This window comes from Tamlana crocina, from assembly GCF_012037625.1.
Genome location: NZ_JAAVJS010000007.1, coordinates 1 through 171,542, shown reverse-complemented (window position 1 = coordinate 171,542; position 171,542 = coordinate 1). Strand labels below are relative to the sequence as shown.

Sequence of the window (171,542 nt, the reverse complement as noted above, 5' to 3'; positions counted from 1 at the left end):
TATAAAACTAAAATGGTCTACCAAAAAATCAGGTAGCAATAAGGATAGTAATTCTTTAGAAATTTCCACAAATTTAATTTTCCCCAAAGATAAAACTATTTAACTCCCCAACTTTTAGGACTGATCCCCGATTTTACCACCTTTGTTACACGATTTAATGAATATTTTGGTATGTGCTAAAAAGAAAAAACCCTTTAAAACATACGTTTTAAAGGGTTTTGGTGAGATTTTAAAATCTCAAAGCGGAGAAAGAGGGATTCGAACCCCCGGAGGTGTGACCCTCAACAGTTTTCAAGACTGCCGCATTCGACCACTCTGCCATTTCTCCTTGAGTGCCTCATCAAGCTATTTGCTTGAATGCGGGTGCAAATATAAAACCCTTTTTTAATTCTTTCAAAGAAAAGTGCAGTTTTTTTAAAATAATTTTCTGTGAGGCCACGCCATCATATTTTGCAAGGTTATTTGTGAAAAACAAAACACAAACCTTATTTTTGCACAAATTATAATTTATAATGGATACCATAAAGCAGCTAAAATGGCGTTACGCTACCAAAAAATTCAATGCAGAAAAAACACTGCCCGAAGACAAATTAAACGTAGTAAAACAAGCCTTTAACCTTACTGCTACCTCGTTTGGTCTCCAAACCATTAAACTCATTATTGTTAAAGATAAGGCCATGCGTGCACCGCTGCAGCAGTACGCTTATAATCAAAAACAGGTGGTCGATGCCTCGCACTTACTTATTATTTGCATTCAGGACAATATCCTGCAAGACGATGTTACCGACTTTTACGATAATATAAAAGGCATCCGCAATACCCCTGAAGAAATTTTAAAACCCTATCGCGAGGACCTCATAAAAATGATAAAAAGCATGTCGGTTCAAGAACGCCAAAAATGGTCCACTAATCAAGCCTACATTGCACTGGGCAATTTAATGACGGTTTGCGCCATTGAGGGTATTGATTCGTGCCCCATGGAAGGTTTCGTACCGGAGAAGTACGACGAAATCCTTCAACTCGAAGAAAAAGGATTAAAATCGGTGTTGCTTCTGCCCATCGGCTACCGTGCCGACGACGATATGTTTTCAGGTTTCAAAAAAGTACGTAAACCCATCGAAGAAGCCATTATCGAAATTTAGTGTTTTTGGGCGTTACCCAAGGGTCGGGCTTTCGGCAGTCGCTGCCTCCTTCGTCGGCGAGCTCCTACAAAGCCTCAATCCCTAACGCAAAACAGCATTTTCAAAATTTAAAAGAGAGAACAAATATATTATGCCAGGATTCGAACTATTTGGAGAACAAGAAAGAAAAGAAGTTAATGATGTTTTAGACAGTGGCGTGTTGATGCGCTACGGTTTCGATGGTATGCGAAACGGCCATTGGAAAGCCAAAGAGCTGGAGGCCGAACTTCAAAACACCTTACAATCCAATCACGTTCAATTAGTATCCAGCGGAACTGCTGCTGTATCGATAGCCTTGGCATCGGCAGGGGTAGGTGCTGGCGACGAAGTCATTATGCCCACGTTTACCTTTGTGGCCAGTTTTGAAGCCATTATGATGTTGGGTGCCATTCCCGTTTTAGTGGATATCGACGACACTTTAGGGTTAGCCCCTGAAGCTGTACAGGCAGCCATTACACCAAAAACCAAAGCCGTTATGGTGGTGCAAATGTGTGGCAGCATGGCCAAAATGGACGCTTTACAAAACATCTGTAAAGCCAATAATTTACTGTTAATTGAAGATGCTTGCCAAGCCATTGGCGGCACTTATAAAAATAAACCTTTGGGCAGCATTGGCGATTTAGGCTGTTTTTCGTTCGATTTTGTAAAAACCATTACCTGTGGCGAAGGAGGAGCAGTGGTAACCAACAATAAGGCATATTACACCAACGCCGATCATTACAGCGACCACGGCCACGACCACGTGGGGAACGATCGCGGTGCGGAAGGCCATCCGTTTTTGGGGTATAATTTCAGGATTTCAGAATTGCACGCTGCAGTAGGCTTGGCGCAAGTAAAACGTTTGCCTGAATTTATAGAGATTCAAATGAAGCATTTCAATATTATTAAATCGGAATTGAGCAAAATTCCCGAAGTGACTTTCCGAACCGTACCTCAAGGTGGCGAGGAAAGCTACGGGTTTTTAAGTTTCTTCCTTCCAGATTTAGAATCAGCGACCAAAGTTTCAGAAGCGTTTAAGCAAAATGGAGTCGATGCCTGTTTTCATTACTACAACAACAATTGGCACTACATCCGTAAATGGGAGCATTTAAAGAATCTAAAATCATTATACCCTATTTCAAAAGAAGTGAAGGATGGGCTGAAATATCTTCAAACTAAAGATTTTTCACAATCCGATAACTACATTGCTCGAAACATTTCCTGTTTAATAAAGTTATCGTGGACTGAAGAGGAAGTGAAAATCCGCGCCCAAAAAATGGCTAAAATCATCTCGGAAGTTCTCAGTTAATCTAAAAGAACTCCAGATCGCTTTGCGTCGTGGTTTTCGTTGATATTGCGGTGCGATGAGCGCAGTCGAATTTGTCATTCCCGTGAAGAAGGGAATCCAAATAAAGGAATTTCAATTTTCAGACCCAATTTTAAAGGACTTTATAACAGTTAAGATGTCGTGGTTTTGTTTATGTGAACCTCGGCTTCAAGAAATTCTTTATTGTTCGCTGTATTTTTGTAGATTTATAGGGAAATCCTATAAATGAGTACATTAAGAACGGTTCTGGTATTATTGATCACGTTTGCTGTTTTTGCCCAAAACCATAAAGAACAGATGGCTTTTAGGGGACTGACGGTAGAGCACGGTTTGTCGCAAAACAGCGTTATCAGTATGGTTCAAGATTCCATTGGCTACATGTGGTTTGCCACGCAAGACGGTCTTAACCGTTACAACGGCCGATCTTTTAAACATTACAGTAAACAGTTTGAAGATATTACCCGAGGCACATTTAGCAACTTGGGAAAGGTGTATATTGATGCGCAAAACCGCTTGTGGATCATTACCCATTCTGGGCAATTGGAACTTTACCGAACACAAACGGATGATTTTAAAATTGTTAACCTTCCGTTTAAGGCCAGTTCTATTTTTCAGGACGAAGCTTTAAATCTTTTTATTGGCACTTATGGCAACGGACTTTTAAAAGTCGATACAAAAACTAAAGACACCCTTAAGGTTTTTAAAAATGAAGATGCCAAAACTACTGTTTATCATATTGCGCAACAAGGCAAAGACGTTTTGGCTGCAGCTTCAAACGCGGTTTTTCGGGTTTATGGCAATGGACGCTATGTAAAAATTCCCGTAGAAATTTCTTCGGAAACCAATTTCAGCGTATTGGAAAACGATGGTAATGGTGGGGTTTGGCTAGGTTCGTTTGGCAATGGTCTCTTTTACATGCCCGTAAATAACAATCAATTTAGAAAATACAGTCACCCCAATCTTCCAGAAGATTTAAACATTGAAGATTTGTTAATAGATAGCAAAAACCGCCTATGGATTGCTACCTATGGCAATGGGGTTTATTTAATTGATTTCCCCGCCAAAAGTGTCAAAAATTTCAAGGCCAATAAAAACAATCCGTTTGCCATCCATTATAACGATATGCTTTGTTTGTACGAAGACATCACTGGGGTAATTTGGGTTGGCTCGGATGGAACTGGCGCCAGTTATTACGACGAACACCTAATAAAATTCAATATTTTAACCAACAACCAAGTGCCACGGTCGGTGAATGTAGATATGGTAAGAAGTTTTACAACTGATTGCAATGATAACTTTTGGATTGGGACTTCCGGAAAAGGACTAACCTTTGGCGATACCAAAAATGAAACTTATAAAACTTTAACCACTGATAATTCTGATCTTAACAGCAATCGCATAATAAGCTTAAATATTTTTGAAAACGATCTTTGGGTAGGGCACCAAGGCTACGGACTAAATATTATTGAAAATTTAAAGCATTATAGTTTTTATCCTGAATTGACAGGTTATACCATTTGGCGCATTTTGCCCGAATCGAAAAACCGAAGATGGTTAGCTACAGAGCGACAAGGTGTTATTTTGTTTGATAAAATCCAAGGCATTCTCAAGGAAATTAATATTGAAAATTCGGGGTTGACCGATAACAATATTCGGGCTTTAATTAAGGGCGAAAATGGTGATTTATGGATTGGTACCGATAATTCGGGCGTATTCAAATGGCATGCCAAAACCGATAAGGTTGAAAAAATTAAAGATCTGGAGGATAAAATAAAATCGTTGCTTTTGGTTGGCGAAACGCTTTGGGTGGGCACTTATGGCAATGGTTTAAAAAAATACAATCTAGTAAATCAATCCATAAGAACTTATACTAAAAGCGATGGTTTGCCCAACCAAGTGGTTTATGGCGTGTTGCCCGATAGCGATCAAAATTTATGGTTGAGTACCAATAATGGTTTGTGCCGTTTCGATCCCAAAAACGAAAAATTTGAAGGATTTAGCGTTGATGATGGTTTACAGGATACCGAGTTCAATACTGGGGCTTATTTTAAAGATGGGCACGGTACCATTTATTTTGGGGGGCTTGAAGGGCTCAACTGGTTCAATCCAGAGCAATTAACTTATAATTCGGCTAAACCCAAAACCATTATTTCGAAGTTTGAAGTTTTTTCAAAGGAATGGCCTTTAAATCAAAATTCCGAATTAAAATACAACCAAAATACCGTAACGTTTACGTTTTCCAGTTTGCATTTTTCGCAACCAGAGCGTAATTTGTACAAATACAGACTCCTAAACTATAACGACGAGTGGGTGGCACCGAAAAACGTTAATTTTGCACATTACACCAATTTACCGCCAAATACCTATACTTTTCAAGTTATTTCTTCAAATTATGATGGTGTTTGGAATAACGAGCCCGCTTTTTTTTCGTTTACCATTCTAAAGCCCTGGTACTTAACAGACGGTATGAAACTGGCTTATGTATTGCTATTTTTACTTATAATGTTCGGGGTTTATAGGTATTTAAAATTTCGATGGAATATAAAAACCCAGTTGCAGCTCGAGCATGCCGAAACTGAGCGATTAAAAAAGCTGGACGAGTTTAAAACGAAACTTTATACCAACATTTCACATGAATTTAGAACACCGCTTACACTTATTTCGGGACCTATAGACCATCAATTGTCCAAAGGCCATTTAAAACCAGAAGACCGAAAGGAATTGGGCTTGGTGAAACAAAATGCCAATAGGCTGCTTAATCTGGTAAATCAGATGGTGGATTTATCAATGATTGATTCCGGACAGGTACGTTTAAAAGTTTCAAAAGGCAATTTGAACATCCTTTTAACCCAAATTGTTTCGGCGTTTCGGTATAAAGCTTCCGAAAAACATATTGAAATAGACAGTAAAATTGATCGCTTAAATTCGGTTTGGTATGACCCTGATATTATTGAAAAAACGGTTTCAAACTTATTTTCAAATGCTATTAAATATGCTCCGGAGAACAGCCGTATTATTTTTGATGCCAACGAGAAGGAAGATAATTTGGTGCTTTCGGTAATCAATACCACCAAGGAAATTTCAAAAAAAGACCTCGGAAAACTTTTCGAACGGTTTTACCAAGACGATACTACGGCCGAAGGGGTTGGGGTAGGGCTGGCATTGGTAAAGGAATTGGTAACACTTTCAAAGGGAAGGATTATTGCGAACAGTATCGATACCAATAAAATCCAATTTACGGTGACGCTTCCGGTAAGTAAAAAGGCATTCCAACCTTCAGAACTATATAAAAAAGACATTGAAGAGGAGTTGCTTTGTGATGGACATGCTGAAGCAGATTTGAACGACGATAGCCCCAGTTTGCTTATTGTTGAAGATGATGCCGATATACGGGCGTTTATAGCTACTATTTTTAAAAGCAATTATAAAATAATTGAGGCCAAAAACGGAAAAATAGGCGTTAAAAAGGCACTGAAGCAAATCCCCGATTTGATTATCAGTGATGTGATGATGCCGATCCAGGATGGTATTTATTTGTGCAATACTTTAAAACACGATGCGTTAACTAGCCACATACCCATAATACTTTTAACGGCCAAAGTGGGCGAGCAAAACATAAAAGAAGGCTTAAAAACGGGAGCAGACGCTTATGTAACTAAACCTTTTGATACAGAAACCCTAAAGTTACGGGTTGAAAAATTGATTGAAAACCGCGAAAAACTTCAAAAGCATTTCAGTAAAGGGTTTACGGTGAACCCCGATATTCAAATTTCTTCCACCGAAGAAGACTTCTTGAAACGTTTAAAAACGGTGCTGGATGATAATTTAATCAACCCCGATTTTACAAGTGTGGCTTTCGCCGAAAACATGGGCATGAGCAGAACGCAATTGCACCGAAAATTAAAGGCCATTGCCGGTGTGAGCACTTCAGAATTTATTAGGTCGCAACGTTTAAAGCTGTCCATAGATCTTTTGATAAAATCAGATTCAACCATTTCAGAAATCGCTTATCAAGTCGGTTTCAATACGCCATCCTATTTCATTAAATGCTTCAAGGAAGTTTATAATTGCACGCCAAACGAATATCTTCAGCAAAGCTAAAAGCTTTAAACATAGGTTTTTAAAGGTTTTTTTGTGCTGTAACATATCTTGCATACTCTGTAACATATCTTCTATCGTTATAGAAATTCTGTGTGTACCTTAGTTGAACAAAACAATTATGCCAGGTTTGAAATGGTCGATTCTGTCGCAGATAAAAATGAGGAAAAAATATATATGAGTATTGACCATTTGGAAAAAGGTACTTACATCCTACATATTTTACTGAAAAACAAAGTAGTTAAAACGATAACTATCAATAAGGAATAAAAGAGGCTATTAATCAATCCTTTAATAAGGGGATAACAAAATAATGTAGAGTTGTCCCCTTATTATTCAAAAACAGTCCATTAAAATGCGTTGCTTTTACATAAATATAATCACCCTTTTTTTGTCCCTCGTACATTTGTGCGCGCAACCTACCTTTAAGTTAGATTCTATTCATCAATATTCGTGGGATGAAGGTCTAACCGATTGGAAACATAATACAAGAGACCTTTATAAATACGATAACGGCGGAATAAAAGAAACCAATCTTTTACGCCTTGTTTTAAACGGAGATGTTTGGGAAAATTTTTATCAATTCAACAAGTCGTACGATGGTAATAACAATTTAACGGAAAGCATATTACAAAATTGGGGAGACGATATGTGGAATAACGGATCGAGGGATAGTTACACCTACGATGCTTCGAACAACACCAAAACATTTAGTTATGCCATATATTCGGGGGGCAATTGGATGGTTTTCAACGAGAATGTTTATGAATATAATTTACGAAACGATATTGTTGAGGACCATAGCACCAAACTTGATTTCGCCACTTTGATGATGGTTAACGATCAACGTTTAAATTACTTGTACGACGCCGATAACCTTCTTGAATTTGAAATATTGGAAGAATGGCGTGATGTCATTACAGATTGGGAAAATGAAGAACGTAAAAAATATACCTACAATATCGATGAGCAGATTATTCTAATTGAAATTTATGGCTGGAGTGTCAGTTCAATGGAATGGGGTACGCCTTACCGCCAAACCATTATTGACTATAACGAAAGTAATTTGCCCACGGTAGTAACCGAGCAGACTATTGCATCGGGTTCATGGGTAAACACGGTAAGGGTGGAGAACACCTATGACGGCAATAACAATCTAGTTGAAATTTTGGGGCAGGAATGGAACAGTAGCACCGAAGAATGGGAAAACTCATATCGTCAGCTGAGAGGTTTTGACACCAATAACAACGAAATTGAATTGATTTTTGAATCGTGGAATGCTTCAACCGAGATGTGGGAAGGATTTTTAAGATTGGTTAAATTTTGGTCGGAAGAAGGCGGTTTAAATGTTGAAGGTTCAAATCTTCAAGCCGAAAATATAAGGGTTTATCCTAATCCGGTTATAGACGACGTAACCATTAAAGTGAACAACTTATTAAAATCACCATTAAATGTTGTGCTGTTTGATGCTTATGGAAATAAAGTGAAACAAGAGTCAATTAAAATCGGAACAAAGAAATTGAAAATGTCTTTACAAAATTTAAGCTCGGGCATCTACTTTTTACGGTTGAATGACCAAAAGGTTTATAAAATGGTAAAACAATAAAATATTTAAAATTAATTGAGCGCTATTAATCAATTAGGGAGACCAACGTAAAGTTGGAAAAAAGAGGGTGGGAGCCCTCTTTTTTTAGTACTTTAGATAATCTACAATCTCCAAACCGTAGCCGATAAGCCCCACACGTTTGGTTTCTCCGGAGTTAGAAATTAAGCGGAGTTTGTGGATGTTGAGGTCGTGCAGTATTTGTGCCCCAATACCAAAATCTCTATTATCCATAGCTATTTTAGGTGCTTTTGCAATAGTGTTTGGTTTTTGTTCGGCTTTTAAGTAGGATAGTCGCTTTAGGATATTGGTAGATTGCGATTCCTGATTTATAAAAATGATAGCGCCTTTTCCAGCGTCATTAACCACTTTAAACATATTGTCCAATTGTTTATCGGCATCGTTGGTTAATGTACCGAGTATATCGTTATTAACTAATGTAGAATTGATTCGTGTTGGAATCTCCTCGTTATCTTTCCATTGGCCTTTTGTAAGTGCGATATGCACTTGTTCGTTGGTGGTTTGTTGGTAAGCGCGCAACCTAAAATTACCAAAACGGGTTTCGATATCGAAATCTTCTTTTTTCTCAATCAACGAATCGTGCTGCATTCGGTAAGCCACTAGGTCTTCAATAGAAACGATTTTTAAATCGAGTTTCTTCGCGATGTCATAAAGCTGTGGCAATCGGGCCATCGAGCCGTCTTCGTTCATAATTTCAACAATAACCCCTGCTGGATTTAATCCGGCTAGCCTAGCAAAATCAATGGCCGCTTCGGTATGTCCTGTTCTTCTTAAAACGCCACCTTCTTTGGCTACCAATGGAAAAATATGTCCTGGTCGAGCCAGTTCAAACGGTTTGGTATCACGGTCAATTAATGCTTTTACGGTTTTCGATCTGTCGCTGGCTGAAATTCCTGTAGTAACCCCATTACCTCTTAAATCGACAGACACCGTAAAGGCCGTTTCCATATGGTCGGTATTGTTTCTAACCATCATATCGAGATCGAGTTCTTTGCATCGGGTCTCAGTAAGTGGCACACATATCAATCCGCGTCCTTGAGTAGCCATAAAGTTAATAACCTCTGGGGTTACTTTATCGGCAGCAGCTAAAAAATCACCTTCATTTTCACGGTTTTCGTCATCAACAACAATAATAACTTTTCCGTTTCTTATATCATCAATAGCTTCCTGAATGGTATTCAGTTGTATATCAGAAGCGTTTTTCTGTGTCGTGGTTTCTGTTGTCATTTTGCAAAGATATTGCTTATTTTAAAGAATCTAAACAGTTTCGTTTTAAGTCTTCCTTTATTTTTTGGTTGAGGAAAAGAAAGGTTATCATGTAAAGCGGAAGCCCAATTATTAAAAGTAAAAGCTTTGGCCTTTTACGAGGTTTGTTGATGTGCTTATAAAACTGAAAGGTGTTTTTTATGGATTTAATGCAATAAACCACAAATAGGATTAAGGACACTACACTAAGCTGAATGGCCGAATCGGCCAACGAAGGCAGTTTGTTGTTTCTAAATACAAAGAACAAAATCAGTAATATAACCCCAATAAAATAGAGTGTTTTTGCAAATTTTACGTGGTCGTGGTAATCTTTGACTATTTGTTCAGATTTTTGGAAATCATCTTGAATTATAACACCATTATCTTTTAATTGATGTGTGTTAATACCTCTTGCCTTTAAAACCTTTATGGCTTCAAAACGAACTGGTTCTTCATGGCCTAAACTTTCGTAATTATTGATAATATCGACAAGTTCTTCGTTTTTTTGGTTGGAAAGGAATTTATAATCAACTGAGTTTTTTTCCTTTATTTTAAAGATGCGTTTAAGAGGTTGAAATACGCTATCAAAATCAAATAGACCTTTATCTTCCGTGGCTCTTTTGGTTAAAAAGATGCCCAACGGCAACATCACCAATGTAGAAAACCAACTGGCTAAAATGGGGTTGAATCCACCATTTTTAGCGCTATTGGTTGCAAAAATACCAATGAAATGATAGGATAAAAACAACACAATGGCAATAACCATGGGCAGCCCAATACCACCTTTTCTAATTAAAGCGCCCAATGGAGCACCCACAAAAAACAAGATAATACAGGCAAAGGCTAAAGCAAACTTTTCGTGGAACGAGATAACGTGTTTGTTAAGCCATGACTTAGAGTTTTTTAAAGTGACTTCTTTGGATGAAATGAGTTGCTTAGAAGACGCAATGGTTCGCAACGCCGATTCCACCAATTCGATTTTCTTTTTAGTATCGAAAATATTTAGGATAACGCCGGTATATTCTTCTGTTATGCTATCGTTCTTTTTAGAATTGACGGGCGTTTTTTGAATTTGTGGCAGGCCCGATCTTACCTCTAAATTTTTCGCAAAAGTTTCATGCTCTTCATCACTTTTTTTAACGAGCGAATCGATGGTTTTGTTCAAATCCACCACATCGAGCATATTGTACTTATCGGTTTGCGATTGCTCATCAAAATCAACTTGATTCATATTCGACAAATCAATGTTGATAATCTTCTTTTCAAAAGCACTTTTGGCGAAGGGTTGCCGCTCTCTAGTTTTTAAGTTTTTGGTTTCTACATCTTGGTATAGGTTGCCATCGAGAAGGATAAGCTTTAAAACGTTTGAATTTTCCGCACTGGTTAACTCACCGGTTTTCGATTTTATTACTGTGGTGTTTTTTCGTCCGTTATTGCCTTTTATATGTATGGTAACATCTTCCAAAAATTGTCCGCGGTCACCACTTTTCTTTTCAACTTTAATATTGTAATCGGTGCCTTCAATAGCATTGAACTGCCCTTCGGCAATAGCCATGGCTGGTTTTAACTTAGCGATGTTCCGCCGTAAATTATAAGAGTTGAGTTCGGCCCACGGAATCACGTTATTGGAAAAGAAAAAGGTAATAATACCCAATATGACAATAAAAATACTGAGCCCAGACATGGCACGCTGCAATGAAATCCCAGTAGATTTCATGGCAGCAAACTCATAATTTTCGGCAAAGCTACCAAATACCATAATGGATGAAAGCAAGATGGTAAGCGGTAACACCAAAGGAATAAGCTTTGGCATAAAATACAACAAAAACTTAACAATCACGATAAGATCTAAATCTTTACCCGCCAATTCTTTTATGTAGAGCCAAATGGTCTGTAAAATAAAAATCAGCATGAGTATAATAAACACGCTGAAAAAGGTTTTTAAGTAGGTTGTTAGTATGTAGCGATCTAAAATTTTCACTCGTTAAGCGATAATCGGGATGCAACCGTTTTTCTTGTTTGCGGAAACATCTCGAAATTGTTGATGTTTTTTGAAATATGGTTAATAAATCAGACCGTTGTTTTAGTCTAATTTATTAATGTAATAGTCTTTGTATTTACTGGCATCAAAGGTAAACAAGCTTTTTGATATGGGCGTATTCGTTTTAAAAGAATTAACGGTTAGTGTGGTTTTTGTTCCGTTTTTGCCTACCTGAATTAAATTGTAAATATGTTTGGTATTGGCATCGATGCCTAAGAGGATATTTTTGATTTCTGAATTCGAATCGATGGGGGTTAATTTTACGTATTGAATTTTTCTTCCATTGATATTTTGCTGAATATCGGTTTTGTAGGTGTAGCCATCTTCGTAAAACGACAGCATTTTACTGGGCGTAATGGCATCGTTTTCTTCATCAATATTAGAAGTTATGGTCACTTCTTCATCTTCTGGACTAATGCTGTAAAGGGTTTTACCATCAAAAAGGCGGGTAACGCCCAAAATATTCAAACGGTATTTTTCACCCTCTAAAACCACATCGCCTTTGGTTTCCTGTTTGATGTTTTCAGAAAGGTTTTCTAAAGTATATTTAAAATCGAGTGAAATATTCTCATAGGTTTTTACCTTTTCTGAAACTTCGTTTAAAAGTGTTTTGGCTTTATTTTGTGCAAAAGCGTTAACGGAAAGGATAAGTATTGCAAAAGCAAATAATTTTTTCATTTTCAATGTTATATTTCGTTTTCTAAAAGTTTTTCTAAAGCTGTAATATCGGGCACCAAAACCTGTCTGGCTTTACTGCCTTCAAAAGGACCAACAATGCCTGCAGCCTCCAATTGGTCGATTAAACGTCCGGCACGGTTGTAGCCCAATTTTAATTTTCTTTGCAATAGCGAAGCCGAACCTTGTTGTGCCGTTACAATTACTATGGCTGCATCTTTAAATAGGGCGTCGCGATCGGCTATATCTACATCAATACCTGTGCCACTTTCTTCGCCAACGTACTCGGGAAGCATATAAGCATCGGGGTAGGCTTTTTGTGAACCGATAAAATCGGTAATGCGTTCCACTTCGGGAGTATCCACAAAGGCACATTGCACACGAATAAGGTCATTACCTTGCGTGTAAAGCATATCACCACGGCCAATAAGTTGATCGGCACCTGAACCATCCAAAATGGTTCGGGAATCGATTTTTGAAGTTACCCTAAATGCGATTCGAGCTGGGAAGTTAGCTTTGATGATACCCGTAATAACGTTAACAGACGGACGTTGCGTGGCGATAATTAAATGGATACCAATGGCACGAGCCAGCTGTGCTAAACGGGCTATAGGGGTTTCTACCTCTTTACCGGCTGTCATAATCAAATCTGCAAACTCATCCACAACCAAAACAATATATGGTAAAAATTGATGGCCATCGTTCGGGTTTAATTTTCTTGCCTTGAATTTAGCATTGTACTCCACAATGTTTCGGCACATGGCGTTTTTCAACAACTCGTAGCGGTTGTCCATTTCAATGCACAACGAATTTAGCGTATTGATAACCTTGGTATTATCGGTAATAATGGCATCTTCGCTATCGGGCAGTTTCGCCAAATAGTGGCGCTCAATTTTATTGAAGAGCGTCAATTCAACTTTTTTCGGATCTACCAAAATGAATTTCACCTCGGCAGGATGTTTTTTATAAAGCAGTGAGGTAAGAACGGCGTTGAGCCCCACCGATTTACCTTGCCCCGTGGCACCGGCCATAAGCAAGTGCGGCATTTTTGCCAAATCGACCACAAAGGTTTCGTTGCTAATGGTTTTTCCGAGGGCGATAGGGAGGTGCATTTCAGAATTTTGGAATTTCTTCGATGCAATGACCGAGCGCATGGAAACAATAGTCGAGTTTTTATTGGGCACTTCAATACCGATAGTTCCTTTTCCGGGAATTGGCGCAATAATTCGAATACCCAAAGCAGACAGCGATAAAGCAATATCGTCTTCCAGGTTTTTAATTTTTGAAATTCGGATACCGGCATCGGGCACAATTTCATAAAGTGTTACCGTTGGCCCAATGGTAGCTTTAATGCTGGAAATACCAATTTTATAGTTGCTGAGGGTTTCAACAATACGGTTTTTGTTTTCCTCAAGCTCTTCTTGGTTGATTTTAATGCCTTCGGTATCGTATTTTTTAAGAAGCTCTAGGGTAGGGAATTGGTATTTAGCCAATTCTAAAGTAGGGTCGAATTGTCCAAAATCCTCAACCAATTTATTGGCAAGGTTATCGGTTTCTGAGATTTCTTCCTTTACTTCTTCAACTTTTATTTCAAGGTCTGTTTCTTCGTCTTCACTTTCGTTTACACGAACTTCCAAAGGAGCAGGTGTTTCCTTTTTAGTGTCCTTAACAGGTTTTAATTCGGGTTCAATATCTTCTTCTTCATCATCATCCAAAGGAATTTCGAAAGCCGATTTTATGGCTTCGGCTTCTTCCGTTAAATTGTTGTCCAAAGGCGCTATAACATCTTCTTTCATGCTTGAAAGTTCTTCTTTAATGTCTTTCTTGGCCGATTTAAAAAGCTTTGAAAAACTTTCGAAAGTGAGCTTAAAACGAATTGCCAAATAGGTAATCAATCCGAATAAAAGAAGTAGGGCAACACCAATTTTTCCGATGTAATCTTGTAAAAAAGTGTTGAGTTCAAACCCAACCGTACCTCCTAAAATATCGTTTTTGCCGCCAAAGAATCCTAAAAGAATCGATGTCCATATTATAATAAGGATGCCCCAAAACCAATGTTTTCTCAGTTTGGCTTTGTTGATGTTCATGAGCACATAAACACCCGATAGAAAAACCAATCCTGAAAATATAAATGAAGCTACCCCAAAACCACGTTGGATAAAAAAATCGCTGAGCCAAGCCCCCGATTTACTAAGCCAGTTTTGTGTTTTTACTTCACGAGACGTGAATTCCGTAAGTACACTTTGGTCTGCTTTGCCCGTAAACAAAAACGATACAAAAGCAATAAAAAGGAGCAAACCTAATATAGCCAAGAAACTGCCCAAAACCAATTTTTGTTGGTTGTTTAGGTTAAATTTTGGCAGTGCCAACCTTTTTTTTGTTGTTGGTTTAGATTTGGTTTTCCTTTTGGCCATTAATGCGGGAATGTGGAATTGAAGTTATTGAATGGGTTTAATGCTAAATGGTTTAACAACTCAGCAAAAATACAAATTACTAACGTTTATCCTAGAGGGAATATTATTTTAAAAAATCTTCGGAAGGTAAATGATCAGCCCCACAATTACAGCAAAAACAGAGGCGATAAAAACCGCCCCTGCTGCTAAATCTTTTATTTTGCCTATTTTAATGTGGTATTCCGGGTGTATAAAGTTGGCTATTTCCTCAATGGCTGTATTGGCGCCTTCAATACTCATTACCAATGCGATGGCTAGAATTTGTATCATCCACTCGGTGGTTGAAATTTCAAAGTAAAAACCAGCTATGGAAACCAATACAGCTATACAAAACTGAATCTTTATACTGGGTTCGGTCTTTAATAACAACAACGCACCTTTAAAGGCGTAGCGCACACTTTTTGCCCGGTTAATTAAAAGTGGTTCTTTTTTATTATTCATAAAGAGCTTCTAGTGCTGCTTTGTAGTTGGGTTCATCTACGGTTTCGCTTACTTGTTCGGTGTATTTTACCGTGCCGTTTTCATCTAAAACCACCACGCAGCGGGAGTGCAGGCCTTCCAATGGGCCATCAACAAACTCCAATCCGTAGTCTTTTCCAAATTGCCCGGTTTTAAAGTCCGATAAACTCTCTACATTTTCAATGCCCTCTGCGGCACAAAAACGGGACTGCGCAAAAGGCAAATCGCGAGATATGCAAAGTACTTTAGTGTTTTCCAATTCGCTGGCTTCTTTGTTAAATTGTCTTACTGATGCGGCACAAGTGCCTGTATCTAAACTCGGAAAAATGTTCAATACCAGTTTGCTGCCTTTGTAGTTGGTTAAACTTTTGGTGGATAGGTCGGTTGCTGTCAATAAAAAATCGGGAGCTTTACTTCCGGTTTCAGGTAAGTTTCCAGCGGTGTTTATTTTGTTTCCTTTTAAAGTGATAGTTGCCATGTTATTTTGTTTTAAATTAAGTGATAAAAATAAGGAATAATTGTGCGTTAAATTGAAAATGATAAGTGAAATTTAAGCCCGTTTGTTAATATTGTGTTAAAGCATCTGTTTTTAAAAACCGTTAAGTTTCATAAATCGTTTGTAGTGTATAATCTAAAAAATCAAAATTATGAAAAAGTCAAATTTAATTGCCGCATTTGTTTTTACACTATCATTGTTTACAAGTCAATACATCACGGCTCAAAATAGCACGATGAAGGAAGATACCAAAATGGTTGGTGGTGCTGAAATGTACCCAAGTAAAGACATTATTGATAATGCTGTTAATTCAAAAGATCACACCACTTTAGTTGCAGCTGTAAAAGCAGCCGATTTAGTTGGAGTTTTAAAAAGCAAAGGCCCTTTTACTGTTTTTGCACCAACAAATGATGCCTTTAGTAAACTACCCGATGGAACAGTAGATAGTTTACTTATGAAAGAAAACATGGCTTCATTACAGAATATTCTAAAATATCATGTGGTTTCAGGAAAATGGAGCGCTAAAGACATTATGGGCATGATAAAAAAAGGTAGCGGAAAAGCTGAAATAGAAACCGTGAGCGGTGGAAAGCTAACAACTTGGATTAAAAACCACAATGTTTATGTTACTGATGAGAATGGAAACTCAGCACAAGTTACTATTGCAGATGTAAACCAATCTAATGGCGTTATCCATGTCATTGATACGGTATTATTGCCTAAGTCTTAAAAAAAGATAGTATAGTTATTAATTTAAAGCCATTCTTTTTAGATGGCTTTTTTTTATTGTTTTATATAATATTGATAGTTTTTTCCAATAAATGGATAGTTTAAAAAAATGAATTTCGTATAGATTCAGGTTTAAAATTATTAATTTTATGGAAATGAACAACTAATAAAATCAAATTAATAATGGAGAATAAAATGCACTCAAATGGTTCGTCAATGGGTAAGTGTCCTTTTGGCCACGGAAGTAACACTGCTTCTAGTAAAACGGTTACAGAATGGTGGCCCGAAACTTTAAACTTGGATATTTTACACCAGCACGACACCAAAACTAACCCGTTTGGAAAAGATTTTAATTACCAAGAAGAATTAAAAAAACTGGATGTTGAAGCATTGAAGAATGATGTCCGTAATTTGATGACTGACAGTCAAGATTGGTGGCCTGCCGATTGGGGGCATTACGGAGGTTTAATGATTAGAATGGCTTGGCATGCAGCGGGAACGTACAGAGTAGCCGATGGCCGTGGAGGCGGAGGTACCGGAAACCAACGATTTGCGCCACTTAACTCTTGGCCCGATAACGCAAGTTTGGATAAAGCACGACGTTTACTTTGGCCAATAAAGAAAAAATATGGCAATAAAGTTAGTTGGGCAGATTTAATCATTTTAGCCGGTACAATGGCCTATGAAAGTATGGGGCTGAAAAGTTACGGATTCGCTTTTGGACGAGAAGATATATGGCACCCTGAAAAGGACATTTATTGGGGAGCTGAAAAAGAATGGTTAGCGCCAAGTGATGAGCGTTACGATAGCGTAGATAAACCCAATACCATGCAAAATCCGTTGGCAGCGGTACAAATGGGACTTATTTATGTGAATCCGGAAGGCGTTAATGGAAATCCAGACCCTATAAAAACGGGAGCACAAGTGCGTGAAACCTTTAAGCGTATGGCGATGAACGATGAAGAAACGGTAGCACTAACTGCTGGTGGACATACCGTGGGTAAAATGCACGGTAATGGTGATGCCAGTATTTTAGGAGCTGATCCAGAAGCAGCCAATGTGGAAGAGCAAGGTTTTGGATGGGCAAACCCAACTAAAACTGGTGTAGGGCGTGATGCTGTTACTAGTGGTATTGAAGGGGCGTGGACTACCCATCCAACTAAATGGGATAACGGTTATTTCGAGATGCTATTCAACCATGAGTGGGAGTCGGTGAAAAGTCCTGCGGGAGCTTGGCAGTGGGAACCCGTAAGTATTGCAGAAGAAGATAAGCCGGTTGATGTTGAAGATTCTTCAATCCGTAATAATCCAGCAATGACCGATGCCGATATGGCCATGAAAATGGACCCAATTTATAGGGAGATTTCATTAAAATTTAAAGAAGATTTTGAAGGGTTTTCAGATGCTTTTGCCCGTGCTTGGTTTAAATTAACGCACCGCGACATGGGGCCTAAAGATCGTTGGTTTGGTCCCGATCTACCTCAAGAAGATTTAATCTGGCAAGATCCTATTCCGAAAGGAAAGAAAGATTACGACGTTGAGGCGGTTAAAGCTAAAATTTTGGATTCAGGATTAAGCATTTCTGACATGGTTTCAACAGCTTGGGACAGTGCCAGAACATTTAGAGGTTCAGATTTTAGAGGCGGAGCCAATGGTGCTCGAATCCGTTTAGCACCTCAAAAAGATTGGTCTGGAAACGAACCAAAACGATTACAAAAAGTATTGTCTGTACTCGAACCGATTGCCAAAGCATTTGGAATTAGCGTTGCCGATACTATTGTTTTAGCTGGAAATGTGGGCGTTGAAAAAGCCATTAAAAATGCAGGAATGAACGTTAGTGTGCCATTTGCTCCAGGGCGTGGCGATGCTACGGCAGAAATGACCGACGTGGAGTCTTTTGAATATTTGGAGCCAAAAGCCGATGGTTTTAGAAATTGGCAGAAAGAAGAATATGTGGTAAGTCCGGAGGAATTGCTTTTAGACCGTGCACAACTCATGGGACTGACCGCTCCCGAAATGACTGCTTTAATTGGCGGTATGCGTATTATAGGGACAAACCATGGCGGCACAAAGCATGGCGTGTTTACGGAAAACGAAGGTGCTTTGACCAATGATTTCTTTGTGAATTTAACCGATATGGCCTATAAATGGAAACCTGCAAAAGACGGTATTTATGAAATTCTAAATCGTAAAACAAGTGAAGTGAAATGGACGGCCACTCGTATTGATCTTGTTTTTGGTTCAAATTCTATCTTAAGATCTTATGTCGAAGTGTATGCTCAAGATGACAGTAAGGAAAAATTTGTAAACGATTTTGTTGATGCTTGGGTAAAAGTAATGAATGCCGATCGTTTTGATCTGTAAACTTTCAGATTGAATTACTGATGATTAGAAATTAAAAAGGTGCTGCTTTTAAAACAAAAGCAGTACCTTTTTTTTGTTAATCCATATCAAATCTTAGCCCTATGGAAATATTGTTTTGGTCTGCAAATTGGTCTTTAAATAGGGGAGACAAATCGTATTTGGCATATAGTGCAACATCGTCAAAAGCAATGTAACCACTTATTCCGTAAACTAAATTTGAAGTATTAAAACTGTGTTTCTGTTTGTCTTTTTTACGTTCGCCATCCATAGTATATTTGAGTTTTTGGCGAGTACCAACATTAAAACCGCCATAACCACCAAAACCTATTTTGAACTTATTACTTGTTGAATATCTAAAATAGTTGTCGCGCTCAATCTTTTTTGAAGGCCCTAATTCAAAATGAACGGGAAACACCAAATTAGTTATCGATAGTTTTGATTTTTTAAGATTAGAAGGAAATTCCTCTAGAAAAGTTTGGTCATTTTGTTGAACAAAATATTGGTTATCGTTTGGTTTTAGTCCGTTTATTTGAAAAGAAACCCCATATTTAAGTCTCAAAAAATTTGAGTTTTCAAAAACTCGGGTTTTCCAAGCCCAACCTGCTTCAAAGAAGCGTGAACCACCAAATTTATATGACGAATCGTCTAAACTTTCACCCTCAATAATGGCATTGTTTAGTCCAAAAGCCAAAACGAACTCGCTACTGGTGCGTCTGTCATATTTTTTGGGTTGGGTAATAGTATATGGCTCATCATTAATGACGATGCCAAAAACGTGTTTGTTTGCGGTTTTGTTCAAGCCGTAATCATTACGCTTTAAAAGTTCAATTTTATTGTTAGCTATGGCTATTCGGTTTTCAATATTCAAAGCCGCTATTTTGGCTGCTTCCATTTTTAATTCCTGTGCCTCTTTTAAAGTGATTTCGCCGTTTTCAACCTTCGCGTTGATAGCTTCAACTTCAGCTTTTAAATGTTCTTTTTCTTCTTTTTCAATGGTTAATTTGACTTTTTCCAACATCTCAATATTTTTTTCGTTCTTGATGGCCGGAATACTTTTTTGTGCAGGGATGAGTTGCACGCATAACGTGAATACCAGTGATATTAAGTACTTAATAATTGTTTGCATAACTGTTCGTTTTTAATGGGCTAAATTGGTTTTAGCTTTGATTGATTGATTGATTGATTGATTGATTGATTGATTGATTGATTGATTGATTTTCAGTATTTAAATTTGATGGAAATTACTAATCGTTGCGTTGGGCAACCGCAGTTTTTACAGTGTTGTAGCTTGCTTTTATGGCTTCAAAAACTTTGGTCCTAAAGGATTGGTCGAGTTCGGCCTCAACATCTTCAAGTAAAGCGTTGGCATCAACAACGCCAGTGTTTTTGTCGATTATTCGATTTAATTTTATTTCCCGTTCGGCCTTTTTTAAGAGCGCATCGATATCGGCATCTGTTACCTCTTGGGTTTGTTTGAGTTCGTGAATCTGCGCCACCACATCTTGTATTTTTTGTTCCTCGAATGTTAAAGGTGAATTATTGGGCGATTTGTTTAAAACCTCAGTGTTTGACTTTTCGGGTGCAGAAACAATCTCTGTTTGGGTATTGTTAAAATCTGGAGTAATTGTGCTGGTTTTATTTGCGGCCTTTTCAGTGGGCTGCATTTTCATGGGTTTTGGTTCTGGTTTTTGGGCATCAACCATTTTTACATCTTCAATGTTGTTGTTTGGTATGATCTCGTTCTGTTCAGTTTTTGGAGTTGTAACTATTTTTTGTTCTTTTTCAATCGTGTTATTGGTGCTGAAAAATTGAGTTACCACAAATGCTACACCAATAAAGCTTGCGGCCACGCCCAACCACCAATAAAGTTTGTTGTTATTGGGCTTTAGTTCATTATCCAAACGGTTTGAGAGTCTTTCCCAAGCTTGTTTTGAGGGCTGTAAATTGCGTTTTTCCAGCTTGTTTTTTAACTCCTCTTCGTATTTAAGTGGTGCCATAACTCGTTACTTTATTTATCTTTCTAATTTTTTCCTGAAGCATTTTTCGTGCTTTAAACAGTTGCGATTTTGATGTGCCTTCCGATATGTTGAGCATTTTGGCTATTTCAGGATGTTTGTAGCCTTCAATGGCATACATGATGAAAACCACTTTGTAGCCCTCGGGAAGTCCGTCGATTAATTCTTGAATCATGCTGACTTCAATATCAACATTGATGTGGTCTGCGTAAGCGTCTTGGACCGGAATGTCTTCCATTGAAAACTCAATCTTTTTTTGTTGCCTTAAAAAGGAAATAGACTGACGAACCATAATTTTTCGGATCCACCCTTCAAAACTGCCTTCATTTTTAAAACTGGATAGGTTTTTGAAAACTTTAAAAAAACCATCGAGCATCACGTTTTCGGCATGTTGCAGGTCTTTTATATAGTATCTGCAAACGCTCAACTTTTTTGGAGCATACATCTCAAACAGAACGTGTTGCGCTTCACGATTCTGTTTAACGGCCTTTTTTATAAGCTGCGTTTCGTTTTTATGGAGTTGTATGACTTTCAAAAAAGATTTCATTTTAGCTTTCTATTTATACAGACGCTATTTTTTTACTAAGGGTTGCCTAGGGGTATAATTTTTTTTCAAAATTCAGATTTAAGGTTAAGGATATTAGTGGTTAAAAATGGCTAAAAACAAAGCAACCACCTCGTTTTTGAAGTGGTTGCTTTTTCTATCGTAATAGGGTAATTTTTTTATTTTAAACTACCTACCATATCCTCGGGTTTTACCCATTCGTCGTATTCTTCGGCAGTAACATAGCCTAAATTAATGGCTTCCTCTTTTAAAGTGGTGCCGTTTTTATGGGCCGTGTTTGCTATTTCTGCAGCCTTGTAATAGCCTATTTTAGTGTTTAAAGCCGTAACAAGCATTAATGAATTATTCAATAATTTGGTAATCACATCGTGGTTTGGCTCGATGCCAACAGCACAGTTTTCATCAAAACTTACGCAGGCATTTCCAATAAGTTCAGCCGATTGCAACACATTGGCAGCCATTACTGGTTTGAATACGTTAAGCTCGTAATGACCTTGTAAACCGCCGACAGAAACCGTAACATCGTTACCCATAACTTGGGCACAAACCATAGTTAAAGCTTCACATTGTGTGGGGTTGACTTTTCCGGGCATAATGGAACTTCCTGGTTCGTTGGCAGGAATAATAATTTCTCCAATTCCCGAACGTGGGCCAGAGGCCATCAATCTAATATCGTTGGCTATTTTATTTAAAGACACCGCTAATTGCTTTAAAGCACCATGGGTTTCAACCAGAGCATCGTGCGCCGCTAATGCTTCAAATTTATTGGGAGCCGTTACAAACGGAAGTCCGGTAAACTCAGCAATGTATTCAGCTACACGCTTGCTGTAGCCTTTTGGTGTGTTCAGTCCAGTACCAACGGCAGTTCCGCCAAGTGCCAATTCACTTAAGTGTGCTAAGGTGTTTTCTAGGGCTTTTAACCCGTAATCCAATTGCGCCACGTAACCAGAAAGTTCCTGACCCAAAGTTAAAGGTGTAGCATCCATTAAGTGGGTTCTACCTATCTTAACCACATTTTTAAAGGCATCCGATTTTTTCTTCAGCGTATTGCGCAATTGCTTTACCCCAGGAATGGTAACTTCAACTATTTTCTTGTAAGCAGCAATGTGCATACCGGTAGGAAAGGTGTCGTTTGAAGATTGCGATTTGTTAACGTCATCATTAGGCTGGATGGTTTTCTCGCCTTCGCCAATTACTTTTCCGGCCAATTGGTGCGCGCGGTTGGCAACCACCTCATTAACGTTCATGTTACTCTGCGTACCCGAACCGGTTTGCCAGATTACCAACGGAAATTGGTCGTCGTGCTTGCCTTCTAAAATTTCATCACAAACTTTAGCAATTAAATCACGCTTTTCAACAGGCAACACACCCAACTCACAATTAGTATAAGCAGCGGCTTTTTTTAAGTATGCAAAACCGTAAACAATCTCTAAAGGCATAGAAGCCGCAGGGCCAATTTTAAAGTTGTTTCTGGAACGCTCGGTTTGTGCGCCCCATAGTTTATCGGCAGGTACTTTAACCTCGCCCATGGTGTCTTTTTCTATTCGGTAACTCATTTTGATTGTCATTAAATTTTAAAGCGCTAATTTAATGTTTTTAACAGCTTTAAGTAGTAAAAATTAGAGTTTTTATTAAGGGTTTTTAACATATAAATAACGGTTTATAATTTAAAAACAGCCAACAATTAAGTACATTAGCTTTACAAATATGAACATGTTTTGTGTTTGATTTTAATAACTTTAACTAAATAAAAACAATATTATGGCAACAATTAGATTAGGAGACGAAGCCCCAAATTTTACAGCACAATCTACCGAAGGTGTAATTAATTTTCATGAGTGGCTAGGCGATAGTTGGGGTATACTTTTTTCGCATCCGGCAGATTACACGCCCGTTTGTACTACCGAATTGGGTACTGTGGCAAAATATAAAGAAGAGTTCGAAAAGCGTAACGTAAAAGTGGTAGCACTTAGCGTTGACGGATTGGAATCTCACAAAGGCTGGGTAAACGATATTAACGAAACCCAAAACACTACGGTAAATTTTCCGATTATTGCAGATGAAGACAGAAAAGTTTCTGAACTTTATGACATGATTCACCCCAATGCCAGTGAAAAATTTACGGTGCGCTCGGTATTTGTTATTGGTGACGATAAAAAGGTAAAGTTGATTATTACCTACCCGGCTTCAACCGGAAGAAATTTTGAAGAACTACTTCGTGTCATTGATTCCTTGCAATTAACGGCTTACCATAAAGTGGCCACACCAGCTAACTGGAAGCATGGTGAGGATGTTGTGATTTCACCAGCGGTGACCAATGAGCAAATTCCAGATTTATTTCCAAAAGGACACAAAGAAGTTAAACCGTATTTAAGAATGACCCCACAGCCTAATTTAAATTAGTGGAAAACTCTGTTAATAAATATTACGTCGATATTGTATAACAAATGGCTTTGCACTATCTTTGCGTAAGATTTTTTAAAAGACACTTATTATTATGTTTGATTTTGACCAATATTTAGGCTTTTTAGCATTCTTAACTATCTTAACTATAGGGTTTTGGTTAATGATATTCTTGTTAACTTTTGTAATTCCTTATTGGATTGGAGGTTCGCTAATTGAAAGATTAAAAGAAATTAGAGAAGAAAAGAAAGCGAAACGCGAAGCGGCTCAATAATCACTCTAATATTTAAATAACAAAAAAGGAAGTTCAATTTGAACTTCCTTTTTTGTTTATGACAATGTGATGGGTTAAAACCCCATATCGTCATCATCATCTCCGTTATTCTCACCTCTGTTCCGTTGGTTGCGCTTCTTTTGTTGATTGAAACGGTACATAAACGACACGTTGATTTGGCGTTGCCTCCATTGTCTTTCACTATACCTTTCGTAAGAATCGGTAGTCGTGGTACCTTGGTACTTTCTGGAGTTAAGCAGATCTCGCACGTTTAATGATATGGTTGCATTGTCATTGAAAATCTCCTTACTAAAAGCGAGGTCTATAGATAAAATACCGTCTCGTTCACCTTGCGTACTTTCTCTAGCCCCCATATAAAAGGCGTTGGTCTGCCAGTCTATTTTTGCAGGCAATGTTACTTTACTGCTCAAGCGACCAAACCAACTTGTGTTTTTTACGCTATAGTCTTTACCATTGAAATCACCATCGGTTTCAAATTGAAAAATATTAAAACTAGAATTTAATCTTAGCCATTTTTTGGGATTGTAAAGTAAGCCAAATTCGCCACCTGCTCTTTTGTTGGTCGATAAGTTTACAGGAATAGTCCTAATGATATCGATACCATCAGTGGTTTGCAATCCCGTATTTTCCTCAACACGTTCAAACGAATCGGTTTCGTGTTGGTAATATATCGATGTGGTCAGTGTTAATTTGTCCCAACGTTTTAAATAGCCCAAATCGAAAGCACTGGCAAAAGCTGGGTTTAAGTTGGGGTTGCCCTGCCAAACATTGGTTCTACTGGAACGCGATGGGAAGGGATTGATAAACCAACCACGTGGCCTGTTAATTCTTCTGTTGTAGCCAAACGTAATGCTTTCTTCAGAATCGGTATCGTCATTACCTAAATTATAAATAAGGTTTACTGTAGGGAAGAGGCCCAGGTAGTTGTTGTTAAAATTAGTCTCAATTGGGAAATCGTAAAAATCTTCAAGTTCTTGGGCAGTTAATCTTGAATCTATTTTTCCTTTTAACTGTGTGTTTTCCAAACGCAGTCCTAAAAGAAATGAAAATTGACCAAATTTGGTGCCGTACTGCGAGTAAAAAGCGTTCACGTTTTCGGTATAATCAAAAACATTTGATAGCGCATCGTTTACTTCCAAATTGCCATTGTCTAGGTTTTCTTGTTCCAATAAGTAATCGGTAACCGAATTTTCGAAATTACCCCTGTAACCAGCTTCAAATCTAGAATTTTCACCTATGGGGAGCACATAATCTATTTGAAATAACGATTCGTTTTCGTCTTCATCTTGCGTGATGTTTTCAATTTGAAAAGGTTCGGCACTGGATTGGCTGATAATATAATCTTCGTTATAATATGTAAACTGCTCCTCGTTACCGGTTTCAATTTGAATGTCGGCAGTAAGTTCGTGACCGTTATCATCAAATTTTGTAATGTAATTTAAAGCGAATTGAAAATTTCCGCTATCTTCATTTTCCTTTTCCACACGTCTGGTTTGCTCTACTAAATTATCATCGATAAAACGATCGCTAATGTTTATGCCCGTATCTCTGTCTTGGCCATAACGATAAAAAACAGTACCCGTTAGTGAGGTTTTTTTTGATAGGAAATACTCCATACCAAAGCTGGCATTGTAGTTTCTGTTAAGGCGTTCAACATCTTCGTCTTCACGAACCCTATCAACTTCATCAGCATCAGTGTTAAAATAATCGGTATCACTAAAACTGTTTCTTGGCGAATCAAAATACCTAAAGCCTAAGTTTGAAAATAAGTTGAACTTTTCGGTACGGTAATTAAGGTTGGCTGAAAGCCCAGCGTTATCGGGATTTCCAATGGTTAAATTCACCGAACCGTTAAAGCCTAAAGTTTCTTTTTGTCTTAAAATGATATTTAAAATTCCGGCAGTACCCTCGGCATCGTATCTGGCTGATGGCGAAGTGATCACTTCAACCCGCTCGATAGCTTCGGCGGGCAGTTGGCTCAATACATTGGTGTCGCCAAAACCGGCCATGGCCGAGGGTTTTCCATTTATTAAAATCCTTACATTTTCGTTGCCTCTTAGGCTAATACCACCTTCAATATCGACGGATACGGAAGGCACGTTGTTGAGGGCATCGCTTACGGTGCCACCAGCAGTGGTGAGGTCTTTACCGATATTGTATATTTTTTTATCAAGCTTTATTTCTACGGTAGTTTTTTCGGCAATCACTTCAACGGCTTCGAGGGCTTCCATGTTGATTTCTAGTGGGATAGTTCCCAAATTGAGGTCTTTGGATAATTCTTTGTTTTCGAGTGTGATTTTTTTATACGAAATGTATTCAATGCTAATATCGTAGAGTCCGTTTTTTACTTGGATACTGAATTCTCCTTTTAAATCAGTAATACCGCCTTCAACTATTTTCCCTTCTTCTTTGCTGTAAAATGCCACGGTTGCATATTCCAGGGGCTGTTGGGTTTCTTTGTCGATAACTTTCCCTGAAACAATTATTTTTTTGTCGGGCGGATTTGTGATGCTTTTAGGTTGGGCAAAGGCATTTGAAAAAATAAAAAGAGAAAAGATAGTAACTATGGTTCGGATCATGATTCGGTTTGATTAATACATATAAACACTCAAACTATAGACCGAATTATTGACCTTTAGTTTAAAGCGAAACCTGTTAAATTAAAGTTAATTAAAAAGAAGAAATTTTAAAAATACAATTACAGTATGTCACTAATCTTTTCAGTGGGTCGGCCAATTACAGCTTTATCGCCATTTATCACAATAGGACGCTCAATAAGTTTTGGATTTTTTACCATAGCTGAAATGATTTCAGTGTCATTTAAATCTTTGCCTTTGTAGTTTTCTTTCCAAATGGCTTCATTTTTTCTAACCAACTCAATTGGTGGAATGCCCAATAAATTAATAATGTTTTTAAGTTCGCTTTCGGTGGGCGTATTTTCCAAATATTTCACAACTTCAAAATCTTTTCCTGATTCTTCGAGTAGCGCTAGGCCTTGTCTGGATTTTGTGCATCGGTTGTTATGGTATATGGTAATCATGATAAGTTTATTTGATAGTTTTTTAATGCTTCTTTAAGCTGCTCTGGGTTTTTAAAATGAATGCCGTTAATGCCCAACTGGCGGGCGGCTTCAATATTCCTTAAATTGTCGTCAATAAAAATGGATTTTTCGGGTGTTATATTGAAGCGATTTAAAGTGATGTTGTAAATTTCTTTAAACGGTTTTCTGGTCTTTTCATCGCCAGAAACGACAATGCCTTCAAACCACTTTAAAAACTGAAATCTGTTTTGGGCAATGGGAAAGGTTTCGGAACTCCAGTTTGTTAACGCGACAATTTTAAATGCTTTAGAATCGATTAATTGTTTAAAAGCGTCAACTGTGCCTTCAATGGCGCCACCGAGCATATCTTCCCATTCACCGTAAAACAGCCGAATATATTCTTCGTATTCCGGAAATTTTCTAACCAAATCGTCGGTGGCTTTTGCTAACGGATAGCCACCATCTTGGTTTTCGTTCCAATCGCTAGTACAGATGTTTTCCAAAAACCACTTTGTTTTTTCCTTATCACCATTAAAGGCTTTCAGGAAAACATACTCAGGATTCCAGTCGATTAAAACACCGCCCAAATCAAAAATAATGGTATTAATTTTTGCCATGATTATAGGGTAGAGGAGTCTTCTTCTTTTTGGCCCATCATCATTAAATATGATTTTAAGAAGGCATCAATGTTGCCATCCATAATGGCATCTACATTTCCAGTTTCGTGCCCGGTGCGAACGTCTTTCACTAATTTATATGGATGCATCACATAATTTCGAATCTGGCTGCCCCATTCAATTTTCATTTTTCCGGCTTCAATATCGTCGCGCTGCTCCATTTGCTTTTGCAGTTCGATTTCGTATAACTGTGATTTAAGCATTTGCATGGCCCGGGCGCGGTTGTCGTGCTGCGAACGGGTTTCTGAACAGGATATTTGAATGCCCGTGGGCTTGTGCGTTAACTGCACTTTGGTTTCCACTTTGTTTACGTTCTGTCCGCCAGCACCGCTGGAACGGGCTGTGGTGATTTCGATATCGGCAGGGTTGATTTCAATTTCAATGGTGTCATCAACCAATGGGTAAACATATACAGAGGCAAAACTGGTGTGGCGTTTGGCGTTACTGTCAAACGGGGAAATACGTACCAAACGGTGAACGCCGTTCTCGCCTTTTAGCCAACCAAAGGCAAAATCGCCCTCAATTTCTAAAGTAACGGTTTTGATACCAGCCACGTCACCTTCCTGAAAGTTGAGTTCTTTTACCTTAAATCCATTTTTTTCGGCATACATCAAGTACATGCGCATAAGCATGCTGGCCCAATCGCAGCTTTCGGTACCACCGGCACCAGCTGTAATTTGTAACACGGCGCTCAGACTATCTCCCTCGTCAGAAAGCATGTTTTTGAATTCCAGATTTTCAATAAGCTCTAAGGCTTCCTCAAACTTATTTTCTACGTCTTCAGCACTAGCTTCTTCCTCTTTGAAAAACTCGTAAAGAACTTCGAGGTCGTCCACTAAAGTTTTTGAATCGTTGTAGTCTTTAACCCAACTTTTTTTCTCCCTGAGTGATTTCATGACCAGTTCGGCCTGTTTGGAGTCGTTCCAAAAATTGGGGTCGAAGGTTTGTTCTTCTTCGTTTTGTATTTCTATCAGTTTGGCATCAATGTCAAAGATAGTGCCTAAGTTTGTCTAGGCGGGTGTTAAGATCTTTAATTTGATCGGATGTTATCATTATAATTTGTTTTTTGCAAAAATAGTGTTTAATGGGTAGAAAGTTGGATTATCTAGCTTTTGTTTTTACTGTTAAATATAATTACTATTTTTCGGTTGAATAAAAATAAATTGAAGCCAGATTTAAGTGCTTCGCTACCAGTTTACATGAAAAAAAGCTATACTAAATTTTCTGTGTTACTTCCCGAAGGCGATAGTAACTTGATGCCCTTTGTAGTAAATTGTTTATCCCGAAAAAGAGGGATAGATATCTATGTGATTTCAAATAACCCGAAGGCAGAGGTTAGAAAATCGAATAAAATCAAAAACTTTTCTTGTTACCCAAAGGCAAAATCAGAAGAGGAATGGATTGCTAACTTAAACACAGAAATGAAAAGGTTTAAGATAGATGTTATTTTACCTTTTGATGAGTTTGGGATACAGGCTGCAATTAAATTTAAAAATCAAATTCTACAAAATGAAAAGCTAGTGTTTTTGCCCAGTTTAGAGCATTTTTTGCTATCGAACAACAAAGGCGCTTTGGCTCAGCATATGAAAGAGCATGGTGTTCCCGCTCCAAGTACGTTTCTGTTTGAAAAATACGAGATTTGCAAAAAATCACCAATAGAGTTCCCCGTTATATTAAAACCCCTTGAGGGCTATGGAGGTGGCCGTGGTATCCATAAATTTGAAGATGAAGATTCCATGCGGTCGTTTTATTCTTCAAATAGCATGGAAGTGCCTTATTTGATTCAAAGTTACATTGAAGGTTACGATATTGATTGCAGCGTTTTGTGTAAAAAAGGAGAAATTTTGGCATATACCATTCAAAAAGGCTTTTTAGCTGGGACTGAAAAATTTGGGCCCAATGTAGGGGTTGAATTTTTATACAGGGATGACATGTTTAGCGTGGTGAAGCGTTTAATGAAATCATTAGATTGGAATGGTGTGGCCCATATAGATATGCGGTACGACAAAAGCGATGGGAGCTACAAAGTTGTTGAAATCAACCCTAGGTTTTGGGAAACCACCGAAGCTTCCGAAATTGCTGGTATAAATTTCCCTTTTTTGTACTGCTTGTCCTTTTTGGGAGTTGAGTTTAACCAGCCGAAGTTTCAACAAACTAAGTTTTTAAATTTAATAGGATTGAGTAAATCCATAAAAAAGAACAAGTGGTTTGTATTCAACCTAAAATTTATTCTTGGAAATACGCCATTAAAATATTATTTAACAGATCCAAAACCTATGTTGAATATTGTTTTTAATAAGTTGAAAAGTATTTGGGCTAACTAAAGGGCGCTAGTTTTACCTGGTGATTTCCTTTGTTACGGATTTGTATGAAGTTGCGATAAAAAAAAATAGTCTAGCTTATTATTCCTACAAACTTAAGACTGTCTTCTATAAAATATTCTAAACCTTTACTCTCAAAAATAGTGTCGATAACCATCGATAACCCTAAAAAAGCAAGTGCGGCGAGCAGAATATAATGATGGTTTGTCATTAAAATGGTTTTATAAAGTTTAATGATATACCAAAAGGCAAAAGACGCATATAATACGAATATGATTTTTTCTGAAAAGCTGTAAGGAAGGATGTAAAATATGCCATAATCGTGAATCATAAAAAAATCATCGAACAATAAAATTGTTGTGAAAACCCCAGAGTATAATAAGAATGAAGCATGTTTTCTTTGTGAATTATAAATGATTATTCCTGAAAAGAAGTAAATGCATGCAGCGCAACACCATAGTAAAACGCCTAAGTTAGAAAGAACACCTATAAAAGGATTCACTTGAAAATCTAAGAAACTGAACTTGAAATTAAGTCTATCAAAAAAATATTTTGGGTATTCTACTTAAACAAATCCATCCCCGGAATATTAGGCATGCCTTCCTTAGCTACCGCTGCCAGCTCGGCTTCATTCACTTTGGTAGCTTTTTCAATGGCTTTGTTTAGGGTAAGGATTAAGTAGTCTTCAAGCTGCTCTTTGTCTTCAAGCAATTCGTCGGCCATTTCAATAGATTTTATGGTTCGGTTGGCCGTTAAAGTAATTTTTAACTTTCCGTCGTTACTGCTTTCATCAACCAAAACAGTATCCAATCGCTTTTTGGTTTCCTCAACTTTCTTTTGGGTTTCTTTTAATTTGCCCATCATATTCATCATATCACCAAACATATCTTTTAATTTTAAGGTTATCATGCAAAACTATATAAATTTCCTATTTTTGAGCCCTTAAATTTGAAGAATAAAATTGTTTCCATTGAAAACTATCATACAAGCGCCTGTAGCAAAAAAAATACCTCAAACATTAAGTATTCATGGCGATACCAGAATAGATAATTATTATTGGTTGAACGATCGCGAAAACCCCGAGGTTATAGACTACCTAAATGCTGAAAACGCTTATACGAAGCAGCAAATGGAGCACACCGAGGCGTTTCAAAAGCAGTTGTTTGAAGAAATGAAAGGCAGGATAAAGGAAGATGATACTTCGGTGCCATATAAACTCAACAGATACTGGTATTTAACGCGTTACGAAAAAGGAAAGGATTACCCTATTTATGCTCGAAAAAAGGACTCTTTGGATGCACCGGAAGAAATTTTGTTCGATTGTAACCAAATGGCTGATGGACACGCTTATTTTAATTTAGGAAGTATAGCCATTAGTCCCGATAATACCATGGCGGCCTTTTCGGTGGATACCGTGAGCAGGCGCCAATACAACATTCAGGTTAAAAATTTAGTGACAGGCGAGGTGTTCTCCGATAAAATTTTGAATACCACCGGTAGTGTGGTTTGGGCCAACGATAACAAAACTTTGTTTTATGCGATGAAGGACGAAGTAACCCTTCGTTCGCATAAAATCTTTAAGCACGAATTGCATACTGATACCAAAACTGATGTAGAGGTGTACCACGAAACCGATGAAACTTTCCATACGTTTGTGTATAAGTGTAAATCGAAAAAGTACATTGTTATTGGCTCGTCTAGCACGTTGTCTTCTGAATACAGGGTGCTTAATGCCGATACGCCGAATGGCGATTTTAGGGTCATTCAAGAGCGTATGCCCGATATGGAATATTCGGTATCTCATTATAACGATAGTTTCTATATTATTTCGAATGCCGATGGTGCTACCAATTTCAAACTTTCAAAAACCGATGAAAATAATACAGGAATTGAACATTGGAAAGACGTTATTCCGCACAGAAAAGAAGTGCTTTTAGAGGATATCGAAATTTTTAAAAATTATTTGGTGCTGAATGAGCGGGAAAACGGACTCAATAAATTACGAATAATGAGTTGGGACGGTAGTGAAGACTATTACTTACCGTTCGATTCTGAAACTTATACGGCTTACGTGGGGAATAATCCCGATTTTGAAAGCCCGGTGCTTCGTTATGTGTACAACTCCTTAACCTCCCCAACTGCGGTTATCGATTATAATTTCGAAACGAAACAAAGTGAAATAAAAAAAGAACAACAAGTTTTAGGCGGTACGTTTAACAAAGAAAACTACGAATCAAAGCGTGTATGGGCTGCCGCAAGAGATGGGGTGAAAATCCCTATTTCGTTGGTGTACAGAAAAGGAGTGAAGCTGGATGGCTCCAATCCGTTGTTGCAATACGCTTATGGTTCTTACGGCTCTACCATAGATCCTTCATTTTCTAGCATCCGATTGAGTTTATTGGATCGCGGGTTCATTTACGCCATTGCACATATTCGTGGGGGTGAATATTTGGGGCGCGATTGGTACGAAAACGGAAAATTGTTGACCAAAAAGAACACCTTCACCGATTTTATTGATTGCTCAAAATACTTAATCGCAGAAAAATATACATCCAATAAGCATTTGTACGCTTATGGCGGTTCGGCAGGAGGGTTGCTTATGGGGGCTGTAATTAATATGAACCCTGAACTTTATAACGGGGTTTTGGCAGCAGTACCGTTTGTCGATGTAGTAACTACCATGTTAGATGACACTATCCCTTTAACAACTGGAGAATATGACGAATGGGGAAACCCCAATCAAAAGAAATTTTATGATTATATGAAGTCGTATTCACCTTATGATAATGTAGAAGCCAAAGAATATCCAAATATGTTGGTTACCACCGGTTTACACGATTCGCAGGTGCAATACTGGGAGCCAGCAAAGTGGGTGGCCAAATTAAGGGAACTTAAAACAGACGATAACAAATTGTTGTTGCACACCGATATGGATGCAGGGCATGGTGGTGCTTCAGGGCGTTTTGAGAGTTTAAAGGAAGTGGCCCTAGAGTACGCCTTTTTACTAGATTTAGAAGGAATTCATGGTCAGTAAAAAAAAAAGTTTTATTTTTGTTCGATTTTAGGCTGCATTTTCATTTGAAAAAATGGGCAGTTTTTAAAAAGCTTATATGGAACACAGAAATCAAGTATTTGATAATGTATTAGATTTAGTAGGCAACACACCGCTTGTTAAACTCAATAGAATAGCTTCCAAATTTGATGGCGATTTTTATGCAAAGGTTGAATCTTTCAATCCGGGGCATTCTTCAAAAGACAGAATAGCACTTTACATCATTGAACAAGCCGAAAAACAAGGCATTCTTTCTCCTGGTGATACCATTATAGAAACTACTTCCGGTAATACGGGGTTCAGTATAGCTATGGTGAGTATCATAAAGGGCTACGATTGTGTTTTGGCGGTAAGTTCAAAATCGTCGCCAGATAAGATTGATATGCTAAAAACCATGGGGGCAAAGGTTTATGTTTGTCCGGCGCATGTTAGTGCAGATGATCCACGTTCATATTATCAGGTGGCCAGAAGGCTCCATGAGGAAATGAAGGGATCTATTTATATTAATCAATACTTCAATCAGTTGAATATTGATGCTCATTACCATTCCACAGGACCAGAAATATGGAAGCAAACCGAAGGGAAAATCACGCATTTGGTAGCTTGTAGTGGTACAGGTGGGACTATTTCGGGGACAGCGAAGTACTTGAAGGAGCAAAACCCCAATATTAAAATTATTGGTGTAGATGCCTATGGCTCAGTATTGAAAAAATACCACGAAACCCGCGAGTTTGATGAAAAGGAGATTTACCCATACCGAATTGAAGGTTTAGGGAAGAATTTAATTCCAGCGGCCACGGATTTCGATGTTATTGATGAGTTTGTAAAAGTAACTGATGAAGATAGTGCGCATACAGCGAGATTAATTGCAAAGACCGAAGGTATGTTTGTTGGATACACTTCCGGTGCAGCAACGCAGGCTTTATTGCAGTTAGGAGAGGAAAATCGGTTTAAAAAAGATGATTATGTGGTGGTGGTTTATCCCGATCACGGCGCACGTTATATGAGCAAGGTTTATAGTGATAAGTGGATGGAAGACCAAGGTTTCTTTGACAGTGTTAATGAGGCTTCGGCGCAAAACATTCAGTACATAAAATAAGAGAAATATCAAGCAAATGAAAGAGGTGTTTTTGCAACAACAGCAAAATAGCATCTCTTTTTTTATTTTATCGATAATTGAACAATAAAAATTATGTTCAAAGCAGATAAATATTTAATTTTGCACGAACTAACTAAGAGCTAAAGCTTTCTTTGAATTTTCTAAACACCAGGTGTTGTATTCCCATAAAGCGTTTATTTGGTTGTGGTTACGTTTTAACTTTAATTAGCAATAAGAAGATTTTAGTAAATGAAGGATTTATTTGATAAGATTTACAAAGACAAAGGGCCATTAGGAAAATGGGCGTCCCAAGCCGAAGGTTACTTTGTGTTTCCTAAATTGGAAGGAGAAATTTCTAACCGAATGAAATTTCAAGGAAAAGAAGTGATTACTTGGAGTATAAATGACTATTTAGGCCTGGCCAATCACCCAGAGGTAAGAAAAGTAGATGCTGAAGCGGCCGCTCAATACGGGTCGGCTTACCCTATGGGAGCACGAATGATGTCTGGGCATACCGATTTGCACGAGAAACTTCAAGATGAATTGGCTTCCTTTGTAAAAAAAGATGCAGCTTATCTTTTAAACTTTGGTTACCAAGGTATGGTGTCTACAATTGATGCACTTGTGGCCAAAGACGATATTATTGTTTACGATGTAGATGCCCATGCCTGTATTATTGATGGGGTTCGCCTTCACATGGGGAAACGCTTTACATACAAACATAACGATGTAGAGAGTTTAGAGAAGAATTTGGAGCGTGCCACAAAAATGGCCGAGCAAACTGGAGGAGGAATTTTGGTGATTTCTGAAGGTGTGTTTGGTATGCGTGGAGAGCAAGGAAGGTTAAAAGAAATAGCCGCACTTAAAAAGAAATACAAATTTAGATTGTTTGTTGATGATGCCCATGGTTTCGGTACTTTAGGTGCCACAGGAGCAGGAGCAGGCGAAGAGCAAGGTGTTCAGGACGATATCGATGTGTACTTTGCTACTTTTGCAAAATCGTTGGCTAGTACAGGAGCTTTTATTGCCGGTGACCAAGAAATTATCGACTACTTAAAGTACAATTTACGCTCGCAAATGTTCGCCAAATCATTGCAAATGCAATTGGTAGTTGGTGCATTGAAACGTTTGGAAATGTTAAAAACTATGCCCGAGTTAAAAGCGAAGCTTTGGGAGAATGTCAATGCATTGCAATCAGGTTTAAAGGAGCGTGGTTTTGATATAGGAACCACCCAAAGTTGTGTAACGCCGGTATATTTAAAAGGAAGCATTCCTGAGGCCATGGCTTTGGTTAAGGACTTGCGTGAAAACTATGGAATATTCTGTTCTATAGTGGTTTATCCGGTGATACCTAAAGGAATGATTTTACTTCGTTTAATTCCTACAGCAACACATACTTTAGAGGATGTGCGTGAAACACTTGATGCTTTTGATGCTATTAGAGACCGATTGAACAACGGAACATACAAGCGTCTTTCTGCAGCAGTAATGGCTGCTATGGGCGAGTAAGAGAAGAGTTTATATAGAATAAAAAAATCCGATTCATTAATTGAATCGGATTTTTTTTTATGCTTAATAATCTTTCCTAAAGGTTTTTCTGCGTTTGTAAACTTCTGGATTAAAATGTTTCCATATTTTCTTTATGGCTTCATTGTCTTCCAACTCGGGCGTTCTGTAGCACATTTCAATGCCTTTCTGTTTAAAGGTGTGGTAGTATTCGTTAAAAATAACGGCGTGCACCCCTTTGTTTTGGTAATCGGGGTGTACCCCAATCAAGTAAAAACTAGCATCTTTACTGTGTTTTTTAGCATGAAGAATATGGCGGAAACCAAACGGAAACAGCTTTCCATTCATTTTTTGCAGAGCTTTTGAAAACGATGGCATCACAATGGCGAAAGCAATCATTTCGTCGTTTTCATCCATTACAAACTTGATGTATTCAGGGTTGATGAAACCGATGAATTTCTTTTTGAAATACGCTTTTTGGATGTCGTTAATAGCAACAAACGACGAAAGTTTGGCGTAGGTTTCGTTAAAAAGGTCGAACATTTTGTCGGCATAAGGCATCACATCTTTTGTCGACGTGAAGTCTATGGCTTTCACTTTATATCGTCTTTTTATAAGTTCGTTCGCCTTGAGGAAAAACTCTGGTTTTACATTTGAAAATGGAAATCGGCTCTCTCCATAAGATTTCTCAATCTTATAGTTTGCTGCTTCATAATGTTTTTGGTAGTACGGATGGTTGTACCAAGTAATCATGGAGCCTATGGTGTCGAACCCTTCTGTTAATACCCCAACTTTGTCTAAATTTGAAAATCCAACGGGGCCTTCAACAAAATCTAAGTTGTGTTCCTTTCCAATGGCTTCTACTTGCTCGAGCAGGGTTTTCGATACTTCTAAATCATCAATAAAATCGAACCATCCAAAACGCATTTTTCGTTGGTTTTGCCCGTTTATTTCCAGCCAGTTGGTAATGGCGGCAATTCGGCCAACAATTTCGTTGTTTTTGTAGGCAAGAAATAAGCGGGCTTCGGCATCATTAAAAACAGGGTTTTCATTCTTGTCGAAGGTTTTCATTTCCTGGCTGATAATAGGAGGAACCCAATATTTAGAGTCTTTATAGAGTTTAAATGGAAATTTCACAAAAGCTTTAAGCTCTTTTTTCGTTTTTACTTCTTTGAGTATTACCATTGTGTTTGGCAGTGTTGGTTTTATGTTAGTTGAAATCTATTTCTGTTTTTTTTCTTCTTTGGACCGGCTCACTGGCATCATCTTTTTTGTGTTTTTTTGAGGCTCTGTTTCGGTTGTTTCGTCGTTGTAGTTCATCTTCCATTGAGGTGCCATTATCCACTTCTTTATCTTTATGGAAGTCTAGACGGTAAGACATTCCAAAATTCACACTGAAAACAGAAGGTGTGTCTTTGGTGTTGAAAGTTAGTGCCGTATCCAATTGGAAATCCTTCCCAAGCAAGTAGGCGCCACCAAACCTAAACAGATTGTCGGCATAAAAATCGCTCTTAATGCCTTGTGTTTCGCCAAAAATAACCCATTTCGGACTGAAAGAATGCGTTAAGGTTAAAATATATTGAAAATCGGACTGGTCGGTACCGATGCGGTCTTTAATCAGATTCATCACAAAAACCCATCCGCCCGAAAAGTTGTTTTGGGTGGCAATCATCACTTTCGGGCTAAAACCTTCAATGCCGGGGGCGGTGTATGGGTTGTTTTCGGTATCATAGTTAGCACCCGCATAAATGGCAACGGCAGGAATTAAGGTTTTCCATTTAAATTGCCGGTTGGCTTTCCAGCTGTAAAGATTGGGTTTGTCTTCTTCTGCATTTTTATAAGGGTCGTAAAGTAGGTATTTTGCCCCAATGGCTGCAAACTTAAAATTGGCGCGTTCTTCTTCAGCATTAAAGTTCGATGCAAATGTTTTGGTGTCATTTTGGTAGGTGCCTTCAATGTTAATTTCCAGTTGTTCAAAAAACAGTCCGTAGCGAGCGGCAAAATCAATTCCGAAACCGGAAACATCGTATGCTGGGGCAGGAGTGCGCTCTTCTTTAATGATATAGGGACCAACTTCCAATTGGGCTACATTGGTGCCTACTGAAAAGGCGCTCCGTGAAACACCGGGGCGGTTGGAATTAATAACATCTGTATATTGCGAAAAGCCTTGGAGAGCTGTGAGGCTTAATAAAACGAGTAAAGCAGATTTCGATGGGGTCATAAATTGTAGGTTTGCTAAATCTTGTGAGATTTTGGTTAAAAGCATTTCCAAATATAGATATTTTATAGATTTTTTATCATTTTTCAACTGTAATTAAACCAGTAGAATTGTATTTTTGTTATAAATTTCAAACAAAAAGAAAATGGGTTTATTAAGAACCATACTCATTATAGCTCTGGTTTATTATGGCATAAAAATATTATCAAGGATTTTTGCGCCTTTTTTAGTGAAATATGCCGCAAAAAAAGCAGAGGAACGCTTTGGAGGTCAGTTCGGTAACTTTCAAAATACTAACAGAAGAGAAAATGTAAAAAAAGAAGGTGAGGTAACCATTGATAAAATCCCGAATAGGAAAACTTCAAATAAAGAGGTTGGGGATTATGTCGATTTCGAAGAAATTGATTAATTTTCGATTTCATTTTCTTAAAAAAAATCCATGCCATTTTCTTTTAAAAGATTTCTTCCGCACATACTTATTTTATTAGGGTTTGTTGTTGTGTCTCTAGCTTATTTCTATCCCGTTTTACAGGGTAAGGCGATATACCAAAACGATATTGTACAGTTTATTGGTATGAGTAAACAACAAAAGGATTTTAAAGCCGAAACCGGTGAAGAAACCTATTGGACCAACGCCGCTTTTGGAGGAATGCCCACTTACCAATTGGGCGCGCGCTACCCGCATAATTACATTAAAAAATTAGATTTGGCGCTTCGGTTTTTGCCTCGACCTGCCGATTATTTATTTCTTTATCTTTTAGGGTTTTATGTGCTGTTACTTGCATTAAAAGTTGATTTTAAGTTAGCCGCCTTGGGAGCGTTGGCTTTTGGTTTTTCGACGTATTTAATTATCATTTTGGGGGTGGGGCACAACAGTAAGGCGCATGCTATAGCATACATGCCTTTGGTGCTCAGTGGTATTATTTTGGTGTTTAGGAAAAAGTACGTTTTTGGTTTTTTGTTAACCACTGTGGCTATGGGGCTAGAGCTTGTGGCGAACCATTTCCAAATGACTTATTATTTAATGTTTTTGGTTATCATTTTAGGGATAGCTTACCTTGTTGATGCCTATAGGAAGAAGTTGTTGCCACATTACTTTAAATCCGTTGGTATTATGGTGGGGGCGGTAATGCTGTCCATAGCTTTGAACGCGACCAATATTTTGGCTACTAGCGAATATGTAAAGGAAAGCAAGCGTAGTAAAAGCGAATTGACCGTTAATGCCGATGGTTCTCCAAAAGAAGATGTTTCCTCAGGGCTAAGCAAAGATTATATAACCCAATTCAGTTATGGGTTTGCCGAAACCTTCAATTTATTCATCCCAAGATTTATGGGTGGCGGAAATGCCGAGGATGTCGGGAAAGATTCCGCAACCTACGATGCTTTTAGAAAGTTAGGCGCTACCACTACGCAGGCTGCACAAGAAGCCAAAAGGGCACCCATGTATTGGGGCGACCAACCCATTGTTGAGGCGCCCGCTTATGTAGGTGCTGTGGTTTTGTTTTTGTTTGTTTTCGCTTTGTTTTTGGTAAAAGGCCGATTGAAATGGTGGTTGGTTGGCGGCACCGTGTTTTCGTTGCTATTGTCTTACGGAAAGAACCTAGGTTTTTTAACTGATTTCTTTATCGATTATGTACCAATGTACAACAAGTTTAGGGCGGTAACTTCTATTCAAGTGCTTTTAGAGCTTTGTGTTCCGCTGCTCGCGGTTTTCGGCCTGGCGCGCTTGTTTAATGATTTTGAAAGCAAGGAGGAAAAGCTGAAGGCCTTAAAATATAGTACGGCCATTACCGGCGGATTGGCATTGGTGTTCCTGTTGTTTAAATCTTCATTATTTGATTTTGTTGGTGCAAACGATGGTTTTTACAGGCAGAATTACGGTCAGGCGTTTGTCGATGCACTGAAGGATGATAGAAAAACTTTATTTGTTGAAGATACGATACGAAGCTTGGTTTTGGTGCTGCTTTCAGCAGGGGTTATTTTTATGTTTTTGAAAGGCAAGTGGAGGCAACAGGTTGTGATTGGAGTATTTGCTATTTTGATTTTGTTTGATTTGGTGGGCGTTGATAGGCGCTATGTTAACAATGACGATTTTGTGCCCAGCATAGCCATGAGCAAACCTTTTGAAGCTACCGAGGTTGATAATTTCATTTTAAACGATAAATCGTACTATCGTGTGTTCGATTTGGTTTCGGGGCCTTCAAAACCATCGTATTTCCATAATTCGCTAAACGGTTATAATGCAGCCGAATTAAGGCGGTACAGTGAAGTGTTTAATTTTTATGTGTCAAAAAACAATCTCAACGTGCTCAATATGTTAAATGCAAAATATATTGTAGCGCAAGATGAAAAAGGCAATGCGTTTCCGTATAAAAACGATGAAGCTAACGGCGCTGCTTGGTTTGTAGAAAGCTTGGAAAAAGTGAACTCGGCCAACGAAGAAATTCTGGCTTTGGATAGTTTAGATAACAAAAACAAGGCTATTTATTCAAGTCAAAAAGCTTCTGCTGCATTAGAAAACGCTGAGTCGAAATATGTTGTTTCAGATTCGCTTTCGAATATTGAAATAAAAGAGGTTAATCCTAATTATTTAAAGTATCAATCGAACAATGAAAATGACGGTTTTGCAGTGTTTTCTGAAATTTATTATCCTCATGGTTGGAAAACATTTATTGACGGAGAAGAGGTTGATCATATGCGTGTTAATTACATTTTAAGGGGCATGCCGATTCCGAAAGGAGAGCACGTTATTGAGTTTAAATTCGAACCAGACGTGGTTAAAACCGGCAGTTCAATCTCATTAGCGGGTTCAGTATTGTTTATGCTGTTGTTGGTTGGCGGATTGTTTTACGAGTTTAAGAAAGGCAAAGGTGTCTAAAAAAGTACTCATTATAACCTATTATTGGCCTCCTGCAGGAGGACCGGGTGTGCAGCGTTGGCTGAAATTCGTTAAATATCTGCCTCAGTTTGACGTCGAGCCCATTGTGTATATTCCTGAAAACTCCAATTATCCTTTGGTTGACGATAGTTTGGAGTCAGAAATTCCAAAAGGCATCACAATACTAAAACAGCCCATAAAAGAACCTTATAGATTGGCTAAACTGTTCTCGAAAAAGTCCTCAAAAACCATCAGTAAGGGGATTATACCCGAAGAGAAAGAGCAATCGCTTCTTGAAAAATTTATGCTTTTCGTACGGGGTAACTTTTTTATTCCAGATGCAAGAGTGGGCTGGGTGAAACCTTCCGTAAAGTTTCTTTCTGAATATATTCAAACTGAAAATATAGAAACTATAATCACTACGGGGCCGCCGCATAGCCTGCACCTAATTGGTTTGCAGTTGAAAAACAGATTGAATATTAAATGGTTGGCGGATTTTAGGGACCCTTGGACAACCATTGGTTATCATAAAGCACTGAAACTAACTAAATGGTCTGCAAACAAACATAAGCTTTTGGAAAAGCGGGTTTTGAATACGGCAGACCGGATTATTGTTACTAGTGAGGTGACAAAAAACGAGTTTGAAGAATTAACAAATAAGCCTATCGAGGTTATCACTAATGGTTATGATGACGAATCTACGGTCGATTTTCAAATGGACGAAAAGTTCACTTTGGCGCATATTGGCTCGTTGTTGTCGAAAAGAAACCCTGAAAATTTGTGGGAGGTTTTGGCTGAATTAATTAATGAAGACGCTGATTTTTCAAAAGATTTTCAGCTCAATTTGGTTGGTGCTGTGAGTGAAAATGTAAAGAATTCGCTTAAAAAATCAACTTTAAGTGATTATGTAAATGAAGTTGGTTATGTTTCACACAAAGAGTCAATTGTGTTTCAAAAAAAATCACAATTACTGTTATTGATTGAAATTGATTCCGAAGACACCCAATGCATCATTCCAGGTAAATTGTTCGAATACATGATTTCCAATAGGCCGATAATCGCATTGGGGCCAAACGGCTCGGATGTCGAGAAAATCATCAAGGAAACCAATACTGGCCAATATTTTTATTACAGTGATTATGGTTCATTAAAAAATACTATCTTACAGTATTACGATGCCTATAAAAATAAAGGCATACAGTCGTACCCCATAGGTTTGCAAAAGTACCACCGGAAAGCGCTAACGCAATCTTTATCAAAATTGTTATAAATGGGCATAGTTGCACTACAATCCTTTAAAAATATTATTTCCACCTATTTGGGCTTTTTTATTGGAGCAATAAATACCCTGTTTCTTTACACTGAATTTTTAAGTGACGAATATTATGGCATGGTGGGCTACATGCTCTCTTTGGCCTACGTCATTATGCCCCTCATGGCTTTTGGGGTGCATAATACTTTAGTGAAATTTTATTCTACTTTTAAAACTCGGATTTCGGTAAATAGTTTTTTAACGCTGATGTTGTTTTTGCCTATTTGTGTTATTATTCCGTTGGTGTTTATTATTTATTCCTCTTATGATTTTGTTGGTAATTTTCTATCGCAAACCAATGCTATTATTAAAGATTATTTGTGGCACACCGTGGTTATAGCAATCGCTCTGGCTTATTTTGAAGTGTTTTTTGCTTGGTCTAAAGTGCAGATGAAAACCGTGTTCGGTAACTTTATGAAAGAAGTATTTCATAGGGCAGGGGCGATGGTATTACTGTTTTCCCTTCATTTTGAATGGATAAACCTTGAGCAATTTATGGTGGGGCTTGTTGTGGTTTACGTATTGCGAATGCTGGTGATGAAAATTTTTGCTTTCAGTATTCGCTGGCCAGTACTTACTTTTAAAAAGATTAACGGATTATCGCGGATTTTAAAGTATTCATTTTTAATTATAATAGCAGGTTCCATCGCCACCATACTTTTGGATGTAGACAAAGTGATGTTGGGGCAGTACATCAACATTGAAGAAATAGCCTATTATAATGTTGCCATTTTTATTTCTGCGGTTATAGCCGTGCCCCAGCGAGCTATGCATCAAATATTATTGCCTTTGTCTGCTAAATATTTAAACGAACGGGATTTTGAAGCTTTGGGCGATCTATATAAAAAAAGCTCGCTAAATCTTTTTATTGTTGGCGGATTTATTTTTTTGTTGATTGTTTTAAATATCAATCAATTATATCTCATAATTCCAGAGGAATTTAGCGTAGGGCTTTTTGTGGTTTTTATCATTAGCTTGGCCAAACTTTATGATTCGTTATTAGGTAGTAACAATGCTATCCTGTTCAATAGTGATTATTACAGGATAGTTTTGGTTTTGGGTGTGGCATTGGTGGTTTTGATGGTATTGCTCAATATGGTTTTTATTCCCAAATTGGGCATCAATGGTGCAGGACTGGCTACTTTTTTTGCTGTTTTTTTGTATAATTCTGTTAAGCTATACTTTGTCTACCGAAAATTTAAAATCTTCCCATTTACACGGTTCACTTTAAAAATAGCAGGGCTTATTTTATTTAGTATAGTGCTGTTTTATTTTTGGGAGTTTCCGTTCCATCCTATTGTAAATATCATTTTAAAATCAACATTAATTACAGCAGTTTACGCTTTTGTGGTTTTAAAGTTTGATTTTTCGGAAGATATTACGGCGTTATTAAAACGATATATTAAATTTTAACACGGTCCTCTTAAAAAAGGGAAAACCCCGCGATGTTGCTTTGAGGCAAACTAATCGCAGGGCTTTCCAAACTAACCAACCAAAATTTTTAAAATCGTCTTGACCTTGTATTGTTATTAGAGCGGCTTCTGTTGTTTGCTGCTCTGGTTTTTTTATTGTTTGTTGCCTTATTTACGGTGCGTCTTTGAACGGTTCTCGGCTTATTAACCGATTTGCGTTGGGCAACTTGGGTGTTTCTTGTGTTTGAACTTCTAGTGTATGTACGTTTGTTTGTGCTTTTTGGTTTTTGTGCTACCAAATTATTTTTTTGTCGTGTTGAAATCCGGTAGCTTGAGTTGTTGTTTCTATTAGGGGTATTTCTAACAATTTCTCTTGTTCTTTGGGTTTTGTTAATTTGGGAATTGTTCCTTGATGGCGTTCTTACCACTTTAGTGTTTTCCCGCTTAACGACTTGCCTTTTTACATTTGGAGTGCTTCTTTTTATAATGTTGTTACTGTTTCGACGAGCCGTTTCGTTTTGCGCGGCATAACGTCTAGAAGTCGAGTGTCTGTTAATTTTTGTGATGTTTCGTTTACTTCGATTTACTGTTGCATAACTTCTATTCCTGTTGATAGTATGTCCACGTCTAGTAGCTACAGATGTTCTTGGTCTGTAATTGTTGTAAAATGGTCTGCTATAGGTGTATCGAATAGGTTTGTAGTAGCGTCTGTATGGCCTGTTGTAAACTACGCAATAGTCGTAAGCCGGAACACTATAGTAACGGTGCCAAGGTCTGTAAACATAGTTTCTGTTATAAACATTGATGAAACCAGTACAGTGCGAAAATACATTTCGTCTGTTATAGTGCACGTAAAGTCCGCCTACACGAGATACATACCCGAAATTATTGTAAAACACATTAATGTTGCCAACCTGGCTAATCCTACCGTAATAATCGTAAAAAATGGGGGTGTTTTCAATTTGAATAATCGCGCCGAATTCGTCGTATTGCACATAGGCGTTATAATTATATCCAGAATTAAAACTAAAGTTTACGTTTGGCGACCCAATGGAAACGCTAAAACGTGGGTTGTTATGTAAAATATTAAAATCGAATTGCCCATCAGGGAATACCGAAAATTCAATGCCATTTTCAACAAATATGAAAGAGTTGCCATAACCTCTATTGTAGATGTTGATTTCTTCTAAATGTTCTGAATTGGTGGTTGTGGCTGCGTTAACGGAAAACCCTGTAAGGGCTAATCCCGCTAATAAGAATATAAACTTTTTCATAATATATAGTTTTAAAATGTAACTCGATTAAAGTTTTACAAACAACGTGCCAAAAAAAGGAAAAGGGATTTTAGGTGTTTTATGATGTTGTTTTTCAAGTTTTTATGGTTTTGTGTTTTTAGTCCTGAAATTTTACGGATTACCGTTTAAGTTCATTTTAATTTGCTTATATCGGTCAATACGTATATTTTTCGAGAGTAAAACTTATAAACTATTTTTATGGATGTTTTAGATCAGATTTTATCAAAGAGTAAGCCTATTGGGGAAACAGTTGATTTTGATGCACAACGGTTTAAAAAGCATTATTTAAACAAGAATACACCAGTAGTGCTAAAAGGATATGGCGATAATTGGGTGGCCAAAGAAAAATGGACGCTCGATTTTTTAGCAAACCTTGAAGTGAAAAATCCGGTATCTTTAGAAATAGGGGCGAATAATCAGCAGGAAACCAACTTTGTAAAAGAAAATTTAAAAACCTACATAGAAAGTATAATTAAAGAAGAGCATAAGGACAAAAAAGACAGGGCGTATCTCACGTTGTTTAATATTTTTGACCGCTTTCCACATTTAAAAGAGGATGTCGATTTATCCATATTAACACAATTTACCAGAAAAAATAATATTTATGCTTGGATTGGCCCGGAGGGTACGGTAACAGGATTGCACTATGATTCTTTAAATAATTTGTTGGCTCAAGTCAAAGGCCGAAAATTGGTTGTTTTGGTGGCTCCCAAGGATAACAAAAATATGTATATAAGTGATAAGTTTGAACTGGGGGCTACGTCAAGCGAAGTAGATATTAATAATTACGACGAGTCTAAGCACCCTAAGTTTAAAAATGTTGAGTTTTTCAGCACAATTTTAGAGCCTGGAGATGTACTTTTTATTCCCAAGAAATGGTGGCACTATGTAAAATCATTAGATACTTCAATAAGCATCAGTAATTTTGGTGCGCTTTTATTTGATGTGCTTTTTACTGAAACGATAGAGAGTATCCAGTACAGTTTACATTGCCGAGGGTATTATAAAAAAGGCAATTGTACTTGCCATAAAGAGGTTGATGGTAAAGTGTTGAGTAAGTTCAGTTAACTTTAAAATCTATTACAAAAAATGCTCTTTAAAATTAGATGAAAAATCATTAATATGTTTTTTCTTTTCGTCGCTTTTTCGAATTACTAAATAATGATTCCTTTTCAAACCTTTGCCTATTTGCTTGTAAACTAAGTTTTCAGAAAGCTTAAACGACTTTAAAGCCCATTTAGGCATACAGGTTATTCCTAAGTTGGAATCAATCATTTCTAGGGCTACCTGTGTGAGGGGTACTGCAGATATTTTTAGCGGAGAAACCTTATTCGGCTTTAAAAACTGTTGGTGTATCGAGACCGTTTCGAGAGGGTAGGAGTGAATGATAAGATGTTGGTTCATAAAGTCTTTTGCTGCTAAGTTTTTTTTATGGCTTAAAGTATTTTCTTTATGCATAATAGCAAAAATTTCATCTTCAAAAAAATTAAAACTGGTTAGAGTCGTGTCTGCTGGTTTGCAGGTGACAATAGCGGCATCAATTTCTTCAGAAAGCAATTTTTCAATGGGCTGATGGGTAGATTCTAAAATCAGCTCAATATTTATTTCTGGGTACAACCTGCCCATTTTCTGAATAAAATGAGGAAAACCATGGTAAAATGAAAAACATTCGGTGCTCACTTTTATAGATCCAGTGGATTTCGCTTGGATTTGTTTTATGGTGTCTAAGCCCTTTTCAATGCTTTCTAGAACATTGTTGCCTAATCGATACAGTTCGGTGCCTTCTTCGGTGAGGGTCCACTTGTTCCGTGTTCTAAAAAATACTTTAAAGCCCAATTGTAGTTCTAGCTCTTTTAATTGGTGACTTAACGCCGATTGTGTTAAGAAGAGTTTTGAGGAAGAGTTGGCAAGACTGCCTTCTTCTGCAATGGTTTTTATGAGCTTAAAATATTTTATATCCATTGGGCAAAACTACAATATTGTTGAAAACTGATACTTGATTTTATTTCAATTAAAAGTTAGAATCATTCAATTACATCGGGTTAAAAATAGTATTTAAATTTTCTAATATTGCAAAAAAAATCTATGATAAAACGGAAGATAAGTAGAACCATTCGTCTTTCTAGGTATATAATTTATAAGGAAACCTTAGTAGATTATAAAGAGAAGTTTTGGTCTTTTATTGGGGCATTTGTTGGTATAGGCTTAATAGCGGTAACGCAGTCTTATTTTTTACCTGAAGTAGAGAGTTTGTTTTTAATAGGTTCGTTTGGTGCTTCAAGTGTGCTCATTTATGGGGAAATACAAAGTCCGTTGGCACAGCCCAGAAATTTAATTGGCGGACACATTATTTCAGCGATTATAGGTGTGAGTGTGGCAAAATTATTCCCAGATGTTTTGTGGTTAGCGGCTTCGTTGGCGGTAGGCCTTTCCATTGTTGTGATGCAGTACACCAAAACATTGCATCCGCCCGGTGGAGCAGCAGCCCTAATAGCAGTTATCGGTGGAGAAAAAATTCAGAGTTTGGGGTATTGGTATGTTTTGGCGCCGGTGCTAACCGGAACGCTTATCTTGTTGGTTGTAGCTTTGGTGTTCAATAATATTACAAGTAACAGATCTTATCCTGTTAAAGGTAGGTACGTGAATTTTCCGTGGCAAAAGAAACGCTAGTCCTAATTAAGTTTCGGGGTTAAATACCTTCCAATTTCTGAAGATTTGCACTTTACTATTTCTTCGGGTGTACCTGAGGCTACAAGATTTCCGCCATTTTCGCCCCCTTCGGGCCCTAAATCTATAATATGGTCGGCACATTTTATTAAATCGATATTGTGCTCAATAACTATAATAGAGTGCCCTTTTTCAATTAAGGCGTTAAACGATTTCAATAGTTTTTGGATGTCATGAAAATGAAGCCCAGTTGTGGGTTCATCAAATATGAAAAGAGCTCTTTCTTTGTTACTTCCTTTACCCAAAAAGGTGGCGAGTTTAATACGTTGGGCTTCCCCTCCTGAAAGGGTAGAGGAGCTTTGCCCTAAAGTAACATAGCCTAGCCCAACATCTTGCAATGGCTGAAGTTTATTTTTTATTTTGGTTTGTTCAGTTTTTTCAAAAAACGAAATGGCATCGTCAATGGTGAGGTTTAAAACGTCGTCGATACTTTTGTCGACAAAAGTGACTTCCAGAACTTCTTTTTTAAAGCGTTTGCCTTTACAGGTTTCGCACTCTAAATGCACATCGGCCATAAATTGCATTTCAATGGTAACTTCACCCTCGCCTTTGCAAGTTTCACAGCGTCCGCCATCCACATTAAATGAAAAATGCTTGGCTTGGTAGTTTCGAATTTTGCTCAATTTTTGTTTTGAGAACAGTGCCCGTATATCATCATAAGCTTTTATATAAGTAACAGGGTTGGATCGTGACGACCGTCCAATAGGGTTTTGGTCAACAAACTCGATGTGTTGGATGTTTTTGAAATTTCCATCCAATTTTGAAAACTGCCCTGGTTTGTCGCCAAAATCGGTGAGTTCTTTTTGTAATGCCGGAAATAGTATCTTTTTTACCAAAGTACTTTTTCCACTACCAGAAACACCCGTAACCACGGTAAGCACTCCCAAAGGAAAACGTACATCGATATTTTTCAGGTTGTTTTCACGAGCGCCAATAACATCCACGTAATATTTTGATGTTCTTCTGGCCTGTGGCACTTCAATGTTCAAATCTTCATTGAGGTATCGGGCGGTTAGGGAGTTGGAAGCCAAAATGTCGGTAAAACTGCCTTCGGCCACCACGCTGCCACCAAAAGTCCCCGCTTCGGGACCTATGTCTATAATGGTGTCGGCGGCTTTCATAATATCTTCATCATGCTCAACCACAATAACGGTATTGCCCAAATCGCGCAATGATTTCAATACCGAAATCAACCGTTCTGTGTCTTTGGGATGCAAGCCTATACTAGGTTCATCTAAAATATACATCGAGCCCACCAAACTACTACCCAACGATGTGGCCAGATTGATGCGCTGACTTTCACCACCCGAAAGCGTATTCGATTTTCGGTTTAGTGTTAAATAATTCAAACCTACATTGGCTAAAAATGAGAGGCGGTTATTAATTTCTTTCAGTAATCGGTCGGCAATTTTGGTGTCGTAATCGTTCAATTCCAATTGTTTGAAGAAACTCGCCAGTTTGCTCAGCGGCATTTCCACCAAATCGGTAATGGTGGCACCCGCAATTTTAACATAATTGGCTTCGGGGCGCAAGCGTTTTCCGTTGCAGGCTTTGCATTTTGTTTTTCCGCGGTAGCGTGACAACATCACCCGGTTTTGTATTTTGTATGCCTTGGCCTCAAGTTCTTCAAAAAAGGAATTTAAGCCTTCAAAATATTTATTGCCATCCCAAATTAATTGTTTTTGTTCGGCACTCAACTGAAAATAGGGTTTATGAATGGGAAAATCGAATTTATGGGAATGGTTCACCAATTGGTCTTTGTACCAACTCATACTTTCGCCACGCCATGGAAAAATAGCATTTTCGTAAACCGAAAGCCCCGTGTTTGGAATCACTAAATCTTCGTCAATTCCAATAATATCACCATAACCTTCGCATTTTGGGCAGGCGCCATAAGGGTTGTTGAAACTGAACAAATGTACATTCGGTTCCAGGAAATTAATGCCATCCAATTCAAATTTATTACTGAATTGCCGCTGTTTTCCGTCTGATAGGGTTTCAATAAAACATTCGCCCTTGCCTTCAAAAAAAGCAGTTTGAATGGAATCGGCCAACCGGTTGAAGAAATCTTCGTCGTCTTTGGTAATGATCCTATCAACTACCAACAACACCTCGTCTTTGTCGGAAACCGATTCTATCTCGTCAATCCTTAAAACGTCGCCGTTCACCTTCAGTCTGGCATAGCCTTGCTGCGCCAAGGTTTTAATTTTGTTTTCCATGCTGCGCCCTTCTTCTAAATAGATGGGAGAGAGCAGCAACAATTTTGCCCTTTCGGGGGATGGTTTTAGGTAGTTCAAAACATCGGTAACCGTATCTTTTTTAACTTCATCACCAGAAACGGGCGAATAGGTTTTTCCGATTCTGGCGAACAATAGTTTTAAATAATCATAAATCTCGGTTGTCGTACCAACGGTTGAACGCGGGTTGGTGGAATTCACCTTTTGTTCGATGGCAATGGCCGGTGCAATACCTTTTATATAATCGACTTTTGGCTTGTTCAGTCTACCTAAAAATTGCCTGGCGTAACTCGATAAACTTTCAACGTAACGACGCTGGCCTTCCGCATAAAGCGTGTCAAACGCCAAACTGGATTTTCCCGAGCCGGAAAGACCCGTAATCACCACTAATTTATTTCGGGGTATAACAACATCAATATTTTTAAGGTTGTGCAGTTTTGCACCTTTTATGATGACGTTTTCTTTGGGGTTTACTTCAGAAATGCTAGTATTCATGGGTTTTAAAGGCAATAATCCTGCAAAGATAGCATAACGAACCGAGCATAAAAAATGCAATATTGCTTAACGAAACGTTAAAAATAATCATTAATTTTTGTTTTTTAGGAACGATTGTTGTTATCTTTGGGAATATAATAGCCATTAAATCAATTTCTGCCTATAGCATAATTTTACTTTTAATCATGAACCCCAAGCTATGAAACCCTGTGTTTCTATGCCTTAAAAGTAAATATTATGCAACACGAACTTATTACAGATGCTACTTTGGTTAGTAACTACATTAGGGGCAACGAAGCTGCTCTTGAAACCTTAATTGTTAGGCATAAACAAAAAGTTTACAGTTTTATTTATTCGAAAGTTTACGACAAAGATGTTGCTGAAGATATTTTTCAGGATACCTTTATAAAAGTGATACGTACCCTTAAGCGAGGGTCGTATAATGAAGAAGGCAAGTTTTTGCCTTGGGTAATGCGCATTTCGCACAATTTGGTAATTGATTATTTTAGAAAAAATAACAGGATGCCCAAATTTGATAATGCTGGTGAATTCAGTATTTTTTCTGTGCTGAGCGATTCCTCATTGAATGCTGAAAAAACCATTATTAAAGAACAGGTTGAAAATGATGTGCGGCGCTTGGTTCAAGAATTGCCCGAAGACCAAAAAGAAGTGCTGCTGATGCGTATTTATAACGATATGAGTTTTAAGGAAATATCGGATAGGACAGGGGTGAGCATTAACACGGCTTTAGGGCGTATGCGTTATGCTTTGATCAATTTGAGAAAAATAATTGATAAACATAATATCGTTTTGACAAATTAAAATACAATAAAGTAATTTTTGTTGCGTTATTGATTTGAATTAACCCTTAAATTGATAAAATGGCAAAACTTTACTCTGAAAATTCTATTAATAAAATAGAAAAATTACAACCGAAGGAAGAAACGGTTAATTTTCTTCTAAACTATTCTAAGGCTTTAAGTGTTATAAGTTGTAATAATTTGAAGTTTGAAGCACTTCAAAATTGAGTTTGTGAAAGCCCTGATTTTTCAATCAGGGCTTTTTTGTTTTATGGTATTCGTTAATTACAGATTGCCTGCCAATGGTTTTGGTAATGATGTCCTTTTCCAAATCCCAGCCTCTTGCCGGTGAATATTCCCTGCCATACCAAATAATTTGAAGGTGCAAATCGTTCCAAAGTTCTTTTGGAAACAGGCGTTTGGCATCCTTTTCGGTTTGGTTAACATTTTTGCCGTTGCTTAAATTCCAGCGGAACATCAGTCTATGTATGTGGGTGTCAACTGGAAAAGCAGGCACGCCAAAGGCTTGCGACATTACCACGCTGGCCGTTTTGTGTCCCACAGCCGGAAGCGCCTCCAAGGCCTCAAAACTCTGGGGTACTTCACCGTTGTGATTTTCAATAAGAATTTTTGATAAACCGTAGATGCCCTTGCTTTTCATGGGCGATAAGCCAACAGGTTTAATAATGTCGCGAATTTCATCAACCGAAAGTTTTACCATGTCGTAAGGGTTGTCGGCCCTTTCAAAAAGCAGTGGTGTAATCTGGTTTACGCGCACATCGGTACTTTGTGCCGACATTAATACGGCAATCAGTAGTGTGTAAGGGTCTTTGTGGTCTAACGGAATGGGTATTTCGGGATAGAGTTCATTTAAGGTTTTTATAACAAATTCAACCTTCTCTGTCTTGGTCATAAATTGTACATTTGTGAAAAATCAAAGTTAATACTATGAATACATTAAAGCAAGGTGATGCTGTACCAAATTTTTCGGTAAAAGACGAACAAGGAAACACGGTTACACTTAGTGATTATAAAGGAAAAAAGTTAATCGTATTTTTTTATCCCAAGGCCAGTACACCGGGATGCACTAACGAAGCTTGCAATTTAAGAGATAACTACAAGGCTTTGCAGGATGAGGGGTATGAGCTTTTAGGGGTTAGTGCCGATAGCCAAAAACGACAATCTAATTTTAAAAACAAATATGATTTCCCGTTTCCGCTATTGGCTGATGAAGATAAAGAGGTGATCAATGCTTTTGGTGTTTGGGGACCTAAAAAATTTATGGGTCGTGAGTACGATGGCATCCACAGAAAAACATTTCTAATTGATGAAAACGGCGTAGTAGAGCGTGTTATTGATAAAGTAAAAACCAAAGACCACGCCGCCCAAATATTGGAAAGCTAGTTAATGAATGATAGTGTGAAAAAGAGGTCTTTAAAGTTTAAATTGTACCTGTTTGTCACATTAAGCGTAGTCGAAATGCATTACAAATCAACATGCTAATGTTTTCGACTGCGCTCAAACTGACAATATTCAAGACTTTTTAAGTGGCTTTTTTTATTTTTTCCTTCTACTTAAAGTCAGCGGCTTTCGTGTGTAGCCGAAAAGTCGGTAATCCTTAATCAATTCTGCAACACCTTCAGGAACCATGTCCTCCCAGCCAACTTCTCCTTCAGAAATCATTCGTAAAATTTCTCGAGAGAATATATTCATAATATCTGGGTCGTAATCTTTTATGTCAAGCACCTTGCCGTTGTACTTAAAGAATTTGTACAATTCTTTCATTCTTGGGTACACTTTTAAATTTTCACTATTAATAAGTTCTCCAGTTTCGGGGTCGAGCATGGGGTACAAGTACACTTTTAAATCTTTAAAGAATAATTTGCCAAAAGCTTCCAAAATACCTCCGCTAATGTGACGATAATATTTTTCATCAAAAATTTCAATCAAATTACTAACACCCATGGCAAGTCCCATTCGGGCTTTCGTGTAGTTGGAGAAGTATTCAACCACCTTAAAGTATTCTTGAAAGTTGGATATCATAACCGAGTGTCCTAGAGAGCATAACAAATCTGCTCTGTCAATGAAATCCTGTTCGTCAATCTCTCCTTCGGCTCTTAAGTTGGATAGTGTAATTTCAAAAACTGTAACCGTTTTATCCTTATCAACCTTATTTTCTTTGATAAACATTTGGTATGATTTCTCATACATTTCCATGTTCACTTTGGTTACGGGTCTAAAGCTTCCGCGAAGCGCTAAAATGTTCTTTTTGTAAAATACTTTTGCAGGGAGCACGTTAGTGCCGTCTGGACCAAACATTACCGCATCGGTCATGCCGTTTTTAACCAGTTGCAAACTCATCAATCGGTTGTCCACATTTTTAAAAACCGGACCTGCAAAGTTTATGGTGTCTATTTCCAGTTGGTCTTTATCCAGGTGGTCGTAGAGGTAGCGTAGTAATTTTTTTGGCTCATTATATTTGTAAAAAGCACCGTAAATAAGATTGGTGCCAAGTATACCCAAAGTTTCTTGTTGCAGTCTAGCATCGGTTTCCTTAAAACGAAGGTGAAGGATTATTTCGTTATAATCGCCTCCTGCTTCAACTTGATAACGAATGCCAACCCAGCCATGACCTTTAAACTGTTTGGCAAAATCGATAGTGGCTACTGTGTTCGCGTACGTGAAAAATATTTTGTTCGGGTTTTTTTCACGGGTTAGCCTGGTTTCAATGAGATTCATTTCATGGGCCAGCATTTTGCGTAAACGGGGCTGTGTTACGTAGCGACCGTCGTCCTCGGCACCGTAAATGGCGTCACTAAAATCTTTATCGTATGCCGACATGGCTTTGGCAATAGTGCCAGAAGCACCACCGGCCCTAAAAAAATGCCGGCAAGTTTCTTGTCCGGCTCCAATTTCAGCAAATGTTCCGTAAATATTTTCGTTTAGGTTGATGCGCAGTGCCTTAGATTTTAACGATGGAATATCATCAAACTCTTTATCTCCTTTTATAGTAATCTCCATGCTTTTCAGGTTAAATTCAATAAAAAGTAAAGATATTAAATTACTATATCAAACGAAAAAATAACCTTATTTTTGGCTAAAAATTACGATATTTTGAAAATCACCTTTCTTGGTACGGGTACTTCGCAAGGAATCCCCATTATTGGGAGCGACCATCCTGTTTGCCTTAGCAAAGACCCTCGCGATAAACGCTTGCGGGTTTCTGTTTTGGTAGAGTGGGACGGGTATACTTATGTGGTGGATTGCGGGCCGGATTTCAGGTACCAAATGCTCAGGGCTAATTGCAGAAAAATAGATGGTATTTTGTTTACGCATGAGCATTCCGATCATGTTTTGGGTTTGGATGATATCCGTCCGTTTTACTTTCGGCAGGGCGATGTTCCTATTTATGCTCATAAAAGGGTACTGAAAGAAATTAAAAAACGATTCCATTATTTTTTTGAAACCGAAAATAAATACCCAGGCGCACCCAGCGTTGAAGAAAATATTATAACAAACCAGCCATTTGATCTGAATGGATTAAAAGTTGTTCCTATAGAGGGTAAGCATGCCGATTTACAGGTGTTTGGGTTTCGGTTTAAGGATTTTGCGTATTTAACTGATATGAAAACGGTAGAAGATGCGGAAGTTGAAAAATTGAAAGGCTTGAAGGTTTTGGTGGTAAACGCGTTGCGAACCACGCCGCACCGTTCTCATTTCAATTTAGAGGAGGCTTTGCGGTTTATAGAGCAGGTAAAACCTGAAAAGGCGTATTTAACACATATCAGTCATCTCTTGGGCTTTCATGAGGAGGTGGAAAAAATATTGCCTAAAAATGTGTTTTTGGGTTACGACGAATTACAAATCACGATTTAAATTTAAAGGATGAAACAAAAAATATTCATGTACCTATTTGTATTTTCGATACTGTTGGTGTTTTTTCAGTTTATGAACTCCAAGCATGTTTTCGAGGATATGAACCAAAAATTGGGCACGTATAAAGCTTTGTCGAAAAAATACAAAGACTCAGTTGCTGTGCTTCAAGATGAGATTTTGGAGCTTTCGCACTTCAATTTATACAGAAATGAAGATGCTATCAGTTATTTTGAAAACGATGGCTATAATATTGATGAACTGATTCCTTTTATAAAAGACGAACTTTACAAGTTAAATGAGGTGAAAGGGCAGCACCCCATTGTGCCTTATGCAGCCAGCGAAGGCCGGAAAATGATGATCAATACCGTTAAGATGCTAAATCACAAATGGATTATTGCCGATTTTTCGGATGGTGAATATTGGGGCGAAATTTTCTTGACTTATGAATTAACGCCCGAAAGAGAATTAAAATTCAACCTTGTAGAGTATTTTCTTTACCCTTTTGATTAAAATTTATTCAGCGCGATAGGCAACGCCTTTTTGTTTTTTCGACTCCCCAACATATGAATATTCATAGGTGTAGGATGAATCGGTTGTGGTTAGGATTTTAAGGTGTACATCCTTTCTTTCGGCCATGTTTTTCGGATTGATGGTTTTAAAAATCACTTCGCAATCGTTAATCCAACGCAATTGAGCAGAATCTATTTTGTTGTCGTAAACCTCAACCTGAAGGCTTTCGCTGCGCTCAAATACCGATTTGTAAACGGTGCCTTCAATCTCTACTTCGCTGTAAAAGTTACCGGTTTTAAAATCCCGGCAATTTCTTTGGGATTCATAGCAATTAAATAAGAGCAAGCAGGCAACAAAAGGTAAAAAGCGCATAACATTAAATTTTTAGGCAAATGTAGTGAACGGCTGATTAATTCTTGAAATTTTTGAACGTTCCGTCCGAATAAAAAATAACAATGCGTTCAATAGACTTGCCTTCGTTGTTTTCGATTTCTATTTGACGGTTGGTTTGAGGGGGTGCCGACGGGGCGACAGCTTTATCCGGAATATTGTTTTGTGCTTTTTCGTTTTTGGTGGTTTCAGAAGGAAAATATCCTTTTCCGTTAAATAGCCAATAAAGGTCAACATCGGGGAAGGTGTGCAGTACTTTTAAAATAAAATCTAAACTAGGTTTGTTTCTGCCAGATAAAATATGGGAAATACTGGAACGTTGAACACCTATCTTTTCAGCGAAAGAAGAGGCGGATTCTCCATAGTAATCAATGACTTTTTGGAGTCTTTCAATAAAATCTTCATTGTTTATCATTGTAAACTTTTAATTAAGATTATTTGTGTTACAAATGTAATCATTTGCCTTTGATTTCAAAAAAACATTGAATTAAACCGCTATTTAAGCTAAACCTTATGTTTATATTTTAACACATAAAATACTGAAAACAAATAGTTTGAATATATTTTATGAATATGCTAAGATTTTTAGCGATAGAGTGTTTAGGAGAGTGAATTTTCTTGTTTAACAAAGTAAACAAATGAATAAAAAACCTTGTTTACATTTGTAAAATTCTATTTGTTTACATTTGTGACAAATAAAAAACATGAAAATAGAAGCCCTTAAAAGCCTTTTTAAAAAACATAAAGAACTGGCGTTAAGTCACCGTTACATTACCAATAAACATATTGAGCCTCTACTCGAAAAATTTGATAATTCCGTTTGGCGTGAAACTATTGGTCAGTCGGTTTTGGGTAAACCTATTTATGGTTTAAAAATAGGTACAGGTAAAAAGCGCGTGTTGATGTGGTCTCAAATGCACGGTAACGAATCGACCACCACCAAGGCGTTGTTTGATTTGTTAAACACTTTATTGGCCAATTCATCTGGCGTAAACGATATCTTAGAGAGCTGTACGCTGTATGTCATTCCTATTTTAAATCCGGATGGCGCCGAGGCTTATACTCGGGTGAACGCTAATGAAATTGATTTGAATAGAGATGCGCAAAATCTTAGTCAACCAGAGAGCAAGGTGTTAAGGGTTGTTTTTAATAGCTTTAAACCTCATTTTTGCTATAACCTGCATGGGCAACGTACTATTTTTAGTGCCGGAAAGCGCAATAAATCGGCTATAGTGTCCTTTTTATCCCCAGCGCAAGATGAGGGTTGTACGGTTACGGAAAACCGAAAAGTCTCAATGGAAATTATTGCAGAAATGTACAGGGTTTTACAGGAACTGATACCAAGTCATGTGGGGGTTTACGATGATGCTTTTAACTTAAATTGTGTTGGGGATACGTTTCAGTCTGAAAATGTACCGACTATTCTTTTTGAGGCTGGGCATTATCCTGGTGATTACGGAAGAGAAAAAACACGTGAGCTTATTTATATATCCTATTTAAGTTCGCTGCTTTACATCTCTAAAAACGAGGTCACCGGCGCGTATTATAAGCCTTACTTTGATATTCCCGAAAATGAAAAGTATTTTTATGATATCATTATTAGGAATGCCCAATTTGGAACCGAAAAACAAGATGTGGCTATTCAATTTCAGGAACGATTAATGGGAGGGAGAATTCAATTTATCCCCAAAGTGGTTGAAATTGGGGATTTAAATAATTTTTTTGGGCATAAAGAGATTGAAGTTCAGGGTAATGAAGTGAAAACAGTAACAGGAGAATTGCTGAAAATAGATAGCGAAAACGTTTTCGTGATGATAAAAAATAAAAAAACTTCATTAATATCGGAATAAAGCATATGGTTTGCGTGTTATTTTTAATGAAAATGTATTATTTTTGGTCTTTATTTAAGAAAAGTTAATTATGGGGAAAATTAAATTAGACGAAATTGATCATCAAATTTTAGATATGCTGATTGATAATACAAGAATTCCGTTTACGGACATCGCAAAGAAATTATTAATATCTGCAGGTACAGTGCATGTTCGTGTAAAAAAAATGGAGGAATCCGGAATCATCAAAGGGTCTTCTTTAATGTTAGATTATAAAAAATTAGGGTATTCGTTTATTGCCTATGTTGGAGTGTATTTAAACAACACATCCCAAACTAAGTTTGTTTTAGAGCGTATCAATGAAATTCCTTTTGTAACGGTGGCGCATATCACTACCGGTAAATTCAATATTTTCTGTAAAATTCGAGCAAGAAGTACAGAACATGCCAAAGAGGTTATTTTCCTTTTGGATGATATTGAAGGTGTTTACAGAACTGAAACCATGATTTCTTTAGAGGAAAGCATTAATGATAAAAAACGTTTGATGCATTCTATATTTAACGATTTGTAAAAATAAAGAAATCCGAAATATCAATTAAAAGCCCTTTAATCAAAGGGCTTTTTTTGTGCGCTACAATCAGGTAGATTAAAATGCATTTCAAAGATTTTTTTTGACAATGTTTAGGGGTTTTAAGATGTTTGTATATACAGCTATTAATAATATTACTAACCAACCCCTCTCGTTCAATGGTATTCAATTCACTGGAGTTTTTCATATTCTTAGTCTTTGTTTTCATACTGTATTGGTTTGTATTGAAGAAAACTTTGAAGGGGCAGAATGTTCTATTGCTTATTTCAAGTTATGTTTTTTATGGATGGTGGGACTGGCGGTTTTTGTCGCTAATTCTTTTGAGCACCGCGGTCGATTATTTCGTGGGGCTTGCTATAGACCGTCATCAAGAAAAGAAAGGAAGAAGAAGGTGGCTTTGGGTTAGTGTATTTTTTAACGTTGGCCTTTTAGGTTTCTTTAAATATTTCAACTTTTTTGTCGATTCATGGGTAGACATGTTTGCCATGTTCGGTTACAACATGAAAAGTACTTGGACTTTGCAAGTATTACTTCCTGTAGGCATATCGTTTTATACCTTCCAGACGATGTCTTACTCGTTCGACATTTATTATAAACGACTCAAGCCAACCACCGACTTTTTATCATTTGCTGCTTTTGTTAGCTTTTTCCCCCAGTTGGTTGCGGGCCCCATTGAACGGGCTTCCAATTTATTGTCGCAAATACTAAATAAGCGTACTTTCGACTATAGCCAAGCAGTTGGTGGTTTAAAGTTGATTTTGTGGGGATTGTTTAAAAAGATAGTGATTGCAGACTCATTGGCGCCCATGGTAGATGATATTTTTGCCAATTACTCAAACTATCCGGCTTCAACATTGATTTTGGGTGTTACCATGTTTAGCTTTCAGGTGTATGGCGATTTTAGTGGCTACTCCGATATCGCCATCGGTACAGCAAAGCTTTTTGGAATTGAATTGATGTCTAACTTCAGGTTTCCCCATTTTTCAAGAAATGTAGCCGAATATTGGCAACGGTGGCACGTGTCTCTGTCAACATGGTTTCGCCACTATATTTATATTCCGTTAGGAGGATCACGTGTTAGCAAATTAAAATCGGTAAGAAACATTATTATCATTTTTTTGGTGAGTGGTTTTTGGCACGGTGCCAATTGGACCTTCATTTTTTGGGGAGCATTCCATGCGGTAGCTTTTATTCCGGTGTTTTTAATGGGTAGAAATACCATTTACAAAAACAGCGTGGTTGGCGAAAATTCCTTTTTCCCATCATTAATTGAAATAGGACAGCTCCTGCTAACATTTGGTATCGTTACGTTTTCGCGTATCTTTTTTAGATCGGAATCCATAACGAGTGCTTTCGGGTTTATAGAGCATATTTTTTCGAATTTCTCATATGCAGAGTATATGAATCCACAAGGATATCGCATGATAGATTATTATGTGCTTATGGTTGCGTTCGTTTTGTATGAGTACCGAATGAGAAGGGATGAGCGTTCGCCGTTTAAGTTTAAATCGAAATATTTGAGGTTTGCCGTTTACACCATTATTATATTATTGATGATGCTATTTTATGACGATGGTGTTGATAGGTCGTTTATTTACTTCCAATTTTAAACACAATGAAAAAGTTTGTACTGAAAATCGGCTTATATATAGTGCTAGTACTTTTAACGCTTGAAGGGCTGGTGCGTGTTTTTTCATTTGTATAATGATGTTCCGTTGCATTTGTTCATAGACGAGTACGGTATCCAAAAAACCGTTCCCGGTCAAGTTGGCTTTTCGGTTACGGGAAATCGAAGGATGAATTTTTGCGAATTCAGAATCAATAAATCGGGCTATAACTCTTATCGTGAGTTTACGCCATCAGCCGATAAAATTGAAATTGCGTTAATAGGTGATTCATTCATTGAGGGATTTAATCAGCATTATTACGATTCAACTGGCAAAAAGATAGAAAACAATTTAGGTAACAATGTAGAGGTTTACGAGTATGGGCGAGGGGATATGATATGGCCGATCAATTGCATATTTTAAATTCATATAAAAAAGATTTCGACTTGATTGACCATGCTTTTATATACATGAAGTTTGAAAATGATTTTAAAAGGCGTGAAATAAAGCCTGATCATGCTTTGGTAAATTTAAAGCATACCTTTAAGTTCAAAATAAAAAATTATATACGGTTATTAAAATATGCTAATGGTATTGGCCTTTTTGATGTGGTTAAAAATATGATATACGGTAAAAGGCCACAAAATAATGGAGAAGAGGAGCCTAATCCTGAAGAGCAGCACAGGTTGGTGTTAGAGTATTTAGATAATTTCAAAGCGGTTGTGGAGCGTTATGGTTTCAATAAGGAAAAGAATACCTTTTTATTGGATAAGCGTAAAACCAGCCCTTTGTTTATTGAACACTGTGGTAAAATGGGGTATAAATATTTGGATTTTGGGCCAGCTTTTGAAAAAGAAACTAAGCCCACCATTTTGATTTACGATAGACACTGGAACAATAGGGGGTGAACCGTTATAGCTTCTGTGGTGGCTGACTACATCAAGAAAATTGATAGTAGCCTGTAAGTCAACTTTATTGTTTTTTTAAGTATTCAGTTATTACCGAAGCCAAAATATTGCGTCCGTGGTTATTCCAATGCTGATCGTAGATTAGAGTTGTTGGTTTTTTGGAGGCTTTCATAGCGGGGCCGAAGTCTAAATACTTGTACCCAACTGAATCGCAATATTTTAAAAATAGGTCGCTCGTTTTTTCGGAATTAAGAAGAAAAATCGTTTTGGTTTTGTCGACCGGAAAAGTGTTAATGAGGGTTTTGAAGTTTTCTAAATAGGTTTTGGTGTCTTCTTCAGAAGCGCGGTCGTCAACATATTCTCTTTCTTCGTTACTGTGCCCCGTCAAAGTATTCTTTAATCGCAAAAAAGCTCTAAACACTCCAATATTTTGGGCGTAAGTGAGTAGTTTAATGTTGTCTTTTATTTTGTAAATTAATCTGTTTTGAAGGTTAACACGGAAATGATTGGGCTTATATTCGTCTCTTTCCAAATCAGTATAAAATTTCATGTAAATGAAAGTGTAATCTATATGCTGAAATTGGTCTTTATACGCTTTGATTAAATGAAGTTGGTCGGCCAAATCGTAGCCCGAATAACCGTATTCAAAAACCTTTACTTCGTTATTTAATAAATCTTCAATTTTCTTTCCTGTGGATTCATAGAAATTTTGGTGAAACCCTTCGATAAACGAATCGCCTATCAAGGCTATTTCGGTGTCTTTTTCATTTGGGGTAAATTCTCGGTACGAATTAAACCCAGTGCTGTTTATGTGATATTGGGCGAAGTTCATGCGGCGGTTACCTGTTACGTAGTAGCCGTTTTGGTTTGGAGTATTCACCTCGACATTCAGTTCGTTAATTTCGTACGGCGGGTATTGTTGATACAGATGTAAAACACGTACCAGTCCTTCTAAACAAAGGCAGATTAAAATGGCATACAGTATTATTTTTCCAATTAAACGTTTCATAATTTTATTGGTTACTCGTTTTTAAGTTTAGCTGTTTTACAAATTTAATTTCATTAACAAGCCCCATTACGTATTTAAAAATGGAGTGCCAATCAATTAAACAAAAGCATATTAAACGATATTGCCTAAATGAAATACCCATTAATTGCCCTATGGACATATGGAATATAATGGCTGAAACCAGATAAATATTTCGATATTTACTGTTGATAAACACCACAAATCCCAAAAGTTCAAAAAGCAAGGATCCAATTGATAATAAGATAATTAAAAATTTGTTGCCAGCAATATACTGGGCAATATTGTTCCATTTTTTTACAGTTTGGTAATTACCGTACGTATGGGCCACAAATCCAAATTCGTCCTTCCATAATTGTTCTGGTTCAGTTTGGTTGTCTGAAAACACTAATTGTTTGTCTCCATTTTTAAAGGAATCGGTGCGTTCGTTTAAGTAGAAACTTAATGTTGATCCATTAAGCCAATCGATACCATGGCCATATCGCAGTTTTGAAATGCCTGCCGAAAAATAGGTCAATACTAAAAGTAGTAAAATAAGTTTGGTGCCCCAATTGGGTGTTGCGTTTTGAGCTTCTTTTTGTTTGAAAAAACCAACAATCCAATGGTCAATGGAGATTCTCATCGACCCCGGCACCAAGGCTAAGGCGAAAATAACTTGACAGGGCAGTGACATATGGTGGTCAAAAAGACCATAGCCTTCTCCCATTCCGAAAACAGTAAAGCCAACTATAGCAAGAAAAAGTAGGCTTAATCTACCAAAAAAGCCAATTACGGCACAGATGCCAGCAATTAGGATGGCGTATTTTATAAGATTAAATTCACTTTGACTTAGTGTAAATAATGCATCGGGGAGCATATTTAAAAACCAAGTTTTTGAAAGCGAGTATGAAGCATCAAATTCAGAATAAAAACCATAACCAAAATTTTCAAGTAGTTTTTTTGTAAATAAAACAGGTAGGGTTATTCTTAAAATACTAAGTGGGTTTTTGGTAAAGAGCTCAATTACGGAGAGTATTTTTATAATAACTGATTGCATATGTTATTTTGATGTTTGGTAAGCCGAAACGTAGCTTTTGGTTTTCGTATCAAAGTATCCAATGATTTTTGATTCAGATTGTGGTTCCCGATTGTGGTTCACTTTTACTGTACGCAATACAATTTTATCAAAAGACAGGTTGTGCTTATCTAACATGTTTTTGTTAAAACCATTAAAAAACTCATCCATTCTATTTTGAAAGGCTTCCGGGTTTTCAGATAATTTATCGGTAAAAGGGGAGATGTCTTCAGCAGAGCCATAAACCTTACTAAAAAAATGCCTAATAAAAAATTCATCGGGCTTACCGTAATAATCGGTAAGATTGGTGGCTATGGAATCTTTTACTCCTTCAAATTTAAGAAGGTATAAGTTGGTGTTGCTGTCAATATAATGTCCAAACATAGGAGCGCAGGTGTACGGAAAACTTTCTATTCCAAATACCATGACAAATACATTAGGTAACAAAACCAATGCAAAAATAAAGTACTTATAAGCTGTTTTTATTTTCTCGGGAAACATGTAGTGGTGGGGTGTTATTTATCGCAGCAAAAGCAGTTTTTAGATTTGTAATAGCCTCTTCTGTGCAGATAGTCAACGGCTCTGATTTTAAACATTTCGAAGTTTGAAAAGCCAAAATCGCTGATGCTGATAGAGGTATCCAAAGATTGTACGTAGTGCCACCATTTAGAAGGTACGTGCAGTACATCGCCGGGTTCTAAAATTACTTTTATAAATCGTGCTTTTTTGAAATTCGGGAATTTTTCAGCGTTAAAATTATTGATATCTACCTCGCTGGCCTCACCACCGTTAATGTACTTTGAGCTGGCGTACATTTTTTTGTTGTCTTTTGGCGAAACAATAATAAACATCTTTTTGCCTTTAATTTGGGCATACATGTTTTTGCCTGTATCGTTGTGGAAACCCGAAACCGTGCCTTTAGGTCCAATCCAGGCAGTGACATCGTTAATATCCACATGCTTTTCAAAAAATGAAAAATCTATATCGTTTTTAAGGTCTGGGAAATATTTAAAAATATCCATTGTTGTCAGGTAGTCTTTTATGTCTTCCTGTTTTTCCTCGGCATCTTTTAACTTCTGGATGAACGACTGAAATGACGATTTCTTGTACCGATTATCGTCCTGTATAAAGTTGCCTGAAAGCAAATCGACTTCTTTTTCATTTTTTAGTTTTAAAAAGAAATCTAAATCCCATGTTTTGGTAGCGCCCCAATTTTCGGCCATACCTTTAATTAATACGGGCTTTTTGTTGAAGTATTTATTTTTGAAAGTTTTGGAGTCTAATGAAGTTACTTCGTCAACAGGTTGACTAAGTTCAAGTACCTCGTTTAAAATATTCATACAGAAAAGGTTAAGTTAATTAGTGTAAATATCTGTTTAATTTTGTTCAATTTTTATTATAATCGATAAATTGTCAGATAATTAGATTTATGGGGTTGGTATAACAGCTACAAGGTGCGTTTTGTTTTTGTGGTCAATTACAAATGTGTTAGGTGTTTCTCCCTTAAACAATTTAAGTTCGTCTATGTGCGCTTTTTTGGCATACAAAAACTCGAAAACTATTTTTTTGATGGACGCATGTTCCTTTGAGTAGATGTCTATTGGTTCAAGGTTGTTTGTCGATGTTTCTGAAACCTCTTCAATTTTGTAACTTACTTCTTCAGGAAATGTTCTTTTCCTGTTTTTTAAGGTTTTCAGTTTTTTAACATATTCATCAAAACCATAGCGTTTTAGTATGTTTTTCAACTGAATTTTATTGACTTCCAAAGTGCTGGCTAGTACTTGGCCAAATTTGCTTTTGTCGTAAATAATGTGATGTTCAAAATCGTAGATTAAATTGCTCCAACGTCTTTTGTACTCTAAGGTACCATAGGCCATATCGACCATTAAATAGTTATTTTTTAAAGCCCATTCTAGTAATTTATAAATGGAGATATTTCCGAGGGCAAATTTTGAATAATCAATATCGTACGAGGGGATGGAAACGAATAAAATGTTGTTAAAATGATGGTTTATGCAAACGTGCACCGGAATATTATTTTCGTAAATCACAAATATGGAAGCCTTCTTTTCAAGCACCATTTTGTAAGTGCTTTCTAAGTAAAAACTCCAATTGTTGAGTATATCATTGCTTTCGTTTCTTTGGTCAAATCTAATGGTGAGCATTTTGTGGAGCTCGCCCATATAGAAATTGTAATCTTCTTTTGAGATACTGCCGAAAAACATTTTATAGCTTACCGTAAAACAGTCTTCGAACCGTTTTTTTAACCGGCGGATGTTGGCCCGAAAACTTTTACTGTACTCTTGGGTTAAAAAGCCATCAATGTTATTCGTATTTTTCAAGTCGATGGCATAACCGGTTATTTTTTTCTGTGGTACTTTTTTTACTTCAAAAGAAGGATTATCCCGAAACTCTGGCTTTAAATATAATGGGAATAGTTTTATTGAAACTGGATTTTCGGTTTCTGTACAAGATTGATTATGTTTATAGTAAACGCTATTGTTGCAACTATAAATTAAAGTTTTGTAAAAGAGGGGAACTTCGTTGTGTTCGGTTAGTGTGGCGTAAAAATCAATGCGCTTCATCGGTTTCATGTTACTTATTCCAATATGATTTTTTCAGCATTTTGTTGTCCCATTAAAAGGAAGTTTTTTGAATCTATTTGAAATATTTTCAATTGGCTATAATGCTCCTTGTTCAAATATAAAAAATCGTTAACTGGTTTTTTTAGAAAATCAAAGTTTGGATGGTTTAAAGTGATGGGTGAAGGTAAACCGCTTTTATCATTATTTGCATCCATGTGTTCCACTTTATATCTAGGAAACAGTTCGAATGGATGACTTGTTGTGCTTTTGCCTTGTCTTAGTTTTTTATAAGCCTCGTCTATTTTTAAGGTTTTCAGTAGGTTTTTCAATTTAATAATTCCCATTTGAACGCTTGTTGCGAAAATGGCAGCTAATGAATTTTTGTGGTGAATAAAATGATAATCGTAATGATACTTATTGTTGCACCAAATTTGCTTATACTCAAGATCGCCATTGCCCATATCCATTATTAAATAATCGTTTTCACAGCACCACTCCAAAAGTTTATAAACCATCATGTTGCCCAAACTAAATTTAGAGTAAGTGATATCATAGCAGAAAATATGCCCGATAAATACTTTATTGATGTGGTAGTTGATGGATATGGCTACCATTTGGCCAGATGCGTAAGTGATAAATAACGAAGCTTCTTTGTTTAAGATTTTGTTGTAGGTAGATTGTTGGTATTCATGCCATTTTTCTAGAATTTCGGTGCTGTCGTCCTTTTGTGAAAAACGGAGTTCCAACATGCTTTTTAGGGTACTCATGGCCTGCTGGTAAATCTCTTTTTCAATGGCTCCGAAAAATAGTTCGTATTCTACATCAAAGCAGGATTCAAACCGTTTTATTCGCCTTAATATGGGTGAACGGGTTTTCGACTTTATGTTCTTTTGAAGGTACTGGTCTGCAGTTTCACAGCCTTCAAGGTTTATGGCAAACCCATCTAAATTGGTTTGCTCTATTTTGTTGATTTTAAGGTGTTTGACTGATAACTTATAATCAAAGTATTTAGGAAACAAAGTGATGGCATAAGCCTTGTTTTGCGTTTTTTTTACGCTCTGCTTAAAAATGTCTTGTTGGCTACCAAAAGAAATCGATTCGTAGCAATCGGGAATTTGATCCTTTTGGTAAAATGTGTTGTAAAAATCCTGTTTTTTTAAAATCGGCATAGCGCGTTATTTAAAATAGCTTTTTATTTTTTTTTAATACGATCTTTTAGAGCTTTGACCGTATTCTTTAAATTGATTTTTCCTGCTTCAAATTGGGCAATGGTATATGCCAGTACAGATTTCTTTTTGTAAAAAATCAAGTATTCAATATCGTAAATAGAGTTGCACCATTTGCTTTTATAGTCGAAAACCCCGATACCTAAATCGATATAAGGGTATTGGTTTTCAATGGCCCAATTTAATAACATGTAGTTATCGATATGCCCCAAGCTGTAGTTTGTGTAATCTGCATCAAATGAATGGGTTTCGCTAAACAATATCGTATTGTTAATGTGTCGGTTTACCGAAATGCTAATGGGTTTATCATCCGCATAAACCACAAATAAAGAGGATTTTTTATCTCTTATCGATTCGGCTAAGTTTTCTGTGTTTTTATCCCACTCCATCAAAAACACATGGTCTTCAACCCGACCGTCAAAACGCCCTAAAATCATATTTTTAAGGGCGTTTAGAAGATTTTGGCATGTTTCATCACTTATATCTCCAAAATGATACTCGTATTTAACGGCATGTGCATCTTCAAGCTTTTTCATGGCGCGCTTTAAGTTAACGCGCAGTTGTCGTTTGGTGAACTTTTTAAGATAATCGTCGGTTGAATTGGAATCGGAAACCAACATCGCAGCACCTGAAAAACCATAATGCTCTATTTTTTTCACCTCATAATTGTCTTCATCAACCAATTCGGCCTTAAGAAAGTTAGGGAAGAGGCTCATGTAGCACACTTTGGGCAATTGGTCTTTGTTTAAAACATTGGGGTTTTTAAATTCCGATTGTTGGTAGCTCACCGATTTTAAACAACCAGGAATAATGCCTTTACTGCATTTATAAAAATCCCATAAAAATAGGTTTCTTTTTATGACCATGTTAGTTGTCTTTTTTAAAGATGAGTTTAGCGCTTTTTTTTGGTCCCTGGAAAACAAATGTCTTTTCAGTGTTCACTACGTAGAATATTTTAACCTTACTAATGTGTTGTGTCGAGGCATATAAAAATTCGTTGAGCGGTTTTTGCAAAAAAGCATATTCGGTATCACTTATTTTTATAGGAGTTAATTCTTCGTTTATTGGCGTATTGCAATCTTCAAATTTATATGCGGCTAGCTTAGCCTTTTGCTTTTTCTGTGGCTTAAATGTAGAAAGTAGATTTCTAACCGTATCCATAACTTCTTTTTCAATTAAATAATTAATAAAACGGTATTTGTTTTTTAAATAAAGCGTGTAAAGCCTTACAATGAAATTATCGTTTTTAGAAATAACTAGCGTGTTGAAATTATAAGCTAAGTTGCTCCATTTTATTTTGTAATCGAAATTGCCATAGCCCATATCGAAAAAGGAGATGTTGTTTTTCAAACACCACTCTAATTGCCTGTATATTTCAACATTGCCCAAACTGAATTTGTGATAATCCAAATTGTACGACGAAATGGCGCTATACATGATGGTATCTTGATGGAAATTTAATGAAATTTCGATGGGTTCTTCACCGCTGTAAATCACAAAAATTGAGCCACTTTTGCTATTTATTAAATCATAGCAAATGCTTTTATAGTACTCCCAATCCTCAATCACACGATTTCGACCCTTTCGTTCCTGAAACCGATTCTGTATCATGCTTAAAAGGGTGTCCATTAAATTGTTGTAAGTAGGTTTTTCAATGTTGCCGAAAAACATTTCATATTTTATATTGAAACAGTTCTCCAGCCTTTTTAATGTTCTTAATGTGTTCTTTTTAAAGTTGGTTCCGGCGTTTTCTTTTAAATAACTGTCAATATCCGAAATGGACTTAACGTTAACGCCATACCCTTTTTTATGATAAACGTTTCGTGCGGTTAGATGCGGGGTTAAAGTGACGTTTAAATAATCGGGAACCAGTATTGGGGTGTGGATATTTGAATCTGCAATCTCGCTTTCATTTGATTGGTAAATAAACGAACCATCAATTTTTAGCTCCAAACGATTAATGGCCTTTGAAACTTTTTCCTTTTCAAATAAATCCGAATAAAAATTATTTTTAATGCGTAGGTTGGTTAACATAAATAATGTTGACTGATTATTTCAATAGTGAAAGAACTTAGTTATGATACAAGTTCGTATGCTTGCGCAGCATTTTTACCTTTAAAAACAAAAATGGTTTTGGGGCTGTTTTTAATCTTATACAATGTAAAATTACTAATGTGTTCGTTGTTTAAATATAGAAAATCGTAAATACTTTTGTTTAAAAAACTCACATTCTCGTTAAAAGGAATATTTTCTAAGTTTTCTGTCGGGGTTTCTTCAAAATTAAATTCAACTTGCTTTATTTCAGCTTCTATTTGTTTTGTGGTGTTTGGAGTCAAATAGTGTTTAAATTTGTTGATGGTTTGGGTGAGGTTTTTGTCCCTAACATATTGCTTGAATCTTAAAAATAACGACAGACCATTAGCCAGTAAAATAGAAGGGGCCGATTTGGCATCGTAAATAATATGGTAATAAAATTGATATTGCTTATCGCCCCAGCGCTCTTTGTAGTCGTAATAGCCTTTTGAAAAATCGAAGGTTTTTATATTGTTTTCAAAACACCATTTAAAAAGTTCCATTAAATGGATTTTACCTAGATTAAACTTGTAGTAATCAATATCAAAAGACGTCATAGCAAAAAATAAGATATCACTGGATAAGTAATTCAGTGAAACAGCTATGGGCTTTTCAGCTTGATAAATAACAAATAACGACGCTTTTTTTTCTAAAATTAACTCGTAAACGGAATTGTAGTAAAAGTTCCATTCCTGTTCTTCGAGATTGTTATTGGCTTCCGATTTGTCATCAAAACGTTTTTTTAACATGTCGTAAAACGCATCAAAAATCAAATTATAATCCTGTTTTGAGATGCCTCCTAAATAGTGAACATACTTTACATCAAAGCAATTTTCTAGATTACGCTGGTAGCTTTTAAATTTGTACCTACTTTTTTTACTGAAGGTTTTTTGAAAATAATCCTCAAAGTTTTTATAATTATCCAGTTGGGTAATAAATCCCGTGTATTGCCTTATTTTTTTAAGTTTGAAACTTTTGGGGACTTCGTTTTGTAATTCACAATATTCAGGAACATCATAAATAAGAAAGGCTTTCTTTTTCCCTGGGCTCCAATCCGTATTTAAGTGGGTTTGGTAAGAAATCCCTTTGGTTAAATGTTGCCCTAAATTGGTATGTAAAGGTATATTTTTACAAGGCTTAAAAAAAGAAACCCCCTTTATGAAATCGAAATTATAGGTCTGCTGATTTTTTATAAAGTTAGCAGACCATAGTTTAGTAAATGTTTTCGATGTAAACGGATTGTTAATTATCACGAATTAGTACTTTATTTCGTCTAACGATCGGTACGATGGGAAAAAATCGGTTTCTTGAACAATCCCTTTTTCTTTTGTCAATTGGTCGCACGCTTCTTGGTCTATAACTAGTTTCCAAAGATAAAAATCTTTAAAATCTTTTGAGAAGGACGATTTGAAATCAAATAGCGAGTCGTCGTCTCGACCGCCCAATCCGCCTCCTAAATTAAAAAAAGTAAAACCTTCGTTGGCAGCCTTAAGGCGCATTTCGTCTATTAGCAATTTTGTTGGCATTAAATCCAGATACTTTGTTTTTGATCCAGATAGGTGGTAGTGTACTATCGATCCTACCGATATAAACATACTGGATGCAATAACCTCATTGGTTTCATTATGAATGGCAGAAACAATCGTAGTTTTAAAACTGTCGTTTTCAGCAAGTTTATGGAAATATTCTTTGCTAAAATAGTAAGATTTTTTTGCGTTAACACGATCCATGTTTTCATAATATAGTTCTATAAATTTGTCGACACATGCCTTAGAGTCTCCTGTTTTGATAACGCAGTGTTTTCTAGCTTTATTGAGGTGGGTTTTTAATCGGCTTCTATAATTCGCTCTTAGTACATCGGGGTTTTGGTTTAAATCTATATTGACCACTTTACCTTGTAGAATGGTTTTTCCAAAACCTTTCAGGATATCTTTTTGGAAATCGATATAAGGGTTAAGCCTTCCAAAAACAGAAATGATATTGTTGCTTTTAAAGTAGCCGGTTATTTTTTCTACAAACTCCGAATTGTCAAAATCAGAAGGAATGTTTCCGGTAACAATAGGGCCAACATAGCCATAAGCCGATGTGGCATCTTTATATTCATCACAGCCGTTAATAGTCCTAATCAATAGAGGTAGTGCGATTATAAAATCTTTAGTGGTATATTTTAACAATATCGGCTGCTCATTGCTGTATTTAGCTATGTTATGATAACCATAAGTATGGTAAAAATCGTAATTATTGGATTGTTTTACGCAAGCATCCCAGTTCTTTTTATCGGTAATCACTTCAAGTTCACTGGTCTCTTTGTCTAAAAACGAGATGTCTTCATTTTTTGGATCAACGTATTCTGCTTTACTGGATAAGTTGTTATGTAAAATTTCAGACAATAGTTTAGATATCCAGATAATTCTGCCACAATGCTCTACGTGCCAAACAGGTGCATTATTGATAACGTTCCCGGCCAAAAGAGGACCCATAACATGAAGGTCCTTTAGCGTTTCAAGGTTTTTGTTGACTTTAAAGCCTATGTTCGAGGCATTGGGTACACCGTATTCTTTTTCAAGTACATTTTTAATTAGTGGTGAAAGCTTTTTGCTGTTAAGGGTTTTGCCTCCAATACAATTAATAACAAGGTGAAAGTTCTTATGATGAATTTCTTCTTCTTGCGTGTGTGTGTTTAAAAATTGAAGTTGGTATTCTGGCTTGTTTTTAATTTTTATTAAATCAATAAATCTTCCTGCAATATGTTCAAAACGGTTCAGGCTCTTTAACCATTTAATGGTATCGGAATAATGTACGCCTGCGCAGCGCTGTTTTTGACCAATTTGATTACCATAGTTGCAGGCGAAATTAGCTAGCTCCTCTTCGCTTAATTTACTGAGCAGGTTACCAAATGCAGCAGATATTTTTTCAACTGTTGAAGCGGCACCTAACTGAATGGCATCCGATAGATCGATATCCTTAAATGCTGCGTCGGCAATAGTTTTTGCTGTAAGTTCTTTTTCGTTTTCTAGGCTTAGTAAATTGATAGGTTTAAAGGTTTCTTTGCGCTCATAATCTATATAAGCATCGGGAGCCCGACCTAAAGTGGATAGGAAAACATAGTTGATGGGGCGCGATTTGTTTTCGGCATTGTCATTTAGTTTGTATAACATTTCAAGGGCACTGGCATTAGCACCTACAATCAACACATTGGTTATTTCGTCTTTAGGCCTTTTTCTTAAAAACGCATTTATTTTTTTCAGATTTTTGTTAACGCTAGGGTTGTAAGGCGTGTTAACCAGCATTAACCCCTCTCGTTTTACAATATTTTGGTCTTTGTAAAGTTTGCGCGTTGGTAAAGAGCCTACCGATAGCACCACTTTTTTCGAAAGTACATACTCGCCACTTTTTAAACTGATGTTGTAAACATCATTTTTTTGAACCAAATCTATCGCAGTACCTTGAAGAAAGTTGACATCGGCCTTGTGCTTTAAATGGGCAACCTTGTTTTTTATTTTTTCATTGATGTAGCACCCAAAAAAACGACGCGGAATAAAGAGTTCTTCCCATTCACCATTTTCTATAGCTTCAGCATGGTCAATAATCCATTTTTCGGTTAAAGTGCCTCCTTCCGCTTTCATTTCTTCAAGCAGCCAGTTTTTGTTAATATTAAGCCAATCGATAAAAAGGCTTAACTCGGGCTCTGGCAAAAAGTTTCTTAATGAAGTTATTAATAGGGTAGAGAAGCCTGACCTCTTTCCGTAGGGAATACCGGTATTAAACTCTGAATACTTTTCTATGATTGTAATATCAATCTTCTTTTTAATGGTTGTATTCTTCTCTAATAAATTCAGAAAATTAAGCAGTGAAAAGGATGTTGAAATCCCAGAGCCAATAAATGCTATATCGGATATTTTAATAAGATTTTTCAAAATAACTAAGGTTTTACTGTTTTGATGATTTTACCTGGATTACCAACAACCGTTGCGTAATCAGGTACATCGGCAATGATAACTGAACCCGCACCAATAGTACACCATTTACCTATCTTAATTTTTGGGATTACGACGGCGCCCACACCAACATGGGAACCTTCGCCAACCTCAACGTGTCCGCAAAGCGCTGCTTTTGGGGAAACATGGGCGTAATCTCCAATAACATTGTCGTGGTCAACACTAGCACCGGTATTGATAATAACATGTTTACCTATTACTGTATTGGGCTGGATGATAGCTCCGGCGAAAACCACTGTGCCTTCACCAACCTTTGATGTGGGTGAAATAATTGCTGAATGGTGAATCGTTTTTTCAAATTTTGATTTTAAAAAATTAGCTATTTCAGCCCGTTCGGAATTTTTACCAATGGCAATGATTACGGGGTCGCCGTTATGAGGGAATTTTTCAATATTTTCCCTTAATCCCATAGTTACATTTTTAGATGCTCTATGGGTTTGGGTGGGCTTGTCGTCGAAAATACCTGTAACCGTGTAGCCATTTTGCTCAAGTACTTCCCTGATAACTTGAGAATGACCGCCTGCTCCATAAATACGAACGTTTTTGTTTTCTGATTTTGGGCTCATTATTATAAAAGTTTGTTGTGGTAATATTAAGAAAGTAAAAACAATATAAGAGTTTTGCTCCTGAATGTTTGTTGTCTAAAAATTTATAGCGTACTGTTTTTTCTCAGCTCATCCAAATAGGGCTGGGCTTTTGTGGCATCGGTTGCAATGTCTTTTGAAGCCAAGACTTTATATATGGTTTTAACTAAGATTTTTAAATCTGTTTTTAAGGAAACTGTTCTTACGTATTCAACGTCTAATTTTAAACGGGGTTCCCAATCTAAAAAATTCCTTCCGTTTACTTGTGCGAGTCCAGTAATACCTGGCCTTACGTCATGTCTTAGCCGTTCTTCTTTAGTGTAATAAGGCAGGTATCTTGGCAGTAGAGGTCTTGGACCGATTATAGACATGTCGCCCTTTAGTACATTGAATAATTGAGGGATTTCATCAATGGATGCCTTTCTAACTATAAGCCCAACACGGGTTAGTCTTTCGGAATCGGACAATAAATTCCCGTTAGCATCTTTTTTATCGTTCATGGTCTTGAACTTGATAATATTAAAAATCCGCTCGTTCTTTCCTGGTCTTTTTTGGAAGAAAAACGGTTTGCCATCATTAACTATAAACAATAAGATGGTTGTGATAACAATAATTGGCGAAAGTAATATTAGCGCAAAACATGCTGCGAAAAAATCCAGTAAAGGTTTGGTTGTTGTTTTGTAACTCATTACAATTTAAGTAGGTTCTACAATTTTTGATCTATGTGAGAAGAGGGAAACTCAATAAAACCAGTCAAATATATAATTATCTAAAACAAAAAGAGGCTTTGTTTTTATAATTCCGTTAACATTTATGGTTTTTTCGTTGAGGGGGATTTTGTCTTAATAAAAATGGTTGAAAAACGAATTAAATTCTAAAAATGAAATTATGATAGTTGATAGTGTAAGTCCATTACAACTTTGGCTGTAAGTTTTTTTGTCTAAAACAAATTTTAACATATTGATTTACTATAAGTTATTAACAAATTTATTGTGAATTTGGTTAATATTCTATTTTTGCGCTTTGAAAAATATTTTTTCTGTTCGACGTCCAGATTTTGCTCTTCGTCGTATATAAGGGCATTAATTAATTAATTAAACCATAAAAAACAAAAAATTGAAAACATGAAAAAGACTTATTTTCTTTTAATGGCACTGCTCTTCAGTTGCACACTACTCTCTCAACAAACCTATGTCCCTGATGATCATTTTGAACAGGCCTTAATAGAATTAGGTTATGATAATAGGTTGGATGACTACGTATCTACAAGTACTATTCAAAATATTACACATCTAGATGTGAGTTCCAAAGACATTTCAAGCCTAACGGGTATTGAAGCCTTTATTGGGTTAAAAAGTCTGAATTGCAATTTTAATAATATTCAAACCCTTAATGTCACTTCAATTACGGGGTTGGAGGCATTGCGATGTGCTTTCAACAAATTAAGTAGCTTAGATGTAGAACAGAACAAGAATTTAAACTACTTAGATTGTGGGTTTAATAACTTATCCGTTTTACATCTTGCCAATAGTAACTTATTAACTGGTTTATATTGTGACTTTAACGCGCTAACGGGGCTAGATGTACGTAATGGCAACAACACATTGATGACTATTTTCGGAGCAGACAACAACCCTGATCTGAGCTGTATCGAGGTGGACAACGTATCCTACAGCAACGCGAACTGGCCGAAGAAGGACGCCACGGCCTCCTATAGTGCGGACTGCGACGGCGGCACCATACCAGATGCTGATTTAACCTATGTGCCGGACAACAACTTCGAGCAAGCCCTGATTGACCTTGGCCTTGACGATAAGCTTGACGATTACGTGGCCACCGATGCCATTAAAGACGTGGAGAAGCTCAACGTAACGGGCAAGGGCATTTCGGACATGACAGGGATAGAGGCCTTTGTTTCGCTTACCGAGCTGTCCTGTGGTTCGAACAACCTGACAACCTTAGATGTTAGCTCGCTAGTGTCGTTAGGGATGCTGAACTGCTACGATAACAAGCTTGTCAGTTTGGATTTGAGCAATAACCGATCGCTTTGGTTGTTGTCGTGTTTCAGGAATTCTCTTATCGGTCTTGATTTGAGCGGCAACCCGGCGCTTAAGGTTTTATCGGCAGGGGGCAACGCTTTTACATGGCTGAATGTGGCCAATGGCAACAATTCAAACTTCACCTATTTTGTGGTATCGGGCAACCCGGACCTGACCTGTATCGAGGTGGACAACGTGTCCTACAGCAACGCGAACTGGCCGAAGAAGGACGCCACGGCCTCCTATAGTGCGGACTGCGACGGCGGCACCATACCAGATGCTGATTTAACCTATGTGCCGGACAACAACTTCGAGCAAGCCCTGATTGACCTTGGTCTTGACGATAAGCTTGACGATTATGTGGCCACCGATACCATTAAGGAGGTGGAGAAGCTCAACGTAACGGGCAAGGGCATCTCGGACCTGACGGGGATAGAGGCCTTTGTGTCGCTTACCGAGCTGTCCTGTGGTTCGAACAACCTGACAACCTTAGATGTTAGCTCGCTAGTGTCGTTAGGGATGCTGAACTGCTACGATAACAAGCTTGTCAGTTTGGATTTGAGCAATAACCGATCGCTTTGGTTGTTGTCGTGTTTCAGGAATTCTCTTATCGGTCTTGATTTGAGCGGCAACCCGGCGCTCAAGGTTTTATCGGCAGGGGGCAACGCTTTTACATGGCTGAATGTGGCCAATGGCAACAATTCAAACTTTACTTATTTTGTGGTATCGGGCAACCCAGAGCTGACCTGTATCGAGGTGGACAACGTGTCCTACAGCAACGCGAACTGGCCGAAGAAGGACGCCACGGCCTCCTATAGTGCGGACTGCGACGGCGGCACCATACCAGATGCTGATTTAACCTATGTGCCGGACAACAACTTCGAGCAGGCGCTTATCGACCTTGGGCTTGACGATAAGCTTGACGATTACGTGGCCACCGATACCATTAAGGAGGTGGAGAAGCTCAACGTAACGGGCAAGGGCATCTCGGACCTGACGGGGATAGAGGCCTTTGTGTCGCTTACCGAGCTGTCCTGTGGTTCGAACAACCTGACAACCTTAGATGTTAGCTCGCTAGTGTCGTTAGGGATGCTGAACTGCTACGATAACAAGCTTGTCAGTTTGGATTTGAGCAATAACCGATCGCTTTGGTTGTTGTCGTGTTTCAGGAATTCTCTTATCGGTCTTGATTTGAGCGGCAACCCGGCGCTTAAGGTTTTATCGGCAGGTGGCAACGCTTTTACATGGTTGAATGTGGCCAACGGAAACAATGAAGACTTTACCTATTTTGTGGTGTCCGGCAACCCAGAGCTGACCTGTATCGAGGTGGACAACGTGTCCTACAGCAACGCGAACTGGCCGAAGAAGGACGCCACGGCGTCCTACAGCACAAATTGTTCGGTGTCGGCACGCTCAACTTCCAAGTCAGAAAAGGAAATCGCAGCGGACAATATGGTTTTAGGGGCGCAGACCTTAGATGATGCTAGTTTTAAATTATACCCAAACCCCGTAAATGACATCTTAAATATTAAACTGAACCATGGTGTGGCATTAAAACACATTAATGTGTATTCGGTGTATGGTCAACTTATTTTTTCCAAGAACGCAGGAGAAACAATAGACGTAAAGCCTTTAAATAATGGTGTTTATTATGTTGAAATAGAAACCAATATAGGCACATCGACCAAGAGAATAATAGTTAAAAAATAACAAGGCTTATTTGTTTGATAAATAACCGAAATAAAATTAAATAAAATTGTAAGATGAAAAACATCATTAAATGCTGCCTTATTGCAGTACTCTCACTCATCCACATTCAAGCTTTTGCCCATGAGGAATTGCTTGTTCAAGACCCAATAATCTTTACTGAGGAAATTGAAAAATACGTTAATGAAGACGCCGCTACAAAAGACCCTGTTTTTATTTTTGACCCAGAACGTTGGGGTATTGTACAAGGTCGCATTTCTGACGAAGTGGCTTTAAAAAATAAAGCCATTCTTAATGGCATCATGGCAAAATTGGTAGATATGGGGGTTTTTACCATGGAAATAGGCGCTATGGATGCTTATTTTAAAGTGGACGCCCCTAGCATTAATAAAATAAAAAACCATAATGCTTCAATACAGATCCCTTCAAATTTTAATTTAGTTATGGGGGAAGATACATATTTACGAGTACAACCCAACAGCTCTCCATTATATACTTTAATGTCAACGTACTTAGCAGATAATGTAACCATATCGGGCGGTCATTTAGTAGGTGATCGTTATAATGGGCATGATTACGTACCTACAGTGGATGCAGACGGAGTGACCAGAAATGAGCATGGATGGGGTTTTTTACTCTATATCATTGGAACACATAATATAACTATAGATGGAGTTGATGTTTCAAGAGCCACTGGTGATGGTATAGCCATCCATGCTAAATCATTGAGAGCAACAGACGGTAGTGTTGGTAGTTGGAATAGAGAGTCTTTAAACGTAAAAATAATTAATTCAACTATTTCTGAATGCCGTAGAAACAACATTAGTATTTTAGATGGTACTAATATCACCATTGACAATTGTAAGATATTGGATGCAGCCAAAGGGTCTGCAGTTTTTGATGAAAATGGAAAATTTATTTACAGCGACAGTGGCACTAACCCTAGGTATGGTATAGACTTAGAAGCTATTAGACATAGAAATAGTGACAATGAACTAGAGGAAACTGCACGAATTGAAAATGTGACAATTTCCAACAGTGTCTTTACGGGAAATTATACCGGGGACATCGCTCTTCATACACCGGTCAACGTTAAAATCATTAACAATCAGTTTGATAGTAGAGTGTCTAGCTATGCGGCAAATAATATTCAGATTTTAAATAATAAATTTGTCGCAAGGTCAACTAAAATGTCTTTCGCCATTAGTATCAATAGTTTTAAAGATAGTTTTACTGGTGAAGAGCTGAACCATTCATATCGCATAGAGGGTAATACAATTAGTGGAAGCAGCACAGGAGGGTATTACAAAAATGGTATAAATGTTGCGGGTACAAATCAAGAAATTAATAAAAACACAATTGTAGATTGTGAGATAGGAATTTATTTTAAAGGAAACTTTTCAAATAGTAGTTTTAGAGGCAACAGAATAGAAAGTAGTTTGCCGGCAAGTTATGGATACAAATGTTTTAATTACAGTCAGGGAACAGATAATATTGTTTTTTCTCAAGATTATGTTAACGTAACTAATAGGCCTGTAAGTTTTATTGGGTTTAACAATGAAAGTACATCTTCTAATATTCAAATGACATTTAAAGATTGTACATTTAATTCCATTAATTATAGGAATTTTAATGTTTACCTTAATAATTGTAAAAATATTGGTTTTGAACGAAACAAAGGTAACGTAAAGCTTGAAATAGTAGATTCTCAAAACATTTTAACACTTAATAATTTACTTGAATTTTTCTAACTTATACCGTTTTAATTCGGTCCGTTACTTTGAGTGCGAAGTTGGATTAAAATATTTGTAATAATTAAATAGATAAATTTTTATTAAATAATGAATTTTAGAAGTCCTTTTCTTTCTAAAAATACACTTTACCGATAAAATAAATACTATAATCGAACTTTTTTGTCGAAAATCCCATAAAAAATCTTTTTTTATGGGATTTTATCTTTAATATTGCCTCAATAATTTATTACCCCTCCCTAAAACCTACTTAAAATGAAATTACCTACAAATTTTTATGTAATGATAGTATTATTGTTATTTTTATCACTATCGTGTAACAAAGAAGAATTATTTGTTGAAGACCTTGCTCAGGCGGAAATTATTGAAGAAACTGAGAAAACTGAAGAGACGGAAGAAGCCAATGAAGATTCGGATGAACAACAAGAAGAAGAAATAGATCCGACTCAGCCTTGCGATTTGAGTTTGGAAGCGTTGGTTAATGATTTAACAGACAATATAGTCTCTATAAATTGCTTTATGGATCTTGAAGGCAAGACTATAAATTTACCTCCTAATATAGCAGTAAAATATGAAGGCGGCGAGATAAAAAATGGAACACTTGTGTTTAGTGGCGGCACCATTGATAGTGAACTTCTCGATATCTCTATTGAGCTTAAAGGAGATGTGGTTTTAAGTACGGATACTTACACTTTAGTGTCTTCAAAATGGGATATTGTTGAAGGAAAGACCACTAAAGAAATTTCTTTACAGAATAGAGAAAACATCAACCAAGCGATAGCATTGGTGGATCGCTTGGAAGGTCACGTGTTTGAACTGACAAAAATCGATGCTTATTTTAATGTGGAAGCAAATAAAGTTAATAGGGAATATAGTTATAAACGCTCCATAAGAGTGCCTTCCAATTTTCATTTCAAAATGAATGATGACACTTTTTTAAGGGTTCAACCCACACATTTTCCTGCCTATGCATTAATTACCACCATGGTTACTGATAATGCTAAGATATCGGGAGGTAATCTTATTGGAGATCGTTGGGAACATGATTATTCGCCTATTAATGATATTGTTGGTGCAAACCGTGATGAACATGGCTATGGGCATGTAATATGGGTAATCGGAGCCCATAATACGATAATAGATAATGTTTTTGTTTCTCAGGCTATTGGCGAAGGCATTCAAATCCATTCTGAAACGATAAGAGACAGTAATGGAGAGTTATTTGCTGGTACACGCACAAGTGAAAATGTTGTTATAAAAAATTGTCTAGTTACTGAGTGTAGAAGAAATAACATAGCCGTTGTGGATGCCAAAGGTGTTCTCATTGAAAATTGCGAAATTAACGACACCGGAAAAGGATCCCAAGCCTATGATGCTAGCGGGAATAAAATATTTAGTAGTGCAGGCACGGCACCTCGATATGGTATTGATTTAGAGGCCTTACGCTATATCAATGATGATGGCTCTATGAATGAAATCAATAAGATTGATGATGTTGTTATTAGAAATTGTTCTTTTAGGGGGAATGCGGCAGGAGACATTGATATTTATACGGTACAAAACGTTATTATTGAAAATAATTATTTTGATAAATGGGTGGCTAATTTTGCTGCTAATGATGTTGTAATAAGAAATAATACGTTTGAGTCTCGTGACCCAGAAATCACTTTTGGAATTAATATAAGATCTTTTGTAAGAAATAATAGAGAATTCAACTACAATTACCAAATATATGGAAATACCATTAAGGGGTATAAAAACGGAATAACTGTGGCTGGTAAAAACGTTAGTGTGAATAATAATACTATTACCGATTGTCAAGTTGGAATCCAATTAAAAGGTAATGCTAACCAATTAAGTTTTCAAGGTAATACCATTAAGAGCGATCTTCCAGCTAGCTTTGGATATAAATGTTTTAACAATTCGCAAAATAGTTATGATTTAACGATGGTTAACGACTTTATCGATGTGACCAATAGACCATTAAGTTTTATTGGTTTCAACAATGAAATGAGTTCGAATGATATACAAGTGGTTTTTGAAGGCTGTACATTTAATTCAAAAAATAAGAACAATTTCTTTATTCATTTGAACAAGGCCAAACATATCGAGTTTAAAAATAACGTGAGTAATACTGATTTTGAAATTATTGATTCAGAAAATATATTACTTACAAATAACGCTGTTAAAAATTAGAACTTAAACATCATGCAAAAACAAGCCCGAATTTATTTAAATTCGGGCTTGTTTTTTTATTACTTTATTTGTCAGTTTTTTTAAACAATGTCAAAGTTTGCTTCGGTAATTGTTTTATATGTTTTAGCTGCTTCTTGCCACACCATTTGCTGATTGTATTTTTCTAAAATATGCTTTCTGGTAACTTGACGTAGTTTATCGGTTTGCTTTGGGTTTTCCAAGAGGTATGTCATGGCCTCCAATAAACTCGATTCAGATTTTGAGTCCACCAATAATCCATTATAATTATGTTTGACGATTTCGTTGCACCCCGTAATATTTGAACATATAATGGGTAAATCCATAGCAGCGGCTTCCATGACCGAAACGCCAAAACCTTCACGGTAGCTCGGGAACACAAAAATATCCATCAGTTTTAAAAATGGCCTAACATCATTTTGCCCGCCAACGGCAATGATATTGTCATTTTCATTGATTTCGTTTTCAACATCTTTATCCAAAGGGTCTAAGTCTTGTTCGTACCAACCCACCAAAAGCAATTTGGTGTTTTTATACATTTTATTGAGTTGGCTAAATACTCTTACTAACTCATTAACTCCTTTATCTTTAACCAATCGCCCCACATACCCAAAAACAATGTCACTTTCCCTTATCTGATTTTTGGTATTCTGGTCGGGGTCAACGGCTTCCACAGAAAATACTTCCCCATTAATGCCATTGGCACTACCGTTGCCTATGATGTAAGGTGTTTTACTTGTAATATTTTGCTCCTTCAGGTTTTTCTTTACACCATGACTTACGGCAATAATATCTGTGGCGAAGTAACAGGACATGCGCTCAATACTTAATAATATTTTTCGTTTTAAGCCAGCATCCCCTTCAAATCGTAATCCATGGATGTAATAAATTCTAACCGGTACCCGCGTTAGCCATGCTGCCGTCATACTCAATAGTCCACCCTTTGGAGTATTACCGTGAACCACATGAGGTTTTATTTTCTTAAATAACATCACCAACCTATAAAGACTTTTTAGGTCTTGAATAGGAGAGATGTCCCGCATCATTTTTACAGGGTGTACTTTAACGCCCTCACGTTTGCTCACAAAATCCAAGACATCATCGGGGCTAGTAACCAACTCGACGTCGAAATAATTATTTAAAAACTTTACCTGCCCCTCAAAAAAATTGAGGGTGGTTGAAATGGTTGAGACTATTAAAAATTTCTTTTTCATAACATAAGCACATTTTGTATAGCGAATTGGCTTTTTTATAATAAAAAAAGAGTTTAGGAAATAGGAAGTTTGGTGTTTATTACCCTATCTAGTTCATTTAGATAAACTTGTTCGTTATAATTGTCAGATGCACTTTTATAGCTTCGGCGTTTTAATAAAATATCTTCTTTGTTAAGCAAAGATATGCCTCTAACAGCCATAGATTTAAACTGTGATTTAAACCAAAGTGGTAAAAATTGCTTGTCAGCGTATTTCTTGTACATCACGCGCTCATTCTTATAAGCGGCTAAAACTTTTTTAGATGTTGCATTGTTTTCCTCTCGATAGTAATACAACAGGTCGTTTATAAACCGAATGTTGAAATCATTTTTCTTGCTAGCTCTAAGCCATAAATCGTAGTCTTGTGCAATTTTAAGGGTTTCATCATACTGGTTTCTTTTAAACCAATCGGTTTTACTGACAATACTGGCATGCGTTGGAGCAGCTCGTTTATATAATAGGTCTTCAAAACTTATCTCACTAATATCTGCAAACCTGCAGCCCAAATAAGTGAGATCATTGCTGATTGATATCGTTCCCGTACTCACCAAATCTAAATCAGGGTTGCTTTTTAAAATATTCAGTTGGGTTTCAATTCTTTTGGTAGACATTAAATCGTCTGCATCCATTCTTGCTAGATACTCGTACTTGGCAAGCCCAACTATTTCATTTAAACGTGCAGCCAATTTTTTATTTTTACCATCAGAATACACGCTTACCCGAGGATCGTTAATAGACTTTGCAATTTCTAAAGAGTTATCAGTTGAGCCATCATCCATCAATATCAATTCCCAATCTTGATAGGTTTGGGCGAACACTGATTTAATTGCCATTTCCAGAAAATCTTCTGCATTGTAGAAAGGGAGTCCAATTGTTATTGCCATAAGTTTTGTTTTAAATAGCTGTTTTAAAAAACATTAAGTAAGTGAAGGCATAATACAGTAATGTAATAATGCCTATTTTTTTAAACTGATTTTTCCAAATATTCTTATCCAATAAGGGATAAATGACGATAATGGCCATTAAAAACCACGATAAGTACGCAAATCGATTGGAGAAATTCGCTCTAATGATCATGACCCAAAAGGCATTGGCCACAATATAGGTGTGTAATAATCTATCATATATCAAACTTTGATAGCCACTTTTGTATTTGTAAAAGCCCGATAAAATTATGGGAGCGGCACTGTACAGCAAGAAGTCGTATCTAAATCCTGTTGATGAAAATTTACTGGAAGAGGCATCAGTTGTTAAATAAGCCGAAAACCGTTCGTCTGCAAAACCCAATTGGGCAAATAGGTTCTCCCAAACGCCTCCCATGGTTACGGATAAAGCAATGGCTAAAATGTAAAAAAAGTAATATTTTTTAGTATCCGGAACATATTTTGTGCAAACAAAAGCCATAATAGGCAGTAACATACTGGTATGGAAGGAGTAGGCCAACACAAAGAATATCACCATCTTTTTAAAGTTTTTCATATGGTATGATATGGCCAATACATACAAAGAGGTTGCCATGCCGTTCCTAATACCGTTGACACCGTAAGTCCAAAAAGAATACGATACTATAAATAATAAAAAAGCAAAAAAATAGTGGTTTGGAAACCAATTTTTACTGGCAACATATAAAGGAATGATATAAATACATGCACAAAGAAAAAAGAAGCCTTCGAGTGTCATCACCTTTGTACAGAATAATAAAAAATAGGAGAAGCCGTGGTCGCTTGTAATTTCATAGGCTCCCGATAAGTACCTATGGAAAATATGGGCATAGGTAGTCATGTCTATAAAAATGCCGTTTATGGGCCTAAAACCAATGTATAGAAGAAGTACAATCAATAACAATGGGGAACCGATTCTATTAAAAATAGATATTTTCGTATCGTTTGGGCTTAATGCCAGGGTATGGATAAATGTTATCATGCATGTTAAAGCCATAACATGGTAATAAATATCATAATAGTAGCGTATGGGAATAAACTCAAACATTTATATTATTATTTCCTGTTTAACATAAAAGGGTTAAGGGTGTTGTTGATATATTTTTTCTAATAACTTTACACTGACTTCAATATCGAATCCTTTATCTTTTAATATATCATGCCTAGCTTTAGCATCCATTTTTGGTTTGGATGTCAATTCAATAAGCTTTTTATACCAATCATCAAATGACGATTCTAAAGCACAAAACTCTATAAGCCCCATATTTAAGTCAACCTCGCTTGAAATACGATTAGAAATTAAAGCGGGGATACCTGCGGTTTGAGATTCCACTAAAATGACAGGAAAGCCTTCATGAAACGACGGCATAAGTAAAGCGTCGCTATGCGCTAGAACCTTTTCAATATCAGATCGAACGCCTAAAAAAGAAATTTGCTTTTCCAGACCTTTACTCTGGACTAGTTGCTTTAGGTCATTTTCTAAACGGCCTGCACCAACCAGACAAATATGAAAATCTATTTTTTTAAGCTTTAAATATTCTGCAAAATTAATAGAAAATTCTACATTTTTAACCGGCATTAATCTTCCTATTTGAGATAATACCATTGTTTTTTCTGAAATGCCCTCAATCTTAAAAAAATGTTGAGCGGTATCATTTGGTTTTGCGTTAATGAATTTTTGAACATTAACGGCATTAGGTATAAAAACAACGTTCTGTTGGTTTGGAAACAAAAACTTACCGGCCTCGTCTCCGCAGGCAATAAAATCAGTACTTAGTAAATTAATAATTTTTCTAGAAAATTTTTGGTATAATTTACCATGTAAAGTTTTACTATTTACATCACTAGTGTTGTGCGAGTGGGCAATTCTTTGTTTACTGCCCGCACAGAACGCCGCTATAAGATGAAATGCATTACTAAATAACTGGTGGCAATGGACGGCATGAAAAGGCTTATTATTTTTGATTATTTTGTAAAGTTCGAATGTGCGCCTTATACTTGAACTAGCCAAAGACTCAGGGATTCGGTAAATTTTTCCTCCTAATTCTAAAATTTCATCGTCATAGTCGCACGGGCGCTCGGTAAAATACACAAAATCGAATTGGTATTCGGTTTTATCTATGGCACGATATAAACTCATAACCATGGTCTCGGCTCCAGCGCGATCCATAGTTCCTACTATTTGTAATATTCTTTTCATCTGTTTATTTTTTTTTTTATGGTCAGATGTAATTCGCCATTAAACATCTCGGTGGGTATCAAGATTTGTTATGGCTCATTTCATAGGTTATTTGTTTATAGGTAATAGTTTATAGGCACCGTAAAAGGTTTTAAACAATTTATGATAAAGCTTAGGGGAAGCTTTTATAGCTTTCAATGTGGAGGAACTGTAAGCACCTTGTATGTCTTCTTTTTTAACCCTACCAATAACTTGGTATGCTATTTTGGGAAGGTTTAGTGAAGCTCGTGCTGCCATGTTTACCGTGCCTTCAATGGTGTGTAGTATTACATCCGATAGTGCTTTTTTGTAAGTGTTCGATATGTTATGTTGTTGCAACAGGTTGGCATGTCTATTTAAAATATCAAAACGGTGCTCAATATTTCTGGGTTTTATATTATTGGCTATACTACCGCCCCTAACCAAGTAATGGTAACAAACTTCTGGCAAAGTGGTACACGTTTCGGCAAGCAAAAGGGCACGAGGGGTAAACTCCAAATCCTCATATAAATAACCTTCCAAAAATAGCAGTTTGTTTTTATTCAGAAAATCTCTCTTATAGATAAATTTCCAAATATAGAAGAGGTTGTTTAAATGTTCGGAGAAAAATACCTCGCCAGAAACAGGATGGTCAATGCCGTTGGGGATATATTGTTTTGTTGATACCCCATTAAGCCACACATCATGCCCTAACCACAAAATATCTATGTCGTCTTTTAGATGAGAAAAAACATCCGACAGACAGTTGTTTTTAATCCAATCATCCGAATCTACAAACCAAACATAGTTACCAACAGCATGCTTTAACCCGGTATTTCTAGCACCGCTTAAACCCTTGTTCTCTTGGGATATTAATTTTAAATCGTTATATTTTTCCTTTAATTTTTCACATAATTCCAAACTGTTGTCGGTAGAGCCATCATTTACCAGTATGATTTCATATTGGTCTTTAGGAACATTTTGGTTGTAGCAACTTTCTACACATTTATTAATATAATCTGCAACGTTGTAAACCGGTATAACAATGGATAAAATTGGGCGCATAGCGTATTAGTTTTTGATGGCTTCGACTATGGGATGGTATTTGGAAACAAGCGTTTCTAAATCAATTTCTGTTTGTTGTCCTTTCACCTCGGCGATGGCGTTTTTAATTGAGTTCTCAGATAAATCTTCAACCAACCTAATATGCTTAGCCTGTTTTATCCACGAATAAGAGGATTTTATTTTGTGGTTGTTGTTTAAAAAGACTAGGGCAGGAGTACCCGTAATATAACAAAATATCATGCCGTGTAGGCGGTCGGTAATAACAAGCTCTACGGTTTTAAAATCTCCCCAAATGGATTTGAGTTTGCTTACTCTGTTTTTTAAAGGAAGCCCTTGACCGCCAACATGTGTGTCTCTAATCGTAATATGGTTAAATTCCTTTTTTAAAAGGGCTTTTAGGTTGTTTTCTTGTTCAACGGATAATTTTTTTTCTTTGTCGTCTCTCAGACAGACTATGGCCCCATGTCTTGGTATTTGCGGAACAGACTGATTTTGGGATAAAACAATATCAGGCGTCAATACCACTTTGTTTTTAGGAAAATGAGTATTGTAATAATCAAATGATTTTTGTTCTCGGGCTACTAGAGTTAAATGGTTATGCTTTGAATAGGTTTTTATCGTTTTGTTGCGTTCTTTTAAACCTTTAGTAGTTTCGCTAAAATCAATGGTTTGTGGAAATGAAATGATTTTGTTACCGGGAAAATGTTCAATAACCAATCTTCTATAAAGTTCAATAGACTCGTAAAGATCTCCAGTATTACCTCCGCCAACAGTTGTGATGATATCGTTGGGTTGAATAATTTTTTTAACAAAAGCAATGCCTTCTAGGGTGTTGCTTATTGGGATTTCGGTGACTATAGCATCAGGAAAAAAACGATTTAAAAATTTATGCTGAGCGTAGGTGATGGCGACGTCGCCCAAGTTTCCATAATCGGCAGCTAAAAAGATGAAAATTCTTTTTTTGTTTTCTGCTGGCGTTTTGAAATCGAAATACGATATCGGTTTAGACTCAAGCCTAGACAGGATATATTTCACCTTCCAAACTAATGGGATTGATTTTTTAATTGAAGATATCATGTAAACGATTAATATAAATTATTTTACTTTATTGATGATTCTGTGTTTTAAATAAAACCAAATGGTAGGATGCGTCCAAAATTTGCTATCCAAATGATTTTTAACCACTTTCGAGTTGTTGTTGAGCAAATCGTCAACAGCCTTTTTCATCAGTTCAATCCCTTTGGCCAATTGTAAGTAGGTGTAGGTAACAAAATTATCGGAGGAATTAGTTTCAATGAGGTCTTGGTACAAAATGCCTCCGGTGTCAATTCCTGGGTCGACTAAATGAACACTGACCCCACAATACCCATCGTTATTGATTTTAGACCAATAGGCACCGTGAATACCACGATATAAAGGAGTGTATCCTGCGTGGGTGTTTATAAATGTACCGGTTATAGAATTCAATACTTTTTTTGAAATGATTCGCGTACCATTAACAATTACAATATCCGGGTTAATTTTTTGAAGTGTATCAATACACGTTTGCGAATTGGCAGAGGAGACACGGATTAACTTTTCCTCTTCAAAGTCGTCAAACTTAAGATTGTTTTTTTCGATAATTTCCTTAATTCGCGCTTTACCTTCTTTATTTAAATAAGGAACGATTAATTTTCCGAAAAGGACTTGTCCTACTACCTTTATCAGCCCTAGTTTTTTAATCCGTCTTTTTATAAATTCCTTTTTACTTTTCGGAGCTTCCAAAATAACATGGGTAATATTATATTGGCTTTTTAAGGCATTATATATGGCATATGAAGAATGGTCTTTTCCCACCAACATGACTATTTCTTTTGACATAATAGCGTTTATAATAGTTTAGACATTAATGAAAATTGTTTGTACTTAAACAAATAAATCAATATTTTCATTTTTATAGTTATTCGGTTAGAAGGTTTGTAGTACTTGAACAAAAATTTGAATAGCTCCATTTGTCGCAAATCATTTAACTCACGGGTTATTATGCCTCCTGGTTTGTTTATGGCATTTGCCAGTAAAAGAAAAAACGAATGTTCTATATAATATCTTGCAATATCTTTATAATATTTAATATTGTTTACCGGACTATTCTCCTGATGAAACTGAATTCTGTTTTCAAAATGATCTGCAATATTTTTATTCAAATATGCTTTGTAAGGAGTTTGGGTAATTGAGTTTTCATTCGAAACATAATTATAGAGCGGGTTATTTAGGTTTAAAACATTGTTGGCGTAATAATAACACCTGATGTTAAACAATGTATCTTCTCCTACTTTTATTTTTGAATCAAAAGTTATATCATTTTTATCAATTAATGATTTTTTATAAAGTTTATTCCAAGGATACCATAAAAAATTATTAGCGGATGTGTTGGCCAACAATTCGAGTATTTTTTTGTGATCTAATGATTTATTTAGATCATTATTGATTTTGAAAATCTTGTCATTTTTTAAATGATTATATGCAAAAAAAATAATATCAGGGTTGGTTTCTTTTATATTTAAGGATAATATTTCAATAAAATCTTCCATCACATAATCATCACTGTCCACAAAAGCAATATATGTGCCGCGCGCTTTTGTAAGGCCCATGTTTCTTGCACTTGAAGGCCCTCCGTTTTCTTTATGATAAACTTTTACATTACTGTTTGTATTTGCATATGTATCACAAATGGTAGAAGAATTATCAGCAGAACCATCATTTACAAGAAGGACTTCAAACTTTGAAGAATCTTGGCGCAAAATAGAATCCAGACATCTATTCAAAAATTTCTCAGCATTATAAACCGGAATTATGATTGATATAACTGGTTGATTTGTTCGTGACATAGCTTTTTAGTAACTGATATTTTTAGACTTAATCAATTGGTTTATGAATAATTCAGACATTCGCGAATTGAAGGTTTTTAAAATAAACCTGATAAGTTTAAAAAATCTGGGAAGTTTGTGGGACTTATAAAGTAAATTGATTTTCTCTTTTTTTATTAAATCAAGTTTCTCTTGTCTTTCTTTTTTGTCAAAGCAGCTTCTCTTATCAAAAACACCAAGGGTTAGCACCAATAACGAATAAGCATTACTGTAATTAATAAAATCAATATAACTTTGGTTATTTGTATTACTATGTTTCTGTAGGAATTTATCCCTTAGCGAAATGATTTCATTATTGAATTTAAATCGCATATTGAATGGAATATATTTATTTGTTAGAGATTCATTATTGCGGTGTGCATAGTAATAACCAGCATAGCTAGTTATAGAAATTGTACTAATATGCATTAAATATTCGAAGACAAAAATCATGTCTTCGCCATAAGCTATATCTGGATTAAAATTCAAATTGTTGGTCTTTATTATAGAGGATTTGAATAATTTAACATAAGGACCTCTTATAATATTATTCTTTTCAGCGAGTTCTATGGCATCAATAATATTATTACTTATACATTTTTGAGGGAATTTGATTGTCTCGAATTTATTTCCGTCTTCTTTCCATATAATTAGACCTTGCATTTGTAAATCTGAGTCAATAGAATAGTCAAAGTTCTCTAAAAATTTTTCGTCAAGCCAGTCGTCTGAATCTACAAAACAAATATAACTTCCAGACGCTTTATCCAATCCGTTATTTCGGGCTATTGAAACGCCAGCATTATTTTGCGAATAGATTTTAATGTTATTATGGTTTTTTTCAAATGATTCGCAGATAGAGAGGGAATTATCAGTAGAGCCATCATTAATTATAATAATTTCAAAATCTTTAAATGTTTGGTTTAATATGCTGGATAAACATTTTTCTAAATGTTCTTGGCTATTAAACACAGGGATAATTATTGAAATCAGTGGCTTACTCATAGATAATTATATAAATTTTTAGACTTCACTGTTATTTTTAGCAAAAGGACAAGCTTTTAAAAGTTCGGCTTTTCGATATTCTAACATTTTTTTGCCAACAAGTAAAACATCACTATTTTCTTTTAAAGCGATGTTTATATTTTCAAAATTAAGTTCAGTTGGTGTTTTATGTATTTCATTCTTAAAATCAATTCCCATTGATTCAAAATAATCATAGAACTTAACATTATCTCCATCAAGTTTATTTGAAAATTTAATCCATAAAGCTGGAATATAATAAGAGTGCGAAATAATTAGGCCGTGTAATGAAGATGAGATAATTTGTTCACATTTTAAAATTTCAGAGGTAACATCTTCGATTGAGTTGGTCAATAAATTGATAACATTAACTCGTTTATCATTTTTGAATATGTTTTGAATCTCTTGATAATCATAAAAATGAGGTATTATACCTATTTTAAATTTTTTTTCAATTTCTGGATGATAGTAATTAGGCAATAATATCCCTGGGTCACCGTACACTTCGGGACACTTAAAACCCAGTTCCAAAATGCGTTTTCTAGTTTGAGGTCCCCTCACAGCCAAGAATTCGGCTTCTTTAATCTTGTCCTTTTTTGAAATAATTCCACTTCCCCAGACGATTGAGTTTTCGGTTGCTGTCCTAATAATGCTACCAATAACTAAATAATGTTTTTTAAAAAAATACTTATACCTTCTGCTTGAAGGATAAATTATGGAAACAACTTTTTTTCCTGATATTTTTTCCACGAGATATTTTGATAATAGATCACCGTAATTTTTACGATTATCATTTCGTTTTCCATCCCACCAATATAATCTAATTGCCATTTTTTTATTTATATGATTAAAACTTATACTTAATTTTGTCTTACTTGCTTTTTAATAATCTATGAGGATTGTTTTCTTAATTTGCTTATTAAAATTTGTATTTTATCAATTATCATATTTTTCTCTTTTTTGTTCGTTCCGATAGAATAAACAAATGAAATCACTGATATGACGGATACACAAGAAACTAAAATAAACCGAATCGGACCTTCATTAAACTGACTAAGAAAAATGATGGGCAAGATGGTTGAGCCAATAACTACAATTGTAATTTTCCACAATACATCGGAGTAGAATTTTCTTATGTCAAAATTTACCAGTTTTTTCAAAATCAACAATCTTAAGTTTAAGCATATCAATGAAATAATAATGCTGATATAAAATGTTATTTGTGGTGAAAAATTGAGTTCTAGAAAAACATAAGATATAGGTAGGTTTAATAGTAAAGTAGTACCAACTATTATTTGGTACCATTTAATATTTCCTGTGGCATTGGCAGTAGTCATTAAAGGGCCGGAGATACTATCAATCAAAGCATTAATAATTACCAAAAATGTAAATAATACTGCAAAATCAGGAACCTTATTTAACCAAAAACTTAATAGGAAATGAGTTTCTAGCAAAACCGGCATTGCTAAAAAAAACAAGAGAAAAAATGTTAACCGAGAACTTGTAAAAACCAATTTCATCATATAATCGCGGTCTTCAGATGCATAGGATTTAATTATCTGTGGGTTAACAGCAACTTGGAAATTAGAAGAAAATGCCGTTATGGCACCACTAACTTGATAGGAGATTGCCCTAGCCGCATTTACGGCAGGGCCAAAAAACATGTTAAGTAATAGATTAACTCCTTGACTCATACCTACACTCGCCATATTACCAAATAAACTCCATCCAGAGTAGCCAATTAGTTCTTTGTATAGGACTTTGTCTTTCACTAAAACAAATTTACTTTCGCCAAAGTTTTTTCTACAATACCAATATACAATGATTAAATTAACCATTATTATTGAGGTTATTAATACTGAGTACAACATTAATTTATCTAATGTAATATACATTAATAAAAATATCATAATTAATCTTAATATCACTTCAAAAATGGATATGTAAGCATAAAAGTCCATTTTTTCGTTGGCTATTATTGCAGCATTAAAAGGAACCCTTACAATCATTAAAAATGTACTGAATAGGGAAAACTGAAAAACAATTTCTGCTATATTCATTCTTTCTGTGGGAATTGTTAGGTAGTTATGCAAAACGTACATACCTATGGTTTCCCCTAATAAGATTATCAAAACACCTGTTGCAAAGTGAATTGACAAAGCGGCATTGAAAGTTTTCCTAAGGTGAGAGGGATTATTTTTTCCTAGTCCAAAGGATAAAAACCTTTGTGTGGCTGCAGACATAGAGGAGTTTATAAAGGAGAAAATAGTAACTACACCACCAACAACATTATAAATACCATAATCTTCAACACCAAGAACATCTAAAACAATACGCGATGTGTATAATGACACGAACATTGAAAACAACATTCTTACATATAGCATCAAAGTGTTTTTTGCTATTTTCTTGCTTTTGCTCAAATTTTAATATTTAATGAGTTTTGAAACTAATCTCTAAAAATCTAATTAGAGTCGTTTACAGTTAGGGGCTTTAATAACGCCTTTAACATCATATAAAACGCCGCTTGTGTTAAGCAAGCTATTTAGGTCTTCGTAAAGAAACTCTTTATGCGCTACTGTTAAAACTACAGCATCAAACCGTCCTTCAGGCAACTGTTGGGTAGTTTTTAGTCCATATTCATGCATCACCTCTTCGGGGTTCGCCCAGGGATCATAAACAGTAACATTGGTACCATAACTTTTCAGTTGATTAATGACATCAACGGCTTTAGTATTGCGCACATCCGGACAGTTTTCCTTAAACGTAATACCTAGAGCCAAAATGTTCGATCCTTTAATTTTTAAGTCATTTTGAACCATCAGTTTAATCACTTCAGAAGCGACGTATTGTCCCATGCCGTCGTTTACACGCCGTCCTGCTAAAATAATTTCAGGGTGGTAGCCCACTTCCTGAGCTTTTTGGGCTAAATAGTATGGGTCAACACCAATACAATGGCCACCAACCAAACCGGGTTTAAATGGTAAAAAGTTCCATTTGGTACCCGCTGCCTCCAAAACGGAATGCGTATCGATATCCATTAGGTTAAAGATTTTAGCCAATTCGTTAACGAAAGCAATATTGATGTCGCGTTGCGAATTTTCAATAACCTTAGCGGCTTCGGCTACCTTTATAGTAGGAGCGAGGTGTGTGCCGGCTGTAATTACACTCGCGTACAGTGCATCTACTTTTTTGCCAATTTCCGGAGTTGATCCAGCCGTTACTTTTAATATTTTATCAACCGTATGTAACTTGTCACCTGGGTTGATACGTTCTGGAGAATATCCTGCATAAAAATCTTCATTGAATTTTAATCCGCTTACCTTTTCTAAAACGGGGATACATTCGTCTTCTGTGACGCCTGGGTAAACAGTCGATTCATAAATAACAATGTCGCCCTTCTTTAGAACCTTTCCAACGGTTTCACTCGACTTGTAAAGAGGGGTGAGATCCGGTCTGTTGTTTTTATCGATAGGTGTTGGGACAGTGACTACATAATAGTTGCAGTTTTTGATATCCTCTAAATTAGAGGAACAAAAAAGACCTATTTCATTACTATTAGTATCTTTTAATACCGATTTTAAAACATCGGATTCAACTTCTAATGTAGAGTCATTCCCGTTAGATAACTCATTAACCCTGGCTTCGTTGATATCGAAACCAACAACATTGTATTTTGTAGCAAATAACCTAGCTAATGGTAAGCCTACGTAGCCTAAACCAATAACGGCAATTTTTATATTATTCATTTTTTAATGTATTATATGATGTTTTTCTTTAAAAAGTAATGAGGGTTCTAACAACCTAATTTAATAATCAGCAAAAAATTAAAGATTATCCCAATACCATGAAACGGCTTCTTTTAAACCCGTATTGATATTATATTTAGGTTGGTAATTCAATAAGGTTTTTGCCTTATCAATGGATGCCAAGGAGTGTGGAATATCGCCAGCTCTATTTTCTCTATGTTTGATTTCAACGTCTTTGATGGATTTATCAAATTCTGAAAGATATTCTTTTAATAGGGTAGCTAATTCCAAAAGGGTAGTGCGTTCACCAAAAGCGACATTGTAAACCGTATTCAAGGCCTTTTCATTATTGGTCGTTATGGCGTTGAGGTTCATTTGAACCACATTATCAATATAGGTAAAGTCTCTCGAATAACTACCATCTCCATTAATCATTGGTGATTCATGTTTAATGAATTGCTGAACAAATTTTGGAATAACCGCAGCATAAGCTCCATTTGGGTCTTGACGACGCCCAAATACATTAAAATATCTTAAGCCAATGGTGTTTAAACCGTATGTTTTATGAAAAATATCTGCGTAAAGTTCGTTTACATATTTAGTAATAGCGTATGGCGAAAGCGGCTTACCAATAACATCTTCAACTTTAGGCAGCGCTTCATGGTCGCCATAAGTGGATGAGCTTGCGGCGTAAACAAAACGCTTAACCTCGGCATCTCTGGCGGCGACTAACATGTTTAAAAAACCAGAAACATTAACGTCGTTTGTGGTTATAGGGTCTTTTATGGAACGTGGTACGGAGCCCAAAGCAGCTTGGTGCAATATAAAATCAACACCGGAGCAGGCTTTATGGCAGTCCTCAAGGTTTCTAATGTCGCCTTCAACCAACTTAAAGTTTTTGTTTTTTAGGAAAGGCTCAATATTTTTTCTTTTCCCGGTAGAAAAATTATCTAAGCATACCACATTTATATTATGGTTTAATAATGTTTCAATGAGATTTGAACCTATGAATCCAGCACCGCCTGTTACAAGTACTTTTTTGTTCGTCAACACGTTCAGTTGCTCCGCAGTCATTATAAATTTGGGTTTAAATTAATTCGAGACAAATATTAAAAAAAATATCCAACAAACTACACTATTTATATCAAGGTTTGGTTTTTTCCGACGAAACACAAAAAAATGTTAAAAATCTCGACGAGTGTCTTGTTTTTTTTAAAACAAAGAATTTCTTGAAACGAACTATTTTCGAGGCAGAGCCTCGAGGAATTCTTTTTAGATTAAACGTTATAGCGAGGAATGGAAGACTGAAGCTATCTGTCAATTATAACCTCGAACTCCCATTAAACAGGTTCTTTACTCGCTCCTCAGGTCACTCATAAGAATGACGATAATATGAAGCAACTCGTCATGGCGAAGGAGATACGACTGAAGCCATCTATTAAATATAAGTTCAGAATTCCAAAACAAAAGATTTCTTTATTTTACTTCGGCTCCGCTCAGCACTGGTTTTCGGAATGGTAGCAAGAAAAAAAACAGTCATAGCTAGGGAGGGACGATCGAAGCTATCTGTTTATTGCAACCTCGTACACCAATTAAATAGGTTCTTTTGTTGCTTTAAAGGTTGCGCTTCAGAATGACCGTAATATGAAGTACCCCCGTCATGGCGAGGGAGGAACGACTGTAGCCATCTGTTAAATTACAGTTTATTTATTAAGATGGCCACACTGCAACTTAGCTAAGTACAAGCTGTTGCGCTCGGAATGAGGATGACTATCTGTTTCGTTGGGGTTCCGAATTGTGAGATTCCCACGTCAATTCTGCTGTCGCTCATCGGAATGACGGTGACATTGTATTGCTGTCCATTAAAACCTACAGGTCTGCGAAACCACACTATCGATAATGTGCACGGTTTTTCTTTTGTAAAAAATACCAAATGTCGTTAACCGATTTTAATCACGCTTTTAGCGAAATAACTAAAAACTAGACCTTGTGATATGAAACTATTACTAAATTTACACCGTAGTTAACAAAATTGAATTGATTAATAGCAGGTTGATTTAATTGAATTAAAAACAAATTAAAATATATAGTTGTAGTCAAACTCTCAAAACTATTGCTTCTTAATTTTATTTAGGATTATAGATTATATGTTTTAGTATGTTATTGATAAATAGTTATTAGTTAAACTGATTTTGTTACATGAATAAAGAGGGAAATATCCAAAACATTTTTAAAGCATGTAACTGTTGTAATCCAAACAATTACGACCTAGGTCTTTTTGTGCGGAATTTAAAGTAAAATTTAATGTTGACAAAAACCAAAATATATCTTTCTTCTCCCCACATGGGAGGTACAGAACAGAAGTTTGTTAATGAAGCTTTTTCTACCAATTGGATAGCGCCTTTAGGGCCAAACGTAAATGGTTTTGAAAATGATATTAAACAATATATTGGTGGCGAAAAGTATGTTGCCGCGTTAAGTTCCGGTACAGCAGCCATACATTTAGCTTTACAATTATTGGGTGTAGGCCAAGGCGATGAAGTGATTTGCCAAAGCTTTACTTTTTCAGCTTCAGCAAATCCTATTATTTATCAAGGGGCCACCCCTGTGTTTGTTGACAGCGAAACCGACACCTGGAACATGTCGCCAGAATTGCTGGAGATTGCCATTCAGGATAGGATTCAGAAATACAAAAAGCCTAAGGCTATCATAGCTGTACATTTATATGGTATGCCGTATAAAGCTAAAGAGATTAACGCTGTAGCTAAAAAATATGATATTCCTGTGGTTGAGGATAGTGCCGAAGCTTTAGGTAGCACTTATTTTGGCACTTATTGTGGTGCGCTTGCCGATATGGGGATTTTCTCATTTAATGGGAATAAAATTATTACCACATCAGGTGGAGGCGCATTGGTTGTCAACACTGAGGAAGAAAAAGAAAAAGCAGTGTTTCTATCTACCCAAGCTCGCGATAACGCACCTCACTATGAGCATTCTTCTATCGGATTTAATTACAGAATGAGTAATGTTTTGGCCGGTATTGGAAGAGGGCAGATGGAGGTTTTAAATGACCGCGTAACCGCAAGAAGACAAAATTTTGAATTTTATAAAAAGCACTTGTCGAATATTGAAGGGATTTCATTCTTGGATGAGCCTGAAAATGTATACTCGAATAGATGGATTACCTGTATTACCACAAGGTCTTATGAGGCTAGAGAGCAAATACGATTAGCTTTGTTGGAAGAGGACATTGAATCCAGACCACTATGGAAACCTATGCACATGCAACCTGTGTTTAAAAACAGTGTACATTTTACCAATGGTGTTTCAGAAGATTTATTCAACCGCGGCCTTTGCTTGCCAAGTGGATCAAACCTAACTCAAGACGATTTAGATAGAATATTAAGTACTATATTAAAAACCCCAAACTTATGATTAATAATTACTTCACTTATTTATCGCAAAAATACGCTTCTAAATGGCTAGTATTTGCTATCGATATAGCTATGGTTATGTCGGCTTTTTTTGCAGCTTACTTCATTAGATTCAATTTTACATTGGATTTTAATTTAGAACAATTTGTGCTCCAGTTGCCATTTGTTTTAACCATAAGTGTGTTTAGTTTATTGGCAGTTGGTTCTTTTAAAAGTGTGATTAGACATACTGGGTTTGCCGATGTGATTAATGTTTTTAAGTTTGTGGTTGTAACTACATTAGCTTCTGGTTTCTTTGTGCTTTTAAATAGAGCGTTTGATGTGGTTTCTGGTTTTACCATTCCACTTTCAATAATCATCATTCATGCTTTGTTGAGTTTTGTGGCATTAAGTTCAAGTAGATTGTTGTTTAAAATAGCTTACAAATACTTAAGCTGTAAGTTCTTGTCAACTAAACGTGTTATGATTTATGGAGCCGGTGACTCTGGCATAGTGACTTATAATGCTTTGGTAAACAATATGTCAACCAGTTACAATGTAGTGTCTTTTATTGATGATGACATTAAGAAAAGCGGTAAGCATATCAATGGAGCGCGAATCATTCATGGTTCTATGGTTGATACTGCTTTTGTTATAAAAAATGATATCGACGAAATTGTTGTTGCCTCCCAAACTGTTGACAAGAATAGGATTATGGCTTTAATCGATAAATTGGCTGATACCAATACTAAAATCACTAAGGTGCCACCTATTGAAAGTTGGATCAATGGTGAGTTAAGTACTAAGCAAATTAAGCAGTTCCAGATTGAAGATTTATTAGGTCGTGCGCCTATACAAATCGATAACCCTAATTTATTGGATGAATTTAACGGTGAAACCATTTTGGTTACCGGAGCTGCTGGATCTATAGGTAGTGAGTTGGTTAATCAACTTTCAAACTATGATGTAAAGCATTTGGTCTTAGTGGACCAAGCAGAATCAGCATTGTATGATGTTCAGCAAGATTTAAAACGTGCAGGAAAGTATAATTTTACAGCTATTGTAGCAGATATTAGAGATGGTTTGAGGATTGACACTATCTTTCAAAACCACAAGCCTACTATGGTATTCCATGCAGCTGCTTACAAGCATGTACCTTTAATGGAAGAGTCTCCTTACGAGGCCATTAAAATCAATGTTAACGGAACCAAACTATTAGCCGATACAGCTTCAAGGTACAATGTTAAAAAGTTTGTTTTTGTATCTACGGATAAAGCGGTTAACCCAACAAGTGTGATGGGAGCCACTAAGCGAATGGCAGAAATGTATATTAGTTGTCTTCAAAAAGAAAGCAAGACTAAGTTCATCACCACACGTTTTGGTAATGTATTAGGTTCTAATGGTTCAGTTATTCCATTGTTTAAAAAGCAAATAGAAAATGGAGGGCCGTTAACCTTGACCCATAAAGAGATTACTAGGTATTTTATGACCATACCAGAAGCGTCTCAATTGGTTTTGGAAGCTGGAACCATGGGAAAAGGCGGTGAAATATTTATTTTCGACATGGGTGAATCAGTAAAGATTTACGATTTAGCCAAGAATATGATCAAGCTTTCAGGATTAAGATTCCCTGAAGACATCGACATTAAGATTTCAGGCTTACGCCCAGGAGAAAAACTTTACGAAGAGTTATTGGCTAACGGAGAAAATACGCTATCTACCTACCATAAGAAAATCATGATTAGCAAGACCAGAGAATTGGACTATGCCAAGATTAAGAATGAAATTGAAGAACTTTGTATTACAAACCGCTTCCAAAACAATAATATTGTAATGAAAATGAAGCGATTGATTCCCGAATACAAATCAAATAATTCGGACTACGAAAGATACGATAAGAAAGTTCAAATTTACAAGAAAGCAAAAGGACTATCTACTAGTTCAGATAAAAGTACAGTAAACCTATAAATAATTAATTTTTTTACTACCTTCCCTCCCCAAATTCAAATTATAATGAATCTAAAATCATGTACTATTAAAGTACTAATCAAGCTTTGTGTGATTAGTACTTTATTTGCAACTTCATGTTCGCCTAAAAAAGAAGTGGCCTATTTTCAGAATGCCAAAAATTTTGAAACCATAGTTGACACCGATACTTTTGAACCTAAAATAAAGATTGACGACAACCTGAGTATTTCTGTATCAACTTTTGATATGGAGGCATCCAAGCCATTTAATTTGTTTAGAGAGGCTGGTTCTGCAGGTCAAATTATAAATTACTTGGTTGACGTAAACGGAAATATTGAATTTCCTGTTTTAGGAAAGATTAAAGTTTTGGGCTTAACGGTAAGTGAAGTAAGGGATCTTATTCAGCAAAAGCTAGAGGAAGGCTACCTAAAAGACCCCGTAGTTATTGTTAGGATTTTAAACTTTAGGGTTTCCGTTTTAGGAGAAGTAAGAAACCCTGGCACATTTTCAATTACAGGAGAAAGAATTACATTATTGCAAGCCTTGGCAACGGCTGGAGATTTAACTATTAAAGGCCGTAGAGATAATGTTTTAGTGGTTAGAGATTTTAAGGGTACTAAAACCTACACCCGTGTAGATTTAACCAACAAGGAACTTTTCAATTCTCCTGTTTACTTTTTAACCCAAAATGATATTATTTATGTAGAACCTAATCATTCTGCCTCATCAGGATATTTTGTTGATGCTAGGTTGGGGACTATACTTTCCATATCTTCGTTTTTGCTGGGAATAGTGGTGCTTGTAACACGTTAAATATTAAATTATCATTATGACTACGAATAATCAAAGTTCCTTTTCTGAGCCGTCCACTTCTCAGGATTTTAATTTAAAAAAAATTCTGTCATCGTACACCAAGCGATGGTCTTGGTTTTTGCTGAGCTTATTATTGGCATTAGGCATAGCATATACTTATATTAGGTATACTACGCCCCAGTATGAAGCCTACGCCAAAGTGAAAATAGTTAGCGATGACGAAGGGTCGGGGGCTGGTGCAGCGTTTAAGGACTTACCTATGTTTTCGGGGGCTGAAAGTGCTAAACTTGAAGACGAAGTGGCTATTGTCACCTCTAGAACAATCATTGAAGATGTTATTGAAGAATTGGATTTAAATATCCAGTTTTTTGTTCAGGGAAGAATCCACGAAACCGAATTATATGATAATGCGCCTTTCAATATCAATTTTATTGAATCGGATTCAATAGTCAACAGTTCTTGGTTGAATTTTTACATTGAGCCGTTATCGGATGTGGAATTCAATTACAAAGCTTACGAAAACGATGTTCCAAAGAAAATGGAGTTTGGGGAAAGTATCCAAACAAAAATAGGGGACGTAGTTATAACACCCAAAAGTGAAGATGTTTCAAATATTATAGGGAAGGATATACGGGTTCAAATGACCCCAATATCCAGTTTGGTGCCTTACTATAAATACCAAATAAGGTTAGAACCTATTGAAAAAAACTCAAGGATTGTTAGGGTTTCCATGCAAGACCCTGTAAAATCTAAAGCGATTGATTTTATTAATACTTTAATTGAGGTGTATAACAAAAACACCATTAGGGAGAAGAACATAAAATCCAAAAACACTGCCGATTTTATTGATGCCCGTATAAAGTTGATAGAAGCAGATTTGGCCAAAGTGGATGATGTTGCTGAAAGTTACAAAACAGGCAATAAACTTACCGATGTAGCTTCAGAAGCTAATATGTATTTGGGCGTTAGTGCTCAAAGCGAACAAGAATTGAACATTGTAAAAAATGAGTTGAACACCATCAACTTTATGACAGGTCAGTTGGGAGAACCTGGCGATTCCTTTGACCCTCTTCCTACAAACTTGGGGCTTGCCGATGAATCAATTACTGCTACGGCCGCCAAATACAATGAGTTGTTAACAGAAAGACAATCGCGTTTAAGAAGCTCCAGTGAGAAGAACCCCATAATTATCAATTTGGATGAGCAATTAAGCACACTCAGAAATAGTTTAAGACAGAGTTTGGATAACTCTGCCAAAACCGTAAAGTTGAGAATGAATAGCTTGCAAAACCAGTTGACAAAAGTTAATTCAAAACTTTATGCCGTTCCTGGGCAAACTCGTGAATTACGGGATATTGAAAGAGAACAAACTACTAAGGAGCAATTGTATCTGTATCTTTTGGAAAAAAGGGAAGAAGCCACGATATCCCTAACGGCTACGTCCCCCAATGCTGTTGTAGTTGAGCAAGCTTATGGATATTCAAATCCGGTTTCTCCAAACAAAAAAATCATTTACATCGCTTCAATTTTCATAGGTTTACTTTTGCCTTTTAGTGTTATTTATGTCCGAGATTTATTGGATAATAAAATTCACAATAAAGAAGATTTGGTTGGAACAATAAGCAACATCACCGTTTTGGGAGAGATACCAAGACTAAAATTTGGGAATACTCTAAATGCCTTTGTTCAGAAAAACGACAGGTCCCTTTTATCTGAATCTTTTAGAATCATTAGAACCAATTTTGATTACGTTAGGCGAGCCAGAAGCGTAAAGGCTTACGATAATGTTATTTTTGTAACCTCTACAGTTAATGGAGAGGGGAAGTCGTTTTTTAGTGCCAATCTAGCCCTTACTTTAGCTAATACTGGTAAACGTGTTTTGTTGGTGGGAGCAGATATTAGAAATCCGAATACAGATATTATAAAAGCAAAAGCAAAAACCAGCGAGGGTTCAAAAATTGGATTGACGGAATATTTGAATGACGGTTCAATAAGCGTTCAGGATACTATCAATACGTTCGATTTGGATGGCAACAAAATGGATATGATTTTGGCCGGAAAAATTCCACCGAATCCAGCGGAGCTATTGATGAGCGATCGTATGAAGCCGTTGTTTGATGAAGTTTCAATTGACTATGATTTCGTAATTGTTGATACTGCTCCGGCTATGCTAGTGACCGACACCTTATTGATCAGTCAGTTTGCAGGGCATACTATTTATTTAACGCGTGCCGGTTATACCGAGAAGTCCATTTTAAACTTCACTAAGGAATTACATGAAAAGAACAAACTAAACGGTATGATGTTAGTGGTGAACGATGTAGACCAATCGAATTTTGGTTACGGAGCGCGTTACGGGTACTACGCCGCCAATGAAAAGAAAGGTTTTTTAAAACGCCTGTTTTCAAAAGCAAGTTAATTTGAAAAAAGCGCCAATATAGGATATAAAAAGAGGCTGTCTGAAAAGTTAAATTCCATGTCATATTGAGCCTGTCGAAATATCTCAATGTGCTGATAATCAATATCGGTTTCGACAGGCTCAACCTGACAAACAGGAATTAAATGACTTTTCAGACAGTCTCTTTTGTTTCATTCAGGTTGTAATGCTTTTATTTAGAGTAATATCCAAAAGCCTCAATAATCAATGCTTCATCTACGGTGCAATCTAATTTACATTTTCCTATGGCTTCCAAAAGCACAAAATTAATGCTACCGTGGCTGTTCTTTTTATCGTATTTCAGTAAATCAATTATTGGGGAATAATCGCTTTGTTCGATAGTGACTTTTCCGTAGTAACCCAAAAATAAATCTTTGATATCATCGACCAGTTTTTCAGGGAAACCGAGAAGTATTGATGAAATATAACACTCTAAAATCATCCCCACCACAATAGCTTCGCCATGTAATAAAGTTGTTTTTTCAGGGTGACTTAAAAAATACGATTCTACCGCATGCCCAAGGGTGTGGCCAAAATTCAATGTTTTCCTAAGCCCGTTTTCAAAAGGATCTTGTTCAACCACATTCTTTTTGATAATTACCGATTCGTGAATCAAACGGTCTAAATCCTCTAGCGATAGGTTCGATAAATTCAAAAAATTATTCCAATAATCTTCACCTGTAATAAGTCCGTGTTTCAACATTTCTGCCAGTCCGGAACGCATTTGGTTTTGTGGTAGCGTATCTAAATACTCCGTATCGATTAACACTTGATGCGGATTACTAATTACACCTATTTGATTTTTTAAAACCCCAAGATCAACACCTGTTTTTCCGCCAACAGAGGCATCAACCATAGAGAGCAGGGTAGTGGGAACGTTAATGTAAGCAATGCCACGTTTAAATGTACAGGCTACAAAGCCACCCAAATCGGTAATGACGCCACCACCAATATTGATCAATAAACTTTTTCGGTCGGCATTGAGTTCCGAAAGTGTATTCCAAACGCCAACACAAGTATCAATAGTTTTATTGATTTCACCAGATTCTATTTCAATAATTTCAATTTCGGTATTGGTTGAAAGTTTACTTAAAAACTTGGGCAAACAATGTTCGTGTGTATTCTCATCAACCAAAATAAAAACCTTAGAAAAATTTTGCTCTTTTAGGTGTTGGTTTAGTGAAGTGTAACACGTTTCGTTGAAATGAATAACGCTATCGTTAGCGGTAATAGAATCCATAAAATATTAGGTATTTTTTAACGGCGTGAAATTAAGGAGATTTTACAAAAAATGATAACTTCGTCACGTAATATTTGAAATTTAATGAATACAGACTTAATATTCGATAACACCCAAATAGCATTTTCCCTAAAAAGTGATTCAGAATTAGAGCGCGCCTATTATTTGTTTAAAATGATTTCTATTGAGCCGTTGGTTAAAATAGGAACGGCTGTTACCAATTTTGCAATTAAAACCCATTTACCGGTTGAGGGGCTCATTAAGGGCACGGTCTTCGACCATTTTTGTGGCGGTGTTAGTGAGAAGGATTGTTTGTCGGTTATTGAAAGGATGTATGAAAAAGGAGTGAGTTCTGTGTTGGATTATTCTGTGGAAGGCAAAGAAACCGAAACAGAATTTGATGCCGCGAAGGATAAAATTTTAAAAATTATCGATTTTGCAAAAGAACGGGAGGCTATTCCTATTGCGGTATTCAAACCTAGTGGATTCGGACGTTTTGCCCTTTATGAAAAAGTAGGAAGCAAGGCTGCTTTGACTAAAGAAGAGCAAGTTGAATGGGATAGGGTTGTAGAGCGTTTTGATGAAGTATGCAAAAAAGCTAAAGAAAACGATATAGCTGTTTTGATAGATGCCGAAGAAAGTTGGATGCAAGCCGCTGCAGATGCTTTGGTCACCCAAATGATGGCCAAATATAATACCGAAAAGCCCATTGTTTTCAATACATTGCAAATGTATCGTCACGACCGTATGGCGTTTTTAGAAAAAGAGCATAAAAAAGCGATAAAAGGCAATTATTTTTTGGGCTACAAATTGGTTCGTGGCGCTTACATGGAAAAGGAAAACGATCGGGCCGAGGCTTTGGATTATATCTCACCCATCTGTTTTAGTAAGTCGGTCACTGATGATAATTTTAATAAAGGCTTGCGATATATAATGGATAATTTGGCGCGCATATCCATTTTTGCGGGCACCCATAATGAAGATAGTTGCTATTTATTGATGCGTTTAATGGCCGAAAAGGGTATTTTAAATAATGACCCACGGATTTGGTTTGGCCAATTGTATGGCATGAGCGATCATATCAGTTTTAATTTAGGGCACAAAGGTTATAATGTTGCTAAATACATGCCCTTCGGCCCTGTAAAAGATGTTGTGCCCTATTTAATTAGGAGGGCAGAAGAAAACACCTCGGTGGCGGGACAGACCGGAAGGGAATTGGCTTTGCTAACCAAGGAAAAACAACGCAGAAAAACCTAAATTATAAATACTTTTTCAAAATAGATTTGATTTCGGAATATGGGGTGTAAAAATTAATCTGCTCCAATGATTTGAAATCAATGGCCTCAAATTTTTGCTTATTTTTTTCCTTTACGGCCCAAATATCTTCAACAAGTGTAGGTTCTAAATATTCGTTTTCTGAAATCATTTCTTCGAAGAGCTTCTCGCCGGGGCGCAGGCCAGTATACTTTATTTCAATATCGCTTCCATTCTTATTGTAATACTTTAACATGCGTTGTATAATATCAATAATTTTAATGGGTTCGCCCATGTTGAAGGTGAAAGTATTGGTTGTGTTTTTATTAAACCTCGCCATTTTCAGAATTAAATAGCAGGCTTTGCGCTTACAGATAAAATATCTGGAAATGTCTTTTTCGGTCAGTGTAATGGGCATTCCATTTTTTATTTGCTTTTTGAAAAGAGGCACCACCGAACCATTAGAACCTAAAATGTTTCCAAATCGAGCATTCAAAAAAACGGTATCGTATTGCACGTTTAAATAGGAAAGGTGCTTTTCGGCAATCCGCTTGGTCATTCCCATAATACCCGATGGATTCACGGCTTTATCAGTGGAAATAAAAATGAATTTTTTCACCCCGAATTGTATGGAAAGTTCAGCCAGTTGTTTTGTGGCGAAAATATTGGTCTTTATGCCTGCAAACGGATGTTCTTCCGTTAAAGGTACATGTTTGTATGCTGCCGCATGAAAAACCATTGTGGGTTTGTATTTTTCAAAAACAAAATGTAACGGAGCCGAATCGTTAATGTTTAAAAGGTGGTAGTAAGTGTGGTTTTTATGGTTGAGCTCAAATGTTTTTATTAAATCGTAAAGTGGTGATTCAGCCATATCGACCAAAACCAAGTTCTTGTAACGGCACCCAAAAAGTTGTTTGGAAAGCTCACTGCCAACAGTACCTGCAGCTCCGGTTATTAAAATAGTTTCATTTGAAAAGTCAAAATCGTTATCGTAGGCTGTGGGTTTTACTTCAGTTTCAAACAAACCACTGTCAACTAATAATTGATCTATTTGAAGGGCTATTTTTTCGCTCATTAAAACAGTGTCGTTAAAGTAATGGTTTAACGCTTTATTATGCACACAAAGTATGAATAATAATTAATTTATGCTAAAATCAAGTTTGAAAACGAAACGTGGATTGGGCAGCCCGGAGTTTATTTGGTCACTACTTTTACCACGGTAAGGGCAATAAGCTTTAAATCGAAAAAAAAGTTTCTTCTTTTTATGTATTCTTTGTTGAATTTTAATTTATCGGGAATAATGGTTTCAATAAAAAAGGCTTCCGGGTCTTTGGCGGCTTTTAAAAGTTCTACTTCGTTTCGGTATTTTAAGGAGGCTAAGCCAGTGATGCCTGGACGAACTTGGAATATTTTCATGTCGTCTTCATTGTAAAAGTTAACGTAATAGCGCAATTCTGGGCGTGGCCCAACAAAACTCATGTCGCCTTTTAAAATGTTGATAAGCTGAGGGAATTCATCGATTTTATAACGTCTTAAAAAATAACCGATTTTAGTAATGCGAGAATCGTTATTGCCCAAGGTGAGTAGTCCGCCTTTTTCAGATTGTATCCGCATGGTTCGGAATTTGTAAATATTAAAATCCTTATTGTTTTTGCCCACACGGCCTTGAATAAATAGCACAGGCCCTTTTGAGTCTAACTTAATTAAAATAGCAATGAGCAGTAGGACAGGAGCAAGTATTATGAGGCCTATGGCAGAAAAAATAATATCGAATGCACGTTTAATAATCACCAGACTCTATGTTTAAGTTGGTAACCGTAGCCGTACTATCGCAGTTTTCAACAGTTAATAGAATTTGTTCGTTTTTAAGTTTGCCCTCAATTAAATATTTGGCGCAAGGTTCTTTTCTCGGTTCGCTTTTCGAAAAATTAATATCCCCTTTTTTTAAAATTGTTTGAATAGAAGTAGAATCTAAAGCATGTTTGCTCAAACCACTAAGCACTTCGGTTGAAAAAATGATTTTTTTGGTATTGATGTTTTTTAAAACACGTGCTTCGGGACCATAACTGCAAGAGGTTTTTTTTCCGCTTAAAAAAAAGGCCAAAAGAACCAATCCAATGGCAAAACCGCCTAAATAATAGCCAATACGCTGTATTAGTTTCATATTAGTATGAGTGAAAAAAAATGTAGAATTCAGGTTAAAAAATAAGCAAATTAATGTCGTTGTAGTCCAAATTGAACCATTCTGCAACCGACCTATTTGTTAAAATGCCGTGGTAAAAGTACAATCCATTTTTTAAACCTTTGTCAAATCTTAAAGAATTTTCAATACCGCCATCTTCACCAATTTTAAGTAAATAGGGGGTAAAGATGTTACTGATTGAAACCGAGGAGGTTTTAGGATATTTGGCTGGTATATTGGGAACGCAATAGTGAACCACATCATGCTTTACAAATGTAGGCTGCCTATGGTTGGTGACCTCGCTCGACTCAAAGCATCCGCCCATGTCTATACTAACATCAATTATTATAGCACCCTTTTTCATGCTTTGCACCAATTCTTCCGTAACCACAATAGGCGCTCTGTTAATGCCTCGCACGGCACCAATAGCCACATCGCATCGTCTTAATGCTTTTTTTAGGTTTTTGGGTTGTATAGTAGAGGTAAAAATAGGCCTGCCTAAGTGCGATTGCAATTTTCTTAATTTAGTAATGGAGTTATCGAATACCTTAACGCCAGCTCCCAAACCAATGGCACCGCGTGCCGCAAATTCACCTACGGTACCCGCTCCTAAAATAACGACTTCTACAGGTGGCACACCACTAATGTTTCCAAACATGAGGCCGTTGCCACTTATTGGATTCGACATCAATTCAGATGCAATTAATATGGATGCCGTACCCGCAATTTCACTTAACGATTTTACAGCAGGGTAATTTCCATCCGAATCGCGAATAAATTCAAAGGCCAAAGCCGTTATACGTTTCGTCGCTAAAGTTTCAAAGTATTTTTTTGATTGCGTTTTTAGCTGCAATGCCGATATTAATATGGTTTGTGGGTTTATGAGTTTAATCTGATCAAGTGTGGGTGGCTCAACCTTTAAAATCATCGGGCAAGAAAAAACCTTTGCAGTATCTTTGGTGATTTCGGCCCCTGCTTCGCTGTAATCCTTGTCGGTAAAACTAGCGCCTTCGCCTGCACCCGATTCCATTAAAACCCGGTGTCCATTGCTAGTAAGGGCATAAACGGCATCTGGGGTTAAACATACCCGTTTTTCCTGAAAAGCGGTTTCTTTAGGAATACCTATAAACAGCTCACCTTTCTTTTTAAAAATTTCAAGTGTTTCTTCTTGGGGCAACAATTGCTGCTTCGTAAAAGGAGAAAGGGATTTGGCCATGGTAATTGGGATGAATCAATCAGGTTATAAATAAAATATAAAGGTAAATTAAAAAAATAAGATTTCTAAAATAATTTCTTTTAGTAAGAAAAAGAATGCGTATTTACTGCGGTTTGCCCGCATTTTATCTTTAATATAATTATCTTACATTTGTGTTTTAAATTGCTTTATGACCAAACACCTGCTATTGTTTTTTGGGTTGTTGTTTTCTGTTTTTGGTTTCTCTCAAGAATTCAGTATTTCCGGAAATGTTAAAGATGTAAACAACCTACCTATTGCTTATGCCAATGTGGTTTTGGTGGCTACAGACGATAACACTCCTATTAACGGTACAACGACAAATGAATCTGGGAATTTTCAGCTTGAAAATATAGTATTAGGCACCTATTTACTTAAAATAAGTTTCCTTGGTTTTACAGAATTCACCAAAGAAGTAAAAGTTGTAAAAAACATCAACATAAATACCATTACCCTTGAGGAAAATTTGGAAGAACTGGAAGGTGTAACAGTTGTAGCTAAGCGGCCTACGGTTACACGCCTTGTAGACCGATTGGTGTTCAATATAGAGAACTCCACGCTATCAAACAGTAATGCGCTTGATGTTTTGAAACATACTCCAGGGGTTATTGTAAGCGATAATTCCATTTCGGTAAAAATGTCCGTTCCTGTTATTTATATTAATGATAGGCGTGTGCACTTGTCTATGTCTGAGGTGCAGCAACTCCTTGAGGGGACTTCGGCCACCAATATTAACTCTATAGAAGTGATTACAAATCCGCCAGCAAAATATGAAGCCGAAGGTGGGGCGGTATTGAATATTGTAACCAATAAAAATTTGATACCTGGATATAACGGAAGCGTTTTTGGAAATTATAAGCAGGGGAGTGAATTCCCAAAATATTCTTTTGGAACGAGCCATTTTTTCAAGACAAAAAAGCTTAACGCCTATTTTAATTATAGCATCAGCCCAAGGAAAGATTACAGAAACATTGACGAGTTTGTTAATTTTATTGAAAATGAGCAGACTGTAACGATTTGGGAAACGGATTATAAACGAACTCGAAAATCGGCCAACCAAAATATTAATACCAATATCGAATATCAGTTTGATGAAAGAAATAGTTTGGGTTTTACAACTAATATGCTGATTTCTCCGCGAGAACATTCCAAAACTTATGTAAATTCTAATACCGAGGTTTTTGATAATAACAGGGCTTTAGATTCAAGTTTTACCACTGAAAATCGATTGGTTGAAGAAACGTTCAACCTGGCGTTCACATTAGATTATTTACATAAATTTAAAAAGGAAGGGGAAAAATTATCGGCCAATGCTCATTTAACCGATTACGATTTTTCCAACTTTCAAAATGTCGATACCGATTATTTGTTTCCTAACGGAAGTTTGATTAGAAAAAACAGATTTCAAACCTTTACCAGTAAAAGAATAAAACTGCACGCTGGGCAAGTGGATTATGAGTTGCCATTAGCTAATTCTGGAATGTTTCAAACAGGGGCAAAAATATCCGTAATCCATTCTGAAAATATTTTAACCCAATATGGCTACGAGAACGGAGAGCGTTTTGAGGATGTTCAAAATTCGGACACCTTCTTGTATGATGAGCATAATTATGCGGCGTATTCTAGTTATGCCAAAGATTGGAACAAATGGAGTTTGAAACTGGGACTTAGAGCTGAATTGACCGATGTGGAAAGTAGTTCGGTATCTACTAATTCGGATTTTAACAATAATTACATCAAGTTTTTTCCAACATTTCATGTTATGCACAATGTGGATGAAAACAATGAAATATATTTCAACTATAACAGGCGGATTTTTAGACCCAGATATGGGCAATTAAACCCGTTCAAGTTTTTCATGAACGACAATACATATATAACAGGTGACCCTAACTTAAAACCTCAGATTGATGATAATTTTACGCTAGGCTATACCTTAAATAATGCCTATACTTTTGAACTGTATTATCGTTATGAAAACAATCCTGCAATAGAAATTTTATTTCAGGACAATGACGAAAATTTACTGATGTTGATCAACACCAACATTGACCGAAGTATTTCTTATGGTTTAGATTTTACTACCTACAAGCAGTTAACAAAATGTTGGAGTATATATGCGCTGTCTTCAGTGTTTCATTATGACAACCAGTTTTATGCTTTAGAGAGCAACAACGCGCTTCAAAATATAGATTCGTGGTCTTTCTACGGGCATTTGATAAATTACTTTTCACTATTGAAAGACAAAAGTTTGACTGCCGATTTGTCATTGATGTACATTTCGCCAATTGCTAATGGGGCTTCAAAAATAAGCAACAGATTTGGTTTTGATATTAACTTAAGAAAAACGTTTTGGGAGAATAGAGCATCTATGAGTGTTGGGGTAGCGGATATTTTTAATACTCAAAATTTCAATGAAACCACAAAATATTTGAATCAAGATATCTTCTTGCAATCACGGTTGGAAAATCGGCTGTTTACCATTGGGTTTAATTACAAGTTTGGTAATTATAAACTGAAAAATGGTCACAAAGAAATTGATAGTAATGAAAGGGATCGGTTAAATGGGGTGAATAAATAGATTAAAAATAATCCTTTACTTTTCCCCAGAAATTTTTTGGAGACATCCTGAACTCTTCCTCTAATTCCTCCATGGATTTGTTAGCCGAATTCACCTTGTTAAACATTTGAGCACGAACCAAGTATATGGTTGGTATAACAATAGCCATTATTGGTATTAAATATACTAGTTGATTAGAGTCAATAAACGAAAGGTCTTCGTTTAAAATGGTAAAGGTTTGGTATACGTACATGGCAATGGGCACAACTAAAACATGAAACCACCAATGCCTACAAGTAAAAAACCATATAAATAATAAATACAATGGGATAAGCTTTCCCGTTAAGGTCCAGGCCAAGACGAAAACACTTTCGTAAAATTCACTTTTGAACTTAAAAATAAAAGTGTCCCAAACAGCCGTGTTTGGGACACTTTCATATAAGTAGAATAAATAAGGTGTTATAGCTATGCAGGTAGCAACAATACTACCAACAACTAACCCTTTTTTATCCGTGCGTTGGAACTTTGATTTGGTCTTTTCTGATTGCTGTTTGTTGCTCATCTACGTTGTACTGGTTTGCTGCTTGAGCCATAAATAACATTCCTCCGAAAATTGCAAATGCAATTAAATACTTTTTAGTTTTCATAATTTTTAGGGATTTAATTAATTAATACTTCAAATTTAGATAAACACTCTTTTTGATCCAATTCAAAAATGTTAAAGAAATGTTAAAAACAGTGTTTTTTGAAATTTTAGTTGTGGGTATCCCGTATAACCAAAAAAATCGGCTGAAAATATGCTATTTAAAAGACATAGGGGTTATTGTTTTTTTTATTCAAGAGTTAAAACTCTTAGGTTATTCTCTTTAATTTCTAATTTAATTTTATCAAATGTATCGAACAAAATGGTTTCAATTTTTTCGGGCCATTCAATTAATTTCCAATGATTGGATTCTAGATAATCTTCAATTCCGAAATTATAGGCCTCTTCTAAATCTTTTATTCGATAGAGGTCAAAATGATAAATTTTATCATCTTCTAAACTGTATTCATTAACAATGGAGAAGGTGGGGCTACTGGCTATTTCAAAACTCCCCAAAGTCTTTACAATGGTTTTAATAAGAGTAGTTTTACCAACTCCCATGCTACCGTAAAACAACAAAGTTTTTGATTTTAAATTTGTTACGACTTTCTTCGCAACATCTTCAACTTCGTCTAGGTTATAACGTATCTCCAAGATTAATAAAATTTAGAGCAATAATAGTAATAAAATTTTATTATTCCTAAAAAAACACGTATTTCGTCGGGTTTATTTGCTTTTTATAGATTTACCTAGGGTTGAAAACCACAAACGGGATTATCATTTCTTCTAAGGAAACCCCGCCGTGCTGGTACGTGTTCCTATAATAACTAACGTAGTGGTTATAGTTGTTCGGGTAGGCAAAGAACAGGTCGCTTTTGGCGAATATGTACGAGCTGCTCATATTTATACTGGGCAGGTGAAGTTCCTTGGGGTCTTTAGCAACCAAAACGTCTTTATTGTCGTAAGTGAGGCTTTTCCCGGTTTTGTAACGAAGGTTTAAGCTTGTATCACGGTCTCCAATAACTTTTGAAGGGTTTTTAACATTAATGGTGCCGTGGTCTGTGGTCAATATTAATTTAAACCCTAAACGTTGCGCCTGTTGTATCATTTCGAAAAGCGGTGAGTTTTTAAACCAACTTAAGGTAAGCGATCGGTAGGCCTTATCGTTTGATGCTAATTCCTTTACTACATCCATTTCGGTTTTAGAATGTGAAAGCATATCCACAAAATTATAAACAATAACGGTTAAGTCATTGTTTTTTAGTGATTTGAAATTGTCGGCGAGTTTCTTTCCGGTTTTTAAGTTGGTTATTTTCTGGTACTCGTATTCTAAATGGGTAAGTCCTAAGCGCTTTATTTGGGTGTCCAAAAAGTCGGCTTCGTGCAGGTTTTTACCACCTTCATCGGTATCGTTTTTCCAATATTTAGGAAACAGTTTTTCCATATCGCTTGGCATCAACCCCGAGAATATGGCATTTCTGGCATATTGGGTAGCGGTAGGTAAAATGCTAAAAAAAGCTTCTTCCTTTTCTTTTTTATAATAATTGTTTATTACAGACTCGAAAGCTTTCCACTGGTCGTAACGCAAATTATCGATAACCACCAAAACGGTTGGTTGCTCTTTGCTAATTTCTGGGACAATCTTTTCCTTGAAAAGCGTGTGCGACATGATAGGGGCATCAATATTGGGCTTAAACCAATCTGCATAATTTTTTTCAATAAACTTTCCAAATTGAATGTTGGCCTCGGTTTTTTGCGATTCCAAAATCTCGAACATGCCCACATCTTCAATGTCTTCCAACTGAATTTCCCAATAGATCAGTTTTTGGTAAAGGTTTACCCATTCTTCATAACTGTTTACCATAGCCATATCCATGGCTATTTTCCTGAATTCCTGCTGGTAGTTTGATGTTGTTTTTTCTGAAACAAGCCGAGAGTGGTCTAGGTTCTTTTTTAAACTTAAAAGGATTTGGTTGGGGTTAACTGGTTTTATAAGATAATCGGCTATTTTGTTTCCGATGGCTTCTTCCATAATGTATTCCTCCTCGCTTTTGGTTATCATCACCACGGGCAGGCTATCTTTTTTTTCCTTGATGCCGTTCAAGGTTTCCAAGCCGGTTAAGCCAGGCATGTTTTCATCTAAAAATACAATGTCGAAACTCTCTTCCTCTAAAATATCAATAGCTTCAGATCCACTTTGGCAACTGGTTACTTGGTAATTTTTCTTTTCCAAGAACAATATATGTGGCTTCAGTAAATCTATTTCGTCATCAACCCAAAGTATTTTTATCATATTTATGTGTGTTTAAAGTATTATGTTTATTTTTCCATACAACCTTTAAAAGGTTCGTATGGCTATATTTGTAGAACTCAATGAAAATTAATAAAGTTTGAACAAACTTAAAATATTAAACGACCCAATTTACGGATTTATTACCATTCCTAATTCGTTAATTTTTGATTTAATACAGCATAAGTACTTTCAGCGGTTACGTCGAATAACCCAAATGGGCATGTCTTATTTGGTGTATCCTGGGGCGCATCATACGCGGTTTCACCACGCTATTGGTTGTATGCATTTAATGCAACAAGCTATTAATGTGCTTCGTTTTAAAGGGGTTACGATTTCAAAGCAAGAAGAAAGCGCACTTTATATAGCTATTTTGCTGCACGATATTGGTCATGGTCCGTTTTCGCATGCCATGGAAAACAGTATTGTAAATAATGTGTCGCACGAGGAAATTTCGTTGCTGTTTATGGAGCGGTTAAATAAAGAATTTAACGGAAGTTTAACGCTTGCCATTGAAATTTTTAAGGACGAATATCCCAAAAAATTTATGTGCCAGCTGGTTTCGGGTCAATTGGATATGGATCGGGCCGATTATTTAAAACGTGATAGTTTTTACACTGGGGTTGCCGAGGGGAACATAAACAGCGAGCGCTTAATTACCATGCTTAATGTAGTTAACGATGAGTTGGTAGTTGAAGAAAAAGGTATTTATAGCATTGAAAAATTTCTTATTGCACGGCGTTTAATGTACTGGCAGGTTTATTTGCATAAAACAGGGCTGGTGGCCGAGCAACTACTGATTCGTGTTTTGAAGCGCGCACAGGAATTGTACGATGGCGGAGAACCTTTGGAAGGCAGTAATGCCCTAATGTATTTTTTGAAAAATAAGATAACGCCCAGTAATTTTGATGGCCAAACCTTGGATGTGTTCAGTCAATTGGATGATTATGATGTGATTTCGGCTATGAAGCATTGGAAAAATCACGATGATTTTGTGCTCAGCAATTTAAGCGAAATGATTATTAATAGAGAGTTGCTGAAAATAAAAGTAAAAAACAAACCCGTTAAGCCAGAAAGCCTTCAAAAGCATATAAAATCCTTAATTGAAAAGCATAATATAAATGAACAAGAAGCTCGATATTTTGTGTTTACAGGAGACATTTCAAACCAAGCGTACCACATAAAACATAAGGGGATAAATATTTTACATAAATCGGGGAAGATCGAAGATATTGTTAAGGCCTCAGACCAACTCAATTTAAAAGCTCTGTCAAAACCAGTAACCAAATATTATATATGTTACCCAAAACGTAAACTTTAACACATTTTTTCTATTTTTGCGTATTCAAACAAAAACATCTAACTTTTTTCAGTGTGAAGTTTACAGCACAACAAATAGCAGGGATTTTAGAAGGCGATGTAGTTGGAAACCCAGAGGTTGAAGTATCTAAAATAGCTAAGATCGAGGAAGGTTTTGAGGGTGCGTTAACTTTTTTGGCAAATCCAAAATATACGCCACACATTTATAAAACAAAGGCATCGGTAACTATTGTTAATAAAACGTTTAGACCTGAAGATAGCCTAACTACAACCTTAATAAAGGTGGATGATGCTTATTTGGCGTTTTCAAAAATATTGGAATACTACAATTCCGTAAAGCTCAATAAAGTCGGAATAGAACAACCTTGCTTTATTTCAAATTCTTCAAAATACAGCGATAACGTTTACATTGGCGCTTTTAGTTACATTGGTGAGAATGTGGTGATGGGCGATAATGTTAAAATTTTTCCGAATACTTATATTGGTGACAATTCGGTGTTAGATGACAATACTATTGTTTTTGCCGGAGCAAAAATCTATTCTGAAACCATAATTGGAAAAAATTGCGTCATCAATGCGGGCGCCGTAATTGGGGCCGATGGTTTTGGTTTTGCACCAAATGAAGATGGGAGTTACAGTAAAATTCCGCAAACCGGAAATGTAATAATTGAAGATTTTGTAGACGTTGGCGCAGCCACTACTATTGACCGTGCCACTTTTGGATCAACCATAATCAGGGCAGGAGTAAAACTCGATAATCAAATCCAAATTGGCCATAATGTTGAAATCGGGAAAAACACCGTTATTGCGGCACAAACCGGAATTGCGGGGTCGTCCAAAATTGGGAAAAATTGCCAAATTGGCGGGCAAGTGGGCATTGTTGGTCACATCACCATTGGCGACAACGTAAGGATACAAGCGCAATCGGGCATTGGCCGAAACGTAAAAGATAACGAAATGTTACAAGGTTCGCCCGCCATAAAATTGAGCGATTACAATAAATCTTATGTTCATTTTAAGAACTTACCTGCTATAGTTAAAAATATAAACGAACTAGAAAAGAATAAATGGGAATAATAAATACTGAAAACAACCAAAAAACCATTAAGGAGGCTATTTCTTTAACAGGTGTTGGATTGCACACAGGAAAAGATGTCACCTTAACTTTTAAACCAGCCGAAGCCAATTTTGGGTTAGCTTTTAAACGTGTAGATTTAGAAGGCGAGCCAGTAATTGAGGCAGATGCCAACTACGTAACCAATACCCAACGTGGTACTTGTCTGGAAAAAAATGGCGTAACCATTCAAACTTCAGAGCATGTTTTGGCTGCTTTGGTGGGAATGGATGTTGATAATGTTATTATTGAATTGAACGCTTCCGAGCCTCCAATTATGGATGGGTCTTCCAAGTTTTTTGTTGAAGCTATTGAAAAGTCTGGGGTTGTGGAGCTTGATGCCCAACGTGAAGTTTTCGAAATCACTGATATTGTTTCATATGTAGATGAAGAATCTGGAAGTGAAATTTTAGTGATGCCAGCTAAAGAGTACCAAATTACCACTATGGTAGATTTTGGCACTAAAGTTTTGGGAACGCAAAACGCGACATTAAGCCAAATTTCAGATTTTAAAAATGATATTGCCAATTCCAGGACATTCAGCTTTTTGCATGAAATTGAAATGTTATTGGAAAACGGACTCATAAAAGGGGGCGATTTGAACAACGCCATTGTTTATGTAGATAAGGAATTGTCTCCAGAAACCATGGAAAAGTTAAGAGTAGCTTTCAAAAAAGATAATATTGCCGTAAAACCAAACGGTATATTAGATAACCTAACCCTACATCACCCTAACGAAGCAGCTAGACACAAATTGCTCGATGTATTGGGCGATTTAGCTTTAATCGGAACAAGGATTAGAGGTAAGGTAATTGCCAACAAGCCAGGGCATTTTGTGAATACACAGTTTGCCAAAAAGCTTTCAAAAATTATAAAAAACGAAAGACGCAACAATGTACCAAACATCGATTTGAATCAGACGCCTTTAATGGATGTGACTCAAATTATGGCTATGTTGCCACACCGTCAACCATTTTTGTTAATCGATAAGGTTTTTGAGCTTACAGATAAAAATGTAATTGCAACAAAAAACGTTACCATGAACGAAGAGTTCTTTAAAGGACACTTCCCTGGGGCACCCGTTATGCCTGGTGTTTTAATAGTAGAGGCTATGGCACAAACCGGAGGGATTTTGGTTTTAAATACGGTGCCAGACCCAGAAAACTACTTGACCTTCTTCATGAAAATGGACAATGTTAAATTCAAACAAAAAGTCATGCCCGGCGATACGTTAATTTTCAATTGTACGTTAATAACACCTATCCGTCGAGGTATTTGCCATATGCAAGGTTATGCTTATGCTAACGGAAAACTTTGTGCAGAAGCAGAATTAATGGCACAAATTTCTAAAGTAAAATAAAATTATAAAATGAATCAACCTTTAGCATATGTGCACCCCGGTGCCAAAATTGCAAAGAATGTAGTTATTGAGCCCTTTGCAACCATTCATAATAATGTAAAAATAGGTGAGGGCACTTGGATTGGTAGCAACGTTACCATTATGGAAGGTGCCCGCATTGGCAAAAATTGCAATATTTTTCCCGGGGCAGTGATTTCAGCTGTGCCGCAGGACTTAAAATACAACGACGAAGACACTACGGTTGAGATTGGCGATAACGTTACCATCCGCGAGTGTGTGACCATAAACCGCGGTACGGCAGACCGAATGAAAACCGTAGTAGGCGATAATTGTTTAATTATGGCTTATTGCCACATTGCGCACGATTGTATCGTAGGTAAAAATTGCATCTTCTCAAACAATAGCACCTTGGCAGGTCACATTACCATTGGCGACTATGTGGTTTTAGCGGGTATGACGGCTGTTCATCAGTTTGTTTCCGTTGGAAATCATGCTTTTGTAACCGGAGGTTCTTTGGTTAGAAAAGACGTTCCGCCTTATGTAAAAGCGGCTCGCGAACCACTTTCGTACGTAGGGATTAATTCGGTAGGATTGCGTCGTCGTGGTTATTCAACCGAAAAAATCAGGGAAATCCAGGATATTTTCAGAATTCTCTACCAAAAAAATTATAACAATACACAGGCTGCCGATATTATTGAGGCAGAAATGGAAGCCACGCCAGAACGTGATGAAATTCTTCAATTTATTAGAAATTCGCACCGTGGTATAATGAAAGGATATTTTAAATCAAATTAAAACATGGCAACAACATCAGATATTAGAAACGGATTGTGCATTAGATACAATAACGATATTTATAAAATTGTAGAATTTTTACACGTAAAACCAGGAAAAGGGCCTGCTTTTGTGCGCACCAAATTAAAAAGTGTAACCAACGGAAAAGTGATTGACAACACATTTTCTGCTGGCCATAAATTGGACGACGTTCGTGTGGAAACCCATAAATTTCAGTATTTATACAATGATGGGGAGTTTTATCATTTTATGAATGAGGCAGACTACACGCAAATAAGATTGTTGGAGGCCGCATTAGATCGTCCAGATTTAATGAAAGAAGGCGAAGTGGTAACCGTAATTATTAACACGGAAGATAACGCACCGCTTTCTGTTGAAATGCCAGCAAGTGTTATTTTGGAAGTTACCCACACCGAGCCTGGCGTAAAAGGAAATACAGCTACCAACGCAACAAAACCGGCAACGGTTGAAACAGGCGCAGAAGTGAATGTGCCTTTATTTATAAATGAAGGTGACAAAATTAAAGTGGAGACCGAAAAGGGAACTTACAAAGAACGCGTAAAGGAATAAAAATAGTTGGCAGTTAACAGTCAAATGGTTAAAACTGAATACTGCGACTGAGACTGAATACTGATTTATGAAATTCCCTCAAGAATATACCCTGAGCCAAATTGCAGAATTAATTGGCTGTAAGTTTGTTGGTAATGCCGATTTTAAGGTTTTGGGCATGAACGAAATCCATGTGGTCGAACCCGGAGATATCGTTTTTGTGGACCATCCTAAGTATTACGATAAAGCTTTAAATTCGGCCGCCACTATTGTCTTAATCAATATGGAAGTGGATTGCCCACAAGGCAAAGCATTGTTGGTAAGTGATGATCCGTTTAGGGACTTCAATAAATTAACCGATTATTTTAAGCCGTTTAAAGCTTCAAACGCTACGGTTTCACTTTCAGCTAAAATTGGAAAAAACACTGTTATTCAACCCAATAGTTTTATTGGCCACAATGTAACTATTGGCGATAATTGCGTTATCCATTCCAATGTAAGTATTTATGATGATACTGTTGTCGGAGATCATGTCACTATTCATGCCGGTACGGTTTTGGGAGCAAATGCTTTTTATTACAAGAAAAGATCTGAGGGCTACGACAGATTAAAATCGGGTGGGCGAGTAGTCATCGAAGACCATGTGGATATTGGGGCTGCTTGCACGATTGACCGTGGCGTGACAGCTGATACAAAAATATGTGAGGGCACAAAAATTGATAACCAAGTACAAATTGGCCACGATACCGTAATTGGTAAAAAGTGTTTAATAGCATCGCAAGTTGGTGTGGCCGGTTGTGTGGTTGTTGAAGACGAGGTTACTATTTGGGGACAAGTAGGTATTACTAGCGGTATTACTATAGGAACAAAAGCCGTTATTTCAGCAAAAGCGGGCGTTAGTAAATCGTTGGAAGGCCATAAGAGTTATTTCGGTATTCCGGCAGATGATTTTCGTTCAAAGTATAAAGAACTGGCTTCTATCAAAAAAATTCCAGAGATAATTGAAAGCTTGAAAAAACTAAGTAAAAATACTTAAAATAAATGTTTTGTTTTGCTTTAAAAATTTAATTCAAAAAATTACATTTGCCTACAATATAAATTAATCAATAAAATAATCACTTATGAGTGTTTTAGTAAATAAAGATTCGAAAATAATTGTTCAAGGATTTACAGGAAGCGAAGGTACGTTCCACGCTAGTCAAATGATTGAGTATGGAACCAATGTTGTTGGAGGTGTAACTCCAGGTAAAGGTGGTCAAACGCATCTAGACAAGCCAGTGTTTAATACCGTATTGGAAGCCGTTGAGCAAGTTGGTGCAGATACCACTATTATTTTTGTTCCGCCAGCATTTGCTGCCGATGCTATTATGGAGGCTGCCGATGCCGGTATAAAAGTGATTATTACGATTACCGAAGGAATTCCTGTTGCTGATATGATTACAGCATCGAACTATATCAAAAATAAAGATTGCCGATTGATTGGCCCTAACTGTCCAGGGGTTATTACTCCGGGTGAAGCGAAAGTTGGTATCATGCCAGGTTTTGTTTTCAAATCAGGAAAAGTAGGTATCGTTTCTAAATCAGGAACGTTAACTTATGAAGCAGCCGATCAAGTAGTGAAACAAGGATTAGGAATCACAACGGCCATTGGTATTGGTGGGGACCCAATTATTGGAACCACTACCAAAGAAGCTGTTGAGTTATTGATCAACGACCCAGAAACCGAGGCGGTTGTTATGATTGGTGAAATTGGCGGACAATTGGAAGCCGATGCCGCAAACTGGTACAAAGAAAGCGGAAGTAAAAAGCCAATTGTAGGTTTCATCGCTGGTGAAACTGCTCCTGCTGGTCGTACTATGGGACATGCTGGCGCTATTGTTGGAGGAAGCGACGATACTGCCCAAGCCAAAAAGAAAATCATGAGAGAATGCGGTATCCACGTGGTAGATTCTCCTGCTGAAATTGGAAAAAAAGTAGCCGAAGTGATGGGCTAATAAAATTCATATGAATAATTAAAAATCCGTTGGTTTAAAAGCTAACGGATTTTTTTTGTGAATAAAATCAAGATTTCTAGGTAACAAATTTAATGCTTTGTTGGTATAAGGGTGAATCCATAAAAACTAGAAATTATGAAGTTCCAAAATTCAACCCTTACCTTAATTATTTTATTAACATGTTTAATGAGTTGCTCAAAGAGCGATGATGAAATAATTATTGAATCCGCTCCGGAATATCCCATGAAATCCCTTATTGAAAATGGCGATTTAGAATTAAAATATACCAAAAAAAATAGCCCGAACACTTTCGAAATGGGCTATAAATTCAAAACCTTTAAAAGCGGAAAGATTCTTGCTTTGGGCATTCGTGTTCCTGATAGCGATACTTACAGGGTAACGCTTTGGAATGCCAATACTGAAGAAATTTTAGTGACCACCAATGTGGTGTCCTCCTCAGGCTTGTTGTCTTTTGAAGATATTCCACCTGTTAATATTGAATCAGGTACAGCTTACTTCGTTTCTGTAAACACCAATGATTATTATTCTTTTGGAAGTTCCGGTAATAACGTTGGTAATTTGTTTCCGGCGGAAGCCAATAACGTGTTAGTGTTAGGGTATGGTTCGTATTTAGGTACACAGCAAGCATTACCTGCAAACTTTGTTGAAGGAGCGTATTTGGGAATGGTCGATATCAAGTTTGTGCCAAACAATTAGACCATCCAATAAACCCACGCCTCGCAATATTTTGTGAGGTTTTTTTATTTGAAGCCGTTAGTATTTCATATATTTGATATTCTATTTTAAACAAAAACAAACTAATTATATTAATGAAATTATTAGAAGGAAAAACCGCTATAATAACCGGTGCGAGTCGAGGCATAGGAAAAGGTATCGCCCAAATATTTGCAAAACAAGGAGCCAATGTGGCATTCACTTATAGCTCTTCGGTTGAAGCGGCTAAAGCGTTGGAAGACGAATTGAATGGCTTAGGTGTTAAGGCCAAAGGTTACCAAAGTAATGCGGCTAGTTTTGAGGATGCCCAAAAATTGGCAGATGATGTTGTAAAAGAATTTGGTAGTATTGATGTGTTAGTCAACAATGCTGGTATTACAAAAGACAACCTGTTGATGCGAATTTCAGAAGAAGATTTCGATACGGTTATTGAAGTGAACCTAAAATCGGTGTTCAACATGACCAAAGCCGTTCAACGCACCATGTTGAAGCAACGCAAAGGCTCAATTATCAATATGAGTTCGGTGGTTGGTGTAAAAGGAAATGCAGGACAGACCAACTATGCAGCGTCAAAAGCTGGTATTATCGGATTCTCAAAATCGGTAGCTTTGGAGTTGGGGTCTAGAAACATTAGAAGCAATGTGGTAGCGCCAGGTTTTATCGAAACCGAAATGACGGCCAAACTGGATGAAAAAGTGGTTGACGAATGGCGTGCTGGAATTCCTTTAAAACGTGGAGGTTCTCCTGAAGATGTCGCTAATGTTTGTGTGTTTTTGGCCAGCGACATGAGTGCCTACGTTACGGGGCAAACGTTAAATGTTGATGGCGGAATGCTAACTTAATTGTAAATTTCCTAATCAGTTAAGAGGAAGTTCTATTCAATTAAACAGAAAGCAAAAATTTTAAATGCAAACAGAAACAATAGTTTATATTATTCTTGCTGGAATTATAGCTTTTGTTTTTGCATATTTTCAGTATAGATATAAAGAGAAAAGCATGACCAGATTAGGCATGCTTTTCTTTTTTTTAAGATTTATGACGGTATTTGCGGTATTACTGTTATTAATCAACCCGAGTTTTGATAAGGTTTCAACGTATGTTGAAAAGCCTAGTTTAGTGGTTGCTGTTGATAACTCCAGTTCAATTAACCATCTTAACCAAAGAGAAAAAGCTGAGCATTTTATTAGGAGTATTGCTGAAAACCAATCATTAAACGATAAATTCAATGTTAAGTTTTATGCTTTTGGTAAATCGTTAAAAGCTAGTGACTCGGTATCTTTTACTGAAGAAGAAACCAATATATATGACGCTTTTAGGCAATTGTCTCAAATCTACAAGCAAACCACAGCGCCAACTTTGTTGATTTCAGATGGTAATCAGACTTTCGGGAATGATTATCAATTCATAAGCAGTCAGTATAAACAGCCCGTGTTCCCCATTATTCTGGGTGATACCGTTCAGTACACCGATTTGAAGATTCAACAACTCAACGTCAATAAATACGCATATCATAAAAACAAGTTCCCGGTTGAAGCCATTTTGGTTTACAGCGGCAACGGCAATGTGCGTTCTAAGTTTGAAATTAGCAGAGGAAACACTGTTGTGCATTCGGAGGTGGTTGACTTTTCAAAATCTGAAAATTCTAAAATTCTAAACTTAAATTTACCAGCCAGCAGTATTGGCTTAGTGAATTACAAAGCGACTTTAGTGCCTTTGAATGATGAAAAAAACAAAGTAAATAATTTCAGAAATTTCACTGTCGAAGTCTTAAATCAAAAGACAAAAATAGCCATTGTAAGCGACATCATCCATCCTGATTTAGGAGCGTTAAAAAAAGCTATTGAAACCAATGAACAACGCTCTGTTTCAATTTTAAATTCAGAATTTGAAAATATTAAAATAAATGATTTTCAGTTGTTTATTTTGTATCAACCAAACAATAAGTTCAATTATTTGTTTGAGCAATTAGATGCTGAAAGCAAAAATCAATTTATCGTTATTGGCCCAAAAACCGACTTGAATTTTTTGAACAGTACCAATGAGAATTTCACTTTTGAAATCACAAACCAAACGGAAGATTATCAAGCTGAATGGAACAGAAATTACACACCTTTTTTAGTTCAAGATATTGGTTTTGAAGAATTCCCCCCGCTGTATTCAAATTACAGTCAAGTCAATTTTTTTGTGCCTTTCGAAACTATTTTGAATAAAACTATTAATGGTATTTCAACTGGCAGTCCGCTGTTGGCGACTTTTGAAAAAGACAATAGAAGGCAAGCGGTGTTACTTGGTGAAAACATTTGGCAGTGGCGGGCACAAAGTTTTTTGAGCCATCAATCATTTAACCTATTTGACAATTTTTTAGGAAAGCTCGTTCAGTATTTGTCCACGGACAAACCTAAAAACAGATTGAATATAGATTATGAATCGGTTTATATGGGGAGCGGCAATGTAGTTGTCAAAGCTGAGTTTTTCGATAAAAACTATATTTTTGATGCTAGGAAATCGCTCGAAATTACCGTTACAAACAATTCCACAAATGAAAACAAAACAGTACCGTTCGTTTTAAAAAACAACAATTACCAAGTGGATTTGAGCGGGTTGCCTCCTTCCGGATATAGTTTTACCGTACGTGTTCAAGGAGAAAATCTATCGAAATCTGGAAGTTTTCAAATTTCAGAATATAATGTGGAGCAGCAATTTTTAAACGCTGATGTCAATAAACTGAAACAATTGGCCGAAAATAGCTCAGGGGCAAGTTATTTTATTGAGAATTCAAATCAAGTTTTTGATGATTTATTGAGCGATAAACGTTTTGTTCCAATACAAAAAAGCGTAAAAAAAACCATACCTTTGGTAGATTGGAAATATCTTTTGGCCATTTTGGCGTTAAGCCTAGGTTTGGAGTGGTTTTTAAGAAAATATAACGGATTAATATAAAAAATTTAATGGGTAACGAAAACAAAACAGCTTTGGTTACAGGGTCGGCATCTGGTGTTGGTGCTGCATCGTGTATTGAATTTGCTAAAAGAGGGTGGAATGTAGTTGTTAATTATTCGAAGAGCAAAGACAGTGCTCTAGAGGTTGTTAAAACATGTAAATCACTAGGAGTGGAGGTGTTGCTATGCAAGGCGAATGTGGCAAATGAAGCTGACTGTAAACGAATGGTTGAAGAAACCGTTCAAGCTTTTGGGAGAATTGATGCTTTGGTAAATAACGCTGGAGCCACAAGGTTTTGCGATTATAACGATCTGGAAGGATTAAGTAAAAAGGATTTTCAGGATCTTTATGAGGTTAATGTTGTTGGAGCGTATCAAATGGTAAAATTTACTTCTGCTCACTTAAAAAAGAGCCAGGGCGCTATTGTTAATATATCATCCATTAGCGCCATATCTGGTGTGGGGAGTTCAATAGCTTATGCAGCTTCTAAAGGAGCGCTTTCAACAATGACCTTATCATTGGCGCATGCGCTATCACCAGAAGTCAGGGTTAATGGTGTTTGTCCCGGGTTTATTCAAACAAGATGGACTAAGGGCTTTTTGGGAGAACGATATGATGCCGTAAAGGAAAATATTGAAAAAGCTTCTTTAATAAACAAAACCTCTTTGCCCGAAGATATTGCAAAGGGGGTTATTTATTTGGCGATCGATGCCCAAACCACATCCGGGCAACTTTTAACCATTGATGGTGGGCAATTAGTAAACCAGGGGAAGCTCTAAGAGTACATTACAAAAAACAGCTAACTAATTTAATATAAAGATAACATGGAAAAATTACCTAAAATAGCACTGCCTTTTGTAGTCGGTGCCATTGTTTTAATAATCATTTTAACCAAATCAGCCGTAACCATAGGTTCGGGTGAAGCTGGCGTACTGTATAAAACTTTTGGAGGAGGTGTGGTTACCGACGAGCCGCCATTGGGAGAAGGGTTTCATATTGTAGCGCCCTGGAACAAAGTTTATGTTTATGAAGTACGTCAACAAGAGCGTATGGAAAAAATGAATGTATTGTCATCCAATGGGTTGGATATCAAACTGGAGGCTTCCGTTTGGTTTCAGCCTTCATATAACGATTTGGGCAAACTGCACCAAGAAAAGAGTGAGCAGTATATAGACCGTGTGTTATTGCCGGCCATTCGTTCGGCGGCACGTAGTGTGGTGGGGCGCTATACGCCAGAGCAATTGTATTCTAGTAAGCGTGATGCCATTCAACAAGAAATTTTTGAGGAAACCCAAAAAATTGTGGACGACCAATACATTCAATTGAACGAAGTTTTGGTTCGTGACGTAACGCTGCCACCAACCATTAAAGATGCCATTGAACGTAAATTAAAGCAGGAGCAAGAATCGTTAGAGTACGAATTTAGATTGGTAACTGCTGAAAAAGAAGCCGAAAAAGTGCGTATCGAGGCCCAAGGTAAAGCAGATGCCAACCGTATTTTAAGTGCATCGCTAACCGATAAAATTTTACAAGACAAAGGTATTGATGCCACCATAAAATTGTCGGAATCCTCGAATAGCAAAGTGATTGTTATCGGTTCGGGAGATAGTGGCATGCCTATCATTTTAGGAAATCAATAAACAATTCAATGTTTAGGTTTTTCTTTTAAGAATAATTTAAATTTTTATTGCTAAATATCAATATTGAAAAAATGTTTTAAGAATCCTCTTTAATATTTGGTGTTTTTAGTATAAATTTTTGATATTTGCATCACAACAAAATAAAGCACATGACTTTTATTCATACACATCATCATTTTCAAATTGGCTCTCAAGCGAAGTGAAGATGTATTGAATAAATTCAACATATTTTAAACCCGTTTGAGACAATCGAACGGGTTTTTTCATTCCCGTGAAAACGGGAATCTATCCCGTAAACGGATAACCTTTTAAATTAAAGAAATGAACAAATTAAGAGTTGCAGTACAAAAATCGGGTAGGTTAAACGAAGACTCGATGCAAATTTTAAAAGACATCGGTATTTATATCGATAACGGAATTGATCAATTAAAAGCTTCGGCAAAAGGGTTTCCAGTCGAAGTGTTTTACTTACGAAATGGCGATATTCCGCAGTATTTAAAGGATGGTGTGGTTGATGCCGCGATTATAGGCGAAAACGTTTTGGTAGAAAAAGGAGAAGGTATTAATGTGGTTGAAAAGCTTGGCTTTTCTAGTTGCCGCGTTTGTATAGCCGTACCAAAGGGCGATAACTATAATGGCATCAAAGATTTGGAAGGTAAGCGTATCGCAACATCGTACCCAAATACCGTACAATCGTTTTTAGATAAAAACAATGTCAATGCCAATTTGCACATTATTAATGGTTCGGTTGAAATTGCACCAAATATAGGTTTGGCAGATGCTATTGTCGATATTGTATCGAGCGGCAGTACCTTGTTTAAAAACAACTTGAAAGAGGTAGAGACCATTTTGAAATCGGAAGCTGTTTTGGCGGTTTCACCTGTGTTGAGCGCTGAAAAACAAGCTATTTTAGATAAAATTCGGTTTAGGATCCAGTCGGTTTTAAAAGGAAGAAGTTCCAAGTATGTTTTGCTTAATGCTCCGAATGATAAGGTTCAGGATATTATTGATATTTTACCGGGAATGAAAAGCCCAACCGTATTGCCTTTGGCCGAAGAGGGGTGGAGCTCAATCCATTCGGTAATCAACAAAAACGAATTTTGGGAAGTTATTGACGATTTAAAAGCTAAAGGCGCTCAAGGCATTTTGGTTTGCCCAATTGAAAAAATGGTGCTGTAATTAGTTTTTCATTCTGAATTGTCACACTGAGCGCAGTCGAAGTGTCTTTTTAGAATCTCATTTTTAGCTTTATAACTTTAAAAGATTTTTACCTTCGTGGAAATGAAAAAGAGAGGTTTCAATGCAAATAATAGACAATCCAAATAAAAATACTTGGGCCGATATTTTAAAACGGCCTACGCAAACCGTTGGCGATATTGAAGGTATCGTTAATGAGGTGTTTTCCGAAGTGCGTCAAAATGGTGATAAAGCTATAAAAACGTACACAGAAAAATTTGATGGCATCGCTTTAGATAACAACGTGGTTTCGGAAGCTGAAATACAGGAAGCGATTGCCCAAGTACCTGAAAACCTTAAAAAAGCCATAAACCAGGCGAAACAAAACATTGAGGCTTTTCACCGTGCCCAAAAAACCGAAAAGGTTGAAGTTGAAACCACCAACGGCGTGCTCTGTTGGCAGGAGAAACGTCCCATTCAAAAAGTGGGCTTGTACATTCCTGGCGGAACAGCTCCTTTGTTCTCAACCGTTTTAATGCTGGCCGTACCTGCACAAATAGCCGGCTGTAAAGAGATTGTTCTGTGCTCACCACCCAATAAAAAGGGAGCGTTGGCGCCAGAAATTTTGTTTGCCGCACATCTTTGTGGGGTTACAAAAATTATAAAAGTAGGCGGAATTCAAGCTATTTCCGGGCTCACTTTAGGTACAGAAACCATTCCGCAAGTTTATAAAATATTTGGTCCAGGTAACCAGTTTGTTACCGTTGCCAAACAATTGGCGACTAAGTTTGGTGTGGCTATCGATATGCCTGCTGGGCCTAGCGAGCTATTGGTTGTGGCCGACGATTCTGCAAACGCCGCTTATATCGCTTCTGATCTGTTGAGTCAAGCTGAGCACGGTACAGATAGTCAGGTGATTCTGGTATCGACATCGAACGAGTTGATTGAAAACGTTTCCAAAGAAGTTGAAGAGCAACTGAATGTGCTTCCGCGTAAAGCTATTGCTGAAAAGGCAATAGCTAATTCAAAATTGATTTATGTTGAAAATGATGAAACGGCACTTGAAATGATTGACGAATATGGTCCTGAACATTTTATTGTTTGCAGTAAAAACGAGGAACTATATGTTAACGGCATTAGTAATGCAGGTTCGGTATTTATTGGCAATTACACACCCGAAAGTGCCGGTGATTACGCTTCGGGCACCAACCATACTTTACCCACAAACGGGTTTAGCAAAGCGTATTCGGGGGTGAATCTAGATAGTTTTCAAAAGAGTATGACCTTCCAAAAAATATCAAAGGAAGGTATTTTTAATATCGGAGAAACCATTGAACTCATGGCAGAGGCCGAAGGTTTACAGGCGCATAGAAATGCCGTGAGTATTCGATTAAAAGATTTAAAGTAAAACGTTTTACTATGTCAGGCTGAGCGCAGTCGAAGCCTATAAATATTGGCACTAAAATTTTAAGATGCTGAAATAGCCGGATAATTATCGGGACGGCACTAGAGAAATGAATAAATTCAATTTACAAAATATAATTCGCGAGAATGTAAAAGCCATGAAGGCTTACAGTTCCGCACGTGACGAATACGTTTCAGACGGCTCTAAAATGATTTTTTTAGATGCTAATGAAAACCCGTTTGAAACAGGGGTTAATCGTTATCCCGATCCGCTTCAACGTGGATTGAAAGCGGTTTTGGCAGCGCAAAAAAACGTTTCCGAAGATCAAATCTTACTCGGAAATGGCAGCGATGAAGTTTTAGATTTATTGTTCAGGGGATTTTGCGACCCAAAAACAGATAACATCATTACTTTGCCGCCAACTTATGGCATGTACACGGTGCTTGCAAATCTTAATGAAATTGAAGAACGTAAGGTAGAATTGAATTTAGATTTTCAGCCTGATGTTGATGCCATTTTAAAGGTGGTTGATGAGCATTCAAAGTTGTTGTTTATTTGTTCGCCAAATAACCCAACAGGTAATACCATAGCTTCAGAAAAAATAAAAACCTTACTTGAAAAGTTTAATGGTTTGGTGGTCATTGATGAGGCGTATATCGATTTTTCGAATCAAGAAAGTTGGATTTCAGAATTATCAAATTACACCAACTTAATTGTTACCCAAACCCTTTCTAAAGCTTATGGTTTAGCAGGGATACGTTTGGGACTTTGCTATGCTTCCGCAGAAATTATTTCCGTTTTAAATAAAATTAAACCGCCATACAACGTTAACGAATTAACCCAAAAAAGGGCTTTGGAGCGTATTTCAGATTTAGACGCCGTAAGTTCTGAGGTGAATTCAGTATTAAACGAAAGAGCAAAACTAATTGAAGCGCTTAAAACCATTTGTTTTGTCGAAACTATTTTCCCAACCGAAGCCAATTTTGTGTTAGCGCGGGTAGATGATGCGACAAAACGATACAATGAGTTGCTGGAAAAAGGTATTGTAATTAGAAACAGAACCACCCAACCACTTTGCGAAAATACACTGCGTTTTACCGTGGGAACGGCAAGTGAGAATGAGGAATTGATAAAAGCGCTTTTATCAATTTCGAAACCCTGAACTTGTTTCAGGAACTTTTAAAGTAAGAATGACAAAACATTATTGCTATATATTGTCAAATAAAAATAGAACCGTTTTGTATATAGGTTATACAGATAATTTGAAACGACGATTAAGTCAGCATGCCAAAGGAAATGGAGCAGTATTTACAAAAAAGTATAGCGTAATAGAATTGATTTATTTTGAAACTTTTAATTCCATAAAGGAAGCTAAAAATAGGGAAAAGCAATTAAAGAATTGGCATAAAGAATGGAAGTGGAATCTTGTAAAAGAAACCAATCCGAACTTAGAAACAGTAATTATAAACTAAAAGACCCTGAAATAAATTCAGGGTTGCTTAACAAGTTAAGCATGAAAAAAGTACTATTTATAGACCGAGACGGCACATTGGTTTTAGAGCCACCAGTAGATTACCAATTGGATAGTTTGGAAAAGCTGGAATTTTATCCTAAGGTGTTTCAATATATGGCAAAGATTGCTGCTGAATTGGATTTTGAACTTGTTATGGTGACCAATCAAGACGGGCTGGGAACCGATTCGTTTCGGGAAGACACCTTTTGGCCGGCACAAAATAAAATCATCAATGCGTTTAAGAAGGAAGGCGTTGAGTTTTCTGAAATCTTCATTGACAAAACGTTTCCGCATGAAAATGCGCCGACAAGGAAACCCAGAACCGGATTGCTGACTAAATATTTTTCAGAGGAATACGATTTAAAAAATTCGTTTGTTTTGGGCGACCGAATTACCGACATGGAGTTGGCCAAAAACTTGGGCGCTAAAGGAATCTATCTATCTGAAGATCCAGAATTGGGTGCCGATGAAATAGAAACAGATAAGCAAGACATTCTAAATTGTATCGCTTTGACCAGCACGGATTGGCAAGAAATTTACGAGTTTTTAAAACTTAACGATAGAGTTGCAGAAATTACCCGTAATACCAACGAAACCCAAATTTATATCAAATTGAATTTAGATGGTTCGGGAAAGAATGATATCGATACCGGATTATCATTCTTCGACCACATGCTTGATCAAATTGGTAGACATGGCGCAATGGACTTGACTATTAAAGTGAATGGGGACTTAGAGGTAGACGAACACCACACTATTGAAGATACCATGATTGCTTTGGGCGAATTGTTCAACAAAGCTTTAGGAAATAAATTAGGAATTGAACGTTACGGATTCTGTTTGCCAATGGACGATTGCTTGGCGCAAGTGGCGGTAGATTTTGGAGGAAGAAATTGGTTGGAATGGGATGCCGAATTTAAGCGCGAAAAAATTGGTGATATGCCCACAGAAATGTTTTTCCATTTGTTTAAATCGTTTACCGATGGTGCCAAGTGTAATTTAAATATAAAAGCAGAGGGCGTAAATGAGCACCATAAAATTGAAGGCATTTTTAAAGCTTTTGCCAAAGCCATGAAAATGGCGGTAAAACGCGATGCTAACAAAATGTTTTTGCCATCAACAAAAGGGATGCTGTAATATTTATTTGCTTTTGTACAGTCAACAAACAGCAACAAACAACTAGCAACCAACAACAAATAGAAATGAAATTAGTAATTATTGATTACGGAGCGGGAAACATCAAAAGTATTCAATTCGCTTTTAGACGATTGGGGGTTGATGCGATATTATCCAACAACCCTGAAGAAATAAAATCGGCCGATAAAGTCATTTTTCCAGGTGTGGGCGAGGCCAGTTCGGCTATGAAAATGCTAAAGGAAAGTGGGTTAGATTCACTTATTCCTACCTTAAAACAGCCTGTTTTGGGTATTTGTTTGGGCATGCAATTGTTGTGTAAACATACCGAAGAGGGCAACACTGTTGGGTTGGGTATTTTTCAAACGAACGTGAAACGTTTTTCAAACAACGTAAAAGTGCCTCAAATGGGATGGAACGTGATTAAAGAATTAAAAACCGATTTATTTAAAGGTATCAACGAAAATGAATATATGTATTTGGTGCACAGTTACTACGCAGAGCACTGCGATGAGTCTATCGCCAAAACCGATTATGGTATCAATTATGCGTCGGCATTACAACACAATAATTTTTATGGCGTACAATTCCACCCAGAAAAAAGTGGTAACGAGGGCGCTAAAATATTAAAGAACTTTTTAAAGTTAGATGTTAAAGGTTAAATATTAAAAGTGTAATGAAAAATCAATTAATTGAAAGAACCAAAAGGTTTGCTTTAGATTGTTGGACGTTTTGTTTCAAAGTTCCAAAATCGAGAGAGTATAATGCTTTTGTCAATCAATTAATTAGGAGTTCGAGTTCGGTTGGTGCCAATTATCGTGCATCGCAAAGAGCAAAGTCAACGGCAGATTTTATCAATAAGCTAAAAATCGTAGAAGAAGAAGCTGACGAAAGCGTTTATTGGTTAGAAATTTTTGAAGAGATTTTACCAGAACATAAAACTGAAATTTTAAAACTGATAGGTGAAGGTAAAGAACTTCTAGCCATTACCGTTGCTTCAATAAATACGGCAAAGAAAAATCAAAAGAATTAGGAGGTGACTTCTAACTTTTAATATCAAATATTTAATATTAACAATGAGAATCATACCAGCCATCGATATAATTGACGGGAAATGTGTCCGACTTACAAAAGGTGATTACGACACCAAAAAAGTATATAACGAAAATCCGTTGGAAGTCGCCAAAATGTTCGAAGGGGCGGGCATTCAATATTTACATTTAGTGGATTTGGATGGCGCTAAGGCGCAACATATTGTCAATTACAAAGTGTTAGAACAAATTGCCACAAAAACCAAATTGAAAATTGATTTTGGTGGAGGTTTAAAATCGAACGAAGATTTACATATCGCTTTCAATTCTGGTGCTCGGCAGATTACCGGAGGAAGTATTGCTGTTAAGGACGCCAAAACTTTTGAAGGTTGGATAAACAAATATGGCAGCGAGAAAATTATACTCGGAGCCGATTGCAATAATGGGAAAATAGCCATTAGCGGCTGGCAGGAAGAAAGTTCGTTGGAGTTGATTCCGTTTATAAAAGGTTATCAGAAAAAAGGTGTTCAATACGTTATTTGCACCGATATCGCTAAAGACGGTATGCTTCAGGGGCCATCGGTTGATTTGTACAGACAAATCATTTCAGAATGCAGTAACTCGAGCAAACAATCTATAAAATTAATTGCTTCCGGAGGAATTTCACATATTGATGAATTGCCTGTTTTAAAGGAATTGGGTTGCGAAGGTGTGATTATCGGTAAAGCGATTTACGAAAATAAAATCAGTTTACAACAATTAGAAAAATTTGTTTAAATGACTTGTTTTTCTATTTCCACGAAGGTGGAAATCCAATGAAAAAAATGATGAGATTTTCCAGCGTAGCGGAAATTATAAAAAGAATTTTGAATGCTTACAAAACGAATTATTCCCTGTTTGGATATTAAAAACGGACGAACCGTTAAAGGAGTGAACTTTGTGGATTTACGCGATGCCGGCGACCCAGTAGAGTTGGCTAAGCAGTATGCTGAAGTGGGTGCCGACGAATTGGTGTTTTTAGACATTTCTGCGACTATTGAGGGGCGTGCCACGACTTTAGATATGGTTTTACGTGTTGCAGAGCAAGTAAATATTCCTTTTACTGTTGGTGGCGGTATATCAAGCGTGGAGCACGTTGACGATTTGTTACAGTGCGGTGCTGATAAGGTGTCCGTCAACTCTTCGGTAGTAAAACGTCCGGAATTGGTTAATGAACTAGCTGATAAATTTGGGAGCCAATGCGTAGTGGTGGCTATTGATGCTAAACAAATTGATGGCAACTGGAAGGTACATTTGGCAGGAGGAACCATTCCCACCGAAATCGATTTGTTCGAATGGGCAAAAGAAGTTGAAGAACGTGGCGCTGGTGAAATTTTATTTACTAGTATGGATCATGATGGTACAAAAAACGGATTTGCCAATAAGGCCTTGGCTAAATTGTCCACCGAATTAAATATTCCTATTATTGCATCAGGTGGTGCAGGAAATGTACAGCATTTTGCCGATACATTTATTGAAGGAAAAGCTGATGCCGCTTTGGCCGCCAGTGTTTTTCATTTTGGTGAAATTCCCATCCCAGAATTAAAAAAAGAGTTGAAAAAACATAATATTGAAGTGCGTTTATAACTTCACTTCATAGAGAAACGTCGAACTAATCTCTTAAAAAGAACGGCAAAAGATAATTATGACTATAAAATACGATGCTCACGGTTTAGTACCTGCTATTATTCAGGATGCTTCAACAAAAAACGTTTTGATGTTGGGCTACATGAATGAGGAGGCTTATCAAAAAACATTGGAAACCCAAAAGGTGACTTTTTACAGCAGAAGTAAAAAACGTCTTTGGACCAAAGGTGAAGAAAGCGGAAACTTTTTAAATCTTGTAGATATAAAAAACGACTGCGATAACGATACCCTTCTGGTTCAAGTAAATCCAGCTGGGCCTACTTGCCATAAAGGTACCGGTAATTGTTGGGGAGAAGACAATAAACCTTCCTACGGGTTCTTTTCAACTTTAGAGGATGTGATTGCAGAACGCGTAGCCAATAAAGATACCAACAAATCTTATGTGGCAAGTTTGTTTTCAAAAGGCATCAATAAAGTGGCTCAAAAAGTAGGCGAGGAAGCTGTGGAAACGGTGATTGAAGCCATGGATAATAATGACGAGTTGTTTCTTTACGAATCGGCCGATTTATTATTTCACTATTTAATGTTGCTTCAGGCCAAAGGGTTTACCTTAAAGGATATTGAAAACGAACTAAAAGGAAGGCACAAGTAAAACCGTTGTTCCGTTTTGAATAAAAAGTTCTTCTACTTAATCAAGATCCAGTATCTGGGCTATCGTTTTCATGGGTGGCAAAAACAGCCCGATGTAAAAACATTGCATCTTATGGTAGATCGTACCATGAATTATGTTCTTGAAGGCAAACCTTTTAAAACACTAACTTCAGGCAGGACTGATGCTATGGTTTCGGCAGAGCAGGCGGCCTTCGAATTGTTTTTGCAAGAACCGATAGAAGACCAAGAATACTTCCTGAAATGGTTTAATTACAATCTACCGCAAGATATTCGGGCCTTGAGTATTGAAGAGGTCGATAAGAAATTCAATATCATCAACCACTCTAAAGTAAAGGAATACCTGTATTTGTTTACTCATGGTGAAAAATGTCACCCGTTTTGTGCGCCAATAATGGCTACCATTTTAGATGAATTGGATGTCGATATAATGAAACAGGGAGCCAAGTTATTTGAAGGTGAACATTATCTTAAATCTTATTGCTACAAGCCTTCGGAAACCGGTGTTTATAACCGAACAATATTAACCTGCGAAATTCTAGAAAACACCTTGTACACCGCTAACTATTTTCCTGAAAAATCGTATTTACTTCGCGTTAGGGGAAAAGGGTTTATGCGAAACCAAATTCGGTTAATGATGGGTACGCTTATCGATTTGGGCAAGGGCAAATTAACCTTATATGATATCAAGACAAGTTTACTGCCAGGTAGCACTGTAAAAATGAATTATATCGCCCCCGCTTCGGGGTTGATTTTGAATAAAATCGATTTCGAATAAAGCATTTTTTCTGCTTAAAAACTTTAACAATTCCATTTTTCGTTAACATAAAATTAAGTTAATGCGGTTTTTCATTGGTTAAATCCTGTTAAACCGCTTGACTTAGCGTTTTCATTTTTCATAGTTTGGTAAGAGTTAAATCTAAGATAAGAGTTAAATCTAAAAAGAAAAACGATTATGAATTATTTGAATATGAAAGATGAGGATGTTTTAAAAGTGGTTATGGAACTGAATATTCTATTGGCCGATTACCATGTTTATTATCAAAAATTAAGAAGCAACCATTGGAACATCCTAGGGAAAAACTTTTTCGATTTGCATGTTAAGTTTGAAGAATTGTACAACGATGCCAAAGTGAAAATCGATGAAATTGCCGAACGAATTTTAACCTTGCGATATCACCCGATGAGCAAACTGGAGGATTACTTGAAGGCATCGTCAATTAAAGAAGAAGACACCCTAAAATCGGACACAGAAATGATTTCAGAAACTTTAAAAGACCATAAAAAACTACTTGCTCAAATGTCCAAAGTAGTCGAGGTGGCCAACAAAGCTTCAGATGAAGGTACAGTAGATTTGATTGGTGCTTACATCCGGGAGCTGGAAAAATACAGCTGGATGCTTGATGCCTGGAACAAAGACACCTCTGCCAATTTAAAGAAAAAAGTGGTCGAAATGTCGTAATCAAAAAACAGGTAAATACATACGCCATATTAAATGCGTTCGAAGTTATTTCAAATAGGGTAACCTAAAACTCTAAATACGCGTATATTAATCAAGTAACTTTTAAATCCAATAATTATGAAAAATACAGTAATAAGTTTAGCATTTTTATTTGCATTGTCAACTGTTTTTATGGGTTGTAGAGACGAAAAGAAAACAGCAGATGAAAAAATTGAAAATGCCATTGAGGAAGTGCAGACCGAAGTTGAAGAAAATGCAGAAGAGGTTTCAGATGATGTTGAAGACGCCCTAGAGGATGTCGAGGACGAAATTGAAGAGGCCAAAGAAGAGTCTGAAAAGTAAAATTTCAGAACATAAAATTTAATGTTTAATTCTAAAAAAAAAATAACAATGAAATATTTAGCATATATAATGGCCATGTTCGTTTTTACCACGACGTGGGCCCAGGAAACCCCAAAAGAAGTAAAACAGGAAACCCAAGTTAAAACCGTAAAATATGATGACGGAGAGGCAACTACTGAGAAGAAGGTAAAAGTTGTAACACGCGAAACAGCCGATGTGAAACTTGATAAAAAAGATAAAGAGAAAGTCAATCAACAACGTGTGAAATCAACTAAAAAGGTTGAAAAAATGCTTATGGTAGATGATGATAATGATGCAGAATTTGATTTACTGACCAAAACCACACATTTTGTAAATGACAATGGTCAATACAAATTCACACCAACAAATCGTGGTTTCGATATAGCTTTTGATAATGATAACAATCAGTTTGTAGAAATAGGAAGCGCATGGACAACCCAATCTGGAGGCAACTACATTATAAGTGGTGAAGTGCAAAATGGTATAGGGTATTTCAATAAAAACGGTGATTTTGTAATTGAATATTACGATGAAACGTCCAACCAAATAAAAACAAAAATTTATACGAAGGGTAGCCTTTAATCAAGTAAACACAATATAAAAAAGAAAAGTCTCGACTAGGTCGGGACTTTTCGTATTTTAGTACAATTAAAAATATTGTTATGAGTGTTGTAATTTCAAAGTCGGTTTTCACCTTTTTAAATAAATTAGAAAAAAACAACAATCGGGAGTGGTTCAATGAAAATAAGGCTGAATTCAAATCGATTGAAAAAGAGGTAAAGGCCTTTTACAATGCCATTTTTGAAAACCTGAACAAACATGACGACATCGATAAACTCAAAATATTTAGAATTTACAGAGATGTTCGTTTTTCAAAAAACAAGTTACCTTATAAAACACATTTCGGAGGTTCGTTCCACCGGACAAAACCAAAATTGCGAGGTGGTTACTATCTGCATATCCAACCCAATAACGAGAGTTTTTTGGCCACTGGGTTTTGGGAGCCTGCTAAAGAGGATTTGCTTCGTATCCGGAAGGAATTTGAAATGGACGATGCCGAAATCCGCGATATTTTAGCGAATAAAAAATTCAACAGCGTTTGGGGCAATAGCTTTGTGGGCGACGAGGTTAAAACCGCACCCAAAGGTTTCAGTAAAGAACATCCCGCTATCGATTTAATCAAGAAAAAACAATACATCTTTACCAAAAAATACACCGATAAGGAAGTTATGGATTCCGGGTTTTTAAACGAAGTGGACACTTCGTTTAAAGCCGTGCGTCCTTTTTTTGATTACATGAGCGATATACTCACTACCGATTTAAACGGTGTGTCTACTATATAATATTGGTAATGACATATTTCGTTTGGTTAAACTCAAAGCTGTCCTTTTTAGATTTGTTTTTCAGCAATTGACCAATGGGCGAACTTAAAGAAATGGCGTAATAAACCTCGTTACCCAATTCAATTTTTCCAATACTTGTAGAGAGGAAAAAATTCATTTGTTTGGTTTTAACAATACTGCCTAGTGCCGCGTAGGTTGTACTTACGTTGAGCTTAATTTGTTTTAAAAATGCTTTAGCTTGTTGTGCATCGTTTAAATAACCCATGTTTTTTTCGAGGTCGTTTAACAGCTTGCCATTGCCAGAGTCGTCGTCTTCAGAATCGCCTTTGTCGTTACTTTCAATAGATTCTTTTATTAAATTAATCTCTTCTTTGTAATCGTTAATGCGTTTGTCTATCCGCTCGTTACAAATTTGCAGAAGCTGATGTTTTGTGGTCATTTAAATGCTAAACGGCTTTTAAATATTCCGGCTTTTCAAACAATTGGATTTGGCTTAAAAGCCGTTCCTTGACGATGTTCATCATACGTTTGTTCAGGGCCGATGAGTTTTCAATGTAAACCAAATATTCTTCAACGGTAAATTGCCCAATGACCATTCCTTTCAATGAGTTTCTAAACTTCATGTCTTTTTGGATGGCATTTTCAATGTAGAGTTGTCGCTTTTCCAAAGACAAATCATAAAAAACCGATTTGTGCTTAGCGACGTAATTTCTGAAAACTTCAATGAATAAATCGTTCTGGAATTTAATGACAGGGCGTAAAACGAGATTCTGAAAGCGCTCGTCGCTGCTCATATTGTCGTTAATGGTGTTGCTTAAAATTTCTGGACGAATACTTTTAATTTGGGATTGTCGAGTGTTCATTTTAGAAGTTTTGATTAAAGTTAAATATTATAAAAGCCTATTTGGGCATCGTATTTTATTATTATCAACCAGTTTATTAACAATTCTATTTTTCTACTTTTACTCAACCTTACAAAACCTATTGATAACATGAAGTTTGGAAGCGTTGAACATCCAGAACAAATCGATTTTACTTTACCGAAGGACCACAAGGAAACCAAGAGGGTTTTAAATAAAGTGAAGGATGATAATGTGCCTGAAATTTATGTAGGTTGCGCTAAGTGGAACCGTGCCGACTTAAAAGGATTTTATCCGCGCGGAACTAAGGATGAGTTGGGGTATTACTCGTCGCAATTCAATGCTATTGAGCTCAATGCCACGTTTTACAGGATTTTCCCTGCGGAACAATTTTCCACTTGGTACGACAAAACACCAGAGGGTTTTAAATTTTTCCCTAAGCTGAATCAGGAAATTAGCCATTGGAAACGATTGAACGATACCAAGGAGGTGGTTGAAAATTACCTTTACAATGCCTCCAACCTAAAGGAGAAACTGGGTACCGTTTTTTTGCAAATGCACAATAATTTTGCGCCAAAGGATTTTAATAGGGTGGTGAACTTTGTAGAAAATTGGCCAGAAGAAATGTCATTGGCTATTGAATTTAGGCACACCGATTGGTACAACGACGATAAGGTTGCAGAGGATTTATATCAGCTTTTGGAAAGCCATAATATTTCAAATGTGATTGTCGATACTGCAGGCCGTCGCGATTTAATGCACATGCGGCTTACCAATCCAACGGCTTTTGTGCGCTACGTAGGAGCGAATCATCCCACAGACTACAGTAGGCTGGATGATTGGGTAGAGCGGTTAAAAACTTGGAAAGCACAAGGCATTAAGGAAATTGATTTTTTCATCCATCAAAATATTGAAAAGGAATCGCCTTTGCTTTCGGCATATTTTATAAAAAGGTTGAATGACGAATTGGGATATCAGTTAAAAGTCCCAAACGAAAAAGAGCAACAAGAATTATTTTAAATACAGTATAATAAACACATGAGATTTCATACCAGAAAATGGGTTAAACCCGAAGATTTAAACGCCAATGGTACTTTATTTGGCGGCCGATTATTGGAGTGGATAGACGAAGAAGCCGCTTTGTACACCATCATCCAGTTGGAAAACCAAAAAGTGGTGACCAAATTTATGAGTGAAATTGACTTTAAAGCCTCCGCAAAACAAGGCGATATTGTTGAAATTGGGATTGAAGTAGTGAAATTCGGAAAAGCCTCTTTGGTGTTGAGCTCTGAAGTAAGAAACAAAATGACCCACGAAACGATTATTACCATATCAAATATCGTGATGGTGAATTTGGGGGAAGACGGTAAGGCCAAACCACACGGAAAAACCAAAGTGGAATACGTATCTGACCGACTGAACTAAGCGCTTTAAAATTTATAACCATATAGCAGTTCCGTTAAAAAATTATTGATTATTTCTAAATCCATTAATAATTATTTAAAAACAATTGATATTGGGGGTTAATTTCAGCAAGATGTTTAAAAAACAAACAGTTTTTCGTAAATTTGCAGGCATTTTAGCGTTTTCATCAAAGCCCAAAAGTATATTCTTTTAAGACATAAAAATTAAATAAAACATAATATGAGTAAGACGTTGTTCGACAAAGTGTGGGATTCACATGTTGTTAGAAAAATAGAGGATGGTCCGGATGTATTTTTTATCGACCGCCATTTTATCCATGAAGTTACTAGTCCTGTGGCTTTTGTAGGTTTAAAAAGCAGAGGGATTGGAGTGATGTATCCCGAAAAAACTTTTGCTACTGCAGACCACAACACACCAACTTGGAACCAGCATTTACCAGTTGCCGATCCACTTTCGGCCAATCAGCTTGAGGCTTTGGCTAACAATGCAGCTGAGTATGGTATTTCGCATTGGGGGTTAGGGCATAGAAACAATGGTATTGTTCATATTGTAGGACCTGAAAATGGTATTACTTTACCAGGATCAACTATTGTTTGTGGTGATTCGCATACTTCAACACACGGTGCTTTTGGTGCTATTGCATTTGGTATCGGTACATCGGAAGTAGAAATGGTGTTGTCAACCCAATGCATCATGCAGCCTAAACCTAAAAAGATGCGTATTAACGTAAACGGAAAGTTAGGTTTTGGTGTTACTCCAAAAGATGTGGCGCTTTACATTATTGCACAACAAACCACATCTGGTGCAACAGGTTATTTTGTTGAATATGCTGGAGATGTGTTTGAAGATATGTCTATGGAAGGCCGTATGACGGTTTGTAACCTTTCTATTGAAATGGGTGCCCGTGGCGGAATGATTGCTCCAGACGAGAAAACGTTTGAGTATATTAAAGGTAGAAAGCACACACCAAAAGGTGCCGATTGGGATAAAGCTATGGAATATTGGCAAACCCTTTACACTGAAGAAGGTGCTGAATTCGACGCAGAGTTCAACTATGACGCTGCCGATATTGAGCCTATGATTACCTACGGAACCAATCCAGGTATGGGCTTAGGTGTTACTAATTCAATCCCAAAGGCCGAAGAGGTTGAAGGTAATGTAAATACCTATAAAAAATCTTTAGGTTACATGAAATTTAATGAAGGCGATAGCATGATAGGGAAACCTGTTGATTACGTCTTCTTAGGATCATGTACCAACGGACGAATTGAAGACTTTAGAGCGTTTTGTTCTATTGTAGAAGGACGTAAAAAAGCCGACAATATTACGGCTTGGTTGGTGCCTGGATCTCACAAAGTAGTCGATCAAATAAAAGCAGAAGGTTTAGATAAAATATTGGAAGCCGCTGGTTTTGTATTAAGAGAGCCAGGGTGTTCGGCTTGTTTAGCTATGAACGACGATAAGGTGCCAGCAGGAAAACTAGCAGTATCAACATCAAACCGTAATTTTGAAGGGCGTCAAGGACCAGGTTCCAGAACACTATTGGCATCTCCACTTGTAGCTGCGGCTACGGCTGTTGAAGGTGTGGTAACAGACCCAAGAACGTTATTAGAATTAGTTTAAAATTAAAAAGAATTACTGCCAAAAATTAATTGGCAGACTGAATACTAAACATTATGGCTTACGATAAATTTGAAGTATTAACCAGTACAGCGTATCCTTTACCGATAGAAAACGTAGATACCGATCAAATTATTCCAGCGCGTTTCCTTAAAGCAACAGAGCGTAAAGGATTTGGAGATAACTTTTTCCGCGATTGGAGATACGATTCAGAAGGGAATCCCATTGCAGATTTTCCTTTAAACGATTCAAAATACGAAGGTTCAAAAATATTAGTTGGAGGCAAGAACTTTGGTTCAGGTTCTTCAAGAGAGCACGCCGCATGGTCGGTTTACGACTTTGGTTTGCGTTGTGTAATTTCATCGGCATTTGCAGATATCTTTAAAAACAACTGTTTAAATATTGGTGTATTGCCAGTTCAGGTTTCAGCAGAATTTGCTCAAAAGTTGTTTGATGCTATTGAGGCCGATCCTAAAACCGAAATTAAAGTAGACCTGCCAAACCAAACCGTAACTTTACTGGCTACTGGCGAATCAGAATCATTCGATATCAATGGTTACAAAAAAGGAAATATGTTAAATGGTTTCGATGATATCGACTATTTGCAAAACATGAAAGAAGACATTGCTTCTTTTGGCGAAACCAGACCTTTTTAAACTAAACCATTAATAAAGCCTATTCATTTTCAATGAAGAAAATTGAGATTATGGACACGACACTGCGCGATGGTGAGCAAACCTCGGGCGTGTCGTTTTCTGCTTCAGAAAAACTAACCATAGCAAAACTTTTACTAGAAGAATTAAAAGTTGATCGTATTGAAATTGCCTCGGCACGCGTGTCCGAAGGCGAATTTCAGGCGGTAAAAGATGTGACGCGATGGGCTTCTGAAAATGGTTTTATTGAAAAAGTTGAAGTCTTAACTTTTGTTGATAAAGGGGTTTCCATAAATTGGATGATTGAGGCGGGAGCAAAGGTTCAAAATTTGCTCACAAAAGGTTCATTAAATCATTTAACCCATCAGCTTAAAAAAACTCCAGAACAGCACTTTAAGGAAATAGAAGATACCATTGCTTTAGCAACTTCAAAAGGTATTGAAACCAATATCTATTTAGAAGATTGGAGTAACGGTATGCGTAATTCTAAAGATTATGTTTTTCAGTTTTTGGAGTTTTTAGGATCGCAAGATGTAAAGCGCATCATGCTTCCTGATACCTTAGGCGTTTTAACACCCAATGAATCCTTTGCTTTTGTAAAGGAAATAAAGGATAAATACCCGAATTTACATTTTGATTTCCACGCGCATAACGATTACGATTTAGGGGTAGCCAACGCCATTGAAGCCGTAAAAGGTGGTGCGGATGGTTTACACCTCACTATAAACGGTATGGGTGAACGTGCTGGTAACGCCCCCATGGCTAGTACCATTGCCGTTATTAACGATTTTATGCCTAGTGTTAAAATTGGAGTAAATGAAAAAGTACTTTACACAGTAAGCAAGCTTGTAGAGAACTTTTCGGGAATCACGATTCCGGCTAACAAACCTATTATTGGAGCCAATGTGTTCACCCAAACAGCGGGTATACATGCCGATGGCGACAATAAAAAGAACTTGTACTTTAGTGACTTAATGCCTGAGCGTTTTGGACGTACCAGAAAATACGCTTTGGGCAAGGCTTCGGGAAAAGCCAATATCCAAAAGAATTTACAGGAATTGGGGCTTCAGTTAAACGACGAAGACCTGAAAAAAGTAACCCAACGTATTATCGAGTTGGGCGATAAAAAACAAGTGGTTACCAAGGAAGACTTGCCGTATATCATTTCCGATGTTTTGGATTACGATTACGAAGAAAAAGTAACGGTAAACACGTATGTATTGAACCACGCCAAAGGCTTAAAACCTTCAACCACGGTGTCTTTAACTATTGAAAACGACACTTTTGAAGAAATAGCTCAGGGCGACGGACAATTTGATGCCTTTATGAATGCCATCAGAAGCATTTTCAAAAAACAAAAACGAGGTATTTTGCCCGATTTGATTGATTATGCGGTGCGTATTCCTCCCGGAAGCCGTTCGGATGCTTTATGTGAAACCATCATTACTTGGAAAAGCCCCGAAAAGGAATTTAAAACCCGTGGTTTGGATTCCGATCAAACGGTATCGGCTATAAAAGCCACCGAAAAAATGCTGAACATTATTATTAATTAAGATCTATAAATACAAACACATGAAATTTAACATAGCCCTTTTAGCCGGAGACGGTATAGGACCAGAAGTGATAGACCAAGCGGTAAAAGTAAGTGATGCCGTGGCTAAAAAATTCGGACACGAAATTACCTGGAAACCAGCCTTAACTGGAGCTGCAGCCATCGATGCCGTTGGTGAGCCTTATCCAGATGAAACGCACGAAATCTGTGCTTCATCTGATGCGGTGTTATTCGGTGCCATTGGTCACCCAAAGTTCGATAACGATCCTTCTGCACCTGTACGCCCAGAGCAAGGTTTGTTAAAAATGCGTAAAAAATTGGGCTTGTTCGCCAATGTGCGTCCAACGTTCGTATTTCCTTCATTATTGGATAAATCGCCTTTAAAGAAAGAGCGTATTGAAGGAACCGATTTAGTATTTTTCCGTGAATTGACTTCTGGTGTTTACTTTGGTGAAAAAGGAAGAAAAGATGACGGTAACACCGCTTACGATACCAACGTTTACACTAAAGAAGAAGTGACGCGTTTGGCTCGTAAAGGTTTTGAGGCTGCCATGCAACGTTCTAAAAAATTATGTTGTGTTGATAAAGCCAACGTTATGGAAACCTCTCGTTTGTGGAGAGAAACTGTTCAAGGTATGGAGAAGGAATACCCAGAAGTAGAAGTGAGCTATGAGTTTGTTGATGCCGTAGCGATGCGTTTGGTTCAATGGCCAAAAGATTACGATGTATTGATTACCGAAAACTTATTTGGAGATGTATTGACCGATGAAGCTTCTGTAATCTCTGGTTCTATGGGATTAATGCCATCGGCGTCTTTAGGAACAAGCGTTTCGTTGTTCGAGCCTATCCACGGATCGTATCCACAAGCGGCTGGAAAAAACATTGCAAACCCAATGGCGACTGTATTATCGGCTGCTATGATGTTCGAAAACTTCGGATTGACAGAAGAAGGTAAAGTGATTCGTGAGGCCGTAAATAAAGCTTTGGCCGAAGGCGTTGTAACTGAAGATTTAGCTGAAGGCGGAAAGGCCTACGGAACTAAAGAAGTAGGGGATTGGTTAGCTGCTAATATCTAATAAATTGAGGAGTTAATTATATTTCATTAAAAAAGGTTCGATGTAAAAATCGAACCTTTTTTGTTTTACTTAAAAAGGAGCCTTTCCATATTTTTACCCTTCGATAATATCTTTATACTCTTCAAAAAACACTTCAAACAAAGTCATTTTTTCATTGAAGAACTCCATAACATCGCGCCACGAATTTTTGTTATGGATGGACACTTTCTGTTCCAAAGGCACGTAAATTCGTGAAATTTCTTTATGGTTTTCAAGAATATATTCTTCTTCGAAAATGGCATCGGGCAGATATTCTTCGGTTAGTATCGATTTCAAGGCCAGTAGTTTTTCCCAATAGTTTATACGGTTCTCCAAATCGTCTTCTAAATCGAGCGCTACCAATGCTTTTTTTGTATCGAAATGAAACTTAAAACTCAAACCTTTCAATTTGGTATCGTATAAGATCCACTTCCGTGGAAACGATTTTCCAAAGCTGGTCCAAAACTCCTGTCGTAATAATCTCGATTCTTCTTTACTGAACATTTAAAAATACTTTTTCATTTTTGCTTCTCCTCAAAAAAAGTTTCTCGCAAAGGCGCTAAGTCGCAAAGTAAAACGGCTTACTTCTCAAGGTTAAAAAGCTTGGCGTCTCTGCGCCTTTGCGAGAAAACAATTTATACGAGCTTGTTCTCAAATCAAATACGCAATACCAACTCCCAAGACAATAGCAATAAATTTTGATAAATTAAATTTATGTCCGTCGCTACTTTCAAACAAAATGGTGGTAGAAATATGGAAAAATATTCCAATAACCAAGGCATTTATGGCATGCGAATACTCGGCAATGGCTGTTGATTCATGCGAAATCCATGTGCCTAACGGCGTCATTAAAGCAAAAATACCCAGAAACAAAGCCATTTGTAATTTGCTATAATTGCTCTGAATTAAAAAGAGTGTAATTATAAGCGCAATGGGAATCTTATGTACCAAAACACCGTAAACCATATCGTTATGGTCGTGAATAGAAAAGCCTTCCAAAAAACTGTGAATGCACAAACTAATAAACAACAACCACGGAAAAGTAGCTTCGTTTTTATGAATATGAACATGCCCGTGTTCAGCACCTTTTGAAAAAAGCTCTAATATAATTTGCAATAATATACCGCACATTATAAGTACTCCGGTAAACTTTGGTGCTAAATGGTGGTACACTTCGGGCAGCAATTCAAAAAGGGTGAGTGCCAATAAAAACGCCCCACTGAAGGAGAGTAATAATTTGGTGTTCCAAGATTTTTGCTTTTTAGCAATTGTGGCCAGAAAAAAGCCCAAAATCACTGCCAATATGGGAAAAAGAAATTTATTCATTTAATTGTATTCTATTCACAACAGTAAAAATACTCTGATGCCGATTATCGGCTGGCTTACTTAAAAATCATCACCAAGCGTTCGGAAGTTTTAGGGCTAAATTTTCTCAATTTATAATCGCCAAAAACATCCAATAAATAAACACCTGCCTGTTCAAAAAGCTGTTCGAAATCCTGTAAAGTAAACGCGCGCACCCGCTCCTGAAAATGGTAATCCTTATCGCCAACCCCAAACCGAATGTCCTTTATAATATAATCGCCGTCAACATAACGCTTTAATCGGAACTCAATATCATCAACCACTTTGGTTTCTTCGGGTACCAAATGGTCTATAACATATTCACTGTTCATAAAATCGATTACCGCAAAACCACGCTCGTTCAAATTGGCCTTAATCGCCTTAATGGTTTTTAGGTTATCGGCATCGTCCTCAAAATACCCAAAACTGGTAAACAGGTTGAATACGGCATCAAACTGCTTTCGGTAGGGCAGGCACATATCGTGCACATCAAAATGCAAGCGGTGGTTTTTAAATTTTTTGGCAAAGGCAATACTATTTTCGCTCAAGTCAACGCCCGTAACGTCGTAACCAATTTTGTTTAAATAACGGGCGTGGCGGCCCTTTCCGCAGGCCAAATCCAAAATAGTGCCGTTCTCAGGAATGTTTAAATAATCGGTAAGGGTGTCCATAAAGGCATGGGCCTCGGTCGCATCCCGATCTTTGTATAAAATATGGTAGTAAGGCGTGTCAAACCACGACGTAAACCATGTAGATGTATTATTGGTCATAAAATTTTTTTGGGGTTCCCCTCTCGGGTCAGGCTTTCCGCTATATCTTTTTAAAATATAAAAAGGATGCCGCTGCAATCCTTAACCCATTATCTGCTTTTGCTAGTGTTTAACCGCAAAATTACATTATTTTTGCAAGGAATCAGACTAAAAAAATGGAAGAAAATTTCAGCATGGTCGCCAAAACCTTATTTGGCTTTGAAGATTTATTGGAAAACGAATTAAGGCAGCTCGGCGCGCAAAGCATAAAAAAAGGGGTGCGCAATGTCTCTTTTGTGGGCGACAAAGGGTTTATGTACAAAGCCAATTTGGGGCTGCGCACGGCCATAAAAATATTAAAGCCCATTCACAGTTTTAACGTCAACAACGAAAAGGATCTTTACAATAAAATCTACGCCATGGATTGGAGCAAATACCTAAAACCAAACGGCAGTTTGGCGGTTGATGCTACCATCCATTCACATTTGTTTTCGCATTCGCTCTTTATTGCCCAAAAAACAAAGGATGCCATTGTTGATAAATTTCGTGATACCGATGGGCAGCGTCCCGATGTCGATTTGAAATTCCCGGATTTAAAAATCAACGTGCATGTCGACCGGAACCGCTGTACCGTGTCGTTAGATGCTTCAGGCGATTCGCTGCACAAGCGCGGTTACAAAACCGCTACCAATATTGCTCCGATTAACGAAGTGCTCGCTGCCGGAATGATTATGCTTTCGGGATGGGATGGCCAAAGTGATTTTATGGACCCCATGTGTGGTAGTGGTACCATTTTGATTGAGGCCGCCATGATAGCCTGTAATATTCCGCCAAACTTGATGAGAAACGAGTTTGCTTTTGAGCGTTGGCCAGATTGGGATGTCGACCTCTTTGAAAAAATTGAGGAATCGTTATTGAACAAAACCCGAGATTTCCATCATAAAATTATTGGTTACGACAAAGCTCCAAGTGCCGTATTAAAAGCTAGAGACAATGTTAAAAACGCCCAGTTGGAGGATTTTATTGAAATAAAGCACGAAGATTTTTTCAAAACGCAAAAGCCGGGCGAGAACAAATTACACATGGTATTTAATCCGCCATATGGTGAGCGTTTAAATATCGATATGGAGCAATTCTATGCAGAGATAGGCGATGCCTTAAAACAAAACTACCCCGGCACCGATGCTTGGTTTATTACCAGCAACCTCGATGCTTTAAAACATGTGGGCTTGCGGCCTTCCAAGAAAATACAGCTTTACAACGCCAAATTGGAATCACGTTTAGTAAAATATGTGATGTACGAGGGGAGTAAGAAGCAAAAGTATAGGAAGTGATTTCCCCTTTTTTTAAAAAAGCACATATTGAGATGCAACATCTAAAACAACCTGCCATAAATAAAAAGGAATCCAACCGTAAAGTAACCATTGGCCAAGCCTTTAAAACCATTATTTGGCCACGACGCAACCTAGTTTTTATTGGCTTAATTCTTATCGTAATAAGAAGTTTAGCGGGGTTGATATTACCGTGGCAGAGTAAAGTGTTGTTGGACGAGGTTGTGCCCAGCAAAGATTTAAGCAAGGTCTATGCTTTGGTAGCCATCGTGCTATCGGCTATTTTGGTGCAGGCCGTCACCTCCTTTGCGCTAACCCGCATTTTAAGTGTACAGGCGCAATATTTAATAAGCGAGTTGCGTGCCCAAGTTCAGAAAAAAGTACTGTCGTTGCCCATCAGTTTTTTCGATAATAACAAATCCGGGGCACTGGTTTCCCGAATTATGAGCGACGTGGAAGGTGTCCGGAATTTAATCGGTACAGGCTTAGTGCAATTGGTTGGTGGCTCTTTTACGGCCATCGTTTCATTGGTGATTCTCATTAAACTCAATGCGTGGATGACCCTTTTCGTGTTCGTGCCAATATCCATTTTTGGGTACATCGCTTTGCGGGCGTTTAAGTATATCCGACCAATTTTTAGAAAACGGGGAAAAATAAATGCCGAAGTAAAAGGCCGACTCACCGAAACCTTGGCAGGCGTTCGCGTTATTAAAGCCTTTAATGCCGAAAACCAAGAAAATGAAGTGTTTGAAAAAGGGGTGAATAAACTTTATCAAAATGTGAAAAAGAGTTTAACGGCCACGGCTTTAATGACGAGCTCGTCCACTTTTTTAATTGGTGTTGCTACTACGGGTATAATGGGCATTGGTGGTTATTACATGATGCAAGCTGAAATGACCACCGGTGATTTCCTGTTTTTCACCTTAATACTGGGGTTTATGATTGCACCCATTGTACAAATGAGCAATATTGGAAGTCAGCTCACCGAGGCCTTAGCGGGATTGGACCGCACGGAAGAACTCATGAACATGGCTGCCGAGGCCGACAATGAAGACCGGAATATTATTTTGAAAAATTTAGAGGGGCACATCGAATTCAAAGAGGTTTACTTTGCTTATGCAACCGACAAAGACGTCATTCATAATATTAGCTTTAAAGCACCTGCAGGTTCGGTAACGGCTTTGGTGGGTAGTTCAGGTTCCGGGAAATCGACCATAGCAAGCTTATCGGCAACGTTTTTAAATCCGCGTTCAGGAACCATTACTATTGATGGCAATGACCTTTCGAAAGTAAATTTAGAGAGCTATAGGCAATATTTGGGCGTTGTGCTTCAGGACGAATTTTTATTTGAAGGCACCATTCGAGAAAACATCATGTTTCCGAAACCCAGCGCTTCAGAAGAAGAACTTCAAAACGCCGTTAAAGCAGCTTTTGTAAACGAATTTACCAATCGTTTTGAAAACGGACTGGAAACCTTAATTGGTGAACGTGGCGTAAAACTTTCTGGTGGGCAGCGCCAACGATTGGCTATTGCCAGAGCTATTCTGGCCAATCCGAAAATCATCATTTTGGATGAAGCCACTTCAAATTTAGACACCGAAAGCGAAGCGCTAATTCAAAAAAGTTTGGGTGAATTGGTTAAAAACAGAACCACTATTGTTATTGCCCACCGATTGAGCACCATCCGTAAGGCCGACCAAATTCTGGTAGTGGAAGCGGGCCGTATTGTGGAACGTGGCACCCACGAAGAACTGATAAAATTAAATGGCAGGTATTACGATTTATACACCTATCAAGCAAAAATTTAACCACGGGTTTTTACCACATAACTTAACTATCATCGATTTACTAATAGGGTTGGTCTTGTTTTTTTGTTTTAGTTGAGAATTAATGTTAAATTTTAATGTACTCCCTTTTTTCGATAGTACCACGAAGCGTTTATTTTCGTATTGAATCTTCATTTGAAAAACGCTTTCAGAATGAAATCATTTAGCCCTAATTGCCAACAGCTAAACTCTTAGCGTTGGGTTGTTCTAGGAAATTAATTGAATTTGGCAATTAAATATTTAAATCTGTCAATCCCAAAATTTCAAAATTAATATTGTGAGTTAGTATCAGCAATATTAGTAGCGTGGAGTAAAGCCATTTTAGATTAAAATTTAGCCATGCGGGGCTTTGTTTATTTCGTTCTTTTCATTTTGATGTCCAATACCCATATTCTCAGTGCCCAAATTAAAAAAGAGAATTTTAAATTTGGATTATCATACGGCAGCGGTACGCAAAATAGGTACCCGTATAAGCTTAGTGACCACATGCATACCGTTAATTTTTACAAAGCGCAGTTAAACTATCGGTTAAAACAAAAACGGAAATGGGCATATGAGATTAATTTGGAGCCCAGTTTTAATGTGGTTCGTCATCAATTGATAGATGCATCGGTTATAAATGCTAAAGACGGTGACAATTATTTAGATTTAAGGGAACGCTATGCCCAAAAGCAAGACTTAAAAGAGTATGTTTTAAACATTGGTATTATAATGAGATATTATATTAGTAAAGACCTGAGTTCTTATGCGATTGGAAGTGTGGGGCCAATGATTGGCAATAGGGCAACCGAAAGACTGGCGAAAGGCTTTGCGTTTTCCGATATTTTTGGACTTGGTTTGTCGTTTCAAATTGGAAAAACGACCTTTGATTTTCGGTATTCGATGAGACATACGTCCAATTTAAATTTTAAAATGCCAAACAAAGGGCATAATACAATGAATATGGAATACGCGGTATTGTTCCAACTTTAGAGCTAATTACTTAAAACGACCCCAGATAAAAAATCGATTAAAATTTAAATAGATGAAAATTACAGATATTGATAAAAATGAATATGCTGATTTTTACAGCGACTACTTGAACTTAGTGCCTAAACGAACTACTTTGCAAGATGGATTTAAAGAAGGGTTGGTTAGTGTGTCCGACTTTTTTGAAAATATTCCAGCCATCAAACTGAATCATGCTTATGCCCATGAAAAGTGGAGCGTGAAAGAAGTATTTCAGCATCTAATTGACACCGAACGTGTGTTTCAATACCGTTGCTTTTGTATTGCCAGACAGGACAAAACAGCTTTGCCAGGATTTGAACAAAACGACTACATAGCCCCATCTATGGCAAAACACAAAAGTGTAAAAGCCTTAATTGAAGAATTTAAAAGTGTTCGCCATAGCTTTATCAACTTATTGAATTCTTTAAGTGATGAAGATTTAAAACATATTGGTAATGCCAATTCCAATCCCATGTCGGCCAGAGCCGCTGCATTTGTGGTGATGGGGCATTATCTCTGGCATATTGACATTATAAAAGAGCGCTATCTATAACTTCACTCAATTGTAAAAACTTTGGCCATGTTACACTAGTTTGCTTGCAGGCTTTTGCTTTTTCAAGAATACAAATACCAAAAGCGATAACATACCAAACACCGAAAAGCCCATAAATAACGGCAGTACGGAAGATTGCACAAAGCCACCAATATAATTGGCTATAGGTACGGCAAGCACGGTAGATAGAAACCCGTTAATCGCTGCGCCAATACCAGCAATGTGCCCTAGTGGCTGCATGGCCAAGGCACGTAAATTTCCAAAAAGGAAGCCCACTGCAAAAAATTGAAGCGCAAAAAAGCCCAGCAATATGTAAATGCTCGGGTTGTTTCCAGACCAAAACAAAATCACGTAAAGTACCGAAATAAAGGCATAAGCAATACAAGCCATAAAAGCCATGCGCATCATGCCAAATCTAACCACCAATCGGCTATTTAAAAAGGTGGCCAAACCTATTGAAATTGCCAAGCTGGCAAATATATAAGGGAACATTTCGGCAAGGTTGTATTGCACTTGGAATATTTGCTGTGAGGTGCTTAAATATACCATAAATGAGCCTGTAATAAATCCTGAAATTAGGGTAAAAGCAATGGCATCGGTATTTTTAAAAAACTCCTTGGTACCGTTAACGAACAAACTGGACGAGAAGCGGATGCGTTTTTCTTTTTCTAGGGTCTCCGGCTGTCTTGACCAAAACCAAAACATAATGAGTACCCCAAAAATAAGGTTGAAGTAGAATACTGATGTCCAATCGAAAAATTGCATTAAAAACTGTCCTAAAGTAGGGGCTATAACCGGTACCAAAAGAAAAAACATCACAATAATCGAAATGATTTTAGCCATGTAATCGCCGCTAAATTCATCCCTAACCATAGAAATACTAATGGTTCTTGCCGAAGCCAATCCAAAACCTTGCAAGGTTCTACCCAAAATCATCATCTCAAAACTTTCGGTGCTTACACAAATAATGCTGGCAAAAATAAAAATAACAAACCCTGTGTATACCAATGGTTTTCTTCCAAAGCTATCCGATAGCGGGCCTAAGATCAATTGACCAAAACCGATCCCCAAAAAAATCATGGTAATCAGTAATTGGTTGTCGTCAGACGAGGTAACTCCTAAAGAAGCCCCAATCTCTGGCAAAGCAGGTAAAAGGGCGTCGATGGACAGCGCTACAATAGACATGAGCGAAGCCATTAGGGCAATAAATTCAAACTTTAAATGTTGGGGTTTTTGCATGCCGCAAAATTACGGGAAATAAATTCACTAAAAACTGATTAACCATTTATTAACACAATACTATTATTGCTAAATTTGATGCTTGAAATAATAGATGGAATATGAGCATCCAGCCACTTTTAAACTATATAAACAAACACATTACTCTAACCGATAAGGAAGCTGAAATTTTGGCCTCAAAAGTAACCGTAAGGAAGTATTTAAAAGGACAATATGTAGTGCAGCAGGGCGATGTTTGTAAAATTGAATGTTTTGTAGTGAAGGGCTGTACCAAAATGTTTCATGTAGATGAAGCGGGGCAGGAGCATGTGGTCATGTTTTCGGTTGAAGATTGGTGGACGGGCGATATGGGGAGTTTCATCACCCAAACTCCGGCCGATTTTAACGTTCAATGCATCGAAAACAGTGAATTGATTCTGTTTCATCATGATACTATTGAGGCGCTTTATACTGAAATCCCGAAATTGGAACGGTTTTTCAGGTTGATTATTGAACGTGCTTTTGCAGCTTCCCAAAAGCGTATAGTTAGAAATTTTAGCCTTTCGGCGAAAGACCGTTATTTGTACTTTAAGAATCAGTACCCCGAAATAGAACAGCGTATTCCGCAGTATATGGTTGCCTCATATTTAGGAATCACCAAAGAATTTCTTTCAAAAATAAAGAGTGAAATTGCTCTAGAGGCCTAATTTTAGAACTAAAACCTGTGTTGCTTTCTTGTAGCATTCTTGAAAGCTGTAAATTCATTAAATTTATACAGTAACCCCCATGTAAGGAAAACAGAAATGGTTTGAAAGTTTTTATACCCATATTGTTTTTAGTCTTTGTTGGTTGTAAAACTGAAGAAAGACGGTTTGAAAACCGCTTTATTTGGGATGCTTTGGATGTAACGGCCACGGCATATAATTCGTTGGCCTACCAAACCAATTCCAATCCGCACATAACCGCGTTTGGCGATAGTTTAAAACCTGGATTGAAATACATAGCCGTATCGCGCGATTTGTTGAAAAAAGGTTTAAAATATAATACGCCAGTTAAAATAGAAGGTTTAAAAGGTGTGTATTTTGTAAAGGACAAAATGCACTACAGATGGAAAAATCGTATTGATATTTACATGGGCGTTGATGTAAAAGCCGCCAAGCAATGGGGCCGGCGGCGTGTTTGTATTGAATTTGGTATTCCTAAAATGGAGTAGTTATTGGGTTTCGGCTTCCGAGAGGACGAATGGATAAGCTTCTCGGGCTTGCTTTAATTCTTCCGGTGTTAAATCGGTGCTTTCTTTCTTCAGAACGTTTTTAGCATAGTTTTGTCGTAATTCGTAAAAGGCTTTGGTCAGTTCATTTTGTACCGAAACAAATTGTTGGTATGAGGTTTGTGGGGCATGCGTAAGCGATATCACTGCTTTTTTAGGATTATCGGATGCATTTGCACTTTTTCCCCCATGGCAATAGCCACAAGAATCATCGCCGTTATTGTCCAAAAAATCTTTGGTGATTTGCTTCAACTCTTCGATGGGAATGATGTCGTTTTCAACCATAATCTCATCGTTGTTATTAATTTCAATCCGCAAAATGTTGCGCTCGTGTTTAATGCTGTTACAGTCCATTCCCGGCGAACATTCTTCGGGGAGCACCCTGTTGATACCTTCGTCTGAAGAAATAGTGGCGGTTACTAAAAAGAAAATCAGTAGCAAAAAGGCGATGTCGGCCATCGAGCCTGCGTTCACTTCGGGCATTTGTTTTGAAAGTCTCATAATTAAAGTTTTAAAATGTTAATAAAAACTTAAATCTCAAAAATAGTACCACAAACCTGTGGTTTTTAGTTCCCTATATTTTTAATACTGAAACCGTTTTAGGAATGATTATTGCTAAAATCTTCATAAATAATAACCAGAGGGTGATGAATTGCGGAGAAAAAAATATCTTTGAAATGAAAACCAGAAACCACGACTTACAATACCTACAGATGAAACCTTATTTTTTATTTGTATTGATGCTTTTTTTATCTCTATCGGCCCATGCGCAAATTGATAGTAGAAATAATTCTGTGGCGATTCCAGCTATTGAAGCCGAAACCGACTCGATTGATTCCAGTCCCTTAACGCCTTCAAAGCCTATTGAAAACAACCCTTTTAAACTGAATACTCCAAAAGTAGCACCGAACTTAGAGATGCCAAAAAAGCAATTTTCTATGTTTCCGGAAGAAGAGTTTGGAAACCCCGGCGAACTCTATACCCAGCAGCTTGACGACCACCTTAACAGCATTAAGTCGCAATTGGAATTAGGCACAAAGGGCAGTAAAACCGATCAATATTTTGGTGTTGTTGAAACCGAGTCTGATTACGCTATTGTGCAATACAGGGACTTTGGCGAGGAAGATGGCGATTTAATCAGGGTCTCGCTTAATGGTGAAATTGTTGAATACCGCATTACTTTAAGAAATCATTTTAAAGGCCTCAAATTGAAATTACAAAAAGGCAAAAACACTATCGAGTTTTTGGCCATTAACGAAGGGTATCTTCTGCCAAATACCGCCCATTTTCGCGTAAGAGACGATATGGGAGCGGTTATTGCTTCCAACCAATGGAACTTATCAAAAGGCGTAAAAGCTTATATTACCGTAGTGAAAAAGTAAAGTGTTTTAGCCAATAATTTTCTCTATCAATTGGAGTTCTTCTTCTGTAAAAATTAACTGCTCTAGAGCCTTAACATTATCTTTTAATTGATTAGAAGAACTAGCGCCCACTAAAACAGAAGCCACTTGTGGTTGCCTTAAAATCCAAGCAATGGCCATTTGCGAAAGTTTTTGTCCGCGTTGTTGAGCGATAGCATTCAGTTTTTGGATTTTTTCGAGGTTATTGTTTACCGTTTCCTTTTCCAAATACGTTAAATTTTTCGAAGCCCTGGAATTTTCAGGAATACCGTTTAAGTACTTGTCAGTAAGCATGCCCTGCGCCAATGGCGAAAAGGCAATGCAGCCTACGCCGTTTTCATTTAAGGTATCTAAAAGTCCGTTTTCCACCCAACGATCCAGCATCGAGTAACGCGCTTGGTGCAGGATAAATGGAACGTTTAAACGCTTAAGGATTTCAGCCGCTTTTTGGGTGTCTTCGGGTTGATAATTAGAAATACCCACGTATAACGCTTTTCCTTGTCGAACAATATCGGCCAGTGCGCCCATTGTTTCCTCCAAAGGAGTTTCGGGGTCAGGGCGGTGGTGATAAAAAATATCAACATAATCCAATCCCATACGCTGTAAACTTTGGTCTAAACTTGAAACGAGATATTTGCGCGAACCCCAATTGCCATATGGCCCAGGCCACATATCGAAACCGGCTTTAGTAGCAATAAATAACTCATCTCTGTAAGGTTTAAAATCGTTTTTATAAATGGTTCCGAAATTTTCTTCGGCCGACCCATATGGAGGGCCATAATTATTGGCCAAATCGAAATGCACAATACCTAAATCGAAAGCGGTCCGTAAAATATCACGTCCGTTCTGAATGGCGTCTATAAAACCAAAATTATGCCACAGACCAATGGAAAGTGCTGGTAATTTAACCCCACTTTTGCCACTTCTGTTATACACCATCTCATTATAGCGCTCGCTATTGGGTAAATATTTTTCTACTCCCGATTTATCATTTATTTGCATATTATACTCCATTTGTGCTGTAAAAATATAAATTTCAAATCAGTCACCATACGTTCAAAAGCAAATAAAATAAACGACAAACCTTTAAAACTATTGACATTAAGGCATATTGTTGAAAATGCTTAATAAATTAATGGGAAACTTACTTGATAAACCCTATAAAGATGTTATTTTTGCACGTTGCAAAATTTAAGGTATGTCGGTTACAAAAGCACAATTAGAATTAGAAGAACGGTCGGAAGGCAAAAAATTATACAGTTACCAAAAAGGGGCGATAGACAAGATTTTTACTGCATTTGAAGAATCGCGAGACGATTATCATCTACTTTATCAATTGCCAACTGGTGGCGGAAAAACGGTTATTTTTTCCGAAATCGTTAGGCAATACCTGAAGCACCATAAAAAGAAGGTGTTGGTAATGACGCACCGTATTGAATTGTGCAAGCAAACCTCGAACATGCTTACTGAGTTCGGTGTACTTAATAAAGTGGTTGATAGCAAGGCAAACCTTGACGACCAAGCCGATTACAGCTGTTTTGTGGCCATGGTGGAAACCTTAAATAACCGATTGAACGACGATAAACTCGATATTTCGGATATTGGTTTAGTGATTATTGATGAGGCGCATTACAACTCGTTTACTAAGTTGTTCAAGTTTTTCAGTCAATCGTTTATTTTAGGAGTTACCGCGACACCGTTGAGTTCGAGCATTGAATTGCCCATGACCGATAATTACGATGAATTAATTGTTGGTGAAAGTATTGAGTCGCTTATTGAAAATGGTTTTTTGGCCCGTGCCGAAATGTTCACCTATAATGTGGGATTAACTTCTCTGGTTGTGGGTGCCAACGGTGATTATACCGTAAAATCTTCAGAAGATCTTTATACGGCCGACGACATGCTTTCTAAGCTGATGCAGGCTTACGAAGAACGCTCAAAAGGAAAAAAGACTCTTATTTTCAATAACGGTATTAACACCTCATTGCACGTTTATGACACGTTCAGAAGGGCAGGATACCCCATTGCGCATTTAGACAATACCAATACAAAAAAAGAGCGCGCCATGATCTTAAAGTGGTTCAAGAAAACACCGGGTGCCATTTTAACTTCGGTAAGTATTTTAACCACAGGGTTCGATGAGCCGTCGGTTGAAAGTATCATCTTAAACCGAGCAACAAAATCGTTGACTTTATATTACCAAATGATTGGTCGTGGGTCACGTATTTTTAAAGATAAAACATCGTTTACCGTTATTGATTTAGGGAATAACTTCCACAGATTTGGACCATGGGGCGATAATTTAGATTGGCAGCGTATTTTTAAATCGCCCAATTATTATTTGGATTCCATTTTAAGTGATGACGAACTGGAAAGCAATTTCAGATATGAAATGCCGGACGAATTGCGTGCCGAATTTTCAAAATCGAAGGAAGTGTACTTCGATATCCAAAAAACTTATGTCGATTCCATTAGAAACGGAGAATCTTCAAAAGTGGTGCTAGAGCGTTCTATCGAGCAACACGCCAAAATCTGTATTGAAAACAGTGAGGATGTTTATGATGCGTTAGCGCTGGCTAAAATGTTGGGAGACGATATCGATTTTAGAATTGGCCGATACACCAAGTGCATTAGTAAAAGTACGTACAATTTTGTAGAATGGTTAAAAGGCGATTACCGGAAAAAACTCAACTCGTTCCTGCGCTCTAATTTCGACGAAGTGTTTGAGGAAATACACGGTTATCCGCCAGAAGATTAACACCTTTGGTATTTAGTGCTATAAGATTGCCATAGCCTTAAAAATATGGAGTATCTTGTAGGATATTTAACCTGTTAAAAACTTCGGTAATAACTATGGCAAAATCTCAAACCACCTTCAATAAAATAGAAAAAGAAAAAAAGCGATTAAAAAAGAAGGAAGAAAAACAAAAGAAAAAGGAAGCACGGCGTGCTGAAGCTAAAGAAAACCCTAAAGGAATCCAGTTTGCTTATGTCGATTTTAATGGGAACTTAACCAATACACCACCAAATCCTGCCATGCGGGAAAAAATAGATGCCGAAAGTATTGAAGTCGGAATTCCCAAAAAAGAGGATAAACCTGAAGAAGAAATAGCTCATAAAGAAGGTAAAGTATCGTTTTTTGACTACTCTAAAGGTTTTGGTTTTATTATAGATAAAATGAATCAAGAAAAATACTTTGTTCACGTTTCGGGTTTGATTGATGACATTCAAGAAAATGACAATGTCACTTACGATTTAGAGCGTGGGCAGAAAGGAATGAATGCCGTGAACGTCAAGAAAATCTAAGCTGCATCATAGCATAGTTTAGTTGAATTTTATGACATTATCACGAAAAACTTTGTCTATCGTACTGGCCTTCTTCGCAATATATGTGATTTGGGGCTCTACTTACTTGCTCAATAAAGTTGCGGTTTCAGAACTGCCGCCGTTTAAATTGGCCGCTATTCGGTTTCTTTTTGCAGGTGCTATTATTTTCGTTATTGCCAAAATTTTAAAAGTTAATATTTCAATTACCAAAGAGCAGTTTAAAAATACCGTAATTGCTGGTTTTTTATTTCTAACATTTGGAAATGGGGTAGTGGTTTGGGCTCTAAAGTTTGTGGATAGTGGCTTTGCAGCTCTCGAAATTTCGGCCCAGCCCTTAATTGTGTTATTACTAATGCGGATATTACAAGGCAAAAAAATAGCAACGATGGCATATATTGGCGTTGTTTTGGGGTTTATTGGTATTTATCTTTTGGTGAGTCAAAAGCAAATTATTAGTCAAGAAGGACAAATTATTGGGATGCTAATGATTTTTACCTGTATGCTTAGTTGGGCCTATGGCAGTCTGTTTGTGAGCAAAGCCAATTTACCTTCAAATTATTTTGTAAATACAGGTTATCAAATGTTGGCCGGGGGAACTATGTTGGCTTTAGCCAGTTTGTGCTTTGGTGAAACTTGGTCATTGCCCAATACTTGGAGTAGCGACGTGCAATGGGCCATGGTATTACTCATTGTTTTTGGTAGCATTATTGCTTTTACAGCATTTAATTATTTATTGAAAGAAGTATCGCCCGAAAAAGTAGCGACCAACACCTACGTAAATCCTATTATTGCACTTATTTTAGGTTGGTATATTTTAGATGAAACCATCACGCTTCAGTCAATAATTGCTGCTATAGTGCTCCTCACAGGCGTTTATTTTATTAATACAAACCGAATTATAAAACCTCGAGGTATTGGACGTTAAAAAAGCTATTAAATACATGTTATTCAGCACAATGTCTTTCGCCTGCATGAACGTTATTGTAAAGCATTTAAGCGATGTGAGTTCCTATCAAATTGTTTTTTTTAGATCTTTGAGCTCACTGTTTTTTACTTTCGGATTTTTAATAAAAAATAAAATTCCCATCATAGGAAAAAACAACTTCCTGTTGATCATGCGATCTATAACAGGAGCCACGTCTATGTTGTTCTTTTTTATGTCGGTTAAGTATTTGTCGGTAGGTACAGCTGTGTCGTTACGCTACATCGCACCTATTTTTGCTGCTATTTTTGCTGGGTTTTTATTGCGAGAAAGGGTACGGCCCTGGCAATGGGTTTTCTTTGCCATTTCCTTTATAGGCGTTCTGGTATTAAAAGGTTTAGACACCGAGATAAATACTTATGGGCTTATGCTCATTTTAATGGCATCGGTTTTAAGCGGTTTGGTTTATGTGATTATCAGTAAAATTGGTAATAGCGAGCATCCGGTGGTTATTGTTAACTATTTTATGGTTATCGCAACAGTTATGGGCGGTTTATTATCCATCGGAAATTGGGTAACCCCAAGTGGCTGGGAATGGCTGTTTCTGTTTAGTTTAGGGGTTTTTGGCTACTTCGGTCAAGTGTTTATGACTAAAGCATTCCAAACAGCAACAACAAATGTCGTGGCCCCTATAAAATATGTGGAAGTGATTTTTACCACTATTTTAGGAATTACGCTTTTCAACGAAATCTATACATTTTGGAGTTTACTTGGTATTTCATTAATTATTGGTGGAATGGTGTTGAACGTTTGGTACAAATCGAAATTTAAGCGGTAGTCGTTTTTGAGTTTGAAGTTTCAGGTTTCGGGTTTCGAGAAAACTTTATTTTGCCCAACATTTAAGGGATTTGTATTTTTGCCCGATTTTAAACTTGAACTTATCAGAACATGGGATTTTCTGCACGCATAAATAGTTTTAGGAGACGAGTAATGCACAAGCTTACCAAAGGCGTGGGGAGTTCTTATGCAGAGCCCGAAAAAGGTTCAGTTAAACAAGAAGACGTTAAAAAAGTATTGATTGTACGCCCAAACCACCGCTTGGGCAATCAATTACTGTTAACGCCCATTGTTCAGGAAGTGATTGAAACTTTTCCTGATTGCGAAATCGATTTGTTCGTAAAAGGCGGTGTGGCACATCCTGTTTTTCAGAATTATGACCATGTAAAGCAAATCATAAAATTGCCAAAAAAACCATTCAATAATCTGTTGAAATACATTACCGTTTGGTTCAAAATAAAGGCAAAGCGATATGATTTAGTGATTAATGGTGATAAAGATTCGTCTTCGGGCCGTTTGCTCACCCAATTGTCCAGAGCCCGATTAAAGGTTTTTGGTGATGTACACGAGGAAATTACCGAAAAACATAGCGATTACGAACACATTTCAAAATATCCCATATACAATCTGCGGTATTTCTTGAATATAATCGGCTTACAAAAAAATGAAAAACCGCTTCCGGTTCTCAATATTAAACTGAATGAGGAAGAAATCGCCAACGGAAAATCCATTTTAGACGGTATTATCAAAAACGATAAAAAAACCATCTGCATTTATACCAATGCCACGGGACACAAATGCTATTCTGAAACTTGGTGGAATACGTTTTACAGTCGACTTTTAAAAGAATACCCCAACTACAATATCATTGAAATGCTTCCGATAGAGAACATTTCAAAAATAAACTTTAAGGCACCCCATTTTTACAGCAAGGATATTCGCGAAATGGGCGCCATCATTAAAAACACATCTATTTTTATTGCTGCCGATAATGGCGTGATGCATTTGGCCAGCGCATCGTTAACACCAACGGTGGGCTTTTTCTCGTACACCAATCCGAATATTTATGGCCCTTATGGCAATGGTAGTTTATCATTGAATACTAACGAGACCAACATCGAAGATTGGATTCGAGCTATCGACAAAATTCTCAAATAGAATTTTACCCATAATTATTTTCATAACTCTTTAAAATATCTTAAGTTAACTACAAAGTTAAAACCAATCTTAAAGCATTTTAAAAATGAAAAACTTGTTTTTAGTGGCCGTAATGGCCGTGCTTGTTTTTGCCTCCTGCAAGGACAAACAAAAATCTTCAGACACAGAGAAAACCGTAACCGAAACGATTGAATTGGAAGCCAAAGAAGTGGAATACAGCACAGATTCCATTACTATGAAAGGCTATTTGGTGCATAATAAAAATACAGCCGAAAAACGCCCGGGTATAATCGTAATCCACGAATGGTGGGGCCATAATGATTATGTTCGCAAACGTGCCGATATGTTGGCCGAATTGGGTTATACCGCTATGGCAATAGATATGTACGGAAATGGCAAAGAGGCAGCGCACCCCGAAGATGCCGGTAAATTTTCGGGTGTGGTTCGCAATAACGTGCCATTGGCAACAGCCCGCTTCGATGCCGCTTTAGAAGTTTTAAAAAACCACCCTTCGGTTGATTCCTCTAAAATAGCCGCCATAGGTTATTGTTTTGGGGGCAGCATGGCGCTCACTATGGCAAATACCGGTAAGGATTTGGATGCCGTTGCCGCATTTCATAGTGGTGTAAAACTACCCGTAATGCCCAACGACAAATTAAAAGCGAAGGTTTTGGTAGCCAATGGTGGTGCCGACCCTTTTATTCCGAAGGAAACGGTGGATGCCTTTAAAGCAGCGATGGACAGCATTAATGCCGATTACGAGTATATTGAATTTCCTGAAGCACAACACGCTTTTACCAGTAAAGGTGCCGATGCTTTGGGGGAAAAATTCAATCTGCCATTAAAATATAATGCTGAAGCCGATGCCCAATCATGGCAGGCCTTAAAAGATTTATTGTATGAAACCTTTTAGTCTATAAAAGTAAAATCGTTTCAATAAGTGCTTTGTAGTTTAGGGTTTAATCCCACCAAACTACAAAGCACTTTTTTATTTCACCGTTCGGCCATTTTATCCAACACATTGATGCTATTTTTTCGTTTATTAATGCTTGCATTTTTTCGTAAAACGTATCGTAATGTAACCAATTTACCCAAGAAACGGGTTCTATAAGCCAATTGTGTTTGCTGGGAAAATAGAATTTACATTCAGAAAAATTTTCGATTGCATTAAACCGAATATAAAATCCTTTTACACAATCCTGGTTAATCTTGTTAAACGGAATGGCTTCACTTTCAAAAGGCAAAAACAATTGGGCTTTAAAATAAACTTGTTGCTCGACGGTTTTAACATCAATATTTAACCGTTCTAAAACGGGCAAGGTATAATTGTTGTAGAGTAGGGGAAGCTGTTTGTCTTTTAGCTTACGGAGTTTTTTTATGAGTGAATCCCTGCGATTGGGGCCTATCCAGTGTTCAATTTCATCGTGGGCTTCGTGGGGGGCGTACAAGTAAAATTTGTAAACAATTTCCAAGTGAATCGGGCGATTGTGCTGTTTTAAAATACTGTCTATTTCACCCAAAGTGATTTTATCTTTTTGGATTTGGATGTTTTCACCACAGACTTCTATGTCATCATTTCGATTCAATTCGGCACTCACAAAACGTTCCACCCGTTTGCCCAAACGTAAATTTCCAGGTAAAGTGTCGTTAAAAACAAAGGTGTTTTGGTTTTGAATCTGAAATTGTTTTAGCCCTAAAACGGCATCAGCATCCCAAAGTGGGGGCGTATTTAAAAAACCTTGAAACTGGAGTTGCGTTTGTTTCCATTTTAAATCCATAGCAAACGAAAATACACGAATTTCTATGGATGCGTTAATTTTTTATCAAATTTGAGGGTTTTTGCCTTAAAAAAGGAACACATTTTGTAATTTACAGATAAAGATTGAAAACATGAAAGCAAACATTTTTATACTCGGCACCCTTGTTTTGTTATTATTATCCTGCGGTTCTTCCAAAAACGTACCCACAGAAGCCGAACTGGCTAAATTGGAGCAATTGGTAAACAACAAACAAATAATTATTGAGTCCGATTGGGCTTATCCGCAAGCCACTATGGCCATGCAGCAAGTGGCCAATTCCGGACTTTTATTACCCGGAAATAACGCTACCAATATCAGTTTGATAGGCAATCACAACTTCTTAAAAATTGAAGGCGATAGTGTCACCTCATATTTGCCATATTATGGTGAACGCCAAATGCAAATTATTTATGGAGGCATGGATAGTGCCATTGAATTTAAAGGTTTGATGGAGGATTTTAAAGTAGAAAAAAACAAAAAACAGGGTTACAATATCTCTTTTAATGCCAAAAGCAACAACGAGAATTTTCAAGTGTTTATAACTGTCTCGCCTAACTTAAAAAGTGATATGGCATTGAATGGTACGGGACGTTTCCCCATCCGGTATTCGGGAAATGCGCAGGCTATCACAGAAAGCGAAAATGAGTAATTTACGTATTATTCAAAAATGTGCATTTTATCTATTTATCGTGAAAAATTAGTTTTCAAACGATTTTATTTAGATCAAACAGGGTAGTTATTTAATTTTGAATGAATTAAACAATTTAGCCCCATGAAAAAATTATTCACATTCGTTATTTTAGTTGGTTTTTTAAGTGGTTTTCAAATGACCAACGCTCAAGAAACCGCTGAAAATTTAGAAGTCATTCCTTCAAATTATAAAAAAAGGAGTCCTATTTACGATTATTCCGAAAAACAATTAAACAATGTCGATACCATTCCCGATTTCGCTTCACGCAGTACTAAGCTAAAAATTACGGGAACCATTTTTGAAAATGACGGCATTACACCAGCCAAAAATGTATTGCTGTTTATTCATCAAGCTGATGAAGACGGCAATTTCGAATTAAAACGTGAAAACAAAAAACGCTATGTACACCACCGCGGATGGATAAGAACCAATGCCGATGGCAAATACACGTTTTACACTTTTGTACCCGGTTCATATGTTTATGGCAACGAACTGCGCCAAATATTACCTATTTTAAAAGAACCCGGTAAGCCAGAATATGCTATAGAAAGTTTTGTTTTTGATAACGATCCGTTGTTAAAAGGTTCGTGCCGTGAAAAAATTGAAGCGACCAACCCCAACCGTATTTTAAAACTCGATAAAAAGGAAGGCTTATTTATTGCCCAGCGCGATATTATTTTGGGTAAGGAGCAGGTCGAATATTAAATATAACCAACTTTACTAAACTAAATAAAACCAAGGTTAACCGCCTTGGTTTTTTTATGATTAAACAATTCATTTTCAAAAGAATTCCCATTTTATTCTTTCAATCATTTTATGAACCCTAACTTTGCCTTAATTTTTAAATTTAAAAAGATATTATGAGTAAAGTAAAGGCAAATGATACCATTGAGGTACATTACACTGGAAAATTAACAAACGGACAAGTATTTGATAGCTCTTTGGAAAGAGAACCATTGCAAGTGCAATTGGGGCAAGGGCAACTTATTCCAGGTTTTGAAAAAGCCTTGGTAGACATGGCCGTAAACGAAAAGAAAACCGTAACCATTGCAAAAGAAGATGCTTACGGCGAAGTACACGAACAATTGTTTCAAAAAGTGCCAACTGCCGATCTACCAGAAAACATAAAACCAGAAGTAGGGATGGGGCTTGTAGGCTCTAGACCAGATGGTGGCGAGCAGCAGTTTAGAGTTGCCGAAGTAAACGACGACCATATTGTTGTTGATGCCAATCATCCATTGGCCGGACAAGATTTGGTTTTTGACTTGGAATTGATTGCTATTAAGTAATTAGCAAACCTATATTTTTAAGTAGAAACGCTCCAATTTAATTGGAGCGTTTTTTCTTTTGAGCCAATCTTTAAATGGATTGCAACAAATTAAACGCTACTTGTTAAGTAGTTTTATAATGTAAATCAATAATGATTTATATAACCTTAAAACTATTGAACGATGAGCAAACCATGGCAAGACAAAGCAAAAGGCAATTGGAATATTGCCAAAGGAAAATTAAAACAAAAATGGGGCGAACTTACCGATGATGATTTAGATTATCAGGAAGGCCAAGAAGACGAACTGTTAGGTAGAATACAGAAACGTACTGGTGAGTCCAAAGAAAAGATTAATGAATTTTTAGACAGTTTAAAATACTAATCGCTACCAGTTATTTTGATAAAGAAAAATCCCGTGGAAACGGGATTTTTTAGTTTTTAAAATGAAAATTTTATCAAGGGTTTCGCGACACATTGCCCGTATCGCTATCAATAAAGGCCAATGCGGTTGAAGGGTTTTGAATCTGCTTCGCTTTATGCCGAGTAAATACAATGGCACCATTCAGTGCTTTTGGGTTTTCCCGTAAAATGGTAATACAATCGTCATTATCAAAATTAGACAGGTCGCCTTCTACTTCCTTTTCATTGATAATATCTTGAAGTTGGGCGCCCAAGCGGGAACACAATTCTACCCATTGTGTACCAGTAAGTTGCTGTTTGGATATATCGATAGCTTGCAAACTTTTTTTCGAAGCCTGTAAATAGCCCAAGGTTTGGGCATCGTTGTAATCTTCACTGTTGTATACGCAGGTAATCTCCCTGCTATCGTCGCTAAATACTCCCATAATTAATATGTTTTCATTTTCTCTTTCCGTTTTTTCAGTTGCTTAATTAGTTCGGTAACTGTTTCGTTTATCGACTCCTGAAAGTTATCATGCGAAGCTTCTGCAAACAATCGTGGACCAGGAGCACTCAATCGAATGCCACATTTTTTACCTGTCTCATCAGAGCTGGTATTTTCAGTCTTAAAAAATACATCGGCTCGATTTACAAATTCATAATTTGTAAAAACGCGTTCCAATTGTTTTTTGGCATGCGCTTCCAAGGTTTCACTGGCCGTTACATCGTGGTATTCAAATATAATATGGTTCATAATTTTATGGTTTTACTCAAAGTTAACCAGAACCTATAAAATCAGTTGACTTATTCGCTACCAATATGTCCTGTTTTGCTCCAAATAGCATTTGGAATAGTCTTTACCGCTTTTAAGTTAAAAGAGGATGAAAAGAAGTTTTATTTTTATAAAAGTTGAACAAAAATTCTGTACCATGCTCTTAGTTTTACAATCTACTGCCGAAACCATTACTAAATCCATAAACAATTATTACGAAATTTTTATTGAAGTTTTGCCAAGAATAGCCTTGGGTATATTTGTCATTATTTTGGGGATTCTAATCGCCCAATTACTCACCAATGTATATAAGAAACGAATTTTGAAGAAAGCTGAAGATCCCTTAATGGCAAAATTTTTAGCTCAAGCCATTAAATTGGTTTTAATCGTAATTGCAGTATTGTTGGCACTTCGGGTAGCGGGCTTGAACGGTGTAGCTACGGGAGTACTTACTGCTGCTGGTGGGGCGGCCATTATTTTAGGTTTTGCCTTTCAGGATATTGGAAAAAACTTTTTGGCTGGTATTATCCTGGCTTTCAATCGTCCGTTTAACGTCAACGACACGGTTAAGGTGGATGAATTTTTTGGTAAAATAAAAGGACTGAATTTTCGATATATGCACATGAAATCGTTCGATGGTCGCGACATTTACGTTCCTAATAGCGATGTATTGACCAAACCAGTAGAAAACTATACTGCCGATGGTTTCTTTAGAAATGAATTTGTTGTTGGTATAGGCTATGAAGACGACATTGAAAGTGCCAAAAACATCATTCAGCAAATATTGGATAAAAACGACTACATCGTGAATGACGACGAACACGAAAATTTTGTTTACGAAGACGAATTGGCTGCCAGTACCGTTAATCTCAAAATTTTCTTTTGGGTGGATACGTTCGATTACCGAAAATCGGCAATCGTAGTCCGCGGAAACTTAATGAGACAGATTAAAGAAACTCTCGAAAAAGAAGGCTTCAACCTGCCTGCCGATATTAAAGAGTTGAAACTTTACGGAAACGAAGAAGACATCCCATTACGGGTACTTACCGATTCGCCGGATGAACAAACAGAACAATAAATTTAGCTGAAGACTCACTATTCAAATTATAAAAAAACAAAATCATGGAACATAAAGTCACACTCCGAAAAATAGAACATGTTAACCACAACGTGCTGCATTTGGTAACCGATAAGCCCAAAGGATATCAATTTACGCCAGGGCAAGCCACAGAGCTGTCTATCGACAAACCCGGTTGGGCCGATAAAAAACGACCATTTACTTTTACCAATTTGCCTGAGGACAAAGAATTGGAATTTACCATAAAGATCTACCCGTCACACAACGGTGTTACCGAGCAGCTCGAAAAACTACAGGTGGGCGACCAATTATTAATCGGTGATGCTTGGGGCGCTATTCAATACAAGGGAAAAGGCGCGTTTATTGCCGGTGGAGCAGGGGTTACCCCTTTTATTTCTATACTGAAAGATTTAAAACAAAAGGGCGAATTGCAAGGCAACCAACTGTTTTTTAGCAACAACGAAGAACGCGATTTCATTAATAAAAACAATTTAGAAGCTTGGTTGGGCAACGATTTACACTTGATTCTGTCGGAAGAAGAACACAGCGATTATGCCCACGGATTTATAGATAAAGCTTTTTTGGAAAAACACAATCTCGAAGTCAGTAGACCTGTGTACCTCTGTGGGCCACCGCCTATGATGGAAGCCGTGGAAGCCGATCTCTACAAAATGGGATTACCAAAATCACATTTGGTGGTTGAGGAATAAATGTGGGCTATTCTTTTGATTACTATAGACTTAATATTCAAGTGTGTTGAAGCAGACCTATTTAAAACCTGTGAGTTCACAGAAAGATATCAATGAAAACCATTCAAGTCAATTTATGAACGATTAGCGTCAATACATTCAGGATGGAGATTGTATATTAAAATAAAATTAAATATACATGATAAAACCTAGAGAAACAGCACCTGAATTATCAATAAAATTAGTGAACGGTACCACTTGGACGCTCAGAGAACAAAATCCGGAGCATTTTAACTTGATCTTATTTTATCGAGGTCAGCATTGCCCGATATGTAAAAAACAGCTAGAAGAACTTCAAGCAAAGTTATCCGAGTTTAAGGAACGTGGTATTAACATCATCGCCATAAGTACAGATACAGAATCCGCAGCCAAGACTACGTACCAAGAATGGAATATTTCCGATATTCCTGTTGGATATGGTTTTTCTATTGACGAGGCAAAAAAATGGGGATTGTTCATTTCTAAAGGTATTAATAATGAGCCGGATCACTTTGCGGAACCCGGGCTTTTTCTATTAACGCCAGAACATACCGTTTACTGGCAATCCATACAGTCCATGCCTTTTGGAAGGCCTGATTTCAATGATGTGCTTAGAGGAGTTGACTATATTTTAAAAGAAGACTACCCTGCGAGGGGAGAAGCATAGTAAAGAAAAGTAACTAACAATTAAAAAAGAAAAGACATGAAAGTACAACCATATTTAGCATTTAATGGAGACTGTAAAAATGCCCTAGAACATTATAAATCTATTTTAGGGGGCAATATTATTAATGAACAAACCTATGAGGATGTTCAGACCGATATTCCAGAGCATTACAGGAAAAAACTTCAACATGCAGAATTAAAGGGAAGTGGTTTTCATTTGATGGCTTATGACGCCTCACCAGATACACCACTCACCAACGGTTCAAATATCAGCGTGAGCATAGACGTCGATTCGAAGGAGAAAGCTAAGGATATATTTGCAAAACTTAGCGAGAAAGGTAAAGTTCATACAGCGTTTCAGGATATGCCCTGGAATGCCTGCTATGGTAGATGCTCAGACCAATTCAATATCAGTTGGATGGTCAATTACAAAAAAGATTAACAACGAAGTCTCATTTAATAAAGCAAGGTCTAGAACCTTGCTTTTTTACTATTGTTATAAAACGAAAAAAAACAGAGATTTCCGTCATTGCGAGCAAAGCGAAGCAATCTTATCAATGGAACTCTGAATAAACAGATTACTTCAGTCATTCTTTCCTCGTAATGACACTTATTTAAGCATACAAAATCAAAAATACCCCAAGCATTATGCCACACAGTGGCACCAATTTTTTACGCTTATTATGTTCCTTAAACATAAAACCGCCCACCACTACAGCAATTAAAATCTGACTCCGTTTTATGGCCGATAATAACATAATTAAGGCGTCGGGGTCTTGCAGCGCCTTGAAATAAAAATAGTCGGCAGCCTGTAACAGCACACCAACGGCAATAATACTCCATCGGAATTTGAACGCCTTGCGCTTTTCAGCTTTCGGAAAAAAGGTAATGCTTAAAATAATCAGTAAAATAAATACGGTATAAAAACAGAACCAAAACTGTAAGGTTTGCGGGTTAAGGCTTAAACTCTGTATTAAGAACTTATCGTAGAGTCCGCTACTGGCGCCCAAAAATGTAGCGACCACGATGGTTAAAATCCAACGGTTGTTTTTAAAAATAATACCTTCCTTTTTTCCGATTTTAGAATATAAAATCATGGAAAATATAATCAGAAAAAAGCCAAGCCATTGCAGTAGGTTAGGGCGCTCCTGATAAATAATCATGGCTCCGATAAAGGTAAAAAACGGTCCGGCCGACCGAATAGGCGTTACAATGGTAATAGGCAAATGTTTTAAGGCCACATACGCCAATACCCACGAACAGGCCATGATGGCCGACTTAATAAAAATATAGCCATGCGTTTGCCAACCGATATCTTGAAACTGTAACCCATGCGCAGCGGCATACTCGGGATACACCATTGCCCATAAATAAAATACAGCTAGAAACACAAAACCACTCGATACCGTACCAAACAATACCGGATACACCTCGTTACCCTGAACAGCGTGTTTTTTGCACAAATTGTGCAATCCTAAAAAAAGTGCGGCCAAAAGCCCTAGATACATCCACATAATCGGGCGCGAAAATAAGTATTTATGTGGGTTTGGGCATGGGTACCTGGGGTTAATTTTTTAATCCTCTAAAAAACGTGACACTGCGACATATGGAATTACTACATTAGACTGGACATAAAGATGAGAGAATATGTTTGCTAGTTTTTATTTTAGCAATTATGAGAAGAAAATCTAAACATTACACCTTAGAATTTAAACAAAAAGCCGTCGAGTTGAGTTATGCCAGAGGCAATGTAAAACAAGTATGTGAAGACC

At 37.0% G+C, this 171,542-nt stretch carries 161 protein-coding genes and 1 tRNA gene; 91 read left to right on the top strand and 71 right to left on the bottom strand.

Going from position 1 to position 171,542, the window contains the following annotated elements; all coding sequences use genetic code 11:
- Positions 1-243: 243 nt before the first annotated feature.
- Positions 244-328, bottom strand: a tRNA-Ser gene (locus HC176_RS06980).
- A 184-nt stretch (positions 329-512) separates the two neighbouring features.
- On the opposite strand from HC176_RS06980, the gene HC176_RS06975 reads away from it, so the two are divergent.
- The 5 genes from HC176_RS06975 to HC176_RS06955 all read left to right on the top strand — a co-directional run bounded on the left by HC176_RS06975 (position 513) and on the right by HC176_RS06955 (position 8,191).
- A complete protein-coding gene (locus HC176_RS06975; protein ID WP_167917470.1) occupies positions 513-1,142 on the top strand; it encodes an NAD(P)H-dependent oxidoreductase in 630 nt (209 codons plus the stop codon).
- 130 nt (positions 1,143-1,272) lie between these two features.
- Positions 1,273-2,469, top strand: coding sequence for a DegT/DnrJ/EryC1/StrS family aminotransferase (locus HC176_RS06970; protein WP_167917469.1), 1,197 nt, complete (start codon positions 1,273-1,275; stop codon positions 2,467-2,469).
- Between the two features lie 243 nt (positions 2,470-2,712).
- On the top strand, positions 2,713-6,588 hold the full coding sequence (locus HC176_RS06965; protein ID WP_167917468.1) for a hybrid sensor histidine kinase/response regulator transcription factor: 3,876 nt from the start codon (positions 2,713-2,715) through the stop codon (positions 6,586-6,588).
- Positions 6,589-6,678: 90 nt separating this feature from the next.
- Positions 6,679-6,855: a hypothetical protein gene (locus HC176_RS06960; protein WP_167917318.1), complete on the top strand. Its 177-nt coding sequence runs from the start codon at positions 6,679-6,681 to the stop codon at positions 6,853-6,855.
- 121 nt (positions 6,856-6,976) lie between these two features.
- Positions 6,977-8,191: a T9SS type A sorting domain-containing protein gene (locus HC176_RS06955; RefSeq protein ID WP_167917467.1), complete on the top strand. Its 1,215-nt coding sequence runs from the start codon at positions 6,977-6,979 to the stop codon at positions 8,189-8,191.
- 84 nt (positions 8,192-8,275) lie between these two features.
- On the opposite strand, the gene ribB is transcribed toward HC176_RS06955, so the two are convergent.
- The 6 genes from ribB to tpx all read right to left on the bottom strand — a co-directional run bounded on the left by ribB (position 8,276) and on the right by tpx (position 15,560).
- The gene (ribB, locus tag HC176_RS06950; RefSeq protein ID WP_167917466.1) at positions 8,276-9,436 is read right to left on the bottom strand and encodes a 3,4-dihydroxy-2-butanone-4-phosphate synthase; all 1,161 of its coding nucleotides are present in this window, start codon (positions 9,434-9,436) and stop codon (positions 8,276-8,278) included.
- A 16-nt stretch (positions 9,437-9,452) separates the two neighbouring features.
- Positions 9,453-11,435 carry an LptF/LptG family permease gene (locus HC176_RS06945; RefSeq protein WP_167917465.1) on the bottom strand — a complete coding sequence of 661 codons (1,983 nt, stop codon included), beginning with the start codon at positions 11,433-11,435 and terminating at the stop codon, positions 9,453-9,455.
- 102 nt (positions 11,436-11,537) lie between these two features.
- The gene (gene lolA1, locus HC176_RS06940) at positions 11,538-12,173 is read right to left on the bottom strand and encodes an outer membrane lipoprotein periplasmic chaperone LolA1 (protein WP_167917464.1); all 636 of its coding nucleotides are present in this window, start codon (positions 12,171-12,173) and stop codon (positions 11,538-11,540) included.
- An 8-nt stretch (positions 12,174-12,181) separates the two neighbouring features.
- On the bottom strand, positions 12,182-14,584 hold the full coding sequence (locus HC176_RS06935) for a DNA translocase FtsK (protein WP_167917463.1): 2,403 nt from the start codon (positions 14,582-14,584) through the stop codon (positions 12,182-12,184).
- Between the two features lie 108 nt (positions 14,585-14,692).
- Positions 14,693-15,064, bottom strand: coding sequence for a diacylglycerol kinase family protein (locus tag HC176_RS06930; protein ID WP_167917462.1), 372 nt, complete (start codon positions 15,062-15,064; stop codon positions 14,693-14,695).
- Positions 15,057-15,560 carry a thiol peroxidase gene (tpx, locus tag HC176_RS06925; RefSeq protein ID WP_167917461.1) on the bottom strand — a complete coding sequence of 168 codons (504 nt, stop codon included), beginning with the start codon at positions 15,558-15,560 and terminating at the stop codon, positions 15,057-15,059. Before tpx ends, HC176_RS06930 begins: the two co-directional genes overlap by 8 nt.
- Positions 15,561-15,729: 169 nt before the next feature.
- Here tpx and HC176_RS06920 point away from each other — a divergent pair, with 169 nt between their 5' ends.
- Both HC176_RS06920 and katG read left to right on the top strand, forming a co-directional pair.
- Entirely contained in the window at positions 15,730-16,308 is a 579-nt protein-coding gene (locus tag HC176_RS06920; protein WP_167917460.1) for a fasciclin domain-containing protein, read from the top strand.
- Positions 16,309-16,490: 182 nt separating this feature from the next.
- Positions 16,491-18,671, top strand: coding sequence for a catalase/peroxidase HPI (gene katG / locus HC176_RS06915; protein ID WP_167917459.1), 2,181 nt, complete (start codon positions 16,491-16,493; stop codon positions 18,669-18,671).
- Positions 18,672-18,747: 76 nt separating this feature from the next.
- Here katG and HC176_RS06910 read toward each other — a convergent pair whose 3' ends face one another.
- The 4 genes from HC176_RS06910 to fumC all read right to left on the bottom strand — a co-directional run bounded on the left by HC176_RS06910 (position 18,748) and on the right by fumC (position 22,807).
- A complete protein-coding gene (locus tag HC176_RS06910; RefSeq protein WP_167917458.1) occupies positions 18,748-19,797 on the bottom strand; it encodes a hypothetical protein in 1,050 nt (349 codons plus the stop codon).
- Between the two features lie 118 nt (positions 19,798-19,915).
- Positions 19,916-20,668, bottom strand: a complete 753-nt coding sequence (locus HC176_RS06905) for a hypothetical protein (protein ID WP_167917457.1) — start codon at positions 20,666-20,668, stop codon at positions 19,916-19,918.
- A complete protein-coding gene (locus tag HC176_RS06900; RefSeq protein WP_167917456.1) occupies positions 20,655-21,221 on the bottom strand; it encodes an RNA polymerase sigma factor in 567 nt (188 codons plus the stop codon). Before HC176_RS06900 ends, HC176_RS06905 begins: the two co-directional genes overlap by 14 nt.
- Before the next feature lie 188 nt (positions 21,222-21,409).
- Positions 21,410-22,807 carry a class II fumarate hydratase gene (gene fumC, locus HC176_RS06895; RefSeq protein WP_167917478.1) on the bottom strand — a complete coding sequence of 466 codons (1,398 nt, stop codon included), beginning with the start codon at positions 22,805-22,807 and terminating at the stop codon, positions 21,410-21,412.
- Between the two features lie 205 nt (positions 22,808-23,012).
- On the opposite strand from fumC, the gene HC176_RS06890 reads away from it, so the two are divergent.
- Together HC176_RS06890 and HC176_RS06885 are read left to right on the top strand one after the other, a co-directional pair.
- Entirely contained in the window at positions 23,013-23,654 is a 642-nt protein-coding gene (locus HC176_RS06890; RefSeq protein ID WP_167917455.1) for a peroxiredoxin, read from the top strand.
- 94 nt (positions 23,655-23,748) lie between these two features.
- The gene (locus HC176_RS06885; RefSeq protein ID WP_167917454.1) at positions 23,749-23,928 is read left to right on the top strand and encodes an ATP synthase subunit B family protein; all 180 of its coding nucleotides are present in this window, start codon (positions 23,749-23,751) and stop codon (positions 23,926-23,928) included.
- Between the two features lie 74 nt (positions 23,929-24,002).
- Here the strand turns inward: HC176_RS06885 and HC176_RS06880 are convergent, their stop codons facing one another.
- From HC176_RS06880 to prfB, 4 genes are all read right to left on the bottom strand, one after another.
- Positions 24,003-26,528 (bottom strand): TonB-dependent receptor, encoded by a 2,526-nt coding sequence (locus HC176_RS06880; RefSeq protein WP_167917453.1) that lies wholly within the window; start codon positions 26,526-26,528, stop codon positions 24,003-24,005.
- Positions 26,529-26,647: 119 nt separating this feature from the next.
- Complete coding sequence (gene arsC, locus HC176_RS06875; protein WP_167917452.1) at positions 26,648-26,989, bottom strand: arsenate reductase (glutaredoxin); 342 nt, start codon at positions 26,987-26,989, stop codon at positions 26,648-26,650.
- A complete protein-coding gene (locus HC176_RS06870; protein WP_167917451.1) occupies positions 26,986-27,606 on the bottom strand; it encodes an HAD family hydrolase in 621 nt (206 codons plus the stop codon). The genes arsC and HC176_RS06870 overlap by 4 nt, the downstream gene beginning before the upstream one ends.
- Positions 27,607-27,608: 2 nt before the next feature.
- Positions 27,609-28,719, bottom strand: a protein-coding gene (gene prfB, locus HC176_RS06865) for a peptide chain release factor 2 (protein ID WP_167917450.1) whose coding sequence is annotated in 2 segments (ribosomal slippage) — positions 27,609-28,655 and positions 28,657-28,719 — 1,110 coding nt in all. Because the reading frame shifts where the segments join, the coding sequence is not laid out codon by codon here.
- 110 nt (positions 28,720-28,829) lie between these two features.
- Here prfB and HC176_RS06860 point away from each other — a divergent pair.
- Positions 28,830-29,990, top strand: coding sequence for an ATP-grasp domain-containing protein (locus HC176_RS06860; protein WP_167917449.1), 1,161 nt, complete (start codon positions 28,830-28,832; stop codon positions 29,988-29,990).
- Positions 29,991-30,548: 558 nt separating this feature from the next.
- Here HC176_RS06860 and HC176_RS06855 read toward each other — a convergent pair.
- Positions 30,549-30,872, bottom strand: coding sequence for a YbaB/EbfC family nucleoid-associated protein (locus HC176_RS06855; RefSeq protein ID WP_167917477.1), 324 nt, complete (start codon positions 30,870-30,872; stop codon positions 30,549-30,551).
- Between the two features lie 85 nt (positions 30,873-30,957).
- On the opposite strand from HC176_RS06855, the gene HC176_RS06850 reads away from it, so the two are divergent.
- The 3 genes from HC176_RS06850 (at position 30,958) to capB (ending at position 35,647) form a co-directional block, all read left to right on the top strand.
- A complete protein-coding gene (locus HC176_RS06850) occupies positions 30,958-33,021 on the top strand; it encodes a S9 family peptidase (protein WP_209309679.1) in 2,064 nt (687 codons plus the stop codon).
- Positions 33,022-33,097: 76 nt separating this feature from the next.
- Positions 33,098-34,138 (top strand): cysteate synthase, encoded by a 1,041-nt coding sequence (gene capA, locus HC176_RS06845; RefSeq protein WP_167917448.1) that lies wholly within the window; start codon positions 33,098-33,100, stop codon positions 34,136-34,138.
- A 249-nt stretch (positions 34,139-34,387) separates the two neighbouring features.
- Positions 34,388-35,647, top strand: a complete 1,260-nt coding sequence (gene capB / locus HC176_RS06840; RefSeq protein ID WP_167917447.1) for a cysteate-C-fatty acyltransferase — start codon at positions 34,388-34,390, stop codon at positions 35,645-35,647.
- A 63-nt stretch (positions 35,648-35,710) separates the two neighbouring features.
- Here capB and HC176_RS06835 read toward each other — a convergent pair whose 3' ends face one another.
- Both HC176_RS06835 and HC176_RS06830 read right to left on the bottom strand, forming a co-directional pair.
- On the bottom strand, positions 35,711-36,829 hold the full coding sequence (locus tag HC176_RS06835; RefSeq protein ID WP_167917446.1) for a GTP cyclohydrolase: 1,119 nt from the start codon (positions 36,827-36,829) through the stop codon (positions 35,711-35,713).
- Between the two features lie 25 nt (positions 36,830-36,854).
- Entirely contained in the window at positions 36,855-37,865 is a 1,011-nt protein-coding gene (locus HC176_RS06830; RefSeq protein ID WP_167917475.1) for a transporter, read from the bottom strand.
- 142 nt (positions 37,866-38,007) lie between these two features.
- On the opposite strand from HC176_RS06830, the gene HC176_RS06825 reads away from it, so the two are divergent.
- The 4 genes from HC176_RS06825 to HC176_RS06810 are packed head-to-tail and all read left to right on the top strand — an operon-like array spanning position 38,008 to position 43,465.
- Positions 38,008-38,271, top strand: coding sequence for a DUF4834 family protein (locus HC176_RS06825; RefSeq protein ID WP_167917445.1), 264 nt, complete (start codon positions 38,008-38,010; stop codon positions 38,269-38,271).
- 30 nt (positions 38,272-38,301) lie between these two features.
- Complete coding sequence (locus HC176_RS06820) at positions 38,302-40,740, top strand: YfhO family protein (protein WP_167917444.1); 2,439 nt, start codon at positions 38,302-38,304, stop codon at positions 40,738-40,740.
- Complete coding sequence (locus HC176_RS06815) at positions 40,733-42,010, top strand: glycosyltransferase (protein WP_167917443.1); 1,278 nt, start codon at positions 40,733-40,735, stop codon at positions 42,008-42,010. The genes HC176_RS06820 and HC176_RS06815 overlap by 8 nt, the downstream gene beginning before the upstream one ends.
- Positions 42,011-43,465, top strand: a complete 1,455-nt coding sequence (locus tag HC176_RS06810; RefSeq protein ID WP_167917442.1) for a lipopolysaccharide biosynthesis protein — start codon at positions 42,011-42,013, stop codon at positions 43,463-43,465.
- Between the two features lie 88 nt (positions 43,466-43,553).
- On the opposite strand, the gene HC176_RS06805 is transcribed toward HC176_RS06810, so the two are convergent.
- Positions 43,554-44,738, bottom strand: a complete 1,185-nt coding sequence (locus HC176_RS06805) for a hypothetical protein (RefSeq protein ID WP_167917441.1) — start codon at positions 44,736-44,738, stop codon at positions 43,554-43,556.
- Between the two features lie 219 nt (positions 44,739-44,957).
- Here HC176_RS06805 and HC176_RS06800 point away from each other — a divergent pair, with 219 nt between their 5' ends.
- On the top strand, positions 44,958-45,827 hold the full coding sequence (locus HC176_RS06800) for a cupin-like domain-containing protein (protein WP_167917440.1): 870 nt from the start codon (positions 44,958-44,960) through the stop codon (positions 45,825-45,827).
- A gap of 12 nt (positions 45,828-45,839) precedes the next feature.
- On the opposite strand, the gene HC176_RS06795 is transcribed toward HC176_RS06800, so the two are convergent.
- Positions 45,840-46,721 (bottom strand): LysR family transcriptional regulator, encoded by an 882-nt coding sequence (locus tag HC176_RS06795; RefSeq protein WP_167917439.1) that lies wholly within the window; start codon positions 46,719-46,721, stop codon positions 45,840-45,842.
- 123 nt (positions 46,722-46,844) lie between these two features.
- Here HC176_RS06795 and HC176_RS06790 point away from each other — a divergent pair, with 123 nt between their 5' ends.
- Positions 46,845-47,429, top strand: coding sequence for an HPP family protein (locus HC176_RS06790; RefSeq protein WP_167917438.1), 585 nt, complete (start codon positions 46,845-46,847; stop codon positions 47,427-47,429).
- A 2-nt stretch (positions 47,430-47,431) separates the two neighbouring features.
- Here HC176_RS06790 and uvrA read toward each other — a convergent pair whose 3' ends face one another.
- Positions 47,432-50,218: an excinuclease ABC subunit UvrA gene (gene uvrA / locus HC176_RS06785; protein ID WP_167917437.1), complete on the bottom strand. Its 2,787-nt coding sequence runs from the start codon at positions 50,216-50,218 to the stop codon at positions 47,432-47,434.
- Between the two features lie 237 nt (positions 50,219-50,455).
- On the opposite strand from uvrA, the gene HC176_RS06780 reads away from it, so the two are divergent.
- Positions 50,456-51,040, top strand: coding sequence for an RNA polymerase sigma factor (locus HC176_RS06780; RefSeq protein ID WP_167917436.1), 585 nt, complete (start codon positions 50,456-50,458; stop codon positions 51,038-51,040).
- Between the two features lie 231 nt (positions 51,041-51,271).
- Here HC176_RS06780 and HC176_RS06775 read toward each other — a convergent pair whose 3' ends face one another.
- Entirely contained in the window at positions 51,272-51,931 is a 660-nt protein-coding gene (locus tag HC176_RS06775) for an endonuclease III domain-containing protein (protein WP_167917435.1), read from the bottom strand.
- Positions 51,932-51,966: 35 nt separating this feature from the next.
- On the opposite strand from HC176_RS06775, the gene bcp reads away from it, so the two are divergent.
- A complete protein-coding gene (gene bcp / locus HC176_RS06770; RefSeq protein ID WP_167917434.1) occupies positions 51,967-52,422 on the top strand; it encodes a thioredoxin-dependent thiol peroxidase in 456 nt (151 codons plus the stop codon).
- Between the two features lie 153 nt (positions 52,423-52,575).
- Here the strand turns inward: bcp and HC176_RS06765 are convergent, their stop codons facing one another.
- Positions 52,576-54,039, bottom strand: a complete 1,464-nt coding sequence (locus HC176_RS06765; protein WP_167917433.1) for a nucleotidyl transferase family protein — start codon at positions 54,037-54,039, stop codon at positions 52,576-52,578.
- 93 nt (positions 54,040-54,132) lie between these two features.
- On the opposite strand from HC176_RS06765, the gene HC176_RS06760 reads away from it, so the two are divergent.
- Both HC176_RS06760 and HC176_RS06755 read left to right on the top strand, forming a co-directional pair.
- Positions 54,133-54,894, top strand: coding sequence for an MBL fold metallo-hydrolase (locus HC176_RS06760; RefSeq protein WP_167917474.1), 762 nt, complete (start codon positions 54,133-54,135; stop codon positions 54,892-54,894).
- Positions 54,895-54,903: 9 nt separating this feature from the next.
- Positions 54,904-55,404, top strand: a complete 501-nt coding sequence (locus HC176_RS06755; RefSeq protein WP_167917432.1) for a hydrolase — start codon at positions 54,904-54,906, stop codon at positions 55,402-55,404.
- Between the two features lie 3 nt (positions 55,405-55,407).
- On the opposite strand, the gene HC176_RS06750 is transcribed toward HC176_RS06755, so the two are convergent.
- Both HC176_RS06750 and HC176_RS06745 read right to left on the bottom strand, forming a co-directional pair.
- Positions 55,408-55,776 carry a DNA topoisomerase IV gene (locus HC176_RS06750; protein WP_167917431.1) on the bottom strand — a complete coding sequence of 123 codons (369 nt, stop codon included), beginning with the start codon at positions 55,774-55,776 and terminating at the stop codon, positions 55,408-55,410.
- Positions 55,777-55,813: 37 nt separating this feature from the next.
- Entirely contained in the window at positions 55,814-56,209 is a 396-nt protein-coding gene (locus HC176_RS06745; protein ID WP_167917430.1) for a helix-turn-helix domain-containing protein, read from the bottom strand.
- A 289-nt stretch (positions 56,210-56,498) separates the two neighbouring features.
- Here HC176_RS06745 and HC176_RS06740 point away from each other — a divergent pair, with 289 nt between their 5' ends.
- From HC176_RS06740 to HC176_RS06720, 5 genes are all read left to right on the top strand, one after another.
- Positions 56,499-57,644: a M14 family zinc carboxypeptidase gene (locus tag HC176_RS06740; RefSeq protein ID WP_167917429.1), complete on the top strand. Its 1,146-nt coding sequence runs from the start codon at positions 56,499-56,501 to the stop codon at positions 57,642-57,644.
- A 70-nt stretch (positions 57,645-57,714) separates the two neighbouring features.
- The gene (locus HC176_RS06735; protein ID WP_167917428.1) at positions 57,715-58,194 is read left to right on the top strand and encodes an Lrp/AsnC family transcriptional regulator; all 480 of its coding nucleotides are present in this window, start codon (positions 57,715-57,717) and stop codon (positions 58,192-58,194) included.
- A 254-nt stretch (positions 58,195-58,448) separates the two neighbouring features.
- Positions 58,449-59,822 carry an MBOAT family O-acyltransferase gene (locus HC176_RS06730; protein WP_342448669.1) on the top strand — a complete coding sequence of 458 codons (1,374 nt, stop codon included), beginning with the start codon at positions 58,449-58,451 and terminating at the stop codon, positions 59,820-59,822.
- 60 nt (positions 59,823-59,882) lie between these two features.
- The gene (locus tag HC176_RS06725) at positions 59,883-60,242 is read left to right on the top strand and encodes a hypothetical protein (protein ID WP_167917426.1); all 360 of its coding nucleotides are present in this window, start codon (positions 59,883-59,885) and stop codon (positions 60,240-60,242) included.
- The gene (locus tag HC176_RS06720) at positions 60,218-60,727 is read left to right on the top strand and encodes a hypothetical protein (RefSeq protein ID WP_167917425.1); all 510 of its coding nucleotides are present in this window, start codon (positions 60,218-60,220) and stop codon (positions 60,725-60,727) included. Before HC176_RS06725 ends, HC176_RS06720 begins: the two co-directional genes overlap by 25 nt.
- A gap of 64 nt (positions 60,728-60,791) precedes the next feature.
- On the opposite strand, the gene HC176_RS06715 is transcribed toward HC176_RS06720, so the two are convergent.
- The 12 genes from HC176_RS06715 to HC176_RS06660 form a co-directional block, all read right to left on the bottom strand.
- Positions 60,792-61,736 carry a hypothetical protein gene (locus tag HC176_RS06715; RefSeq protein ID WP_167917424.1) on the bottom strand — a complete coding sequence of 315 codons (945 nt, stop codon included), beginning with the start codon at positions 61,734-61,736 and terminating at the stop codon, positions 60,792-60,794.
- A 4-nt stretch (positions 61,737-61,740) separates the two neighbouring features.
- Positions 61,741-62,790 carry an HTTM domain-containing protein gene (locus HC176_RS06710; protein WP_167917423.1) on the bottom strand — a complete coding sequence of 350 codons (1,050 nt, stop codon included), beginning with the start codon at positions 62,788-62,790 and terminating at the stop codon, positions 61,741-61,743.
- A 3-nt stretch (positions 62,791-62,793) separates the two neighbouring features.
- Entirely contained in the window at positions 62,794-63,309 is a 516-nt protein-coding gene (locus tag HC176_RS06705) for a hypothetical protein (RefSeq protein ID WP_167917422.1), read from the bottom strand.
- A 14-nt stretch (positions 63,310-63,323) separates the two neighbouring features.
- Entirely contained in the window at positions 63,324-64,148 is an 825-nt protein-coding gene (locus tag HC176_RS06700; protein WP_167917421.1) for a cupin-like domain-containing protein, read from the bottom strand.
- 87 nt (positions 64,149-64,235) lie between these two features.
- A complete protein-coding gene (locus tag HC176_RS06695) occupies positions 64,236-65,393 on the bottom strand; it encodes a GNAT family N-acetyltransferase (RefSeq protein WP_167917420.1) in 1,158 nt (385 codons plus the stop codon).
- 14 nt (positions 65,394-65,407) lie between these two features.
- Positions 65,408-66,562, bottom strand: coding sequence for a GNAT family N-acetyltransferase (locus HC176_RS06690; protein ID WP_167917419.1), 1,155 nt, complete (start codon positions 66,560-66,562; stop codon positions 65,408-65,410).
- 23 nt (positions 66,563-66,585) lie between these two features.
- Positions 66,586-67,485 carry a GNAT family N-acetyltransferase gene (locus HC176_RS06685; RefSeq protein ID WP_167917418.1) on the bottom strand — a complete coding sequence of 300 codons (900 nt, stop codon included), beginning with the start codon at positions 67,483-67,485 and terminating at the stop codon, positions 66,586-66,588.
- A 1-nt stretch (position 67,486) separates the two neighbouring features.
- Positions 67,487-68,653: a GNAT family N-acetyltransferase gene (locus HC176_RS06680; protein WP_167917417.1), complete on the bottom strand. Its 1,167-nt coding sequence runs from the start codon at positions 68,651-68,653 to the stop codon at positions 67,487-67,489.
- Between the two features lie 41 nt (positions 68,654-68,694).
- Positions 68,695-69,945, bottom strand: a complete 1,251-nt coding sequence (locus tag HC176_RS06675; protein ID WP_167917416.1) for a GNAT family N-acetyltransferase — start codon at positions 69,943-69,945, stop codon at positions 68,695-68,697.
- A gap of 3 nt (positions 69,946-69,948) precedes the next feature.
- Positions 69,949-72,609, bottom strand: coding sequence for a peptidoglycan bridge formation glycyltransferase FemA/FemB family protein (locus HC176_RS06670; RefSeq protein ID WP_167917415.1), 2,661 nt, complete (start codon positions 72,607-72,609; stop codon positions 69,949-69,951).
- Positions 72,610-72,614: 5 nt separating this feature from the next.
- A complete protein-coding gene (locus HC176_RS06665) occupies positions 72,615-73,256 on the bottom strand; it encodes an acetyltransferase (protein ID WP_167917414.1) in 642 nt (213 codons plus the stop codon).
- Between the two features lie 83 nt (positions 73,257-73,339).
- Positions 73,340-73,963 carry a sugar transferase gene (locus HC176_RS06660; RefSeq protein ID WP_167917413.1) on the bottom strand — a complete coding sequence of 208 codons (624 nt, stop codon included), beginning with the start codon at positions 73,961-73,963 and terminating at the stop codon, positions 73,340-73,342.
- Positions 73,964-74,398: 435 nt separating this feature from the next.
- Here HC176_RS06660 and HC176_RS06655 point away from each other — a divergent pair, with 435 nt between their 5' ends.
- The 3 genes from HC176_RS06655 (at position 74,399) to HC176_RS06645 (ending at position 80,967) form a co-directional block, all read left to right on the top strand.
- Positions 74,399-77,023: a T9SS type A sorting domain-containing protein gene (locus tag HC176_RS06655; protein ID WP_167917412.1), complete on the top strand. Its 2,625-nt coding sequence runs from the start codon at positions 74,399-74,401 to the stop codon at positions 77,021-77,023.
- Between the two features lie 53 nt (positions 77,024-77,076).
- Complete coding sequence (locus HC176_RS06650) at positions 77,077-78,771, top strand: right-handed parallel beta-helix repeat-containing protein (RefSeq protein WP_167917411.1); 1,695 nt, start codon at positions 77,077-77,079, stop codon at positions 78,769-78,771.
- Positions 78,772-79,026: 255 nt separating this feature from the next.
- Positions 79,027-80,967 (top strand): right-handed parallel beta-helix repeat-containing protein, encoded by a 1,941-nt coding sequence (locus HC176_RS06645; protein ID WP_167917410.1) that lies wholly within the window; start codon positions 79,027-79,029, stop codon positions 80,965-80,967.
- An 80-nt stretch (positions 80,968-81,047) separates the two neighbouring features.
- Here the strand turns inward: HC176_RS06645 and HC176_RS06640 are convergent, their stop codons facing one another.
- From HC176_RS06640 to HC176_RS06580, 13 genes are all read right to left on the bottom strand, one after another.
- Complete coding sequence (locus HC176_RS06640) at positions 81,048-82,199, bottom strand: glycosyltransferase family 4 protein (RefSeq protein ID WP_167917409.1); 1,152 nt, start codon at positions 82,197-82,199, stop codon at positions 81,048-81,050.
- 53 nt (positions 82,200-82,252) lie between these two features.
- The gene (locus HC176_RS06635; protein WP_167917408.1) at positions 82,253-83,122 is read right to left on the bottom strand and encodes a glycosyltransferase family 2 protein; all 870 of its coding nucleotides are present in this window, start codon (positions 83,120-83,122) and stop codon (positions 82,253-82,255) included.
- 10 nt (positions 83,123-83,132) lie between these two features.
- Positions 83,133-84,161, bottom strand: a complete 1,029-nt coding sequence (locus HC176_RS06630) for an EpsG family protein (RefSeq protein WP_167917407.1) — start codon at positions 84,159-84,161, stop codon at positions 83,133-83,135.
- Between the two features lie 99 nt (positions 84,162-84,260).
- Positions 84,261-85,379 carry a glycosyltransferase gene (locus HC176_RS06625; protein WP_167917406.1) on the bottom strand — a complete coding sequence of 373 codons (1,119 nt, stop codon included), beginning with the start codon at positions 85,377-85,379 and terminating at the stop codon, positions 84,261-84,263.
- Between the two features lie 87 nt (positions 85,380-85,466).
- On the bottom strand, positions 85,467-86,441 hold the full coding sequence (locus HC176_RS06620) for a glycosyltransferase (RefSeq protein ID WP_167917405.1): 975 nt from the start codon (positions 86,439-86,441) through the stop codon (positions 85,467-85,469).
- 6 nt (positions 86,442-86,447) lie between these two features.
- Positions 86,448-87,518: a polysaccharide pyruvyl transferase family protein gene (locus HC176_RS06615; protein ID WP_167917404.1), complete on the bottom strand. Its 1,071-nt coding sequence runs from the start codon at positions 87,516-87,518 to the stop codon at positions 86,448-86,450.
- Between the two features lie 18 nt (positions 87,519-87,536).
- The gene (locus HC176_RS06610) at positions 87,537-88,301 is read right to left on the bottom strand and encodes a formyl transferase (RefSeq protein WP_167917403.1); all 765 of its coding nucleotides are present in this window, start codon (positions 88,299-88,301) and stop codon (positions 87,537-87,539) included.
- Between the two features lie 8 nt (positions 88,302-88,309).
- The gene (locus HC176_RS06605) at positions 88,310-89,308 is read right to left on the bottom strand and encodes a glycosyltransferase family 2 protein (RefSeq protein WP_167917402.1); all 999 of its coding nucleotides are present in this window, start codon (positions 89,306-89,308) and stop codon (positions 88,310-88,312) included.
- Positions 89,309-89,314: 6 nt separating this feature from the next.
- Positions 89,315-90,328 (bottom strand): glycosyltransferase family 2 protein, encoded by a 1,014-nt coding sequence (locus tag HC176_RS06600; RefSeq protein WP_167917401.1) that lies wholly within the window; start codon positions 90,326-90,328, stop codon positions 89,315-89,317.
- Between the two features lie 18 nt (positions 90,329-90,346).
- Positions 90,347-91,177, bottom strand: a complete 831-nt coding sequence (locus tag HC176_RS06595; RefSeq protein ID WP_167917400.1) for a polysaccharide pyruvyl transferase family protein — start codon at positions 91,175-91,177, stop codon at positions 90,347-90,349.
- A 59-nt stretch (positions 91,178-91,236) separates the two neighbouring features.
- Positions 91,237-92,769 carry an MATE family efflux transporter gene (locus HC176_RS06590; RefSeq protein WP_167917399.1) on the bottom strand — a complete coding sequence of 511 codons (1,533 nt, stop codon included), beginning with the start codon at positions 92,767-92,769 and terminating at the stop codon, positions 91,237-91,239.
- A 45-nt stretch (positions 92,770-92,814) separates the two neighbouring features.
- Complete coding sequence (locus HC176_RS06585) at positions 92,815-94,095, bottom strand: nucleotide sugar dehydrogenase (RefSeq protein WP_167917398.1); 1,281 nt, start codon at positions 94,093-94,095, stop codon at positions 92,815-92,817.
- Positions 94,096-94,173: 78 nt separating this feature from the next.
- A complete protein-coding gene (locus HC176_RS06580) occupies positions 94,174-95,169 on the bottom strand; it encodes an SDR family oxidoreductase (RefSeq protein ID WP_167917397.1) in 996 nt (331 codons plus the stop codon).
- Between the two features lie 1,230 nt (positions 95,170-96,399).
- Here HC176_RS06580 and HC176_RS06575 point away from each other — a divergent pair.
- From HC176_RS06575 to HC176_RS06560, 4 genes are all read left to right on the top strand, one after another.
- Positions 96,400-97,530, top strand: a complete 1,131-nt coding sequence (locus HC176_RS06575) for a DegT/DnrJ/EryC1/StrS family aminotransferase (RefSeq protein ID WP_167917396.1) — start codon at positions 96,400-96,402, stop codon at positions 97,528-97,530.
- Positions 97,527-99,476 carry a polysaccharide biosynthesis protein gene (locus HC176_RS06570; protein WP_167917395.1) on the top strand — a complete coding sequence of 650 codons (1,950 nt, stop codon included), beginning with the start codon at positions 97,527-97,529 and terminating at the stop codon, positions 99,474-99,476. The genes HC176_RS06575 and HC176_RS06570 overlap by 4 nt, the downstream gene beginning before the upstream one ends.
- 90 nt (positions 99,477-99,566) lie before the next feature.
- The gene (locus tag HC176_RS06565) at positions 99,567-100,289 is read left to right on the top strand and encodes a polysaccharide biosynthesis/export family protein (RefSeq protein ID WP_342448668.1); all 723 of its coding nucleotides are present in this window, start codon (positions 99,567-99,569) and stop codon (positions 100,287-100,289) included.
- Positions 100,290-100,305: 16 nt separating this feature from the next.
- Positions 100,306-102,708 (top strand): GumC family protein, encoded by a 2,403-nt coding sequence (locus tag HC176_RS06560; protein WP_167917393.1) that lies wholly within the window; start codon positions 100,306-100,308, stop codon positions 102,706-102,708.
- Positions 102,709-102,898: 190 nt separating this feature from the next.
- Here the strand turns inward: HC176_RS06560 and aroB are convergent, their stop codons facing one another.
- On the bottom strand, positions 102,899-103,966 hold the full coding sequence (gene aroB, locus HC176_RS06555; protein WP_167917392.1) for a 3-dehydroquinate synthase: 1,068 nt from the start codon (positions 103,964-103,966) through the stop codon (positions 102,899-102,901).
- 84 nt (positions 103,967-104,050) lie between these two features.
- Here aroB and HC176_RS06550 point away from each other — a divergent pair, with 84 nt between their 5' ends.
- A complete protein-coding gene (locus HC176_RS06550) occupies positions 104,051-105,223 on the top strand; it encodes a proline dehydrogenase family protein (RefSeq protein ID WP_167917391.1) in 1,173 nt (390 codons plus the stop codon).
- Position 105,224: 1 nt separating this feature from the next.
- On the opposite strand, the gene HC176_RS06545 is transcribed toward HC176_RS06550, so the two are convergent.
- From HC176_RS06545 to HC176_RS06530, 4 genes are all read right to left on the bottom strand, one after another.
- Entirely contained in the window at positions 105,225-106,295 is a 1,071-nt protein-coding gene (locus HC176_RS06545; RefSeq protein ID WP_167917390.1) for a polysaccharide biosynthesis protein, read from the bottom strand.
- 119 nt (positions 106,296-106,414) lie between these two features.
- Positions 106,415-107,011 carry a sugar transferase gene (locus HC176_RS06540; protein WP_342448667.1) on the bottom strand — a complete coding sequence of 199 codons (597 nt, stop codon included), beginning with the start codon at positions 107,009-107,011 and terminating at the stop codon, positions 106,415-106,417.
- On the bottom strand, positions 107,001-107,384 hold the full coding sequence (locus HC176_RS06535; protein ID WP_167917389.1) for a DUF4258 domain-containing protein: 384 nt from the start codon (positions 107,382-107,384) through the stop codon (positions 107,001-107,003). Before HC176_RS06535 ends, HC176_RS06540 begins: the two co-directional genes overlap by 11 nt.
- 34 nt (positions 107,385-107,418) lie before the next feature.
- Entirely contained in the window at positions 107,419-108,618 is a 1,200-nt protein-coding gene (locus tag HC176_RS06530) for an alanine dehydrogenase (protein WP_167917388.1), read from the bottom strand.
- A gap of 169 nt (positions 108,619-108,787) precedes the next feature.
- On the opposite strand from HC176_RS06530, the gene HC176_RS06525 reads away from it, so the two are divergent.
- Positions 108,788-111,217 (top strand): outer membrane beta-barrel family protein, encoded by a 2,430-nt coding sequence (locus HC176_RS06525; protein WP_167917387.1) that lies wholly within the window; start codon positions 108,788-108,790, stop codon positions 111,215-111,217.
- Between the two features lies 1 nt (position 111,218).
- On the opposite strand, the gene HC176_RS06520 is transcribed toward HC176_RS06525, so the two are convergent.
- The 4 genes from HC176_RS06520 to porX form a co-directional block, all read right to left on the bottom strand.
- A complete protein-coding gene (locus tag HC176_RS06520; RefSeq protein ID WP_167917386.1) occupies positions 111,219-111,758 on the bottom strand; it encodes a hypothetical protein in 540 nt (179 codons plus the stop codon).
- On the bottom strand, positions 111,703-111,843 hold the full coding sequence (locus HC176_RS06515; protein WP_167917385.1) for a hypothetical protein: 141 nt from the start codon (positions 111,841-111,843) through the stop codon (positions 111,703-111,705). The genes HC176_RS06520 and HC176_RS06515 overlap by 56 nt, the downstream gene beginning before the upstream one ends.
- A 185-nt stretch (positions 111,844-112,028) precedes the next feature.
- Positions 112,029-112,433, bottom strand: a complete 405-nt coding sequence (gene tsaE, locus HC176_RS06510) for a tRNA (adenosine(37)-N6)-threonylcarbamoyltransferase complex ATPase subunit type 1 TsaE (protein WP_167917384.1) — start codon at positions 112,431-112,433, stop codon at positions 112,029-112,031.
- Between the two features lie 91 nt (positions 112,434-112,524).
- A complete protein-coding gene (gene porX / locus HC176_RS06505; protein WP_167917472.1) occupies positions 112,525-114,078 on the bottom strand; it encodes a T9SS response regulator signal transducer PorX in 1,554 nt (517 codons plus the stop codon).
- A gap of 91 nt (positions 114,079-114,169) precedes the next feature.
- Between porX and HC176_RS06500 the strand changes: the two genes are divergently transcribed.
- The 27 genes from HC176_RS06500 to HC176_RS06370 all read left to right on the top strand — a co-directional run bounded on the left by HC176_RS06500 (position 114,170) and on the right by HC176_RS06370 (position 138,238).
- Positions 114,170-115,390 carry an HD domain-containing protein gene (locus HC176_RS06500; protein WP_167917383.1) on the top strand — a complete coding sequence of 407 codons (1,221 nt, stop codon included), beginning with the start codon at positions 114,170-114,172 and terminating at the stop codon, positions 115,388-115,390.
- Positions 115,391-115,443: 53 nt separating this feature from the next.
- Positions 115,444-116,466: a UDP-3-O-(3-hydroxymyristoyl)glucosamine N-acyltransferase gene (lpxD, locus tag HC176_RS06495; protein ID WP_167917382.1), complete on the top strand. Its 1,023-nt coding sequence runs from the start codon at positions 115,444-115,446 to the stop codon at positions 116,464-116,466.
- On the top strand, positions 116,457-117,863 hold the full coding sequence (locus tag HC176_RS06490; RefSeq protein ID WP_167917381.1) for a bifunctional UDP-3-O-[3-hydroxymyristoyl] N-acetylglucosamine deacetylase/3-hydroxyacyl-ACP dehydratase: 1,407 nt from the start codon (positions 116,457-116,459) through the stop codon (positions 117,861-117,863). Before lpxD ends, HC176_RS06490 begins: the two co-directional genes overlap by 10 nt.
- Before the next feature lie 9 nt (positions 117,864-117,872).
- Positions 117,873-118,658, top strand: coding sequence for an acyl-ACP--UDP-N-acetylglucosamine O-acyltransferase (gene lpxA / locus HC176_RS06485; RefSeq protein ID WP_167917380.1), 786 nt, complete (start codon positions 117,873-117,875; stop codon positions 118,656-118,658).
- Positions 118,659-118,661: 3 nt separating this feature from the next.
- Positions 118,662-119,228, top strand: a complete 567-nt coding sequence (gene efp / locus HC176_RS06480; protein WP_167917379.1) for an elongation factor P — start codon at positions 118,662-118,664, stop codon at positions 119,226-119,228.
- A 67-nt stretch (positions 119,229-119,295) separates the two neighbouring features.
- On the top strand, positions 119,296-120,243 hold the full coding sequence (locus HC176_RS06475; protein ID WP_167917378.1) for a UDP-3-O-(3-hydroxymyristoyl)glucosamine N-acyltransferase: 948 nt from the start codon (positions 119,296-119,298) through the stop codon (positions 120,241-120,243).
- An 85-nt stretch (positions 120,244-120,328) separates the two neighbouring features.
- Complete coding sequence (gene sucD, locus HC176_RS06470; protein WP_167917377.1) at positions 120,329-121,201, top strand: succinate--CoA ligase subunit alpha; 873 nt, start codon at positions 120,329-120,331, stop codon at positions 121,199-121,201.
- Between the two features lie 135 nt (positions 121,202-121,336).
- Entirely contained in the window at positions 121,337-121,918 is a 582-nt protein-coding gene (locus tag HC176_RS06465; protein WP_167917376.1) for a DUF4082 domain-containing protein, read from the top strand.
- A 113-nt stretch (positions 121,919-122,031) separates the two neighbouring features.
- Positions 122,032-122,778, top strand: a complete 747-nt coding sequence (gene fabG, locus HC176_RS06460; RefSeq protein WP_167917375.1) for a 3-oxoacyl-[acyl-carrier-protein] reductase — start codon at positions 122,032-122,034, stop codon at positions 122,776-122,778.
- Positions 122,779-122,932: 154 nt separating this feature from the next.
- The gene (locus HC176_RS06455; RefSeq protein WP_245234853.1) at positions 122,933-124,876 is read left to right on the top strand and encodes a VWA domain-containing protein; all 1,944 of its coding nucleotides are present in this window, start codon (positions 122,933-122,935) and stop codon (positions 124,874-124,876) included.
- Positions 124,877-124,884: 8 nt separating this feature from the next.
- On the top strand, positions 124,885-125,655 hold the full coding sequence (locus HC176_RS06450; RefSeq protein ID WP_167917373.1) for an SDR family NAD(P)-dependent oxidoreductase: 771 nt from the start codon (positions 124,885-124,887) through the stop codon (positions 125,653-125,655).
- Between the two features lie 45 nt (positions 125,656-125,700).
- Complete coding sequence (locus tag HC176_RS06445; protein ID WP_167917372.1) at positions 125,701-126,516, top strand: prohibitin family protein; 816 nt, start codon at positions 125,701-125,703, stop codon at positions 126,514-126,516.
- Between the two features lie 321 nt (positions 126,517-126,837).
- Complete coding sequence (gene hisG / locus HC176_RS06440) at positions 126,838-127,695, top strand: ATP phosphoribosyltransferase (protein ID WP_167917371.1); 858 nt, start codon at positions 126,838-126,840, stop codon at positions 127,693-127,695.
- Between the two features lie 121 nt (positions 127,696-127,816).
- Positions 127,817-129,100, top strand: coding sequence for a histidinol dehydrogenase (gene hisD, locus HC176_RS06435; RefSeq protein ID WP_167917370.1), 1,284 nt, complete (start codon positions 127,817-127,819; stop codon positions 129,098-129,100).
- A 106-nt stretch (positions 129,101-129,206) separates the two neighbouring features.
- A complete protein-coding gene (gene hisC / locus HC176_RS06430) occupies positions 129,207-130,259 on the top strand; it encodes a histidinol-phosphate transaminase (RefSeq protein WP_167917369.1) in 1,053 nt (350 codons plus the stop codon).
- 28 nt (positions 130,260-130,287) lie between these two features.
- The gene (locus HC176_RS06425) at positions 130,288-130,569 is read left to right on the top strand and encodes a GIY-YIG nuclease family protein (RefSeq protein ID WP_167917368.1); all 282 of its coding nucleotides are present in this window, start codon (positions 130,288-130,290) and stop codon (positions 130,567-130,569) included.
- 41 nt (positions 130,570-130,610) lie between these two features.
- The gene (gene hisB / locus HC176_RS06420) at positions 130,611-131,747 is read left to right on the top strand and encodes a bifunctional histidinol-phosphatase/imidazoleglycerol-phosphate dehydratase HisB (protein ID WP_167917367.1); all 1,137 of its coding nucleotides are present in this window, start codon (positions 130,611-130,613) and stop codon (positions 131,745-131,747) included.
- Between the two features lie 65 nt (positions 131,748-131,812).
- The gene (gene hisH, locus HC176_RS06415; protein ID WP_167917366.1) at positions 131,813-132,406 is read left to right on the top strand and encodes an imidazole glycerol phosphate synthase subunit HisH; all 594 of its coding nucleotides are present in this window, start codon (positions 131,813-131,815) and stop codon (positions 132,404-132,406) included.
- 14 nt (positions 132,407-132,420) lie between these two features.
- Positions 132,421-132,777: a four helix bundle protein gene (locus tag HC176_RS06410; protein ID WP_167917365.1), complete on the top strand. Its 357-nt coding sequence runs from the start codon at positions 132,421-132,423 to the stop codon at positions 132,775-132,777.
- A 43-nt stretch (positions 132,778-132,820) separates the two neighbouring features.
- A complete protein-coding gene (hisA, locus tag HC176_RS06405; RefSeq protein WP_167917364.1) occupies positions 132,821-133,552 on the top strand; it encodes a 1-(5-phosphoribosyl)-5-[(5-phosphoribosylamino)methylideneamino]imidazole-4-carboxamide isomerase in 732 nt (243 codons plus the stop codon).
- A gap of 93 nt (positions 133,553-133,645) precedes the next feature.
- Positions 133,646-134,401 carry an imidazole glycerol phosphate synthase subunit HisF gene (gene hisF / locus HC176_RS06400; RefSeq protein ID WP_167917363.1) on the top strand — a complete coding sequence of 252 codons (756 nt, stop codon included), beginning with the start codon at positions 133,646-133,648 and terminating at the stop codon, positions 134,399-134,401.
- Positions 134,402-134,456: 55 nt separating this feature from the next.
- On the top strand, positions 134,457-135,053 hold the full coding sequence (gene hisIE / locus HC176_RS06395) for a bifunctional phosphoribosyl-AMP cyclohydrolase/phosphoribosyl-ATP diphosphatase HisIE (protein WP_425338196.1): 597 nt from the start codon (positions 134,457-134,459) through the stop codon (positions 135,051-135,053).
- A gap of 15 nt (positions 135,054-135,068) precedes the next feature.
- Entirely contained in the window at positions 135,069-135,848 is a 780-nt protein-coding gene (locus HC176_RS06390) for a tRNA pseudouridine synthase A (RefSeq protein ID WP_167917361.1), read from the top strand.
- A gap of 177 nt (positions 135,849-136,025) precedes the next feature.
- Entirely contained in the window at positions 136,026-136,532 is a 507-nt protein-coding gene (locus tag HC176_RS06385; protein ID WP_167917360.1) for a Dps family protein, read from the top strand.
- 117 nt (positions 136,533-136,649) lie between these two features.
- On the top strand, positions 136,650-136,874 hold the full coding sequence (locus tag HC176_RS06380; protein WP_167917359.1) for a hypothetical protein: 225 nt from the start codon (positions 136,650-136,652) through the stop codon (positions 136,872-136,874).
- Positions 136,875-136,922: 48 nt separating this feature from the next.
- Positions 136,923-137,477 carry a hypothetical protein gene (locus tag HC176_RS06375; RefSeq protein ID WP_167917358.1) on the top strand — a complete coding sequence of 185 codons (555 nt, stop codon included), beginning with the start codon at positions 136,923-136,925 and terminating at the stop codon, positions 137,475-137,477.
- An 80-nt stretch (positions 137,478-137,557) separates the two neighbouring features.
- Positions 137,558-138,238, top strand: coding sequence for a DUF2461 domain-containing protein (locus tag HC176_RS06370; protein WP_167917357.1), 681 nt, complete (start codon positions 137,558-137,560; stop codon positions 138,236-138,238).
- Here HC176_RS06370 and HC176_RS06365 read toward each other — a convergent pair.
- Together HC176_RS06365 and HC176_RS06360 are read right to left on the bottom strand one after the other, a co-directional pair.
- Positions 138,231-138,677: a transcription elongation factor gene (locus tag HC176_RS06365; protein ID WP_167917356.1), complete on the bottom strand. Its 447-nt coding sequence runs from the start codon at positions 138,675-138,677 to the stop codon at positions 138,231-138,233. The genes HC176_RS06370 and HC176_RS06365 overlap by 8 nt on opposite strands.
- Positions 138,678-138,684: 7 nt before the next feature.
- Complete coding sequence (locus HC176_RS06360) at positions 138,685-139,101, bottom strand: glyoxalase (RefSeq protein ID WP_167917355.1); 417 nt, start codon at positions 139,099-139,101, stop codon at positions 138,685-138,687.
- A gap of 129 nt (positions 139,102-139,230) precedes the next feature.
- Here HC176_RS06360 and HC176_RS06355 point away from each other — a divergent pair, with 129 nt between their 5' ends.
- The 6 genes from HC176_RS06355 to leuB all read left to right on the top strand — a co-directional run bounded on the left by HC176_RS06355 (position 139,231) and on the right by leuB (position 145,424).
- Positions 139,231-140,118, top strand: coding sequence for a DUF72 domain-containing protein (locus HC176_RS06355; protein WP_167917354.1), 888 nt, complete (start codon positions 139,231-139,233; stop codon positions 140,116-140,118).
- A gap of 18 nt (positions 140,119-140,136) precedes the next feature.
- Positions 140,137-140,523, top strand: a complete 387-nt coding sequence (locus tag HC176_RS06350) for an acyl-CoA thioesterase (protein WP_167917353.1) — start codon at positions 140,137-140,139, stop codon at positions 140,521-140,523.
- Between the two features lie 219 nt (positions 140,524-140,742).
- Positions 140,743-142,146: a 3-isopropylmalate dehydratase large subunit gene (leuC, locus tag HC176_RS06345; protein ID WP_167917352.1), complete on the top strand. Its 1,404-nt coding sequence runs from the start codon at positions 140,743-140,745 to the stop codon at positions 142,144-142,146.
- Positions 142,147-142,199: 53 nt separating this feature from the next.
- Positions 142,200-142,799, top strand: a complete 600-nt coding sequence (leuD, locus tag HC176_RS06340) for a 3-isopropylmalate dehydratase small subunit (RefSeq protein ID WP_167917351.1) — start codon at positions 142,200-142,202, stop codon at positions 142,797-142,799.
- A gap of 32 nt (positions 142,800-142,831) precedes the next feature.
- Positions 142,832-144,349 carry an alpha-isopropylmalate synthase regulatory domain-containing protein gene (locus HC176_RS06335; RefSeq protein ID WP_167917350.1) on the top strand — a complete coding sequence of 506 codons (1,518 nt, stop codon included), beginning with the start codon at positions 142,832-142,834 and terminating at the stop codon, positions 144,347-144,349.
- A gap of 19 nt (positions 144,350-144,368) precedes the next feature.
- Positions 144,369-145,424, top strand: coding sequence for a 3-isopropylmalate dehydrogenase (gene leuB / locus HC176_RS06330; RefSeq protein ID WP_167917349.1), 1,056 nt, complete (start codon positions 144,369-144,371; stop codon positions 145,422-145,424).
- Between the two features lie 93 nt (positions 145,425-145,517).
- Here leuB and HC176_RS06325 read toward each other — a convergent pair whose 3' ends face one another.
- The 3 genes from HC176_RS06325 to HC176_RS06315 all read right to left on the bottom strand — a co-directional run bounded on the left by HC176_RS06325 (position 145,518) and on the right by HC176_RS06315 (position 147,556).
- Positions 145,518-145,946: a DUF4268 domain-containing protein gene (locus HC176_RS06325; protein WP_167917348.1), complete on the bottom strand. Its 429-nt coding sequence runs from the start codon at positions 145,944-145,946 to the stop codon at positions 145,518-145,520.
- Between the two features lie 147 nt (positions 145,947-146,093).
- Positions 146,094-146,768, bottom strand: coding sequence for a ZIP family metal transporter (locus HC176_RS06320; RefSeq protein ID WP_167917347.1), 675 nt, complete (start codon positions 146,766-146,768; stop codon positions 146,094-146,096).
- Positions 146,769-146,824: 56 nt separating this feature from the next.
- Positions 146,825-147,556, bottom strand: coding sequence for a class I SAM-dependent methyltransferase (locus tag HC176_RS06315; RefSeq protein ID WP_167917346.1), 732 nt, complete (start codon positions 147,554-147,556; stop codon positions 146,825-146,827).
- Positions 147,557-147,711: 155 nt separating this feature from the next.
- Here HC176_RS06315 and HC176_RS06310 point away from each other — a divergent pair, with 155 nt between their 5' ends.
- From HC176_RS06310 to HC176_RS06295, 4 genes are all read left to right on the top strand, one after another.
- Complete coding sequence (locus HC176_RS06310) at positions 147,712-148,869, top strand: THUMP domain-containing class I SAM-dependent RNA methyltransferase (protein ID WP_167917345.1); 1,158 nt, start codon at positions 147,712-147,714, stop codon at positions 148,867-148,869.
- A gap of 32 nt (positions 148,870-148,901) precedes the next feature.
- Positions 148,902-150,674: an ABC transporter ATP-binding protein gene (locus HC176_RS06305; protein ID WP_167917344.1), complete on the top strand. Its 1,773-nt coding sequence runs from the start codon at positions 148,902-148,904 to the stop codon at positions 150,672-150,674.
- A 357-nt stretch (positions 150,675-151,031) separates the two neighbouring features.
- On the top strand, positions 151,032-151,664 hold the full coding sequence (locus tag HC176_RS06300; RefSeq protein ID WP_167917343.1) for an acyloxyacyl hydrolase: 633 nt from the start codon (positions 151,032-151,034) through the stop codon (positions 151,662-151,664).
- 52 nt (positions 151,665-151,716) lie between these two features.
- Positions 151,717-152,235, top strand: coding sequence for a DinB family protein (locus tag HC176_RS06295; RefSeq protein WP_167917342.1), 519 nt, complete (start codon positions 151,717-151,719; stop codon positions 152,233-152,235).
- Between the two features lie 30 nt (positions 152,236-152,265).
- Here the strand turns inward: HC176_RS06295 and HC176_RS06290 are convergent, their stop codons facing one another.
- Positions 152,266-153,474: a multidrug effflux MFS transporter gene (locus HC176_RS06290; protein WP_167917341.1), complete on the bottom strand. Its 1,209-nt coding sequence runs from the start codon at positions 153,472-153,474 to the stop codon at positions 152,266-152,268.
- Between the two features lie 101 nt (positions 153,475-153,575).
- Between HC176_RS06290 and HC176_RS06285 the strand changes: the two genes are divergently transcribed.
- Together HC176_RS06285 and HC176_RS06280 are read left to right on the top strand one after the other, a co-directional pair.
- Positions 153,576-154,160, top strand: coding sequence for a Crp/Fnr family transcriptional regulator (locus HC176_RS06285; RefSeq protein WP_167917340.1), 585 nt, complete (start codon positions 153,576-153,578; stop codon positions 154,158-154,160).
- 101 nt (positions 154,161-154,261) lie between these two features.
- Positions 154,262-154,666: a 3D domain-containing protein gene (locus HC176_RS06280; RefSeq protein ID WP_245234851.1), complete on the top strand. Its 405-nt coding sequence runs from the start codon at positions 154,262-154,264 to the stop codon at positions 154,664-154,666.
- On the opposite strand, the gene HC176_RS06275 is transcribed toward HC176_RS06280, so the two are convergent.
- Entirely contained in the window at positions 154,667-155,224 is a 558-nt protein-coding gene (locus HC176_RS06275) for an ExbD/TolR family protein (RefSeq protein ID WP_167917339.1), read from the bottom strand.
- Between the two features lie 176 nt (positions 155,225-155,400).
- On the opposite strand from HC176_RS06275, the gene HC176_RS06270 reads away from it, so the two are divergent.
- Entirely contained in the window at positions 155,401-156,105 is a 705-nt protein-coding gene (locus HC176_RS06270) for a hypothetical protein (protein ID WP_167917338.1), read from the top strand.
- A 6-nt stretch (positions 156,106-156,111) separates the two neighbouring features.
- Here HC176_RS06270 and mgrA read toward each other — a convergent pair whose 3' ends face one another.
- Positions 156,112-157,125: an L-glyceraldehyde 3-phosphate reductase gene (gene mgrA, locus HC176_RS06265; protein ID WP_167917337.1), complete on the bottom strand. Its 1,014-nt coding sequence runs from the start codon at positions 157,123-157,125 to the stop codon at positions 156,112-156,114.
- A gap of 196 nt (positions 157,126-157,321) precedes the next feature.
- Here mgrA and HC176_RS06260 point away from each other — a divergent pair, with 196 nt between their 5' ends.
- The 6 genes from HC176_RS06260 (at position 157,322) to HC176_RS06235 (ending at position 163,280) form a co-directional block, all read left to right on the top strand.
- The gene (locus HC176_RS06260) at positions 157,322-158,881 is read left to right on the top strand and encodes a DEAD/DEAH box helicase (protein ID WP_167917336.1); all 1,560 of its coding nucleotides are present in this window, start codon (positions 157,322-157,324) and stop codon (positions 158,879-158,881) included.
- A gap of 95 nt (positions 158,882-158,976) precedes the next feature.
- A complete protein-coding gene (locus tag HC176_RS06255) occupies positions 158,977-159,429 on the top strand; it encodes a cold-shock protein (RefSeq protein WP_167917335.1) in 453 nt (150 codons plus the stop codon).
- Between the two features lie 31 nt (positions 159,430-159,460).
- Positions 159,461-160,375 carry an EamA family transporter gene (locus HC176_RS06250; RefSeq protein ID WP_167917334.1) on the top strand — a complete coding sequence of 305 codons (915 nt, stop codon included), beginning with the start codon at positions 159,461-159,463 and terminating at the stop codon, positions 160,373-160,375.
- Positions 160,365-161,210, top strand: coding sequence for a DMT family transporter (locus HC176_RS06245; RefSeq protein WP_280818680.1), 846 nt, complete (start codon positions 160,365-160,367; stop codon positions 161,208-161,210). The genes HC176_RS06250 and HC176_RS06245 overlap by 11 nt, the downstream gene beginning before the upstream one ends.
- A 110-nt stretch (positions 161,211-161,320) precedes the next feature.
- Positions 161,321-162,367 carry a glycosyltransferase family 9 protein gene (locus HC176_RS06240; protein ID WP_167917332.1) on the top strand — a complete coding sequence of 349 codons (1,047 nt, stop codon included), beginning with the start codon at positions 161,321-161,323 and terminating at the stop codon, positions 162,365-162,367.
- A gap of 85 nt (positions 162,368-162,452) precedes the next feature.
- Positions 162,453-163,280 (top strand): dienelactone hydrolase family protein, encoded by an 828-nt coding sequence (locus HC176_RS06235; RefSeq protein WP_167917331.1) that lies wholly within the window; start codon positions 162,453-162,455, stop codon positions 163,278-163,280.
- Between the two features lie 46 nt (positions 163,281-163,326).
- Here the strand turns inward: HC176_RS06235 and HC176_RS06230 are convergent, their stop codons facing one another.
- On the bottom strand, positions 163,327-164,145 hold the full coding sequence (locus HC176_RS06230) for a DUF1853 family protein (protein ID WP_167917330.1): 819 nt from the start codon (positions 164,143-164,145) through the stop codon (positions 163,327-163,329).
- A 112-nt stretch (positions 164,146-164,257) separates the two neighbouring features.
- Between HC176_RS06230 and HC176_RS06225 the strand changes: the two genes are divergently transcribed.
- The 4 genes from HC176_RS06225 (at position 164,258) to HC176_RS06210 (ending at position 166,509) form a co-directional block, all read left to right on the top strand.
- Positions 164,258-164,815 carry a DUF4251 domain-containing protein gene (locus HC176_RS06225; protein WP_167917329.1) on the top strand — a complete coding sequence of 186 codons (558 nt, stop codon included), beginning with the start codon at positions 164,258-164,260 and terminating at the stop codon, positions 164,813-164,815.
- A 123-nt stretch (positions 164,816-164,938) separates the two neighbouring features.
- Positions 164,939-165,562 carry a dioxygenase family protein gene (locus tag HC176_RS06220; protein ID WP_167917328.1) on the top strand — a complete coding sequence of 208 codons (624 nt, stop codon included), beginning with the start codon at positions 164,939-164,941 and terminating at the stop codon, positions 165,560-165,562.
- Positions 165,563-165,717: 155 nt separating this feature from the next.
- Positions 165,718-166,146 carry an FKBP-type peptidyl-prolyl cis-trans isomerase gene (locus tag HC176_RS06215; RefSeq protein ID WP_167917327.1) on the top strand — a complete coding sequence of 143 codons (429 nt, stop codon included), beginning with the start codon at positions 165,718-165,720 and terminating at the stop codon, positions 166,144-166,146.
- A gap of 162 nt (positions 166,147-166,308) precedes the next feature.
- Positions 166,309-166,509: a CsbD family protein gene (locus HC176_RS06210; RefSeq protein WP_167917326.1), complete on the top strand. Its 201-nt coding sequence runs from the start codon at positions 166,309-166,311 to the stop codon at positions 166,507-166,509.
- A 73-nt stretch (positions 166,510-166,582) separates the two neighbouring features.
- Here the strand turns inward: HC176_RS06210 and HC176_RS06205 are convergent, their stop codons facing one another.
- Together HC176_RS06205 and hpf are read right to left on the bottom strand one after the other, a co-directional pair.
- Entirely contained in the window at positions 166,583-166,972 is a 390-nt protein-coding gene (locus tag HC176_RS06205) for an arsenate reductase family protein (RefSeq protein WP_167917325.1), read from the bottom strand.
- Positions 166,973-166,974: 2 nt separating this feature from the next.
- On the bottom strand, positions 166,975-167,280 hold the full coding sequence (gene hpf, locus HC176_RS06200) for a ribosome hibernation-promoting factor, HPF/YfiA family (RefSeq protein ID WP_167917324.1): 306 nt from the start codon (positions 167,278-167,280) through the stop codon (positions 166,975-166,977).
- 175 nt (positions 167,281-167,455) lie between these two features.
- Between hpf and HC176_RS06195 the strand changes: the two genes are divergently transcribed.
- The 4 genes from HC176_RS06195 to HC176_RS06180 all read left to right on the top strand — a co-directional run bounded on the left by HC176_RS06195 (position 167,456) and on the right by HC176_RS06180 (position 170,212).
- On the top strand, positions 167,456-168,376 hold the full coding sequence (locus HC176_RS06195) for a mechanosensitive ion channel family protein (RefSeq protein WP_167917323.1): 921 nt from the start codon (positions 167,456-167,458) through the stop codon (positions 168,374-168,376).
- Between the two features lie 44 nt (positions 168,377-168,420).
- Positions 168,421-169,086 (top strand): ferredoxin reductase domain-containing protein, encoded by a 666-nt coding sequence (locus HC176_RS06190; RefSeq protein WP_167917322.1) that lies wholly within the window; start codon positions 168,421-168,423, stop codon positions 169,084-169,086.
- A 178-nt stretch (positions 169,087-169,264) separates the two neighbouring features.
- The gene (locus HC176_RS06185) at positions 169,265-169,771 is read left to right on the top strand and encodes a peroxiredoxin-like family protein (RefSeq protein ID WP_167917321.1); all 507 of its coding nucleotides are present in this window, start codon (positions 169,265-169,267) and stop codon (positions 169,769-169,771) included.
- Between the two features lie 36 nt (positions 169,772-169,807).
- Positions 169,808-170,212, top strand: a complete 405-nt coding sequence (locus HC176_RS06180; protein WP_167917320.1) for a VOC family protein — start codon at positions 169,808-169,810, stop codon at positions 170,210-170,212.
- 172 nt (positions 170,213-170,384) lie between these two features.
- Here the strand turns inward: HC176_RS06180 and HC176_RS06175 are convergent, their stop codons facing one another.
- Positions 170,385-171,284, bottom strand: a complete 900-nt coding sequence (locus tag HC176_RS06175; RefSeq protein ID WP_167917319.1) for an EamA family transporter — start codon at positions 171,282-171,284, stop codon at positions 170,385-170,387.
- Positions 171,285-171,542 lie beyond the last annotated feature (258 nt).

Excerpts from the sequence above, each read along its gene's own strand:
- HC176_RS06975 (WP_167917470.1), top strand. The coding sequence starts at position 513 with ATGGATACCATAAAGCAGCTAAAATGGCGTTACGCTACCAAAAAATTC.
- HC176_RS06970 (WP_167917469.1), top strand. The coding sequence starts at position 1,273 with ATGCCAGGATTCGAACTATTTGGAGAACAAGAAAGAAAAGAAGTTAAT.
- HC176_RS06965 (WP_167917468.1), top strand. The coding sequence starts at position 2,713 with ATGAGTACATTAAGAACGGTTCTGGTATTATTGATCACGTTTGCTGTT.
- ribB (WP_167917466.1), bottom strand. The coding sequence starts at position 9,436 with ATGACAACAGAAACCACGACACAGAAAAACGCTTCTGATATACAACTG.
- lolA1 (WP_167917464.1), bottom strand. The coding sequence starts at position 12,173 with ATGAAAAAATTATTTGCTTTTGCAATACTTATCCTTTCCGTTAACGCT.
- HC176_RS06935 (WP_167917463.1), bottom strand. The coding sequence starts at position 14,584 with ATGGCCAAAAGGAAAACCAAATCTAAACCAACAACAAAAAAAAGGTTG.
- HC176_RS06930 (WP_167917462.1), bottom strand. The coding sequence starts at position 15,064 with ATGAATAATAAAAAAGAACCACTTTTAATTAACCGGGCAAAAAGTGTG.
- tpx (WP_167917461.1), bottom strand. The coding sequence starts at position 15,560 with ATGGCAACTATCACTTTAAAAGGAAACAAAATAAACACCGCTGGAAAC.
- HC176_RS06920 (WP_167917460.1), top strand. The coding sequence starts at position 15,730 with ATGAAAAAGTCAAATTTAATTGCCGCATTTGTTTTTACACTATCATTG.
- katG (WP_167917459.1), top strand. The coding sequence starts at position 16,491 with ATGGAGAATAAAATGCACTCAAATGGTTCGTCAATGGGTAAGTGTCCT.
- HC176_RS06910 (WP_167917458.1), bottom strand. The coding sequence starts at position 19,797 with ATGCAAACAATTATTAAGTACTTAATATCACTGGTATTCACGTTATGC.
- HC176_RS06905 (WP_167917457.1), bottom strand. The coding sequence starts at position 20,668 with ATGGCACCACTTAAATACGAAGAGGAGTTAAAAAACAAGCTGGAAAAA.
- fumC (WP_167917478.1), bottom strand. The coding sequence starts at position 22,807 with ATGAGTTACCGAATAGAAAAAGACACCATGGGCGAGGTTAAAGTACCT.
- HC176_RS06890 (WP_167917455.1), top strand. The coding sequence starts at position 23,013 with ATGGCAACAATTAGATTAGGAGACGAAGCCCCAAATTTTACAGCACAA.
- HC176_RS06885 (WP_167917454.1), top strand. The coding sequence starts at position 23,749 with ATGTTTGATTTTGACCAATATTTAGGCTTTTTAGCATTCTTAACTATC.
- HC176_RS06880 (WP_167917453.1), bottom strand. The coding sequence starts at position 26,528 with ATGATCCGAACCATAGTTACTATCTTTTCTCTTTTTATTTTTTCAAAT.
- arsC (WP_167917452.1), bottom strand. The coding sequence starts at position 26,989 with ATGATTACCATATACCATAACAACCGATGCACAAAATCCAGACAAGGC.
- HC176_RS06870 (WP_167917451.1), bottom strand. The coding sequence starts at position 27,606 with ATGGCAAAAATTAATACCATTATTTTTGATTTGGGCGGTGTTTTAATC.
- HC176_RS06855 (WP_167917477.1), bottom strand. The coding sequence starts at position 30,872 with ATGTTTGGTGATATGATGAATATGATGGGCAAATTAAAAGAAACCCAA.
- capA (WP_167917448.1), top strand. The coding sequence starts at position 33,098 with ATGGAACACAGAAATCAAGTATTTGATAATGTATTAGATTTAGTAGGC.
- capB (WP_167917447.1), top strand. The coding sequence starts at position 34,388 with ATGAAGGATTTATTTGATAAGATTTACAAAGACAAAGGGCCATTAGGA.
- HC176_RS06835 (WP_167917446.1), bottom strand. The coding sequence starts at position 36,829 with ATGGTAATACTCAAAGAAGTAAAAACGAAAAAAGAGCTTAAAGCTTTT.
- HC176_RS06830 (WP_167917475.1), bottom strand. The coding sequence starts at position 37,865 with ATGACCCCATCGAAATCTGCTTTACTCGTTTTATTAAGCCTCACAGCT.
- HC176_RS06825 (WP_167917445.1), top strand. The coding sequence starts at position 38,008 with ATGGGTTTATTAAGAACCATACTCATTATAGCTCTGGTTTATTATGGC.
- HC176_RS06820 (WP_167917444.1), top strand. The coding sequence starts at position 38,302 with ATGCCATTTTCTTTTAAAAGATTTCTTCCGCACATACTTATTTTATTA.
- HC176_RS06810 (WP_167917442.1), top strand. The coding sequence starts at position 42,011 with ATGGGCATAGTTGCACTACAATCCTTTAAAAATATTATTTCCACCTAT.
- HC176_RS06805 (WP_167917441.1), bottom strand. The coding sequence starts at position 44,738 with ATGAAAAAGTTTATATTCTTATTAGCGGGATTAGCCCTTACAGGGTTT.
- HC176_RS06800 (WP_167917440.1), top strand. The coding sequence starts at position 44,958 with ATGGATGTTTTAGATCAGATTTTATCAAAGAGTAAGCCTATTGGGGAA.
- HC176_RS06795 (WP_167917439.1), bottom strand. The coding sequence starts at position 46,721 with ATGGATATAAAATATTTTAAGCTCATAAAAACCATTGCAGAAGAAGGC.
- HC176_RS06790 (WP_167917438.1), top strand. The coding sequence starts at position 46,845 with ATGATAAAACGGAAGATAAGTAGAACCATTCGTCTTTCTAGGTATATA.
- uvrA (WP_167917437.1), bottom strand. The coding sequence starts at position 50,218 with ATGAATACTAGCATTTCTGAAGTAAACCCCAAAGAAAACGTCATCATA.
- HC176_RS06780 (WP_167917436.1), top strand. The coding sequence starts at position 50,456 with ATGCAACACGAACTTATTACAGATGCTACTTTGGTTAGTAACTACATT.
- HC176_RS06775 (WP_167917435.1), bottom strand. The coding sequence starts at position 51,931 with ATGACCAAGACAGAGAAGGTTGAATTTGTTATAAAAACCTTAAATGAA.
- bcp (WP_167917434.1), top strand. The coding sequence starts at position 51,967 with ATGAATACATTAAAGCAAGGTGATGCTGTACCAAATTTTTCGGTAAAA.
- HC176_RS06765 (WP_167917433.1), bottom strand. The coding sequence starts at position 54,039 with ATGGAGATTACTATAAAAGGAGATAAAGAGTTTGATGATATTCCATCG.
- HC176_RS06755 (WP_167917432.1), top strand. The coding sequence starts at position 54,904 with ATGAAACAAAAAATATTCATGTACCTATTTGTATTTTCGATACTGTTG.
- HC176_RS06750 (WP_167917431.1), bottom strand. The coding sequence starts at position 55,776 with ATGCGCTTTTTACCTTTTGTTGCCTGCTTGCTCTTATTTAATTGCTAT.
- HC176_RS06745 (WP_167917430.1), bottom strand. The coding sequence starts at position 56,209 with ATGATAAACAATGAAGATTTTATTGAAAGACTCCAAAAAGTCATTGAT.
- HC176_RS06740 (WP_167917429.1), top strand. The coding sequence starts at position 56,499 with ATGAAAATAGAAGCCCTTAAAAGCCTTTTTAAAAAACATAAAGAACTG.
- HC176_RS06735 (WP_167917428.1), top strand. The coding sequence starts at position 57,715 with ATGGGGAAAATTAAATTAGACGAAATTGATCATCAAATTTTAGATATG.
- HC176_RS06720 (WP_167917425.1), top strand. The coding sequence starts at position 60,218 with ATGGCCGATCAATTGCATATTTTAAATTCATATAAAAAAGATTTCGAC.
- HC176_RS06715 (WP_167917424.1), bottom strand. The coding sequence starts at position 61,736 with ATGAAACGTTTAATTGGAAAAATAATACTGTATGCCATTTTAATCTGC.
- HC176_RS06710 (WP_167917423.1), bottom strand. The coding sequence starts at position 62,790 with ATGCAATCAGTTATTATAAAAATACTCTCCGTAATTGAGCTCTTTACC.
- HC176_RS06705 (WP_167917422.1), bottom strand. The coding sequence starts at position 63,309 with ATGTTTCCCGAGAAAATAAAAACAGCTTATAAGTACTTTATTTTTGCA.
- HC176_RS06700 (WP_167917421.1), bottom strand. The coding sequence starts at position 64,148 with ATGAATATTTTAAACGAGGTACTTGAACTTAGTCAACCTGTTGACGAA.
- HC176_RS06695 (WP_167917420.1), bottom strand. The coding sequence starts at position 65,393 with ATGAAGCGCATTGATTTTTACGCCACACTAACCGAACACAACGAAGTT.
- HC176_RS06690 (WP_167917419.1), bottom strand. The coding sequence starts at position 66,562 with ATGCCGATTTTAAAAAAACAGGATTTTTACAACACATTTTACCAAAAG.
- HC176_RS06685 (WP_167917418.1), bottom strand. The coding sequence starts at position 67,485 with ATGGTCATAAAAAGAAACCTATTTTTATGGGATTTTTATAAATGCAGT.
- HC176_RS06680 (WP_167917417.1), bottom strand. The coding sequence starts at position 68,653 with ATGTTAACCAACCTACGCATTAAAAATAATTTTTATTCGGATTTATTT.
- HC176_RS06665 (WP_167917414.1), bottom strand. The coding sequence starts at position 73,256 with ATGAGCCCAAAATCAGAAAACAAAAACGTTCGTATTTATGGAGCAGGC.
- HC176_RS06660 (WP_167917413.1), bottom strand. The coding sequence starts at position 73,963 with ATGAGTTACAAAACAACAACCAAACCTTTACTGGATTTTTTCGCAGCA.
- HC176_RS06655 (WP_167917412.1), top strand. The coding sequence starts at position 74,399 with ATGAAAAAGACTTATTTTCTTTTAATGGCACTGCTCTTCAGTTGCACA.
- HC176_RS06650 (WP_167917411.1), top strand. The coding sequence starts at position 77,077 with ATGAAAAACATCATTAAATGCTGCCTTATTGCAGTACTCTCACTCATC.
- HC176_RS06645 (WP_167917410.1), top strand. The coding sequence starts at position 79,027 with ATGAAATTACCTACAAATTTTTATGTAATGATAGTATTATTGTTATTT.
- HC176_RS06640 (WP_167917409.1), bottom strand. The coding sequence starts at position 82,199 with ATGAAAAAGAAATTTTTAATAGTCTCAACCATTTCAACCACCCTCAAT.
- HC176_RS06635 (WP_167917408.1), bottom strand. The coding sequence starts at position 83,122 with ATGGCAATAACAATTGGACTCCCTTTCTACAATGCAGAAGATTTTCTG.
- HC176_RS06630 (WP_167917407.1), bottom strand. The coding sequence starts at position 84,161 with ATGATAACATTTATCCATACCCTGGCATTAAGCCCAAACGATACGAAA.
- HC176_RS06625 (WP_167917406.1), bottom strand. The coding sequence starts at position 85,379 with ATGAAAAGAATATTACAAATAGTAGGAACTATGGATCGCGCTGGAGCC.
- HC176_RS06620 (WP_167917405.1), bottom strand. The coding sequence starts at position 86,441 with ATGCGCCCAATTTTATCCATTGTTATACCGGTTTACAACGTTGCAGAT.
- HC176_RS06615 (WP_167917404.1), bottom strand. The coding sequence starts at position 87,518 with ATGATATCTTCAATTAAAAAATCAATCCCATTAGTTTGGAAGGTGAAA.
- HC176_RS06610 (WP_167917403.1), bottom strand. The coding sequence starts at position 88,301 with ATGTCAAAAGAAATAGTCATGTTGGTGGGAAAAGACCATTCTTCATAT.
- HC176_RS06605 (WP_167917402.1), bottom strand. The coding sequence starts at position 89,308 with ATGTCACGAACAAATCAACCAGTTATATCAATCATAATTCCGGTTTAT.
- HC176_RS06600 (WP_167917401.1), bottom strand. The coding sequence starts at position 90,328 with ATGAGTAAGCCACTGATTTCAATAATTATCCCTGTGTTTAATAGCCAA.
- HC176_RS06595 (WP_167917400.1), bottom strand. The coding sequence starts at position 91,177 with ATGGCAATTAGATTATATTGGTGGGATGGAAAACGAAATGATAATCGT.
- HC176_RS06585 (WP_167917398.1), bottom strand. The coding sequence starts at position 94,095 with ATGAATAATATAAAAATTGCCGTTATTGGTTTAGGCTACGTAGGCTTA.
- HC176_RS06580 (WP_167917397.1), bottom strand. The coding sequence starts at position 95,169 with ATGACTGCGGAGCAACTGAACGTGTTGACGAACAAAAAAGTACTTGTA.
- HC176_RS06575 (WP_167917396.1), top strand. The coding sequence starts at position 96,400 with ATGTTGACAAAAACCAAAATATATCTTTCTTCTCCCCACATGGGAGGT.
- HC176_RS06570 (WP_167917395.1), top strand. The coding sequence starts at position 97,527 with ATGATTAATAATTACTTCACTTATTTATCGCAAAAATACGCTTCTAAA.
- HC176_RS06560 (WP_167917393.1), top strand. The coding sequence starts at position 100,306 with ATGACTACGAATAATCAAAGTTCCTTTTCTGAGCCGTCCACTTCTCAG.
- aroB (WP_167917392.1), bottom strand. The coding sequence starts at position 103,966 with ATGGATTCTATTACCGCTAACGATAGCGTTATTCATTTCAACGAAACG.
- HC176_RS06550 (WP_167917391.1), top strand. The coding sequence starts at position 104,051 with ATGAATACAGACTTAATATTCGATAACACCCAAATAGCATTTTCCCTA.
- HC176_RS06545 (WP_167917390.1), bottom strand. The coding sequence starts at position 106,295 with ATGAGCGAAAAAATAGCCCTTCAAATAGATCAATTATTAGTTGACAGT.
- HC176_RS06535 (WP_167917389.1), bottom strand. The coding sequence starts at position 107,384 with ATGAAACTAATACAGCGTATTGGCTATTATTTAGGCGGTTTTGCCATT.
- HC176_RS06530 (WP_167917388.1), bottom strand. The coding sequence starts at position 108,618 with ATGGCCAAATCCCTTTCTCCTTTTACGAAGCAGCAATTGTTGCCCCAA.
- HC176_RS06525 (WP_167917387.1), top strand. The coding sequence starts at position 108,788 with ATGACCAAACACCTGCTATTGTTTTTTGGGTTGTTGTTTTCTGTTTTT.
- HC176_RS06520 (WP_167917386.1), bottom strand. The coding sequence starts at position 111,758 with ATGAGCAACAAACAGCAATCAGAAAAGACCAAATCAAAGTTCCAACGC.
- HC176_RS06515 (WP_167917385.1), bottom strand. The coding sequence starts at position 111,843 with ATGAAAACTAAAAAGTATTTAATTGCATTTGCAATTTTCGGAGGAATG.
- HC176_RS06490 (WP_167917381.1), top strand. The coding sequence starts at position 116,457 with ATGGGAATAATAAATACTGAAAACAACCAAAAAACCATTAAGGAGGCT.
- lpxA (WP_167917380.1), top strand. The coding sequence starts at position 117,873 with ATGAATCAACCTTTAGCATATGTGCACCCCGGTGCCAAAATTGCAAAG.
- efp (WP_167917379.1), top strand. The coding sequence starts at position 118,662 with ATGGCAACAACATCAGATATTAGAAACGGATTGTGCATTAGATACAAT.
- HC176_RS06475 (WP_167917378.1), top strand. The coding sequence starts at position 119,296 with ATGAAATTCCCTCAAGAATATACCCTGAGCCAAATTGCAGAATTAATT.
- sucD (WP_167917377.1), top strand. The coding sequence starts at position 120,329 with ATGAGTGTTTTAGTAAATAAAGATTCGAAAATAATTGTTCAAGGATTT.
- HC176_RS06465 (WP_167917376.1), top strand. The coding sequence starts at position 121,337 with ATGAAGTTCCAAAATTCAACCCTTACCTTAATTATTTTATTAACATGT.
- fabG (WP_167917375.1), top strand. The coding sequence starts at position 122,032 with ATGAAATTATTAGAAGGAAAAACCGCTATAATAACCGGTGCGAGTCGA.
- HC176_RS06455 (WP_245234853.1), top strand. The coding sequence starts at position 122,933 with ATGACCAGATTAGGCATGCTTTTCTTTTTTTTAAGATTTATGACGGTA.
- HC176_RS06450 (WP_167917373.1), top strand. The coding sequence starts at position 124,885 with ATGGGTAACGAAAACAAAACAGCTTTGGTTACAGGGTCGGCATCTGGT.
- HC176_RS06445 (WP_167917372.1), top strand. The coding sequence starts at position 125,701 with ATGGAAAAATTACCTAAAATAGCACTGCCTTTTGTAGTCGGTGCCATT.
- hisG (WP_167917371.1), top strand. The coding sequence starts at position 126,838 with ATGAACAAATTAAGAGTTGCAGTACAAAAATCGGGTAGGTTAAACGAA.
- hisD (WP_167917370.1), top strand. The coding sequence starts at position 127,817 with ATGCAAATAATAGACAATCCAAATAAAAATACTTGGGCCGATATTTTA.
- hisC (WP_167917369.1), top strand. The coding sequence starts at position 129,207 with ATGAATAAATTCAATTTACAAAATATAATTCGCGAGAATGTAAAAGCC.
- HC176_RS06425 (WP_167917368.1), top strand. The coding sequence starts at position 130,288 with ATGACAAAACATTATTGCTATATATTGTCAAATAAAAATAGAACCGTT.
- hisB (WP_167917367.1), top strand. The coding sequence starts at position 130,611 with ATGAAAAAAGTACTATTTATAGACCGAGACGGCACATTGGTTTTAGAG.
- hisH (WP_167917366.1), top strand. The coding sequence starts at position 131,813 with ATGAAATTAGTAATTATTGATTACGGAGCGGGAAACATCAAAAGTATT.
- HC176_RS06410 (WP_167917365.1), top strand. The coding sequence starts at position 132,421 with ATGAAAAATCAATTAATTGAAAGAACCAAAAGGTTTGCTTTAGATTGT.
- hisA (WP_167917364.1), top strand. The coding sequence starts at position 132,821 with ATGAGAATCATACCAGCCATCGATATAATTGACGGGAAATGTGTCCGA.
- hisF (WP_167917363.1), top strand. The coding sequence starts at position 133,646 with ATGCTTACAAAACGAATTATTCCCTGTTTGGATATTAAAAACGGACGA.
- HC176_RS06385 (WP_167917360.1), top strand. The coding sequence starts at position 136,026 with ATGAATTATTTGAATATGAAAGATGAGGATGTTTTAAAAGTGGTTATG.
- HC176_RS06380 (WP_167917359.1), top strand. The coding sequence starts at position 136,650 with ATGAAAAATACAGTAATAAGTTTAGCATTTTTATTTGCATTGTCAACT.
- HC176_RS06375 (WP_167917358.1), top strand. The coding sequence starts at position 136,923 with ATGAAATATTTAGCATATATAATGGCCATGTTCGTTTTTACCACGACG.
- HC176_RS06370 (WP_167917357.1), top strand. The coding sequence starts at position 137,558 with ATGAGTGTTGTAATTTCAAAGTCGGTTTTCACCTTTTTAAATAAATTA.
- HC176_RS06365 (WP_167917356.1), bottom strand. The coding sequence starts at position 138,677 with ATGACCACAAAACATCAGCTTCTGCAAATTTGTAACGAGCGGATAGAC.
- HC176_RS06360 (WP_167917355.1), bottom strand. The coding sequence starts at position 139,101 with ATGAACACTCGACAATCCCAAATTAAAAGTATTCGTCCAGAAATTTTA.
- HC176_RS06355 (WP_167917354.1), top strand. The coding sequence starts at position 139,231 with ATGAAGTTTGGAAGCGTTGAACATCCAGAACAAATCGATTTTACTTTA.
- HC176_RS06350 (WP_167917353.1), top strand. The coding sequence starts at position 140,137 with ATGAGATTTCATACCAGAAAATGGGTTAAACCCGAAGATTTAAACGCC.
- leuC (WP_167917352.1), top strand. The coding sequence starts at position 140,743 with ATGAGTAAGACGTTGTTCGACAAAGTGTGGGATTCACATGTTGTTAGA.
- leuD (WP_167917351.1), top strand. The coding sequence starts at position 142,200 with ATGGCTTACGATAAATTTGAAGTATTAACCAGTACAGCGTATCCTTTA.
- HC176_RS06335 (WP_167917350.1), top strand. The coding sequence starts at position 142,832 with ATGAAGAAAATTGAGATTATGGACACGACACTGCGCGATGGTGAGCAA.
- leuB (WP_167917349.1), top strand. The coding sequence starts at position 144,369 with ATGAAATTTAACATAGCCCTTTTAGCCGGAGACGGTATAGGACCAGAA.
- HC176_RS06325 (WP_167917348.1), bottom strand. The coding sequence starts at position 145,946 with ATGTTCAGTAAAGAAGAATCGAGATTATTACGACAGGAGTTTTGGACC.
- HC176_RS06320 (WP_167917347.1), bottom strand. The coding sequence starts at position 146,768 with ATGAATAAATTTCTTTTTCCCATATTGGCAGTGATTTTGGGCTTTTTT.
- HC176_RS06315 (WP_167917346.1), bottom strand. The coding sequence starts at position 147,556 with ATGACCAATAATACATCTACATGGTTTACGTCGTGGTTTGACACGCCT.
- HC176_RS06310 (WP_167917345.1), top strand. The coding sequence starts at position 147,712 with ATGGAAGAAAATTTCAGCATGGTCGCCAAAACCTTATTTGGCTTTGAA.
- HC176_RS06305 (WP_167917344.1), top strand. The coding sequence starts at position 148,902 with ATGCAACATCTAAAACAACCTGCCATAAATAAAAAGGAATCCAACCGT.
- HC176_RS06300 (WP_167917343.1), top strand. The coding sequence starts at position 151,032 with ATGCGGGGCTTTGTTTATTTCGTTCTTTTCATTTTGATGTCCAATACC.
- HC176_RS06295 (WP_167917342.1), top strand. The coding sequence starts at position 151,717 with ATGAAAATTACAGATATTGATAAAAATGAATATGCTGATTTTTACAGC.
- HC176_RS06290 (WP_167917341.1), bottom strand. The coding sequence starts at position 153,474 with ATGCAAAAACCCCAACATTTAAAGTTTGAATTTATTGCCCTAATGGCT.
- HC176_RS06285 (WP_167917340.1), top strand. The coding sequence starts at position 153,576 with ATGAGCATCCAGCCACTTTTAAACTATATAAACAAACACATTACTCTA.
- HC176_RS06275 (WP_167917339.1), bottom strand. The coding sequence starts at position 155,224 with ATGAGACTTTCAAAACAAATGCCCGAAGTGAACGCAGGCTCGATGGCC.
- HC176_RS06270 (WP_167917338.1), top strand. The coding sequence starts at position 155,401 with ATGAAAACCAGAAACCACGACTTACAATACCTACAGATGAAACCTTAT.
- mgrA (WP_167917337.1), bottom strand. The coding sequence starts at position 157,125 with ATGCAAATAAATGATAAATCGGGAGTAGAAAAATATTTACCCAATAGC.
- HC176_RS06260 (WP_167917336.1), top strand. The coding sequence starts at position 157,322 with ATGTCGGTTACAAAAGCACAATTAGAATTAGAAGAACGGTCGGAAGGC.
- HC176_RS06255 (WP_167917335.1), top strand. The coding sequence starts at position 158,977 with ATGGCAAAATCTCAAACCACCTTCAATAAAATAGAAAAAGAAAAAAAG.
- HC176_RS06250 (WP_167917334.1), top strand. The coding sequence starts at position 159,461 with ATGACATTATCACGAAAAACTTTGTCTATCGTACTGGCCTTCTTCGCA.
- HC176_RS06240 (WP_167917332.1), top strand. The coding sequence starts at position 161,321 with ATGGGATTTTCTGCACGCATAAATAGTTTTAGGAGACGAGTAATGCAC.
- HC176_RS06235 (WP_167917331.1), top strand. The coding sequence starts at position 162,453 with ATGAAAAACTTGTTTTTAGTGGCCGTAATGGCCGTGCTTGTTTTTGCC.
- HC176_RS06230 (WP_167917330.1), bottom strand. The coding sequence starts at position 164,145 with ATGGATTTAAAATGGAAACAAACGCAACTCCAGTTTCAAGGTTTTTTA.
- HC176_RS06225 (WP_167917329.1), top strand. The coding sequence starts at position 164,258 with ATGAAAGCAAACATTTTTATACTCGGCACCCTTGTTTTGTTATTATTA.
- HC176_RS06220 (WP_167917328.1), top strand. The coding sequence starts at position 164,939 with ATGAAAAAATTATTCACATTCGTTATTTTAGTTGGTTTTTTAAGTGGT.
- HC176_RS06215 (WP_167917327.1), top strand. The coding sequence starts at position 165,718 with ATGAGTAAAGTAAAGGCAAATGATACCATTGAGGTACATTACACTGGA.
- HC176_RS06210 (WP_167917326.1), top strand. The coding sequence starts at position 166,309 with ATGAGCAAACCATGGCAAGACAAAGCAAAAGGCAATTGGAATATTGCC.
- HC176_RS06205 (WP_167917325.1), bottom strand. The coding sequence starts at position 166,972 with ATGGGAGTATTTAGCGACGATAGCAGGGAGATTACCTGCGTATACAAC.
- hpf (WP_167917324.1), bottom strand. The coding sequence starts at position 167,280 with ATGAACCATATTATATTTGAATACCACGATGTAACGGCCAGTGAAACC.
- HC176_RS06195 (WP_167917323.1), top strand. The coding sequence starts at position 167,456 with ATGCTCTTAGTTTTACAATCTACTGCCGAAACCATTACTAAATCCATA.
- HC176_RS06190 (WP_167917322.1), top strand. The coding sequence starts at position 168,421 with ATGGAACATAAAGTCACACTCCGAAAAATAGAACATGTTAACCACAAC.
- HC176_RS06185 (WP_167917321.1), top strand. The coding sequence starts at position 169,265 with ATGATAAAACCTAGAGAAACAGCACCTGAATTATCAATAAAATTAGTG.
- HC176_RS06180 (WP_167917320.1), top strand. The coding sequence starts at position 169,808 with ATGAAAGTACAACCATATTTAGCATTTAATGGAGACTGTAAAAATGCC.
- HC176_RS06175 (WP_167917319.1), bottom strand. The coding sequence starts at position 171,284 with ATGTGGATGTATCTAGGGCTTTTGGCCGCACTTTTTTTAGGATTGCAC.